187 protein-coding genes, 1 tRNA gene, 2 rRNA genes and 6 pseudogenes (2 of these 196 running past the window's edge) are annotated in these 230,686 nt (G+C 73.5%); 75 read left to right on the top strand and 121 right to left on the bottom strand.

Annotated features, from left to right (window positions below):
• From pheT to infC, 7 genes are all read right to left on the bottom strand, one after another.
• Window positions 1-1,262, bottom strand: the 5' portion of a protein-coding gene (pheT, locus tag AC5K6T_RS08100) for a phenylalanine--tRNA ligase subunit beta (RefSeq protein WP_493206933.1). 1,252 nt of this gene lie to the left of the window's left edge; the window shows 1,262 of its 2,514 coding nt (coding positions 1-1,262); its start codon is at window positions 1,260-1,262; the stop codon falls past the left edge of the window.
• The gene (pheS, locus tag AC5K6T_RS08095) at window positions 1,262-2,383 is read right to left on the bottom strand and encodes a phenylalanine--tRNA ligase subunit alpha (RefSeq protein WP_493206931.1); all 1,122 of its coding nucleotides are present in this window, start codon (window positions 2,381-2,383) and stop codon (window positions 1,262-1,264) included. Before pheS ends, pheT begins: the two co-directional genes overlap by 1 nt.
• Before the next feature lie 137 nt (window positions 2,384-2,520).
• On the bottom strand, window positions 2,521-3,627 hold the full coding sequence (locus AC5K6T_RS08090; RefSeq protein ID WP_493207414.1) for a sensor histidine kinase: 1,107 nt from the start codon (window positions 3,625-3,627) through the stop codon (window positions 2,521-2,523).
• A 483-nt stretch (window positions 3,628-4,110) separates the two neighbouring features.
• Window positions 4,111-4,959 (bottom strand): TrmH family RNA methyltransferase, encoded by an 849-nt coding sequence (locus AC5K6T_RS08085; protein ID WP_493206929.1) that lies wholly within the window; start codon window positions 4,957-4,959, stop codon window positions 4,111-4,113.
• Between the two features lie 707 nt (window positions 4,960-5,666).
• Entirely contained in the window at window positions 5,667-6,050 is a 384-nt protein-coding gene (gene rplT, locus AC5K6T_RS08080; protein WP_006141703.1) for a 50S ribosomal protein L20, read from the bottom strand.
• Between the two features lie 103 nt (window positions 6,051-6,153).
• Window positions 6,154-6,348 (bottom strand): 50S ribosomal protein L35, encoded by a 195-nt coding sequence (gene rpmI / locus AC5K6T_RS08075; protein WP_003977225.1) that lies wholly within the window; start codon window positions 6,346-6,348, stop codon window positions 6,154-6,156.
• Between the two features lie 108 nt (window positions 6,349-6,456).
• Window positions 6,457-7,083, bottom strand: coding sequence for a translation initiation factor IF-3 (gene infC, locus AC5K6T_RS08070; protein WP_240122288.1), 627 nt, complete (start codon window positions 7,081-7,083; stop codon window positions 6,457-6,459).
• Between the two features lie 378 nt (window positions 7,084-7,461).
• On the opposite strand from infC, the gene AC5K6T_RS08065 reads away from it, so the two are divergent.
• Entirely contained in the window at window positions 7,462-7,827 is a 366-nt protein-coding gene (locus tag AC5K6T_RS08065) for a DUF1844 domain-containing protein (protein ID WP_493206923.1), read from the top strand.
• Between the two features lie 16 nt (window positions 7,828-7,843).
• On the opposite strand, the gene AC5K6T_RS08060 is transcribed toward AC5K6T_RS08065, so the two are convergent.
• Window positions 7,844-8,575, bottom strand: coding sequence for an SseB family protein (locus AC5K6T_RS08060; RefSeq protein WP_493206921.1), 732 nt, complete (start codon window positions 8,573-8,575; stop codon window positions 7,844-7,846).
• Between the two features lie 110 nt (window positions 8,576-8,685).
• Between AC5K6T_RS08060 and AC5K6T_RS08055 the strand changes: the two genes are divergently transcribed.
• Window positions 8,686-9,735 (top strand): serine hydrolase, encoded by a 1,050-nt coding sequence (locus AC5K6T_RS08055; RefSeq protein WP_493206919.1) that lies wholly within the window; start codon window positions 8,686-8,688, stop codon window positions 9,733-9,735.
• A gap of 226 nt (window positions 9,736-9,961) precedes the next feature.
• On the opposite strand, the gene mycP is transcribed toward AC5K6T_RS08055, so the two are convergent.
• The gene (gene mycP / locus AC5K6T_RS08050) at window positions 9,962-11,131 is read right to left on the bottom strand and encodes a type VII secretion-associated serine protease mycosin (protein WP_493206917.1); all 1,170 of its coding nucleotides are present in this window, start codon (window positions 11,129-11,131) and stop codon (window positions 9,962-9,964) included.
• Window positions 11,128-11,919 (bottom strand): hypothetical protein, encoded by a 792-nt coding sequence (locus AC5K6T_RS08045; RefSeq protein WP_493206915.1) that lies wholly within the window; start codon window positions 11,917-11,919, stop codon window positions 11,128-11,130. The genes mycP and AC5K6T_RS08045 overlap by 4 nt, the downstream gene beginning before the upstream one ends.
• 1,253 nt (window positions 11,920-13,172) lie before the next feature.
• Between AC5K6T_RS08045 and AC5K6T_RS08040 the strand changes: the two genes are divergently transcribed.
• Both AC5K6T_RS08040 and AC5K6T_RS08035 read left to right on the top strand, forming a co-directional pair.
• Complete coding sequence (locus AC5K6T_RS08040) at window positions 13,173-14,375, top strand: amino acid deaminase/aldolase (protein WP_493206913.1); 1,203 nt, start codon at window positions 13,173-13,175, stop codon at window positions 14,373-14,375.
• Window positions 14,376-14,438: 63 nt separating this feature from the next.
• A pseudogene (locus AC5K6T_RS08035) lies at window positions 14,439-16,011 on the top strand (IS1182 family transposase).
• 504 nt (window positions 16,012-16,515) lie between these two features.
• On the opposite strand, the gene AC5K6T_RS08030 reads toward AC5K6T_RS08035, so the two are convergent.
• Together AC5K6T_RS08030 and AC5K6T_RS08025 are read right to left on the bottom strand one after the other, a co-directional pair.
• The gene (locus tag AC5K6T_RS08030) at window positions 16,516-17,481 is read right to left on the bottom strand and encodes a DUF2510 domain-containing protein (protein WP_493207412.1); all 966 of its coding nucleotides are present in this window, start codon (window positions 17,479-17,481) and stop codon (window positions 16,516-16,518) included.
• Between the two features lie 386 nt (window positions 17,482-17,867).
• On the bottom strand, window positions 17,868-18,839 hold the full coding sequence (locus tag AC5K6T_RS08025; protein WP_493206911.1) for a LysR family transcriptional regulator: 972 nt from the start codon (window positions 18,837-18,839) through the stop codon (window positions 17,868-17,870).
• A 70-nt stretch (window positions 18,840-18,909) separates the two neighbouring features.
• Between AC5K6T_RS08025 and AC5K6T_RS08020 the strand changes: the two genes are divergently transcribed.
• A complete protein-coding gene (locus AC5K6T_RS08020; RefSeq protein ID WP_493206909.1) occupies window positions 18,910-20,088 on the top strand; it encodes a TDT family transporter in 1,179 nt (392 codons plus the stop codon).
• On the opposite strand, the gene AC5K6T_RS08015 is transcribed toward AC5K6T_RS08020, so the two are convergent.
• Together AC5K6T_RS08015 and AC5K6T_RS08010 are read right to left on the bottom strand one after the other, a co-directional pair.
• On the bottom strand, window positions 20,015-20,734 hold the full coding sequence (locus tag AC5K6T_RS08015) for a helical backbone metal receptor (RefSeq protein WP_493206907.1): 720 nt from the start codon (window positions 20,732-20,734) through the stop codon (window positions 20,015-20,017). The two genes, AC5K6T_RS08020 and AC5K6T_RS08015, sit on opposite strands and share 74 nt — an antisense overlap.
• On the bottom strand, window positions 20,734-21,300 hold the full coding sequence (locus tag AC5K6T_RS08010) for a helix-turn-helix domain-containing protein (protein ID WP_493206905.1): 567 nt from the start codon (window positions 21,298-21,300) through the stop codon (window positions 20,734-20,736). Before AC5K6T_RS08010 ends, AC5K6T_RS08015 begins: the two co-directional genes overlap by 1 nt.
• A gap of 576 nt (window positions 21,301-21,876) precedes the next feature.
• Here AC5K6T_RS08010 and AC5K6T_RS08005 point away from each other — a divergent pair.
• The 3 genes from AC5K6T_RS08005 (at window position 21,877) to AC5K6T_RS07995 (ending at window position 24,903) form a co-directional block, all read left to right on the top strand.
• On the top strand, window positions 21,877-22,806 hold the full coding sequence (locus tag AC5K6T_RS08005; protein ID WP_493207410.1) for a 5'-3' exonuclease: 930 nt from the start codon (window positions 21,877-21,879) through the stop codon (window positions 22,804-22,806).
• A 95-nt stretch (window positions 22,807-22,901) separates the two neighbouring features.
• The gene (locus tag AC5K6T_RS08000; protein WP_493206903.1) at window positions 22,902-23,747 is read left to right on the top strand and encodes a siderophore-interacting protein; all 846 of its coding nucleotides are present in this window, start codon (window positions 22,902-22,904) and stop codon (window positions 23,745-23,747) included.
• Between the two features lie 163 nt (window positions 23,748-23,910).
• A complete protein-coding gene (locus AC5K6T_RS07995) occupies window positions 23,911-24,903 on the top strand; it encodes a pseudouridine synthase (protein WP_493206901.1) in 993 nt (330 codons plus the stop codon).
• A gap of 37 nt (window positions 24,904-24,940) precedes the next feature.
• Here the strand turns inward: AC5K6T_RS07995 and AC5K6T_RS07990 are convergent, their stop codons facing one another.
• The 16 genes from AC5K6T_RS07990 to AC5K6T_RS07915 all read right to left on the bottom strand — a co-directional run bounded on the left by AC5K6T_RS07990 (window position 24,941) and on the right by AC5K6T_RS07915 (window position 41,952).
• A complete protein-coding gene (locus AC5K6T_RS07990; protein WP_493206899.1) occupies window positions 24,941-26,446 on the bottom strand; it encodes a cytochrome P450 in 1,506 nt (501 codons plus the stop codon).
• 208 nt (window positions 26,447-26,654) lie between these two features.
• Window positions 26,655-27,275, bottom strand: coding sequence for a GTP-binding protein (locus AC5K6T_RS07985; protein WP_493206897.1), 621 nt, complete (start codon window positions 27,273-27,275; stop codon window positions 26,655-26,657).
• The gene (locus AC5K6T_RS07980) at window positions 27,256-27,657 is read right to left on the bottom strand and encodes a DUF742 domain-containing protein (RefSeq protein WP_493206895.1); all 402 of its coding nucleotides are present in this window, start codon (window positions 27,655-27,657) and stop codon (window positions 27,256-27,258) included. The genes AC5K6T_RS07985 and AC5K6T_RS07980 overlap by 20 nt, the downstream gene beginning before the upstream one ends.
• Window positions 27,654-28,061 carry a roadblock/LC7 domain-containing protein gene (locus AC5K6T_RS07975; RefSeq protein ID WP_493206893.1) on the bottom strand — a complete coding sequence of 136 codons (408 nt, stop codon included), beginning with the start codon at window positions 28,059-28,061 and terminating at the stop codon, window positions 27,654-27,656. Before AC5K6T_RS07975 ends, AC5K6T_RS07980 begins: the two co-directional genes overlap by 4 nt.
• A complete protein-coding gene (locus tag AC5K6T_RS07970) occupies window positions 28,058-29,683 on the bottom strand; it encodes a sensor histidine kinase (RefSeq protein WP_493206891.1) in 1,626 nt (541 codons plus the stop codon). Before AC5K6T_RS07970 ends, AC5K6T_RS07975 begins: the two co-directional genes overlap by 4 nt.
• Before the next feature lie 597 nt (window positions 29,684-30,280).
• The gene (locus AC5K6T_RS07965; RefSeq protein WP_493206889.1) at window positions 30,281-33,130 is read right to left on the bottom strand and encodes a DEAD/DEAH box helicase; all 2,850 of its coding nucleotides are present in this window, start codon (window positions 33,128-33,130) and stop codon (window positions 30,281-30,283) included.
• A gap of 141 nt (window positions 33,131-33,271) precedes the next feature.
• Entirely contained in the window at window positions 33,272-34,219 is a 948-nt protein-coding gene (gene tatC, locus AC5K6T_RS07960; protein WP_493206887.1) for a twin-arginine translocase subunit TatC, read from the bottom strand.
• A gap of 47 nt (window positions 34,220-34,266) precedes the next feature.
• Window positions 34,267-34,554, bottom strand: coding sequence for a Sec-independent protein translocase subunit TatA (gene tatA / locus AC5K6T_RS07955; protein WP_493206885.1), 288 nt, complete (start codon window positions 34,552-34,554; stop codon window positions 34,267-34,269).
• Between the two features lie 257 nt (window positions 34,555-34,811).
• Window positions 34,812-35,006 (bottom strand): hypothetical protein, encoded by a 195-nt coding sequence (locus AC5K6T_RS07950; RefSeq protein WP_493206883.1) that lies wholly within the window; start codon window positions 35,004-35,006, stop codon window positions 34,812-34,814.
• 238 nt (window positions 35,007-35,244) lie between these two features.
• A complete protein-coding gene (locus AC5K6T_RS07945; RefSeq protein WP_493206881.1) occupies window positions 35,245-35,535 on the bottom strand; it encodes a hypothetical protein in 291 nt (96 codons plus the stop codon).
• Window positions 35,532-36,569, bottom strand: a complete 1,038-nt coding sequence (locus AC5K6T_RS07940; RefSeq protein WP_493206879.1) for a helix-turn-helix transcriptional regulator — start codon at window positions 36,567-36,569, stop codon at window positions 35,532-35,534. Before AC5K6T_RS07940 ends, AC5K6T_RS07945 begins: the two co-directional genes overlap by 4 nt.
• A 17-nt stretch (window positions 36,570-36,586) precedes the next feature.
• Window positions 36,587-37,540, bottom strand: a complete 954-nt coding sequence (locus AC5K6T_RS07935) for a helix-turn-helix transcriptional regulator (RefSeq protein WP_493206877.1) — start codon at window positions 37,538-37,540, stop codon at window positions 36,587-36,589.
• Between the two features lie 187 nt (window positions 37,541-37,727).
• The gene (locus AC5K6T_RS07930) at window positions 37,728-38,099 is read right to left on the bottom strand and encodes an FKBP-type peptidyl-prolyl cis-trans isomerase (RefSeq protein WP_493206875.1); all 372 of its coding nucleotides are present in this window, start codon (window positions 38,097-38,099) and stop codon (window positions 37,728-37,730) included.
• An 88-nt stretch (window positions 38,100-38,187) separates the two neighbouring features.
• Entirely contained in the window at window positions 38,188-39,192 is a 1,005-nt protein-coding gene (locus tag AC5K6T_RS07925) for an FKBP-type peptidyl-prolyl cis-trans isomerase (protein WP_493206873.1), read from the bottom strand.
• A gap of 129 nt (window positions 39,193-39,321) precedes the next feature.
• Window positions 39,322-40,683, bottom strand: a complete 1,362-nt coding sequence (gene pafA, locus AC5K6T_RS07920) for a Pup--protein ligase (RefSeq protein WP_493206871.1) — start codon at window positions 40,681-40,683, stop codon at window positions 39,322-39,324.
• Window positions 40,684-40,692: 9 nt separating this feature from the next.
• Window positions 40,693-41,952 carry an MFS transporter gene (locus AC5K6T_RS07915; RefSeq protein WP_493206869.1) on the bottom strand — a complete coding sequence of 420 codons (1,260 nt, stop codon included), beginning with the start codon at window positions 41,950-41,952 and terminating at the stop codon, window positions 40,693-40,695.
• Window positions 41,953-42,098: 146 nt separating this feature from the next.
• Between AC5K6T_RS07915 and AC5K6T_RS07910 the strand changes: the two genes are divergently transcribed.
• A complete protein-coding gene (locus tag AC5K6T_RS07910) occupies window positions 42,099-43,133 on the top strand; it encodes a LacI family DNA-binding transcriptional regulator (protein ID WP_493206867.1) in 1,035 nt (344 codons plus the stop codon).
• A 63-nt stretch (window positions 43,134-43,196) separates the two neighbouring features.
• On the opposite strand, the gene prcA is transcribed toward AC5K6T_RS07910, so the two are convergent.
• The 6 genes from prcA to arc all read right to left on the bottom strand — a co-directional run bounded on the left by prcA (window position 43,197) and on the right by arc (window position 49,372).
• Window positions 43,197-43,943, bottom strand: a complete 747-nt coding sequence (gene prcA / locus AC5K6T_RS07905; protein WP_493206865.1) for a proteasome subunit alpha — start codon at window positions 43,941-43,943, stop codon at window positions 43,197-43,199.
• Window positions 43,944-44,001: 58 nt separating this feature from the next.
• The gene (gene prcB / locus AC5K6T_RS07900) at window positions 44,002-44,847 is read right to left on the bottom strand and encodes a proteasome subunit beta (RefSeq protein WP_493206863.1); all 846 of its coding nucleotides are present in this window, start codon (window positions 44,845-44,847) and stop codon (window positions 44,002-44,004) included.
• On the bottom strand, window positions 44,799-45,374 hold the full coding sequence (locus AC5K6T_RS07895; protein WP_493206861.1) for an endonuclease VII domain-containing protein: 576 nt from the start codon (window positions 45,372-45,374) through the stop codon (window positions 44,799-44,801). Before AC5K6T_RS07895 ends, prcB begins: the two co-directional genes overlap by 49 nt.
• Window positions 45,375-45,433: 59 nt before the next feature.
• Complete coding sequence (locus AC5K6T_RS07890) at window positions 45,434-45,652, bottom strand: ubiquitin-like protein Pup (protein WP_493206859.1); 219 nt, start codon at window positions 45,650-45,652, stop codon at window positions 45,434-45,436.
• Window positions 45,653-45,861: 209 nt separating this feature from the next.
• Window positions 45,862-47,373: a depupylase/deamidase Dop gene (gene dop / locus AC5K6T_RS07885; RefSeq protein ID WP_493206857.1), complete on the bottom strand. Its 1,512-nt coding sequence runs from the start codon at window positions 47,371-47,373 to the stop codon at window positions 45,862-45,864.
• Between the two features lie 232 nt (window positions 47,374-47,605).
• On the bottom strand, window positions 47,606-49,372 hold the full coding sequence (arc, locus tag AC5K6T_RS07880) for a proteasome ATPase (protein WP_493206855.1): 1,767 nt from the start codon (window positions 49,370-49,372) through the stop codon (window positions 47,606-47,608).
• A 246-nt stretch (window positions 49,373-49,618) separates the two neighbouring features.
• Here arc and AC5K6T_RS07875 point away from each other — a divergent pair, with 246 nt between their 5' ends.
• The gene (locus AC5K6T_RS07875; protein WP_493206853.1) at window positions 49,619-49,927 is read left to right on the top strand and encodes a ferredoxin; all 309 of its coding nucleotides are present in this window, start codon (window positions 49,619-49,621) and stop codon (window positions 49,925-49,927) included.
• A 79-nt stretch (window positions 49,928-50,006) separates the two neighbouring features.
• Here the strand turns inward: AC5K6T_RS07875 and AC5K6T_RS07870 are convergent, their stop codons facing one another.
• The 4 genes from AC5K6T_RS07870 to AC5K6T_RS07855 form a co-directional block, all read right to left on the bottom strand.
• Window positions 50,007-50,591 (bottom strand): hypothetical protein, encoded by a 585-nt coding sequence (locus AC5K6T_RS07870; protein WP_493206851.1) that lies wholly within the window; start codon window positions 50,589-50,591, stop codon window positions 50,007-50,009.
• Between the two features lie 296 nt (window positions 50,592-50,887).
• The gene (locus AC5K6T_RS07865; protein WP_493206849.1) at window positions 50,888-51,790 is read right to left on the bottom strand and encodes a tRNA (adenine-N1)-methyltransferase; all 903 of its coding nucleotides are present in this window, start codon (window positions 51,788-51,790) and stop codon (window positions 50,888-50,890) included.
• A 61-nt stretch (window positions 51,791-51,851) separates the two neighbouring features.
• Window positions 51,852-53,561, bottom strand: coding sequence for a site-2 protease family protein (locus AC5K6T_RS07860; RefSeq protein ID WP_493206847.1), 1,710 nt, complete (start codon window positions 53,559-53,561; stop codon window positions 51,852-51,854).
• A 625-nt stretch (window positions 53,562-54,186) separates the two neighbouring features.
• Window positions 54,187-54,327 carry a hypothetical protein gene (locus AC5K6T_RS07855; RefSeq protein WP_493206845.1) on the bottom strand — a complete coding sequence of 47 codons (141 nt, stop codon included), beginning with the start codon at window positions 54,325-54,327 and terminating at the stop codon, window positions 54,187-54,189.
• On the opposite strand from AC5K6T_RS07855, the gene AC5K6T_RS07850 reads away from it, so the two are divergent.
• Complete coding sequence (locus AC5K6T_RS07850; protein WP_493206843.1) at window positions 54,326-55,132, top strand: RecB family exonuclease; 807 nt, start codon at window positions 54,326-54,328, stop codon at window positions 55,130-55,132. The genes AC5K6T_RS07855 and AC5K6T_RS07850 overlap by 2 nt on opposite strands.
• Window positions 55,133-55,146: 14 nt before the next feature.
• Complete coding sequence (locus tag AC5K6T_RS07845; RefSeq protein ID WP_356689794.1) at window positions 55,147-55,821, top strand: response regulator; 675 nt, start codon at window positions 55,147-55,149, stop codon at window positions 55,819-55,821.
• 284 nt (window positions 55,822-56,105) lie between these two features.
• Here AC5K6T_RS07845 and AC5K6T_RS07840 read toward each other — a convergent pair whose 3' ends face one another.
• The 4 genes from AC5K6T_RS07840 to metH form a co-directional block, all read right to left on the bottom strand.
• Window positions 56,106-57,692, bottom strand: a complete 1,587-nt coding sequence (locus AC5K6T_RS07840; protein ID WP_493206840.1) for an ABC transporter substrate-binding protein — start codon at window positions 57,690-57,692, stop codon at window positions 56,106-56,108.
• A gap of 96 nt (window positions 57,693-57,788) precedes the next feature.
• Window positions 57,789-59,390, bottom strand: a complete 1,602-nt coding sequence (locus AC5K6T_RS07835) for an ABC transporter substrate-binding protein (RefSeq protein WP_493206838.1) — start codon at window positions 59,388-59,390, stop codon at window positions 57,789-57,791.
• A 634-nt stretch (window positions 59,391-60,024) separates the two neighbouring features.
• Window positions 60,025-60,723, bottom strand: a complete 699-nt coding sequence (locus AC5K6T_RS07830; protein ID WP_493206836.1) for an HAD family hydrolase — start codon at window positions 60,721-60,723, stop codon at window positions 60,025-60,027.
• Between the two features lie 309 nt (window positions 60,724-61,032).
• On the bottom strand, window positions 61,033-64,545 hold the full coding sequence (gene metH / locus AC5K6T_RS07825; protein ID WP_493206834.1) for a methionine synthase: 3,513 nt from the start codon (window positions 64,543-64,545) through the stop codon (window positions 61,033-61,035).
• A gap of 864 nt (window positions 64,546-65,409) precedes the next feature.
• Here metH and AC5K6T_RS07820 point away from each other — a divergent pair.
• The 5 genes from AC5K6T_RS07820 to AC5K6T_RS07800 all read left to right on the top strand — a co-directional run bounded on the left by AC5K6T_RS07820 (window position 65,410) and on the right by AC5K6T_RS07800 (window position 72,099).
• Window positions 65,410-66,174, top strand: coding sequence for an IclR family transcriptional regulator (locus AC5K6T_RS07820; protein ID WP_493206832.1), 765 nt, complete (start codon window positions 65,410-65,412; stop codon window positions 66,172-66,174).
• Window positions 66,175-66,670: 496 nt separating this feature from the next.
• Window positions 66,671-67,465 (top strand): MIP/aquaporin family protein, encoded by a 795-nt coding sequence (locus AC5K6T_RS07815; RefSeq protein ID WP_493206830.1) that lies wholly within the window; start codon window positions 66,671-66,673, stop codon window positions 67,463-67,465.
• A 152-nt stretch (window positions 67,466-67,617) separates the two neighbouring features.
• Window positions 67,618-69,156, top strand: coding sequence for a glycerol kinase GlpK (gene glpK / locus AC5K6T_RS07810; RefSeq protein ID WP_493207408.1), 1,539 nt, complete (start codon window positions 67,618-67,620; stop codon window positions 69,154-69,156).
• Between the two features lie 48 nt (window positions 69,157-69,204).
• On the top strand, window positions 69,205-70,833 hold the full coding sequence (locus tag AC5K6T_RS07805) for a glycerol-3-phosphate dehydrogenase/oxidase (RefSeq protein ID WP_493206828.1): 1,629 nt from the start codon (window positions 69,205-69,207) through the stop codon (window positions 70,831-70,833).
• Window positions 70,834-71,118: 285 nt separating this feature from the next.
• Window positions 71,119-72,099: a PAC2 family protein gene (locus tag AC5K6T_RS07800; protein ID WP_493206826.1), complete on the top strand. Its 981-nt coding sequence runs from the start codon at window positions 71,119-71,121 to the stop codon at window positions 72,097-72,099.
• Window positions 72,100-72,437: 338 nt separating this feature from the next.
• Here the strand turns inward: AC5K6T_RS07800 and mshC are convergent, their stop codons facing one another.
• From mshC to AC5K6T_RS07780, 4 genes are all read right to left on the bottom strand, one after another.
• A complete protein-coding gene (mshC, locus tag AC5K6T_RS07795) occupies window positions 72,438-73,667 on the bottom strand; it encodes a cysteine--1-D-myo-inosityl 2-amino-2-deoxy-alpha-D-glucopyranoside ligase (RefSeq protein ID WP_493206824.1) in 1,230 nt (409 codons plus the stop codon).
• A 116-nt stretch (window positions 73,668-73,783) separates the two neighbouring features.
• Entirely contained in the window at window positions 73,784-74,758 is a 975-nt protein-coding gene (locus AC5K6T_RS07790) for an SCO1664 family protein (RefSeq protein WP_493206822.1), read from the bottom strand.
• Complete coding sequence (locus tag AC5K6T_RS07785) at window positions 74,755-75,345, bottom strand: DUF3090 domain-containing protein (RefSeq protein WP_493206820.1); 591 nt, start codon at window positions 75,343-75,345, stop codon at window positions 74,755-74,757. The genes AC5K6T_RS07790 and AC5K6T_RS07785 overlap by 4 nt, the downstream gene beginning before the upstream one ends.
• Before the next feature lie 71 nt (window positions 75,346-75,416).
• The gene (locus AC5K6T_RS07780; protein WP_493206818.1) at window positions 75,417-76,103 is read right to left on the bottom strand and encodes a histidine phosphatase family protein; all 687 of its coding nucleotides are present in this window, start codon (window positions 76,101-76,103) and stop codon (window positions 75,417-75,419) included.
• Between the two features lie 90 nt (window positions 76,104-76,193).
• Here AC5K6T_RS07780 and AC5K6T_RS07775 point away from each other — a divergent pair, with 90 nt between their 5' ends.
• The gene (locus tag AC5K6T_RS07775) at window positions 76,194-77,189 is read left to right on the top strand and encodes a magnesium and cobalt transport protein CorA (protein WP_493206816.1); all 996 of its coding nucleotides are present in this window, start codon (window positions 76,194-76,196) and stop codon (window positions 77,187-77,189) included.
• Between the two features lie 246 nt (window positions 77,190-77,435).
• Here the strand turns inward: AC5K6T_RS07775 and AC5K6T_RS07770 are convergent, their stop codons facing one another.
• Both AC5K6T_RS07770 and AC5K6T_RS07765 read right to left on the bottom strand, forming a co-directional pair.
• The gene (locus AC5K6T_RS07770) at window positions 77,436-78,224 is read right to left on the bottom strand and encodes a ferritin-like domain-containing protein (protein WP_493206814.1); all 789 of its coding nucleotides are present in this window, start codon (window positions 78,222-78,224) and stop codon (window positions 77,436-77,438) included.
• A gap of 405 nt (window positions 78,225-78,629) precedes the next feature.
• Entirely contained in the window at window positions 78,630-79,685 is a 1,056-nt protein-coding gene (locus AC5K6T_RS07765) for an LLM class F420-dependent oxidoreductase (RefSeq protein WP_493206812.1), read from the bottom strand.
• Between the two features lie 171 nt (window positions 79,686-79,856).
• Between AC5K6T_RS07765 and AC5K6T_RS07760 the strand changes: the two genes are divergently transcribed.
• Both AC5K6T_RS07760 and AC5K6T_RS07755 read left to right on the top strand, forming a co-directional pair.
• Complete coding sequence (locus AC5K6T_RS07760; protein WP_493206810.1) at window positions 79,857-80,843, top strand: aldo/keto reductase; 987 nt, start codon at window positions 79,857-79,859, stop codon at window positions 80,841-80,843.
• Window positions 80,840-83,521 carry a helix-hairpin-helix domain-containing protein gene (locus AC5K6T_RS07755; protein ID WP_493206808.1) on the top strand — a complete coding sequence of 894 codons (2,682 nt, stop codon included), beginning with the start codon at window positions 80,840-80,842 and terminating at the stop codon, window positions 83,519-83,521. Before AC5K6T_RS07760 ends, AC5K6T_RS07755 begins: the two co-directional genes overlap by 4 nt.
• A gap of 110 nt (window positions 83,522-83,631) precedes the next feature.
• Here the strand turns inward: AC5K6T_RS07755 and AC5K6T_RS07750 are convergent, their stop codons facing one another.
• Window positions 83,632-84,429 carry a hypothetical protein gene (locus AC5K6T_RS07750; protein WP_493206806.1) on the bottom strand — a complete coding sequence of 266 codons (798 nt, stop codon included), beginning with the start codon at window positions 84,427-84,429 and terminating at the stop codon, window positions 83,632-83,634.
• 47 nt (window positions 84,430-84,476) lie between these two features.
• Here AC5K6T_RS07750 and AC5K6T_RS07745 point away from each other — a divergent pair, with 47 nt between their 5' ends.
• Window positions 84,477-84,665, top strand: coding sequence for a DUF5703 family protein (locus tag AC5K6T_RS07745; protein ID WP_493206804.1), 189 nt, complete (start codon window positions 84,477-84,479; stop codon window positions 84,663-84,665).
• Between the two features lie 66 nt (window positions 84,666-84,731).
• On the opposite strand, the gene AC5K6T_RS07740 is transcribed toward AC5K6T_RS07745, so the two are convergent.
• From AC5K6T_RS07740 to AC5K6T_RS07730, 3 genes are all read right to left on the bottom strand, one after another.
• Window positions 84,732-85,646, bottom strand: coding sequence for a chaplin (locus tag AC5K6T_RS07740; RefSeq protein WP_493206802.1), 915 nt, complete (start codon window positions 85,644-85,646; stop codon window positions 84,732-84,734).
• Between the two features lie 108 nt (window positions 85,647-85,754).
• A complete protein-coding gene (gene chpH, locus AC5K6T_RS07735) occupies window positions 85,755-85,988 on the bottom strand; it encodes a chaplin ChpH (protein WP_493207406.1) in 234 nt (77 codons plus the stop codon).
• Between the two features lie 154 nt (window positions 85,989-86,142).
• The gene (locus AC5K6T_RS07730; protein ID WP_493206800.1) at window positions 86,143-87,468 is read right to left on the bottom strand and encodes a M20/M25/M40 family metallo-hydrolase; all 1,326 of its coding nucleotides are present in this window, start codon (window positions 87,466-87,468) and stop codon (window positions 86,143-86,145) included.
• 380 nt (window positions 87,469-87,848) lie between these two features.
• Between AC5K6T_RS07730 and AC5K6T_RS07725 the strand changes: the two genes are divergently transcribed.
• Window positions 87,849-87,936: transfer RNA gene (locus AC5K6T_RS07725), tRNA-Leu, on the top strand.
• 416 nt (window positions 87,937-88,352) lie between these two features.
• On the opposite strand, the pseudogene AC5K6T_RS07720 reads toward AC5K6T_RS07725, so the two are convergent.
• Window positions 88,353-88,941, bottom strand: a pseudogene (locus AC5K6T_RS07720) (helix-turn-helix domain-containing protein).
• Between the two features lie 280 nt (window positions 88,942-89,221).
• Between AC5K6T_RS07720 and AC5K6T_RS07715 the strand changes: the two are divergent.
• From AC5K6T_RS07715 to AC5K6T_RS07705, 3 genes are all read left to right on the top strand, one after another.
• Window positions 89,222-93,076, top strand: coding sequence for a Pls/PosA family non-ribosomal peptide synthetase (locus AC5K6T_RS07715; protein WP_493206798.1), 3,855 nt, complete (start codon window positions 89,222-89,224; stop codon window positions 93,074-93,076).
• A gap of 68 nt (window positions 93,077-93,144) precedes the next feature.
• Window positions 93,145-94,518 carry a M1 family metallopeptidase gene (locus tag AC5K6T_RS07710; protein ID WP_493206796.1) on the top strand — a complete coding sequence of 458 codons (1,374 nt, stop codon included), beginning with the start codon at window positions 93,145-93,147 and terminating at the stop codon, window positions 94,516-94,518.
• A 3-nt stretch (window positions 94,519-94,521) separates the two neighbouring features.
• Complete coding sequence (locus AC5K6T_RS07705) at window positions 94,522-94,929, top strand: YchJ family protein (RefSeq protein WP_493206794.1); 408 nt, start codon at window positions 94,522-94,524, stop codon at window positions 94,927-94,929.
• A gap of 118 nt (window positions 94,930-95,047) precedes the next feature.
• On the opposite strand, the gene AC5K6T_RS07700 is transcribed toward AC5K6T_RS07705, so the two are convergent.
• Window positions 95,048-95,749, bottom strand: a complete 702-nt coding sequence (locus AC5K6T_RS07700) for a FadR/GntR family transcriptional regulator (protein ID WP_493206792.1) — start codon at window positions 95,747-95,749, stop codon at window positions 95,048-95,050.
• Between the two features lie 149 nt (window positions 95,750-95,898).
• On the opposite strand from AC5K6T_RS07700, the pseudogene AC5K6T_RS07695 reads away from it, so the two are divergent.
• Both AC5K6T_RS07695 and AC5K6T_RS07690 read left to right on the top strand, forming a co-directional pair.
• Window positions 95,899-96,408 (top strand): annotated as a pseudogene (locus AC5K6T_RS07695) (gluconokinase); the annotation flags it as partial.
• Between the two features lie 117 nt (window positions 96,409-96,525).
• A pseudogene (locus AC5K6T_RS07690) lies at window positions 96,526-96,723 on the top strand (GntT/GntP/DsdX family permease); the annotation flags it as partial.
• 142 nt (window positions 96,724-96,865) lie between these two features.
• On the opposite strand, the gene AC5K6T_RS07685 reads toward AC5K6T_RS07690, so the two are convergent.
• The 4 genes from AC5K6T_RS07685 to AC5K6T_RS07670 form a co-directional block, all read right to left on the bottom strand.
• Window positions 96,866-97,489, bottom strand: a complete 624-nt coding sequence (locus tag AC5K6T_RS07685) for a cytochrome b/b6 domain-containing protein (protein WP_493206790.1) — start codon at window positions 97,487-97,489, stop codon at window positions 96,866-96,868.
• Window positions 97,473-98,234 (bottom strand): molybdopterin-dependent oxidoreductase, encoded by a 762-nt coding sequence (locus AC5K6T_RS07680; protein WP_493206788.1) that lies wholly within the window; start codon window positions 98,232-98,234, stop codon window positions 97,473-97,475. Before AC5K6T_RS07680 ends, AC5K6T_RS07685 begins: the two co-directional genes overlap by 17 nt.
• A gap of 212 nt (window positions 98,235-98,446) precedes the next feature.
• On the bottom strand, window positions 98,447-100,006 hold the full coding sequence (locus tag AC5K6T_RS07675; protein ID WP_493206786.1) for an APC family permease: 1,560 nt from the start codon (window positions 100,004-100,006) through the stop codon (window positions 98,447-98,449).
• A 238-nt stretch (window positions 100,007-100,244) separates the two neighbouring features.
• Window positions 100,245-101,195, bottom strand: a complete 951-nt coding sequence (locus AC5K6T_RS07670; RefSeq protein WP_493206784.1) for a hypothetical protein — start codon at window positions 101,193-101,195, stop codon at window positions 100,245-100,247.
• Window positions 101,196-101,652: 457 nt separating this feature from the next.
• Between AC5K6T_RS07670 and AC5K6T_RS07665 the strand changes: the two genes are divergently transcribed.
• From AC5K6T_RS07665 to AC5K6T_RS07640, 6 genes are all read left to right on the top strand, one after another.
• Window positions 101,653-102,549, top strand: a complete 897-nt coding sequence (locus tag AC5K6T_RS07665; RefSeq protein WP_493206782.1) for a DMT family transporter — start codon at window positions 101,653-101,655, stop codon at window positions 102,547-102,549.
• A 243-nt stretch (window positions 102,550-102,792) separates the two neighbouring features.
• A complete protein-coding gene (locus tag AC5K6T_RS07660; RefSeq protein WP_493206780.1) occupies window positions 102,793-103,308 on the top strand; it encodes an NUDIX domain-containing protein in 516 nt (171 codons plus the stop codon).
• Window positions 103,309-103,366: 58 nt separating this feature from the next.
• The gene (locus tag AC5K6T_RS07655; protein WP_493206778.1) at window positions 103,367-103,759 is read left to right on the top strand and encodes a YidH family protein; all 393 of its coding nucleotides are present in this window, start codon (window positions 103,367-103,369) and stop codon (window positions 103,757-103,759) included.
• Window positions 103,756-104,076 carry a DUF202 domain-containing protein gene (locus AC5K6T_RS07650; protein WP_493206776.1) on the top strand — a complete coding sequence of 107 codons (321 nt, stop codon included), beginning with the start codon at window positions 103,756-103,758 and terminating at the stop codon, window positions 104,074-104,076. Before AC5K6T_RS07655 ends, AC5K6T_RS07650 begins: the two co-directional genes overlap by 4 nt.
• 258 nt (window positions 104,077-104,334) lie before the next feature.
• On the top strand, window positions 104,335-105,357 hold the full coding sequence (locus AC5K6T_RS07645) for a phosphotransferase family protein (RefSeq protein WP_493206774.1): 1,023 nt from the start codon (window positions 104,335-104,337) through the stop codon (window positions 105,355-105,357).
• Between the two features lie 6 nt (window positions 105,358-105,363).
• Window positions 105,364-106,578 (top strand): acyl-CoA dehydrogenase family protein, encoded by a 1,215-nt coding sequence (locus AC5K6T_RS07640; RefSeq protein WP_493206772.1) that lies wholly within the window; start codon window positions 105,364-105,366, stop codon window positions 106,576-106,578.
• Window positions 106,579-106,848: 270 nt separating this feature from the next.
• Here AC5K6T_RS07640 and AC5K6T_RS07635 read toward each other — a convergent pair whose 3' ends face one another.
• A complete protein-coding gene (locus tag AC5K6T_RS07635; protein ID WP_493206770.1) occupies window positions 106,849-107,442 on the bottom strand; it encodes a TetR/AcrR family transcriptional regulator in 594 nt (197 codons plus the stop codon).
• A gap of 69 nt (window positions 107,443-107,511) precedes the next feature.
• A complete protein-coding gene (locus AC5K6T_RS07630) occupies window positions 107,512-108,276 on the bottom strand; it encodes an SDR family oxidoreductase (protein ID WP_493206768.1) in 765 nt (254 codons plus the stop codon).
• A gap of 206 nt (window positions 108,277-108,482) precedes the next feature.
• Between AC5K6T_RS07630 and AC5K6T_RS07625 the strand changes: the two genes are divergently transcribed.
• The 4 genes from AC5K6T_RS07625 to AC5K6T_RS07610 all read left to right on the top strand — a co-directional run bounded on the left by AC5K6T_RS07625 (window position 108,483) and on the right by AC5K6T_RS07610 (window position 113,152).
• Window positions 108,483-109,730, top strand: a complete 1,248-nt coding sequence (locus tag AC5K6T_RS07625) for an exo-beta-N-acetylmuramidase NamZ family protein (RefSeq protein ID WP_493206766.1) — start codon at window positions 108,483-108,485, stop codon at window positions 109,728-109,730.
• 171 nt (window positions 109,731-109,901) lie between these two features.
• Window positions 109,902-111,227: a serine-threonine protein kinase gene (locus tag AC5K6T_RS07620; RefSeq protein ID WP_493207404.1), complete on the top strand. Its 1,326-nt coding sequence runs from the start codon at window positions 109,902-109,904 to the stop codon at window positions 111,225-111,227.
• A gap of 528 nt (window positions 111,228-111,755) precedes the next feature.
• Complete coding sequence (locus tag AC5K6T_RS07615; protein WP_493206764.1) at window positions 111,756-112,388, top strand: hypothetical protein; 633 nt, start codon at window positions 111,756-111,758, stop codon at window positions 112,386-112,388.
• 302 nt (window positions 112,389-112,690) lie between these two features.
• Entirely contained in the window at window positions 112,691-113,152 is a 462-nt protein-coding gene (locus AC5K6T_RS07610; RefSeq protein ID WP_493206762.1) for a MaoC family dehydratase, read from the top strand.
• 152 nt (window positions 113,153-113,304) lie between these two features.
• Here the strand turns inward: AC5K6T_RS07610 and AC5K6T_RS07605 are convergent, their stop codons facing one another.
• The 3 genes from AC5K6T_RS07605 to AC5K6T_RS07595 form a co-directional block, all read right to left on the bottom strand.
• Window positions 113,305-113,931 carry a TetR/AcrR family transcriptional regulator gene (locus AC5K6T_RS07605; protein ID WP_493206760.1) on the bottom strand — a complete coding sequence of 209 codons (627 nt, stop codon included), beginning with the start codon at window positions 113,929-113,931 and terminating at the stop codon, window positions 113,305-113,307.
• A gap of 108 nt (window positions 113,932-114,039) precedes the next feature.
• On the bottom strand, window positions 114,040-114,285 hold the full coding sequence (locus tag AC5K6T_RS07600) for a YiaA/YiaB family inner membrane protein (RefSeq protein ID WP_493206758.1): 246 nt from the start codon (window positions 114,283-114,285) through the stop codon (window positions 114,040-114,042).
• Window positions 114,286-114,345: 60 nt separating this feature from the next.
• Window positions 114,346-115,497 (bottom strand): acyl-CoA dehydrogenase family protein, encoded by a 1,152-nt coding sequence (locus AC5K6T_RS07595; RefSeq protein WP_493206756.1) that lies wholly within the window; start codon window positions 115,495-115,497, stop codon window positions 114,346-114,348.
• An 89-nt stretch (window positions 115,498-115,586) separates the two neighbouring features.
• On the opposite strand from AC5K6T_RS07595, the gene AC5K6T_RS07590 reads away from it, so the two are divergent.
• Window positions 115,587-116,231, top strand: a complete 645-nt coding sequence (locus tag AC5K6T_RS07590) for a TetR/AcrR family transcriptional regulator (RefSeq protein WP_493206754.1) — start codon at window positions 115,587-115,589, stop codon at window positions 116,229-116,231.
• Window positions 116,232-116,372: 141 nt separating this feature from the next.
• Here AC5K6T_RS07590 and AC5K6T_RS07585 read toward each other — a convergent pair whose 3' ends face one another.
• From AC5K6T_RS07585 to AC5K6T_RS07565, 5 genes are all read right to left on the bottom strand, one after another.
• Window positions 116,373-117,455, bottom strand: a complete 1,083-nt coding sequence (locus AC5K6T_RS07585; protein WP_493206752.1) for a Zn-dependent alcohol dehydrogenase — start codon at window positions 117,453-117,455, stop codon at window positions 116,373-116,375.
• A 115-nt stretch (window positions 117,456-117,570) separates the two neighbouring features.
• Complete coding sequence (locus AC5K6T_RS07580; protein WP_493206750.1) at window positions 117,571-118,959, bottom strand: aldehyde dehydrogenase family protein; 1,389 nt, start codon at window positions 118,957-118,959, stop codon at window positions 117,571-117,573.
• A gap of 409 nt (window positions 118,960-119,368) precedes the next feature.
• Complete coding sequence (locus tag AC5K6T_RS07575) at window positions 119,369-120,712, bottom strand: ABC transporter ATP-binding protein (protein ID WP_493206748.1); 1,344 nt, start codon at window positions 120,710-120,712, stop codon at window positions 119,369-119,371.
• Window positions 120,713-120,918: 206 nt separating this feature from the next.
• Window positions 120,919-123,150 (bottom strand): molybdopterin oxidoreductase family protein, encoded by a 2,232-nt coding sequence (locus AC5K6T_RS07570; RefSeq protein WP_493206746.1) that lies wholly within the window; start codon window positions 123,148-123,150, stop codon window positions 120,919-120,921.
• 147 nt (window positions 123,151-123,297) lie between these two features.
• Window positions 123,298-123,915: a TetR/AcrR family transcriptional regulator gene (locus AC5K6T_RS07565; RefSeq protein WP_493206744.1), complete on the bottom strand. Its 618-nt coding sequence runs from the start codon at window positions 123,913-123,915 to the stop codon at window positions 123,298-123,300.
• Window positions 123,916-124,268: 353 nt separating this feature from the next.
• On the opposite strand from AC5K6T_RS07565, the gene hmgA reads away from it, so the two are divergent.
• From hmgA to AC5K6T_RS07545, 4 genes are all read left to right on the top strand, one after another.
• The gene (hmgA, locus tag AC5K6T_RS07560) at window positions 124,269-125,591 is read left to right on the top strand and encodes a homogentisate 1,2-dioxygenase (protein ID WP_493206742.1); all 1,323 of its coding nucleotides are present in this window, start codon (window positions 124,269-124,271) and stop codon (window positions 125,589-125,591) included.
• 62 nt (window positions 125,592-125,653) lie between these two features.
• Window positions 125,654-126,403, top strand: coding sequence for a GntR family transcriptional regulator (locus AC5K6T_RS07555; RefSeq protein ID WP_493206740.1), 750 nt, complete (start codon window positions 125,654-125,656; stop codon window positions 126,401-126,403).
• A gap of 295 nt (window positions 126,404-126,698) precedes the next feature.
• Entirely contained in the window at window positions 126,699-127,859 is a 1,161-nt protein-coding gene (locus AC5K6T_RS07550; protein ID WP_493206738.1) for a type ISP restriction/modification enzyme, read from the top strand.
• 52 nt (window positions 127,860-127,911) lie between these two features.
• A complete protein-coding gene (locus tag AC5K6T_RS07545) occupies window positions 127,912-129,168 on the top strand; it encodes a CaiB/BaiF CoA transferase family protein (RefSeq protein ID WP_493206736.1) in 1,257 nt (418 codons plus the stop codon).
• Between the two features lie 44 nt (window positions 129,169-129,212).
• On the opposite strand, the gene AC5K6T_RS07540 is transcribed toward AC5K6T_RS07545, so the two are convergent.
• The 3 genes from AC5K6T_RS07540 to AC5K6T_RS07530 all read right to left on the bottom strand — a co-directional run bounded on the left by AC5K6T_RS07540 (window position 129,213) and on the right by AC5K6T_RS07530 (window position 131,267).
• Complete coding sequence (locus AC5K6T_RS07540) at window positions 129,213-129,479, bottom strand: hypothetical protein (RefSeq protein ID WP_493206734.1); 267 nt, start codon at window positions 129,477-129,479, stop codon at window positions 129,213-129,215.
• A 128-nt stretch (window positions 129,480-129,607) separates the two neighbouring features.
• Window positions 129,608-130,438: an anti-sigma factor gene (locus tag AC5K6T_RS07535; protein ID WP_493206732.1), complete on the bottom strand. Its 831-nt coding sequence runs from the start codon at window positions 130,436-130,438 to the stop codon at window positions 129,608-129,610.
• Between the two features lie 244 nt (window positions 130,439-130,682).
• Window positions 130,683-131,267, bottom strand: a complete 585-nt coding sequence (locus AC5K6T_RS07530) for a sigma-70 family RNA polymerase sigma factor (protein ID WP_493207403.1) — start codon at window positions 131,265-131,267, stop codon at window positions 130,683-130,685.
• A 173-nt stretch (window positions 131,268-131,440) separates the two neighbouring features.
• On the opposite strand from AC5K6T_RS07530, the gene AC5K6T_RS07525 reads away from it, so the two are divergent.
• The 4 genes from AC5K6T_RS07525 (at window position 131,441) to AC5K6T_RS07510 (ending at window position 138,287) form a co-directional block, all read left to right on the top strand.
• Window positions 131,441-132,976, top strand: coding sequence for a DUF4331 domain-containing protein (locus tag AC5K6T_RS07525; RefSeq protein WP_493206730.1), 1,536 nt, complete (start codon window positions 131,441-131,443; stop codon window positions 132,974-132,976).
• Window positions 132,943-134,652, top strand: coding sequence for a tetratricopeptide repeat protein (locus AC5K6T_RS07520; RefSeq protein WP_493206728.1), 1,710 nt, complete (start codon window positions 132,943-132,945; stop codon window positions 134,650-134,652). The genes AC5K6T_RS07525 and AC5K6T_RS07520 overlap by 34 nt, the downstream gene beginning before the upstream one ends.
• The gene (locus AC5K6T_RS07515; RefSeq protein WP_493206726.1) at window positions 134,649-136,430 is read left to right on the top strand and encodes a nickel transporter; all 1,782 of its coding nucleotides are present in this window, start codon (window positions 134,649-134,651) and stop codon (window positions 136,428-136,430) included. Before AC5K6T_RS07520 ends, AC5K6T_RS07515 begins: the two co-directional genes overlap by 4 nt.
• Window positions 136,431-136,505: 75 nt before the next feature.
• Window positions 136,506-138,287 (top strand): serine/threonine-protein kinase, encoded by a 1,782-nt coding sequence (locus AC5K6T_RS07510; protein ID WP_493206724.1) that lies wholly within the window; start codon window positions 136,506-136,508, stop codon window positions 138,285-138,287.
• 4 nt (window positions 138,288-138,291) lie between these two features.
• Here the strand turns inward: AC5K6T_RS07510 and AC5K6T_RS07505 are convergent, their stop codons facing one another.
• Entirely contained in the window at window positions 138,292-139,095 is an 804-nt protein-coding gene (locus AC5K6T_RS07505; protein ID WP_493206722.1) for an SGNH/GDSL hydrolase family protein, read from the bottom strand.
• A 148-nt stretch (window positions 139,096-139,243) separates the two neighbouring features.
• Between AC5K6T_RS07505 and AC5K6T_RS07500 the strand changes: the two genes are divergently transcribed.
• Window positions 139,244-140,815 (top strand): Tn3 family transposase, encoded by a 1,572-nt coding sequence (locus AC5K6T_RS07500; protein WP_493207401.1) that lies wholly within the window; start codon window positions 139,244-139,246, stop codon window positions 140,813-140,815.
• A 177-nt stretch (window positions 140,816-140,992) separates the two neighbouring features.
• Here AC5K6T_RS07500 and tgmC read toward each other — a convergent pair whose 3' ends face one another.
• Genes tgmC through AC5K6T_RS07485 form a run of 3 tightly spaced genes read right to left on the bottom strand, consistent with a single transcriptional unit; the run spans window position 140,993 to window position 143,433 of the window.
• Window positions 140,993-142,186: an ATP-grasp peptide maturase system methyltransferase gene (gene tgmC, locus AC5K6T_RS07495; RefSeq protein WP_493206720.1), complete on the bottom strand. Its 1,194-nt coding sequence runs from the start codon at window positions 142,184-142,186 to the stop codon at window positions 140,993-140,995.
• Window positions 142,186-143,163 carry an ATP-grasp ribosomal peptide maturase gene (tgmB, locus tag AC5K6T_RS07490; RefSeq protein WP_493206718.1) on the bottom strand — a complete coding sequence of 326 codons (978 nt, stop codon included), beginning with the start codon at window positions 143,161-143,163 and terminating at the stop codon, window positions 142,186-142,188. Before tgmB ends, tgmC begins: the two co-directional genes overlap by 1 nt.
• A gap of 3 nt (window positions 143,164-143,166) precedes the next feature.
• Window positions 143,167-143,433, bottom strand: a complete 267-nt coding sequence (locus AC5K6T_RS07485) for a putative ATP-grasp-modified RiPP (protein ID WP_493206716.1) — start codon at window positions 143,431-143,433, stop codon at window positions 143,167-143,169.
• 158 nt (window positions 143,434-143,591) lie between these two features.
• Here AC5K6T_RS07485 and AC5K6T_RS07480 point away from each other — a divergent pair, with 158 nt between their 5' ends.
• Entirely contained in the window at window positions 143,592-144,962 is a 1,371-nt protein-coding gene (locus tag AC5K6T_RS07480) for an NsdA family TPR-like regulatory protein (RefSeq protein WP_493206714.1), read from the top strand.
• A 70-nt stretch (window positions 144,963-145,032) separates the two neighbouring features.
• Window positions 145,033-145,266, top strand: a complete 234-nt coding sequence (locus tag AC5K6T_RS07475) for a DUF6087 family protein (protein ID WP_493206712.1) — start codon at window positions 145,033-145,035, stop codon at window positions 145,264-145,266.
• A 43-nt stretch (window positions 145,267-145,309) separates the two neighbouring features.
• Here the strand turns inward: AC5K6T_RS07475 and AC5K6T_RS07470 are convergent, their stop codons facing one another.
• Window positions 145,310-145,618 carry a hypothetical protein gene (locus tag AC5K6T_RS07470; RefSeq protein WP_493206710.1) on the bottom strand — a complete coding sequence of 103 codons (309 nt, stop codon included), beginning with the start codon at window positions 145,616-145,618 and terminating at the stop codon, window positions 145,310-145,312.
• Between the two features lie 247 nt (window positions 145,619-145,865).
• On the opposite strand from AC5K6T_RS07470, the gene AC5K6T_RS07465 reads away from it, so the two are divergent.
• Together AC5K6T_RS07465 and AC5K6T_RS07460 are read left to right on the top strand one after the other, a co-directional pair.
• Window positions 145,866-146,957 carry a DUF5925 domain-containing protein gene (locus AC5K6T_RS07465; protein ID WP_493206708.1) on the top strand — a complete coding sequence of 364 codons (1,092 nt, stop codon included), beginning with the start codon at window positions 145,866-145,868 and terminating at the stop codon, window positions 146,955-146,957.
• A gap of 30 nt (window positions 146,958-146,987) precedes the next feature.
• The gene (locus tag AC5K6T_RS07460) at window positions 146,988-147,758 is read left to right on the top strand and encodes a DUF72 domain-containing protein (RefSeq protein WP_493206706.1); all 771 of its coding nucleotides are present in this window, start codon (window positions 146,988-146,990) and stop codon (window positions 147,756-147,758) included.
• 333 nt (window positions 147,759-148,091) lie between these two features.
• On the opposite strand, the gene AC5K6T_RS07455 is transcribed toward AC5K6T_RS07460, so the two are convergent.
• Entirely contained in the window at window positions 148,092-148,463 is a 372-nt protein-coding gene (locus tag AC5K6T_RS07455; RefSeq protein WP_493206704.1) for a GntR family transcriptional regulator, read from the bottom strand.
• A 73-nt stretch (window positions 148,464-148,536) separates the two neighbouring features.
• Between AC5K6T_RS07455 and AC5K6T_RS07450 the strand changes: the two genes are divergently transcribed.
• The 3 genes from AC5K6T_RS07450 (at window position 148,537) to AC5K6T_RS07440 (ending at window position 150,228) form a co-directional block, all read left to right on the top strand.
• A complete protein-coding gene (locus tag AC5K6T_RS07450; protein WP_493206702.1) occupies window positions 148,537-149,466 on the top strand; it encodes a GNAT family N-acetyltransferase in 930 nt (309 codons plus the stop codon).
• Window positions 149,447-149,992: a ribonuclease FAU-1 family protein gene (locus AC5K6T_RS07445; protein WP_493206700.1), complete on the top strand. Its 546-nt coding sequence runs from the start codon at window positions 149,447-149,449 to the stop codon at window positions 149,990-149,992. Before AC5K6T_RS07450 ends, AC5K6T_RS07445 begins: the two co-directional genes overlap by 20 nt.
• A 98-nt stretch (window positions 149,993-150,090) precedes the next feature.
• Window positions 150,091-150,228, top strand: a complete 138-nt coding sequence (locus AC5K6T_RS07440; protein ID WP_493206698.1) for a hypothetical protein — start codon at window positions 150,091-150,093, stop codon at window positions 150,226-150,228.
• A gap of 421 nt (window positions 150,229-150,649) precedes the next feature.
• On the opposite strand, the gene AC5K6T_RS07435 is transcribed toward AC5K6T_RS07440, so the two are convergent.
• Window positions 150,650-152,623, bottom strand: coding sequence for a carbohydrate binding domain-containing protein (locus tag AC5K6T_RS07435; RefSeq protein WP_493206696.1), 1,974 nt, complete (start codon window positions 152,621-152,623; stop codon window positions 150,650-150,652).
• A 1,505-nt stretch (window positions 152,624-154,128) separates the two neighbouring features.
• Here AC5K6T_RS07435 and AC5K6T_RS07430 point away from each other — a divergent pair.
• Entirely contained in the window at window positions 154,129-155,229 is a 1,101-nt protein-coding gene (locus tag AC5K6T_RS07430; RefSeq protein ID WP_493206694.1) for a lytic polysaccharide monooxygenase auxiliary activity family 9 protein, read from the top strand.
• Between the two features lie 136 nt (window positions 155,230-155,365).
• Here the strand turns inward: AC5K6T_RS07430 and AC5K6T_RS07425 are convergent, their stop codons facing one another.
• From AC5K6T_RS07425 to AC5K6T_RS07415, 3 genes are all read right to left on the bottom strand, one after another.
• Window positions 155,366-156,235 carry an esterase/lipase family protein gene (locus AC5K6T_RS07425; protein ID WP_493206692.1) on the bottom strand — a complete coding sequence of 290 codons (870 nt, stop codon included), beginning with the start codon at window positions 156,233-156,235 and terminating at the stop codon, window positions 155,366-155,368.
• Window positions 156,236-156,532: 297 nt separating this feature from the next.
• Window positions 156,533-157,501, bottom strand: a complete 969-nt coding sequence (locus AC5K6T_RS07420) for a DNA polymerase Y family protein (RefSeq protein WP_493206690.1) — start codon at window positions 157,499-157,501, stop codon at window positions 156,533-156,535.
• On the bottom strand, window positions 157,498-160,977 hold the full coding sequence (locus AC5K6T_RS07415; RefSeq protein ID WP_493206688.1) for a DNA polymerase III subunit alpha: 3,480 nt from the start codon (window positions 160,975-160,977) through the stop codon (window positions 157,498-157,500). Before AC5K6T_RS07415 ends, AC5K6T_RS07420 begins: the two co-directional genes overlap by 4 nt.
• 135 nt (window positions 160,978-161,112) lie before the next feature.
• Between AC5K6T_RS07415 and AC5K6T_RS07410 the strand changes: the two genes are divergently transcribed.
• On the top strand, window positions 161,113-162,168 hold the full coding sequence (locus AC5K6T_RS07410; RefSeq protein ID WP_493206686.1) for a DUF3533 domain-containing protein: 1,056 nt from the start codon (window positions 161,113-161,115) through the stop codon (window positions 162,166-162,168).
• A 389-nt stretch (window positions 162,169-162,557) separates the two neighbouring features.
• Here the strand turns inward: AC5K6T_RS07410 and AC5K6T_RS07405 are convergent, their stop codons facing one another.
• On the bottom strand, window positions 162,558-163,460 hold the full coding sequence (locus AC5K6T_RS07405) for a S1 family peptidase (RefSeq protein ID WP_493206684.1): 903 nt from the start codon (window positions 163,458-163,460) through the stop codon (window positions 162,558-162,560).
• Between the two features lie 1,038 nt (window positions 163,461-164,498).
• Here AC5K6T_RS07405 and AC5K6T_RS07400 point away from each other — a divergent pair.
• A complete protein-coding gene (locus AC5K6T_RS07400; RefSeq protein WP_493206682.1) occupies window positions 164,499-164,936 on the top strand; it encodes a cell division protein SepF in 438 nt (145 codons plus the stop codon).
• 37 nt (window positions 164,937-164,973) lie between these two features.
• Here the strand turns inward: AC5K6T_RS07400 and AC5K6T_RS07395 are convergent, their stop codons facing one another.
• On the bottom strand, window positions 164,974-166,146 hold the full coding sequence (locus tag AC5K6T_RS07395; RefSeq protein ID WP_493207400.1) for an acyl-CoA dehydrogenase family protein: 1,173 nt from the start codon (window positions 166,144-166,146) through the stop codon (window positions 164,974-164,976).
• Window positions 166,147-166,343: 197 nt separating this feature from the next.
• Window positions 166,344-168,104 (bottom strand): MFS transporter, encoded by a 1,761-nt coding sequence (locus tag AC5K6T_RS07390; RefSeq protein ID WP_493206680.1) that lies wholly within the window; start codon window positions 168,102-168,104, stop codon window positions 166,344-166,346.
• 258 nt (window positions 168,105-168,362) lie between these two features.
• Here AC5K6T_RS07390 and AC5K6T_RS07385 point away from each other — a divergent pair.
• A pseudogene (locus AC5K6T_RS07385) lies at window positions 168,363-169,665 on the top strand (hypothetical protein).
• A gap of 227 nt (window positions 169,666-169,892) precedes the next feature.
• Window positions 169,893-170,927, top strand: coding sequence for a phosphatase PAP2 family protein (locus AC5K6T_RS07380; RefSeq protein WP_493206678.1), 1,035 nt, complete (start codon window positions 169,893-169,895; stop codon window positions 170,925-170,927).
• 183 nt (window positions 170,928-171,110) lie between these two features.
• On the opposite strand, the gene AC5K6T_RS07375 is transcribed toward AC5K6T_RS07380, so the two are convergent.
• The 3 genes from AC5K6T_RS07375 to AC5K6T_RS07365 form a co-directional block, all read right to left on the bottom strand.
• Entirely contained in the window at window positions 171,111-171,326 is a 216-nt protein-coding gene (locus AC5K6T_RS07375; RefSeq protein WP_493206676.1) for an I78 family peptidase inhibitor, read from the bottom strand.
• 558 nt (window positions 171,327-171,884) lie between these two features.
• Entirely contained in the window at window positions 171,885-173,177 is a 1,293-nt protein-coding gene (locus AC5K6T_RS07370) for an ABC transporter substrate-binding protein (protein ID WP_493206674.1), read from the bottom strand.
• Entirely contained in the window at window positions 173,146-173,715 is a 570-nt protein-coding gene (locus AC5K6T_RS07365; protein ID WP_493206672.1) for an MTB12 C-terminal domain-containing protein, read from the bottom strand. Before AC5K6T_RS07365 ends, AC5K6T_RS07370 begins: the two co-directional genes overlap by 32 nt.
• A gap of 130 nt (window positions 173,716-173,845) precedes the next feature.
• On the opposite strand from AC5K6T_RS07365, the gene AC5K6T_RS07360 reads away from it, so the two are divergent.
• From AC5K6T_RS07360 to AC5K6T_RS07340, 5 genes are all read left to right on the top strand, one after another.
• A complete protein-coding gene (locus AC5K6T_RS07360) occupies window positions 173,846-174,421 on the top strand; it encodes a hypothetical protein (protein WP_493206670.1) in 576 nt (191 codons plus the stop codon).
• The gene (locus AC5K6T_RS07355; protein WP_493206668.1) at window positions 174,421-177,198 is read left to right on the top strand and encodes an ABC transporter permease subunit; all 2,778 of its coding nucleotides are present in this window, start codon (window positions 174,421-174,423) and stop codon (window positions 177,196-177,198) included. Before AC5K6T_RS07360 ends, AC5K6T_RS07355 begins: the two co-directional genes overlap by 1 nt.
• Entirely contained in the window at window positions 177,195-177,836 is a 642-nt protein-coding gene (locus tag AC5K6T_RS07350; RefSeq protein ID WP_493206666.1) for an ATP-binding cassette domain-containing protein, read from the top strand. The genes AC5K6T_RS07355 and AC5K6T_RS07350 overlap by 4 nt, the downstream gene beginning before the upstream one ends.
• A 465-nt stretch (window positions 177,837-178,301) precedes the next feature.
• Window positions 178,302-179,084, top strand: coding sequence for a DUF8842 C-terminal domain-containing protein (locus AC5K6T_RS07345; RefSeq protein ID WP_493206664.1), 783 nt, complete (start codon window positions 178,302-178,304; stop codon window positions 179,082-179,084).
• A gap of 293 nt (window positions 179,085-179,377) precedes the next feature.
• Window positions 179,378-179,737, top strand: coding sequence for a hypothetical protein (locus AC5K6T_RS07340; protein WP_493206662.1), 360 nt, complete (start codon window positions 179,378-179,380; stop codon window positions 179,735-179,737).
• Window positions 179,738-179,795: 58 nt separating this feature from the next.
• On the opposite strand, the gene der is transcribed toward AC5K6T_RS07340, so the two are convergent.
• The 16 genes and pseudogenes from der to pyrG all read right to left on the bottom strand — a co-directional run bounded on the left by der (window position 179,796) and on the right by pyrG (window position 198,487).
• Window positions 179,796-181,280: a ribosome biogenesis GTPase Der gene (gene der / locus AC5K6T_RS07335; protein WP_493206660.1), complete on the bottom strand. Its 1,485-nt coding sequence runs from the start codon at window positions 181,278-181,280 to the stop codon at window positions 179,796-179,798.
• Between the two features lie 107 nt (window positions 181,281-181,387).
• The gene (locus AC5K6T_RS07330) at window positions 181,388-182,071 is read right to left on the bottom strand and encodes a lysophospholipid acyltransferase family protein (RefSeq protein ID WP_493206658.1); all 684 of its coding nucleotides are present in this window, start codon (window positions 182,069-182,071) and stop codon (window positions 181,388-181,390) included.
• A complete protein-coding gene (gene cmk, locus AC5K6T_RS07325) occupies window positions 182,029-182,715 on the bottom strand; it encodes a (d)CMP kinase (protein WP_493206656.1) in 687 nt (228 codons plus the stop codon). Before cmk ends, AC5K6T_RS07330 begins: the two co-directional genes overlap by 43 nt.
• Before the next feature lie 542 nt (window positions 182,716-183,257).
• Entirely contained in the window at window positions 183,258-184,343 is a 1,086-nt protein-coding gene (locus tag AC5K6T_RS07320) for a prephenate dehydrogenase (RefSeq protein WP_493206654.1), read from the bottom strand.
• Window positions 184,340-184,702, bottom strand: coding sequence for a chorismate mutase (gene aroH, locus AC5K6T_RS07315; RefSeq protein ID WP_493206652.1), 363 nt, complete (start codon window positions 184,700-184,702; stop codon window positions 184,340-184,342). Before aroH ends, AC5K6T_RS07320 begins: the two co-directional genes overlap by 4 nt.
• Before the next feature lie 118 nt (window positions 184,703-184,820).
• Window positions 184,821-185,834: an ADP-ribosylglycohydrolase family protein gene (locus tag AC5K6T_RS07310; protein WP_493206650.1), complete on the bottom strand. Its 1,014-nt coding sequence runs from the start codon at window positions 185,832-185,834 to the stop codon at window positions 184,821-184,823.
• Window positions 185,831-186,601, bottom strand: coding sequence for an NUDIX hydrolase (locus AC5K6T_RS07305; RefSeq protein WP_493206648.1), 771 nt, complete (start codon window positions 186,599-186,601; stop codon window positions 185,831-185,833). The genes AC5K6T_RS07310 and AC5K6T_RS07305 overlap by 4 nt, the downstream gene beginning before the upstream one ends.
• Before the next feature lie 361 nt (window positions 186,602-186,962).
• Window positions 186,963-188,033, bottom strand: coding sequence for a pseudouridine synthase (locus tag AC5K6T_RS07300; protein ID WP_493206646.1), 1,071 nt, complete (start codon window positions 188,031-188,033; stop codon window positions 186,963-186,965).
• Window positions 188,033-188,701: an SMC-Scp complex subunit ScpB gene (gene scpB, locus AC5K6T_RS07295; protein WP_493206644.1), complete on the bottom strand. Its 669-nt coding sequence runs from the start codon at window positions 188,699-188,701 to the stop codon at window positions 188,033-188,035. Before scpB ends, AC5K6T_RS07300 begins: the two co-directional genes overlap by 1 nt.
• The gene (locus AC5K6T_RS07290) at window positions 188,698-189,867 is read right to left on the bottom strand and encodes a segregation and condensation protein A (RefSeq protein WP_493206642.1); all 1,170 of its coding nucleotides are present in this window, start codon (window positions 189,865-189,867) and stop codon (window positions 188,698-188,700) included. Before AC5K6T_RS07290 ends, scpB begins: the two co-directional genes overlap by 4 nt.
• Window positions 189,868-190,096: 229 nt before the next feature.
• Window positions 190,097-190,720, bottom strand: a complete 624-nt coding sequence (locus AC5K6T_RS07285; RefSeq protein WP_493206640.1) for a hypothetical protein — start codon at window positions 190,718-190,720, stop codon at window positions 190,097-190,099.
• On the bottom strand, window positions 190,705-191,841 hold the full coding sequence (locus tag AC5K6T_RS07280; RefSeq protein WP_493206638.1) for a ParA family protein: 1,137 nt from the start codon (window positions 191,839-191,841) through the stop codon (window positions 190,705-190,707). The genes AC5K6T_RS07285 and AC5K6T_RS07280 overlap by 16 nt, the downstream gene beginning before the upstream one ends.
• A gap of 447 nt (window positions 191,842-192,288) precedes the next feature.
• Window positions 192,289-193,413, bottom strand: a complete 1,125-nt coding sequence (ald, locus tag AC5K6T_RS07275; protein ID WP_493206636.1) for an alanine dehydrogenase — start codon at window positions 193,411-193,413, stop codon at window positions 192,289-192,291.
• 131 nt (window positions 193,414-193,544) lie between these two features.
• Window positions 193,545-195,615: pseudogene (locus AC5K6T_RS07270) on the bottom strand (tetratricopeptide repeat protein).
• Between the two features lie 475 nt (window positions 195,616-196,090).
• Entirely contained in the window at window positions 196,091-196,717 is a 627-nt protein-coding gene (locus tag AC5K6T_RS07265) for an NUDIX domain-containing protein (RefSeq protein WP_493206634.1), read from the bottom strand.
• Window positions 196,718-196,822: 105 nt separating this feature from the next.
• Complete coding sequence (gene pyrG, locus AC5K6T_RS07260) at window positions 196,823-198,487, bottom strand: CTP synthase (RefSeq protein WP_493206632.1); 1,665 nt, start codon at window positions 198,485-198,487, stop codon at window positions 196,823-196,825.
• 536 nt (window positions 198,488-199,023) lie between these two features.
• Between pyrG and AC5K6T_RS07255 the strand changes: the two genes are divergently transcribed.
• The 3 genes from AC5K6T_RS07255 to AC5K6T_RS07245 all read left to right on the top strand — a co-directional run bounded on the left by AC5K6T_RS07255 (window position 199,024) and on the right by AC5K6T_RS07245 (window position 203,509).
• Window positions 199,024-200,829, top strand: coding sequence for a glycoside hydrolase family 15 protein (locus AC5K6T_RS07255; protein ID WP_493207398.1), 1,806 nt, complete (start codon window positions 199,024-199,026; stop codon window positions 200,827-200,829).
• A gap of 401 nt (window positions 200,830-201,230) precedes the next feature.
• Window positions 201,231-201,779, top strand: a complete 549-nt coding sequence (locus tag AC5K6T_RS07250; RefSeq protein ID WP_493206630.1) for a TnsA-like heteromeric transposase endonuclease subunit — start codon at window positions 201,231-201,233, stop codon at window positions 201,777-201,779.
• Window positions 201,776-203,509 (top strand): Mu transposase C-terminal domain-containing protein, encoded by a 1,734-nt coding sequence (locus tag AC5K6T_RS07245; RefSeq protein WP_493206628.1) that lies wholly within the window; start codon window positions 201,776-201,778, stop codon window positions 203,507-203,509. Before AC5K6T_RS07250 ends, AC5K6T_RS07245 begins: the two co-directional genes overlap by 4 nt.
• A gap of 17 nt (window positions 203,510-203,526) precedes the next feature.
• Here the strand turns inward: AC5K6T_RS07245 and AC5K6T_RS07240 are convergent, their stop codons facing one another.
• The gene (locus tag AC5K6T_RS07240) at window positions 203,527-204,414 is read right to left on the bottom strand and encodes an IS3 family transposase (RefSeq protein ID WP_493206627.1); all 888 of its coding nucleotides are present in this window, start codon (window positions 204,412-204,414) and stop codon (window positions 203,527-203,529) included.
• The gene (locus tag AC5K6T_RS07235) at window positions 204,411-204,710 is read right to left on the bottom strand and encodes a transposase (protein WP_461025418.1); all 300 of its coding nucleotides are present in this window, start codon (window positions 204,708-204,710) and stop codon (window positions 204,411-204,413) included. Before AC5K6T_RS07235 ends, AC5K6T_RS07240 begins: the two co-directional genes overlap by 4 nt.
• Before the next feature lie 142 nt (window positions 204,711-204,852).
• On the opposite strand from AC5K6T_RS07235, the gene AC5K6T_RS07230 reads away from it, so the two are divergent.
• The 4 genes from AC5K6T_RS07230 (at window position 204,853) to AC5K6T_RS07215 (ending at window position 208,814) form a co-directional block, all read left to right on the top strand.
• Complete coding sequence (locus AC5K6T_RS07230; RefSeq protein ID WP_493206626.1) at window positions 204,853-205,212, top strand: hypothetical protein; 360 nt, start codon at window positions 204,853-204,855, stop codon at window positions 205,210-205,212.
• A 13-nt stretch (window positions 205,213-205,225) separates the two neighbouring features.
• Window positions 205,226-206,350: an AAA family ATPase gene (locus tag AC5K6T_RS07225; RefSeq protein ID WP_493206625.1), complete on the top strand. Its 1,125-nt coding sequence runs from the start codon at window positions 205,226-205,228 to the stop codon at window positions 206,348-206,350.
• Window positions 206,347-208,215, top strand: a complete 1,869-nt coding sequence (locus tag AC5K6T_RS07220; RefSeq protein ID WP_493206623.1) for a TniQ family protein — start codon at window positions 206,347-206,349, stop codon at window positions 208,213-208,215. The genes AC5K6T_RS07225 and AC5K6T_RS07220 overlap by 4 nt, the downstream gene beginning before the upstream one ends.
• A gap of 74 nt (window positions 208,216-208,289) precedes the next feature.
• Complete coding sequence (locus AC5K6T_RS07215) at window positions 208,290-208,814, top strand: hypothetical protein (protein ID WP_493206621.1); 525 nt, start codon at window positions 208,290-208,292, stop codon at window positions 208,812-208,814.
• 81 nt (window positions 208,815-208,895) lie between these two features.
• Here the strand turns inward: AC5K6T_RS07215 and AC5K6T_RS07210 are convergent, their stop codons facing one another.
• Window positions 208,896-210,002 carry a hypothetical protein gene (locus AC5K6T_RS07210; protein WP_493206619.1) on the bottom strand — a complete coding sequence of 369 codons (1,107 nt, stop codon included), beginning with the start codon at window positions 210,000-210,002 and terminating at the stop codon, window positions 208,896-208,898.
• Between the two features lie 507 nt (window positions 210,003-210,509).
• Between AC5K6T_RS07210 and AC5K6T_RS07205 the strand changes: the two genes are divergently transcribed.
• The gene (locus AC5K6T_RS07205; protein ID WP_493206617.1) at window positions 210,510-211,895 is read left to right on the top strand and encodes an FAD-binding oxidoreductase; all 1,386 of its coding nucleotides are present in this window, start codon (window positions 210,510-210,512) and stop codon (window positions 211,893-211,895) included.
• An 88-nt stretch (window positions 211,896-211,983) separates the two neighbouring features.
• The gene (locus tag AC5K6T_RS07200) at window positions 211,984-213,795 is read left to right on the top strand and encodes a PucR family transcriptional regulator (protein WP_493206616.1); all 1,812 of its coding nucleotides are present in this window, start codon (window positions 211,984-211,986) and stop codon (window positions 213,793-213,795) included.
• Window positions 213,796-213,853: 58 nt separating this feature from the next.
• Here the strand turns inward: AC5K6T_RS07200 and AC5K6T_RS07195 are convergent, their stop codons facing one another.
• The 5 genes from AC5K6T_RS07195 to AC5K6T_RS07175 form a co-directional block, all read right to left on the bottom strand.
• On the bottom strand, window positions 213,854-214,984 hold the full coding sequence (locus AC5K6T_RS07195; protein ID WP_493206614.1) for a glycosyltransferase family 4 protein: 1,131 nt from the start codon (window positions 214,982-214,984) through the stop codon (window positions 213,854-213,856).
• Between the two features lie 734 nt (window positions 214,985-215,718).
• The gene (gene recN / locus AC5K6T_RS07190; protein WP_493207397.1) at window positions 215,719-217,440 is read right to left on the bottom strand and encodes a DNA repair protein RecN; all 1,722 of its coding nucleotides are present in this window, start codon (window positions 217,438-217,440) and stop codon (window positions 215,719-215,721) included.
• 196 nt (window positions 217,441-217,636) lie between these two features.
• The gene (locus AC5K6T_RS07185) at window positions 217,637-218,542 is read right to left on the bottom strand and encodes an NAD kinase (RefSeq protein ID WP_493206612.1); all 906 of its coding nucleotides are present in this window, start codon (window positions 218,540-218,542) and stop codon (window positions 217,637-217,639) included.
• Window positions 218,539-219,354, bottom strand: a complete 816-nt coding sequence (locus tag AC5K6T_RS07180; RefSeq protein WP_493206610.1) for a TlyA family RNA methyltransferase — start codon at window positions 219,352-219,354, stop codon at window positions 218,539-218,541. Before AC5K6T_RS07180 ends, AC5K6T_RS07185 begins: the two co-directional genes overlap by 4 nt.
• Window positions 219,355-219,361: 7 nt before the next feature.
• Complete coding sequence (locus AC5K6T_RS07175; protein ID WP_493206609.1) at window positions 219,362-219,820, bottom strand: hypothetical protein; 459 nt, start codon at window positions 219,818-219,820, stop codon at window positions 219,362-219,364.
• A gap of 42 nt (window positions 219,821-219,862) precedes the next feature.
• Between AC5K6T_RS07175 and AC5K6T_RS07170 the strand changes: the two genes are divergently transcribed.
• The gene (locus AC5K6T_RS07170; RefSeq protein WP_493206608.1) at window positions 219,863-220,210 is read left to right on the top strand and encodes a sterol-binding protein; all 348 of its coding nucleotides are present in this window, start codon (window positions 219,863-219,865) and stop codon (window positions 220,208-220,210) included.
• Here the strand turns inward: AC5K6T_RS07170 and AC5K6T_RS07165 are convergent.
• From AC5K6T_RS07165 to AC5K6T_RS07150, 4 genes are all read right to left on the bottom strand, one after another.
• Window positions 220,194-221,024 carry an ABC transporter ATP-binding protein gene (locus AC5K6T_RS07165; protein ID WP_493206607.1) on the bottom strand — a complete coding sequence of 277 codons (831 nt, stop codon included), beginning with the start codon at window positions 221,022-221,024 and terminating at the stop codon, window positions 220,194-220,196. The two genes, AC5K6T_RS07170 and AC5K6T_RS07165, sit on opposite strands and share 17 nt — an antisense overlap.
• A gap of 160 nt (window positions 221,025-221,184) precedes the next feature.
• Window positions 221,185-222,246, bottom strand: a complete 1,062-nt coding sequence (locus AC5K6T_RS07160; RefSeq protein WP_493206606.1) for a FecCD family ABC transporter permease — start codon at window positions 222,244-222,246, stop codon at window positions 221,185-221,187.
• Complete coding sequence (locus AC5K6T_RS07155; RefSeq protein ID WP_493206605.1) at window positions 222,243-223,286, bottom strand: FecCD family ABC transporter permease; 1,044 nt, start codon at window positions 223,284-223,286, stop codon at window positions 222,243-222,245. Before AC5K6T_RS07155 ends, AC5K6T_RS07160 begins: the two co-directional genes overlap by 4 nt.
• A 334-nt stretch (window positions 223,287-223,620) precedes the next feature.
• Window positions 223,621-224,649 carry an HAD hydrolase-like protein gene (locus AC5K6T_RS07150; protein ID WP_493206603.1) on the bottom strand — a complete coding sequence of 343 codons (1,029 nt, stop codon included), beginning with the start codon at window positions 224,647-224,649 and terminating at the stop codon, window positions 223,621-223,623.
• A gap of 72 nt (window positions 224,650-224,721) precedes the next feature.
• Here AC5K6T_RS07150 and AC5K6T_RS07145 point away from each other — a divergent pair, with 72 nt between their 5' ends.
• Window positions 224,722-226,005: a DUF1015 domain-containing protein gene (locus AC5K6T_RS07145; protein WP_493206601.1), complete on the top strand. Its 1,284-nt coding sequence runs from the start codon at window positions 224,722-224,724 to the stop codon at window positions 226,003-226,005.
• A gap of 96 nt (window positions 226,006-226,101) precedes the next feature.
• Here the strand turns inward: AC5K6T_RS07145 and AC5K6T_RS07140 are convergent, their stop codons facing one another.
• The 4 genes from AC5K6T_RS07140 to AC5K6T_RS07125 all read right to left on the bottom strand — a co-directional run.
• Window positions 226,102-226,923 (bottom strand): tetratricopeptide repeat protein, encoded by an 822-nt coding sequence (locus AC5K6T_RS07140; RefSeq protein WP_493206600.1) that lies wholly within the window; start codon window positions 226,921-226,923, stop codon window positions 226,102-226,104.
• Complete coding sequence (locus tag AC5K6T_RS07135; RefSeq protein WP_493206599.1) at window positions 226,923-228,182, bottom strand: hypothetical protein; 1,260 nt, start codon at window positions 228,180-228,182, stop codon at window positions 226,923-226,925. Before AC5K6T_RS07135 ends, AC5K6T_RS07140 begins: the two co-directional genes overlap by 1 nt.
• A 187-nt stretch (window positions 228,183-228,369) precedes the next feature.
• Window positions 228,370-228,485: ribosomal RNA gene (gene rrf / locus AC5K6T_RS07130) — 5S ribosomal RNA — on the bottom strand.
• 96 nt (window positions 228,486-228,581) lie between these two features.
• Window positions 228,582-230,686 (bottom strand): 23S ribosomal RNA (locus tag AC5K6T_RS07125) (it continues 883 nt past the right edge of the window).

Raw genomic sequence — 230,686 nt, 5'->3', positions numbered from 1 at the left:
AGGGTGACGGTGTGCGGCGCGGACGGCGCGACGACCTCGGTGACGCCTGCGTCGGCGGTGCCGCCCGCGAGCAGGACCAGCAGGTCGACGGTGCGCTGTGCGGCGGCCGCGGCGGCGGCCGGGTCCACACCCCGCTCGAAGCGGCGGGAGGCCTCCGAGGAGAGCCGGTGGCGGCGGGCCGTCCGGGCGATGCACACGGCGTCGAAGTGCGCGGCCTCGATCACGACGTCGGTGGTGGCGTTCTCGACGTCGTCGTGGTCGGCGATCTCGGTGTTGGCGCCGCCCATGACGCCGGCCAGGCCGATGGGGCCGCGGTCGTCGGTGATGACGAGGTCCTCGGCGTGCAGGGTGCGCTCGGTGCCGTCGAGGGTGACGAGCTTCTCGCCCTCCTCGGCCCGGCGGACGCCGATGGTGCCCCGGACCAGGGTGCGGTCGTAGGCGTGCAGCGGCTGGCCGAGCTCCATCATCACGTAGTTGGTGACGTCGACGGCGAGGGAGATCGGGCGCATGCCGACCTTCTGCAGGCGGCGCTGGAGCCAGATCGGGGAGCGCGCCTCGGGGGCCAGGCCGGAGACGGTGCGGGCGGTGAAGCGGTCGCAGCCGGCCGGGTCGGCGACCTGGACCGGGTAGCCGTAGGCGTTGGGGCCGGGCACGTCGAGCAGGGCCGGGTCGCGCAGCGGCAGGCCGTAGGCGATGGCGGTCTCGCGGGCGACGCCGCGGATGGACAGGCAGTCGCCGCGGTTGGCGGTGACGGCGATGTCGAGCACCTCGTCGACGAGTTCCAGCAGTTCGACCGCGTCGCGGCCGACCTCGGTCTCCGGCGGCAGCACGATGATGCCCTTGGTGCCGTCGTCGCCCATGTTCAGCTCGTCGCTGGAGCAGATCATGCCGCGGGACATCCGGCCGTAGGTCTTGCGCTCGGCGATCTGGAAGTCGCCGGGCAGCACGGCGCCGGGGAGGGCCACGACGACCTTGTCGCCGACGGCGAAGTTACGGGCGCCGCAGATGATCTCCTGCGGTTCGCCGGTGCCGTTGGCCCGGCCGACGTCGACGGTGCAGAAGCGGATCGGCTTCTTGAACTCCGTCAGCTCCTCGACGGTCAGCACCTGGCCGACGGCGAGGGGGCCCTTGAGGTCGTGGCCGAGGCGCTCGACGGTCTCGACCTCCAGGCCGGCCGCGATGAGCCTGGCCTGGACGTCGCGGCCGGTCTCGGTGGCCGGCAGGTCGACGTACTCCCGCAGCCAGGAAAGCGGGACCCGCATCAGATCTCCATCCCGAAGGGCCGGGTGAACCGGACGTCACCTTCGACCATGTCTCGCATGTCATCCACGTTGTGGCGGAACATCAGCATCCGCTCGATGCCGAACCCGAAGGCGAAGCCGCTGTACTTCTGCGGGTCGACGCCGCAGGCGGTCAGCACGCGCGGGTTGACCATGCCGCAGCCGCCGAGTTCGATCCAGCCCTCGGAGGAGCAGGTGCGGCAGGGCCGGTCGGGGTTGCCGACGGACTCGCCGCGGCAGACGTAGCACACCATGTCCATCTCGGCGGACGGCTCGGTGAAGGGGAAGAAGTTCGGGCGCAGCCGGGTCTTCATGCCCTCGCCGAACAGGGACTGCACCATGTGGTCGAGGGTGCCCTTGAGGTCGGCCATGGTGAGGCCCTCGTCCACGGCGAGCAGCTCGACCTGGTGGAAGACGGGGGTGTGGGTGGCGTCCAGCTCGTCGGTGCGGTAGACGCGGCCGGGGCAGATCACGTAGACGGGCAGCGCCCGGTCGAGCAGGGAGCGGATCTGCACCGGGGAGGTGTGGGTGCGCAGCACGACACCGGACTCGGAGCCGCCGTCGGGGCCCTGCACGAAGAAGGTGTCGGCCTCGCCGCGGGCGGGGTGGTCCGGGCCGATGTTGAGCGCGTCGAAGTTGAACCACTCGGCCTCGGCCTGGGGGCCCTCGGCGACCTCGTAGCCCATGGCCACGAAGATGTCCTCGATGCGCTCGGAGAGGGTGGTCAGCGGGTGACGGGCGCCGGCCGGCACACGGTCGTGGGGCAGCGTGACGTCGACGTCCTCCTCCACGAGCACGCGGGCGTCCCGTTCGGCCTCCAGCTCGCCCTGACGGGCGGCGAGGGCCTTGCTGACGACGCCGCGGGCCTGGCCGACGAGCTTGCCGGCGGCGGCCTTGGCGTGCGGGGGCAGGGCGCCGATCTCGCGGTTGGCGAGGGCCAGCGGGGAGGCTCCGCCGGTGTGGGCGGTCTTGGCCTCCTGGAGCGCGTCGAGGGAGTCCGCGGCGGCGAAGGCGGCGAGCGCCTCGTCCCGCATGCGCTCGATCTCTTCCGGTTTCAACGCCTCGACCTCGACAGGGTCGTACGACTTATTCGGTGCCGACATCTCTTCCCGTGCTTCCGATTGGCTGGCGGATGGTCCCCGTGACCGGCCGGTGCACAGCGCTGGGCGGCCGTGTGCAGGACACAAAGGTGCCAAAGGCCGAGTCTAACGGGGTGAGGGGGTGCGGATGCGCCCGCGGGTCACCGGTCGAGATAGGCCGGTGCGGCCACGGGCAGCGTAAATCGGAACTCGGCGCCGCCGACGGCGGCGCGGCCGACCGTGATGGTGCCGCCGTGGGCTTCGACGATCCCCTTGACGATGTAGAGCCCGAGCCCGGTCCCGCCGCGCTTGCTGCCCCGCCAGAAGCGGGTGAAGACGCGGTTCATGGACTCCTCCGGAATGCCGGGGCCCTCGTCGCTCACGGTGACCGACGTGCCGGTGTCCTCCCCCTCTCGGGGGGAGGGCGCGGGCCTGACACCGATGGTGACAGTTCCCTCGCCGTGCCGCACGGCGTTTTCCAGGAGGTTGCCGAGCACCTGGTCGATCTTGTCGGGGTCGGCCCACAGGTCGGGCAGCGGCTGTTCGAGGCGGAGCAGGAACCGGTCGGCGGGCTGTCCGGCGGCGACGTAGGCCTGGATGTGACGGCCGACGGCGGCGCCGATGTCGACGGGCTGGCGGCGGACCTCCAGGCGGCCGGAGTCGATGCGGGAGATGTCGAGCAGTTCGGCGATGAGCCGGGTGACCCGGTCCGCGTCGGCGTCGACGGTCTCCAGCATGAGGCGCTTCTGGTCGTCGGTGAAGCGTTCCCACTTGGCGAGCAGGGTCGCCGTGAAGCCCTTGACGGAGGTGAGCGGGGAGCGGAGTTCGTGGGCGACCGTGGCGATCAGTTCGGCGTGGCTGCGTTCGGTGCGGCGGCGGGCCTCGGTGTCGCGCAGGCTGACCACGACCCGGTGCACGGGGCCGGCCGGGCGGGCGCGCACGTACCGCGCGGTGACCAGGACCTCCCGGCCGCCCGGCAGCAGCAGGTTCCGCTCGGGCTGCCCGGTGCGGACCGCGAGCCCGCCGTAGGGGTCGGTGAGCTGCCACCACCGCCGTCCGTCGAGGTCCTCCAGCGGCAGGGCGGCGTCGAGCCGGCGGCCGAGGGCGTCGTCTGCCGGGACGGCGGTGATGCGTTCGGCGGCGGCGTTGAAGCAGATCACCCGGCCGTGCTCGTCGGCGACGACGAGCCCGTCGGGCAGGTCGTCGGGCAGGACCCCGAGCCCGCGTGGGCCGCCGTGGCCGGGGTGGCCGGGGCCGCGGTCCCGCAGGGGGGTGGAGCTCCGGCCGGCGGTGTCCCGGCGGGGCCGGGCGTCGGCGGGACCACCGGGCGCGGGGGCCGCGGCCCGGGGTGTGCCGGCGGGTGAGGCGGCGGCCCGGGGCGCGGGGAGCCCGGCGCCCGGCCCGCCGGCGGGCCGGGCGGCGGCGTCGGTGCCCGGGCCGGGCCGGTGGTCGCGGACGCCGTCGTCCCCAGGGGCGGGCAGGTCGCCGTCGGCGGCGTCGCCGGGAGCGTCGGGGCGGGGCGGTCCCGGGTCGGCTCGGCGCGGCTCGGGTGGCCGGCCCGCGTCGTTCCCCTCCGCTGCACTGCCCGTGCCCACGGCCATGTCCCCGTACCCCACCTCTCAGACGGCAATGCAGCTGCCTCCCCGCTCAGCGCAGCCGAGAGCCTGGGGGAGGGCCTCCGGGCAGGTCACCCTACTAGGGTCTGCCGTTGTTCCGGCGCGGTCCGGCCGGGGCGGCGGACCGGCGGGAGGCTACCCTCCGGCCGCCCGACGGCAGCCTCCGGCGGCGCGCTGCGCACGGGCCGACGCATACAGGCATACGGCTGCGGCGGTCGCCAGATTCAGACTCTCGGCGCGGCCGTGGATGGGTACGCGCACGACGGCGTCCGCGAGCGCGCGGGTCTCCTCCGGGAGCCCCCACGCCTCGTTGCCGAACACCCAGGCGGTGGGCCCGCCCATGGTGCCCCGGTCGAGTTCCTCGTCGAGGTCCCGGTCGCCCGCCCCGTCGGCGGCGAGCACCCGCACACCGGCGTCCCTCAGGCCGGCGACGGCCCGCTCGACGGGGACGCCGACGGCGACGGGCAGGTGGAACAGCGAGCCGACGGAGGCGCGTACGGCCTTGGGGTTGTACAGGTCGACGGAGGCGTCGGTCAGCACGACGGCCTCCGCGCCGGCGGCGTCCGCGCAGCGCAGGACGGTACCCGCGTTGCCGGGGTCGCGGACGTGGGCGAGCACGGCGACCAGCCGGGGCCGGGCGTGCAGGATCTCCTCGAACGGCGTGTCGAGGAACCGGCACACTCCGACCAGGCCCTGCGGTGTGACGGTGGTGGAGATGTCGGCGATCACCTGTTCGGCCGCGAGGTGCACCCGGGCGCCGGCGAGGTGTGCCGCCGCCACGATGTCGGCGTGGCGTTCGGCGGCCTCGACGGTCACGAACAGCTCGGCCAGCCGGTCCCCGTGCCCGGCGGCCTCCCGGACCGCCTGGGGGCCCTCCGCGAGGAACAGCCGCTCCTTGCCCCGGACGTTCCGCCTGGCCAGCCGCCGGGCGGCGGACACGCGGGGGGACCGGGGGGAGATCAGCTCGGGGCTGACGGGGGACATGCGACTCACCTTCGACGAGTGTTCCTCCGCGCCGCCCGGCCGGGCCGCGGGGCGGCCGGGCCTGCGGGCGGTCGCGTCCGGCGTGGCGGCGGAGCCCGGCGGTCCACCGGAACGGAGCGACGGGGGCCGGACCGGTCGGCGGGGCTGCGGGCGATACGGGGGTGCGGGCGTTACTGGGGCGGGGTGCGGCGGGGTGCGGGGGCGCGGGTACGGCCGGGAGACGGAGGGGCTGCGGCGGCCGGCACGGTGCGAGGCCGTCGCGGCACCGGAGGAGGCCGGTGCACGCCGGGCCGGTGCACGCCGGGCCGGTGCACGCCGGGCCGGTGCACGCCGGGCCGGTGCACGCCGGGCCGGTGCACGCCGGGCCGGTGCACGCCGGGCCGGTGCACGCCGGGCCGGGAGGCCGGCGTGCACCGAAGGGCGGCATGCCCGCCGCCCCGTACCGCCGGGCCGCCCGGGACCGCCGCCGCTTCCGCGGCCGGACGGTCGTCCGGCTCGACGGCGCGGCCCACGGCCGGGGGTGCGGGGCGTGGGCCTGCGGGGCGCGGACCTGTCGGGACGGGCGGCCGGTGGGGCACGGCGGGCACGGGTGCGGCCGGCGCGTGGCACGCGCACGGCGCCGGGTGGCGTGTGCGGCGCATACGACGACGGACCCGCGGGCTCGCGCCCGGGGGTCCGTCGTGCGTCGGCTCAGCGCCGGCGTCGCCTCACGCGGCCTTCGGCGCGTTGACGTCGCTCGGCAGCGCCTTCTGGGCGACCTCGACCAGCGCGGCGAACGCGTTGGCGTCGTTGACCGCGAGCTCGGCGAGGATCTTGCGGTCGACCTCGACGTTCGCGGCCTTCAGGCCCTGGATGAAGCGGTTGTAGGTGATGCCGTTGGCGCGGGCAGCGGCGTTGATGCGCTGGATCCACAGCTGGCGGAAGTCACCCTTGCGCTTCTTGCGGTCGTTGTAGTTGTAGACCAGCGAGTGGGTGACCTGCTCCTTGGCCTTGCGGTACAGGCGCGAACGCTGACCGCGGTAGCCGGAGGCCTGCTCGAGGATCGCCCGGCGCTTCTTGTGGGCGTTGACTGCCCGCTTGACGCGTGCCACTTGTTAACTCCTTGTAGCGGGGCCGTGGTTGTCCTCACACGGCCCGGAATCGATGGGGTCCCGGTCCTGACGTGCGGCGCTCCGCTGCGGGGCGCCGGTCACGTCACTTGCCGAGAAGCTTCTTGATCTTCGCGGCGTCGCCCGGGGCCATCTCGGCGTTGCCGGTGAGGCGACGCGTCACGCGGGACGACTTGTGCTCAAGCAGGTGGCGCTTGCCGGCGCGCTCGCGGAGCACCTTGCCGGAGCCGGTGATCTTGAAGCGCTTGCTGGCACCGCTGTGCGACTTGTTCTTCGGCATAGCGCCGTACTCTCCTCGTCGGTGGCGCTCCGGTGCCCGGTTCGAGAACCGGGCACGGTGGAGCGTCGCTCTTGTTTCGGTTGCATCCTGGGACTCGCGTCCCGAGGATCACGCCTCGGCGGACGCCTCAGCCTCGGCAGGGTTCTGCGAGCGACCGGGGTTGGCCTTCGCGGACGCCTTGCGGGCCTCCTGCGCCTGGCGGGCCTCGGCCATCGCCTCGGTCTTCTTCTTGTGCGGACCGAGAACCATGATCATGTTGCGGCCGTCCTGCTTGGGGTTGGACTCGACGAAGCCGAGGTCCTGGACGTCCTCCGCCAGACGCTGCAGCAGCCGGTAGCCCAGCTCGGGCCGGGACTGCTCGCGACCACGGAACATGATCGTGATCTTGACCTTGTCGCCCTGCTTGAGGAACCGGACGACGTGACCCTTCTTGGTGTCGTAGTCGTGCGGGTCGATCTTCGGCCGGAGCTTCATCTCCTTGATGACCGTGTGCGCCTGGTTCTTGCGCGCCTCACGGGCCTTCATGGCCGACTCGTACTTGAACTTCCCGTAGTCCATGAGCTTGCACACGGGCGGACGGGCGTTCGCCGCGACCTCGACCAGGTCGAGGTCGTACTCCTGGGCAAGCTCCAGTGCCTTCGCGAGCGGCACGATGCCGACTTGCTCGCCACTGGGACCGACAAGTCGCACCTCGGGAACGCGAATCCGGTCGTTGATGCGGGGCTCGGCGCTGATGGATCCTCCTCGGTAGCACCACGCGACGGCCTGGCGGACAGCCGCGTAACGTCTGCAGTTCGGTAGACCTGACCGCGCCGAAGCAGAAAAAACGCCCCGGACGATCACAGGCGGGGCTCCATGGCACTACCGGAGCACCGCCGCGAAGGCCGCGGGGCGCGCTCTCGGGCGACTCCATCGTCCGTACGGAACGATGGCGGCCGCCTGACCGGGGGTGACCCGCCGCCCGGAGGACGGTCGGGTGGGAGATCGGAGCCTCCACTTGCGGGCCGGGCACCTCGGGTGTGGTCCTGGGGCATCCAGCCGGTCGTCACACAAGGTTAGCAGCATCCCGGGGGTGGTGCTAACCGGCCGGGTCCTGCCCCTATCGTGTGGGGCATGAGTGAGAGCCCTTCCGACACGCCCGCCTTCGACAGGATGACCCGCGACATCGCGGAGGTGCCGGCGGTGGAGGTGATCGTGACGGTCGCCGTCAACCTGATGAGCGCCGCCGCCGTGAAGCTCGGCCTCGCCCCGCAGGAGGGCGGCTCCGAGCAGTACAAGGACCTCGACGAGGCCCGCAAGCTGATCACCGCCCTCGCCGGTCTGCTGGACGCGAGCGCGACCGAGATCAGCTCCTTCCACGCCGCCCCGCTGCGCGACGGCCTGAAGTCGCTCCAGCTCGCCTTCCGCGAGGCGTCCGTCGTCCCGGACGAGCCGGGTCAGGGGCCGGGCGAGAAGTACACGGGTCCGGTCTACGGCTGACCGCACGCGGGCGCGGTCAGTCGCGGACGAACAGGGGTTCGCCCGGGGGTGCGGCGCCGGCCGGCAGGACGGCCAGGTCGAGACCGTGCACCAGGCGGGCCCGCAGCGTCTCGTCGGCGGCCATCCGCCGGGCGACCGCGTGGACCCCGGCGTCCTGCGGCACGCCGGGGCGCAGGACGAGCGCGAGCGTGCCGTCGGCCCGGCCGGGTCCGAGGTGGGCGCGCTGCACGGCGCCGACGTCGGCGACCACGGCGCGGACCGCCGCGACGACCGCCGGGTCGGCCAGCGGATCCGTACTGGTGCGGCCCTCCGCGAGGGCGAGCAGCGCGGCACCGGTCAGCTCGAAGGCGACCGGGCCCGCCAGGTCCAGGACCACGGTGTCGGCCTTCTCGTGCGCGGCCGCCCGGAGCGCCTGGTGCAGCGGCACGGCCACCGGCCGGGCCCCGGGGTCCCAGCGGGCGAGCGCCGCGGTGGAGGTGAAGGCGGGCAGTGCGGTGCGGGCGCCGGCCTTCAGCGTGGGCACGGCCATGTCGCTGGTCTTCTCGCGGCGCAGCCCGTTCTCGTCCTCCTCGGCCTCACCGAGCACGGCGACGACGGGGACGAGCAGCCGGGCGCCCCGGAGGGCCTCCAGGACGGGGCCGACGGCGGTACGGTCCTCGGCCCAGGCGGTGAGCGCGGCGGCGAGCCGGGGGTCGGCGGAGCCGTCGTCGTCGCGGAAGCCGGGGTCGGGGATGTTCTTGTTCGCCACGTTCCCGACCCTATCGGGGGGCGGTCGCTCATGTGCTTCTCAGGGTTCCCTGACCCGGCTCTCACGCTCGTCCCACGCCCGTCACACGTACGGCGTCCAGGATCGCGGGCATGCAGTCCGCCCGAGCCCGTTCCCGCCGCCGTCCGCCCGCCGGGGCTCCTTCGGCCGTACGGCGGGCGGGTGCGGCCCGGGCGGCGCGGGCGCTGTGCACGGCTGTCGCCTGCGCGGTCGTGGTGGCGGGCGCGGCCGCGGGGGTGGGCCGGGTGCACACCGGACCGCGAGCCGTGGCGCCGCCCTCCGGGACCGCTTCGCCGGTCGCGGACGGCGGGTGGGGGGACGGGGAGGAGGACACGTCGACCGAGGGGACACCGCCCGCGGCGGGCGCGGAGGGCACGGTGGAGCCCGCGGAGACGGTGGCGGCCCGCGTGGTGGACCGGGGCGCCCAGCTCACGCGGGCCATGCGGGAGGTGTCCGTGGCGGACGGGGCGCGGGTGTCGGTGGCCGTCCTGGACCCGGAGTCGGGAGCGGGCGCCGGCTACGGCGACGGGACGTTCGACACGGCGAGCGTCGTCAAGGTCGACATCCTGGCCGCGCTGCTGCTCCGGGCGCAGGACGCGGACCGGGAGCTGACCGCGGCCGAGCAAGCGTACGCCGTCGCGATGATCGAGTCCAGTGACAACGCCTCCGCGTCGGCGCTGTGGGAGTCGATAGGCGGCGCGCCGGGCCTCGACGCCGCGAACGGACGGCTGGGGCTGACCGGCACGCGGGGCGGCGACGGGCCGCTGTGGGGGCTGACCCGGACCACGGCCGCGGACCAGCTCGTACTGCTCCGGCAGGTGTTCGGGGACTTCGGGGAGGACGCCGCGCTCAGCCCTGCCTCACAGGCGTACGTGCGCGGGCTGATGGAGCGGATCGCCGAGGGGCAGCGGTGGGGGGTGTCCGCCGCGGCGGACGGCTCGCAGTGGGCGCTGAAGAACGGATGGCTGCCCCGGAGCACCACGGGCCTGTGGGACGTCAACAGCATCGGACGGGTCACGGTGGACGGACACGCCTACCTGGTCGCCGTGCTGTCCGACGGCAACGCCACGCAGGAGACGGGGATCTCCCTGGTCGAGGCGGCGGCCCGGGCCGCGGTGGACGTGCTCGCGACGGGGGCGTAGCGGCCGGGCGCGCGGCCCGCCGCCGGCCGCGGGGCCGGCGGCGGGCCGCGGCGACACCGGTGCGGAGTGTCCCGGGAGCCCGGGGACACCTCGGCCGGGCACGTCGCTCGGGCCCGGGCCGGGCCGCCCGGAGGGCCCCGGAGGCCACGAGCCCGCACCGCGCTCTACGAAGAAGGTAACGGGCTGCGGGGCTGCGGGGCTGCGGGGCTGCGGGGCTGCGGGGCTGCTAGAGGATCGTCCGGCGGCCGCGCCACAGGAGCACCGCGGCCGCCAGCAGCACGGCCCCGGCGCCGCCGGCCAGGAGGCCCGCCCAGGCCACCGGGCCGTCCTCGGCTTCGGGCCGGTCGGGGCCGTCGCCGAAGTACTCCCGGCCGTAGGCGGCGGACACCGGGCCCTCCGGCTCCGCACGGGCCGCCGCCTCGATGGCCGCGGCCGGGTCCACGAAGCCGAAGCCCCGGGAGTCGTCGCGGCCGCCCTGGGGGGCGTTGCGGGCCGTGTCCTCGAGGAGCCGTTTGACCTGGGCCGGGGCCAGGCCGGGGTGGGCGGACTTGACCAGGGCGGCCGCTCCGGAGACGAAGGCGGCGGCCGCGCTGGTGCCCCAGCCCTCGTAGTACTTGCGGTCGGGGTCGGCTATGACGACGTCCACACCGGGCGCGCTGACGGTGGCGTACCAGCGGCGGGTGGAGAAGGAGGCGCGGGTGCCGAACTTGTCGACGGCGGTCGCCGCGACGACGCCCGGGTACGCGGCCGGGTAGGAGATGTGGTCGCCCTTCTCGCCGCCGTTCCCGGCCGAGGCGACCACGACGGCGCCCTTCGCGAGGGCGTACTGGACCGCTTCGTCCTCGGCGGGTTCCGGGTGGGCGGAACGGGAGTCGTCGCCGAGGGACAGGTTGATGACGTCGGCGCCGTGGTCGGCGGCCCAGCGGATGCCCTCGGCGAGGGCGTTGCCGCGCGTCTTGCGGGCCCTGCTCCGGGAGGGGTCGCCGTCCTCCAGGATGACCCGCACCGGGAGGATCTTCGCGGCCGGCGCGATGCCCAGCACACCGTCCGCGCCGCCGGGGCCGTGTCCGTGCCCGGCGATGATCCCGGCCATGGCGGTGCCGTGCCGGGCCCAGGCGTGGTCGCCCTGCCCGGCGCCGAACCCGACCATGTCCTTGGCCGGGAGCACGCTGCCGACGAGGTCGGGGTGGCTGTCGTCGACGCCGGTGTCGAGGACGGCGACGGTGATGCCCTCGCCCTTCGTGGTCTGCCAGGCCTGCGCCGTGTGCAGGGCCTCCAGGGCCCACTGCTTGGCACGGATCACGTCGGCGTGCGCGACGGTGGCCGGCACCAGGGCGAGGGAGGCGGCGAGGACGCCGCCCAGCAGGGCGGTCGCGGCGGTCGTACGTCGGGTCATGACGGCTGCTCCGTGGCCGCGGCGGCGTCCTTGCGCAGGCCGCGCTCGATCCGGTCGGCGAGGCCCCGCGCCTCGTGGCCCAGGCCGGCCTGGGCGGGGGCGGCGGTGGCCGAGCCGCGGGTGGCGTCGGCGGCGGGCTGCGGTTCGTCCACCGTGCGGGCGTCCGCCCAGCCGGAGACGGCGTACACGACGACGGGTGCGTCGGTGAGCACGGACACCGTCCAGGAGGCGCGCTGGCGGACGCCGAAGCCCGCGGCGACGGTGCCGGGCGCGGCGTAGGGGCGGGGCATCAGGTCGGTGCGCTCGTCCAGGCCCTCTGCCGCGAAGCGGCCGTCCAGGTCGCGCATGGCCGCCGCGTCACCGTTGGTGAACAGCAGCCCCACGGTGGTGACATGGCTCTGCGTGGCGTCCGTGTAGGTGGCGCGCAGCAGGCGCCGGCAGCCCACCGGGGCGAGGACCCTCCGCAGCAGCGGGTCGAAGGCCTCGGCGCAGCCGGAGTCCGGGGCGACGGCGACCCTGGTCCAGGTGCGGTCGGCGCCGCCGGGGCCGGCGCCGGTGCCCTGCACGGTGGCGGGGAAGAGACGGTCGACGGGCACGTTGTGCCAGAGCTCGCCCGCGGCGGCGAAGGCACTGTGCCGGCGTTCCTCCGGGGAGCCGCCGGCCAGCCAGGTGCCGGCCGCCGCCCCGCCGATCAGTCCGAGGCCGAGGACGACGCACAGGGCCGCCGCGACGACGCGCCCCGTGCGGCGGACGGACCGCGGCTGCTCCTCGTGGCCCCCCTCGGGCATCTCGGGCGCCCCGAAGGTGACGACGGGCCGCGGGGCCGGAGCGCCCCAGGACAGGGCGGGGTCGGGTCCGCGGGACGGCTGACGGGGCGGCGATCCGGGGCCGGGGGCCCCGCCCGGGCCGACGTCCGGGGCCGGGCCGGGCGCGGGGAGGGCCGGGCGCAGCCCTGCCGCGGTCCCCGCTACGGCCTCGCCCCGCGGAAGGGCGGGCCGCGTCACCGGGGCGGGGGCAGGTGCCGGGGCCGACGGCTGCGGCGGAGCCGGGGAGACCACCGGCGACGGGGCCGGTGGGGCGGCGGGCCCCGGCACGGCGCCCGGCGGCGGCACGGGCCGGGAGGGCGGGTGCGGGGTCCCGGGACGGCGCGCAGGGGTGTCCGGGAAGCGGGACGAGGCGGCGGGCGGCGGCGCGGTGGACCGGGACCGCGGCGGACTCGCGCCGCCGCCCGGCTGTGCGGGGAAGCGCGGGAACCGGCGCGGCGCGCCGGAAGCACCGGCAGCGTCCCGGACGGACTCGCCGGACCGGGCAGGTCCGGCGGACCCGGCGGACCCGGCGGACCCGGCGGACCCGGGCGGCCGGGCGGACCCGGGGAGGTCCCGCGGCCCCGGGAACCCGGCCGGCCCGCCGGACCCGGCGGACGGCGCGGGCTCGCCGGACCTCCCGGGCCGCGCGGGCTCGCCGGACCTCCCGAACGGCGCGGGCTCGCCGGACCTCGCGGGCGGCGCGGGCTCGGCGCCCGCGGCCGGTTCGGCGGGGTGGCCGACGGGGCGGGGGGCATCGGTGCGGGCCGCCGCGGCGGGCTCGCCCGGCCGACGAGCCGCGTCCGGGGTCCGCGCCGCGTCCGGCGCCGGCACGAGCGGCCCGGACGTCCCGGCCGGTGCAGCCGGTGCAGCCGGTGCAGCCGGTGCGCTGTCCGGCGCGGCGCGGTCGGGCCGCGCGGCGGAACGCGGCGGGGGGTCCGCGGGTACGGCGGGCAGAGGCGGGCCGGGGGGCGGTGCCGGCTTCGGCGGGGTGCCGGGACGGGGCGGGACCGGGGGGCGTCGCGCTTCCGTGCTCATGCGCCCCCCGTTTCGTCGTGCCGTGCCGGTGCCCGTACGGGCGGGCCCTCGCGAGCCGGTCCGGTCCGGGGTCGTCGCCGCGTGCGTGCGCGTCACTCTACGGGTTGCCCCGGGGCTTGGGGGAACCGGTCCGCGAGCCGGAGGCATCTGCCCGGATCGTCCCCCTACCCTGCGGTAATCCTGTCTGGCAGGCTGCGTTCATGACTGCGCGCGCCGCCGACCGGGCCCGTTACGACCGGGCCACCGCCCTTCTCGACGCCCCCGTCGCGATCGTGGATCTGGAGGCCTTCGACGCCAACGCGGCCGATCTGGTGCGCCGGTCCGGCGGGAAGCCGGTCCGGGTCGCGAGCAAGTCCGTGCGCTGCCGGGCCCTGCTGGAGCGGGTCATGGCCATGGACGGCTTCACCGGGATCATGTCGTTCACGCTGGCCGAGTCGCTGTGGCTGGCCCGTTCCGGCTTCGACGACGTCCTGCTGGCGTATCCGTCGGCGGACCGGGCCGGATTCGCCGAGCTGACGGCCGATCCGAAACTGGCCGCCGCGGTGACGGTGATGGTCGACGATCCGGCGCAGCTCGACCTGATCGAGGCGTCGCGGGCGGGCGGCGGTGAAGTGGTGCGCGTCTGCCTGGAGTTGGACACGTCCCTGAAGCTGCTGGGCGGCCGGGTGCGGGTCGGGGCGCTGCGGTCCCCGCTGCACTCCCCGGGCCGGCTCGCCGCGCTGGCGCGGACGGTGGAGCGGCGGCCGGGCTTCCGGCTGGTGGGCGTCATGGCCTACGAGGGTCATGTCGCGGGCGTCGGCGACACGGTGGCCGGCCGGCCGCTGCGGTCACGGGCGATCCGGCTGATGCAGGCCGCGGCCCGCCGCGAACTGGCCGAGCGGCGCGCGGCCGCGGTGGCGGCGGTGCGGGCGGTCGCGCCGGGGCTGGAGTTCGTCAACGGCGGTGGCACCGGCAGTGTGCAGCACACGGCCGCGGAGGACGCCGTGACCGAGGTCGCGGCCGGGTCGGGACTGTACGTGCCGCGGCTGTTCGACAACTACACGTCGTTCAGCGGGCGTCCGGCCGCGCTGTTCGCGCAGCCGGTGGTGCGCCGGCCCGGGGTCGGCGTCGTCACGGTCCTCGGGGGCGGGTACCCCGCCTCCGGCGCGCCGGGAGCGGACCGGCTGCCGGTGCCGTATCTGCCGGAGGGATTGCGCCACGACCCCCGGGAGGGCGCGGGCGAGGTGCAGACTCCGCTGCTGGGCGCACCGGCCGACGACCTGCTGATCGGTGACAAGGTGTGGTTCCGGCACGCCAAGGCCGGTGAGCTGTGCGAGCGGTTCGACGTGCTGCACCTGGTGGAGGGCGACCGGGTGACCGCCACGGTGCCGACGTACCGCGGTGAGGGCCGCACCTTCCTCTAGAAGATCACTGAAAATCTTCGGTTCTGGCCCCGCGTGTGCTGACGCGGGGCCAGACTGTTGTGTGTGCAGGGGACGGGCTGGGAGCCGGTCGGGCCGGATGTATGGGAGACCTGCCGGGAGCTGATCCCGGCGGGGAGTGTGTTCGCGTTCCTGGCCGAGCACCGCGAGCGGTTGCTGCCGCCGGAGATGTTCGCGGACATGTACCCCTCGGCCAACGGCCGGCCGTCGTTGCCGCCGCAGGTGCTGGCGGCGGCGGTGGTGCTGCAGAGCCTGTTCGGGACCTCGGACGTGGAGACTGTGCTGGAGCTGCGGTGCGACCTGCGGTGGAAGGCGGCATGCGGGCTGGGCCTGTACGACACCGCGTTCTTCTCGCTGCTGACCTACTTCCGGCGCCGTCTGCAGCGCTCGGCGGACCCGGGCGGATCTTCACCCGGGTCAAGGAGGTCGTGGCCGCCACCGGCATCCTGCGCGGGAAGCGGCGCCGCGCGCTGGACTCCACGGTGTTCGACGACGCGGTGGCCACCCAGGACACGGTCACCCAGCTGATCTCGGCCATCCGCCGGGTGATCCGCGAGGCGCCCGGCGCCGGCCAGGTCGCCGCCACGTACTTAGCGGCGCACGACTACGCCGATGCGGGCAAGCCGAGGATCGCCTGGGACGATGAGCAGGCCCGCGCCGAGCTGGTCGACGCGCTGGTGAGCGACGCGCTCAACCTGCTGGGCCGTCTGCCTGAGCAGGAGCTGGGCGAGCGGGCGGCGAACGCGGTCGGCCTGCTGGCACTGGTCGCCGGCCAGGATGTCGAGCCCGCCGAGGACTCCGACGGCCGCGACGGCCGCTGGCGCATCACCCGCGGCACCGCCCCTGACCGGGTGGTCTCCACCGTGGACCCCGAGGCCAGACACATCCACAAGAACCGCACCCGCCACCAGGAGGGCTTCAAGGGCCACGCTGCCGTGGAGCCGGAGACCGGCCTGTTCACCGAGGTCGCCCTGGCCCCCGGCAGCGGGCCCGCCAACCACGAGGCGAGAGTCGCCGAGGACCTCCTGGCAGACGAGACCGAACCGGTCGAAGTGCTCGGCGATTCCGCCTACGGCACCGCCGGACCTGCGCGAACACCTCGAACAGGCCGGCCACGACGCGATCCTCAAACCGCCGCCGCTCCGGATGGCGGTCCCCGGCGGCTTCACCAGCGACGACTTCCACATCGACACCGAGACCAGCCAGGTCACCTGCCCGGAGGGCACACCCTCCCGCTCGGCAAGCCCCTGAAGGAGGGTTCCGTCAGGTCCAGTTCAAGACGCTGTGCACCGGATGCCCGCTGCGCGAACGCTGCACCACCTCCAAGACCGGCCGCGTCCTGCGGGTCCACCCCCTAGCACCGGCGCCTGGCCGACGCCCGTGCCCAGGCCGCCGACCCCGTCTGGAAGGACACCTACCGCCGCTGGCGGCCACCCGTCGAACGCGGCATCGCCTGGCTGACCGCCAAAGGCAACCGCAGACTCCGCTACCTCGGCACCCTCAAGAACGACACCTGGCTCCGCAACCGAGCCGCCGCCCTCAACCTCCGCCGACTCATCAACCTCGGCCTCGACCCGCCAACGACGGCACGTGGACCCTGACCCCGGCCACACCATGAAGCACGGAGGGCGGCCCCGCCACCGGCGGAACCACCCTCACAGCAAGATTTTCAGTGATCTTCGAGGGCGTGTTTCGAAAGTAGCGTCGTCTGCCCGAAGGGCAGGTCTGGCGGCGTCTGGTGCGTGCGATCGCAAGGCGGAGGGTCGCCCCGATACTGGATGTATCGGGGCGAGCCCGACAACGCGGCGAGCGTGCGTGCCAGACGCCGCCAGGCAGGCGGGACTTTCGAAACACGCCCTAGTGACCGGGAGGGTCTGCCGGGAGCCCGCGGCGTCCGGTGCGGTGCGGCGCACGCCGGAGCATCGCCCGCGTACGGGACGTACCGGGACGGTGCGACAACCCGGGACGGTGCGACAACCCGGCGAGGCGCGCCCTGCGGGTGCCGCGAGCCGGTGGACCCTCCCGGTCACGGCACCGGGTGCGGCGCCGAAGAGGCAGGCCTCCGCCGTCCGTGCGTCCTCCGCCGTCCGGCCGCCCTCTCCCCCCTCGTCGGGGGCCGCTCTCATCCCGGCGGCCCCACGCCGGTGCCGACGCCGCCGCCGGTGTCGGCGTCGGCGAGGGGCCGGATGCCGTCGGTGACGGCGTCGATGTCGGTGAGCGGCGGACCGTCCGCGCCGGCGTCGAGGGCGAAGCGGACCAGCACGGGCGAGCCGGCGCCGACGCTGGAGGGGAAGGCGAGGGACTGCACGTAGCCGCCGACCCCCTCGGCGGTGGTCACGCGCCAGCGGACGTAGTACCCGGCGCGGCCCGCCACCGCGACGGGACCGGCCGCGGTCTCACGGTGGGAGCGGATACCGCCGAAGGGCCGCCGGCCGAGCCGGTCGCGGCCGTAGGCGGCCTCGGCGGCCTCCTCGATGTCGGCCCTGGCGAGCGCCTCGGGGCCGGCGCCGTCGGAGGCGACCGCGCGCGAACTGATCAGCCCGTGACGGCACTGCCCCTCGCCGCCCGGGCAGTCGTAGGTGCCGTCGGTGGTCATCACCACCGTGCGGTCGGTGACGTACTCGGGCGGGACCCAGCCCTCCGGCAGCGGGAAGCTGATGCCGTTGAGCTGGTCGGCGACGACCGACGGGGCCCCGGACGCCGGCCCGGGCGGGGTAGGTGCCGGGGTGGACGGCCCGGTCGTCGCCGGTGCGGGCGCGGCGGGGGCGCCGGTGGCCGAGGGGCCGGTGCCGGTGGCCGGGGCGGGAGCGGCCGGGGTGCCGCCGTCGCCTCCGCCGAGCAGCACGGCGCCGGTGGTGATCGCGGCGACCAGCACCGCGCCCGCCACGGTCAGCGCCACGACCCGGGCCCGCCCTGCCCCGGGCCCTACGGCCCCCGGCGCCCCGGCAGGCCCATAGGTTCCGGCGGCCGGCGGCGTCGGCCCGTCGCCCTCGGGGGTGCGCCGGTGCCCGGTCCAGGCAGACCCGTCCCACCAGCGCTCCAGGTGCGGGGCGTGCGGGTCGGGGTACCAGCCGGGCGGCGGTGTCATGCTCACTCCGGCACTGTAGGGCGTGGCCCGGGGAAGCGTCCCCCAGGGCCCGGGGTACGCCCCCCGGATGCCTCCGGGCGCCGCCCGGCGAACAGGACGTGTGCGGAAGGGCGGTGACGGCCCGTCGGGGCGCGGCCCACGCGTGCGGCGGCCCGCCCCGGCCTTCCCGGCGCTCGGCGCGGTCGCGGCGCTCGGCGCTCCGCCGGAGAGCCGCGCCACGGCGTCGGCCGACCGCAGCGTCGTCGTGGCCGGCCGCGCGGTTCCCCGCCCCCTTCGGGGCGCCGCCGGACCGCGGTGGACCCCGCCCGGCCCGCCCCTGCCGCTCTGCGGCCGGGAAGGTGTGCCGGACGCCGCGAGCCGGTGAGCCGTCCCGGTCACCGCACCGGCTAGCCTCGGGTCAGGGAGAGCAGGTCCCGGGCCGGGCCCACCGGCTTGTGCCCCGTGGGCCAGACCGCGCGCAGGTCCCGGGCCAGGGCGACGTCGTCGACGGGCACGCTCACCAGGCGCCGCATCGCCAGTTCCTCACGTACCGCCAGTTCGCTGAGCACGGCCGGGCCCGCGCCGCTCACCACGGCGGCCTTCACGGCCGTGGTCGAGGACAGCTCGATCAGCGGGCGGGCCAGGCCGCCGAGCGCGGTGTCCAGGACCTGCCGGGTCCCGGAGCCCTTCTCCCGCAGGATCAGGGGCGTGGTGGCCAGCTCGGCGGCCTCCAGCGGGCGGCGGCGCCGGGCCCAGGGGTGGCCGGGGGCGGTGACCACGATCAGCCGGTCCCGGGCGACGACCACGGAGTCCAGTCCGGCCGGTACCGTGCGCCCCTCCACGAACCCCAGGTCCGCCTCGTCGGACAGCAGCAGTTCCGCGACGGCGGCGGAGTTGCCGGCGTGCAGGGACACCGCGGTGTCGGGGCGTCCGGCGCGCAGCGCCAGCAGCCAGCCCGGCAGCAGGTACTCGGCGATGGTCATGCTGGCCGCGACCCGAAGCCGGGAGTCGCGCCGGTCGCGCAGCGCCTGCGCCCCCGCGTCGAACGCCTCGGCCGCCTCCACCACCCGCCGCGCCCAGTCCGTCACCAGCGCGCCCGCGTCCGTGAGGCGTGAGCCCCGCGGCGAACGGTCCACCAGGGCCACCCCGAGCTGGCGTTCCATGGAACGGACGCGGCTGCTCGCGGCGGGCTGGGTGATGCCGACCTCACGGGCCGCCGCGCCGAGGCTGCCCAGCCGGGCCACGGCCAGCAACAGCTCCAGGGCGCCCAGATCCGGCACCCGGTGCGCCAGCGACGCCCCGCCCGGCCGCCGGTCCCCGCCCTGCCCGTGTCCCTGCCCGTGTCCCTGCCCGTGCTCCTGCCCGTCCCTGCTGCCCATAACCCCACCTTATGCCGTGATAGACCCGTCCTCCCTGGTCGCGACGGCGCGGCGGGACGAGGGTGGGGGCATGGTCACCGCCATCCCGCCGCGCGCCCCCGCGCCTGCCGCACCGCGCTCCCCCGCCCCGCCCGCCGCCGCACCGCGCGGCACGGCGGCCTTCCGGCACCTCGGGCCGAACTGGTACGCGACGGTCATGGGCACCGCCGTCCTCGCCACCGCGATGCCGGCCCAGCTGCCCGCGCTGCGGCCGCTGCGCGCCCCCCTGTGGGCACTGTCCCTCGTTCTGCTGGTCCTGCTGCTGGCAGCCCGCGCCGTGCACTGGCGTCACCACCGCGACCAGGCTCGCGCGCACCTCCTGGACCCGGCGACCGCGCCGTTCTACGGCTGCCTGTCGATGGCTCTGCTCGCCGTCGGCGGGGGCGCACTGACCGCGGGGCGGGACTGGACGGGCGGCCGGGCGGCGGTGGCGCTGGACGCCGTGCTGTTCGGCGCCGGCACCGCGGTGGGGCTGGCGGCGGCCGTCACGGTGCCGTACCTGATGGCCGTACGTCACCGCGTCGGTCCCGGACAGGCCACACCCGTGTGGCTGCTGCCGCTGGTCGCACCCATGGTGGCGGCGGCGCTCGGCCCGCAGCTGGTGCCGCACCTGCCGCCGGGGCAGGCCCGCGCCACCCTGCTGTACGCCTGTGTCGCGCTGTTCGGGCTGAGCCTGCTGGCGACGCTGCTGATGCTGCCGCTGGTCTTCACGCGGCTGGTCACGGGCGGGCCGCTGCCCGTGGCGCTCACCCCGGCACTGTTCCTGGTACTGGGCCCGCTCGGGCAGTCCACCACCGCCGTCGGCCACTTCGCGGACGTCGCGCCGGGTGTGGTGCCCGCGCCGTACGCCGACGGCTTCACGCTGCTGGCGGTCCTGTACGGGGTGCCGGTGATGGGCTTCGCGCTGCTCTGGCTGAGCCTCGCCACGGCGCACCTGGTGCGGGCGCGGCGGCACGGCATGCGGTTCGCGATGACCTGGTGGGCCCTCACCTTCCCGGTGGGCACCTGTGTGACCGGCGCCGCCTCGCTGGCCCGGCACACCTCTCTCGCCGCCTACGACGTGCTCACGGTGGCCCTGTACGGCGTGCTGGTCGCCGCGTGGGCGGCCGCCGCCGCGGGCACCGTACGGGGGCTGGTCAGCGGAGAGCTGCTCGCAGGGCCTCGCCCAGCACCAGCGGCGCCTGCGCCAGCGACGGCCCGTACCAGGTGAGGTGACGGCCGTCGACGAGCGCGCAGGGCAGCCCCGCGAACGCCTCGGGGCCGTCCTCCGCGGTGAACCGGTAGGGCTCGTCCGGCAGCACCACCACGTCCGGGGACGCGGCGCGCAGTTCCGCCAGCGGGACGCGCGGATAGCGTTCGGCGTGCCCGGCGTACAGGTGGTCGACGCCGAGGCGTGCCAGCACATCGCCGGCGAAGGTGTCCCGGCCCAGCACCATCCAGGGCCGCCGCCAGACCGGCACCACGGCCGTCGCCCGGCCGGGCGGGGCGGGCGGCGCCGCCCACGCGGCCCGCGCCTCGTCCAGCCAGCGCGGCGCGGCGGCCGCCCCGCAGGCGCGCAGCACCCGGGCCAGTTCACCGAAGGCCTGCGGCACGTCCCGCACCTCGGTGACCAGCACCGGCACGCCGGCGGCCCGCAGGGCGTCCAGGTCGGGCGCGCGGTTCTCCTCCTCGTTGGCGACGACCAGGTCCGGGCGGAGCGCGACGATCCGGTCGACGGCGGGGTTCTTGGTGCCGCCGACCCGCATCACGTCCAGGTCCTCCGGTCGGACACACCAGTCGGTCGCACCCACCAGCACTCCGGGCACGGACACCGCGACGGCCTCCGTGAGCGACGGCACGAGGGAGACGACCCGCATCAGCGGGACCGGTCCTCGACGGCCTCGATGTGCTCGGCGACGGCGACCACGACCACCCGCGTGTCGGGCCCCGTCGCCCGCCAGCGGTGCCGCACTCCCCCGGTGAGGTACAGGGTGTCGCCGCGGCCCAGCCGGTACGCGCGGCCCTCCGCCTCGACCTCCACACCGCCGTCGGCGACGTACAGCAACTGGTCGTTGCGGTACTGGAACTCGCGGCCCGCCTCATGGTCGCCGGTGAACTCCGAGGCGTGCATCTGATGGTGGCCGCGGACCAGGGAGCGCGCCCGCGGACCGGCGCCGTGCCCGGGCTCCGCCGCCCGCACCACGTCGACGCTGCACGCCGGGTCGGCGGCGGCGAGCAGTTCCACGGCCGTCGTGCGCAGGGCGTCCGCGACCTTCTCCAGGGAGCCGGTGCTCGGCCGCGCCCGGTCGTTCTCGATCTGGCTCAGGAAAGGCACCGACAGGCCGCTGCGTTCGGCCACGACGGCGAGGGTGAGGTCCAGTGCCCGGCGGCGCCGCCGCACGGCCGCGCCCACGCGCAGGGGCTGGTCCTTGTGGTCGCCCATCGCTCCGGCTCCCTCCTTCGCTGGTCCCCGCCCGGCGGCCGGCCGTCCCGCACGCCGCCCACTGTGAATTCTCCCGCTGTCTTCTCCTGACGTGTCTGCACCCTACGCAGGTTCGGCAAACTGTTTCATGCGCCCGTCACATCGCCGACACACCGGCCCCGGCGCGACCCCACAGATCACGCCAGCGGTCAGCCGCCTTCCGGACCCGGCGGGCGGGGTTCCGCCCACGGTCCGGGTGCCCCGTCCCGCCCCTGACCGAACTCCGGGCCGCTCCCGTCCGGTTCGCAGGCCCTGACGTGGCTCTGCGTGGTTGTCCGGATCCATGTGGTGGCCGTACGGGCGGAGCCGCGCGTGCTCCTCGGCGCCGGCCCCACGACGGTGTGCCGCGGGACCGCACGACGGCACAGCACGGACCGCACGACGCCACGCCGTTCGCCCACGACGCACCCCGGGGCCCGCCCGGGGCCCGTGTCCGCTCCGCACGGCGTCGCCACCCGGCCGCGCCCCGGCAGCGCACCCGCGCGTGGGCCGCGCCGGGCACCCACCGCGGGGTCGCCGCCGACGGGGTACGGCATGATGCGGGGCGTGACCGGACGACTGATGCTCCTCGACACCGCCTCGCTCTACTTCCGCGCCTACTTCGGCGTACCGGAGTCCGTGAAGGCCCCGGACGGCACCCCGGTGAACGCCGTGCGCGGACTGCTGGAGTTCATCGACCGCCTCGTGAAGGACCACCGCCCCGACGAACTGGTCGCCTGCATGGACGCCGACTGGCGGCCGCAGTGGCGGGTCGACCTGATCCCCTCGTACAAGGCGCACCGGGTCGCCGAGGAGCACGAGGCGGGACCCGACGAGGAGGAGGTGCCGGACACCCTCTCGCCGCAGGTGCCCGTCATCGAGGAGGTGCTGGACGCGATCGGCATCGCCCGGGTCGGCGTCGCGGGCTACGAGGCCGACGACGTCATCGGCACCTTCACCGCGCGCGCCACCGGCCCCGTCGACATCGTCACCGGCGACCGCGACCTGTACCAGCTGGTGGACGACGCCCGCGGGGTGCGCGTGCTGTACCCGCTCAAGGGCGTGGGCACCCTCCAGCTCACCGACGAGGCGGTGCTGCGGGAGAAGTACGGTGTGGACGGGCCCGGCTACGCCGACCTGGCGCTGCTGCGCGGCGACCCCAGCGACGGCCTGCCCGGCGTGCCCGGCATCGGCGAGAAGACGGCGGCGAAGCTGCTCGCCGAGTTCGGCGACCTGGCCGGGATCATGGCCGCGGTGGACGACCCAGGGGCCCGGCTCACGCCGTCCCAGCGCACCCGCCTCACCCAGGCGCGGCCGTACCTCTCGGTCGCCCCCACGGTGGTGCGGGTCGCCGCCGACGTGCCGCTGCCCGACGTCGACCCCCGTCTGCCGCGCGCTCCGCGCGACCCCGCGGCGGTGGCCCGGCTGGGCGCACACTGGGGACTGGGCAACTCGTTGCACCGGCTGCTGCTGACACTGGGCGCGTGAGCCGGGCCGGTGCCCGGCCGGCGCCGGGTCAGACACACGTCAGAGAGGCAGTGCTAACTTAGGTATACCTAAGCAAGGGAAACAGGGAGACCGCCATGGCATCAGGTCCGGCCCGCGGGGCACGGAGGCACTATTCCGCGCAGGTCGTCCGCACCGAGCGGCTGACCCCGCACCTGCACCGCGTGGTGCTCGGCGGCGACGGACTCGCCGACTTCTCGGCGGGCACCCACACCGACCACTACGTGAAGCTGCTCTTCCCGTCGGGGGGCGCGACCTACCCCGAGCCCTTCGACCTGCAGCGGATCCGCGAGGAGTTCCCGCGCGAGAAGTGGCCGGTGACCCGCACCTACACCGTGCGGACCTGGGACCCCGAGGCACGCGAACTGGCCCTGGACTTCGTCGTGCACGGCGACGAGGGCCTGGCCGGCCCCTGGGCGACCCGGGTCCGGCCCGGGGAGACCGTCCGCTTCCTGGGCCCCGGCGGCGCCTACACGCCCGATCCCGTCGCCGACTGGCATCTGCTCGTCGGTGACGAGAGCGCCCTGCCCGCGATCGCCGCGGCCCTGGAGGCGCTGCCGGACGACGCCGTGGTCCACGCCTTCGTGGAGGTCGCCGGGCCCGGGGAGGAGCTGAAGATCGACACCGCGGCGGAGGTCGTCTGGCTGCACCGCGGCGGCCGGCGGGTGGGCACCCTCCTCGCCGAGGCGGTGCGGGCACTGGAGTGGCCCGAGGGCCGGGTGCACGCCTTCGTGCACGGCGAGGCGAGCTGGGTGAAGGAGCTGCGCCATCTGCTGCGGGTGGAACGGCGGGTCCCGCGCGAGGACCTGTCGATCTCCGGCTACTGGCGGCTCGGCCACAACGAGGACGGCTGGCAGGCCTCCAAGCGCGAGTGGAACGCCCGCATCGAGCACGAGCAGGAAGGCACGGCCCCGGCCGCGTAGCCGCAGCCGCCCGGCATGCCGGCGTCCCCGCCCGGTGCGGTGTGCGGCGGTGCCCACCTGCGGCCGGCACCGCCGCGGGCGCCGCACCGCCGCACCGCCCGCGGCGGTGCGGCGCCCGCGCGGGGCGGGGCGGCCGTGCCCGGCGGCGTAGGCTTGCCGGACCATGCGCCGACGTACTCCGCCCCCGCCCTCCCCGCTGCCGCAGCGCGACGGGGTGGACCCGGTGCGGGTGCGGCTGCCGGGCGAGGGGGCCTGGGCCACGGTCGGTGACCACCTGGCGGACCGCCTGTCCGGCGCAGGGCCCGGGGCCGTACGGCGGATGCTGGACGAGGGCCGGGTCGTGACCGCCGACGGACGGCCCGTCGCCGCCGACAGCGCCTACGTGCCCGGTCTGTACGTGTGGTTCCACCGCGATCTCGCCCCGGAGGCGCCGGTGCCGTACCCGGTGCCGGTCGTGTACCGCGACGAGCACATCGTCGTCGCCGACAAGCCGCACTTCCTGGCCACCACGCCGCGCGGCTCGCACGTCACCCAGACCGCGCTCGCCCGGCTGCGGCACGAGCTGGGCATCCCCGCGCTGGGCGCCGCACACCGGCTGGACCGGCTGACCGCCGGCCTGGTGCTGTTCACGGTCCGGCCCGAGGAGCGCGGCGCGTACCAGACCCTGTTCGGCGACCGTCTGGTCCGCAAGGAGTACGAGGCCGTCGCCCCCTACGATCCCCGCCTCGGCCTGCCGCGCACGGTGCGGAGCCGGATCGTGAAGGAGCGGGGCGTGCTGACCGCGCGGGAGGTCGAGGGCGAGCCGAACGCCGTCAGCCGCATCGAGCTCGCCGAGCAGCGCGGCGGCAGCCGGGCCCGCTACCGGCTCGTCCCCGCCACCGGACAGACCCACCAGCTGCGCGTCCACATGAGCAGGCTCGGCGTGCCCGTCCTCGGCGACCCCCTCTACCCGGAGCCCGCCCCGCCCGCAGCGGCCGGCGACTTCCGGCGGCCGCTGCAGTTGCTGGCGCGGGCGCTGGAGTTCACCGACCCGGTCACCGGCGTACGGCACCGCTTCGTCAGCGAGCGGCAGCTCGCCGCGTGGACGTCGTACGCCGACTGGGCCGCCGGCCGGCCGGAAGAGCCGGCCGCCCGGCACCCCGGGCCGGGCGGATAGCCGCACCGCCCGACCGCCCCGCACCCCGGCCGGCCGGTCAGGCGCCGCGCCACCACCGCCGGATCCGCTGCCACACCGTGAGGCGGCGCGCCGGTGCGGGTGCCGGGACCGGAGCGGGCGCCGCGGGCTGTGCGGCGGGCGGCCCGGCGGACGGTGGTACGGCGCCGGGGACGGGGGCCGGCTGAGCGGCGGGGGTGCCGATCTGCCAGGCCGGGCGCTGCTGGGGCAGCGGCCGGATCGACGGTTTCTCCATGACGTCCTGCTGCGCCTTCGGCGCGAACCGCACCGGAAGCGACACCAGGTGCCGGGAGGCGATGGACTCCGTCCACTCCAACTCCTCCTCCGCGCATTCGAGTTCGACGTCCGGCAGGCGCATCAGCAGCGCGTCGACCCCGACGTCGGCGATGGCCCGGCCGATGTCCTGGCCGGGGCATTCGTGCGGACCGCCGCCGAACGACAGGTGGGAGCGGTTGCCCTGCATGTTGACCGCCAGGTCCGGGCGGACCCGCGGGTCCACGTTGCCGGGGGCGGGTGCGAACAGCAGCCCGTCCCCGCGGCGGATGCGCTGTCCGCCCAGTTCGGTGTCCTGCTTGGCGAAGTAGGCGAACACGGTGCTGAACGGCGGCTCGTCCCACAGCGACTGCTCGACGGCCTCGGGCACGGTCATCTGCCCGCCGTTGAGCCGGGCACGGAAGCGGGGGTCGGTGAGCACCATGCGGATCGCGTTGGACAGCAGGTTCACGGTCGCCTCGTAGGCGGCGTAGAGCACCACCCGCAGGTGTTCGCGGACCTCGTCGTCGGTCAGGGCCGCCGGGTGGGTGATCAGGAAGCTGGTGAAGTCCTCGCGGGGTTCCGCCCGGCGGCGGGCGGTGAGCCGGCCGAGGGCGTCCATCACGTAGGCGTTGCTGGCGATGGCGGTCTCGGTGCCCTTGAGCGCGTCGCGGGCGGACTGGACGAGGCGGTCGTTGTACTCCTCGGGCATGCCGAGGACCTCGCACATGACGGCCATCGGCAGGTGCTCGGCGAACTGGCCGACGAGGTCGGCCCGCCCCTCCTCGCAGAACTGGTTGACCAGCCGCTGCGTGTAGCGGTTGATGTGCCGGCGCAGCCCCCGGTGGTCGATGGTCGACATGGCACCGGTGACCGCGCCCCGCAGCCGCAGGTGCTCGTCGCCCTCGGCGTGGGAGCAGATCGGCTGCCAGGCGATGTGCGGCATCAGCGGATGGTCGGGCTTGACCATGCCTTCCAGCAGCGGGGTCCAGATCCGGCTGTCCCGCGTGTACTGGGAGGGGGTGCGCACCATGTGCAGGTTCTCGGCGTGGCCGAGCACCACCCAGATCGGCACGTCGTCGTGGAGCAGCGCGGGGGCGACGGGCCCGTGGTCGTCCCGCAGTTTCTCGTACAGGTCGCCCAGGTCGGCCGCGGCGGCGCCGTACAGCCGGTGCAGGCCGCCCGGGCCGGTGGCGTGTGCGGGGCAGCCGGGGGGCGGGGCGAGGAGGGCCGGCTCGTCCGTTCCGGCCGGGGTGCGGGGTTCAGGCGTCACGGTGGATGCTCCGAGGCTGAGGGGTCCGGTGTCGGGGGGTGCGGGCACGGGGACCGGCGGGCGCGGGGGCCGGTCACCCCCGGGAGGAGGGCGGCCGGCGGGACCGGCAGGGGGCGCGGGCCCGGCCCGGTGGAGCCCCGGAGGGGTCCGGCCCCGGTGCGCGGGGTGGGCGGGCCGTGCCGGTCGCGGCGCGGGTCCGTGCCGGGGTTCAGGTGAGGGCGCCGGTCAGGGCGAGTTCGTGCAGGAAGCGTGTCAGGGTCATCAGGGCGTCCCGGCTGGAGGCACGGCGGCGCGCGTCGATCTCCATGATCGGGATCTCGTCGGGCAGGTCGAGGGCGCCGCGCAGCTCGTCCAGGGGGTAGCGGGGCGCGTCGGGGAAGGAGTTGACGGCGACCACGAACGGCACGCCGCGCTCCTCCAGGCGCCCTATGACGTCGAAGCTGACCTCCAGCCGCCGGGTGTCGACCAGCACGACCGCGCCGAGCGCCCCCTCGAACAGCCCGTTCCACAGGAACCAGAAGCGTTCCTGGCCGGGTGTTCCGAAGAGGTACAGCACCAGCTGCTCGGTGATGCTGATGCGGCCGAAGTCCATCGCCACGGTGGTGGCGGTCTTGGTCTCGGAGCCGTAGTCGTCGTCGACCCCGACGCCGGCCTGCGTCATGGTCTCCTCGGTGGTCAGCGGTCGGATCTCACTGACCGAACCGACCATGGTGGTCTTGCCGACCCCGAATCCGCCCACGATCACGATCTTCGCCGCGGCCTGGGCCGTGTGCGGCAGGTGGTCCTCGGCGCGGGGACCGGGGAGGGCGTCAGAGCTTTTGAAGTCCATGCATCACCGCTTCGAGGAGGGAACGGTCCGGAAGCGCCTGCCGGACGACCGGCGAACGCGCCTGGACCACTTCGGCCGTCAGCATGTCGGTGAGCAGGACGGTCACCGCGCTGAACGGCAGACTGAGATAGGCCGACAGTTCGGCCACGGACAGCGGGGCGGAGCACAGGCGGAGCACCGCCGCCTGTTCCGGGGTGGTCGACGGGGTGGGTTCGGAGCGCGCCACGATCAGCGTGACCAGGTCGAGGTCCGCGCGCCCGCCGTCGGCGTCACCGATGACGAAGAGCCGTTCGGGGTTGGGACGTTCGCCCTCCTGGGAGGCCGGCGGAGGCTGGGCGGGGGGTGGCAGGACGGTGCGCCGCCGGCGTTGCGGACGAGTCATACGGTCTGCCCGTTGCGCCGGGGAGGACTCGTCAGGTGGGCCCCGATACGGACGACGAGGTCCCGCATCCGGGCACTCATCATGCTGGGGTCGCAGATCATGTCCGCCAGCACGGCGAGGTAGGCGTTGGCGCCGGCGGCCATCATGTAGAAGTAGCCGCGGTCGACCTCGATGAGGACCATGTTCATCTCCCCCTCGCTGGTGGGGATCTCCTGGGCGACCGCGTTGGCCAGACTCTGCAGGCCCGCGCAGGCGGCGGCGACCCGGTCGGCGGTGTCGGGGTCGCCGCCGTGCCGGGCGATGCGCAGTCCGTCGGCGGAGAGCACCACGATCATGGCGATGCCCGGTACGCCGTCGGCGAGCTCCTTGAGCATCCAGTCGAAGTTCGCTCGCTGCTGGATCACGTGGGGTCCCCCTCGTCGTCGGCCTCGCTGCGGGCCGAGTCCTCGATCAGATGGGTGTATGCGGTGGGGTTGCGGGTGAACGCCGTGGGGTGCTCACCGGGTTGGGCGACCTTCTTCAGCCCCTCCCAGAAGGCCTCGAAGGCCACCCCGGGGGCGGGCTGGTCGTCCTCCGGGCGGGCGGGGGCCGCCTCGGGCTCCTGCCAGAGCGGTCCGGGGTCGCGGCCCTCGCGGACGGCGCGCTCGGCGGCGGCCTGCTCGGCGAGCCGCTGGCTGAGCGGGACCTTGACGCGGCTGCGGCGCTGCGGCAGGCCGCCCGCGGTCCATTCGGTGACCTCGGGGACGTCGTCCTCCAGGGAGACGGCGGCCGGGACGCGCGGGCTGGTGGGGCGGCGCTTCTTGGGCGGCCGCTTGGGTCCTTCGAGTGCGTCGAGCGCCTGGGGCAGGGCGGTCGCGCCGATGCCGTGGGCGAGGCCGACGCCGGGCTCGGTGGTCATCATGTCGCTGGGCACGATGAGCACCGCGCGGACTCCGCCGTAGGCGGAACTGCGCAGCGAGACCTGCATGTTGTACGTCGAGCAGAGCCGGCCGACGACGGCGAGGCCGAGGCGGGGGCTGTCGCCGAGCTCCTGGAGGTCGACACCGGCCTTGGCGCGTTCCAGCATGCCCTCGGCGCGGGCGCGGGCCTCCTCGCTGAGGCTGACGCCGCCGTCCTCGATCTCGATGGCGACGCCGGTCTGCACCTCGAACGCCGTGACGTGGACCTTGGTCTGCGGCGGCGAGTAGCGGGTGGCGTTGTCGAGCAGCTCGGCGCAGGCGTGGATGACCGGTTCGACGGCGGTGCCCTTGATGTTGACCTTGGCGATGTTGTCGAGGGAGATGCGCCGGAACTCCAGGATCCGGGACATGGCTCCGCGCAGCACGCTGTAGAGGGCGACGGGCTTGGGCCACTGCCGGCTCGGGCGGCCGCCGCCCAGGACGCCGACGGAGTCGGCGAGCCGGCCGATCAGGGCGTTGCCGTGGTCGATGCGCAGCAGGTCGTCGAAGACCTCGGGGTTGCGGCCGTGGTCCTCCTCCATCTCCCTGAGCTCCGCGGCCTGCTGATGGATGATCGCCTGCACCCGGCGGGCGACGTTGACGAAGGAGCGCTGGGCGGAGTCGCGCAGGGCCTCCTCGTGGTCCACGATCCGCACCATGTCGAGGACGAGACCGCGCTCCGGATCGGTGAGGTCCCGGTAGGAGGGGTCGATGTCCTCCAGGTCGCGGAGCACCTCTCCGGGCGAATTGCCCACGCGCAGGCGGTGGATGGCCGCGGGCACGATCTCGCGGCCGAGCCGGACCATGCGTGCGTCGTGGGCGGCGAGCCGCTGTTCCAGGTGCGCGGTGTGACGGGCGTGCTCGGCGCGCAGGCCGCTCAGCTCGCGGCCCCTGCGCACGGCCTCGGCCCCGGTGAGGATCACCAGCAGGGTGGCGACACCGCCGCACACGGCCACCGCGTGCTGCGCGGGCTGTGCGACGAGCGCCACGGCGGCGCCGGTGGCCGCGGCCATGATTATCGCGGGGAGCAACAGCACCCGGGCGAAGGGGAGTTCGCGGGGTTCGGGCGGAGACTGGACACTCACCATGTGGGCCCTCTGAAACGGATCGACGGGGACGCGGGGGTGCATGTTGCGGGGTACGTCACGGAATGGCCTGGACCTGTGGAACATGTGGGAACAAGCGCACGAATACACCTCAACTCGGCGCGCTGCGGGCGAGCTTAGTCCGACCGGATCATCGCTGTGTCATATTCGGCAAGCGCCTGAAACGGCGCCGCAGCAGGAGTACCCTCATCCCCATTTACACGCTACGACCACACTCGCACACGCAGAGTAGTCACGTACAGGCGTGCGACGACACCTCATCACAAAGAGTGAAGGGGCCTTCCAGGTGCCGGTGCGGCCGTGACCCCCGCACCCTGCCGCACGCCCACCGGGCAGGGCGCCGGTGCCCTGCCGCAGCACCGCCGCCCCCGCACGGAGCCGCGTCGGGGCGCACCTCTGTCCGGCCCCAACCTGCGGCGGGGGGCCCGCGCCCCGGCACGCACGCGGACGGCCCTCCCCGGTGCGGTGGCCCCCACTGCCTCAAGGGCGCGGGAGGTACCCCCGGCACCGGACGCCGCGGGCCCCGCCCTCCGGGCGGACGGCGCCCCTTCCGGAACACGCCCTCCCCGGACGGAACACCTAGCCCACGGACGAGTAGGCGACGACTCCGCGCAGCAGCCCGTCGACGGCCCTGCGGGACGCCCTGACCACGCTCGACCCCTGGGGCGCGGCCGCCGCGATCTGCCCGAGCACGTCGATGACCTGCTTGCACCAGCGCACGAAGTCACCGGCGGGCATCTCCGCCTCGCGCAGCACCTCGTCGAGGCCCTTGCCGGACGCCCACATGTAGGCGGCCCAGGCGAACCCGAGGTCCGGCTCCCGCTGCCCGACGCCCTCGGTCTGCGTGATACGGAAGTCCTCCTCCAGCGCGTCCAGGCGCCCCCAGATCCGCACCATCTCCCCCAGCGCGGCCTTCGCCCCGCCGGAGGGCAGCTTGGGTGCGAGCGCGTCGTCCCCGGCCCGCGACTCGTAGACCAGGGCCGACACGCACGCGGCCAGCTCGGCCGGGCTGAGGCCCTCCCAGACGCCGGCCCGCAGGCACTCGCTGGCCAGCAGGTCCAGTTCGCCGTACAGCCGGGCCAGCCGCCGCCCGTGCTCGGTGACCTCGTCGTCGCGCAGGTAGTCCAGTTCCGTCAGCAGCGCCACGATCCGGTCGAAGGTCCGGGCGATGGTGTTGGTGCGGCCCTCGATGCGCCGCTCCAGCTGCGAGGTGTCGCGCAGCAGCCGGTGGTGGCGCTCGGCCCACCTGGCGTGGTCCTCGCGGTCGTTGCACCCGTGGCAGGGGTGGGCGCGCAGCGCGGCGCGCAGCTGGGCGATCTCGCGGTCGTCGGCGGCCTGCGAGCGCTTCCTGCGGTGCCGGTCGGGCACGATGTGCCCGGCCTTGGTGCGCAGGGCGGTGGCCAGGTCGCGGCGGGACTGCGGGGAGCGCGCGTTGAAGGACTTCGGGATGCGCATCCGCTCCAGGGGCTCCACGGGGACCGGGAAGTCGATCGAGGCGAGCCGCTTGACCTGCCGCTCGGCGGTCAGCACCAGAGGGCGGGGGCCGTCGTGGTGGTCGTACCCGCGGTGGCCGTTGGACCGCCCGGCGGGCAGACCGGGGTCCAGGACGAGGGCCAGCCCCGCGTACTTCCCGGTCGGCACGTGGATGACGTCCCCCGGCTTGAGGCGTTCCAGTGCGACGGCGGCCTCCGCCCGGCGCTCCGCCGCACCCTGCCGGGCCAGTTCGGTCTCGCGGTCCTTCAGTTCCCGGCGCAGCGCCATGTACTGCTCGAAGTCGCCGAGGTGGCAGGTCATGGACGCCTTGTAGCCCTCCAGCCCCTCCTCGTTGCGCTGCACCTGCCGGGAGATCCCGACGACCGACTTGTCGGCCTGGAACTGGGCGAAGGACGTCTCCAGCAGCTCGCGCGAGCGGTGCCGGCCGAACTGCTCCACGAGGTTGACCGCCATGTTGTACGACGGTCTGAAGCTGGAGCGCAGCGGATACGTGCGGGTGCCGGCGAGGCCCGCCAGCTGTTCGGGGTTCATCCCCCGCTGCCACAGCACGACCGCGTGGCCCTCCACGTCGATGCCGCGGCGCCCGGCCCGGCCGGTGAGCTGCGTGTACTCGCCGGGGGTGATGTCGGCGTGCTGCTCGCCGTTCCACTTGACGAGCTTCTCCAGCACCACCGACCGGGCGGGCATGTTGATGCCGAGGGCGAGGGTCTCGGTGGCGAAGACGGCCTTGACCAGGCCGCGCACGAACAGCTCCTCGACGACCTCCTTGAAGGTCGGCAGCATGCCGGCGTGGTGTGCGGCGATCCCGCGTTCCAGGCCTTCCAGCCACTCGTAGTAGCCGAGGACGTGCAGGTCCTCGGCCGGGATGGCGGCGGTGCGCTCCTCGACCAGGGCGCGGACCCGTCCGCGTGCCGCGTCGTCGTTCAGTCTCAGGCCCGCGTACAGGCACTGCTGGACGGCCGCCTCGCAGGCGGCGCGGCTGAAGATGAAGGTGATGGCGGGCAGCAGGCCCTCGGCGTCGAGGCGCTCGATGACCTCGGGGCGGCCGGGCGTCCACACCCGGGAGCGCTGGCGCCGCTCCCGCTCGCGGTCGGCCTCCCGCATGCCGCGGCCGCGCCGCCGGTCCTGGTAGGAGGGCCGGCTGGCCTCCATGCGGGCCATGCGGGTCAGGTCGGGGTTGACGGCCTTGCGCTGTCCCTCGCCCTCCTCGAACAGGTCGTACATCCGCCGTCCGGCCAGCACGTGCTGGAACAGCGGGACGGGCCGGTGCTCGGAGACGATCACCTCGGTGTCGCCCCGGACGGTGTCGAGCCAGTCGCCGAACTCCTCGGCGTTGGACACGGTCGCCGACAGGGACACCAGCGTCACCGACTCGGGCAGGTGGATGATCACCTCTTCCCAGACGGCTCCGCGGAACCGGTCGGAGAGGTAGTGGACCTCGTCCATGACCACGTGTCCGAGGCCGAGCAGGGTCTGCGAGCCGGCGTACAGCATGTTCCGCAGGACCTCGGTGGTCATGACGACCACCGGGGCGTCGGAGTTGACGCTGTTGTCGCCGGTGAGCAGGCCGACCCGGTCCGCGCCGTAGCGGCGGCACAGGTCGGAGTACTTCTGGTTCGACAGCGCCTTGATGGGCGTCGTGTAGAAGCACTTCCTGCCCTGCTGCAGGGCCAGGTGCACGGCGAACTCGCCCACGATGGTCTTGCCGGAGCCCGTGGGCGCGGCGACCAGGACGCCCTTGCCCGCTTCGAGTGCCTGGCAGGCCTCGATCTGGAAGGGGTCGAGGCCGAAGTCGTACATCTCGCGGAAGGAGGCGAGCGCGGTGGCCTGCTCGGCGGCACGCTCGCGGGCTGCCGCGTACCGCTGGGCCGGTGAGAGGTCCTCTGTCATCGTGCTTTCGAGCGTACCGGTCCGCACTGACAACAGGACGATCATTAACCGGATCCGCCCTCCGGCTCGCGGCGGTCCCCGCAGATCAGGACGTGTGCACGGGAGAACACCGCGGTGGGGTGGTGTGGAAGCCCGGAGGGGGCCCGCCGGCCGGGGGATGCGCCCCGGCGAGGTGTCCGGCGGGTCTCAGGTCACGTCGTCGTAGCCGTTCGCGCGGTCCGTGCCCTTCTGCTCGGGCAGGGAGCGGCCGGAGCCGACGGCTTCCACCTCGCCGATGTCCTCGGGGGTGAGGTCGAGGTCGGAGGCCTCGTCGTCGGCCGGGCCCATGGCCTCGCGCAGCCGCCTGCGCCGGTCGTTGACGAGCGCGATGACCGTGGCGCCGAAGTACAGCACCCAGATCGGTCCGGCGAGCGCCAGCATGGACAGCGGGTCGGTGCTCGGCGTGGCGAACGCCGCGAAGATCGTGATGCCCAGGATCATGCCGCGCCACCAGCCGAGCATGCGCCTGCCGGTGATGGCCCCGGTGAGGTTCAGCATCACCAGCAGCAGCGGCAGCTCGAAGGAGAGACCGAAGACGATGACCATGCGGGTGACGAGGTCGAGCAGGTCGTCCAGGGGCAGCAGGTTGTCCACGCCGAACGGGGTGAACTCGATCAGCACGTTCGCGGTCGTCGGCAGCACCGAGTAGGCGAAGTAGGCACCCGCGAAGAACAGCGGGACGCCGGTGGCGACGAAGGCGTACGCGTACTTCTTCTCGTGCCGGTGCAGACCCGGCGCGACGAACGCCCACAGCTGGTACAGCCACACCGGCGAGGCGAGCACGACACCGGCCATGAGGGACACCTTCAGCGCCAGGGTGAAGGGCGCGAGCAGACCGTTGATCGTGATCTGCGCGCAGGGGCTGTCCCCGCTCCTCTTCGCCAGTTCGGTGAAGGAGTCGGGGCAGCCCACCGAGTCCAGCACCGGCTTGGTGAAGAAGTTGATGATGTCGTTGTAGAAGAAGGCGGCCACGATCGTCACGACGATGATGGCCAGAACCGCTTTCGCGAGCCGGTTGCGAAGCTCGCGCAAGTGCTCCGCGAGGGGCATCCGCCCCTCGGGGTCCTTCTCCGTTCTGCGGGCAGACTTCAGCAACCCACGATCCCATCTCCTACGGCGGGCCGGAGGTCACCGGCCCCGCGTCAGCGCTTGGTGGTGTCCGTCGGCTCGTTGACCGGGCGGGAGCTGGTCACGTCGCCCGGAGCGGCCTGGATGACACGCTGACCGGAGGCCTGGTCCTCGGGCTGGGGCGGGTCGGCCGGGGCGGCGGCCTTGCCGTCCTCCTTCATCGCCTTGGCCTCGCTCTTGAGGATGCGGGCGGACTTGCCGAGGGAGCGGGCCATGTCCGGAAGCTTCTTCGCGCCGAACAGCAGCAGGATGATGACGAGAATCAGAGTGATCTCAAGGGGGCCGATCTTGCCGCCGAACATATCTTTACCTTCTCACCGAGGCGAATGGGTAGGCGCCGTACGACCGGTGGGACGCAGGTCCGAACGGTCGTGCTGTCAGCGATCGTAACGCTCGGGGATGAACCTGAGGCAATCCCCGCACGTACTCCCGGATGCGCGGTCCGGGCCTCGTTCGTCGGGCCGCGACCAGCAGCGTACCTGCCGGGGCTCAAGCCTTGACAGGGCGATACCCCCCAAAACCCGTCAGGCGCCTCTGCGCACGGTACCCGCGGGGCCACTCACAGTGAGTCCACGGTGCGCGCCGTGTGCACCGCAGCCCGCTCCAGGTCCTCGGCCGCCCGGCCGATCCGCCGTGCGGACTCCTCGACCTGCCTGCCGAGGCGCCGCGCCTCCAGGAAGACCCGCACGGCGAGCACACCGAGGACGGCGAGACCCACAGAACCCAACGCAACCGCGAACATCGGCCAGAACATGACGTCGAGGTTAGAGGGTCCGGCGGCCACCCCGGCAGTCCCACCCCGGTCCGCGCCACCCGGTCCCCGCCGCGCGGTCCGCGCCGCGCGGTCCGCGTCCCGCACCGCACCGCACTCCGAGCCTCGGCCGGCGCCCCTCCCGGCCCCACGGATCCCGCACGTCGCACGGCGGGCACCGGGCGCGCAGCGCGTCCCGGCCGGCAAAGCCGTGCGCCGGACGGGACCTCCCGCAGCGCCCCTACGTGGAGTGCAGGCGCAGGGTGCGGACTCCGCCGCCGGTGAGCAGCTCGACGATCCGCTCGCCCGCGGGCTTGCGCACCGACGCCCCGCACTCCGGGCAGACGAAGGAGTAGAACGTCGTCCGGCTGGTGGCTCCGATGGCCAGCCGCAGAGCGCCCGCGGCGAGCTCGAAGCGGTTCCGGCAGTCCGGGCAGCCGGCCCGGAACACCACCGGGGCGGCGCTTCTCATCCCGGCGAACGCCGACGCCACCGACATGCCGCGTACCCCGGACGGCACCGAGTCGCTCACCGCTGCTGCTCCTGTCTGTCGTGGGGCCTGCCGGACATGTCGTCGTGCTGCTGCGGCCCGTCGTAGGCCGCGAGGGCCTCGCGGGCGGCGCTGCGGGCGCTGGCGGCCAGCTCCCGGGGGGCGAGGATGCGGCCGTCGGCGCCCAGGCGCAGCGCCAGCCGTCTGAGGGAGGCCGGATCGGGGGTGCGCAGGGTGATGCGCAGGCCGCCGTCCGGCAGTTCCTCCGCGCTGTCGTGCGGGTAGTACTCGGCGACCCAGCGCCCGCCCGGCCCCACCTCGACGACCACCTCGGGGTCCTCGGCGGCGGGCTGCACCAGCGCCTCGGACAGGTCGCGCAACTCGATCTCCGGCGGCGCGGCCGGCTCGTCGAGGATGCGGATCTCGGCGACGCGGTCGAGGCGGAAGGTGCGGCGCGCCTCCGAGCGGCGGCACCAGGCCTCCACATAGGTGTGGCCGACGCTGACCAGCCGGATCGGGTCGATCTCGCGCGCGGTGACCTCGTCGCGGGCCGGGGAGTAGTAGCGGATCCACAGCCGGCGCCGCTCGGAGATGGCCCGGTCGACGTCGGCGAAGACACCGCCCTCGGACTCGAAGGTCACCGACAGCCGGGAGCTGGCGCCGGCCGTCTCACCGGCCGCGGCCTCCACCTTGGCGGTGGCCCGCAGCAGGGCCTGCCGGTCGCTCTCGCGCAGCCCCGGCAGGGTGGCCACCGCCCGCGCGGCCACCAGCAGCGCCGTCGCCTCGTCGGCGGCGAGCCGCAGCGGCTCGGCGGCCTCCGCGCCCAGCGCGGCCGGGTTGTGCCACCAGATGCGCTCACCGTCGGTGTCGATGTCGAGCAGGTCGCCGCCGCGGAAGCTGGTGCCGCACATCGGCAGCAGATCGAGGTCGGAGACCAGCTCGTCCTCGCTGATGCCGAAGGCGCGGGCGACGTCCTCCACGCGCGCGCCGGGGCGCTCGCGCAGATAGGTCACCAGCGACAGCATCCGCCGGGTCTGGTCGATCGCGTTCGTGGGCCTGACCGGTTTGCCTGCCACGTCCTTGCCCGTTCCCCTCAGCCCTTGGCCACGGCACGCAGCCGGTCCACCACGTCGGCCCGCAGCTCGGCGGGCTCCAGCACCACCACGTCCGGGCCGAACTCCACCAGCCAGGCGTCCAGCCCGTGCCCGTACGGAATCTCCAACTCGTCCCAGCCCTCGCCGAGTTCCCGGACGGCGGTGGCCTTCGCCCGAAGGGGGTATCCGGCGCCCTGGCGCAGCCGGATCCGTGCGCTGCGGTCGGCGGTCTCCCCCGCCCAGCTCGCGACGGTCTCCCGGACGGTGACGACGTCGGGTACGGGCGCGGTGAAGCGGGCGCCGCGGGTCCGGACCCGGCCGGTGATCCGCGACAGCCGGAACACCCGCTCGGCGCCTCGGTCACGGTCCCAGCCTGCCAGGTACCAGTGGCCGCGCCAGCACTCCAGCGCCCAGGGCTCCACCTGCCGGGTCTCGGGGCGCGCGGCGGTGGCCTTGCGGTAGTCGAAGACGACGGGGCGGCGGTCGCGGCAGGCCAGCATCAGCGGCTCGAAAGCGGCCTCGTGCACCGGGATGCGGGGCTCCAGCGCACCGTGCGCCTCATAGGGGTCGACGTCCTCCGGCAGGCCCGCGGCCCGCAGCTTCTGCAGGGCCCCGCTGGCCGCACCGGCGAGCCGGGCCTGCTGCCACACCTTGGCGGCCAGCCCCAGCGCGGCCGCCTCCTCGGCGTCCAGGGTGATGGGCGGCAGCCGGTTGGAGTCACGGCGGGCCAGGTAGCCGATCTCGCCCTCGACGTTCTCCACGGTCTCGATGACCAGGCCCAGCTCACGCAGGTCGTCCTTGTCCCGCTCGAACATGCGGTTGAAGGAGTCGTCGCTGCCGGCCTCCAGATAGGCCTCGATGGAGTCCCTCAGCTCCCGCTTGCTGAGCGGCCGCCGCGTCCCGAGCAGACACAGTGCCAGGTTCATCAGCCGCTCGGCCTTGGCAATGGCCATCGACGCCCTTCGCTTCCTGATGGTGCTTCCGACCGATGACCGTACCGCCCCGCGGTCCCGTCACAAAAGCCGAGGGCCCATGCCCGGACAGGCATGGGCCCCAGCTGGTCGACTCCGGTCGGACCGGGCGCAGATGCCGTACGACGATCGCACCCGGACCGGACCCGTCAGAACTCCGGTACGACGATCAGACCGCGACCAGGTCGCAGACGAAGATCAGCGTCTCACCCGGCGCGATCTTGCCGCCGGCACCGCGGTCACCGTACGCCAGGTGCGGCGGAATGATCAGCTGACGGCGGCCGCCGACCTTCATGCCCTGGACACCCTGGTCCCAGCCCGGGATGACCTGACCGACACCCAGCTGGAAACGCAGCGGCGTACCGCGGTTCCAGGACGCGTCGAACTCCTCACCGCTGGAGAAGGACACACCCACGTAGTGCACGGCGACGGAGTCACCCGCCTTCGCGACCGGACCGTCGCCCTCCCAGATGTCCTTGATCTCGAGGTCCGCCGGGGGCTCGCCGCCCGGGAAGTCGACCTCGGGCTTGTCGATGCTCACGTCAAAAGCTCCTGCTTGTCTACGAACACAGCAACCGCCCCAGTCTTTCATCCCCCGACCCCCGCCGCCCGCGACGGGGGCGGCCGCGTCACATCTTGGCGAGGATGTCCACCGAGAACACCAGCGTCGCGCCCTTCTCGATGTCACTGCCCTGCGGCGGGTTGTCGCCGTACCCCAGCTCCGGCGGGATCACGATCAGCACCCGGCTGCCGACCTTCTTGCCCGTCAGCCCCTGCGACCAGCCCTTCACCACCTGCTGCAGCGAGAACGACGTCAGCGCCCCGCGGCTGTACGTCGAGTCGAACTCCTTGCCGTCCGACCACTGCACACCCTTGTACTGCACCAGAACACTGTCCTCGGCGCCCACCTCCGCGCCGTCGGCCTCGATGACGTAGTCCGCCACCAGCCCGGCCGGCGGATCCGTCTTCGGCACCTCGATCGACGGCGCCTTCCCGTCCGTGTTCGTGCCCACCTTCGGCAGATCCACGTCGTCCTGCGCCACATCCGTGCCCTTGGCCGAACTCTTCGCGTTGAACGTGGCCTGGACGTCCACCACGAACACCAGCGTGTCCGTGCCCTTGATGCCCGCCTGCTCGTTGCCCTGCGAGCCGTAACCCCACTCCGGCGGCACCGCCATCAGCACCCGGCTGCCGGCCTTCTTGCCCGGCAGCGCATACCGCCAGCCGTCGATGATGCTGCCCTGCGACAGCTGGATCACCAGCGGCGTCCCGCGGTCGTAGGAATTGTCGAACACCTTGGCCGTGGCCCAGACCTGACCGAGATAGTTCGCCTGGATGTAGTCGTTCTCCGCGACGGTCTGCCCACCACCCGCGATCACCGTCTTCACCGCCAGCTGGTCCGACGGCTCCCCGGACCCCTTCGCGACCGTCGGCTTCTCGTCGAACTTCACCCCCGCCGTGATCGCCGGCAGCGGACCGTCCACGATCTCCGGCGCCGACGCTCCCGACGCGTCGGGAGCCGACGGGGACGCCCCGCCGGAGTCACCGCCCGCGCCGGACGAGTCGTCCCCGCACCCGGCGAGCGTGACCAGTCCAGCAGGAACGGCGGCAAGAAGAAGCGAGCGTCGGCGCACGGTGGGGGCCTCGTAATCGATCGGTGTGGCGGATGGACGTGCGCGCGCAACTCTACGGCGTGCCAAGGGCGCCGCACGAGAAACGTACGGCGCCCGTGTGGCGTTCCGGCACACACCGGAACCCCTCGCTCACATTCCGGCGATCAGCTTCTCCACCCGGTCGTCCACCGACCGGAACGGGTCCTTGCACAGCACCGTCCGCTGCGCCTGGTCGTTCAGCTTCAGGTGCACCCAGTCGACCGTGAAGTCCCGGCGCTGCTCCTGCGCCCTGCGGATGAAGTCGCCCCGCAGCCGCGCCCGAGTCGTCTGCGGCGGCACCGACTTGCCCTCGAAGATCTTCAGGTCGTTGCAGACCCGCGCCGCCTGCCCCTTCTTCTCCAGCAGGTAGTACAGACCACGACGCCGGTGGATGTCGTGGTAGGCGAGGTCTATCTGCGCCACCCGCGGATGCGACATCGTCATGTTGTGCTTCGCCCGGTACCGCTCGATCAGCTGGTACTTCATCACCCAGTCGATCTCGGTGCCGATCCGGTCCAGGTCCTCGGCCTCGATCGCCTCCAGCGCACGGCCCCACAGCTCCAGCACCCGCTCCACCGTGCCGGTGCGGATGCCGCGCCGCTCGCAGAAGTCCACCGCCTTCTCGAAGTACTCGCGCTGCACCTCCAGCGCCGACGCCTCCCGGCCGCTGGCCAGCCGCACCTTGCGCCGGCCGGTGATGTCATGACTGACCTCACGGATCGCCCGGATCGGGTTCTCCAGCGTCAGATCCCGCATCACCGTGCCCGCCTCGATCATCCGCAGCACCAGATCGGTGGCCCCGACCTTCAGCAGCATCGTCGTCTCGGACATGTTCGAGTCGCCCACGATGACGTGCAGCCGCCGGTACCGCTCCGCGTCCGCATGCGGCTCGTCACGCGTGTTGATGATCGGCCGCGAGCGCGTCGTCGCCGACGACACACCCTCCCAGATGTGCTCCGCCCGCTGACTCACGCAGTACACCGCACCGCGCGGCGTCTGCAGCACCTTCCCCGCACCGCACAGCAGCTGCCGTGTCACCAGGAACGGGATGAGAATGTCCGCCAGCCGCGAGAACTCCCCGTGCCGGGCCACCAGATAGTTCTCGTGACACCCGTAGGAGTTGCCCGCCGAGTCCGTGTTGTTCTTGAACAGATAGACGTCGCCCGCGATTCCCTCCTCGTGCAGGCGCCGCTCCGCGTCGACCAGCAGCCCCTCCAGAATGCGCTCTCCGGCCTTGTCGTGGGTGACCAGCTCGATCACGTTGTCACACTCGGGTGTCGCGTATTCCGGATGTGACCCCACGTCCAGATACAGACGGGCGCCATTGCGCAGAAACACATTGCTGCTGCGCCCCCATGACACGACACGGCGGAAGAGGTACCGCGCCACCTCGTCAGGCGACAGACGGCGCTGTCCCCTGAACGTGCACGTGACGCCGTACTCGTTCTCCAGCCCGAAAATGCGGCGGTCCATGACTGAACATTACGCCCGATCCCCTGAACTGAAACGGGGTTCGGCGGCACGATCTGGATCATTTTCCGATGAAGCCGCAACCACCCCGCCGCGCGGCCGAACCGCCGGCACCCGCGCGGACGCCACGAGCACCAGCAGCGACACCGCACCCGCCGCCCCGGGAACCGCGAACCCCCACACCGTCCCGCCCCACTCCACGACCGGACCCGCCACCCCCGTCCCCACCGACGCGCCCACCGTGAACGTCGTCACCAGCCACGAGAACGCCTCCGTGACCGTCCCCCGCGGAGCATGCCGGTCCACGATCACGAACGCACAGGCGATCGCCGGCGCCAGAAACACCCCGGCCAGACCCGCCAGAGCCGTCATCGCCACCGTGCCCGGCACCAGCATCAGCGGCAGGTAACACACCGCCAGCAACCCCACCAGCACCTGCAGTCGCCGCTCCGGGGCACCCGACCACCGCCGCGCGCCGTACACCGCACCGCCCAGCAGCGCACCCAGCCCCAGCGCCGCCATCAGCCAGCCGTACACCGCGTCCCCGCCGTGCCCGTCCGCGTACGACACCGCCGCCACCGTGATGGAACCCAGCGCCACCCCCACGAACAGAAACGCCCCGAGCAGCGCCACCAGCCCCGGCGAACGCAGCGCGCCCAGCCAGTGCGCCTCCCGCGGAGCCGAACGCCACGCCCGCGCGGGCGCCGACAGCACCACCGACAGCGCCCCGAGCACCCCCAGCGCGCTCAGCACCACCAGCGCGGCCTGCGCCGACCACACCGACACGCACAGCGTCACCAGCAACGGGCCGACGGTGAACATCACCTCCTGCGCCACCGCGTCCATCGCGTACGCCGTGTGCACCTGCCCCTCACCGCGCAGCACCGACGGCCACAGCGCCCGCAGACCGCCCTCCAGCGGCGGCGTGCACAGACCGGACAGCGCCACCGCGGCGTACGACACCCCCAGCGGACCGGTCCCGGCCACCGCGAACGCCGTCATCGCCAGCGCCGAGGCCAGCGCCGCGGGCAACTGCACCCGGGGCTGCCCGTACAGATCCACCATCCGGCCGAGCACCGGCTGACCCACCGCGTTCGCCACGCCGTACGCCGCCGCCAGCCCGCCGGCCAGACTGTACGAACCCCCCTCCGCCCGCACGAACAGCACGATCGCGATCGCCGCCGTCGCGTTCGGCAGCCGGCCCAGCAAGGTGCCCGCCAACAGCCGGGCGGCATGCCGCGCCCTGAGGATCTCCAGGTATCCCGCCGCCATGATCCGCCCCTCCCGGGCTCAAGTTTTACGTATAACCCCCTCGGTCATACGTACCATGTGCGCTGTTCACGCGTCCAGACGCACCGACCCCGACCCACACCGGCCGCAGCACGCGCACGGTGGCGACCGACAGGAGCACCCGCACGGTGGCACACGGCACCCCACGCCCCACCAGCCGGGACGTCGCCCACGCTGCAGGCGTCTCCCAGGCCGCGGTCTCCCTCGTGCTCGGCGACAAATGGCGCGGCCGCGTCTCCCCCGCCACCGCCGAACGCGTCCGCCGCGCCGCCCACGAGCTCGGCTACCGGCCCAACCTGGCCGCCCGCAACCTGCGCCTCGGCCACACCCGCACCGTCCTGCTCGTGGTCCCCGCCCTCACCACCGAGTTCTTCGCGGGCGTCTACACCGGAGCCGCCCGCGTCGCCGCGCGGCACGGCTTCGGGGTCGTCCTCTACCCCTCCCCCGAAGGCATCGGGCCCGCCCGCGACCCCTTCGCCTCCGCGCAGGCCGCCCTCGACGGCATCATCGCCTCCTCCATGGCCGCGGACGCCCTCACCGCCCTGCGCGGCGACCAGCTCCCCCTCGTCATGCTGGACAGCGACCCCGACGCCGGCCCGGGCACCGGCACCGGCACCGGCACCACCACTGTCAACCTGGACATCTCCGACGGCATCGACCAGCTCACCGACCACCTCCTCGGCCTCGGCCACCGCCACCTGCTGCACCTCGCCGCCGACGTCCCCTCCTGGACCTTCACCGCCCGGGCCCACCGCCTCGCCACCCGGGTCGCCGACGCACCCGGCACCACCCTGCGCACCGTCCGCGCCCCGCTCCGCATCGACGCCGCCCGCACCGCCATGGAGCGCGCCCTGGCCGCCCCGGGCCCCCGCCCCACCGCCGTCGTCTGCGACGACGACCTCCTCGCCGCGGGCACCTACAAGGCCGCCCGCCGGCTCGGCCTGCACCTCCCCGACGACCTCTCCGTCACCGGCTTCGACGACCTGGGCATCGCCACCGCCATCGACCCCGAACTCACCACCGTGCGGCTCGACGCCGAGCTCTTCGGCGAACGCGGCATGCACGCCCTCCTGGCGCTCCTGGACGGCCGCACACCGCCCGCCGAGGACATCCCGGTCGAACTGGTCGTCCGCGCCTCCACAGCGCCCCCACCGGCCCCCTGAGACGCCGGACGCCCCGCGCCGGGTCCGGCACGGGGCGTCCGCCACACCACTCGACGGCCGAGGTCAGTCCTCCTCGGACGACTCCTCGTCGGCGGCACCCGCCGCCGCGTCGCCCTGCTGCAGCAGCCGCTCCAGCCGGCCGCCCTGGATCCGCTTGAACTTCCGCTTCTGCGGCCGCGTACGGTCCAGCACCGCCACCTCCAGCCGCTCCGCCGGAATCTCCCGCTGCGACCCGTTCGACTCCCGCGACAGCGCCTGTACGGCCAGCTTCAGGGCCGCACCGAGGCTCATCCCGTCCTCGTGCCGCTGGTCGAGGTAGGTGCCGATCAGCTCCGCGTTGCCGCCGACCGCGACCGAACCGTGCTCGTCGACGATCGACCCGTCGTGCGGCAGCCGGTAGATCTGGTCCGACTCCGGCGTCTCGCCGACCTCGGCCACCACCAGCTCCACCTCGTACGGCTTCTCCCCCACACTGGAGAAGATCGTGCCCAGCGTCTGCGCGTACACGTTCGCCAGGCCCCGCGCCGTCACGTCGTCGCGGTCGTAGGTGTAGCCCCGCAGATCCGCGTACCGCACGCCGCCGATCCGCAGGTTCTCGTACTCGTTGTACTTGCCGGCGGCCGCGAAGCCGATCCGGTCGTAGATCTCGCTGAACTTGTGCAGCGCACGGGACGGGTTCTCCCCGACGAACACGATGCCGTCGGCGTACTGCAGCACGACCAGGCTGCGGCCCCGCGCGATGCCCTTGCGGGCGTACTCCGCCCGGTCGGCCATGGCCTGCTGAGGTGAGACATAGAACGGCGTCGACACCGGTTATCCGTCCCTTTCTGTCGACATCACTGGACCACCTTGCACCACCGGCTGCCCGCTACAGCAGGGCCGCCCGCGGACCGTCCGGCTGCTGCAGCCGGCGCTCCAGCACCGAGCGCGCGATCTGCGAGGCCTCCTCCTCGGAGAGCCGGCGGAAACCGTCCTCGGTGATCACCGTGATGATCGGGTAGATCCGGCGCGCGACGTCGGGTCCGCCCGTCGCCGAGTCGTCGTCCGCCGCGTCGTACAGCGCCTGTACGACCAGTGTGGTCGCCTGCTCCTCGCTCAGGTCGTCCCGGAACAGCTTCTTCATCGCGCCCCGGGCGAAGACCGAACCCGAGCCGGTGGCGGCGTACCCCTGTTCCTCGGAGCGTCCGCCGGTCACGTCGTAGGAGAAGATCCGCCCCTTGTCGCGGTCCACGTCGTACCCGGCGAACAGCGGCACCACGGCCAGGCCCTGCATGGCCATGCCCAGGTTGGAGCGGATCATCGTCGACAGCCGGTTGGCCTTGCCCTCCAGCGACAGCTGGGCGCCCTCGACCTTCTCGAAGTGCTCCAGCTCCAGCTGGAACAGCTTCACCATCTCCACGGCCAGCCCGGCGGTGCCGGCGATGCCGACGGCCGAGTACTCGTCGGCCGGGAACACCTTCTCGATGTCCCGCTGGGCGATCACGTTCCCCATCGTGGCGCGCCGGTCACCGGCCAGCACCACGCCGCCGGGGAAGGTCACGCTCACGATCGTCGTGCCGTGCGGCGCCTCGATGACACCCTGCGTCGGCGGCAGCCGCCGCTTCCCCGGCAGCAGCTCCGGCTGGTGCTCGGAGAGGAAGTCCATGAACGAGGAGGACCCGGGCGTCAGGAAGGCAGCCGGTAGACGCCCGGTGCTACGAGTGTTGGCTTCCACGCGATTCCTTCCAGGTAGGCGGCGGCCCTGCGTACGGCGTCGGGATCGTCTCCCAACTTGCCGATGGCCGAATTGCAGTTGAAGCACAGTACGCCACGGACCCTACCCGTCTTGTGGCAGTGATCCACATGAACGGCCGGAGCCTTCAGACAGATCACGCAGAGACCCATCTGAGAGGCCACCATCGCGTCACGCTCGGCCTCGGTGAGGCCGTACTCGCGCTTCAGACGGTGACTGCGCCCCTTGGCCGCCTTGCACGACTTGCAGAGCGTCGCCAGTCCGTCGGACGCCCGGCGGTTCCGGTTCCATTCGCTGTGCGGCTTGGTCTCCCCGCAGGTGCGGCAGTGCTTGTGGCCGGGCGGTGCGACGACCCTCGGCCGCACGTTCCGTCCCTTGGCCAGCTGGCGGGCCTGGTGGTAGGCCGCCGCGCACTCCCGGCAGTAGGCCTGCAGCCCGTCCCGCATGGCCCGGTTCCGGGCGAACGCGGCCCGCGGCCTGACCTCCTTGCACCGCGAGCAACGCCGCACACCACCTTCGGACCCCACCTCACCCACCCCCAGGACTGACCTTCATTTCGAAGGAGAAACTACTCTCCGCCCTTCTGAACGAAGGAGCGCACGAAGTCCTCGGCGTTCTCCTCGAGTACGTCATCGATCTCGTCGAGGACGGAGTCGACGTCGTCGCTCAGCTTCTCGTGGCGCTCCTTGAGGTCTTCGGAAGCCTGGGCCTCGGCCCCCTGCTCCTCGACTTCCTCGGTGGAGCGCGTGGCCTTCTGCTGGCCGCCGCCGGTGTCCTTGGTCGCCATATCCCTCACCCCGCTCAGTTGCCCGACATGGTCGGCAGGTCGGCTTTCCTGCCGATCGGTGATGATCAGACCCTACAAGCCGGGTCCGACATCGGCCCTGTAGTTGCGACAACGTACGAGGGCCATCTCGATGATTCCCTGGCGCCGGGGTTTCCACCCTGCGGGCCGGTTGTCGTCGATCGGTGCCCGAGCGGTGCCCGAGCGCTTGTTCAGCCGCCCGAGAGCACTTTGACCAGGTCTTCCGCGGTGCGGCAGCGGTCGAGGAGCTCTTTGACGTGATTTCGCGTTCCGCGTAGCGGTTCCAGGGTTGGCACCCGCTGGAGGGAGTCGCGGCCCGGAAGGTCGAAGATGACCGAGTCCCAGGAGGCCGCGGCGACGTCGTCGGCGTACTGGTCGAGGCAGCGGCCCCGGAAGTAGGCGCGGGTGTCCTCCGGCGGCTGGGACTTGGCGCGCTCGACGTCGGCCTCGTCCAGGAGGCGCTTCATCCGGCCGCGGGCGGCGAGACGGTTGTAGAGGCCCTTCTCGGCGCGTACGTCGGCGTACTGGAGGTCGACGAGGTGGAGACGGGCGGCGTCCCAGTCGAGCTCGTCCCGGCGGCGGTAGCCCTCCATGAGCTCGCGTTTGGCGACCCAGTCGAGTTCGCCGGCGAGGCCCATGGGGTCGTTCTCCAGCCGGGTGAGGGTGTCCTCCCAGCGGGCGAGGACGTCCTTGGTCTGGTCGTCCGCGTCGGCTCCGTAGCGCTCCTCGATGTACTTCCGGGAGAGCTCGTAGTACTCCATCTGGAGTTGCACGGCGGTGAGGGTGCGGCCGCTGCGGAGGGTGACGAGGCGCTGCAGGGTGGGGTCGTGGCTGACCTGGTGGAGGGTGCGGACGGGCTGGTCCACGGCCAGGTCGACGGCGATGAAGCCGTCCTCGATCATGGAGAGCACCAGGGCGGTGGTGCCGAGCTTGAGGTAGGTCGAGATCTCCGAGAGGTTCGCGTCGCCGATGATGACGTGCAGGCGGCGGTACTTCTCCGCGTCGGCGTGGGGTTCGTCGCGGGTGTTGATGATGGGGCGTTTGAGGGTGGTCTCCAGACCGACCTCGACCTCGAAGTAGTCGGCGCGCTGGCTGAGCTGGAAGCCGTGTTCGTGGCCGTCCTGGCCGATGCCGACGCGCCCGGCGCCGGCGAAGACCTGGCGGCTGACGAAGAAGGGGGTGAGGTGGCGCACGATGTCGGAGAAGGGGGTTTCCCGCTTCATCAGGTAGTTCTCGTGCGTGCCGTAGGAGGCGCCCTTGTTGTCGGTGTTGTTCTTGTAGAGGTGGATGGGCTGGGCGCCGGGGAGCGCGGCGGCGCGTTCGGCGGCCTCGGCCATGATGCGCTCGCCGGCCTTGTCCCAGAGGACGGCGTCGCGGGGGTTGGTGACCTCGGGGGCGCTGTATTCGGGGTGGGCGTGGTCGACGTAGAGCCGTGCGCCGTTGGTGAGGATGACGTTGGCCAGGCCGATGTCCTCGTCGGTGAGCTGGCTGGCGTCGGCCGCCTCGCGGGCGAGGTCGAAGCCTCGTGCGTCGCGGAGCGGGTTCTCCTCCTCGAAGTCCCAGCGGGCCCGGCGGGCCCGGTGCATCGCCGCGGCGTAGGCGTTGACGATCTGGGATGAGGTGAGCATGGCATTGGCGTTGGGGTGGCCGGGAACGGAGATGCCGTACTCCGTCTCGATGCCCATTACTCGCCGTACGGTCATGCGGCCCTCCTTGCCCGGCGGCGTCCTCGGTCGTGGGCGCCGCTCAAGTACCGCCGGCGCTGTTTGCGTGTGCGGTGCCCGTCCCCGCACCGCGCGACTCGGCGGTAATGAAGAGCCTAGAACGGCTCCGCGCCGGTGTGGAGATCATTTGCGTCTTTGGCTGGTCCGTCCGTGCCCGGAAAACAGTCGGCTGCGGGTACCCGGTGGAGGGCACCCGCAGCCGCCCTGCCTTTTACAGGTACTGCCCGGTGTTCGCCACCGTGTCGATGGAGCGTCCGGTGTCGGCGCCCTGCTTTCCGGTGATGAGGGTGCGGATGTAGACGATCCGTTCGCCCTTCTTGCCGGAGATGCGGGCCCAGTCGTCGGGGTTGGTGGTGTTGGGGAGGTCCTCGTTCTCCTTGAACTCGTCCACGCATGCCTGGAGGAGGTGGGCGACGCGGAGACCCTTCTGGTCGTGTTCGAGGAATTCCTTGATCGCCATCTTCTTGGCGCGGCCCACGATGTTCTCGATCATGGCGCCGGAGTTGAAGTCCTTGAAGTAGAGGACTTCCTTGTCGCCGTTGGCGTAGGTCACCTCGAGGAAGCGGTTCTCCTCGGATTCGGCGTACATGTGTTCCACGGCCGTCTGGATCATCCCCTGGACGGTGGCGTTCTTGTCGCCGCCGTGTTCGGTGAGGTCCTCGGTGTGGAGCGGGAGGCGCTCGGTGAGGTACTTGCCGAAGATGTCCTTGGCGGCTTCGGCGTCCGGACGCTCGATCTTGATCTTCACGTCGAGGCGGCCGGGGCGCAGGATGGCCGGGTCGATCATGTCCTCGCGGTTGGAGGCGCCGATCACGACCACGTTCTCCAGCCCCTCGACCCCGTCGATCTCGGCGAGCAGCTGGGGGACGATGGTGTTCTCCACGTCCGAGCTGACGCCGGAGCCCCGGGTGCGGAAGAGGGACTCCATCTCGTCGAAGAAGACGATGACGGGGGTGCCCTCGCTGGCCTTCTCGCGGGCTCGCTGGAAGACGAGGCGGATCTGCCGCTCGGTCTCGCCGACGTACTTGTTGAGGAGTTCGGGGCCCTTGATGTTCAGGAAGAAGCTCTTGCCGGCGGCCTGGCCGGTGACCTCGGCGACCTTCTTGGCCAGCGAGTTGGCGACGGCCTTGGCGATGAGTGTCTTTCCGCATCCGGGGGGCCCGTACAGCAGGACGCCCTTGGGCGGCCGCAGTTCGTGCTCCTTGAAGAGGTCGGGGTAGAGGTAGGGCAGTTCGACCGCGTCGCGGATGGCTTCGATCTGGTTGCCGAGTCCGCCGATGGCCTCGTAGCCGATGTCGGGGACTTCCTCGAGGACGAGTTCCTCGACCTCGCTCTTGGGGACGATCTCGTAGACGTAGCCGGAGCGGGGTTCGAGCAGCAGGGCGTCGCCGGGGCGGATGGTGACGTCCAGCAGCGGCTCGGCGAGCCGTACCACCCGTTCCTCGTCGGTGTGCCCGAGCACCAGGGCGCGCTCGCCGTCCTCAAGGATCTCCTTGAGGGTGACGATGTCCCCGGCGCGCTCGAACTCCATGGCTTCGACCACGTTGAGCGCTTCGTTGAGCATGACTTCCTGGCCGCGCCTGAGGTCGTCGAGTTCGACGCTCGGGCTGACGTTGACCCGGAGCTTACGGCCGCCGGTGAAGATGTCGGCGGTGCCGTCCTCGTTGGCCTGCAGGAAGACGCCGAAGCCGGCGGGCGGCTGGGCGAGCCGGTCGACCTCTTCCTTGAGGGCCACGATCTGGTCGCGGGCCTCGCGCAGGGTGTTGGCGAGTCGCTCGTTCTGGGCGGACACGCCGGCCAGGTTGGTCTGCAGCTCGACGATCCGCTCTTCGAGAATCCTCGTGTGTCGCGGAGAGTCGGCGAGCTTGCGTCGCAGGACGGCGATCTCCTGCTCAAGGTAGGCGATCTGCCCGGCCGGGTCGTCGGACCCTCGTCCCGGGCGGATGCCGCGGTTCATGTCGTCGTCGTGGGCTGCCACGGTCCTCACCTCCTCCAAGGGGAGCTGGACGCTTCCAGACCCTACCTGGGTGGGTGTCGATTGAAACCCCTAGATCACAAAGACGGTCGGGGTGTGTCCGATCTTCACCCTTGCGCTCTCCCTCACGCCAGGGGGATACCCACCGAACACGGTGGGGAAGCGGACGGAGGTAGGGTCGAGGTGTTCAACACCCGTCAGGGCCTGGAAGGTTCCCGAAAGGTCCGGCGAAGGATTCGGGCAGGAGAGATGACCGTGCAGCAGGACGCCGCCGTGGCCGCGGGCGAGGCGCTGGAGGTCTGGATCGATCAGGACCTGTGTACGGGGGACGGGATCTGCGTGCAGTACGCGCCTGAGGTGTTCGAGCTGGACATCGACGGCCTGGCGTATGTGCGGGGCTCCGGCGAGGAGCTGCTGCAGACGCCGGGGGCGACGACTCCGGTGCCGTTGCCGCTGCTCACGGACGTGGTGGACTCGGCGAGGGAGTGTCCCGGCGAGTGCATTCACGTACGGCGCGTCTCGGACGGTGCCGAGGTCTACGGGCCGGACGCGGAGTGACGGCGCCTCGCAGGGTGTGACGGCGCCTCGCCGGACGTGAGGGCCGCACCGGACTCCCGCACGGTGTGCCGCCGGACGGTCACACGCTGCGCGCGCCGGACGGCGTGGAGCGGGCGAACGCACCGTTCGTCCACCGCCACTTCACGGTGTCGGTGACGTCGGGGCAGCAGGTGGGCACGTCGGGCGACGAGTAGCCGAGCAGGTCGGCGCGGACGGCGCCGCCGCGGACGGCGATCTCGGTGACCTTGCGGCGTTCCCGGGCGTCGACGAGGGTGGCGACCACCCGCGGCTGCGCGGTGTCCGCGTCCCGGGTGAGGACGTACACCGCGTCGGGCGGCGTGCTCATGCCGGCGTCGCAGTGCACGACGGCGACGGTCTCCGGGCGGCCGTCGCCGTCGAGGTCGCCGGTGGCTCTCCGGGCGATCACGAGGTCCACCGGGCCGCAGTCCAGCGGGAAGTCGACCCCGTCGGTGGCGGGGGGTGCGGCGGCGGGGGCGGCGGATGTGCCGCCGGGGCGGAGCCCGGCCGGCTGGGCCGCGGTGGCCGCGTCGGGCTGGACGACGGCGGACAGGGCGACGACGCCGGCGACGGCGGTCGCGGTGGCGAGCCAGTGGACGGGGCGGGCGTGGGTGTGTGCCAGTTCCGGGACGGCGGGGTGCTGCACGAGGAGTGTCTCCTGTGAGGGCTGTGCCGGTGGGGTGGCCAGCATGGTGCCACACGTCACAGCCGGGGGGAACGGCGGGGGTGCGAGTTGTCCGGGCCCGATGTCCGGGCCGTCGTCCGGGCCGTCGTCCGGGCGGGTTCCGCGTGGGGTTGGCGTGGGGTTGCGCGGGTGCCTTGCGGGGTCGTCCGCAGCTGTGCCGGGGCAACGCCGCCGCGCCGTGGCGGAGTTCCCGGTCGGTCGGGGGAACTCCGCCACGGCGCGGCGGCGTTGTACGGGTGTGCGGCGGGCCGGCCGGGTCAGCGGGCCTGGCCTCCGTCGGCGTTCGGGCCGGTGTAGTCCTCGCCGTAGGCGCCCTTGGCGGGGCGTCGGCGTCGCATGGGCGGCTCGACGCCGTCGGCCAGGCGGCGGGCGGTGAGGAGGAAGCCGGTGTGTCCGATCATGCGGTGGTCGGGGCGGACGGCGAGGCCCTCGATGTGCCAGTTGCGGATCATCGTCTCCCAGGCGGTCGGCTCGTTGAAGCAGCCGATCTCGCGGATGGACTCGACGGTCCGGGCGAGCTGGGTGGTGGTGGCGACGTAGCAGCACAGGATGCCGCCGGGGACGAGGGCCTTGGAGACGGCGTCCAGGCATTCCCAGGGAGCGAGCATGTCGAGGATGACACGGTCGACGTCGGTGTCGCTGAGGTTGTCCTGGAGGTCGCCGACGGTGAGCTGCCAGGCGGGGTGCGGTCCGCCGAAGTAGCGCTCGACGTTCTGCCGGGCGATGTCGGCGAAGTCCTCGCGGCGCTCGTAGGAGTGCAGCATGCCCTGGTCGCCGATGGCGCGGAGCAGGAAGCTGCTGAGCGAGCCGGAGCCGACGCCGGCCTCGACGACGCGGGCGCCGGTGAAGATGTCGGCGAAGGCGAGGATCTGGCCCGCGTCCTTCGGGTAGACGACGGCGGCCCCGCGGGGCATGGACAGGACGTAGTCGGGGAGCAGGGGGCGCAGCGCGAGGTAGGCGACGTTTCCGGTGGTGCGGACAACGCTGCCCTCGGGAGCACCGATCAGTTCGTCGTGCGGGAAGCTTCCCTTGTGGGTGTGGAAGTTCTTCCCGGCTTCGAGCGTGAACGTGTAGTGGCGGCCCTTGGGGTCGGTCAGCTGTACCTGGTCCCCGACCTTGAAGGGCCCGCGCCTGCGGGCGGCACCGGTCGGTTCGGACATGTGACCAGGGTACCGGGGTTTGCGGGGGCCGCCGACCAGGGCGGGCGGCCGGCGGCGGGGGTCAGGAGGGGCGGGCCATGGCCTTGACGAAGGCCCGCTCGACGTCGGCGGCGGACAGGACGCCGTAGATCTCGCCGGTGTCCTCGACGACGAGGTACTCGGTGGCGGGGGTGGCGCGGAGGACGTCGAGGAGGTCCTCTCCGGCGAGTTCGGCGGAGACGCGCATGCCGTCGGTGAGGTCCTGGGCGAGGCCGCTGACGGCGACCCAGGGGCGGCGGTGCTCGGGTACGCCGACGATGGCGGCTTCGCGGACGAGGGAGCGGGGGGTTCCGTCGGGGTCGACGACGACGAGCGCGCGGGCTCCGGCGGCGTTGGCGCGGCGCAGCGCTTCGGACAGGGGGGTGTGGCTCTCGACGGGGACGGCGCGGCGGGTGAGGGCGCGGGCGCGGAGCTCGGGGAGGTGTTCGCGCAGGCGGGCGACGCGGAGGCTGTTGCCGGCACCGGTCCAGATGATCGCGGCGAGGATGGCGGCGAGCAGCGCGTCCATCACGGTGTCCATGCCGACGTTGTCGACGGCGTTGCTGCCGAGGGCGCCGGACTGGGTGAGCAGGGGCAGGCCGATCAGGACGGAGACGGCGAGGGCGCGGCCGACCCAGGCGGCGGCGACGGTGCCGCTCATGGGCCTGCCGGTGATCTTCCAGACGACGGCGCGGAGCATGCGGCCGCCGTCGAGGGGCAGTCCGGGCAGGAGGTTGAAGGCGGCGACGATGAGGTTGGAGATCATCAGGCCGGCGAGGAGGACACCGGGGACGGTGCCGGGTTCGACGGTCTGGAGGGCGCCGTAGAAGACGCCGGCGAGGACGAGGGAGAGCAGGGGGCCGACGAAGGCGAGGACGAATTCGCGGCCGGGGGTCTCGGCTTCCTTCTCGATCTCGGAGACGCCGCCGAAGAACTGGAGCTGGATGCGGCGTACGGGGAGCCGGAAGCGGAGGGCGGCGACGGTGTGGGCGAGTTCGTGGACGAGGACGGAGGCGTAGAAGGCGACGGCGAAGAAGAGGGAGACGAGGTAGCGGGCACCGCCGAGTTCGGGCAGGACGCGGTCGAGCTGACCGCCGAAGACCCAGGTGATGAGGGCGGCGACGAGGAACCAGCTGGGGGCGACGTAGACGGGGACGCCGAAGGGGCGTCCCATGAGGATGCCGCCGCCGGGCTCGCGCTGCCGCGTGGGCCGGCCCTTGCCGCGGCCGGGGCGGCCCTTGCCGTGGCCCGGCGGGGTGCGGGGGTGGTCGCCGGGTGCCGGGCCGGTTCCGCGTTCGGTGTGGGCGAGGGTGCGGTGGCCGGGGGCGGTGCGGTCGGGCGCGGGGGGAGCGGGCGCGGGAGGGGCGGGCTCGGCGGGCGTGGGCTTCGCCGCTTCCGGGGTGGTCGCGGCCGGTCCGGGCACCGGGTCCGGTCCGGGCCCCGGTTCCGGCGCGGGAGCGGGTTCCGGCGCGGGAGCCGGCTCCTCCCCCGGTTCCGGTCCGGCCTCCGCACGGACTGCCGGGCGGGGCGGGGGCCGGTGTCCGGCGGCGTGCCGCGGGCCGTCGGGCCGCTCGGGGACGGGCTCCCGCACGGTGGGGCCGGTGGGCAGCGGGGCAGGGCTCGGTGCGGGCTCCGGCGCGGTGTGGCCGGCGGAGTCCGCGGGGCCGGGGTGCGGGGCCGGGTCGGCCGGCCGCCGCTCGGCCGGTTCGGTGTCGTCCGGCCGCGGCCGGCCGCTCCCGCCGCTCTCGTCCACGGTGTCCCCTCGTTCGATGCGTCTTCCGCGCCTGCCGGGCGGAAGGGTCTGGGGTCGATGGTATGCGGCTTGCCCGGCACGTTCCGCTCCGGCACCCCCGGTCGCACCCGTCTCGGCGGGTGCCCGGGGGCCGCTCCGCACCGCCGCCCGGCCGGGGCGGGAGCGTGCGGCCGTCCGCGCACCGGTCGTGACGGGCGCTTCGGCGCCGGTCGCACCGGGCCCCGCCGCCGCTGCGGCGTGGGTGCCGGGCAGCGCCGGTCGTTCTACGGGTCACCAGCCCCGGCCGGTGTACACGGTCCGCGTCCGCGCCGTGCGGCATCCGGCGGTTCCGGGCCTGTGGCCCGGCGTCCGCGGGCGGTCGCGGCGCCGCCGCGGGACCGGCCGCGGCGGCCGGTGGACGCCGCGGAGGCGAGCCGGGGGCCTTCCGGTCCCGTGAGCGCCGGGTGGCGCCACAGGTCCGGCGGGAGTTCCCCGGATCGCGTGAAGGCCGGGGAAGGCCGGGGAGCGGCGACGGGGGCCGGAGGGGATCCCGGTACGTGCGGGAGTGCGGTGCGTGACGGTGAGTGCCGCAGGGATGCCGGTGAGTGCCGACGCGTAGGTGACTGTCGGTGGCGGGCCGTAAGGTCTACGGCATGGAGAGCAGCAGCGAGAGGGCGGCGGGTGCCGCGGGGCCGGCGGACGGCGAGGGGTGCGCGGAGGGCTCCGGGCCGGTGGCGGGGGCCGCTGCGCCCGCGTCGTTGTCGCCGTCTCGGGCGAGTGACTTCATGCAGTGTCCGCTGCTGTACCGGTTCCGGGTGATCGACCGCCTGCCGGAGAAGCCGAGTGAGGCGGCGACCAGGGGGACGCTGGTCCATGCGGTGCTGGAGCGGCTCTTCGACGCCCCGGCCGCCGAGCGGACCGCGCCGCGCGCACGGTCGCTGGTCCCGGGGCAGTGGGACCGGCTGCGGGAGTCGCGGCCGGAGGTGGTGGAGCTGTTCGCGGACGATCCGCAGGGCGAGCGGCTGGCGCGCTGGCTGGGTGAGGCGGAGCGACTGGTCGAGCGGTGGTTCTCGCTGGAGGACCCGACGCGGCTGGAGCCGGCCGAGCGGGAGCTGTTCGTGGAGGCGGAGCTGGAGTCGGGGCTGCGGCTGCGCGGGATCATCGACCGGGTGGACGTGGCGGCGACGGGTGAGGTGCGGATCGTCGACTACAAGACGGGCAAGGCGCCGCGGCCGGAGTACGCCGAGGGTGCGCTGTTCCAGATGAAGTTCTACGCGCTGGTGGTGTGGCGGCTGAAGAGGGTGCTGCCGCGCCGTCTGCAGCTGGTCTACCTGGGCAGCGGGGACGTGCTGACGTACGACCCGGTGCCTGACGATCTGGAGCGGGTGGAGCGCAAGCTGCTGGCGCTGTGGGAGGCGATCCGGCTGGCGACGGAGACGGGGGACTGGCGGCCGCGGCGGACGAAGTTGTGCGGCTGGTGCGACCACCAGGCGCTCTGTCCGGAGTTCGGGGGTGCTCCCCCGCCGTATCCGCTGCCGGTGAGGGCGGCCGGTGCGGCCGTGGTCCAGCAGGGCAGAATGGGGCCGGACTAGCGAAGGAGACTTACGTGGCCATCCGTGTCCTACTGGTCGACGACCAGCCCCTGCTGCGCACGGGCTTCCGGATGATTCTGGAGGCGGAGCAGGACATCGCGGTCGTCGGCGAGGCCGGGGACGGCCTCCAGGCCCTCGATCAGGTGCGGGCGCTGCAGCCCGACGTGGTGCTGATGGACATCCGTATGCCGCGGATGGACGGGGTGGAGGCGACCCGGCAGATCACCGGGCCCGGGCGGGACGGCCCGGCGAAGGTGCTGGTGCTGACGACGTTCGATCTCGACGAGTACGTGGTGGAGGCGCTGCGCGCGGGGGCCAGCGGGTTCCTGCTGAAGGACGCCCCGGCGAACGAGCTGGTGCAGGCGATCCGGGTGGTGGCGGCGGGTGAGGCGATGCTGGCGCCCAGCATCACGCGCCGGCTGCTGGACAAGTACGCCACGCATCTGCCGTCGGGGGACGAGCCCGTGCCGGACACGCTGCACACGCTGACCGAGCGTGAGGTGGAGGTGCTGAAGCTGGTGGCGCGCGGGCTGTCGAACGCGGAGATCGCCGCGGACCTGTTCGTGAGCGAGACGACGGTGAAGACGCATGTGGGGCATGTGCTGACGAAGCTGGGGCTGCGCGACCGGGTGCAGGCCGCGGTGTACGCGTACGAGAGCGGTCTGGTGCGCCCCGGCGCGCAGCAGTGATCCGGGCGGCGGTGCGGAGGGGGCGCTGACGCCGGGTCACTGCTGCACGCGGGCAGGCGGGTGCAGCGATGCGCCGGGGCCCGGTGGGGCGGGGCCCGGTGGGGCGGGGCCCGGTGGGGCGGCCGGGGTGCGGGGCCGCCGCGCGGCCGGCGCCGCGGGTGCGGCCGGGTCGGCCCGGTGCGATGCGGCGAAGGGCGCCCTCCCTGGCGGAGGGCGCCCTTCGGGCTGCCGGGGTCCCGGCGCGCGGCCGGCCGCCGGACGTGGGGCGGGCCGGCCGGCGGCGGTCAGTCCTTGCTCTTGTCGAGCTCCCAGAAGCGGAACACGGTGGAGGCGTCGAGGCAGTACTCCAGGCCGTAGACGCCGTCGGCGACGACCGCGTACTGCTTGGCCTGCCAGATGGGCAGCAGGGGGATCTCGTCGGCGACGATCTGCTGGAGCTGGCCGAAGTCGTTGTCGGTGGCGGCGCGGTTGCTCTCGCCCGCGGTGCGCGGGATGAGCGTGCTGGTGATGGTCCTGTTGGCGTAGTTGTTGCCGAGGACGTTGTCCTTGCCGAAGAAGGGCGAGGTGAAGTTGTCGGCGTCGGGGTAGTCGGGGACCCAGCCCTTGACGTAGACGCCGTACTTGCCGGCCGCGATGTCCTTCTCGTACTGGTCGAAGGGGACGGACTTGACGTCGGCGGCGAACAGGCCGCTGTCGTTGAGCTGTTCGGCGATGGCCTTGAGCTCCTGGTCCGTGGCGGGGCCGTAGCGCGACGGGGTGGACCAGAGGGTCAGCTCGACCTTGTCGGTGATGCCGGCGTCCTGCAGGGCGGACCGGGCCTGGGCGCGGGAGGGGCGGGCACCGTAGGTGTCGAAGAAGGCGGTGTTGTGGCCGTCGATGCCGGCCGGGATGATCGAGTAGAGCGGGGTGGCGGTGCCCTCGTAGACGTCCTTGATGAGGGCGTCGCGGTCGAGGAGGAGGGCGACGGCCTTGCGGACGGCGAGCTGTCCGGCCACGGGGTCGTCCACGTTGAACACCAGGTGCTGGACCTCGGCGCTGCTGCCCTCGACGACCTCGATGCCGGTGCCGTCGGAGGAGGCCTCGATGTCGGCGATGTCGCCGGCGCTCAGGCCTCGGTAGGCGATGTCCACGTCGCCCTGCTGCAGGGCGTTCTTCAGGGCCTTCTGGTCGCCGTGGAAGAACTTGAGGGTGACGCCGGAGTTCTGGACGTCGGCGGTGCCCCGGTAGTTGCCGTTGACGGAGAAGACGGCTTCGTCGTCGTCGAAGGAGTCCAGCTTGTAGGGGCCGGAGCCGCTGGCCTTGCCGTCCTTGCGGAGCTCGCCGGCCTGGTAGTCGCGGTGGTTGACGATGGAGCCGGCACCGGAGGCGATCTTGCTGGGGAAGGTGGCGTCGGGGACTCCGAGGTGGAAGACGACGGTCTTGTCGTCGGGGGTCTCGATCTTCTCCAGTCCCGGGAACATGATCGCGGGACCGGCGTCGTCGTTGATCTTCAGCATGCGGTCGAAGGAGAACTTGACGTCCTCGGAGGTGAGGGCGTCGCCGTTGCTGAATTTCAGGCCGTCCTTGAGGGTGCACTCGTAGACGGTGGTCCGCGCGTCGGTGAAGTCGCAGCTCTTGGCGAGCTCCGGCTCGGGCACCGTGCCGCCCTTGGGGAAGCTCAGCAGGGACTGGAAGACGTTGTTGAACAGCAGCCACGAGCCGGGGTCGTAGCCGGATGCCGGGTCGGTGGCGAGGACGTCGTCGGACATCCCCATGACCACGGTGGGGCCCGACCCGCCGGAGCCGCCGGAGTCGGAGCCGCACCCGGTCAGCAGGCCGGACGCCAGCCCGGCCACGAGCGGCAGGACCGGCCACTGGTTGCGCATGTTCACGTGCTTGTGCCTTGTCGTCGTTCTCGGAAGTTCCGGACCCGGATGGTGGCCCGGACTCTCCGGGCCGCCGTCACGGCCTCGGAGAACGCGGGTGCGTCAGCCGCTCACACCGCGGCTGAGCTCCCACAGCTGGAGGGTGGAGGAGGAGTTGAGGACGTATGCGGTGCCGGTGACCTGGTCGCGGGTGGCGATGTACTGCTTGCCCTGCCACAGCGGCAGCACGGGGACGTCCTCGGCGACGATGTCCTGGATCCGGGTCAGGCTGGTCGCGGCGGAGCCCCGGTCGGCCTCCCGGCGGGAAGCGGGGATGAGGGTGTTGCGGATCGTGCTGTTGGAGTAGGGGGAGTTGAGGAAGTTGTCCGCGTCGAGGAACGGCGCGAGGTAGTTGTCGGCGTCGGGGAAGTCGGGGAACCAGCCCATGCCGTAGACGTCGTAGGAGCCCTTGCGCTGGGCGGGCACGAACGCGTCCCAGGGGGCGCCCTCGATGGTGACGTCGAACAGGCCGCTGTCGTTGAGCTGCTTGCGCAGCACCTCGAACTCCTTCTTGGTGGCGGCCCCGTAGTGGTCGGTGGTGTAGTGCAGGGTCAGCTTCACGGGGGTGCTGACGTCCGCTTCGGCGAGCAGCGCCTCGGCCTTGCTGACGCTGGGGTCGCCGTAGCGGTTGAAGAACGCGTTGGAGTGGCCGGTGATGGTGGCCGGCACGAGCGAGTAGAGGGGCTCGGCCTGGGAGCCGTACACCTGGGAGACGAGTTCGCTGCGGTTGACGACCTGGGCCACGGCCTGCCGGACGGCCTTGGTCTCGACGCCGGGGGCGTCGGTGTTGAAGGCGAGGTAGCGGATCTCCAGGCCGGGCAGGTCGCGCAGTTCGACGTTCTCGGCCGGGTCGACGGTGAGTTTCTGGATCTGCTCCGGCGACATGGTGCGGGTCATGACGTCGATGTCACCCTTCTCCAGGGCGCTGTCCATGTCGGAGGCGTCCTCGAAGGAACGGAACTCGACCTTGTCGTTGTTGACCGTCAGGGTGCCCTTGTAGTGGGTGTTCCTGGTGAACACGGCCGAGACCATCTCGCCGTCGCGCACTTCGGGCTTGAGGGTGTAGGGGCCGGAGCCGCTCACCTCGAAGCCGCCGCGGAGCTTGCCCTTGTCGTAGTCGGCGGGGTTGACGATCCCCGCGACCGGGGTGGACAGCTTGTACGGGAAGGTGGCGTCGGCGGTCCGGAGGTGGAAGATCACATCGCGGTCGCCCCGGGCCTCGACGGTGTCGATCTCCGACAGCAGGGCGAAGACGCCGGAGTCGGCCTTGAGGGCGAGCGCGCGGTCGATGGAGTACTTGACGGCCTTCGCGGTCACCGGGGAGCCGTCGGCGAACTTCAGGCCCTCGCGCAGCCGGCAGAGGTAGCGCTCGTTGCCGGTGTCGGTGAAGGTGCAGCTCTCCGCCGCCTCGGGGACGGGCTCGCCGTCGCCGCGGGGCTGGATCATCAGCGTCTGCACGGTCTGGCGCAGCACGTTCCAGCTGCCGACGTCGTAGGCGTACGCCGGGTCGAGGGGGGCGGGGGCGTCGTCGGTGGCGATGAACCGGTCGGTGGTGCCGACGGCGATGCCGCCGCCGTCGCCCTCGCCGTCGGACCCTCCGCAGGCGGCGAGGACCGGCGCGAGCAGGCCGATCACGGCCGGCAGCACCAAAATCTTGCGGTTCATGCTGGTGTTACTCCACTGCGGTAGGTCCGTGGGTCGCCTCGGCAGGGGTGGCGCCGCGGGCTCACGGTGAGGGGGGTGTTGTTCTCGCGACGAGGTTAATGTGCGCCCGCTCCAGGCTTCGCGCTCACCGGAGTTGGGCGCTCATCACGCTGCGAAACCGGGCGTGGACGCACCGATGTTGCGACAGTGGAAGGTTTCGTACAGCGTCCCCCCAATCCGGACACAAGGGTGGGGGTGCGGTACGGAAAAGGGGGCGGAAGGCACGGGGGGACCCCCCTGTCGAGGGGTTGCGAGGTGGTGAACCTCACATCGGGGCGGCGTTCGCACCGAACGGAATCCGGCCATCCGGCCGGAGGGACCGGTCGGTGTACGCGCCTCCGGCCCGGCGCGCCGAGGGGGCGCCCGCGCCGCGAGGGGGTGCGAGAGGGGCGCCGGGCGCGTCGGACGGCCTGGCGCCCCGGGCTTTGGTGCACGGCTCGCGGGGCGGAGCGGGCGGGCCCGCCGGGGCGCGGGCCCGCCGGGGCGCGGGGCACACGGGGCTGGGCAGCGGGGAGAGCGGAGGCCGGGTGAGGTGCCGGTGGGCGGGTCCGCGGGGTGCTGCCGGTGCGTGCGCGGTCCGCCCCGCCGTGCGGCGTCAGGCCGCGGTGACCAGGCCGCGCAGGAAGGCGAGGTCGACCTCTTCCAGGGAGCCGACGACGGTGCGCCGCAGGGCGGGCACGATGGGCGCCACGGACGGCACGGCCACGACGTGACAGCCGGCCGCCTCGGCGGCGGCGACGCCGGTCGCGGTGTCCTCGACGACGGCGCATCTGGCCGGGTCCACGCCGAGTCCGGCGGCCGCGGCGAGGTAGGGGTCGGGGTGCGGCTTGGTGTTGCGGACCTCGTCGCCCGCCACGCTCAGCCGGAAGTGCTGGTGGCCGAGTGAGGTGAGCACGCGGTCGATGATGCGCCGGTGCGAGGCGGAGACCAGGGCGGTGGGGATCTCGTGCGCGGCGAGCTCGGCCAGCAGCCGGGCGGCGCCGGGCATCAGGGGCAGCGCGCCGGAGATGCGGCTCTCGAAGCCCTCGTTGAGCAGGACGCTCAGCTCGGCGAGGGCGATGTCCGCACCGGTCGCCTCGATCAGGAACCCCGCGCTGCGGGTCATCGGCCCGCCGACCACGACGTGGCGCCAGGAGTCGTCCAGGGTGTGGCCGAGCGCGGCGAACACCTCGACCTCGACGTCCCACCAGAACCCCTCGGTGTCCACCAGGGTGCCGTCCATGTCGAGGAGCACGGCCTGCAGAGTCGGGCCTTCGGCCGTGCGGGTGCCCGGTGCGGGGACCGTGGTGGTCATCCGGCGTACCTCCTTCGGGGACACGCAGGCCGGTCCCCGTGCGGGAACCGGCCTGCATTGGACCGACCAGTGTACGTCGGGCGTCGCGCAGACGCCTCGTTTGAACGGCGTGCACGGGGGGACACGGGGGGACACGGGGTCTGCGCGCGGGGACGCTGCGGCACGGCTCGACCGGTGGTCCCGCGGGAGCGGGACGGCATCCGGTCGGGACCGGCGCCCGGTCCCGCCGTTCCCGGACCTGCCGTTCCCGGGCCCGCCGGGGCGGGTCCGGCAGAGGAACGCGGGGCGGGCCGGGGCGGGCGGGTCCGGTCAGCGGGCGTTGAAGTACTTCGCCTCGGGATGGTGGATGACGATGGCGTCGGTGGACTGCTCGGGGTGCAGCTGGAACTCCTCGGACAGCGTGACGCCGATCCGCTCGGGCCGCAGCAGGTCGGCGATCTTGGCGCGGTCCTCCAGGTCCGGGCAGGCGCCGTAGCCGAGCGAGAAGCGGGCGCCGCGGTACTTCAGGGCGAACATGTCTTCGATCTCGGCGGGGTCCTCTCCCCCGAAGCCGAGTTCGGCGCGCACCCGGGCGTGCCAGTACTCGGCGAGGGCCTCGGCCAGCTGGACGGACAGGCCGTGCAGTTCGAGGTAGTCGCGGTAGGCGTCGGAGGCGAAGAGGCGGGCGGTCTCGGCGCCGATGCGGGAGCCGACCGTGACCACCTGCAGGCCCACCACGTCCGTCTCCCCGGACTCCTCCGGGCGGAAGAAGTCGGCGAGGCACAGGCGGCGGCCACGGCGCTGGCGGGGGAAGGTGAAGCGGGTGCGCTCGTTGCCCTGCTCGTCCAGGATGATCAGGTCGTCGTCCTTGGACACGCACGGGAAGTAGCCGTGCACGACGGCCGCCTCCAGCAGGCCGTCGGTCTGCAGCCGGTCCAGCAGGCCGCGCAGCCGGGGCCGGCCCTCGGTCTCGACGAGTTCCTCGTACGTCGGGCCGTCGCCGGTGCGGGCCTGCTTCAGCCCCCACTGCCCCTTGAACAGGGCGCCCTCGTCGAGCCAGCCGGCGTACTCCTTGAGCTGGATGCCCCTGACGACGCGGGTGCCGAAGAACGGCGGGGTGGGGACGGGGTTGTCGGTGGCGACGTCGGAGCGTACGTGCCCCTCCTCGGGGTGTTCGGGGATCTCGACGGCGGCCGCGCGCACCCGGCGCTGCCGGAGCTCGGGGAGTGCGGCGCCGGGCACGCCGCGCTTGACGCCGATGAGGGCGTCCATCAGGCGCAGGCCCTCGAAGGCGTCGCGGGCGTAGCGGACCTCGCCCTCGTAGATCTCGTGCAGGTCCTGTTCGACGTAGGCGCGGGTGAGGGCGGCGCCGCCGAGGATGACGGGGTAGTCGGCGGCGAGGCCGCGGGAGTTGAGCTCCTCCAGGTTCTCCTTCATGATCACGGTGGACTTGACCAGGAGGCCGCTCATGCCGATCACGTCGGCGCGGTGTTCCTCGGCGGCGTCCAGGATCGCGGAGACGGGCTGTTTGATCCCGAGGTTGACGACGTTGTAGCCGTTGTTGGACAGGATGATGTCGACGAGGTTCTTGCCGATGTCGTGGACGTCGCCGCGGACGGTGGCGAGGACGATGGTGCCCTTGCCGGCCTCGTCGGTCTTCTCCATGTGGGGTTCGAGGTGGGCGACGGCGGTCTTCATGACCTCCGCGGACTGCAGCACGAAGGGGAGCTGCATCTGGCCGGAGCCGAACAGTTCGCCGACGACCTTCATGCCGTCCAGCAGGGTCTCGTTGACGATGTCGAGGGCGGGACGGTCCTGGAGGGCGGCGTCCAGGTCGGCTTCGAGGCCGTTCTTCTCGCCGTCGATGATGCGGCGCTTGAGGCGTTCGCCGAGCGGGAGGGCCGCGAGTTCCTCGGCCTTGCCGGCCTTCAGGGACTTCGCGGTGGCGCCCTCGAACAGGGCCATCAGCTTCTGCAGCGGGTCGTAGCCCTCGGCGCGCCGGTCGTGGATGAGGTCGAGGGCGGTGGTGACCTGCTCCTCGTCGAAGCGGGCGATCGGCAGGATCTTGCTGGCGTGGACGATCGCGGAGTCCAGGCCGGCCTTGACGCACTCGTCGAGGAAGACGGAGTTGAGCAGGATGCGGGCGGCCGGGTTGAGGCCGAAGGAGATGTTGGACAGGCCGAGGGTGGTCTGCACGGCGGGGTGGCGGCGCTTGAGCTCGCGGATCGCGTCGATGGTGGCGATGCCGTCGCGCCGGGACTCCTCCTGGCCGGTGCAGATGGTGAAGGTGAGGCAGTCGATGAGGATGTCCTCTTCGTGGATGCCCCAGGTGCCGGTGAGGTCGGCGATGAGCCGTTCGGCGATCTCGACCTTCTTCTCGGCGGTGCGGGCCTGGCCCTCCTCGTCGATGGTGAGGGCGATCAGCGCGGCGCCGTGTTCCCGCGCCAGGCGGGTGACCTGGGCGAACCGGGACCGGGGGCCGTCGCCGTCCTCGTAGTTCACCGAGTTGATCACGGCACGGCCGCCGAGCTTCTGCAGGCCGGCCCGGATGACGTCGACCTCGGTGGAGTCCAGCACGATGGGCAGGGTGGAGGCGGTGGCGAAGCGGCCGGCGAGTTCCTCCATGTCGGCGACGCCGTCGCGGCCGACGTAGTCCACGCACAGGTCGAGGAGGTGGGCGCCCTCGCGGATCTGCTCGCGGGCCATCTCCACGCAGTCGTCCCAGCGGCCCTCCAGCATGGCCTCGCGGAACTTCTTGGAGCCGTTGGCGTTGGTGCGCTCGCCGATCGCCAGGTACGAGGTGTCCTGGCGGAACGGGACGGTCTGGTACAGGGAGGCGGCGCCGGGCTCGGGGCGCGGGCTGCGTTCGACGGGGGCGAGGCCGCGGACGCGTTCGACGACCTGGCGCAGGTGCTCGGGGGTGGTGCCGCAGCAGCCGCCGACCAGGCTCAGGCCGTAGTCGCGGACGAAGTTCTGCTGGGCGTCCGCCAGCTCCGGCGCGGTCAGCGGGTAGTGGGCGCCGTCCGCGGTGAGCACCGGCAGGCCGGCGTTGGGCATGCAGGACAGCGCGATGCGGGAGTGCCGGGCGAGGTAGCGCAGGTGCTCGCTCATCTCGGCGGGGCCGGTGGCGCAGTTCAGGCCGATCATGTCGATGCCGAGCGGCTCCAGGGCCGTCAGGGCGGCGCCGATCTCGGAGCCCAGCAGCATGGTGCCGGTGGTCTCGACGGTGACGGAGACGATCAGCGGTACGTCGTAGCCGGCCGTGTCCATGGCGCGGCGGGCGGCGATGACGGAGGCCTTGGTCTGGAGGAGGTCCTGGGTGGTCTCCACGAGCAGGGCGTCGGCGCCGCCGGCGAGCAGGCCCTCCGCGTTCTGCTGGTAGGCGTCGCGGATGGCGGTGAACGTGGTGTGGCCGAGCGTGGGGAGCTTGGTGCCGGGGCCCATCGAGCCGAGCACCCAGCGCTGCTGCCCGGTGCGCCGGGTGAAGTCGTCGGCGGACTCGCGGGCGACGCGGGCACCGGCTTCGGACAGCTCCGTGATGCGGTCGGCGATGTCGTACTCGCCGAGGGCGCTGAGGTTGGCGCCGAAGGTGTTGGTCTCGACGCAGTCGACACCGGCCTCGAAGTACGCCGCGTGGACGGAGCGCACGATGTCGGGGCGGGTGGCGTTGAGGACCTCGTTGCAGCCTTCCAGCTGCTGGAAGTCCTCCAGGGTCGGGTCCTGGGCCTGGAGCATGGTGCCCATGGCTCCGTCGGCGACCACCACACGGGTGGCGAGGGCCTGTCGGAGCGCGGACGCACGGGCCCGGCTGTCGGCGGAAGGGGTCGGCGGCACAGAGGCCATGAAGGGCTCCCTCGAGTGCGACGGCTGTCGGCTTTGCGCCCCTTGCGGCGGGGGCTCATGGGGAGCCTGCCGAGGAGGGCGCACGTGGCCAGGGTAGCCGGGAGTCCCGTCCGCTGGTCAGGGGCGTCCACCACGCGGACGAGCGGCCGTGTCGCCCCGCGGGGTGACACGGCAGGTGACGGGCGGGGGGCGGATGCACCACCATGTGGCGACCGGGTGGTGGCCGAGGGCGCTCGGCCGGGCGGCCGGGCGGGGGATGAGCGCGGGTGTGCGGGGGTGGGAGGCCTTCGGGGGACGCTCCGGGAGCGGCCGGGTGACGTGCCGGGCGGCCGGCGGCCGGCGGACGGCGTCCGGCGTCCGGCGTCCGGGCGACGGCCCGGCGGGGACCGGACAGCGGCCCGGCGAGGCCCGGACTGGGGCCCGGACTGGGGCCCGGACTGGGGCCCGGGCGGTCCGGTCGGTGGCCCGGCGGCCCCGGTCGGCCTCCGGTCACCGGGCGGCCGGAGGAGGTCGTGCGGGGGTCCGTCCGTGCGGACCATTGGCGGTGGATGACCACGGACCGGTAGTGTTCGACATTGCCGAACGAGGGACACGGTCGAGCGGTGTCGCCGACGTCGGCCGAAGACACCGCCGGACACCGTCGGAGGGCCGCCGGACACCGTCGGCGGCCGTCGGAGGCCGCCGGAGGCCGGCACACGGACGGCGGAACGCCGGCGGAGGAACGACGGAGCCCCCGCGATCGGCAGCGCCGCCGGACGGCGGCGGCCAGGAAGCCGCCGGACGCACCCGGCGACGAGGACAAGGCCGGCCGCGGCAGGGCAGCAGCACGGCTCGGCGGCCGAAGGGGACGGAGGCAGGACGGCGATGGCACGGAACATCCAGTCGCTGGAGCGGGCGGCGGCGATGCTGCGGTTGCTCGCGGGCGGCGAGCGGCGGCTGGGCCTGTCGGACATCGCCTCCGCACTGGGCCTCGCCAAGGGCACCGCACACGGCATCCTGCGCACCCTCCAGCAGGAGGGCTTCGTGGAGCAGGACGACGCCTCGGGCCGCTACCAGCTGGGCGCGGAGCTGCTGCGTCTGGGCACGACCTATCTGGATGTGCACGAGCTGCGGGCGCGGGCGCTGGTGTGGACGGACGATCTGGCCCGGTCCAGCGGCGAGAGCGTGTATCTGGGGGTTCTGCACCAGCAGGGCGTGCTGATCGTGCACCACGTGTTCCGTCCGGACGACAGCCGGCAGGTGCTGGAGATCGGGGCGATGCAGCCGCTGCACTCCACGGCGCTCGGCAAGGTGCTGTCGGCGTACGACCCGGTGGCGCACAGCGAGGCGATCGAGGCCGACCGGAAGGCCTTCACCGATCGCACGGTGTGCGACCTGGGGGCCTTCGAGCAGATTCTCGACCTGACCCGCGCGCGGGGGTACGCCGCGGACGTGGAGGAGACGTGGGAGGGCGTGGCGTCCGTCGCGGCGCCGATCCACGACCGGCGGCGCATGCCGGTGGGCGCGGTGGGGGTCACGGGCGCCGTGGAGCGGCTGGCCCGCGACGGTGACCTGCGGCCCGAGCTGATCGCGGCGGTGCGGGACTGCGCCCGGGCGGTGTCCCGGGATCTGGGCGCGGGACGCTTCTGACCAGCGCCTTCGGGGGCGCGGCGGCGAGAGACGAGGCCGGGACGCAGTACGGCGTCCCGGCCTTCGGCCTACTCTGATATTCCACGCTATTCCACCTGAGAAGGACATAGCGGCCTGATCGGCGGGAAACCCGCCCCACCGCGGTCGGACGGGTCGACGGCCACCCCCGTCTCCGCGGCCCCGTCCGCGGACGTCCACGGACGGCCTCGGCCCCGGCCCCGGCCCCGTCGATGACGGCCTCCACGGCCACATGAACATCGATAGGCACGTTCGATCAATAACGATCAGGTTTTCGATAACAGAACCCTTGACTCACGCGTGACGCCGGAGCAAGACTCCCGTCCATCGGTCGGCATTGTCGAACACCTACCGGCAATACGCGCTAGAGTGTGACAACGCCAAGGGACCGGAACAGCGCTCACCCCCTGAGGGCGCAGCATCCCCCGAAGGGACTCGGGACGCTGCTTCCCCTGGACGAAGGACAAAGGAGTCGCGGGTGTCCAGCTCCGACATCTTCATCGGCGAGACCATCGGTACCGCCCTGCTCATCCTGCTCGGCGGCGGCGTCTGCGCCGCCGTGACACTGAAGGCCTCCAAGGCCCGCAACGCCGGCTGGCTCGCCATCACCTTCGGGTGGGGCTTCGCCGTCATGACGGCGGTGTACACCAGCGCGCCGCTGTCCGGCGCACACCTCAACCCGGCGGTCACGCTCGCCATCGCGATCAAGGACAACGCCTGGAGCAACGTCGCCACCTACTGGAGCGGCCAGCTGCTGGGCGCCATGATCGGCGCGACGCTGGTCTGGCTCGCCTACTACGGCCAGTTCCAGGCCCACCTGACCGACCGGGAGATCGTCGGCGGTCCGGGCGCGCAGGCCACGGCGACCAAGGCCGTGGAGGCACAGGAGAAGGGCGCCGGCCCGGTCCTGGGCATCTTCTCCACGGGTCCGGAGATCCGGAACGCGGTGCAGAACCTCGGCACCGAGATCATCGGCACCGTCGTGCTGGTGCTGGCGGTCCTGACCCAGGGGCTGAACGACAGCGGCAACGGCCTGGGCACCCTGGGCGCCCTGATCACCGCGTTCGTCGTGGTCGCCATCGGTCTGTCGCTCGGCGGCCCGACCGGGTACGCGATCAACCCGGCCCGCGACCTCGGTCCGCGGATCGTGCACTCCCTGCTGCCCCTGCCCAACAAGGGCGGCTCCGACTGGAGCTACGCCTGGGTCCCCGTCGCCGGTCCGCTGATCGGCGCGGCGATCGCCGCGGGCATCTACAAGGCCGCGTTCGCATAGCAGAGCCGCCGCACGAGCCAAGCTGTCACAGAGCACGTCGAGCTGACCGCACGCGCCGTACGCAGCACGCGCCGTACGCAGCACGCGCCGTACGAACCGCCCCGAATACCTAGGACCTTCAGGAGCACACAGTGACCGACGCCCACGCCGGTATCTCCTCCCACGGGCACGGCCCGTTCATCGCCGCCATCGACCAGGGCACGACCTCCAGCCGCTGCATCGTCTTCGACCGGGACGGCCGTATCGTCTCCGTCGACCAGAAGGAGCACGAGCAGATCTTCCCGAAGCCGGGCTGGGTCGAGCACAACGCCTCCGAGATCTGGACCAACGTCCAGGAGGTCGTCGCCGGAGCCGTCGCCAAGGCCGGCATCACCCGCGACGACATCAAGGCCATCGGTATCACCAACCAGCGCGAGACGACCGTGCTGTGGGACAAGAACACCGGTGAGCCCGTCCACAACGCCATCGTCTGGCAGGACACCCGCACCGACGCCCTGTGCCGGGAGCTCGGCCGCAACGTCGGCCAGGACCGCTTCCGCCGGGAGACCGGCCTGCCGCTGGCCTCCTACTTCGCCGGGCCGAAGGCCCGCTGGCTGCTGGACAACGTCGAGGGCCTGCGCGAGCGCGCCGAGGCCGGGGACATCCTCTTCGGCACCATGGACACCTGGGTCATCTGGAACCTGACCGGCGGTGTCGACGGCGGCCACCACGTCACCGACGTCACCAACGCGTCCCGCACCATGCTGATGAACCTGCACACGATGCAGTGGGACGACAAGATCGCCGAGTCGATCGGCGTGCCCCTGGCGATGCTCCCGGAGATCCGCTCCTCCGCCGAGGTGTACGGCGAGATCACCGGCGGCAGCCTCGGCGAACTGCTCGGCGGCATCCCGGTCGCCTCCGCGCTCGGTGACCAGCAGGCGGCGCTGTTCGGCCAGACCTGCTTCTCGGAGGGCGAGACCAAGTCGACCTACGGCACCGGCACCTTCATGGTGATGAACACCGGTGACAAGATCATCAACTCCTACAGCGGTCTGCTGACCACCGTCGGCTACAAGATCGGCGACCAGGACACCGTGTACGCCCTGGAGGGCTCGATCGCGGTCACCGGCTCGCTGGTGCAGTGGATGCGGGACCAGATGGGCCTGATCTCCACCGCGGCGGAGATCGAGACGCTCGCGCTGTCCGTCGAGGACAACGGCGGCGCCTACTTCGTGCCGGCGTTCTCGGGCCTGTTCGCCCCGTACTGGCGTTCCGACGCCCGCGGTGTGATCGCCGGTCTGACCCGGTACGTGACGAAGGCGCACCTGGCGCGTGCCGTGCTGGAGGCCACCGCCTGGCAGACGCGGGAGATCGCCGACGCCATGACGAAGGACTCCGGCGTCGAGCTGACCGCGCTCAAGGTCGACGGCGGCATGACCTCCAACAACCTGCTCATGCAGACGCTCTCGGACTTCCTGGACGCGCCCGTGGTGCGCCCGATGGTCGCCGAGACCACCTGCCTGGGCGCCGCCTACGCCGCCGGCCTCGCCGTCGGCTTCTGGAACAGCACCGACGACCTGCGTGCCAACTGGCGCCGGGCCGCCGAGTGGACCCCCCGCATGGACGCGGAGACCCGCGACCGTGAGTACAAGAGCTGGCTCAAGGCCGTCGAGCGGACCATGGGCTGGCTCGACGAGGACGAGAGCTGAGGGAACCACCCGTCCCTCCGCGACTCTGATGAGGAGTAGTAACCCCACATGACCAGTCAGTCCACCCTGCAGTCCGTGCCTGCCCTGGGGACGCGCCCGGCTTCCGGTTCGAACGCGAGCCGAGCCGAGACCCGGGAGCAGCTCTCCAAGGCGTCGTTCGACCTTCTCGTCATCGGCGGCGGCATCCTGGGCATCTCCACCGCCTGGCATGCCGCGCAGTCCGGGCTCAGGGTGGCCCTGGTCGACGCCGGCGACTTCGCCGGTGCCACCTCCTCCGCCTCCTCCAAGCTGCTCCACGGCGGTCTGCGCTACCTGCAGACCGGCGCGGTGAAGCTGGTGGCGGAGAACCACTTCGAGCGCCGTGCGGTCTCCCGCCAGGTGGCGCCCCACCTGGCGAACCCGCTCACGTTCTACCTCCCCGTGTACAAGGGCGGGCCGCACGGCGCGGCGAAACTCGGGGCCGGAGTGTTCGCGTACTCGATGCTGTCGGCGTTCGGTGACGGGGTGGGGCACCTGCTCTCCCCCGCCCGGGCGGCGGCGGACGTGCCGGAGCTGCGCACCGACAACCTGAAGGCCGTGGCCGTGTACGGCGACGACCAGATGAACGACGCGCGGATGGCGCTGATGACGGTCCGGGCGGCCGTCGAGGCGGGCGCGGCCGTGCTCAACCACGCCGAGGTGACCGGGCTGCGGTTCACCAAGGGCCGGGTGACGGGCGCGGAACTGAGGGACCGTCTGTCGGGCGAGGAGTTCGGGGTGAGCGCCCGGCTGGTGCTGAACGCCACCGGCCCGTGGGTGGACCACCTGCGCCGGATGGAGGACCCGAACGCGGCGCCGTCGATCCGGCTGTCGAAGGGCGCGCACCTGGTGCTCAAGCGCACCGCGCCGTGGAAGGCGGCGCTGGCCACGCCGATCGACAAGTACCGCATCACGTTCGCCCTGCCGTGGGAGGACATGCTGCTGCTGGGCACCACGGACGAGGAGTACGAGGGCGAGCCGGGCGAGGTCGCGGTCGAGGACAAGGACATAGCCCAGATCCTGGACGAGGCCGCGTTCTCCATCCGGGACCAGCAGCTGGACCGGGATCTGATCACGTACGCGTTCGCGGGTCTGCGGGTGCTGCCGGGCGGTCCGGGCGACACCGCGAAGGCCAAGCGCGAGACGGTGGTGACCGAGGGCCGGGGCGGCATGCTGTCCGTGGCGGGCGGCAAGTGGACGACGTTCCGCCACATCGGCCGCACGGTGATGCAGAAGCTGGAGTCGCTGCCGGGCCGTCCGCTGGGCGAGGACTTCGAGCCGATCGCGTCGCTGCCGAAGAAGCTGCCGCTGCCGGGGGTCGCGAACCCGCGTGCGGTGGCCCACCGGCTGCTGGTGGACGGGCCGGCGCCGGGTCCGCGGATGGCCGCGGACACCGCCCGCCACCTGGCCACGCACTACGGTTCGCTGGCGTTCGACATCGCCCGGCTGGCGAACGAGCACCCCGAGCTGGCCGAGCGGGTCCACCCCGACGCTCCGGAGATCTGGGCCCAGGTGGTGTGGGCCCGGGACCACGAGTGGGCCGAGACCGCGGACGACGTGCTGCGCCGCCGCACCACCCTGACCATCCGCGGCCTGGCCACGGACGAGGTGCGGGGCAGGGTCGAGGACGTACTCGGCGGGAAGCCGGGCGAGAAGTAGGGCCGCAGGACGAGGGTCTGACGGCCGGACGGCCCTGCCACCGCCCGAGGGGCGGCTCCCCGCACGGACACCGTTGGCCAACGGTGTCCCCGCACGGAGCCGCCCCTCGGGCCTGCCCGGTGGCCGACGGCGACGCCCGCACCGGTGATCGTCGCAGGGGTGTCCAAGGGTGGCGGACGGGGCAGTGATCCGTTCACTGCCCCTGTGCCGGGGGGCTGCGGGCGTACCCGCCGAACGCCGTAAGGTTGGGACGTCAAGCGAGGGCTCGTCGGAAGGAGGCGCTGGGTGATCGAGCTGGAGGGAGTTCCCGAGCTGATCGACCCAGTCATGGTGGCAGCGTTCGAGGGCTGGAACGATGCCGGCGACGCCGCCTCCACCGCGGTCGCACATCTGGAACGGGAGTGGAAGGGCGAGGTGTTCGCGGCGCTGGACGCCGAGGACTACTACGACTTCCAGGTGAACCGGCCCACGGTGTTCACGGACGCCGGTGTGCGCAAGATCACTTGGCCGACGACAAGGTTGTCGGTGGTGCGGGTCGGCGGCGAGAAGCCGCGGGACCTGGTCCTGGTGCGCGGCATCGAACCGTCCATGCGCTGGCGCTCGTTCTGCAACGAGCTGCTCGGTTTCGCCCATGAACTGGGCGTGGAGCTGGTGGTGGTGCTGGGCGCGCTGCTCGGCGACACCCCGCACACCCGGCCGGTGCCGATCAGCGGGACCACGTCCGATCCTGACGTGGCGCGGCGGATGGACCTGGAGGAGACCAAGTACGAGGGTCCGACGGGCATCGTCGGCGTGCTCCAGGAGGCGTGCACGCACGCCGGGGTGCCGGCGGTGTCGCTGTGGGCGGCCGTGCCGCACTACGTGTCGCAGCCGCCGAACCCGAAGGCGACGCTGGCGCTGCTGAACCGGCTGGAGGACCTGATCGACGTCCGTATCCCGCTGGGCGAGCTGCCCGAGGACGCGCGGGCCTGGCAGGTCGGCGTGGACCAGCTGGCCGCGGAGGACAGCGAGGTCGCGGAGTACGTCCAGACGCTGGAGGAGGCGCGGGACACCGCGGAGCTGCCGGAGGCGTCGGGGGAGGCGATCGCCCGCGAGTTCGAGCGGTACCTGCGCCGCCGGGACGGCGGAGGCGGCACGCCGGGCGGGCATGCCACGGAGGGCGACGGGCCCCCCTACCGGAAGGACGGCCCCGGTCCCGGGGAGCGGACCCGTCCGCCGAAGCCGCCGAAGCCGGGCCCGGACGACGGGGACGCGGCAGACGACTGACCCTCCGACGGGCGGCGGTCTCCCACGGACCGGCTCCGCGGGGGACCGCCGCCCGATCGGACGCGGTCCGTCCCGGCGGACGCCGCGCACGTGAACAGGGCGCCTGCGGGCCGGAGTTCCGGCCCGCAGGCGCCCTGTCCGGTGCTCGTGGGCAGACCGGGGCCTGTGCCGGCCGGGGCGTCGTCCGCCCCGACGGCGGTTCCGCGCCGTCCGGTCGGTGCACCGGACGGCGCAGGACCGGACCGTCCGCGTACCGGGCGTACATGGACGGTCCCGACAGCGCGGCGGGCGCCGTCCCCAGGAGCGTCGCCGGCCGGACGGGGCTCCCGGTACGCGCCCTACAGGGCCACGCCCAGCAGGGCGTCGACGGCGCGGGAGACGACGCCGGGGGCGCCGGTGTCGGTGCCGCCCCGCTGCTGCTGCGCGGCGGCCCAGCGGTCGACCGCGGCGAGCGCGGCCGGGGCGTCGAGGTCGTCGGCGAGGGCGTCGCGGATCTCCTCCACCAGGGCGTCGGCGGCGGGCCCGTCGGGCCGGGAGACGGCGGCGCGCCAGCGGCCGAGCCGCTCCACGGCGTCCCGCAGGACCTGGTCGGTCCACTCCCAGTCGGCGCGGTAGTGGTGGGCGAGCAGGCCGAGCCGGATCGCGGCCGGGTCGACGCCCTCCCGGCGCAGCGCGGACACGAAGACCAGGTTGCCCTTGGACTTCGACATCTTCTCGCCGTGCAGGGCGACCATGCCGGCGTGGACGTACGCCTTGGCCATGGGGAACTCGCCGGTCAGCACCTGGGCGTGGGAGGCGCCCATCTCGTGGTGCGGGAAGGCGAGGTCGGAGCCGCCGCCCTGGACGTCGAAGCCCATGCCGAGGTGGTCGAGGGCGATGGCGACGCACTCGATGTGCCAGCCGGGGCGTCCCGGTCCCAGGGAGCGGCCGTCCCAGCTGGGCTCCCCCTCACGGGCGGCCATCCACAGCATCGGGTCCAGCGGGTTCTTCTTGCCCGGGCGGTCCGGGTCGCCGCCGCGTTCGGCGGACAGCAGCCGCATGGCGGCCGCGTCGAGGCCGGAGACCTGCCCGAAGTGCGGGTCGGCCTCGACGGAGAAGTAGGTGTCGCCCTCCAGCTCGTAGGCGGCGCCCGCGTCCCGGAGGCGTTCGACGAGCGGAACGATGCCGGGTATGGCCTCGACGGCGCCGATGTAGTGCTGCGGGGGCAGCATCCGCAGGGCGGTCATGTCCTCGCGGAAGAGGGCCGTCTGCTGCTCGGCGAGCGCGACCCAGTCGACGTCGTCGCGCCGGGCCCGCTCCAGGAGCGGGTCGTCGACGTCGGTGACGTTCTGGACGTAGTGGACCTGCCGCTTGGTGTCCAGCCACACGCGCTGGACGAGGTCGAACGCGTTGTAGGTCGCCGCGTGCCCCAGGTGGGTGGCGTCGTACGGCGTGATGCCGCAGACGTAGATACGGGCGACGGGACCGGGCTCCAGGGTGACGGGCTCACCGGTCGCGGTGTCGTGGATCCTGAGGTCGCGGCCCTGACCGGGCAGGGCGGGGACCTCGGAAGCGGGCCAGGCATGCATGCCCCGAGCCTAACCGGACTGGAGTTCCGGATACGAACCGGATCGGGCCAGGTGGCGCCGGGATCGGGCCACCGCACGGCTCGGACGGCCCTCCTGCCCGGCGCGCCGGAGCCTGCTCAGACCGGCGGCCAGGGGATGGCCGGCCACGCGCCGGAGGGCTCGGGGTGGGTCCCGGACGTCAGCAGCGCGTCGACCCGGGCGCGGGTGGCGTCGATCTCGTCGGGGGTGAGCAGGGGGACGAGCCGCGCGGTGAGGGGCCCGTCGGCCGCGAGGGACTCCCTGAGCCCCTTCAGGACGGTCAGCGCCTCCTCGGTCAGCGGCTCCCCCGCCCAGCCCCACAGCAGGGTGCGCAGCTTGTTCTCGACGTGGAAGGAGACGCCGTGGTCGATGCCGTAGAGGCGTCCGTCGGCGGCGGGCAGCAGGTGACCGCCCTTGCGGTCGGCGTTGTTGATCACCGCGTCGAGGACGGCGAGGCGGCGCAGCCGTTCGTCGTCGCCGTGCACCAGCAGAGCCGTGCGGCCCTCCCCCACGTCGGCGAAGCCGACGGCCTTCCACCCGGGGGCGGGCGTGTCGCCGTCGACGAGGGCGAGCAGCCCGGTGTCCTCGGTCGCCTCGGGCGCCTCGACCCAGATCTGGACCATGCCCTCGCCGTAGGGTCCGTCGCGCAGCACGGTGGGGGGCACGAGGTGCCAGCCGGTGGCCTCGGAGACCTCGTGGGCGGCCACCTCACGCTGGGCGAGCGTGCCGTCGGGGAAGTCCCACAGCGGGCGCTCCCCGGCGACGGGCTTGTACACGCAGGGGACGCCAGGGGCGTCGGGGACGCCGGGGACGCCGGGGACGTCGGACGGGTACTGCGGACCCGGTCCGCCGGGTGCGCCGGGGACGCCGGGCCCGTGGGGCGCGCCGGGCGCGACCGGAACGCCGTGGCCGTCCGCTGCGCCCGGTCCGCCGGGTGTGCCGGGTGTGCCGGGTGTGCCGGGTGCGCCGGGTGTCTGCGGGGCGAGGGTGCAGTACAGCGCGGCGTTGGAGGCCTCGCGCAGGCGGCCGCGCACGGTGAGCTCGCCCCGGGCGAGCAGGTCCGCCGGGGTCATGCTCCGCGGCGGTATCCGTTCTGGCGCGGACATACGTGTCCTTCCGGGTCGAGCGGGAGGCTGCACAGCGGACAGGGCGGCCGGCCGGCGTTGACGACGTCGAGGGCCCGCTTGGCGAAGGCGCGGGCCTGCGTGCCGGTGAGCCGGACCCGCAGCATCGGGGGGCCGTTCTCCTCGTCCTGCAGGAGCCGTTCCTCCGCCTCGGCGAGGTCCTCCTCGGAGTCGGCCTCGAGTTCGACCAGGGCCTGCGCCTCGACGATCATGCGCTGCTCCTCGCCGTCCCAGGCGAGGGCCATGGTGCCGACCCGGAACTCCTCCTCGACGGGGGTGTCCAGGGGGCCGGTGTCGGAGATCTCCGAGGGCGCCATGGCGGGCACCGAGGCGCTGCCGCCGCTGCGCCGGACGACCTCGTCCAGCAGTTCGTCCATGCGTTCGGCGAGCGCGGCGACCTGGGTCTTCTCCAGGGCCACGCTGGTCACCCGGGAGCCGGCGGTGGCCTGGAGGAAGAACGTACGGCGCCCTGGCAGTCCGACCGTGCCGGCCACGAAGCGGTCCGGCGGGTCGTAGAGGAACACCTGACGGGACACGTCCAGCTCCAAGAATCGTGGTGGGCGATCGGGGTGCTACTGCGACCGCTTCACCCTACTGCGGCCGACGATCACGGTGCGCCCGCACCGCCCCCGACGGTCGCCTGGTCGGTCGGTGGCTCCGCGCGGGGCGCGAGGGAGGAGAGGTCGCCGGTGTCCCCCAGGCGCAGCAGGAAGGGCCGCAGCCGGGTGTAGCGGATCGCGGTGACGGAGCAGGGCTCGACGGAGATGCGCTGGAACTGGTCCAGGTGCAGCCCGAGGGCGTCGGCCACGAGGGACTTGATGATGTCGCCGTGCGAGCACATGAGGTAGACGGCGTCGGCGCCGTGGTCGCGTTCCACGCGCGCGTTCCACTCGCGGACGGCCTCGGCGGCGCGGGTCTGCATGGCACGCATCGACTCGCCGCCGGGGAAGGCGGCCGCGGAGGGGTGTGCCTGGACGACCTCCATGAGGGGTTCGTCCTTGAGTTCGGCGAGCTTGCGCCCGGACCAGTCGCCGTAGTGGCACTCGCCGATGCGTTCGTCGGTGTGCGGGGTGAGGCCGGGACGGGCGGCGAGGAGCGGCTGGAGCGTCTCCTGGCAGCGCTGCAGGGGGCTGGTGACGATCTCGTGCAGGGGCAGGGGGGCGAGGCGGCCGGGCAGGGCGGCGGCCTGGGCGCGTCCGCGCTCGTCGAGGGCGACGCCGGGTGTCCAGCCCGCGAGGAGTCCCGCGGTGTTGGCGGTGGAGCGTCCGTGCCGGACCAGAAGCAGCGTGGGCATGCCGCCCAGGGTAGGCCCCGGCGGGGGTGCGGCGGCGGGGGTGCGGCGGCGGGGGTGCGGCGGCGGGCGGCCGGGAGGAGAATGCCTCGCGTGATCGTGGACTGCGCGATGTACCGCGACGGGGTGCGGACGGCGGCGCCCGCGGACCTGTCGGAGGCGCTGGCCGGGGCGCGGACGGCGGGCGGGTTCGTCTGGATCGGGCTGTACGAGCCGACGGAGCGGGAGTTCGACCGGGTGACGGAGCAGTTCGCGTTGCACCCGCTCGCGGTGGAGGACGCGCTCTGCGCTCATCAGCGGCCCAAGCTGGAGGTGTACGACGACTCGCTGTTCCTGGTGCTGAAGCCGGTCGGGTACGAGCCGGACAGCGACACCGTCACCTCCGGCGAGGTGATGGTCTTCCTGGGCGACGGCTTCGTGGTGACCGTGCGGCACGGCGAGGGGTTTCCGCTGGCGGCCGTGCGGCGGCGGCTGGAGGAGGAGCCGGAGCTGCTGGCCAAGGGGCCCACCGCGGTGCTGTACGCGATCACCGACGCGGTGGTGGACCGCTATCTGGAGGTGGCGCAGGAGCTCCAGACGGACCTGTCGGAGCTGGAGGCGGAGGTGTTCTCGCCGGAGCGGGGCGGGACGCGCCACACGGCGTCGCGGATCTACACCTTCAAGCGGCAGGTGCTGGAGTTCCGCAGGGCGACCGGTCCGCTGGCGCTGCCGCTGGACAAGCTGTCCGGGTCGGGGCCGTTCGGGCTGACGGTGCCGTTCGTGAACGCGAAGGCACAGCCGTACTTCCGCGACGTGGGCGACCACCTCACCCGGGTGAACGAGTCGGTGGAGGGCCTGGACCGGCTGGTGTCGGACATCCTGTCGGCGCATCTGGCGCAGACGAGCGTCCGGCAGAACGACGACATGCGGAAGATCTCCGCGTGGGCGGCCATGGCCGCGGTCCCCACGATGATCGCGGGGATCTACGGCATGAACTTCGACCACATGCCCGAGGTGCACTGGGCGTGGTCCTATCCGGCGCTGATCGTGCTCCTGGCCGCCCTGGAACTGCTGCTGTACCGGCTGTTCAAGAGCCGCGGCTGGCTGTAGGGCCCGCGGGCGGGACCGGACGCGGCGGGGCGCGGCGGGCCGGGGGCACGCGGCGACCGTCGCCCGGGCGGGACCGGGGGCGCGGCGGGACCGCGGCCGACGGCGGGACCCGGTGCGCGGCGGGACCGGGGCACGGCCGGTCCGGGCGAGTCAGGCGAACTCGGGGGCGGGGGCGGCCGGGCGGGACCGCGGCCGACGGCGGGACCCGGTGCGCGGCGGGACCGGGGCACGGCCGGTCCGGGCGAGTCAGGCGAACTCGGGGGCGGGGGCGGCCGGGCCGCCGAGGGCGTTGCGGCGTTCGGGCATCCGCAGGGAGACCATGCGGTGCCAGCCGGCGAACCGCTCCCAGGCGTAGACGGCGTGGATGCCCGCCGCCAGGGCCGCCGACTTGGCGCGGGGCCAGCCGAGGACGCGCCCCATGTGGGCCATCACGGCGAGGCTGACGTCGCGGTAGATGCGGATCTCGGCGAGGGCGCATGCGCGCAGCGTGCGCTGGATGGCGGGGCCGTGTCCGGCGCGCGCGAGGCGCAGGAGCTCCTCGTGGCAGTAGGCGAGGTGGTTGTCCTCGTCGTGGGAGATCATCCGCACCGCGCGGCCGATGTCGGGGTGGTCGGCGAAGTGCCTGCGCAGCAGGTCCATCTGTTCGGACGCGCGCTGTTCGGTGACGCGGCTGTGCGCCAGGTAGGTGACGAGGTCGTCGACGGTGAGCGGCGCCTCGCCCGCGAGCCGGTGGTGGGCGAGGCCGATGCCGTTGGTCTCCAGCAGCATCGTGTAGTCGGTGTCGTCGGGTACGGGCACGGGTTCGAGGCCGCGCTTCTTCAGCAGGGCGTTGAAGATCCGGCCGTGCTTGTCCTCGTCGGCACCGTGCCGGGCGATCTTGGGGGCGAGCTCGCGTTCGCTCGCGGGGACGAGCTCGGCGATGCGGGCGTTCTCCCAGCCGCCCTGCGACTCGCCGCTGGCGGCGATGGAGCAGAACAGGCGGAAGGACTCGTCGTTGTCGAGGATCTCCTGGAAGAGACTCTTGGCCGAAAGCATCTGGGACACCTCTCTGCTCACCGCGGGACGCACGGGTTCTGCCGGGTTCCACCGGCTTGTGCAGGGTCCGCGAAGAACGAGTCAAATGCGCCGCGAGGAAAGCCGCAACACGGGTGTCGGACAACTCCGCCGAACGACGGACCACGCCGGCCGCGCGGGAGGCGTAACCGCGAGCGGTCCGGTGCGTTGTTCTGGATGACGGCCGTGGCGGGGAAGACCCCCGAGCCCCCACCACGGCCGCTGAAACCCCTCCCGCACGGCACGGCCGGCACAGTCCGCCCCGGCGTCGCGGCACCCGGCACCCCGGCACCGCAGCACTGCGACGTCGCGGCACCTCTCGCAGCCGCCCCGGCCCCGGCGGTGTCCGCGCGGGGCCGGAGGGGGAGCGGGCCGGGCCGTTCGGGCTCAGGCCAGTCCGGCGCGCTCCATGGCCTCGACGCCGGCCCGCAGTGCGGTGAGGCGGTCGTCCAGGGTGAAGCCCGCGGGGGTGACGGTGAGGGTGGTGACGCCGGCGGCGGCGTAGGCCTTCATCCGGTCGGCGATGCGGTCGACGGAGCCGAGCAGCGTGGTCCGGTCGATCAGGTCGTGCGGTACGGCGGCCGCGGCGCCCTGCTTGTCGCCGGCCAGGTACTTGTCCTGGACCTCGGCGGCGGCCTGCTCGTAGCCCATGCGCCGGGCGAGCTGGTTGTAGAAGTTCTGCTTGCGGCTGCCCATGCCGCCGACGTAGAGGGCGGTGTAGGGGCGGAAGAAGTCGGCGAGCTGCGGGACGTCCTTGTCCTCGCCGACCGCCAGGGGCAGCGTGGGGCAGACGTCGAAGCCCTGGAGGGTTCTGCCCGCCTTCTCGCGCCCCGCGCGCAGGTGGCGGATCGCGGTCTCCTCCAGATGGTCGGCGGAGGGGAAGATCAGCAGCGCGCCGTCGGCGATCTCGCCGGTCTGCTCCAGGTTCTTCGGGCCGATCGCCGCGATGTACAGCGGGATGTGCTCGCGCTCGGGGTGCACGGTCAGCTTGAGCGGCTTGCCGGGGCCGCCGGGCAGCGGCAGCGTCCAGTGCTCGCCCTCGTACGTCAGCCGCTCGCGGGTCATGGCCTTGCGGACGATCTCGACGTACTCGCGGGTGCGGGCCAGCGGCTTGTCGAACGTGACCCCGTACCAGCCCTCGGAGACCTGCGGGCCGGACACGCCGAGGCCGAGGCGGAACCGGCCGCCGGAGAGGGAGTCCAGGGTCGCGGCGGTCATCGCGGTCATCGCGGGCTGCCGGGCCGGGATCTGGAAGATGGCCGATCCGACGTCGATGCGTTCGGTCTGGGCGGCGACCCAGGTGAGTACGGTGGCGGCGTCGGAGCCGTAGGCCTCGGCGGCCCAGCAGACGGCGTAGCCCAGCCGGTCGGCCTCCTGGGCGACCGCCAGGTTGTCGGAGTCCATTCCGGCACCCCAGTAGCCGAGGTTGATCCCGAGCTGCATGCCAGATCCCCTTTTACTCATCAGTAACGTCCCTGTCGGGCCGACCCTAGCGGACCGGCGCGGATGCGGGCAGGGTGTCGTACGGCGCTGTCGGCGGACGGTGCGCGATCACCGGCAACGGTTGTCCACAGGCACCCGCACGACAGGTTCTGGCCAGTACTCTCGGCGTCCATGGAGCAGAGGCATCTCGGCCGCACCGGCCTGCGTGTGTCCCGTGTCGGTCTCGGCACCCTGACCTGGGGCAGGGACACCGACGAGCATGACGCGGCGGACCTCTTGAAGACGTTCTGGGAGGCCGGCGGAACCCTGGTCGACACCGCGGACGTCTATGGCGACGGCGGGGCGGAGTACCTGCTCGGGCGCCTGATGGAGGGCCTGGTGCCGCGCCGCGACCTGGTCGTCTCGACCAAGGCGGGCAGCGTGCCGGACCCCGACCGCCGGTTCGACGGCTCGCGGGGCCATCTGCTCGCCGCGCTGGACGCCTCCCTGGCCCGGCTCGGCACGGACCACGTCGACGTCTGGCACGTCCACGCCTTCGACCCGGCCACCCCGCTGGAGGAGACCCTGCACGCGCTCGACCTCGCGGTCGCCAGCGGCCGGGCGCGCTACGCGGGCGTGTCCAACTTCTGCGGCTGGCAGCTCGCCAAGGCCGCCACCTGGCAGCTCGCCGCGCCGGCCGGCCGGGTCCGGCTGGCCAGCACCCAGATGGAGTACTCCCTGCTCCAGCGCGGCGTGGAGCGCGAGGTGCTGCCGGCCGCGCTCGACCTGGGCATCGGACTGCTGCCCTCCTCACCGCTCGGACGGGGCGTGCTGACCGGGAAGTACCGCGGTGACGCGCTGCCGCCGGACTCGCGGGGCGCCTCGGAGCATCTGGCGCCGTTCGTCGAGCCCTACCTCGACGACACGGCGAGCCGGATCGTGGACGCGGTGACGACGGCGGCGGACGGGCTGGCGGTGACCCCGCTGCAGGTGGCCCTCGCCTGGGTGCGCGACCGGCCCGGGGTGACCGCCCCGATCATAGGCGCGCGCAACGCGCAGCAGCTCACGGCGGCATTGTCGGTGGAGACACTTAGTCTTCCTGACGAGATCTGCCGGGCGCTCGACGATGTGTCGGCGCCCGTGCACCGCTATCCCGATCACGACTGGAGCACGCTGTGAGCACGGAGCCGGAGACCACCGAGGACACCGCGGCCCGGGGCGCCGCCGGGACCGACGGGGCTGCGCAGGGCTCCACACCGGCCGGCGCAGAGCACCCGGGGGCCGCCCGGGCCGCCGGGGCGGCGGAGCCCGGCGACGGGACCCCGGCCGCCGGAGAGGCCCCGGCGGCGGGGCCCCTGCCCGAAGAGGCCTCCGGGGAGGCCGAGGGGGCTCCCGGGGAGGCCGAGGGGGCTCCGGGAGAGGCCGAGGGAGCCGCCGCGTCCGGAACCGAAGCGGCCGAAGCGGCCGAAGCGGCCGGACCGGGCAGCGGCTCGGGCCGCGGAGAGGCGGCCGGGACGGCGTCCGGCCCGGGCCGAGGGACGTCCGGCGGGGACGCCGACGGGGCGGGAACCGACGGGGACACCGACGGGACGGGAGCCGACGGTGACGCCCACGGGACGGGAACCGACGGGGACACCGACGGGACGGGAGCCGACGGGGACACCGACGGGACGGGAGCCGACGGGGACACCGACGGGACGGGAGCCGACAGTGACGCCCACGGGACGGGAACCGACGGGGACACCGACGGGACGGGAGCCGACGGGGACATCGGCGGGACGGGAGCCGACGGTGACGCCGGGGTGTCCGAGGCGCAGGCCGAGCTCGCGGCGCAGCGCGTGGAGCGGGAGCGGATCGCGCGGCGGAAGGCCGAGAGGCACGGGACCATCGACAGCGGCGCCAAGCTGAGCGGCAGGGCCGCCGATCTGCTCGCCGCCGTGCGCGCGGTGGAGGGCGGCGCCGCGCCCGCGGCCACGGTGTTCGCCGAACCCGGTCCGCCGCGCCGCCCCGCCGCCGGTGCGGAGCGCACGCCGCCGCCGCGGCCCGCACCGGTGCCGCCGCCCGCGTCGGCCGGGCCCGCGGCGGAGACCGTCGAGGCCGTGCGGGACGTGCTGGTGCGGGGCGGGGCGCCGCAGTCCCTCGCCCGGCCGGTCGCCGCCGCGCTCGGGGAGAGCGCGGCCGGACGGCTGCGCGAGGACCCGTGGCAGTTGCTGCGGGTGACCGGGGTGCGCCCGGAGCAGGCGGACGGGTTCGCCCGGGCGCTGCTCGGCGCCGAGTGCGGGCCCGGGGACGAGCGACGCGGCCGGTCGGTCACCGGCTGGCTGCTCGAACAGGCCGCCGCGGCCGGGCACACCGCGCTGGAGCTGCCCGCGCTCACCGCAGCCCTCGCGCGGTACGGCGTGCCGGACCCGGACGCGGCGGTGCAGGGCGCGCTCACGGAGGGCGAGGCCCTGGCGTTCCAGGACGCGCTGGACGAGCCGGAGGGCACGGAGGGTCCGGCGGCGGACCCGGAGGGGCCGGGCGCGGACGGCGGCGGCACCGGGGGCGAGGACGGCCGTCCGGTGCGCGTGCTGGTCGGCCTGGAGCGGTACGCGCTCGCCGAGGAGAGCCTCGCCGACGGCCTGGCCCGGCTGATCGACGCGAAGCCGGCACCGGGCGGGCCGGCCGGGCACGGTGAGGGCTGGGAGCGGGCCGCCGCGGCCGGGGGGGCCGCCGCCGAGCTGGTCCGCGCGGTCGCGGGAAACGGGCTGGTTCTGCACACCGGCGGTGAGGCCTCCCTCGCCGAGGTCGGGACGCTGCTCGACGCGGCCCGCGGGCTCGGCCTGCGCGCCTGGGCGGCCGCCCACGGCCCGCTGGGCCGCAGCCGGTTCGACGCGCTGACCGGGGCGTCCGGCGGCTCGGCCGGAGCCGTCACCCTGGCAGGCCTGCTGTCCGGTGCCGAGGGGCCGGGGCGGGACGCCGACGGCGCCCTGGACCTGGACCTCCTCGCCGTGATCGACGCCCCGCTGATGGACGTGGAGACCGCGGCCCTGGTCGCCGAGTCGCTGCCGGACGGGGCCCGGCTGGTGCTCGCCGGGGACCCGGGTGTGCTCTGGTCCAGCGGTCCGGGCCGGGTGTTCGCCGACCTGCTCGCCGCACGGGTGTGCCCGCGGGTCGCCTCGCGCCGCCCGGACCCGGGCCCGCTCGGCGAACTGGTCTCCGGTATCGGCGTCGGCGAGCTGAACCAGGTCGAGGCGCCCGGCCGGGAACTCGTCATCGTGCCGGTCCGGGACGCGGGCGAGGCCGTGCACCGGACCGTGCAGCTCGTCGCCGACTCGGTGCCCCGCGCGATCGGGGTGCCCGCCGAGCAGACGGTCGTGATCACCCCGGGCCACGGCGGTGCGGCGGGCACCCGCGCGCTGAACGCGGCCCTGAAGGAGCGGCTCAACCCCGGGCCCGGCCGGTTCGGCGGCTTCGACGCCGGCGACCGGGTCGTGCACTCCCCCGCACCGGGCCGGACCCTGCCCGGCCACGTGGTGACGGCCGACGCGGACGGGCTGCACCTGTCGTGCGCGGGCGGCCCCGTCGTCGTACCGAAGGAGCGGGTGGAGCAGACCGTGCGGCACGGGTGGGCGCTCACCGCGCAGCAGGCGGCCGGCGGCCGCTGGCCCGCGGTGGTCGTGGTCCTGCCGGGCGACGCCGTGCGGGCGCTGAGCAGACCGTGGGTGTACACGGCGTTCGGGCGCGCGGGCCGCCATCTGTCCGTGGTCCACGGGGTGGACCAGGCGCTGTCGAAGGCCGTCGCGGAGATCCCGGCCAAGCCGCGCACGACCCGCCTGACGGACCTGCTCACCACGCAGCCGGCCGCACACGACTGACCCGGAGGGACCGGGCTCGGCCGCCGCGGGCTCCCGCCGTCGGCGGCCGCCGGCGGCGCGCCCTGTCCTGCGGACCTGCCTTCCGGTGCGCCGCAGCCGCCGGGGCGGGGTCAGCGATCGGCCTCCAGGCGTTCGAGGTGCTCGTCGCCGCCGGCGTCGTAGTCGTAGTCGTCCGCCTCGCCGAGCGCGTCCGTCCCGCCGGCGGCGTCACCGGCGTCGGCGTCGGCGAAGTCGTCGCCCTCGTCGCCTTCGCCGTCGGCGTCGTCGTCACCGAGGTCGTCGAGGTCGGCCAGGTCGGCCAGGTCGTCCCCGGGCTCCTCGTCGAAGACCGCGCTGACGTCGAAGCGGCAGATCACGCGCTCGGGGTCGACGTGGTCGAACGGTGTCTCCAGCCACTCGCCCGGCTCGGCCGGCTCGTCGGCGGCGGCCACCCAGATCGTGGAGTCGCCCTCCTCCAGGCCGAACTCCCTGTGGCGGGTGGCGATCTCGTCCGGTTCGTACTCGCCGAAGAGGATGCTCAGCGCGCCCGGTACGGTGCCGGCCGCGTCCGCGTCGTCGTGGTCCGCGGCCTCGACCCGCTCCGCCTGGGCCAGCAGCCGCTGCGGCTCCGCCACGGCGTAGTCGCGGCGGATCAGCACGCTCAGCGCGTTCGGCTCCTCGGGGCCCGTGTAGGGCTGCGCGGAGTCGGCGCCGGGGATCTCGAAGGGGGTGACCTCGTCGTGGCGGTCGTACAGCAGCTCGTCGTAGGCCTCGGCGGCCGCCGCCAGCTCGTTGAACGCCTCGTAGACGGCCGGGTCTTCGTCCCCCGACCGGCGTTCGACCGCGGCCAGGTGGCGGTCGAGCGCGGCCTTGACCGCCTCGGCGGCGGCGCGTACCTCGGCAGCGGTGGGCTGCGCAGCATCAGACATAGTGCAGACGCTATCCGTACCGGGGGCCGGCCCGCACAATAGATGCGATGCCGGAATACGAATTTGTCGACGTGTACGTACCTCGCGGGGTGTCCCGGAAGGAGGCCACGCGTCTGCTGACGGACCAGGCCGAGTACGGGAACTGGGAGTTGTACCGCCTCAGCCTGATGCGCGACGGCAGCCGCAGGGTGCGGCTGCGGCGGCGGATCATCCGCCAGGCGCGCGCGACCTGGTGAGCAGAGCGCGGAAGCGGAAACGGAGCGGGCCCCGCCGGTGCGGGGCCCGCTCCCTCATCGGGGGTCTCACGCCAGGAGGCGCTTCCTGCGGTAGAGCACGGCACCGCCGAGGACGGCTCCGGCTCCGAGGCCGGCGGCCGCACCCAGGGGAAGGCCGGTGCCGGTGGCGGCGAGCTGGGTCGCGCCGGGCTGCCGGGCGGCCGTGTGGGCCGCGAGGCCGCTGTCGCCCGGGGTGCGGGCGCCGGGGACGGCCGGCCCGCCGCCCGGGGTGACGGACCCCTCGCCGGGAGTGTCCGGGTGGCCCCCGGCCGACGGCGGGGAGGGCGGGATGTTCCGGTCGCCCGGGGTTCCCGGCCGGTCGGGTCCGGACGGCGGGCTGCCGTAGCCGTCGTCCGGGGTGCCGTAGCCGTCGTCCGGGGCGGGACGGCCGCGGTGCGGCGGGGTGTGGTGCCCGTGGCCGGGTCCGCAGTCGTTGCCGAAGGCGGGGTTGCCGACGCCGATGGCGTCGACGCTGTTGCCGCAGACGTTGACCGGCGCGTCGACCGGGGCCTGGATCTGGTTGCCGGAGCCGACACCCGGCGAGCCGCCGGTGCTGCCGTGCGCGCCGGATCCGCCCCCGGCGTGCGGACCACGGCCGCCACCGTGCCCGGGGTGCCCGGACTGGCCGGGGTGCCCGGCGGGACTGCCGTGGCCTTGGTTCCCGGAGGGGTGGCCGTGGCGGGCGGGCGGGCCGCCGTCGTTGTTGCCGCACGCGTTGCCGGTGGCGGGGTTGAGGGCGCCGGCGACGTCGACGGTGTTGCCGCAGACGTTGACCGGCGCGTTCACCGGCGCCTGCACCGTGTTGCCGGAGAGCACGCCGGGCGAGTGGGACGACGAGCCGCCGGCGCCGGAGCCGGCGTGGGCGGCGGGTGCGCCGGCGGCGGCGATCACGCCGGTCGCCGCCGCCACGGTCATCAGGCCTTTACGGGTGACCTGTCGCATGTACTGATTCCCTGCCTTTCATGGAAAAGAGGCGGAAAATACCGGTCGGCCCCGGAGCGCGGGGCGCTCCGAGGCCGACGAGGTGGGACGCCCCTCAGCGGGTCGGCGTCACTGGTTGACGCAGGTGTTGCCGAAGGCGGGGTTCAGCAGCCCGATCACCGAGATCGTGTTGCCGCAGACGTTCACCGGGATGTGCACCGGGACCTGCACGACGTTGCCGGACGCGACACCCGGGGAGTGCACAGCGGCACCCTGGGCACCCGAGTCGGCGACGGCGAGGCCCGCACCCGCGAGAACCAGACCACCCGTGGCAGCCGCAGCAGCGACGACCTTCTTGATCATCATTCCTCCTTGTAGGCAAAGCGGTCCCAAGCCGCGGACCGCACCACCTGTAACGAGGGGGCGTGATTAGGGCTACGACCCTATGAGCGCATTCACTCTTCCCGGTCATGTCCGCACATGCGGCCGAATTACGGGTTGCCGCCGTGGGGCGGTGTCAGCAGTCGTCGAGGAACCGGTCGAGCACCCGTACCCCGAACTTCAGGCCGTCCACCGGCACGCGCTCGTCGACGCCGTGGAACATGCCCGCGAAATCCAGCTCGGGCGGCAGCCGGAGCGGCGCGAAGCCGAAGCAGCGGATGCCGAGATCGTCGAAGGACTTGGCGTCGGTGCCGCCGGAGAGCATGTACGGAACGGCGCGCGCGATGGGGTCCTCGGCGCCCAGGGCGGTCTGCATGGCGTCGACGAGCCGGCCGTCGAAGTCGGTCTCCAGCGCCTTGTCGCCGTGCACGTCCTCGCGCCGGACGCGGGGGCCGAGGATCCGGTCGAGGTCGGCGAGGAACTCCTCCTCGTGGCCGGGCAGGAAGCGGCCGTCGACGTGGGCGGTGGCCTGGCCGGGGATGACGTTGACCTTGTACCCGGCGCCGAGCATGGTGGGTGCGGCGGAGTTGCGCAGGGTGGCGCCGACCATCTTGGCGATCCCGCCGAGCCTGGCGAGGGTCTCGTCCATGTTCTCGGGGTCGAGTTCGGTGCCGAGAGCGTCGGAGAGCTCGTCGAGGAAGGAGCGCACGGTCTTGGTGACGCGCACCGGCCAGGTGTGGCGGCCGAGCCGTCCGACGGCCTCGCACAGTTCGGTGACGGCGTTGTCGTCGTTGGTCATCGAGCCGTGTCCGGCGGTGCCGTCGACGGTGAGCCGCATCCAGTGCATGCCCTTCTGGGCGGTCTCGACGAGGTACAGGCGCAGGTTCTCGTTGACGGTGAAGGAGAAGCCGCCGACCTCGCCGATCGCCTCGGTGACGCCCTCGAACAGGCCGGGGTGCCGGTCGACGAGATGGCGGGCGCCGTAGGTGCCGCCGGCCTCCTCGTCGGCGAGGAAGGCCAGGACGACGTCGCGCGGCGGCCGGCGGCCGCTGCGCAGCCGGTCGCGGACGACCGCCAGGGTCATCGCGTCCATGTCCTTCATGTCGACGGCGCCGCGCCCCCAGACGCAGCCGTCGGCGATCTCGCCGGAGAACGGATGGTGGGTCCAGTCGTCGGCGTCGGCCGGAACGACGTCGGTGTGGCCGTGGATGAGCAGCGCCGGCCGGGAGGGGTCCTCGCCCTCGATGCGGGCGACCGTGGAGGCCCGGCCCTGGTGGGACTCGATGATCTGCGGTTCGAGGCCGACCTCCGCGAGCTTCTCGGCGACGTACTCGGCCGCCTTGCGCTCGCCGGGGCCGGAGTGGTCGCCGTAGTTGCTGGTGTCGATCCGGATCAGCTCGCGGCAGAGGTCCACGACCTCGTCCTCGCCGGTGACGCCGCCGGCCGTGCCCGTCTGGCTCACGCTGAATCCTCCCGCTGTCGCTGCTGGTGGTCTCCCCCATCCTCCCTCCCGGGCGGCCGCGCCCCAAGACCGGTCCCGGCCCGTCGCGCGCTCGCCGCGCCGGCACCGTCGCGCGCGGGGGTCCGTGGCGCGTCGGGCGCCCTCGCCGGGCACCGCGGTCCGGCGACCCGCACCGGCCGCTTCCACCGGCCGCTTCCACCGGCCGCTTCCGCCGACCGCTGCCACCAGCCGCTTCCGCCGACCGCTGCCACCAGCCGGTCCCGCCGGCCGGTGCTCCCGGACGGACTCCGTGCGCGCACCGCAGCCGTGATCGGCGGGCTCCGAAAGCCTGGTAATGTTGACGTCGTCGCCGCGGGGGAAACCCGCACGGCACACACCCTGTCCGGGTGGCGGAATGGCAGACGCGCTAGCTTGAGGTGCTAGTGCCCTTTATCGGGCGTGGGGGTTCAAGTCCCCCCTCGGACACCAGCAGGGACCCCAGTTGATCTGGGGTCTTTCTGTTTCTCCGGCTGTGGCGTGACCAACCACGTGACCAACAGCCGAGCGAACTTCCTGGTCAGACCAGGGATGACAGGCCGAGACGGCTGGCGCTCGAAGCGGCCAGCCTCTTCGCTCCCTCAGCGCGACGCCTGCCGTACCGCACCGTCGTGCGGCCCGGCGAGTGGTGCCGGGCATTGGCCGAGACCTCTACCGGGTTCTGCGGCCCGCAAGGGCAACCACGGTGGACGCCCCTCCGTCGTGAAGGACGGCGAGCCAGCCATAGCCCGTGCCCGGCACGCCAAGGGGGGAGCGTCACGGGCATCGCCAGGGCTCTGGGGATCTCTCGGGCCACCTTGTGCCGGCGCATCGGTGAGAGCGCCTGAGACAGACGCACAGGGGCACGGTCAGACGCTCACCTCGGAGTGCACGGGGACGGGCGGGCGCACCCCGGTGAGCGCCTCCGCACGGGCCACGAGGTCGGGGGCAAGGTCGGTGTACCAGCCACGGGCTACGGCTTGCAGCATCTCGGCCAGGGCCGCGAGTTCCCCGATTCGGCCGGCGGGGGTGTCGAGGAACCGGCGCGAACTCCTTGCGAATGCGGGCGGCCACGTCGGGAACCAGCAGGAAGAAGCGGAACTCGGTGGAGGAGGATTCGAGCGCGGCAGGTTCGGTCTGCTTCCTTTCCAGTCCTCTGCGGCGTAGCGAGCGCAGGTCTTGCCACTCGGTATTGGCCAGCCTCGCGAGGGCGATGACCTCCTCGATGACCTCGGGCGGAGCAACGACAGCCCGAAGGACCCTCTCCGGGTCGAGCAGGCTCGGTCGGGCTTTCCCGTTCTCGATCCGACTGATCTTCGATTGGGCCATGTTGCAACGTCGAGCGAGCCGGTCCCCAGTGAGGCCGGCTCGCTTGCGTGGTTCTTTCAGCAGGGCGGCCAATTCTTGCTTCGGCTGCCCCAACTGTTCAGGGTCGGTTCGAGTCCCCCCCTCGGACACGTCGACGGCGAGGGCCGTGACCACGAGGTCACGGCCCTCGCCCTTTGTGCGGGGCCGTGTGGCCCATCTCTCGCGGCGGCACGGACCAGCAGGTCAGGGCCCTGACAACTCGGGGGTGCACTCGCCCGGCCGGCCGTGTCCCGCAGCCGTCACCGGGAGTTCAACTGGGCGTCGTACTAAAATTTCCGGCTTGTTACGTTGCCGGAGCCGGACAACCCCAGGCAGACCTGCGGGCCCGCCTGGCGCCCCGGAGGACTCCGGGAACGAGACGCGAGGATTGATGGCAGCCATCCACGAGAGCAGTTCCCTCGACCTGCTCGACGTAGAGATCCGCGCACGCTTCGGGGACCGGGCCCGCTTCTCCGGCGGTCCGGCGGCCTCCCCGCGCACCCTGGTCGACGTGTTCGACGCCTCGGTGCGGTCCCACCCCGACGAACTCGCCCTGGACGACGGGCACAGCCCGCTGACCTACCGGGCGCTGGCGGCGGAGGTCGAGCGGCTGCGGCGCAGACTCGGTGCGGCCGGTGTGGGGCTCGGGGACCGGGTGGGCGTGCGGGTGCCGTCCGGGACGAACGACCTGTACGTGGCGATCCTCGCGGTGCTGGCGGCCGGCGCGGCCTACGTGCCGGTGGACGCCGAGGACCCGGACGAGCGGGCCGAGCTGGTCTTCGCCGAGGCCGAGGTGCGGGCCGTGATCGGGGCCGGGCACGAGCTGACCGTGCCGGACGGGCCCGTGGTCCCCCCGGCGCGTCCCACGGTCGCGCACGACGCGTGGATCATCTTCACCTCCGGCTCGACCGGCAGGCCCAAGGGCGTCGCCGTCACGCACGAGAACGCGGCCGCCTTCGTGGACGCCGAGGCGGCGCTGTTCCTGACCGAGGAGCCGATCGGGCCCGGCGACCGGGTGCTGGCCGGGCTGTCGGTGGCGTTCGACGCCTCCTGCGAGGAGATGTGGCTGGCCTGGCGGTACGGGGCCTGTCTGGTGCCGGTGCCGCGCTCGCGGGTGCGCAGCGGCGCCGATCTGGGGCCCTGGCTGGTGGAGCAGGACATCACGGTCGTCTCCACGGTGCCGACGCTGGCCGCGCTGTGGGAGCCGGAGACCCTGGACGACGTACGGCTGCTGATCTTCGGCGGGGAGGCCTGTCCGCCGGAGCTGGCGCAGCGGCTGGTCACGGAGGGACGGGAGGTCTGGAACACCTACGGGCCGACCGAGGCGACGGTGGTGGCGTGCGCGTCGCTGATGAGCGGCGAGGGCCCGGTGCGGATCGGGCTGCCGCTGAACGGCTACGAGCTGGCGGTGGTGGACGAGGCCGGGCATCCGGTGGCGATGGGCTCCACCGGGCAGCTGGTGATCGGCGGGGTCGGGCTCGCCCGCTACCTGGACGCCGGGAAGGACGCGGAGAAGTACGCGCCGCTGGCCTCGCTGGGCTGGGAGCGGGCCTACCGCAGCGGTGACCTGGTGCGGGCGGAGCCACAGGGGCTGGTGTTCCTGGGGCGCGCCGACGAGCAGGTCAAACTGGGCGGCCGGCGGATCGAGCTGGGCGAGGTGGACGCCGCGCTGCAGGCACTGCCGGGGGTGGCGGGAGCCGCGGCGGCGGTGCGGACCGCGCGCGGCGGAAACCAGCTGCTGGTCGGGTATGTGGTGACGCAGGAGGGCTGGGACCACGCGGCGGCGCTCAAGCGGCTGCGGGCCGCGCTGCCGGCGGCGCTGGTGCCGCTGCTGGCGCCGGTCGCGGAGCTGCCGACCCGGACGTCGGGCAAGGTGGACCGGACGGCGCTGCCGTGGCCGCTGGAGGGGCTGGAGCCGGCCGGGCCGGCCGAGGAGCTGCACGGCACCGAGGCGTGGCTGGCCGAGCAGTGGGCCGAGGTGCTCGGTGTGCGGGTGGGCAGCGCCCGGGACGACTTCTTCGCGCTGGGCGGTTCCAGCCTGGGCGCGGCGCAACTGGTCACCCGGCTGCGCAGCCGCTTCCCCGGGGCGGCGGTGCTGGACGTGTACCAGCAGCCGACGCTGCGGAAGCTGGCGCGGCGGCTGAAGGAGTCCGCGCAGGACGACGCGGCGAGCCGCGAGGTGGTGCCGGTGGCGCGGCGCGCCCAGGCCGTGCAGCTGCTGGCGCTGGTGCCGCTGTACACGCTGCTGGGGCTGCGCTGGTGGGTGCCGCTGGCGGCGGCCGGGAACGTGCTGACCGGGTACGGATGGCTGCCGACGGCACCGTGGTGGCTGCTGGGGGTGCTGGGACTGGTGCTGTACACGCCGCCGGGCCGGCTGGCGCTCGCCGCGGGCGGGGCGCGGCTGCTGCTGCGCGGGGTGCGGGCGGGCCGCCATCCGCGGGGCGGTTCGGTGCATCTGCGGCTGTGGGCGGCGGAGCGGCTGGCCGAGTTCAGCGGGGCGACCTCGCTGACCGGGGCGTGGCTGCTGCGGTACGCGCGGGCGCTGGGGGCGCGGATCGGCCAGGACGTGGATCTGCACTCGCTGCCGCCGGTGACGGGACTGCTGAAGCTGGGCCGGGGTGCGGCGGTGGAGTCGGAGGTCGATCTGTCCGGTCACTGGCTGGACGGGGACCGGCTGGTGATCGGTGCCGTGAAGGTGGGCGCGCACGCCACCGTGGGCACCCGCAGTCTGCTGTTCCCGGGTGCCCGGGTCGGCAAGCGGGCCGAGGTGGCGCCGGGTTCCGCGGTGACCGGGCAGATCCCGACGGGGCAGCGCTGGGCGGGTGCGCCGGCGGTGAAGCTGGGCAAGGCGAAGCGGAACTGGCCTGAGGAGCGACCCGCGCGGGGCCGGGTGTGGCGGGCGGCGTACGGGCTGTCGGGGCTGGTCCTGGGGTTGCTGCCGGTGCTGTCGGGGGCGGCGGCGCTGGCGGTGGCGAGCCGGTTCGTGACGGCCGGCGCGCCGTTGCGGGGTGCGGCCGCGGCGCTGGTCCCGGCGACGCTGACGTACGGGGTGACGTACGCGCTGCTGATCCTGGTGGGGGTGCGGCTGCTGAGTGCGGGGCTCAGGGAGGGCGTGCATCCGACGCACAGCCGGGTGGGCTGGCAGGCGTGGACGGTGACGCAGCTGATGGACCGGGCCCGGGAGACGCTGTTCCCGCTGTACGCGGGGCTGGTCACGCCGTTGTGGCTGCGGCTGCTGGGGATGCGGATCGGGCGCGGCGCGGAGGTGTCGACCGTGCTGGCGCTGCCGAGTCTGACGACCGTGGGCGAGGGGGCGTTCCTGGCGGACGACACACTCACCGCGCCGTACGAGCTGGGGCGTGGCTGGCTGCGGATCGGGCGGGCGGAGATCGGCCGGCGGGCGTTCCTGGGGAACTCGGGCATGGCGGGGCCGGGCCGGAGTGTGCCGGACGGCGGTCTGGTGGGGGTGCTGTCCGCGGCTCCGAAGAAGGCCAAGCGGGGCACGTCGTATCTGGGGCTGCCGCCGGTGAAGCTGCCCCGCAGCGCCGGCCCGGGCGACGGGAGCAGGACGTACGCGCCGCCGGCGCGGCTGCGGTGGGCGCGAGGACTGGTGGAGCTGTGCCGGCTGGTGCCGGTGTTCTGTTCGGCGGGGCTGGCCGTGCTGGCGGTGGCGGCGCTGTGCGCGCTGGGGCCGTGGGCTCCGCTGCTGTCGGGTGCGGTGCTGCTGGCGGCCGGACTCGCGGCGGGACTGGTGTCGGTGGTGGCGAAGTGGCTGCTGGTGGGGCGGCACCGGCCGGGTGAGCATCCGCTGTGGTGCGCCTTCGTGTGGCGCAACGAGCTGGCGGACACGTTCGTGGAGGTGCTGGCCGTGCCGTGGCTGGCGGGGCTGGTGCCGGGAACGCCGGTGACGACGGCGTGGCTGCGGGGGCTCGGTGCGCGGATCGGGAGGGGCGTGTGGCTGGAGAGCTACTGGCTGCCCGAGACGGATCTGGTGACGCTGGAGGACGGGGTGTCGGTGAACCGGGGCTGCGTGCTGCAGACGCACCTCTTCCACGACCGGATCTTGCGGACGGATACTGTGGTTCTCCGTGCGGGCGCGACGCTGGGCCCCGGCGGGATCGTGCTGCCCGGTTCGACGGTCGGCGCGCGGGCCACGCTGGGTCCGGCGTCGCTGATGATGGCTGCCGAGTCGGTGCCCGACGGCACGCGCTGGCTGGGCAACCCGATCGAGTCGTGGCGTCGGTAGGCGGGTCCTGCGCGTCGCACGGGGAACGTGGACCTCGTACGAGCACGGCGCAGGGAGCGGACGCGGAAGTGGCAGTGCAGCAGGCGGCGGGGCGGGACCCGTACTTCCCGGACAACGGCGATCCCCGCTACCGGGTGCATCGCTACGAGCTCGCGCTGGACTACCGGCCCGGTCCCAACCGGCTGTCGGGGACCGCGCGGATCAACGCCATAGCGGGGCGGGCGCAGCTCACGGAGTTCCAGCTGAACCTGGCCGGCTTCAAGGTCGGCCGGGTGCGGGTGGACGGGCGGCAGCCGCAGTACACGCACCGGGGCGGGCGGCTGCGGGTGCGGCCGGCGAAGCCGGTGCGGGCGGGTGCCGCGTTCACGGTGGAGGTGCACTGGTCGGGCAATCCGCGGCCGGTGAACAGCCCGTGGGGCCAGATCGGCTGGGAGGAGCTCGCGGACGGGGCGCTGGTGGCGAGCCAGCCCGTCGGGGCGCCGTCGTGGTATCCGTGCAACGACCGGCCGGCGGACAAGGCGTCGTACCAGATCTCGGTCACGACGCCGTCGGCGTACGCGGTGGTGGCGGGCGGCCGGCTGCTGACGCGGACGGCGAAGGCGTCGACGACGACCTGGGTGTACGAGCAGGCCGCGCCGACGTCCAGCTACCTGGTCGGGCTCGCGGTCGGCAAGTACCAGACGGTGCTGCTGGGCGATCCGGGGCCGGGCGGGGTGCCGCAGCACGCGCACATCCCGGCGGAGCTGCTGCCGGAGTTCTCCCGGGACTTCGCCCGGCAGCCGCAGATGATGGACGTGTTCCAGGAGCTGTTCGGTCCGTATCCGTTCGACGAGTACGCGGTGGTGGTGACCGAGGAGGAGCTGGACGTGCCCGTGGAGGCGCAGGGGCTGTCGCTGTTCGGGGCCAACCACGTGGACGGGGCGCGGGGCAGTGAGCGGCTGGTCGCGCACGAGCTGGCGCACCAGTGGTTCGGCAACAGCGTGTCCATCGCCGACTGGCGGCACATCTGGTTGAACGAGGGGTTCGCGAAGTACGCCGAGTGGCTGTGGTCGGAGCGTTCGGGCGGGCGTCCGGCGCAGCAGCTGGCGGCGGCGGCGCACCGGATGCTGTCGGGGCAGCCGCAGGACCTCAGGCTGGCGGACCCGGGCCGCAAGCTGATGTTCGACGACCGGCTGTACGAGCGGGGCGGGCTGGTGCTGCACGCGCTGCGGTGCGCGCTGGGGGACGACGCGTTCTTCCGGATGCTGCGCGGCTGGGCGGGCGGGCACCGGGGCGGGGCGGTGACGACTCAGGCGCTGCGGGCGCATGCGGCCCGGTTCGCGATGGAGCCGCTGGACGATCTGTTCGCCTCCTGGGTGTACGGCACGGCGCTGCCGCCGCTGCCCGCCCCGGGTCCCGGGGTGCCGTCGATGCCGTCGTATCCGCCGAGTGCAGGAGCCTGAAGCATGAGCGAGTCCGCCCGCCGTACGGGGCGTCCGGCGCGGTCCTCCGGGTGCCCGTGCGGGCTGCCGGAGCCGTACGAGGCCTGCTGCGGCCGTTTCCACACCGGGTCGGCCGAGGCGCCGACCGCCGAGACGCTGATGCGGTCGCGGTACTGCGCGTTCGTGCGGGGCGAGGAGGGCTACCTGCTGCGGACCTGGCATCCGCGGACGCGGCCGGCGCGGGTCGGCCTCGACCCGGGGATGCGCTGGACGGGGCTGGAGATCCTGGCGTCCTCCGGCGGTACGGCCTTCCACGCGTCGGGGACGGTGACGTTCCGGGCGTCGTACCGGGGTGGGTCGCTGCACGAGCGCAGCCGGTTCGAACGGGTGGAGGGGGCCTGGGTGTACGTGGACGGGGACTTCCTGGAGTAGGCACGGAGTGCCCGGCGCCCCGCGCCGCGGGGGCGGGCGCTCCCCGGCAGCCCGGGGCAGGGCTGCTGCCGGGGACCTGCCGGGGGCTGCCGGGGACCTGCCGGGAGGCGGACAGCCGCTACGGGGCCAGGATGTCGAGCTCCTGGAGGGCGCCGACGGTGATCCGCCGGGTGAGGTCCTCGGCCCGGTCGGCGTCGCGGGCGTGGACGGCCTCGGCCAGGCGGACGTGGAGGGTGACGGCCTCCGGGTCGGGGTCGTCGAACATGACGTCGTGGTGGGTGCGTCCGGTCAGCACCTCGGCGACGACGTCGCCGAGCCGGGCGAACATCTCGTTGCCGGACGCGGTCAGCACGATCCGGTGGAAGGCGACGTCGTGCAGGAGGTAGTCCTCCAGCTGGTGGCCCCGTGAGGTGGCGACCATGCCGAGGGCGCACTCGGTGAGCCGGGCGCACTGCTCGGCGGTGGCGTGCAGCGCGGCCAGACGGGCGGCCACGGGTTCCACGGCGGAGCGCAGCACGGTGAGCGAGCGCAGCTGGCGGGGGCGGTCGGCGCCGGCCAGGCGCCAGCGGATGACCTGCGGGTCGTAGACGTTCCACTCCGTCTCGTGCCGCACGGTGACACCGACCCGGCGACGGGACTCCACCAGGTGCATGGACTCCAGGACGCGGACGGCCTCGCGCATGACCGAGCGGGAGACGTCGAAGCGCTGGGCGAGTTCGTCGGTGCGCAGGACGCTGCCCGGCGGGTAGACGCCGGCGGTGATCTCGGGGCCGAGGGTGTCCAGTACCCGGCCGTGCAGCCCGCGGCCCGCTGTGCTCATGCGCACAGGGTACGAGGCCCGCCGCGCGAACAAAAAGTCAGACTTTTATGGCGCAGCTTCTTGAATTCGTCATACCTAATGGGTTTCAGTGGGGCGTCGTCGGACGTCGGAAGTCGGCGTCTCGTGTCGAGGAAGACAGCGAGGCAGTCATGCACACCCCCCACGTGGTCGTGGTCATGGGCGTCGCCGGAACGGGCAAGACCACCATCGGTCCGCTGCTCGCCGCCCGGCTCGGCGTCCCCTACGCGGAGGGTGACGCGTTCCATCCGCCGGCCAACATCGCCAAGATGTCGGCCGGCGTCCCGCTGGACGACGCGGACCGGTGGCCGTGGCTGGACGCGATCGGCGCCTGGGCGCTCGGCAGGGCCGGACTCGGCGGCGTGGTCAGCGGTTCCGCGCTGAAGCGGGCCTACCGTGACCGGCTGCGGGCGGCCGCGCCCGGGATCGTGTTCGTGCACCTGACCGGGGACCGCGCCCTGATCGAGGACCGCATGGCGCGGCGCACCGGCCACTTCATGCCCGCTGAGCTGCTCGACTCCCAGTTCGCCGCGCTGCAGCCGCTGGAGGCGGACGAGGCGGGTGTCGCGGTGGACGTCTCCGGCAGCCCCGAGGACATCACCGAGCGCGCCCTGCGGGCTCTGGGCGCCCCGCCGGGACCCGCCGGACCTGCGGGCCCCGCCGGACCTGCGGGACCCGGCGGACCTGCGGGACCCGGCGGACCTGCGGGACCTGCCGATCCCCTCGGTCCCGCGGGTCCCGCGGTGTAGGCGAAGGCCACCCACGCGGCCCTGCTGGTGCTCGCCGTCGGCGCCGGATCCCTCTTCTTCAGCCACGTCAACGACGCCGGGTTCTGGCTGGTGAAGGAGTACTTCGGGCTGAGTGTCGGCCAGACCGTCAAGACCTGGTCCCTGATGGAGACGGTCATCTCGGTCGTGGCCGGCGGCATGGTGATGCTGCTGTCGCTGGTCCTGTAGGGCCAGGACGGCGTCGACGCAGGCCGGTGCCGAGGCCCGGACGGCCTGCCCTGCCCGGCCTCACGGACCGCACGCCCCACGCCGCCCGCCCCACGCCGCCGCGCCCCGCGCCCTCCGTGAGCGCACTGCCGGAGGCGTGGGGTCAGGGCCGCCACAAGGGGTGTTCACGCTCGGCCCAGTCCCGGCTCACCCGGCCCGTGCGCAGGCCGCGGCGGGCCTCGGGGTCGGCGAGGGCCATCCCGATGTGACCGGCCAGCACCACCCCGACGGTGAGGGCGAGCCAGTCGTGGACGAACGTCGCGCCGGTCCGCCAGCGCAGCGGGGTGAGGTGGGTGAACCACATCAGCAGCCCGGTGCCCAGCATGACGAGGACGGCACCCGCGATCCAGGCGGCGTAGATCTTCTGCCCGGCGTTGAACTTGCCCGCCGGACGGGCCGACGGCCGCCTGTCGCGGCGCAGCACCGCCCGCAGCCAGACCCGGTCGTGGGAGCCGAAACGGTTCAGCCTGCCGAGGTCGGCGCGCAGGGCTCGGGAGACGAGGCCCGCGAGCAGGGGCAGGGGCAGCGCCAGGCCCGTCCACTCGTGCACCTGGACCAGCAGCGCCCGGCGGCCCACCAACTGGGCGAGCTCGGGGACGTAGAGGCAGGCGGCCGTCAGCACGCACACGCCCATCAGTACGGCCGTCGTGCGGTGCACCCAGCGCTCGGCGGGGGTGAAGCGGGCGAGCCCGGTCCCCGGGGCGGGGGCGTCAGTCCGTGGGGGCATCGTCACGTCCGTTCGACCGGCCGACCCACGCGTCCACGTCGTAGCCGCGCTTCTCCCAGTAGCCGGGGCGCACGTCGTCGGTGACGGTGATGCCGGAGAGCCACTTGGCGGACTTGTAGAAGTACATGGGCGCCACGTAGAGGCGGACCGGGCCGCCGTGGGCGTGGCCCAGGTCCTCGTCCTGCATGCGCAGCGCGACCAGGACGTCGGAGCGGCGGGCCTGGTCGAGGGTCAGGCTCTCGGAGTAGGTGCCGTCGAAGCAGGTGAAGCGGACCGCGCGGGCGGTGGGCCGTACGCCGGCCGCGTCCAGCAGCCGGGAGAGGCGCACCCCTTCGAAGGGCGTGTCGGGGACCCGCCAACCGGTGACGCACTGCACGTCGCGGACCAGCCGGGTCTGCGGCATGGCGCGCAGCTCGGCGAGGGTGTGGGAGGCGGGGCGGTCGACGAGGCCGTCGACGCTGAGGCGGTAGTCGCGGGCACCGCGGTGCGGGACGGAGGTGGCGACCGAGTAGTAGCGGAAGCCGCCGCCGTTGGGCAGCAGCCCGGTCAGGCCGGTGGGGTCCCGGTCCGCGGCGCCGGCCAGCAGGGACTCCAGACCGCGTTGCAGCGGGGGCGCGGCGACGACGCCGAGGGCGCCCAGGCCGAGGGTGCCGAGGAGGACACGGCGGCCGATGGGCCGGCCGCGCGGCTCCTCGCGTTCGGGCGGTTCGGGCGGCTCGGGGGGTTCGGGCGGCTCGGGGTTCACCTTCCCATTCGAGCACCCGCGCCCCCGGTGGGGCCAGGGTGGGCGGGTGCCCGTCAGAGTTCCGTAAGGCGGCCGGGAGGACGGGGCGCGCCGTCCGCCCCGCTCCTCGGCCGGTGCGCGGCCGGTGCGCGGCCGGTGCGCGGCCGGCGCGCGGCCGGCGCGCGGCCGGCGCGCGGCCGGCGCGCGGCCGGCGCGCGGCCGCTACGGGCCCGTCAGTCGGCGGTCTCGGCCGCCTTGTCCAGCTGGAACGCCTCGTTGCCGAGCCCGATGCGGGCGTGCGCCTCGGGTGCGCGGGAACGCAGCAGCAGACCGTGGACGAGGCCGACGACGAGGGCGAGGCCGATCACGGCGGGCGGGATCCAGTTCAGGAGGGAGTCGGGTCCGGCGCCGATCAGGACGTCGAGGTCCTTGATCGTGTAGCCGGCGATGACGAGCAGGGCGAGGCCGGCCACCGCGGAGGCGGCCAGCCGCCAGGCCTGGGCGCCGGCCGCGCCGCGGCGCACGAAGAACACGACGACGGAGAAGGACGCGGTCGCCATCAGCAAGGTAACGCCGAGCGCGCCGGTGTTGCCGGCCCAGGTGAACAGGTGCAGGACGGGCGCGGTGGGGTCGCCGGCCGGCTGGTCGTCGGTGACGGCGAAGGCGACGACGACGAGCAGGGCGATCACGGTCTGCAGCAGGGAGCCGGTGCCGGGGGCGCCGCTGGCACCGGTGGTACGGCCGAAGACGGACGGGAGCAGGCCTTCGCGGCCCATGGCGAAGGCGTACCGGGCGACGACGTTGTGGAAGCTGAGCAGGGCGGCGAACATGCCGGTGACGAACAGGACGTGCATGACGTCGGTGAAGGTGCCGCCGAGCCGGTCCTCGGTGAGGACGAAGAGCAGCCCGGCGCTCTCCTTCCGGGCGGCCGGGACGATCCCGGCGGGGCCGGTGGCCACCGTCAGCGCCCAGGAGCTGAGGGCGAAGAAGACCGCGACGAAGCCGACGGCGAGGAACATCACGCGCGGTACGAGGACATGCGGGCGGCTGGTCTCCTCGGCGTAGACGGGGGCCTGCTCGAAGCCGGTGAAGGCGGCGATGCAGAAGCACAGGGCGGTGCCGAGACCGACGCCGGTGAGGGTGTCGGGGTTGAAGGCGTGCAGCGACAGGCCCTCGGGGCCCGGGTCGCCGACCGCGGCCACGTCGAAGATCACGACGAGGGCCAGCTCGATCAGCAGCAGCACACCGAGCAGCCGGGCGTTGACGTCGATCTTCAGCCAGCCGAGGGCGCCGACGGCGGCGACGGCCAGCAGCGCCGGTATCCACCAGGCCACTTCGGCGTCGGCGTAGGTGGCGAGCAGTCCGGAGACCTCGAAGCCGAAGATGCCGTAGATGCCGACCTGCAGGACGCTGTAGGCCACGAGGGCGACGCAGGAGGCGCCCGCCCCGGCGGTGGGGCCGAGGCCACGGGATATGTAGGCGTAGAAGGCGCCGGCGTTGTGTACGTGCCGGCTCATCTCGGCGTAGCCGACGCTGAACAGGATCAGAGTGACGCCCAGGGCCACGAAGATCAGGGGCTGGCCGACGACGCCCATCACCGCGAACGCCGTGGGCATGACACCCGCGACGACCATGAGGGGGGCGGTGGCCGCCAGGACGGACAGCAGCAGGCCGCCGGTGCCGAGGCGGTCGGCGCGCAGGGCGCGCTCCTGGCCCTTGAAGGTGCTGATACCCGCGGCGGTACCGGAGGAGGAGCTGCCGGGGGCGGTGGTTCTCGAACTGCCCGTTGTCATCGGGGGATGTCCTTTCGGGGGGCCGAGGGGGTCGGGGCCGGGCGGCCGGGGGCCGAGGGGTCGGGGCCGGGCGGGACTCGGTCGGGGACCTGTCCGGTGGACCCGGACGGGGCGCGTGCGGGCTCGGAGGGGCTGTACGGGCGGGGCGTGGGCCGTGCGGGCGGGGCGTGCGGGCGGGCCGTGCGGGCGGAGCGTGCGCTGTACGTGCGGGCGGGGAGGTGGCGGACGGGCAGGCGGTTCAGCCGGTGCCCAGCGCGGCGGCGCGCGCGACGAGGAAGGCGGTGCAGGGGTCGCGGTCCGGATAGGACCAGGGCTGGGCGGTGACGTACGCGCCGATGCGGTGGAACAGCGCCGCCGCCTCGGCTCCGCGCCCCTCGCAGGACTTGGCGTGGGCGAGGAAGTTGAGGTCGACCAGGCGGCGCGGGTGGCCCTCGTGCTCCCACTCCAGCCACCAGTCGAAGGCGGCCTTCATCACCTGCCGCGCCCTGCGGCCGACCCAGTGGCCGGACGCGGCCGGGTCGGGGCTGAGGTGACCGGCGGCGGCGAGCACGCGGTAGCGCTCGGTGTGTGCGACGACCGGCAGGATGGCCAGCGGTGAGTCGGCGGGCGCCTGCTCGGCGGCCCAGTTGGCGAAGTCGTACACCTCGTGCAGGGGGTCCGCGCCGTCCTGCACCCGGACCTCGGCGAGCCGGGCGACCATCAGGTGGTGGGCCTGGTGGTGCTCGGTGTGGCGGTGGCGGACCTCGTCGAAGGCGCGGGCCGCGTCCTGGTCGCCGCCACGCTCGCGCTCCAGCATGAGCAGCCCCAGCCACGGGGTGGGGTCGTCGGGCAGCAGCGCGGCGGCGGCCCGGCAGGCGTCGCGGGCCCGGTCCGGCTTCTCCCGGCCGGCCAGGGCGCGCTGCACCCGGGCGACGGCGAGGAGGACCGAGGCGTCGGCGGACTCGGGCTCGGCCAGCCGCCACTCGTGTGCCCAGGCGGCGCTGTGCCGCTCCGCGGCGAGGACGGCGACGCGGTGGCCGCGGCGGTCCCAGTCGTCGCCGGTCTCCGCCAGCAGGGTGCGGGCGACCTGCCAGCGGCCCTGGTTGAGCGCGGTGCGCGCGGCGGCGAGATCGGTGTCGTCGAGCGCCGCGTCGAGGGTCTGGGACGAGCGCTTGCGGCCGCGGCCCAGGGGTGGCGGGGGTGGTGACACCGAGGGACATCCTCAGACGATGAAGCGGAACCGGACATGCCGAAGGACCGGTGACGAGGAGGAGGGCCGCCCCCGTCATCAGCCGATCACGCGCAGTCAACCGGCAGCCGGTGTACGCCGTCAAGTGCGACCGGGGCGTGACACGGGTCAACTCTTGTGACTCCAGAGTCAGTTGTGACGCACGAGGTGACATGGAGGGCGACATTCCCCGCATGTCGGAGCGGATGGATGTGGCGTACGTCATAGCGCCGACCGGTTTCACCCCCGACCATGGCAGGGACGGCCGTGCCGCAGCCCGGATCCCACCGGACGCGCCGCGGCCCGCGTACGGCGCCCCGCCCGGGCACACCCCGGGCTCCGGCAGGCGCCCCGGGGAGCCCCTCGCACCCGCTCCCGGCCCAGCGGCCCGCGGCCCCACCCGCGGCCGGCTTCCAGAAGATCCCGAGGTATGCACAGCGTGTCCGTTCTGGTCCTGCTTCTCGCCGTCGGTGCCGCGTGCTGCCTGGGCTTCGGGTTCGTCCTGCAGCAGAACGCGGCCCAGCGGGCCCCGCGCGGCGACTTCCTCTCCCCCCGGCTGCTGCTCGACCTGATGCGGATGCCGCGCTGGCTCGGCGGCATCGCGCTGATGGTGGTGGGCATGGCGCTGGGCGCGGCCGCCCTCGGCCAGGGCGAGATCTCCTTCGTGGAGCCGCTGCTCGCCACCAACCTGCTCTTCGCCCTCGCCCTGTCCCGGCGCCAGACCCGGCAGCCGCTCGGCCGGCAGGGCTGGGCGGGTCTGGCGCTGCTCGCCGGCGGGGTGACCGCGTTCATCGTGGCGGGCGAGCCCCGTGGCGGTGCGGTCGTCACCGACCCGGTGCGGCCGTTTCTGATCATCGGGCCGATGGTGGGTCTGGCCCTGCTGCTCACCGCGGGCGCCAAGCGCTCCCGGACCGGTTCCGGCCCCGCCCTGCTCGCGCTCGCCGCCGGGCTCCTCTACGGCGTCCAGGACGCCCTCACCCGGGTCAGCGGGGAGCGCTTCTCCTCCGGCGGCTTCGCCGAGCTGCTGACCGGCTGGCAGCCGTACGCCGTGCTGCTGCTCGGTGTGACGGGCCTGCTGCTCGTGCAGAGTGCCTTCGAGACCGGTTCCCTGCGGGCCTCGCTGCCCGCGCTGACCGCCGCGCAGCCGCTCGCCGGCATCCTGTGCGGGGTCGTCTTCCTCGGCGACCGGCTGCACACCGACGCGGGCGCCCTGGCCTGGGAGGCGGCCGGCCTCACCGCCGTGGTCGCCGGCATCGTGCTGCTCGGCATGCACCCGGCCATGCCCCGGGGCTCGGCCGCCCCCGTCCCCGCGCGGCTGGCCCTGCAGACGCGCTGAGCGCCACCGGGCGGACCCGGCCGCGGCACGGGGCCGGGACCGGGGCGGGTACGGCTGCGGGCCGGCACGGGGCGGGGTGGGTACGGCTGCGGGTCGGCACGGGACGGGGCGGGTACGGCTGCGGGCCGGCACGGGACGGGGTGGGTACGGCTGCGGGCCGGCACGGGACGGGGCGGGTACGGCTGCGGGCCGGGACAGGGCGGGTACGGCTGCGGGCCGGGCGGGCTCTGGTTGGATGACCCCATGGACGCTGCTGAGGAGATCCTCGACGTCGTCGACGAGCACGACCGGGTCGTCGGCCGCCGCCCGCGCGGGGAGGTGTACGCCGGCGGACTGCGCCACCGGTGCGTGTTCATCGAGGCCCGGGACGCGGCGGGCCGGGTCTTCGTGCACCGGCGCACCCCCACCAAACTGGTCTTCCCCTCCCTGTACGACATGTTCGTGGGGGGCGTCGTCGGCGCGGGCGAGAGCTACGACGAGGCCGCGCTGCGCGAGGCCGAGGAGGAGCTCGGGGTGAGCGGGCTGCCCCGCCCCGACTTCCTGTTCAAGTTCCTCTACGAGGACGGCGCCGGGCACAGCTGGTGGTCGGCCGTGTACGAGGTCCGCTGCGAGCTGCCGGTGCACCCGCAGGCCGAGGAGGTCGCCTGGCACGGCTTCCTCACCGACGGGGAACTGCGGGCTCGGCTGCCGGAGCGGGAGTGGGTGCCGGACGGCCTGGCGGCGTACGAGCGGCTGCTGGAGCACCGCTCGCCGCGCTGAGCGGGCGGCGCCGGGCGGGTCGCGGCCCCCGGTACCGCCACCGGATAGGGTCCTGCGCGTGATCGAACTCGTGCGGAACGTCCGGATGTGGTTCGCGCCCGAGCGGATCCGCGCCGAAGGCGAGACCCCCGACTACCGGTTCTCCCTCGCCAACGAGCGGACCTTCCTGGCCTGGCTGCGCACCGCGCTGGCGCTGATCGGCGGCGGCTTCGCGGTGGACCAGTTCCTGCCGGACCTGCGCTGGGGGTGGCGCGTCGGCCTCGCGCTCGCCCTGCTCGGGGCGGGCGTGCTGTGCTCGCTGCGCGCGGTCAACCACTGGGTGCGGTGCGAGCGGGCCATGCGGCACGGCGAGGACCTGCCCGCCTCCCGGTTCCCGGCGGTGCTGAGCTTCGTCGTCGCGGTGGTGGCGCTGGCGATGGTGGTCGTGGTGCTCGTCGGGTGGGAGGGATGAGCGGCCCGGCCCCCGACCGCGACCCCGGGCTGCAGCCCGAGCGGACCCGGCTGGCGTGGCGCCGTACGACACTGGCCTGCACGGTGGCCTCCGTGCTCGGGGTGCGCACGACGCTGCGCGGGGGCGTCACGGCGGGCTCGGCCCTGGCGTGCGCGGCGTGCTGTCTGCTGTGGCTGGGTTTCCTGCTGGTCGCCCACCACCGCATCCGCGCGCTGTCGGCACCCGGGGTGCCCGCCGCCCTGAGCGCCCGCCGGGCCACGGCGGCGACCGCGTGCGCCGTCGCCCTGGCGGTCTGCGCGACGGCCCTGGTGTTCTGAGGCCGGGCCGGGTGTCCCGGGGACGGCCTCCGCGCCCGCCGGGCGCCTGGCGGCCCCGCGGACCGGCAGTCGACCGCGCCGGGCGGCGGACGCCGCGCACCGGCCGGTCCGCCGGTGTGACGCGAGCGCGTCACCGCGCGGTCGGCACGGCGTGGCGCCGATCACGTTCGCCGCTCCCCCTGGACGGCATACCGACCGGTCGGCATCATGAGTGCAGTTCATTTTCCATCCACTGTTCATTCGCACCGAGGAGCGACGATGGCAGCCGACCACCCGCCCGGACTCGACCTCGACCGGCTGCGCACCCTGCTGGAGCGGGAGCGCCCCGGGCTCGCACGGGGCGCGCTGACCGGCCGGCTGATCGAGGGCGGCCGCTCGAACCTGACGTACGAGGTCACCGACGGCTCCTCGAAGTGGGTCGTCCGGCGTCCCCCGCTCGGCCACGTCCTGGCCACCGCGCACGACATGAAGCGCGAGCACCGGGTGATCAGCGCCCTGCACCCGACCCGCGTACCGGTGCCCGCCCCGGTGCTGCTGTGCGAGGACGAGGAGGTGCTGGGCGCGCCGTTCTACGTCATGGAGTTCGTGACCGGGACGCCCTACCGCAGCGCCGAGCAGCTGGCCCCGCTGGGTGAGCGGCGCACCCGGGCGGCGGTGCTGTCCCTGGTGGACACCCTCGTCGAGCTGCACTCCGTGGACCCGGCCGAGGTGGGCCTGGCGGAGTTCGGGCGGCCCGAGGGGTTCCTGGACCGTCAGCTGCGCCGCTGGGGAAAGCAGCTGGACGCCTCCCGCAACCGCGAGCTGGCCGGCGTCGACGAACTGCACGCGGCGCTCGGCCGCGCGCTGCCGGCCTCGCCCGCGCCGGCCGTGGTGCACGGCGACTACCGGCTGGACAACGTCCTCGTCGACGACGAGGACCGGATCCGCGCCGTCCTCGACTGGGAGATGTCGACACTCGGCGATCCGCTGACCGACCTCGGCCTGCTGGTGATGTACAGCGAGCCGCTGGCGCTGCCGGACTCCCCCGTGAGCACGACCGCCGCGGCGCCCGGGCACCCCTCCCCGGCCGAGCTGGTCGAACGGTACGCGGCGCGCTCCGGCCGGGACGTCTCCGCGGTGTCCTGGTACACGGCGTTCGCCTGGTTCAAGCTCGCCGTGATCCTGGAGGGCATCCACTACCGCTACACGCTGGGCCAGACGGTCGGGAAGGGCTTCGACCGGATCGGCGACCTGGTGCCGGTGTTCATCGAGCACGGACTGACCACGCTTCAGGAAGGCTGACGGGACATGGACTTCGCGTACGACGCACGCACCGAGGACCTGCGCGGCAGACTGCTCGCCTTCATGGACGAGTACGTTCATCCGGCCGAGCCGGTGGCCGAGGAGCAGCGCGCCGCGCTCCGCTCACCGTGGGACACCCCGGCGGTGGTGGAGGAACTGAAGGCACAGGCACGCCGCCGGGGACTGTGGAACCTGTTCCTGCCGGACGCCGAGCACGGTGCCGGGCTCACCAACCTCCAGTACGCCCCGCTGGCGGAGATCACCGGCCGCTCCCCGCAGCTGGCGCCGACCGCGCTGAACTGCGCGGCCCCGGACACCGGGAACATGGAGGTGCTGGCGCAGTTCGGCGACGAGCGGCAGAGGAAGCAGTGGCTGGAGCCGCTGCTGGCCGGTGAGATCCGGTCGGCGTTCGCGATGACCGAGCCGGAGGTGGCCTCCTCGGACGCCACGAACATCACCACGCACATCGAACGCGACGGCGACGAGTACGTCATCACCGGGCGCAAGTGGTACATCTCCGGCGCGATGAGCCCGGACTGCCGGATCTTCATCGTGATGGGCAAGACGGACCCGGACGGGCCGGACCCGCGCCGGCAGCAGTCGATGGTGCTCGTGCCGCGGGACACACCGGGGGTCACGGTCAGCCGGGCCATGCGGGTGTTCGGCTACGAGGACCATTACCACGGCGGCCACGCCGAGGTGGTCTTCGACCACGCGCGCGTGCCGGTGTCGAACCTCATCGGCGAGGAGGGCGGCGGCTTCGCCATCGCGCAGGCCCGTCTCGGGCCGGGGCGCATCCACCACTGCATGCGGCTGATCGGCATGGCGGAGCGGGCCATCGAGCTGATGTGCCGCCGCGCGGTGTCGCGGACGGCGTTCGGCAAGGCGCTGGCGCAGCAGGGCGTGGTCCACAACTGGATCGCGGACGCGCGGGTCACCGTGGAGCAGCTGCGGCTGCTGGTGCTGAAGACGGCCTGGCTGATGGACACCGTGGGCAACAAGGGCGCGCACACGGAGATCCAGGCCATCAAGATCGCCACCCCGCGGGCGGTGGTGGACATCCTCGACCGTGCGATCCAGCTGCACGGCGCGGGCGGAGTGAGCCAGGACCTCCCCCTCGCCGAGCTCTACGCGGGCGCCCGCACCCTGATGATCGCCGACGGCCCGGACGAGGTGCACCAGCGCTCACTCGCCCGCCGGGAACTGAAGAAGTACCTCTGACCCCGCGGCGACGCGGTTCCCCGCGCCCGACGGGGCGCGGGCAACCGCGCGCCCGGCCACGACGCGACCCGCACCCCAGCGGCGACAAGGACCCGCCCCCAAGGGGCGCAGGGAACTGCGCGACCAACCACAACGCAACCCACACCCGTACGACGGCCGAAACCCCCCCGACGGGGCGCGGGCAACCGCGCGCCCGGCCACGACGCGACCCGCACCCCAGCGGCGACAAGGATCCACCGTCAACAGAGCCCCCCGCGGAGCCGGGCCCGCTCAGGGCCGCAGCGCACGCAGCAGAAGGTCCGCGAGGTGGTCGGCGAGCTGCTGCGGACTCATCGGCCCGTCGGGCCGGTACCACGTGGACAGGTGGTGGACGGACCCGAAGTGGTAGTCCACCACCAGGTCCGCGGGCGTGGCCGTGGAGAACACGCCGGCCTCCTGTCCCTCCTCGATCAGCGCCCGGAACCGCTCGTGGTACCGCCGCCGCTCGGCCCGTACCTGCTTGTTCTTCTCCGGACTGAGATGGTGCATGGACCGGAAGAAGATCGACGCGTCGTCGAGGTTCTCGATCGTGGTGACGACGACGTCCGCCGCGGCGCCCCGCAGCCGCACCTCGATCGGCTCGTCGGCGTTCGCGAACGCGTCGAGCCGCTCCTGCTGGACGCGCAGCACGCGCGCGTACACCTCGTGGAGCAGGTCGTCCTTCGAGCCGAAGTAGTGGTACAGGGCGCCCTTGGTGACACCGGCCGCCTCCACGATCTCCTGCACGGAGGTGCGGTCGTACCCCTGCTCGGCGAAGAGACGCGTGGCGGCGGCCAGGAGCCGCTGCGGCACCGGTGTGCCGTCCCCGTCCGTCGTTCTGGCCACTGCCGCCACCTGCCTTTCCGTTCACGTGGTGCGGGAAGTTCCCCGACGGGAGATCTTCGCACGGCCGGATCAGGTGCCCGTCTCCCAAGCGCGCTGGACCCGGTTCATGCCGCCCAGCCAGCGGTCGGGGTCGGTGGCGCGGGCCTGGTAGTACCTGGCGACCTCGGGGTGCGGCAGGATCAGGAAGCGGTCGTCCTCGATGCCCTTGAAGAGGGCGTCGGCGACGTCGTCCGGGTCGATCGCGGTGGGCACGAGCACCAGGTCGCCCGCGCTGCCGGTGGCCGTGAGCATGTCGGTGCGGACGCCCTGCGGGCAGATCGCGTGGACCTTCAGGCCGCGGTGGCGGTAGGTGAGCGACAGCCACTCCGCGAAGGCGTAGGCGCCGTGCTTGGTGACGCTGTACGGCGCGGCGCCGATCATGGTGAGAAGTCCGGCGGCGGAGACGGTGGAGACGAAGCGGCCCTCGCCGCGCTCCAGCCAGTCCGGGAGCAGGGCGCGGGCCGCGCGGACGTGGGCCATGACGTTGACGTCCCAGGCGAGGTCCCAGACGTCCTCGTCGGCGGCCTCGGAGCCGGCCGAGCCGACTCCGGCGTTGGCGCAGTAGACGTCGACGGTGCCGCCGAGCGCGTCGCGGGCCTCCTCGACGATCAGGGAGGCGTCTCCGGGGACGGCGACGCCGCCGATCTCCTCGGCGACGGCCGCGGCCTTCGCGGTTTCGAGGTCGTTGACGACGACCCGGGCCCCCGCGCCGGCGAAGCGGCGGGCGAGCGCGGCGCCGATACCCCCGCCCGCTCCGGTGACGACGACTCGGGCGTCCTGCACGGCTTCCACCATCGGTCTCCTTCGGCACACGGTGTCGGCGGCCGCGGCGGGCTTCCGGGGCGCGGCACAGCGCCAGACTAACCGGTCGGTATGTGCCAGGGAAGGGTCTGCCGCCGGGGGCCACCGGAGGGACCCCCACGGCAGGTCCCGTTCCGCGCGACGGGCCCGGCCGCTAGCGTGCGCGTGAGCATGCCACCTGCCGCAACGAGGGAGGCCGCATGAAGCTGTCCAGACGAGGTCTGCTCGCCTCCACGGCGGCGGCAGCCGCCGCGCCGACGCCCGCGGCCGGCGCGGCAGCGGCTCACGCCCGGCACCGACACCCGCTGCGCACCGGGTTCGAACGGCTCGCCGCGGACGGATACGCGCCCCTGGCGGGCCAGAAGGTCGGCGTCGTCACCAACCCCACCGGCGTCACCCGGGACGTGCGCCACATCGTGGACGTCATGCACGCCGACGACCGCGTGGACCTCAGGGCCGTCTTCGGCCCCGAGCACGGCTTCCGCGGCACGGCGCAGGCGGGCGGCTCCGAGGGCCGGCACGACGACCCCGCCACCGGACTGCCGGTCCACGACACCTACCGCAGGAGCGGCGCGGCGCTGGCGGAGGTGTTCACCGCCTCCGGCGTGGACACGGTCGTCTTCGACATCCAGGACGTCGGCGCGCGCTTCTACACCTACATCTGGACCCTGTACGACTGCATGGAGGCGGCCGGCCTGGCCGGGAAGCGGTTCGTCGTCCTGGACCGGCCCAACCCGGCCGGCGGGCGCTCCGCGGAAGGTCCGGTGCTGCACCGGGAGTTCGCCAGCTTCGTCGGACGCCGGCCCGTGGCACAGGCCCACGGCATGACCGTCGCGGAGCTCGCGCTGCTGTTCAACGGGGAGTTCCTGGCCGAGCCGGTGCCGCTGGAGACGGTACGGATGTCCGGCTGGCGGCGCTCGGACCCTCCCGGCCGCACCGGGCTGCCGTGGGTGCCGCCCAGCCCCAACATGCCCACCCCCGACACCGCGCTGGTGTACGCCGGGACCGGCCTGTTCGAGGGCACCAACCTCTCCGAGGGGCGCGGCACGACCCGGCCGTTCGAACTGCTGGGCGCGGACGGCCTGGACGGGCGCTGGGCCGCCGCCGTGAACGCCCTGGACCTGCCCGGTGTGCGGTTCCGGGAGGCGTACTTCACTCCGTCCTTCTCCAAGTTCCAGGGCACGACCGTCGGCGGGGTGCAGCTGCACGTCCTCGACCGGGCCGCCTACGACCCCGTACGTACCGGGATCGCGCTGCTGGTGACGGCCCGGCGGGTCTGGAGCGGGTTCACGTGGCGAGCCGACCGATGGATCGACAGGCTCACCGGCTCCGCCTGGGTACGGACCGCGATCGACGCGGGCGCCGGCACCGACGAGGTCGTCGCGGGCTGGCAGGACGACCTGGCCGCCTTCCGCCGGGTGCGGCGGGAGTACCTGCTGTACCGGTGAGCCTGCGGCGCCCGCACGCCGCCGCACCGTGACGTATGGCCAACCGGACGCTCCGGCAGGACGATGCGCCCGACCGCGTGCCGTCCGGGGGGGACGAGGAGGAGGCCCGTCATGGCACAGAACTCGGATCCGACGCAGACGCCGCAGGCCGCGCAGGCCACGCGGACACGGATGAGTGTGGCTCCATACTGGGAACTCACCTTCGACGCGGACGGCGACCCCGACGCGCACCGCCGGGAGCGGTTCCTCGCGGAGGTGGCGCGCCGCGGCACCAGGGACCTCGTGGTGTTCGCGCACGGCTGGAACAACGACCGCCCGACGGCCACCGCCCTCTACAGCCGCTTCCTGGAGCCGTTCCCGAGCCTCGCGCCGCGAGCGGCCCTCGGGTACGCGGGCGTGGTGTGGCCGTCCATGCGGTTCCCCGACGAGCCGATCCCGGACTTCCCCCGCGCCCTCGTACCGGGGCCGTCCGGTGTGTCGCTGGACGAGGCCACCCGGCGGGCCCTGCTCGGGACGTTCCCCGGCCACGCCGACGCCGTACGGCGGCTCGCGGAGCTGCTCGGCCGGCCGGCGCACGGCGGCACCGAGCTGACCGAGTTCGGCCGGCTGGCGCGACTGCTCGCGGCGGACGGGGAGCGGCCGGACGGCCCGCGGGAGCCGGCCGGCGCCGCCCGCTCGGACGCCGCGGCCGACACCTGGCCCGGTTCCGGCGCGGACGGTGCGCCGGGCCTGCTGACCCGGCCCGTCGCGGAGGTCTGCGAGGAGCTCGCGCGCGGGCTCGCCGCCTGCGCCGCACCCGGCGACGCGGCCTCCTTCTCGCTTCCGGACCCGTGGGACGGGGCGCGCGAGCTGCTGCGGCAGGCGAGCTACCACGCCATGAAGCGGCGGGCGGGGACGGTGGGCGAGCGCGGGCTGGGCCGGCTGCTCGGGCAGCTCGCGGCGACCGCGCCGCGGGTGCGGGTGCACCTGGTCGGGCACAGCTTCGGCGCCCGGCTGGTGGCGTTCGCGCTGCGCGGGCTGCCGCACGGGGTGCGCACCGTGAAGTCGGTGACGCTGCTCCAGGGCGCCTTCTCGCACTATGCGTTCGCCGCCCGGCTGCCGCACGACCCGGGCGGGCGCGGAGCGCTGCACCGGCAGCACCTGCGGGTGGACGGACCCGTGGTGTGCTGCCACTCCCGGCACGACTCGGCGCTGGGCACCATGTACCCGCTGGCCTCCCGCACGGCGGGCGACGACCGCGGCCTCACCGGGTTCGGCCTCGGCCGCGCCCTCGGCCCCCGCTGGGGTGCCGCCGGCTACGACGGACTCCGGGCCGTGCCGGGTGCGCACGGCTGCGCGCTGCCGGACGTCGCGGCGGGCCGGCTCCCCGTCTCGGGCTGCGTCAACGTCGACGCGTCGTCCGTGGTGCGGCGCGGCGGGCCGCCCTCCGGGGCGCACAGCGACATCGTGCACCGGGAACTCGCGCAGGTGGTGGTCGCGGCGGGCCGCATCGGGTGACGGCGGACCGGCGCGACGCCCTGTCCGGGAGGGCACGGGCCCGAAGGGGCGGGGACAGGCCCGAAGGAGCGGGGACAGGCCGTGGCCGCCCCCGCCGGCCCCCGCCGCCCCGGCCGGCCCGTGCCGGCCGGGGCGGCCCGTGCCGGCCGGGGCGGCCCGGCGGAGCTGCGGAAGGCGGTGCCGGGGCCGGCCGGCCCGGAAGGCCCGGAAGGCCGAGACAAGAGACCGGCGATGACGGCGCATACGGATGCCGCCTTCAGGAACTCGACGACCCCCCGAGGAGTTCTCAGTCTGACGAGCAGGTTGTGTGGGAGGTGCCGGGCACCTCCCACCGGCGGGAGTACCCGGAGTACGTCACCGGAACCCCCGCCCGGGAAGATGAACACGCGTCAGATTTCTGGCTGTACGGCGGGGGACGGGAATCGGGAGGGAGCCGAATCGTATGTCGATACGTCTATTCGGCGACGTCCGTACGAAGACGCCGAACTGACCGAAGTACAGGTGCAGATGTGACGGAGGTGCAGGGCGATGGCCGGATTCCGGAGTCTTGCGAGACAGGTGCGCGACCCGCGGTGCGATCTGGCGCTGCGGCGCTACTCCCTGCGCAAGTGCCTCGAACGATTCGCCCCCTACGGACACCGGGCGACCTGGGACCATCTGTGTTCACGGGCCGGCTTCGGCCCGGAGGACCGGTCCCCCGACCCGGCGCGGCTCGTGGCCGCGCTGGAGGAGCTGGAAGAGGCGCGAGCGGTGTGGCTGGGCTATGAGGCGGGGTTCGCCGAGCGCCGGAGGAGGGAGAAGCAGGACGGGCTGCGCCGGCCGGGCAGCGTGGACGACTGGCACCGGCTGACCTGGGGCGGCTTCGGTGTCGCCTGGTGCGAGGACCCCGGGGTGCACCCCGCCGAGCCGCTGGCCGAGGTGCTGCGCCGGATCATCACCGCGCTGGAACGCGAGCCGGGGACGACCTGCCCGGTGTGCGACGGCGAGCGGCTGGTCTGGATGTACGAGCTGGCCCACGAGCCGTCGTCCGGGCCGGTCTGCGTGGACTGCGGCATCCTCGTGCCGCGCCCGCTGCTGACGGCGGCCGCGCTGGCGGGCACCCGACGGGGGCGGCGGCTGGTCCCCGCCCAGGACCGCAGCCCGCTGCCCGTCTCCGCCTGACGGCAGCAGGCCCCGCCCGCGGCTGCGGCACTGCGGCACTGCGGCGTCCGGAGGATCAGGGCCGCGGGGCGGGGCTCAGGAGGCGGGTCGGTGGCCTGGATGCTCCGGACATGCCGCGGCGCTCGGCCGCCGGGGCGTGGGTCGCGCGGGCGGCCGGGGGGAGAGCCGCCCGCGGGCCCGGCCGGGGCCGGGATCCGCCGGGATGCCGGGGGCGGTCCGTTGACAGCAGGCCCCGACCCGACCATGCTAAGCAGTTGCTTAGACAGGTGACCGTGCGAGGCGCAGGGAAGGCCGGGGACGACATGGCAGAGCCGAGGATCTTCACGTCCGTCGACGAGCTCAGGGCGGCCGTCGGTGAGCAACTGGGGTACACCGACTGGCTGGAGGTCGACCAGAAGCGGATCGACCTGTTCGCCGAGGCCACCGGGGACCACCAGTGGATCCACGTGGACCCGGAGCGGGCCGCCTCGGGCCCCTTCGGCACCACCATCGCGCACGGCTACCTCACGCTGTCCCTGCTGCCGCTGTTCGGCCCGCAGCTCATCGCCGTCGAGGGCGTGAAGATGGGCGTCAACTACGGCACGAACAAGGTCCGCTTCCCCGCTCCCGTCCCCGTCGGCTCCCGGCTCCGCGCCACCGCGGCCATCACCGCCGTGGAGGACGTCCAGGGCGGCGTCCAGGTCTCCGTGGCCTTCGTGGTGGAACGCGAGGACGGCGACAAGCCCGTGTGCGTCGCCGAGTCGGTGTCCCGCTACTACCTCTGAGGCACCCCTCAAGGGGGCGCGGGGAACCGCGCGACCGCCCACCACAGCGCCGCGGCCGGCCGGCACCGGCCGAGGCACGAGCGCGGGCTCAGGCTCCGGCTCCGGCTCCGGCTCCGGCTCCGGCAGGGCACGCAGCCCGGCTCAAGCCCGGCTCAGCGCCCCGCGCCCACCATCCGCAGCACGAGGTCGGCGTACAGCGCGCCGACCTCCTCCGGCGTACGGGCCCCGCCCACGTTGAACCAGCGCGCCACGTCGATGCACAGGGAGAGCACCGCGAGGGTCGTCCCCTGCACGTCGGGCACGTCGAACTCGCCCGACGCCACCCCGTCCTGGATGATCCCGCGCACCTCCGCGTCGACCTGCCGGCGCAGCCCGAGAATCTCGGCGCGCGCGTCGGGCCCGAGCGAGTCGAGCTCGTACTGCACGACCCGCGCGGTCGTGCGCCCGCCGGCGTGCCACCGCACGAAGGAGCTCACCGCGTCGGCGAGCCGCTCCGTCGCGGACCCCTCGCGCCGGGCCGCCGTACGGAGGATCTCCAGGGCCTTCTCGTGCCCGATGCGGCTGATGCGGTGGAGGAGCTCCTCCTTGGTCTTGTAGTGGATGTAGAGCGCGGCCGGGCTCATGCCCGCACGACCGGCGATGTCCCGGGTGGTCGTGGCGTGGTACCCGCGCTCGGCGAAGGCCTCCACCGCGGCCACGAGCAGCCGCCGGGCCGCGTCGGGCGTGACCTCGTCCCACCCCTGCGGCTCGCCGCCGGTGGTCTCCTCCGCCGTACTCATCGCTCGATCGCCCCTCTCGCTCACCGAGGCACCACCATACCCCCGCGGGTGAGCGGCCGCTTAGCGCGCTGGCCCCGCGCTCCGGGCCGGGAAGGGCGACCCGGCCGGTCAGGGCTTCTGGAACGGGTGCGGGACCGGCCGCTGCGCCTCCTGCCGGTCCCGGATCACCTTGGCGAGGGTGAAGGCCGACGTGACGAGGTAGAGGACGGCGACCCCGAGGAAGGCCCGGACCCACGGGCCGACCTCCAGCTGGTAGATCCCGACGGCGGTGGCCGCCATGGCGACGGAGAAGGAGGCGACGGCCTGCCCGTGGAAGGCGGCCGTGTTCTGCGGCTTGCCGGATGTGTCACTCATGGGCCCGATGGTCGCCGGGCCGCCCCCGCGCCACATCCGCTCGGATACTCAGCCGGGTACTCAGAACGCCGAGACCCCGGTCAGGGCGCGGCCGATGAGCAGCTTCTGGATCTGGCTGGTGCCCTCGTAGAGGGTCATCACCCGGGCGTCGCGCAGAAGTTTGCCGACCGGGTACTCGTCGATGTACCCGTAGCCGCCGAAGACCTGCAGTGCGTTGTTGGCGGCGCGCACGGCGGCCTCCGAGGCGAAGAGCTTGGCCTTGGAGGCCTCCACGGCGAAGGGCCGGCCGCGGTCGACGAGGTCGGCGACGCGCCAGGTCAGCAGCCGCGCCGCGTCCACGTCGAGGGCGATGTCGCTGATCAGCTCCTGGACGAGCTGGTGGTGGGCGATGGGCCGGCCGAACTGCTCCCGCTCCCCTGCGTGGCGGACGGCCGCGTCCAGGGCGGCCTGGGCGATGCCGACGCAGCCCGCGGCCACCGACATCCGGCCCTTGGACAGGGCGGACAGGGCGACGGAGAAGCCCTTCCCCTCCTCCCCCAGCATCGCGGAGGCGGGCACCCGGACGCCGTCGAGGACGAGCTCCGCGGTGGCCTGGCCGCGCAGGCCGAGCTTGCCGTGCACGGCGCGGCGGGTGAGGCCGGGGGTGTCCGCCGGGACCAGGAAGGCGCTGACGCCCCGGTGGCCCGGCGCCTCGGTGGAGCGGGCGAAGAGCAGGACGACGTCGGCCCAGGTGCCGTTGGTGATGAACATCTTGGTGCCGGTGATGACGTAGTCGTCGCCGTCACGGACGGCCCGGGTGGTGAGGCTGCCCGCGTCGGAGCCGGTGCCCGGTTCGGTGAGGGCGAAGCAGCCGACGGACGCACCCGAGGTCAGACCGGGCAGCCAGCGCCGCTTCTGCTCCTTCGACCCCCGGGCGGCGACCGTCTTGGCGACGAGGCCGAGAGAGACGGAGACGATGCCGCGCACCGAGGAGTCTCCGCGTCCCAGCTCCTCGGTGACCAGGCAGTAGGACAGGTGGTCACCGCCGGAGCCGCCGTACTCCTCGTCGACGGTCAGCCCGAGGAAGCCCACCTCGCCGAGCTTCTTCACGATGCCGCGGTCGACCTCCTCGGCACGGTCCCAGGCGGCGGCGTGCGGGGCGACCTCGCGCTCCACGAAGTCCCGGGCCAGCCGGCGAACGGCGGCTTGCTCCTCGCTGAGCTCCAGGTTCATGCCGAGTCACCCCACAGAGAACGGACCGTGCGCCACGCGCCGATAAATTAGCACTGCTAGTTTACTGATGCAGCCCTACTATGTGCGCCATGGCCCGACCGCGCAAGCCCCTTCTCAGCACCGACCGGATCGTCGCCGCGGCGCGGGAGCTCGTGGACGCGGAGGGGCTCGCCGCGGTCTCCACCCGCCGGCTCGCCGCCGAGCTCGGTGTGAGCGGGCCGTCGCTCTACAACCACTTCCGCACCAAGGACGAGATCCTGGAGGCCGTCGCCGACTCGGTCAGCGGCCAGGTCGACCTGTCGATGTTCGAGGACGGCCGGGACTGGCGGACCGCGCTGCACGACTGGGCCGTCTCCTACCGGGCCGCGCTGCGCGACCACCCGAACATCGTCCCCGTTCTCGCCCGCGGCCCCGGCCGCCGTCCCGCCGCGCTGCGGCTCGCCGACGCCGCCTACGGTGCGATGGTCGAGGCCGGCTGGCCGCCGCCGCAGGCCACCTCCATCGGCGCCCTGATGCGGTACTTCGTCATGGGCTCCGCCCTCGGCTCCTTCGCCGGCGGCTTCGTGGACGACGAGAGCGCCTACGACCCCGCCGACTACCCCCACCTCGGCCAGGCCCACCTGCTGTCCGAACTCCAGGAGAAGATCGACGAACGGGCCTTCGAGACGGGGCTGACCGCCCTGCTGGACGGGCTGGAGCAGCAGTACGCGCGGGTGGCGCGGGCCGCCCGGTGAGGCCCGCGCAGCGCCCGGGGGGCTGCCGGGCGCTGCGCGACCGCCCCCGCCCGCGCGGCGGGCGGGACGGCGGACGCCCCTCACGGCCGGCGGGCGGGACGGTGGACGCCCCTCACGGCCGGCGGGCGGGACGGTGGACGCTCAGAACACGACGAGGGCGCGCCCGCCCTTGCCGGCCAGCATGTTCTCGAACGCCGCCGGGATGCCGTCCAGGCCGATCCGTTCGGTCACCAGGGACGCCAGGTCCAGGCGGCCGGCGCGGGCGTGCCCGGCGAGGACGGGCAGGTCGCGGGCGGGGTCGGAGTTGCCGTAGACGCAGCCCGACAGCGTGCGGCCCCAGTGGAAGATCTCCAGCGCGTTGAAGGTGACCTGCTGCTCCTTGCCGCCGATGCCGACGACCGTGGTGCGGCCGCCGCGACGGGTGGACTCCCAGGCGGCGCGGATGGTGACCGCGCGCCCCACGCACTCGACGGCGACGTCGACGCCCTGCCGGCCGGTCAGGGCGCGGACCGCGCGCGGCGTGTCCTCGGAGGCGAGGACGAAGTCCGTGGCGCCCGCGGCGCGGGCCAGTTCCTCCTTCGCCGGGGAGACGTCCACGGCGACGATCCTGGACGCACCCGCGATCCGGGTGGCCTGGAGGGCGGCCAGCCCCACTCCGCCGGCGCCGAAGACGGCCACCGTCTCCCCCTCGCGGACCCGTGCCGAGTGGTGCACGGCACCGTAGCCGGTCAGGACGGCGCAGCCGAGGAGGGCCGCGTCGGTGAGGGGGATGCCGGGCGGGGCGGGCAGCGCGCAGGCCGCGGACACCACGGTCTCCTCGGCGAACGCGGCCACGTTCAGCCCGGGGTGCAGGTCGGTGCCGTCGGCGGTGCGGGCGTGCACGGCGGCGACGCCGTTCAGGGCGTTGGCGCACAGCCACACCTCGCCGCGTGCGCAGGCGGGGCAGGTCCCGCAGGACGGGGCCCAGTTGAGGACGACGCCGTCGCCGGGGCCGACATGGGTGACCCCCTCACCGACGGCGACGACGGTGCCGGCGCCCTCGTGGCCGAGGACGGCGGGTACGGGCACGCGCATGGTGCCGTCGGACAGCGACAGGTCGGAGTGGCAGACCCCGGCGGCGGCGAGCCGGACCCGGACCTGGCCGGGACCCGGTTCGGGCAGGTCGATGCCGGTGATCTCCAGCGGGGCGCCGATGGCGGGCAGGACGGCGGCGCGGACGGTCATGACGAGCGACTCCCTGGGAACCGTGGGGACGTGGCCGGCGAGGCCGGGGGCGGACTCGGCACAGCTCGGGCCCGCGCGGGGCCGGACCGGGCTGCACAGCGCAGCGGGGTGCTGCTCAGAACTGGAGGGACTTGGTCTGGAGGTACTCGGCCAGGCCGTGTGCGCCGAGTTCGCGGCCCACGCCGGACTGCTTGTAGCCGCCGAAGGGGGCGAGCGGGTTGAAGCGGCCGCCGTTGATGTCGACCTGGCCGGTGTCCATGCGGCGGGCGAAGGCGGCGGCCTCGGCCGCGTCGCCGGCCCAGACGGCGCCGGCCAGGCCGTAGACCGTGCCGTTGGCGATGCGGAGGGCGTCGTCCTCGTCGGTGTAGCGGAGGACGGACAGGACCGGCCCGAAGATCTCCTCCCGGGCGACGGCCATGTCGGGTGTGACGTCGGCGAAGACGGTGGGGCTGACGAAGTACCCCTTCTCACGCGGGGGTTCGGCGCCGCCGGCGACGAGGCGGGCGCCCTCGGCGACGCCGCGGCCGATGTGGCCGCGCACGCGTTCGCGCTGGGCCGCGCTGACCAGGGGGCCGATGCGGTCGGCGTACTTGGCCGCCGCGGTGACGGCCAGTGCGACGGCCTCGTCGTACTGCGCGGTGTGGACCAGCATGCGGGTCCAGGCGCTGCACGTCTGGCCGGAGTTGGACATCACGTTGGCGACGCCGACGTTGACGGCCCTGGCCAGGTCGGCACTCGGCAGGATCACGTTGGCGGACTTGCCGCCGAGTTCGAGCGCCACGCGCTTGACGGAGCCGCCCGCCAGGGCACCGATGCGCCGGCCGACCGCGGTGGAGCCGGTGAAGGACACCATGTCGACGTCACCGTGCTCGGCCAGGGCCTGCCCGGCGACCGGGCCGCGGCCGGTGACCAGGTTGAACACGCCTGCGGGCAGGCCCGCTTCGTGGACCGCGTCGGCGAAGAGCTGCGCCGTCAGCGGGGTGTCCTCGGCGGGTTTGAGCACGACGGTGCAGCCGGCCGCGAGGGCGGGGGCGGCCTTGGCGACGATCTGGTGCAGGGGGTAGTTCCACGGGGTGATCGCGGCGACCACACCGACCGGCTCCTCCAGGACGGTGGAGTTGCCGACCTCGTACTCGAAGGCGTGCTCGGCCGCGAGGTCGGCGTAGGACCCGGCGACGGCGATCGGCACCGCGGCGTGGACCTTCTGCGAGAGGGCCGGCGGCGCGCCGAGTTCGGCGGTGACCGTCTCGGCGATCTCGTCGCGGCGGGCGTGCAGGACGTCGCGCAGTGCGGCGAGGCGGGCGGCGCGGGCCGCCGGGGGTGTCGCGGCCCATCCGGGCAGGGCGGCGCGGGCGGCGCGCACGGCGGCGTCGACGTCCTCGGCGGTGCCTGCCGGGACGCGCGCGATGACCTGCTCGTCGGCCGGGTCCACCACGTCGATCACGTCCCGGCCCGCGGCAGGGCGCCAGGCACCGTCGATGTACATGCCGTCCTGGGCCTTCATGGCCTACCTCCCGAGATCGCGGCGACATCCACCACCTAAACTAGCGGCGGTAGTTTTTCCGCGCCAGAGGCGGCCTCGCGGTGAGGCTACGCCAGACGGCACCGGCACCGGAGGACACGCCGGGACGCAGGACACGCCCGGACGCAGAGCGCGCCGGAACGCAGAGCGCGCCGGGGCGGAGGACGCCGCCGGTGACCGCCCGTTCCCGGCGCCCGGCGCGTCGGTTCCCGGCCCGCAGTCCCCGGCTGACCCGGTCCGGCGGTCGCGTCCGCCGCTCCGGGGCCGGCCCCGGCCGGCGGCCGTGGCCGCACCGCCGCGTCCGGCGGGCCACGGTCTCCTCCGGCCCCCAAGGCACGGTTCGCCACCGGGTCCGCGCCCGGGTCCGCACCCGGCCGTCCGGCGGCCCCGCTCACTCGTCCAGGTCGGGCACCCGCGCCGGGGCCGGGCAGATGCGGTCGCCGTGCTGGTCGAAGACGAACAGGTGGGCGAGGTCGACGAGCAGCGGCACCTGCATGCCGTGCCGGAGGTCGGCGTCGGGTGTGGTGCGGACGATGAGGTCGCCGGGCAGGCGGCCCTCGGGCGGGGCGGGCTCGGGGCGGTGCGGGCCGCTGCCGGGACGGTCCAGCACGGCGGTCCGTCCGGCCCGCAGCGTGCTCGCCCGGTCGCGCAGCCGGTCCAGCACGGAGGCGCCCTCGCGGCGGCGGCGCCGGGGACCCCGGGCCGGGCGCGGCGCCTCCAGCTCCGGCACGACCGCGGGGCGGGAGCCGGTGTTGAGGTGCACGAGGACCTCGTGCCCCTGGAACTCCACGTGTTCCACCAGCCCGGAGATCGGCACCTCGCCCGGGCGGGCGGCGGAGGGCGGGGCCAGCCGCACGGCCTCCGAGCGCAGGCCGACGATGACCTCGCGGCCCTGCTGCAACCGGAGCAGCTGGTGGTCCCGGGAGAGCGGCTCGGGCAGCCGCAGGTGCTGCCGGCCGAGGCCGATGGTCATCGCGCCGCCGAGCGGGGCGCGGACCAGACCGCGCAGCAGGTTGATGCGCGGGGTGCCGATGAAGGCGGCCACGAAGACGTTGCGGGGCATCGCGTACACCTCGCGGGGGGTGCCGGTCTGCTGGAGCACGCCGCCGCGCAGCACGGCGACCCGGTCGCCGAGCGACATGGCCTCGGCCTGGTCGTGGGTGACGTAGACGGTGGTCGCGTCCAGCTGCCGGGTGAGCGCGGCGATCTCGGCGCGCAGGTGGTTGCGGAGCTTGGCGTCCAGGTTGGACAGCGGCTCGTCCATCAGGAACGCGGAGGGGTGGCGGGCCACCGCGCGGCCCATGGCGACGCGCTGGCGCTCCCCGCCGGACAGCTGGCGCGGAAACCGGTCGAGCAGGTCCTCGATCCCCAGCATGCGGGCGGTGGCGTCCACCCGGGGGGCCGGGTCGTCGGCGGGAGCCTCGATGCGCAGCGGGAAGCCGATGTTGCCGCGGCCGGTCATGTTGGGGTAGAGGGCGAAGTTCTGGAAGACCATCGCCATGTCCCGGTGGGACGGGGACAGGTCGTTGGCGTACTGGCCGTCGAGCAGCAGCCGCCCCTCGTCCATCTCCTCCAGTCCGGCGATCATGCGCAGGACGGTGGACTTGCCGCAGCCGGACGGACCGAGCAGGACGAGGAACTCACCGGGCTGGATGTCCAGGGTGAGCCGGTCCACCACGCGGTTGCCCTTGGTGTAGCTCTTGCTGACGTCGTGCAGAGAGATGGCGCGTGTCATGAAAGGGGTGCCCCCGGTGCTCATGCGGGCGCTGGTGCTCCACGGTCGGACGCGCTCCGCGGTCGCGGGGCGCTGTGGGTCACGGAAGCTAACGGAAGGTGTGCCGCCGGGGAAGAGGAATGGCCGGATCCTGTCCGGCTGTCCGGCCGGTGAGACGGCTCGGAGCGGCGGGGCCGCCCTCCCCGCCGGGGCGGCGGCCCCCAAGGTCAGCCGGCCGGTGCGAGGTCCACCGGCACGCCGTTGAGGACCGCGTTGCCGGACAGCGGGTCGAGCAGGGTGCCGTCGAGCAGCTGGTTGACGTTGGCACCGGGGTCCTGCGCGGCATGGCGGAGCCGGGTGCCGGGGCGGTCGTGGCCCCAGCCGTGCGGCAGGCTGACCACGCCGGGGCGGACGCTGTCCGTGATCTCCGCGGGTACGGTCACCTCTCCCCCGGCGCCCTTGACCCGGACGGCGGCGCCGTCGCCGACGCCGAGCCGGGCGGCGTCCTCGGGGTGCAGCTGCAGGGTGCAGCGGTTGGAACCGCCGGTGAGGGCCGGCACGTTGTGCATCCAGCTGTTGTTGGAGCGCAGATGACGGCGGCCGACCAGGAGGAGCCCGGTGGGGCGTTCGGCCATCGCCCGCTTCAGCCGGGGCAGGTCGGCTGCGATCGGGCCGGGCAGCAGCTCCACCTTGCCGCTGACGGTCTTCAGCGGCTGCGGCAGGCGCGGGCGCAGCGGTCCGAGGTCGATGCCGTGCGGGTGGGCGAGCAGGCGCTGGAGGGTGAGGCCGTCGGCGCGGGCGCCGAAGCCGTCGCCGTAGGGGCCGAGGCGGAGCATCAGGTCCAGCCGCCGTTCGGGGCCGGTGTCGCCGGTGAGCCGGGCGGCGAGTTCCCCGGGGTCGCGGCCGTGCACCGGGGAGTGGGGCTCGGTGACGGCTTTGCCGAGGGTCTGGCCGATGACCAGGTCGTCCACCGCGGCGGGGTCGGTGCCGTGCAGGCCGGTCGCGGCGAGGGTGAGCCGGGCGAGGATCTCGGTCTCGGCCATCCGTCCGTCCTCCAGCGGGACCGCCGGGCGGGTGTAGCGGACCTGGTTGCGCACGGCGAGGGTGTTGAAGGCGAAGTCGTGATGCGGGCTCTGGGAGGGCGGGGGCGGGGGCAGCACGACGTGCGCGTGGCGGGAGGTCTCGTTGAGGTAGGGGTCGACGCCGACCATGAAGTCGAGGCTGTCCAGGGCCTTGTCGAGGCGGTCGCCGTCGGGCGCGGACAGGACGGGGTTGGCGGCGAGGGCGATGAGGGCGCGGACCGGCCGGCCCTCGCCGGTGTCGGTGTCGATCTCCTCGGCGAGCGAGGCCAGCGGCAGTTCGCCCTTGGCCTCGGGGTGCCCGCTCACCCGGGAGCGCCAGCGGCCGAGGGCGAAGCCGCGGCCGGGTCCGGCGGGGCGCGGGGTGCGGTCGGTGGCGGACTGGGGGAAGAGGGCGCCGCCGGGCCGGTCGAGGTTGCCGGTGAGGATGTTGAGCACGTCCACCAGCCAGTTGGCCAGAGTGCCGTGGGCGACCGTGCTGCCGCCGATCCGGGCGTAGACGGCGGCGGTGGGGGCGGCGGCGAGTTCACGGGCCAGGGCGCGGATCGCGGCGGGGTCGACGTCGCAGGCCGCGGAGACCGCTTCGGGCGTGAAGTCGGTGAGGGCGGCGCGGAGTTCGGGGAGCCCGTCGAGGTGCCGGGTCAGTTCGCCCGGGTCGGCGAGGCCCTCCGCGAACAGGACGTGTGCGGTCGCGGCGAGCAGCAGGGCGTCCGTGCCGGGCCGGATGGCGAGGTGCCGGTCGGCGAGGCGGGCGGTGCGGGTGCGGCGCGGGTCGACGACGGTGAGGGTGCCGCCGCGGGCCTTGAGCGCCTTGAGCCGGCCGGGGAAGTCGGGGGCGGTGCACAGACTGCCGTTGGACTCCAGGGGGTTGGCGCCGAGGAGCAGCAGGTGGTCGGTGCGGTCGAGGTCGGGCACGGGGATGGCGTTGGGGTCGCCGAACAGCAGCCCGCTGGAGACGTGTTTGGGCATCTGGTCGACGGTGGACGCGGTGAACAGGCTGTGGGTGCCGAGCGCGGAGAGCAGCACGGGCGGGTAGAGGGCGCCCGCCATGGTGTGCACGTTGGGGTTGCCGAGCACCACGCCCACGGCGTGCGGGCCGTGCGCCTCGACGACGGGGCGCAGTCCGGCGGCGACCGCGTCGAAGGCCTCCTCCCAGGTGGCCTCGCGCAGGACGCCGTCCCGGCGGACGAGCGGGGCGCGCAGCCGGTCGGGGTCGGAGTCGAGGGCGCCGAAGGCGGCGCCCTTGGGGCAGATGAAGCCGTGGCTGAAGACGTCCTCGCGGTCGCCGCGGGCCCCGGTGACCCGGGTTCCGTCGATCGTGAGGGTCAGCCCGCAGGTGGCCTCGCACAGGGGGCAGATTCGCAGGGCGGTGCGGGACACGGGTCCTCCCGGGAGGGCTCACGGCGGCGGCGCGGGGGCCGTCACCGGGCGGCGGCGGTGGCGCACGGACTGCCCCGAGCATACCGACCGGTAGGCATGGTGGGGAGGGGTGAGGTCCCGAAGCCGCTGCCGGGCTGCGGGCCCGGCTCAGTCCAGTACGCGCGCGAGGTAGGCGAAGAGCAGCTCGCGCATCTCCGCGACGATCTGTTCGTCGCCCTGCGGGTCGACCCGGAACGCCAGGTGGACGAGGGTGTCGGCGGTCTCCACGGCGATCAGGAAGCCGCGCCGCATGGCCTCGTCCGGCTCCCGCGGAAGGTGGGCGGCGAGGAGGTCGGTGAGGCGGCCGGCGACACGGTGGTTGGGCTCGGCGTCGCGGGAGCCGACCGGGATCTGGTTGCCGAAGTCGACCAGGGAGAAGCCGGGCGCGGTGCGCTTCATGGCCAGGTACTCGTCCAGCACGGCGGACACGGCCGCCCGCCAGTCGCCGCGCTCGACCCGCTGCAGCCGCGCGTGGACGTGCCCGGTGAAGCGCTCCAGGTTGCGCTGGGCGAGGGCTTCGGCCATCGCCCGCTTGTTGCCGAAGAACCGGTAGACCGAGCCGATGGGCACGCCCGCCCGGGATGCCACCGCGCGGGTGCTCAGCGCGTCGTAGCCGACCTCGTCGAGGAGGTCGGCGCAGGCGTCGAGGATCCTGGCCAGCCGTTCGGCGCTGCGCCGCTGCACGGGGGCGCGGCGGAGCGGGGTCGCGTGGGACACGGAGTTCATGATGCCCTTCCGCCGGGATCAGGTGAACCACGCCCCTGTGTACGCGACACGGCGGCCGGTGTACTCAGCCTCCGGCCGCCCCGCTGCGGCGGTGCCTCGCCGGAGGCCGGCCCCCGCTCCGCGGCCCGCTCCTCGCCGGGGGCGACTGCTCTGCGGGCGCCGCCCGGTCCGGGCGCCGCGAAGCAGGTGACGGGCACAGGCGCGGGAGGAGATCACGGAACCTCGCCCGGAACCCTTGCGTCGGACGGAACCCATTCCTATGGTGTTCCATAGGAATGGGACGGCGCCCTGCACGGGCCGCGCCGGTACCGCACCATCCCAGGCACGGACTCAGACGGCAGGGAGCAGTGAGCATGAGCGCGGACGCGCGGAAGACCGCCGAAGGCCTGTCCTATCTCTCGGGCTTCGGCAACGAGCACAGCTCCGAGGCCGTACCGGGCGCCCTGCCCGAGGGGCGCAACTCGCCCCAGCGCGCGCCCCTCGGCCTGTACGCCGAGCAGCTCAGCGGTTCGGCGTTCACCGAGCCCAGGGCGCACAACCAGCGCTCGTGGCTGTACCGCATCCGCCCCTCGGCCGCCCACCCGGCGTTCACCCGCACGGACAACGGCACTCTCGGCACGGGCCCGTTCACGCAGACGGTGCCGGACCCCAACCGGCTGCGCTGGAATCCGCTGCCGGCCCCGGCGCAGGGCACCGACTTCCTGGCCGGCCTGTGGACACTCGGCGGCAACGGCGACGTGACGCAGCGGGCCGGCATGGCCGTGCACCTCTACCACGCCGACGTCTCCATGGACCGGGTCTTCAGCGACGCCGACGGCGAGCTGCTGATCGTGCCGGAGCACGGCGGGCTGCTGCTGCGCACCGAGTTCGGCCTGCTGCGCGCCGAGCCGGGTCATGTCGCCCTGATCCCGCGCGGGGTGCGCTTCCGCGTGGAGCTGCTGGACGCCACCGCCCGCGGCTACGTCTGCGAGAACTACGGCGCCCCCTTCCGGCTGCCCGACCTGGGCCCGATCGGCGCCAACGGGCTCGCCAACGCCCGCGACTTCCTGGCCCCCGTCGCCTCCTACGAGGACGTGGAGGGGCCGGTGGAGGTGGTCAGCAAGTTCTGCGGCAACCTCTGGCGGGCGACCTACGACCACTCCCCGCTGGACGTCGTCGCCTGGCACGGCAACCACCTGCCCTACGTCTACGACCTGCGCCGCTTCAACGTGATCGGCTCGATCTCCTACGACCACCCGGACCCGTCGATCTTCACGGTGCTGACCTCCCCGTCGGACACGCCGGGGCTCGCGGGCGTCGACTTCGTGGTGTTCGCGCCGCGCTGGCTGGTGGGCGAGGACACCTTCCGGCCGCCGTACTTCCACCGCAACGTGATGAGCGAGTACATGGGCCTGATCGAGGGCGCGTACGACGCGAAGACGGCCGGCGAGGGCGGTTTCGTGCCGGGCGGCGGCTCGCTGCACAACATGATGTCCGCGCACGGGCCGGACCGCGAGACGTTCGACCGGGCCAGCGCCGCCGACCTGGTGCCGCAGAAGGTCGACGACGGACTGGCGTTCATGTTCGAGACCCGCTGGCCGCTGACGCTCACCCCGCACGCGGCCGGCGCGGAGCATCTCCAGGAGCGCTACGACGCCGTGTGGGACGGCATGGAACGGCACTTCCGCGCGCTGTGAGCAGCCGTGCGGAGGCGGTGAGCGGTTGCACGGAGCGATCCCCGAGAGGTACGGATGGCCCCGTGACCTCCTTCGCCCCGGACTCGATCGTCCTCAACCGCAAGCTGCCGCTCTGGTACCAGGTGTCGCAGTCGCTGCGCGCCTCGATACTCGGCCGCTCCCCGCAGGACCCGCTGCGGCTGCCGACGGAGGAGCAGCTGGCGGGCCACTACGGCGTGAGCGTGCTGACCATGCGGCAGGCGTTGAAGGAACTGGAGGACGAGGGGCTGATCACCCGCCACCGCCGGCGGGGCACCTTCATCGAGCCGGGGGCCCGCCGGGGCGCCCCGGTGCGGCTGCTGGGCTCGGTCGACGCGATCGTGGCCCAGCAGTCGGGCATGGCGACCCGGCTGCTCGGCCACGGCCGGGCCGCGCCCCCCGGCGAACTCGCCGAGTACTTCCCGGATCTGGCGCAGGTGGCGACGTACCACCGGCTGCGCTGCGACGAGAAGACGGGGGAGCCGACCAACCACGCACGCAACTACGTACGTCCGGAGGTGGCCGAGCGCATCGACCCCGCCGACCTGGTGCGCTGGCCGATGACGAAGGTGCTGCGGGACGTGGTCCGGGCGGACATCAGCCGGATCACGGACACGGTCGAGGCCCGGCTCGCGGACCCGGAGACGGCCCGGCTGCTCGACGTGCCGCTGCTGAGCCCGATCCTGCACTACACGGGCGTCACCTACGACACCGCGGGCCGCCCGCTGGACGTGGTCGTCATCCACTACCGGGGCGACCGCTTCTCCTTCACGGTGACCCTGGACGCGACCTGACCGAGGCGCCGGCCGCTGCGGCACCCTCCCGATGAGGCGCCCTCCCGCCGGGGCTCTCCCCCACCCGGTCCGGCCGCCCGGCGCCCCCGCGGCCCCCGCGGACCGGTCTCCCGGACCGCCCGGCACCCCCGTCCGGGCACCCCGGCCGCCGCGCACCCGCCTCGTATGGAGGCCCTGACCCCCGGCGCCCCGCAGGGTCGGGGCGACCGCCACCCGGTCCGCGCACCTGGCGCACCCCGCCCGTCACGGTGACGCACGCCCTCACCCGGCCCCGCCTCCGGCGGCGCGTCGTACCATGCCGGGCGTGACGCACGACGACGACGCGCCGCCCCTCGCGGACCTCATGCCGTGGTCCGTCGCACCGCCCCGGCTGGGCCGCGGCTGGCCGGTGGCGCCGGACCCGGACTCCCTGCGGGCCCGCTGGGCGGCGCTGGTGCGGGCCGAAGGCGCGGACCGCGAGACCCTGTTCGCGCCGACCCGGGCCCGCACCCTGCACACGGCCGTGGGACAGCTGCCCGGCCGGCGCGGCGGCACGGAGCGGCTGGCACGCGCGGTGGGCCCCTGCCCGGAGCCCGTCCGGGTGCTGCGCGGCCCGTTCGACGAGCAGTGGCTGATCCCCGACCAGCGCCTCATCGACGCCGCCCGCCCGGAACTGTGGCGGGTCGCGGACGCCCGGCAGGTCTTCGTGGTCGAGGCACCCGGCACGCCGGACCTCCCCCTGCTCGCCACGTCCCTGCCGCCGCTCCCCCGCCGGGGCCGCGTCCGCCCGCTGTACCGGCGCCCCGGCGGCACCGAGCCCAACCTCGCCCCCGGCCTCACGGACCACCTGGCCGCCCGGCTCGGCCGTCCGGTGCCGCCCGGGGACGTGCTGGCCTGGATCCTCGCGGCCGCCCGCGCGGACCTGACCGTGCCGCTCACCGGGGACACCGGCACCTGGGACGAGGGCGTGCGCACGGGCCGCCGCCTGCTCTGGCTGATGCGCCGCGACGGCGAGCGCCCCCGGCTCCCCGGCGGCCGCCGCCCCTACGTCCGCGCCCCGCTCCCGGCCCGCCCGCTCGCCCTGCGCTACGACCGCGACGAGGAGGTCCTCCACCTGGACGAGGGCCGGATCTCGCCGGTACCCGCGCAGGCCTGGGACTTCGAGGCGGAGGGCGGGCGGGTCCTGGAGGCGTGGTTCGCGGCGCGGACGGCCGCGCCGGAACCGGGCACCCTGGACGCCGTCCGGCCGCGCTCCTGGCCGCAGGCCTGGACCTCGGAGCTGCTGGAGCTGATCACCGTACTGGCGCTGACCGCCGGACTGCGGCGGGTGGCGGGTGCACCGACGGCGGCGGCCCCGGTGACGGCGGGCGACCTGCACGAGGCGGGAGTCCTGCCCGTACCGGACGCGGCGCGCAGGCCCGCGTCGGTCCTGGACCACCCCGAAGAGGGTCCCGGGGGCCAGTTCGCCCTGCTGTGACCCGGCGGCCCGGGGCTGACACGGCCTGCCGTCACGGGTGATGATCCCCCGCATGGACCGACTCCCCATACCCGCGCCCCAGCCCCAGCCCCAGCCCCAGCCCCTGCCTCTGCCCCTGCCCCTGCCCCTGCCCCTGGACGGCGTCACCGTCGTCGCCGTCGAGCAGGCCGTCGCGGCCCCGTTCGCCACCCGGCAGCTCGCCGACCTCGGCGCGCGGGTGATCAAGGTGGAGCGGGTCGACGGCGGTGACTTCGCCCGCGGGTACGACACCGCCGCGGGCGGTCTCGCCTCGCACTTCGTGTGGTGCAACCGCGGCAAGGAGTCGGTGGCGCTGGACCTGAAGGACCCGCGCGCGCTCAAGGCGGTGCTGCGGCTGATCGCGGACGCGGACGTGTTCGTGCAGAACCTCGCGCAGGGCGCGGCGGCCCGGCTCGGCCTGGACGCGGCCACGCTGTGCGCCGCGCATCCGCGGCTGATCGCCGTGGACGTCTCCGGCTACGGCACGCCGGGGCCGTACGCCTCGAAGCGGGCGTACGACATGCTCGTGCAGTGCGAGGCGGGGCTGGTGTCGGTGACCGGGACGGCGGAGCGGCCGGTGAAGGCGGGCATCCCGGCGGCCGACATCGCGGCGGCCATGTACGCCTTCTCCGGGGTGCTGGCGGCACTGGTGCGGCGCGGCAGCACGGGCCGGGGCGGGCCGGTGGAGGTGTCGATGCTGGACGCGCTCGCGGAGTGGATGGGGCATCCGCTGCACCACACGCTGCACGGCGGCACTCCGCCGGCCCGTACGGGGCTGGGCCATGCGGTGATCGCGCCCTACGACGCCTACCGGACGGCCGACGGGGGACGGGTGCTGCTGTCCGTGCAGAACGACCGGGAGTGGCGGCGGCTTGCCGAACAGGTGCTGAACAGACCTGAGTTGGGGACGGATCCGCGGTTCGCGACGAACCCGGCACGGGTGGCGGACCGGGCGGCCACGGACGCGGTCGTGGCCGAGGCGCTGGCCGCCTGGGGCGCGGACGAGGCGATGGCCCGGCTGGAGGGCGCGGGCCTCGCCTGCGCGCGGCTGCGGGACGTGTCCGAGGTGGTGGAGCATCCGCAGCTCGCGGCGCGGGAGCGGTGGCGGGAGGTGGGCTCGCCGGCCGGGCCGCTGCGAGCGCTGCTGCCGCCGATCACGCTGCCGGGTGGGGGCGAGGCGTGCATGGGTGACGTGCCAGCGCTGGGGCAGCACACGGACGCGGTACTGCGCGCCACGGGGATGACGGACGAGGAGATCGCGGCGCTGCGGCGGGACGGTGCGGCGGTCTAGCGCGCCGGACCCCGGGAGGCGGCCCGGGGATGGGACGCCGGGGCTCAGTGACCGCCGAACAGGGTGCGGCGCAGACGGCGCAGCGGCGCGAACAGCGAGACGCGGCCCACGCGCGCACCCCGGCTGCCGGGACGGGCGGCGGTGTCACGGGCGGTCAGCTCGACGATCAGCGAAGTGGCGTCGGCCGTCTTCTGCTGCGGCACGGCAGGCCCCGCCAGCACCGACAGATGCCGGTCGAGGCGCGAACTGGTCGCACCGCTGCCGCAGGTGATCGCAGGGACCCTCGCCCTGCGTGCAGTTATCTGTTCCATGTCACTCCCCACCCGTACGAGTCCACCCGGCCCACGGGCAGGGTAACCCTATCGCCCTCCGGGGGCACTCGTGTATCGCGGCCACAGGATTCACCTTCCCCGTAAGGGTGTTGACGACTCCTCCGCCGTCACTCTCCGAATCCGACCGATTCCAGGGCGAGTTGGACAACCGGCCGGGTCGTGGGCTGCGGGGAGCCGCCGCCCGGCTCGACGGTCACAGCGAGTGACGTCGAAGCGGGGTCGAGACCGGTCGCGACCAAGGGCGTGTCGTCGCCCTGGAACAGCCCGAGGGACCGGGGCCGCGCACCGGGGCGCATGAGCCAGAGCTGGCGCACCCGGCCGTCGGGCGGATCGCCGTATCCGCTCAGGGTGATCACCGCTTCCCCGGCCGAGGCGGAAGCGATCACTCCGATACTGCGGCCGCCGGTGTCCCGCGCACCCGCCGTCCGCACGTCGGGGGCGGCCAGAACGTGGGCGATCTCACGCGCCCGGTCCCGCTCGGCGGCCAGCCGCTGGCGCGACTCGTCCGCCTGGACGGCGAACAGCGCGGCGACAACGAGTGCCGCGGCGGCGGTGACCGTGGCGAACGGGACCAGCAGGGGGCGCGGCCGGGGCGCACGGGTGCGTGCCGGCGGCGGCTGCGTGCCCCAGACATGGGCGGGCAGCCGCCCGGCGGGCTGCCCGCCCGCGCGCCGTGGCGCCCCGGCCGGTTCCTGCGCGGTCGTGCGGGCCGCTGCCAGCACCCGGTCGCGCAGCGCGGCGGGGGGTGCGGCGGCCGCGGACCAGGCGAGCCGTACGGCGTCCTCGGTGAGGTCGCGGACCTCGGCGGCGCAGCGTTCACATCCGGCCAGGTGCCGTTCGAAGCGCCGTCGCTCGTCCGGGTCGAGGGCGTCCAGCGCGTAGGGGGCCGCGAGCGAGTGCGGGTCCGGGCGGCCGCGGAGTCGGCCGAGCAGGCTCATGCGGCACCTCCCGGGCGGCCTCGGCCGGCGCGGGGCCGGCGGGCCGGGAACGCGAACGGGCTCCCGGGCCGGTGCGGGCCCGAGGACACGGGCGGGGCGGACATGTGCCGGGCGGACGTCTGCCGGGCGGCCATGTGCCGGGCGGACATGTGCCGGGACCGCGGACACGTGTGGCGAGCCGGCCGCGGGCGGAGCTGCCGCCGCGGCGGGCGAGGCCGGAGCGGGCCCGGCCGCGGGTGGCCCCTCACGCCGCACCTCCCAGGCAGTCGCGCAGCCTCAGCAGTCCGTCGCGCATCCGGGTCTTGACCGTGCCGAGGGGCAGCTTCAGCCGTTCGGCGACCTCACGGTAGGTGTAGCCGTCGTAGTAGGCGAGGGTGACGGACTGGCGTTGCAGCGCGGTCAGCCGGTGCAGGCAGCGCCGCACCCACTCCCGCTCCAGCCCGGCCTCCACCTCCTCGGCGACCTGGTCGAAGGCGGGCCCGCCGGAGCGCAGGGCCTCGCGCTGCTCGCGCTCCCCGGCGGCACGGGCACTGCGCACCCGGTCGACGGCCCGACGGTGGGCGACGGTGAGCACCCAGGCGAGGGCGCTGCCCCGGCCGGGGTCGAAACGGGCGGCAGTGCGCCAGAGTTCGAGCAGCACCTCCTGAGCCACCTCCTCCGACTGCGCCGGGTCCCGCACCACACGCCGTACCAGTCCGAACACCGGCCCGGACACCAGTCCGTACAGGTCCTCGAACGCCCGATGGTCGCCCGCCGCGACACGTTGCAGCAAGTCCTCCGCCTCCATCCGGTCCCCCTCTCGACGTCCGCACCGGGCCCGCCCTGTCACACCAGGTGTCCGCACCGCACGCACCTCCCGCAGGGGATACGGATCAGCGCGGCGAAAACGCGGGCCGACGGCGCGGAAAGAGATTCCGAGATTTTTCCACGGCCGACCAATCCGGTGCGCGGGGGACTCCGAATCCCCCGACGTCAGGCAACTCGGCACCAAGGACGGACGGGATGACAGCTATCTCTGGAAGCACGTCGGGACGCAGGGGCGTGGCGGCTCTGGTATGCGGGTCGCTGGCCGCCGCGGGGCTCGCGGCCGCCGGTGCGACGGCGCTGGAACCGCGGACGGCGGTGGCCTCCAGCCACCGGGAGGCCCCGCTGGTCTCGGGACAGCCGCAGTACGACAACACGGACGTGTACGCGTTCGTCAGCCCGGACCGGCCGGACACCACCACGATCATCGCCAACTGGATCCCGTTCGAGGAGCCGGCCGGCGGCCCGAACTTCTTCCCCTTCGCCGAGGACGCCCAGTACGACCTCCACATCGACAACGACGGCGACGCGCGGGGCGATCTCGTCTACCGCTTCACGTTCCGGACGCACACGAAGAACAAGAAGACCTTCCTCTACAACACCGGGCCCGTGGACAGCCTCGACGACCCGGACCTCAACATCACGCAGACCTACGACATCGAGCTGCTGCGGATGAAGCACGAGCGCGTGCGCTCCCGCACGAAGATCGCCCGCAACGTGCCGGTCGCCCCGTCGAACGTCGGCAAGGCGTCCATGCCGGACTACGCGAAGCTGCGCGCCGAGGCGGTGCACGAACTGGCGGGCGGGACCACGGCGTTCGCGGGGCAGGCCGACGACCCGTTCTTCCTGGACCTGCGCGTCTTCGACCTGCTGTACGGCGGGAACCTCTCCGAGGTCGGCAACGACACGCTCAAGGGCTACAACGTCAACAGCATCGCCCTGCAGGTGCCGAACCACATGATCCGGCAGTCCGCGCACCAGCCGGTCGTCGGGATCTGGTCCACCACCCAGCGCAGGAACGCGCACGGCGAGTACACCCAGGTGTCCCGCCTGGGCAGCCCCCTGGTCAACGAGGTCGTCAACCCGCTGAAGGACAAGGACGTCTTCAACGCGAGCACGCCCCGGGACGACGGCCGCTTCCTGCGGAACGTCACCCACCCCGAACTGCCCCGGCTGATCGAGGCGATCTACAAGATCAAGGCACCGGCGGAGCCCCGCAACGACCTGGTGGACGTCTTCCTCAAGGGAGTCGACGGCCTCAACCGGCCGCCGCACGTGCGCCCCGCAGAGATGCTGCGGCTCAACACCTCGGTCCCGCCCGCGCACACCCCGAAGCGGCTCGGTGTCCTCGACGGGGACACCGCGGGCTTCCCGAACGGGCGCCGGCTCACCGACGACGTGATCGACGCCTCGCTCCAGGTCGTCGAGGGCGAACTGCTGGGCCAGAAGAACGACCTCGGCGACGGGGTCGACGCGAACGACAAGGACTTCGAGAAGAAGTTCCCGTACGTCGCCCTGCCCACGGAGGGCTCCCGCGGCCCGCTGGCCAAGGGGACGGACGGTTCGGCGGACGTGCGCAGCCAGCTCGGTGACGCCCTCCAGCCGGCCGGCGCCACCGGCGGCACCACCGGTACCGGGCTTCTCGCCGCGTCGGCGGGCGCGGGCGCGCTCGGGGTCCTGCTGATCGGCGGAGCCCTCCTGTGGTGGCGGCGCACGAGGAACCGGGCGTACTGAGCGCGCCGCCGACGGCTGCGCCGCCGGGCCCGCACGCGGCCCGGGTGACCCGCCCCGCGGGCACCGCGGCCGCGGCCCGGCGGACGGGCCGGCACCGCGGGCGGGCCGTTCGGGCCGAACAGACCCAAGAGGCCGCACACGCCCCAGAGGCCGCACACGCCGCACACGCGGCACACGCGGCACACGCCGCACACGCCGCACAGACCGTCGTACCGGCCGACCCCCGACCGGCGCGGCCCGCTTCCCCCGTCCCCACGGCGCGGGCCGCGCCCCCACCATCAACCCGACCGACGCAGGAGAGGGTCATGTCCACGGGACCCCATGGAACCCACGACACCGAGACGGACCGGCCGCCCAGGCGGTGGCGGATCGCCCGCGCGGCGGGCCCCGCGCTGCTGCTGGCCCTCGCCTTCACCGCCGGCTCGGTCGCCCTCGGCGGCGCCCGGGCGCAGCACGGCGCGGCCACGTTCTCGGCCCCGCCGCCGGACGCGGGCCGGGCGAAGGGGTCGGGCGTCGAGGCGCTCCAGGCCCATCTGCGGTCCCAGCCGAAGGACTTCTCCGGCTGGGCGGCGCTCGCCGCGGCACACGTCGAGCGGGCCAGGACCGACGGCGACCCCTCGCACTACCCGAGGGCCGAACAGGCGCTGCGGCGTTCGCTGGACCTCTCGCCCGGCAACGACCGGGCGCTGGCGGGGCGGGCCGCACTCGCCGCCGCCCGGCACGACTTCACCGGCGCCCTCGCCGACGCCGACCGGGCGCTCGCCCACAACCCGTACAGCGAGGGCGCCCTGTGCAGCAGGGTGGACGCCCTGGTCGAACTCGGCCGCTACGCCGAGGCCGAGAAGGCCGCCGACACGGCCGACGCCCGCCGCCCCGGCATCCCCGTCTTCACCCGGTACGCGTACGTGCGCGAGCTGCGCGGCGACGTGACCGGCGCCCGCCGGGTCCTGGAGCAGGCCCTGGCCGGCGCGACCGCCCCCGGCGACCTCGCGTACGTCGCCACCCAGCTCGGCCAGCTCGCCTGGAACGAGGGCGACCCCGAGCGGGCCCTGCGCCACTTCGGGCGGGCACTGGCCGCCGACGAGGACTACCTCCCCGCCCTGGAGGGCCGGGCCCGCGCCCAGGCGGCCGCCGGACAGCGGGCCGCGGCGATCGAGGGGCTGGAGCGGGTCGTGGCCCGGGCCCCGCTGCCGGGGGCGCTGGTGGCACTCGGCGAGCTGTACGAGGCGCGGGACGGCCGGGGCGACCGGGCCAGGGCGCGCGAGCAGTACGCGCTCGTCGGCACCTGGACCTCGCTGGCCCGGGCCGGCGGTGTCGACGTCGACCTCGACACCGCCCTGGCCGCGGCCGACCACGGCGACCGGGCCGCCGCCCTGCGCGCCGCCCGCGCCGAGTGGTCCCGCCGCCGCACCGTGCACACCGCGGACGCCCTCGCCTGGGCCCTCCACGTGAACGGCCGCGACAAGGAGGCTCTCCGCTACGCCCGCCGCGCCACGGCCACCGGCTACCGCAACGCCCTCTTCCACTACCACCGCGGGGTCATCGAGCTGAGGACGGGCCACGACCGGCAGGCCCGGACGCATCTGACGGCCGCCCTGGAACTCAACCCCGGTTTCTCCCCGCTGGGCGCGCGGGAGGCCCGCAAGGCGCTCGGGACGCCGGAGGCCGCCGCGTGACCGCCCCCGTCCCGGCCGGGCGCGTACTCGGCGCGTCCGCCGGAGTACTGCTGGCCGGGTGCGCCCTCGCCCTGGTGCCCGCCGGTTCCGCCGGCGCACACCCTCTGGGCAACTTCACCGTCAACGTGTACGACGGGCTGGTCGCCACCCCCGGCGCACTCCGCGTCGACCACGTCGAGGACCTCGCGGAGATCCCGGCCGCCCAGGTCCGCCCGCAGATCGAGCGGTCCGGCCTGGCCGGCTGGGCCCGGGCGCGCTGCACTCGGGCCGCCCGGGACAGCGAGGCCGAGGTGGACGGCCGTACGGTCGCCCTGACCGTGGCCGGCAGCAGGGCACGGGTGCTGCCCGGTCAGGCGGGCCTCGACACGGTGCGGTTGGAGTGCCGGCTCACCGCGCCCCTGCCAACGGAGGCGCGTCTGACGGTCGCCTTCCGGGCGGCGGGCGACTCGTCCGGGCCCGCCGGGTGGCGGGAGGTGACGGCTCGGGGTGACCGGATGACGCTGGCCTCGTCCGACGTACCGGACACCTCGGCTTCCCGCGAACTCACCCGCTACCCACAGGAGTTGCTCTCGTCCCCGGCGGACACCCGGACCGCTTCGCTGACCGTGCGGCCGGGCGGCCCGGCCCTGGCGGAGGACGGGCGGGACGCGCCCGCCGCCTCGGTGCTGCCGCGCGGTGCCGACCGCTTCACCCGCGCCCTGGACGCCCTGGTCGCCCGGCAGCACCTCACCCTGGGGTTCGCGGCGCTGGCGCTGCTCCTCGCCGTGGGGCTGGGTGCGCTGCACGCCCTCGCCCCGGGCCACGGCAAGACGCTGATGGCCGCGACGGCGGCGGCCCGCGGACACCGGGCGCGGCTGCGGGACGTGCTGCCGCTGGCCGTGTCCGTGACGGTCACCCACACGCTGGGGGTGACCGCCCTCGGGCTGATCGTCACCGCCGGGTCAGCGGCGGCGCCCGCGGTGATCGGCTGGCTGGGGGTCGCGAGCGGGGCCCTGGTGACGGGGGCGGGCGTGGTCCTGCTGCGTCGCGCCTGGCCGGGACGGGCCCACACTCACGGCCACGGCCACGGGCACGGGCACAGCCACGGGCACACCCACGGGCACGGGCACGGGCACGGCCACGGGCGCACCCACCGGCCGGCGAACACGGGGGACGAGGTGCCCGAGCGGCAACTCGCCCTCACCGGGGCCGGCGCCGGCGCCGTGGGAGGAGGTGCCCCGTCCCGCCACCATCCGGCCGAGCACGCCCACGCCCACGCCCACCCCGGCCACGCCCACGGGTCCGCACACCCGCACCCGCACCCGCACCACGAGCACGAACACGAACACGAACACGAACACGAACACGAGCACGAGGACACCCCCCACCGGCAGGGCCACGCCCCTGGTCACACCCACACCCACCACGGCCACACCCACACCCACCCCACCGCCCCCACGCTCCGCGGCACCCTGCTCCTCGGTTTCGCGGGCGGGCTCGTGCCCAGCCCCTCCGCGGTCGTCGTGCTGGTCGGGGCCGCCGCGCTCGGGCACGCGTGGTTCGGTCTGCTGCTGGTCGTGGCCTACGGTGCCGGGCTCGCGCTGACCCTCACGGCGGCCGGCTTCGCCGTGGTGCGGCTCGGCGGGCGGGCCGTGCGGGCGCTGGAGAAGCGGCCGCGATGGGCCGCACACCCGCTGGTGACGAGGGTGCGCCGGACGCTTCCACTGGTCTGCGCCTCAGGTGTCGTGCTGCTGGGGACGGGGCTGCTGCTCCGGGCGGCGGTCACCGCATTCGGATGAGCCGCCCGTGGGAAGACATCGGACAGGTCCGTTCCGGACGGAACACGGCTCACGCGGCCGCGATGGGGGGTGCTCGTGTCGGAGTCACCGGGTGCTGAACGGTTGATCGCGGGCCGCTACCGCCTCCTGGCCCCGCTCGGCGAGGGCGGGATGGGTACGGTGTGGCGCGCCCGCGACGAGGTGCTGATGCGCGAGGTCGCCGTCAAGGAGGTCCGGGCGCCGGCCGGACTGCCCGCCGACGACGTGCGGCGGCTGTACGCGCGGCTGGAGCGGGAGGCGTGGGCGGCGGCCCGGGTGGCCGACCGCAGGGTGGTCACGGTGTACGACGTGGCCGCCGAGGAGGGCCGGCCGTGGATCGTGATGGAGCTGGTCCGGGGCGTCTCGCTGGCCGAACTGCTGGAGGCGCAGGGCCCGCTGGAGCCGCGCCGCGCTGCCCGGATCGGCGCGGAGGTGCTGTCGGCGCTGCACGCCGCGCACTCGGCGGGGGTGCTGCACCGGGACGTGAAACCGGGCAACGTGCTGATGGCGGACGACGGCCGGGTGGTACTGACGGACTTCGGCATCGCCACCGTCGAGGGGAGTTCCGCGCTGACCATGACCGGGGAGGTGCTCGGCTCGCCGGAGTTCCTGGCTCCGGAGCGGGCGCTGGGCCGTACCCCGGGTCCGGCCTCCGACCTGTGGTCCCTGGGCGTGCTGCTGTACGCCGCGGCCGAGGGCGTCTCCCCGTTCCGCCGGGACACGCCGCTGAGCACGCTGCGCGCCATCGTGGACGAGGAACTGCCGCCGGCCCGGCGGGCCGGCGCGCTCGCCCCGGTGATCGCGGGGCTGCTGCGCAAGGACCCCGCCGAGCGGCTCCCCGCGGACCGGGCGGAGCGGGAACTGCGTCTGGTGGCGGCCGGTGGCGGCCCGCGCGCCGACACCGTGCGCACGGACGACCTGTGGACGGACCCCGCACCCAGCGACCCCGCACACATCCAGACCGCACGCACGGAGACCGCACCACGCGCGGAGACCGCACGCGCCGGCACCGTCGCGGCTGCCGGTCCGGTCGCGCCGCGCGGTGCGGCCACACCGCCTGCGCACTCGGTGCCGCCGCGCGGGGAGAGGGCCGTACCCGTACCGCCGACGAACGGGACGGCGGCGACGCCCGGCCGGCCGCCGCGCGAGGGACGGGCCCTGACCGCACTGGTGGCGGGCTTCCTGGTACTGGCCCTGGCCGTTGCGGGGCTGACGTACGCCCTGCTGGGCGGCGGGGGCCGGGGCGGAGGGGGCCAGGGCGACGCGAAGGGGCGGACGGCCACCTCGGTGCCGGGCGGAGCGCACGGGACGGCCGCCGAGTCACCGGAGCAGGCGCACGACCGCTCCGGCACTCCCACCCCCACCCCGACACCCACGGCCACGCCCACGCCCACCCCTACGCCGACGCCGACGCCGACCGGCGGCGACGCGTCCGCGCCGACGGACGCTCCGGCACAGTCGGTGCGCGTGACCGTGGCCGGCACGCGCACGGAGTACACGGGAGTCTGCCCGCCGCCGGACGCCGAGGCACCCTCGTTCACGGCCACGTTCACCGTGGAGCGGCTGCCCGCACAGGTGCGGTACCGGTGGGTGACCCGGGGCGGGGACGTGCTGGGAGGGGGCTGGCGGACGCTGTCACTGCCCGAGGGCGGACCCCGGACCGGACGGGACACGGTGACCGTCACCACGGGAGCGGACCGGGGCACGTACCGCGACGCGCTCGGCGTGGAGGTACGGGCTCCGGTCCGCGGGTCGTCCGACTCCGTGCGGTTCTCGCTGACCTGCGTGGCGCGGAGCACCGCGGACGCGGGCTCCGCCGCCGGACCGTCCGGCGGGTGACGGCTCAGGCGGCGCTGTTCATCACCGGCAGGTAGCCGCCCGACTGGCCGGACGACGTCGGGTGGTAGGACTCGCCGATGTTGAACCAGTTGACGCTGTGCAGCCAGGCGCTGCCGGAGCAGAGCTCGTGACCGGTGAAGGTGGTGCGCACGTCGCCGAAGGTGAAGCCGTGGGCGGCGGCGCGCTGGGCGATGGCGCTGTTCAGGTGGTCGGAGGCCGAGTTGATGGCGGACCGCTTGGTCTCCGACAGGCCGAGGCAGCTGGTGCCGAGCTTGTAGAAGCGGGGGTAGCCGAGGACGACGACCTGTGCAGAGGGGGCACGGGTACGGATCGCCGAGTAGACCGCGTCGAGCCGGCCGGGCAGCGTCGAGTCGACGTACGCCCGTGCGGTGTTGATGCGGGAGATGCAGGAGCTGTCGGACTGCAGCACACAGGTCAGCATGACGTCCGCGAAGCCGGCGTCGTTGCCGCCGATGCTGATGGACACCAGGCCCGTCGAGGAGTTGAGCGGGCCCAGCTGGTCCGCGAGCACCTCGTTGGTACGGGCGCCCGAGCAGGCGGTGAAGCTGAAGGACGAGGTCGAGTGGGCGGCGGCCCACAGGTAGGGGTACGCCTTGGTGCTGCGCTTGCAGTCACCGCTGGAGCCGATGTAACTCCCGGCTCCGACACCGGAGGAGTACGAGTCGCCGAGCGCGACATAGGAGACCGCGGCACTCTCGGCCGCCTGCGCCGCGGCGGCCCCGGTCAGGGCGGTGCCGAAGGCCAGGAGGACCGAGCTGACCAATACGGCAAGTCGGGAACGTCTCATGGAACCTCCCTTTAGCAGGATCTCTGCGGTAACCGTGGTAGCAGCTACGCGTGTTGACAGGAAGTGTCCATGCCAAAAAAATTGACTCACCTTCAGAACGTTTCGCGTGCGCCCGCCCCGGGTTCACTACCCGTTGGGTTACGTGTTCATGACAAATGTGTTGACGCACCCTCATCACTCTTGTGCCCGGGCCCGAGTTGACCGACGCTGGAGGGGCGGATCACGCACCCCTGCGAGTCCGCTCGCCCGCCCCCGCCCCTCCCCCACGCACCGCCGCACCCCTCCCCCGCCGCACCCTCCCCCGCCGCACCCTCCCCCTCAACCCCTCCCCCCTCGACCCCGCGGCCCGTCTCCGCCCGGGCACCTCCCCCCCAGCCCCTGCCCACTCCCGCTCGCCCCTCCTCGCACCCCCACCGGCCAGGTCACCGGCACCGCCGGCGGTCCGCGGCGGCGGCCGCCGGACGACTCGTCCCGCGATCCGGACGAGACCGCTGTGACCTGCGTGTTCCCCGGGGTACCCCACTGCCTCCGGGGAACACGTGCGAGAGGACGCGCCCGTCGCCGCGAGGGGGCCGACCCCCTGCCCCGGCGGCCCGGCACCCCCGAGCGGGCCGGGCCGCACCGAGGCCGGGATCCGCTCCGTACCGGAGCCCGGCCTCCGTCGCGCCGCCGGCTCCCACACCGCGCGGGCCGCGCCCGGCCCCGGGGTTCACCCTCGCGGCGACGACCGGGTGCGGATCACGGGCGGTCCGGGAGGACCGGGAGGACCGGGCGGGTCCGGAAGCACCGGGCCCGAGCGGGTCCGGGAGAGGGGAACCAGGACGGCCGGGAACCCGCCGCGTCCTTCACGCACTCCGTGCCGTGCGGGGTGTGGGAGGCGGTCTACATCATCGAGGGCCTGCTGAAGAACGCCTCCGAGGTGCAGCCGGGCACGGTCCACGCCGACACCCAGGGCCAGAGCCATCCGGTGTTCGCGCTCGCGCACCTGCTCGGGACCGACCTGATGCCCAGGATCCGCAACTGGAAGGACTGCCTGTTCTTCCGCCCGTCCCGCTCGGTCACCTACGAGCACATCGACGCCCTGTTCGGCGAGCCGGGCCGCAACGTGATCGACTGGAAGCTGGTCGAGACCCACCTCAGGGACCTGATGCGGGTGACCGTCTCGGTCCGCGAGGGCGCCATCTCCTCCACCCTGCTGCTCAAGCGGCTGCGCTCCGGCTCCAAGAAGAACGCCACCTACACCGCCTTCCGCGAGGTCGGGCGCGTGATCCGCACGGTGCAGCTGCTTCGGTTCCTGCCGGACGCGCCGCTGCGCGGCCGGGTGACGGCCGCGACCAACAAGGTCGAGGCGTTCAACGGCTTCAGCGACTGGGTGCGGTTCGGCCAGCGCGGCACGGTCGCGCACAACGACCCGGTCGAGCAGGAGAAGGACGTGAAGTTCACCTCCCTGCTCGCCGACCTGCTGATCTTCCACAACACCCTGGACATCACGGATGTGGTGCGGCAGTTGCAGGCAGAGGGCGAAGTGATCGACCCGCTGGACCTGGCCCAGGTCTCGCCGTACCTGACGCAGCACGTCAACCGGTTCGGCGTCTACTCGACCCACGAGCTAGGGATCGCCCCGGAGGACTACGACACCCGCCTCGATGTCGACTTCAGTGCGCTGGAGGTCGACCAGGCCCCGGCCGCACGACCGGGCGCGGAAGGGTCGGCGTCATGAGGGCCATGGACGAGACGCGCGAGTTCACCGAGGACGAGCTGAACGACCTCCTCAGCGACGAGGACCGCGACGCCGGCGGGGAGGACGACGAGTACGAGTGGGTGCGGTGAACGTGCCAGGCGCCCGGGCGGGGACCGCCGCTCTCCCTGCCCGGGCGCCTGGAGCGTGCGGGCCGTCTCAGGGGCGGGGCAGCGGCAGGCCGGGCATCTGCGGGTGCCGCAGGTGCTGCCCGCCGTCGTACACGTGCAGGGTGAACGTCTCCGGCCCGGGCCGGCCCGCCTCGTCGTACGCGGACAGCACGCCCTCGACCCGCTCCCACAGCCGCACGGGGCCGCCCTCGCGCACCTCCCACCGGCCCTCGACGCGCGTGAGGGTGGCGGCGGAGCCGGTCACGACGTCGGCCAGGTGCACCACCTTGCCGACGGTCGTCATCTGCGCGTCCGGCACCGCGCTCTGGGCGAGGAACCGCAGGTGGAACGCCTCCTCGGTCGCGGCCGTGATCCGCTGCGGGCTGTGCCGGGCCGTACGGCCCTCCTCCGGGAGGCCCGCGGCCCAGTGGGCGGGGTTGCCGAACACGGGCGCCGCGTGGGTGCGCGCGGACATGAACGACACCGTGCCGGGAAGGAGTCGGCCCTCGGCGGTGCCGTCCTCGGCGACCGTGAGCAGGACGCGGGCGTAGCCGTAGAGCCATCCCGAGAGGGTGAGCAGGATCTTCCCGCCCGGCCGGGTCTGCGCGAGCAGGGCCGGGGGCACGGCACGGAAGGAGCAGGCGGCCACGATCCGGTCGAACCTGGCCTCGGGCCAGTACCCATACAGCCCGTCGGCCACCGCGAGCGTGGGCGTGTACCCGAGGCCGTACAGGGCGTCGGCGGCCTGGGCGAGGCGGTGGGGGTCGACCTCGATCGAGGTGACGTCGGCGGAGCCGAGGCGTTCGCACACGAGCGCGGTGGAGTAGCCGGTGCCGGTGCCGATCTCCAGAACCGTGTGCCCCTCTTGCACGTCCGCGTCGGCCCACATCCGCAGGACGAGCGAGGGCAGCGTGGACGACGAGGTCGGCGCCCCGCCACGCCGTACGACGGGGGCCTTCCAGTCGGGTTCGTCGCCGTCGAACTGCGTGATCAGGGTGGTGTCGGAGTACGCGGAGGCCAGCCAGCGGCCGTAGTCGCCTTCGGCGGTGACCGGCTCCCATACCGTCAGCCCGCCAGCGTCGGGTTCCTCGGCAGGCAGGTAGAAGCCGGGCACGAACCGGTGCCGGGGCACCGCCTCGACGGCCTGCCGCCAGGCCGGATCGGCAAGGACGCCGTCCTCGGCGAGGGCCTTCGCCATGGCCTCGCGCAGGCGGACGGAGTCGGTATCAAGGTCGGCGGGCATCACGGCGCCGCCTCCTTCCTGGTCAGGATGTCGGCGAACGCGGTCGTGATGGCCGGCGCGTCCGGGAGCCAGCCCCACTGTCCGTTCGGATTGCATTCGATGAAGACCCAGCTCGCCGGGTCGTCAGCGGCCCCGGTCAGGGCGAAGTCGAAGCAGCCGAAGACCAGGTCAAGACCGGCCAGGTAGCGGTGCAGCAGCACCTTGACGGGCCCCGGCACGGTGGTGGGCGTGTGCACCAGGTCGTTCCAGTCGCCGCGGCGCCAGTCCAGTGCGCCATCCGGCGCCTCGATCCGGCTGGCGAACACCTGGCGGCCGACCACGGTCACGCGGACGTCGCCGGTCTTGGGGACCTCGGCCTGGAACAGGTGCGGCATCACGGTGAGCGAGTCGTCGAAGGTCTCCGCATCGACGCGCTGGGCCCAGATCGCCCCGGCGTGCCCGTCCTCGCCGGCGGGCAGCCCGCGGAACGGCTTGTAGATGACGTGGCCGTGCTCGGCCGCGAACTTCCGGGCGTCCTCCAGGGCGTTGGTGACGAGGGTGGGCGGGATGGTGAGGCCGAGCCGGGCGGCGAGGTGGAGCTGGGCGGGCTTGAACTCGGCCCGCATCACCGCCAGCGGGTGGTTGACGTACCGGGCGCCGGTGAGGGTGTGCAGGATGCCGCCGAGCCCGTGGCGGGCCTCGGCGATACAGAAGTCCCGCTGCTGGGCGGGCAGATGCCCGTACCGGGCGGCCCAGGGGGTGGGGCGGCGGTAGTACACCGCCGCCACCTCCCCCAGCTCCACCTCCCGGCTGCCGGTGACCAGCCGCCCGCCCCAGGCCGGTGCCCCGGCGCCGATGCGGGCCCCGAAGGACAGGCCGGCGCCGAGGTCGGCCGGGTCGGCGCGGACGACCGGCGTCTCACGCTCGTTCAGCGCGGAGATCACCAGGTCCGCGGTGACGTCCTCCAGCGCGGTGAGGACCAGGACGGTGGAGGCCATTGGTCAGTCCGAGCTGTAGTCGGGGGTGGAGTCGTCCGCGGTCTGCGGCTGCGGGTTGCTCCCGTCCCCGCCGCCGGACATGGACGTCGTCGGGCTGGTCTGGTTCGTTCCGTGCTTGCCCATCTCCACCGCCTGGCCGGCGGTGTCGGTGTAGTGGGCGGTCTGCGTGGACGGATCCAGCGTCACCGCCGCGTACGACGGCGGACCGATCGGCAGCCGGTCGGTGACCAGCCGCATCGCCCACGGAGCCTGGGGTGCCAGCGTCTGCATGCGCAGTCCCTTCCCCTTGTACGTTCCGGGCAGCCGGGCGGCTGCCGCCCGAGCAGAATCCCTGCCCACCCAGGGCCCGCACCAGTACCGTAGGGGTCGCGAATCGTGGCGGAGATGCCACGCTCCGTATACGTCAGAACGGGGAGGGCGAGGCGTCGATGGCCAGCAGATCCGGCAACCCGCACCTGGCGCTGTGGATCGCGGCGTCCGGCCTGTCCCACGGCGAGATCGCCCGGCGGATCGCCGTGGCGGGCAAAGCCCGAGGCCACCGGCAGATCGCGCCGGACGCCACCCGCATCCGGCGCTGGATCGACGGCGAGCGGCCCCGCCCGCCGGTGCCCGCCCTGCTCGCGGACGTCCTGGCGGAAGCGGCCGGGCAGCCCCTCGCGCCCGGTGATCTCGGCCTGACCGCCGCCGGTCCGGTGCTGGATAGCATCCAGCTCCCGCTGCTGACCGAGGCAGCCGCCCAGACCCTGGCCGGATGGACGCAGATGGACCTGTTCATGAATCGCCGCGACACCCTCAAGCTCGCCATTGGCGCCCCGCTGATCCTCGCCGCCGAACGGATGCTCGGCGGCACCGCCCACGCGCTGAACAGCAACACGAAGGGGTTCGACTCGGACACCGTCACCGCCCTGGAGGAGGTGACCGCCTTCTTCGCCAAGGCCGACGCCTCCAAGGGCGGCGGGCTGTACCGTTCCGCGATCGTCGCCCAGCTCGCCGAGGCCGCCCGCCGCATCCAGGACGGGGTGCCGGCCAGCCTGCGGACCCGGGTGTTCTCGGCGACCGCCGACCTCGCGGCGCTCGCCGGGTGGGTCAGCCACGACTCCGGCCGGTACGGGACGGCCCAGCGGTACTGGTCCTACGGCGTCTACGCGGCTGGGGAGGCCGGACAGCGCGACCGCGGGGTGGAGATCGTCACCCGCATGTCGCACCAGATGATCTACCTCGGCCGCCCGGACGACGCCCTCGGTCTCCTCGGCGTGGCCGCCGCGAAGGCGACCCTGCCCGCGGCAAGGGCGCTGGTCGCTTCGCAGACCGGCCGGGTCCACGCCGCCCTCGGCGACGAGCGAGCGGCGGAACGGCACCTCGGCCAGGCGGACGAGCTCCTGGCCGACGGGCTCGGCGACGAGGTACCCGAGTGGGTCGCGTACTTCGACGCCGCCGAACACGCCGGCGCCCGCGCGGTCTCCGCCCGCGACCTCACCAGGCTCGATCGCGGCCGCCGTGCGGCGAGCATCCACTTCACCGACGCCCTCAGGCTCAGGAACCCCGGATTCGAGCGGGTGAAGGTCATGGACCGCATCGGGCTGGCCGCCGCCCTGCTCGACGAGGGCGAGGCGGAGCGGGGCGCCGCCGCGGCCCACCAGGCGCTCGACGACGCGGCCCGCGTCGACTCCACGCTCGTCGCCTCCCGCCTCAACACCCTGCTGGACGCCGCCCGCCCGTACGGGACCGCCGTGGCCGAGGACGTACGGACGCGGGCAAGGGAACTCGCCGCCGCCCGGCCGACCACGATCGCGGCCTGAGACCATCGAGCGCATGGGCAAGCACCGCCGACCCGGCCCCCCGAACCAGCCGTCACGCGCCGTCCCACGCGTGAGCGCCGACGACCCGCTCGCCGCGTACGACAAGCGGCGCCGCCCGCCGCTGGACGTCCACCGCCGTCACCGACCCGTCCACGGCGGCGCCGGACACCTGCGGCCCGACGAGCCACGTGTCTTGGAAGAGTGGACCGGGTTCGCGTACGAGGTGGCCGGCACCGCCCCTGACCTGGCGGCGGCCCGGGCGTGGGTGAACGCACTCCAGACCGGGGACGGCTCGGCCACGTGATCACCCTGTGCAGCACGCCCGGACGTGCCGGGGCAGAACAGGACTAATCGTGGCCGACCAGGGCGGTGATGAGCTTGCGGGTTCTGGCCTTGGTCAGCCGCTTCGCGGCCGTCGCGCAACGTTGCCGGGGAGCGCGCGGGGCGATGTCGCTGCCCTTGATCACCTTGGCGAACTCGGCGTCGAACCGCTCCTTGCCGACCTTCTCCGCGAGCCTGGTCGGGTACTTCACCTGCGCCTCGGTGGCCGGCTCGGTCTTCGCCTTCTCGGCGCGCTCGCGCCGCGGGGCGTAGATCTTCTCGTTCTCTGCCTTGCGGGCCGCTTCCGACTCCGGGCTGCGGCAGGTGATGTGCACGCGTTGTCACCGCGTCCACCGCTCGTCAACGGCACCTGGCCCATGCCCTCGCCAGGGCTTCAAGATCATCCCGTGGCGGCTTTTGGACTCACCTTGGCTGGACCCCGTGACCGCCGGGCACCGCACGCTGACGGGGGACACCCCCACGCGCGGTCCCGCCGCGCCGTCCGGCCGGATCCGCGGTGCCGGCGGACCGGTCCCGGGGAAACCGGGTGCACACCGGGCATCCGTGGCGGATCATGGCGGCATGTCAGCTCAGCCGCAGGACGCCCTGCCGATCCGGCTCGCCGTGGACGACTCCGACTCCCCCTCCGACGTGGTCGACGCGCTGTTCCTCGGCCGCTTCGCGACGGGCGAGCAGCCGTACGCACACGCCGCGAACATCGAACGGGTGCGGTCCGGAGCGACCCTGCTGCCCGCAGGGGCCCGGGTGCTGCGGATGGCACGTGACGACGACCGCAGCGCGACCCTCGCCGAGGGCGACGGCTGGACCCTGCTGGTGTCCCGCTGGAGCCGGGGCGCGGACGTCACGGTGACGGCGACCACCGCCGAACTCGCCGCGGACGTGCTGGACCGGGCCACGGACGGCGCCGCCGACGAGCCCGAACCCCAGCCGGAGAACGTGACGATGGGCTTCTGGTACGTCTCCCCGCGGCGGGGCCCGCACCGCACCACGCGGCAGATCTCGGCGGGCACCTGGGAAGAGGTGCGGCCCAACTACACGGCGCCGGTGGCGGACGCGATGGACCGCCTGATGAAGACCACACCGCAGGACATCGCAGGCCGGCTGCTCCTGCTGCACGGGCCGCCGGGCACCGGCAAGACGTCCGCGCTGCGCACGCTGGCCCGGTCCTGGCGGGACTGGTGCCAGGTGGACTGCGTCCTGGACCCGGAGCGGCTGTTCGGCGACGTCGGCTATCTGATGGACATCGCGATCGGCGAGGACGACGCCGCGGGCGGCCGCTGGCGGCTGCTGCTGCTGGAGGACTGCGACGAGCTGATCCGCGGGGAGGCCCGGCACATGGCCGGCCAGGCCCTGTCGCGGCTGCTGAACCTCACCGACGGCCTGCTCGGGCAGGGCCGGAACGTGCTGGTGGGCGTCACCACCAACGAGGACCTGGAGCGTCTGCACCCCGCCGTGGTGCGGCCCGGCCGCTGCCTGGCCCGGATCGAGGTGGACCGGCTGTCCCGCGCGGAGGCGGTGCGCTGGCTGGGCACCGACGAGGGCGTGGGCCGCGACGGCGCGACGCTGGCCGAGCTGTACGCACTGCGGCGGGGCACCTCCCCCACCGCGCTGCCGGAGCCGCGGACCGGCGCGGACGCGGGACTGTACCTGTGAGGTGCCGGCGGTGAGTGCTTTGATGGAGGGGTGACCCTGTATGTCGGCACGTCGGGCTGGCAGTACAAGGACTGGCGCGGCGTCCTGTACCCGGCCGGGGTGCCGGTGCGGCGGTGGCTGGAGGAGTACGCCGCCCGGTTCGCGACGGTCGAGGTCAACAACGCGTTCTACCGGCTGCCGACCCGGGAGAACTTCGCGGCGTGGCGGGACCGGCTGCCGGCGGACTTCGTGGTCGCCGTGAAGGCCAGCCGCTACCTCAGCCACGTCAAGCGGCTGAAGGACCCGGGGGAACCGGTCCACCGGCTCCTGGACCACGCCGCGGGCCTCGGCGACCGGCTGGGCCCGGTGCTCCTCCAGCTCCCGCCGACCCTGCGCGCGGACAGCGGCCTGCTGGACGCCTGCCTGGCCTGCTTCCCGGCACGGGTCCGCGTCGCGGTCGAGCCCCGCCACGACTCCTGGTGGACGCCCGGGGTGCGCGCGGTCCTCCAGCGGCACCGGGCGGCCCTGTGCTGGTCCGACGTGCGGGCCCGGCCGGCGGCACCGCTGTGGCGGACCGCGGACTGGGGGTACGTCCGCTTCCACGAGGGCCGCGCCCGGCCGTGGCCCCGCTACGGCCGGCAGTCCCTGCGGACATGGGCCGACCGGATCGCCCGCGCCTGGGACGACGGCGAGGACGTGTACGCGTACTTCAACAACGACCCGCACGGGGCGGCGGTGGCCGACGCACACGCGTTCGCACGCGCGGCGGAGCACGCCCACCTCGCCCCGACCCGCACCCCTGGGGAGGTCGCGCGGGCCTGAGCGGGGCCGGACGAGGCCGTCCCCGGCCGGGCGGCGCCCCTGAGAGGCGCGGGGAACCCCGCGACCGGCCACGACGGCGCCGCGGTCGACGGGCGTCGCACGGCGGCACCCACGGCGGAGCTCAAGCGGCCTCACCCGCCGGCCGGGACGCGCCCGGGGCCGCCGGTCCTCCAGACCCTGGCCGGGTGGCCGGGACCGGGCCGCTCAGCGGCACGGTCCGAGGCACGCGGGACGAGGCACGCGGGACGAGGAAGGCGGGACGAGAAGGCGGGACGAGAAGGCGGGACGAGGCACGCGGGGCCGCGGGCGCCGAGGAGGCGGGACGGGAGGCGGCTACGCCTCGTAGGCGGCTCGCAGGGCGTCCCGCACCGCGGCCAGGGCCTCCTCCCGGGAGGCGCCGAGCCGCCGCGCCCGCTCGGCGAACGCCCTTGCCTCGGAAGCCAGTTCACGCGCGACGGCCGAGCCGGCGGCCGCCACGAACGTGCCGTTGCGGCCCCGTGTCTCGATCACCCCGTCGCGCTCCAGCACCCGGTAGGCCTTGGCCACCGTGTTCGCCGCGAGCCCCAGCGACTCGGCCAGCCCCCGGACCGTCGGCAGCCGGTGGCCCACCGGAAGCACCCCGGACCGCGCCTGTTCGGAGACCTGCGCCCGTACCTGCTCGTACGGCGGTGCCCCGCCGTCCTCGATGTGGATCGTCAACGTCACAGGGCGATTGTCCCGCACCGGCGGAGGAAAATGAGCGGCGCGAAGGCGCGCCGCGACCGTAGCGTGCGGCCCCATGACCGTCATCGTGCGTGAGGTCCGCCCGGAGGTCCGGGCCGATCTCCAGGGCTTCGCCGCCGTCCGGCACGCCGCCCTCCCGTTCCACCTCGTCACCGCGGACTCGCTCGCCCACGAGCTGGCCCGGCTGCCGGCCGAGGCCCGCTGCCGGCCGCTCCTCGCCGAGCAGGACGGCGAGATCATCGGAACCGCGCAGACCGGACTGCTGCACCACAGCCCGCAGCCCGGTCAGGGGTACCTCAACGTGTACGTGCACCCGGACCGCACCGGCCGCGGCGCGGGATCGCTGCTGGTGCGCACGGCACAGGAGCGGCTCGCCACGGACGGCGCGAGACGGCTGCTGTCCTGGGTACTGGACGAGCCCGGCAACCGCGCGTTCGCCGAACGGCACGGCTATCGGGCCGGCCGGACGGCGCACTTCCTGCGGCTGGACCTGGCACACACCCCGCTGCCGCCGCTGCGCGAGGCACCGCCCGGAGTGGAGCTGCGGACGGCCGCCGACTTCGCGGCCGACCCCCGGCCGCTGTTCGCGCTGGACGCGGAGACGAGCGCGGACGAGCCGGGCGACACGGCCACCGCGCCGACCGACTACGAGGCCTGGCTCCGGGAGACCTGGCGGCACCCGCTGAACGACCCGGACCTGACCGTCGTCGCGCTCGTCGACGGCCGCCCGGCCGCGTTCACCGCGGCCCGTACCGACGGCGCCGGCCGCTATGCCAGCGGGATGACCGGCACCGCCCGCGCGCACCGCGGCCGCGGTCTGGGCAAGCTGGTCAAGAACCACTCCCTGCACCGCGCCCGCGCGGCCGGCTGCACGGAGGCGTTCACCGGCAACGACGCCGGAAACCTGCCGATGCTGACGATCAACACCTGGTTCGGCTACCAGGTGTGCGCGACGGAGGTGCGCCATGTCCGCGAACTCGGCTGACGGCGGCCGCGAGGTGACCGTGGTGCTGCGCAAGGCGGGCCGTACGAAGATCCGCTACCCGGCGGTGCTGCTGTCCGACGACGGCACGCACCTGGCGGTGCGCGCCCGCTGGGCCGGGGAGACCGTCCGCGACTTCGGCTTCGTACGCTTCGAGCCGGGTGACGTGTTCACCGAGCACTACTGGCGGGACCGCTGGTACTCCGTCAAGGAGGTACGTGACGCTCGAGGCGTCCTCAAGGGCTGGTACTGCGACATCACCCGCCCCGCCGTCCTCTCCGGCGGCGAACTGACCGCCGAGGACCTCGACCTGGACCTGTGGCGCTCCGCCGACGGCACGGACGTACGGCGGCTGGACGAGGACGAGTTCGAGGCGAGTGGCCTGGCCGGGAGGGATCCGGCGGCGGCCGCCGCGGCCGTGGCGGCGCTCGACGACCTGCACGGGCGGGCCCGCGCGGGCACCTTCGACGCCCTGCTGGACCCCGGCCCGCGACCCGGTGTCACCGGACCGGCACCCTCCGGTGCGTGACGGGCGTCACAGACAGGGCGGTCGTGATGAGGAACGCTCCCCGAAAGGGTCTACCTCCGTGCGGACACGGAATGCGGTAGGCACTGAAGGAGGCAGCCATGCGCCGAGTCACAGTGCGAAAGCCCCTGAAGCGGACGGAGGCCCGCCGGACCCGCGAGGAGACCGAGGAGCGCCCCGCGGAGCGCCCGGAGGTCAGAAGAGACATCGCACGGACCTGGTGGCCCGAGGGCCCCTGAGCCGCACCCGGCGCCCCGGCACCCGCATCACGGGTTCCGGGGCGCCGGCCGTTCCGCGCGCCTCTCCGGTCCGCGTCACCGCCCGCGGGGAGCCGGCCGGGCGCCGTCTCAGCACAGCCTGAGCCCTCCCTTAAAGGCGCGGTGGCCATCCCTTGGCTCCCGCGGACCGCCAGCGCCCCGCAGACCGCCTCCACGGACCCTCGCCATCGGCGCGCTCCGCCCGTCGGGACGGGACGACATCGCCGAGAGTCTGTGCCGTCAGGCACGGACCATGAACCGACCACCGGCGCCCCTCGGGCCCATGTGATCATTCCCGGCCGATCACGAGAAACGACAGAGGTCTGGTGTCGCCACTCCTACCAGAAGCCCCCTCACCCTGCGGATATGTACGCGTCCGAGGCAAGGCGGTGAGAGCGCGAGGTCAGCCGACGCTGACTGCGTCGACAGCTGTGATTCCGTTGCCGGGGTAGACCTGGACGCGGATTCCGTTGGGGTGACGCTGGGTGGCATCGATGGTGGCCTGCAGGGGAACCCAGCCGTGGCCGTCGACGCTGTATGTCACCGAACGCGCCTCGACGGATGCGCCGCCACCACCTCGCAGGAATACCTGCGCACTGCCGTTGGCCGTGGAGGTGTATGCCTTCACCCATAGAGTGACCGTGAAGCGCTCTCCCTCTTCGACGGCTCCGGGAATGTCCTTGTAGATGGAGCCACCGCTACCACCGTCATTGGCCGTGAGAAAGCGACCTCCGTCGCGGGGAAGACCATATGAGCTGGTGCGATTGGTGACGTTGCCGCCGTCCTTGATGCTCCAGGTCTCCCCGTTCTCCATGGAGCCGGCCCGAAGGAGTGAGCGAGTGACGCTCACTGTGTCGATTGCCACAACTGGCGACCCGTTGGCTGGATAGAACTGCACGCGGATTCCGTTGGGGTGAGCCTGGTTGGCGTCAACAGTGGCTTGGACGAGCATCCAGTCGTCCCCGGCGCTGTATTGCACCGGGCGCGACTCGATGGTTGCACCGCTGCCGCCACGCAGGAAGATCTGGGCCGTGCCCGCTGCGGTGGTGCCGGGATTGTAGGATCGGAGCCACGCACTGACGGTGAAGCGCTCCCCTTGTTCGACATCAACGGCGATGTCCTTGTAGATGGAACCGCTGGTGCCGCCGGAATTGATGGTCTGGAAACGGTTGCCGTCGTACGGGGAGCCGTCCGACAATGAACGATTGGTGGCATTACCGCCGTTCATGGTGTTCCAGGTCTCTCCGTTTTCCATGGAACCCGCCTGGAGGAGTGAGCGAGTGACGCTCACCGTGTCCAATCGCGTGATCCCGCTGCCCGGGTAAACTTGGACGCGGATGCCGTTGTGGTGGCTCTCGTTGGCGTCGACGGTAGCCTGGACAAGATTCCAGCCGTAACCGGTGGCGTATTTCACCGATCGTGACTCGACGGTTGCACCGTCACCGCCACGCAGGAAGATTGTCACCCGGCCAGTGGCTACGGAGCCAGATCCGTTCGAATGCACCCATGCGCTGACCGTGAAGCGCTCTCCCTCTTCGACGGCTCCGGGAATGTCCTTGTAGATGGAGCCACCGCTACCACCGTCATTGGCCGTGAGAAAGCGACCTCCGTCGCGGGGAAGACCATATGAGCTGGTGCGATTGGTGACGTTGCCGCCGTCCTTGGTGCTCCAGGTCTCCCCGTTCTCCATGGAGCCGGCCTGAAGGAGGTTCCCTGCGCCGACAGAGGGTGAAGCCGGGCAGGCTTCCTTGGCGCCGGTATTGTCCGAACCGATCCTGCCGAGGCTGTGGCCTTGGGAAACCTGAGTTCCAGGGGAACCGTAGTCGGTGTAGCAGGAGTAGTTGACCTGCTCATTGACGGCTTCGAAGTGAAGGTGATCGGTCCAGGCCCCACAAGTGGTCTCCACCTGCCCGATCACCGTGTTGTTCGAGACGGAAGTCGGCGCGTCGACGAGGTGCGCAAAGGCCAGCTGGCCAACCTCCACGCCGTTCACCTTGACGGCAAACTTGACTCCCTCGCCACAACGCGACGGCCACGTAGTTACGTTCGAGAACGTGACCGGTCCTGTTCCGTCCACGCGCAGCTTCACGTCCGTCGACGTGTTGGCAGGAGGATAGAGGTCGGTTCCCCATCCCGCCGAGTTGCTGAAGCTCCACAGTTCGTGTGCGACGGGGTGGCTGTCCCCGTTGTCGTCCCACGGTTCAGCCGGCGAGTCGTTCCCCCACGCCCACCTGCCGTCGAACGGCATGGCGACGGTGGCAGACTCGGTGTTGGTCGCTGCATGGGCGGGAGCCTGAGCCAGGGTTTCCAGGCCCATGAACACGAGCCCGAGCGCCGTAAGCAGTCGTAGCGGTATCCATCTCGCGAGATGACTCACGGGACCTCCTAAGGTCCTCGTCGTAGGGCGTTCTTTTCCATGCATGAGTGCTCGACATTTTCACGAGGAGTGCATGGAATACCACCGCGCTACGGTACAGAGCCGAAGGTGTCAGGTGCAGGACTCCTAGCGAAATGACCAGAGATGACTCTGGGGCGACAGAACGCCGGTCGATCGTGAGTGCATTTGATAAGGATGCCGACATCCCGGATCAGATGTTTCAACCATTGATCTGAAACGCTCCGACTGAAACTTGGACGACATTCCTCATGGCATGATCGTGCCCGACTCCTGCGCGCCGCACAGACGCGAGCACCTCTGCTCCGCGCCGCTTGGATCCGCAGCTGCGCCACCAGCGTGCAAGCCGCGCACGCGCGTTAGTTCGTCACCCAGAACGCAAGAAGCGCGAGAAACATACTGATGATTCCCGCGATTTCGGTGACGACCGTGAGCTTCGGTCGCCCACTCGGGGATGACGGTGGCGGTGACGTTCGACTTTCACCTCTCACAGGGCGAGGTTCCATCTCATAGTTCTCTGCAAGCAGACGACGCATTTCACGGCTCGTCAAGCGTACACACGTGTAGGGACTCCACTCCATCTCTCCACGCTCAACGCGTTCCTTCTGAACTCTCTTACGGATATTCTCTTCTCGGAGCTTGACATCCTGCATCCACCCAAAAAGAGCATAGAGAATACTCAAAAGTCCCCAAGCAGGAAGGAAGAGGGGCACCACTCGCCAAGCCTGCTGACTCTCAACCTTGTTGGGCGTCGTTTCTGCGAACCCGACAAACGCCACCGTGAGTACGATCGCAATCCATCCGAACAGGACAAACGCACACTGCCTAGAGGTGAGATTCACACACCCCCCGATCTTTTCAACATCTAACCACGCGTCTTAGAAGCGCCAGGCGCGGGCTTGAAACGATGTATCGGTACCCGTCAGGAGCGGCCCGAAACCAAGCCCCAGAAGGGCGCCGGTACGGACACCCTCGGCACCTCGAACCGTCGGCCGACCTCCGCCGGCACCGGGCACCAGCCACACACCGACGCCACCCGCTGCACCGGACGCGCCCTCGGTGCCTGCCACGCCGCGGCAGGCACGCCGCCGGGCACTGCTTCTCCCGAGGAAACCGGGACTGGCGGCGACGACGCCCCATGGCCTGGGCGGGCTGGGGTCCAGCGAACTCCCGAGCCGTCAATGGTGGTTGCCGCTCAGCCGAGCCGCTCCAGAGCCATGCCCCGGCAAGGCGGGACATCTTGGCGCGCTCGCGGCCAAACAGGGAGCCAACAAGGGCGTGCAACCGCGAACAGGCTTCGGACTGTGACGGACTATAGCGCCGCTCGGACGTAGATGATCCGGGGTGCCCCGCTCCCCTCCCTGAGCCCATGGTTAGTCCGGCCTTAAAGGCGTCATAAGGATCTCCGTCCGGGGCTCCGCGCGGGTGGTCCCCGGGTTCTGTGGGGCTAGCTTCTGAGCACCGCCCCCACCCGGAGGAGATCGACGATGCCCGCACGCCCGCTGAAGGCCGCCGCCACCGCGACCGCTCTCGGTCTGGCCCCGCTCGCCCTGACCGCGCTGTCCGCCGTCCCGGCGGCGGCGCACGGCTCGATGGGGGACCCGGTCAGCCGGGTCGCACAGTGCTACGCGGAGGGTCCCGAGCAGCCGCGGTCGGCGGCGTGCGCGGCGGCCGTGGCGGCGGGCGGCACCCAGGCGCTGTACGACTGGAACGGCATCCGCATCGGCGACGCGGCCGGCCGGCACCGGCAGCTGATCCCCGACGGCCGGCTGTGCAGTGCCGGCGGCGACGCGTTCAAGGGCCTGGACCTGGCCCGCACCGACTGGCCGGCCACGGGCGTGCGCAGCGGGTCGCACACCTTCGAGTACCGGGTGACGGCCCCGCACCGGGGCACCTTCACCGTGTATCTCACCAAGCCGGGCTACGACCCGGCCGAGCCGCTCGCCTGGGACGACCTCGACCTGGCCGCGCCGGTCGCGACGGCCACCGACCCGGCGGCCTCGGGCGGCTTCTACACGTTCTCCGGGGAGCTTCCGGAACGCTCCGGACGGCATGTGCTGTACGCCGTGTGGCAGCGCTCGGACAGCCCGGAGGCCTTCTACTCCTGCTCGGACGTCGACTTCGGCGGCGCCGCCTCCGGTTCCGGGACCGGGGCGGCCGCCGGCCCCGGGGCCACGCCCGCGCCGAGCGCCTCCGCGCCCTCCGAGCAGCAGATCGAGGACGGCGCCGACCGGTCGGGCGTGGAGAACCACGGCCACGGCGACGACGACGCCCGCACGTCCGCCGAGCCCACCCCCGGCCCGGGCAGCGCGGGTCACCCGCAGGGGGTCCGGTCCGGCGCGGTCGCGGGCGCCCCGGACTCCGCGGGCGAGGCGGGCTCCGGCGCGGGCACCGGGACCGGGACGGGCGAGGGGACCGGCGAGCCGCGGGCGGCCGCCGGGCGGAACCTCGCCGAGACCGGCGGCGGCGCGGGGACGGCCTACGCCGCGATGGGCGGCGCGGCCGCGCTGGCGCTGGGTTCGGCGGTGCTGTTCGCCGTGGCCCGGCGGCGCACGGCGGGCGGCGGCCGCGCCCGGACCGGCGGCTGAGCATCCGCACCGGTCCCCGGCACCCGGTGCGGCCGCCGGGCGGCCGCACCGCGGATCTCCGGGGCCTGACCGGCGGCTCAGGCCGGTCAGGCCCCGGCACGCTCGAAGTCGCCTGCAGGCTCAGCTGAACACGGACTCAGCTGAACACGGACGCGCAGGTGGTCCTGGTGGCGTGCGCCGGGTCCAGCGCGTTGGCCACCTCGTGGAAGGCGATCCGGTCGAACAGCCCGATCGCCACGTGCTCCGACAGGTCCAGCGGGCAGAGGTCCTGCAGCAGCACGTTGCGCACGTTCGGGCCCTGCAGCCAGCCACTGCTGTAGGGCGTGACCACCTCGTCGTACTTGGTGGCGATGACGGTGTAGCGGACGCCGGGGACGGTGTCGCCGCCCTGGTTGAGCTTGGTGAGGAAGGCGGAGCCGGCGATCTGGTCGGTGAGTCCCGGTGTGGCCGCGTCGAGCAGGTCCTCGGCGCCCGGGAAGTACGGCAGCAGCCTGGTCAGACCGCCGAGGGTGGTGCCGTGGTTGTCGGGGGCGAGGCCCACCAGGGCGTTCACCTCGGCGGCCCCGCCGAGGAACTTGAGGTAGTAGCGGGGCATCATGCCGCCCTGCGAGTGCCCCACGAGGTCGACCTCGGCGGCGCCGGTCGCGGCGAGCACCCGGTCGACGTAGGCGTCGAGCTGCTCGGCCGACTTGTCGATGGGCCCGAGCCCGTGGAAGAAGGGGACGCCGGGCAGCTGGCCGTAGTCGAGGGAGAAGACGCAGTAGCCCCGGTGGGTCAGGTAGGGGGCGAGACCGAGCCAGTTGTCGACGGAGTTGCCGAGCGTTCCGTGGACGAGTACGACGGGGCGGGGGTGGGCGGTGGAGGGCTTGCAGGAGAAGTCGTTCCAGCCACTGCTGGTGGTGGTGCTGCTGGTGCCCGCGTGCGCGGTGGTGGCGGGCACCATGACGGCCGCGGCGGCCAGGAGCAGGGCGGAAACGGATCTGAGTGCGCGCTTCCAGGGCAGCATCGGGTGATCTCCTTGCGGCTCAAAGGGATTGGCGACTGCCGTGCGCCCTGTGATCCGGATCACGGGATGCTGTTCACTCGTCAAGTTACGGACGAGTAGCCGAAGAGGGAAGTTACGCGTCAGTAAAAAATTTTGGCGTCGCCCGCCCTCCACCGCCCCTCCGCCCGCTTCAGGCCGTCCCGGGCCCCCCTTCGCCCGCCCCGGACGCCCCGGACCGGCCTCCGCCCGCCCCGGACCGCTTCAGGCCGCCCGGTCCGTATACGTCCCCGCGACGGCGGTGGCCCGCCGGAGGCGTCGTCATCCCGCCAGCGTTCCCGGCATCACGGCCCGGGGGCCGAACTTCGCCCTTGCGCGGTCGGCGACCTCCTCGATACGGCGGACCTTCTCGTCGAGGGGGTCGAAGGTGAGCTGCCAGGAGGCCTGTCCGGCGGGTGCGAGCCCCTCCGCCCGGAGCACCACCGCCCGCACCCGGGCCCGCTGGAGGCCGAGTGCCTCGTGCATGCCGTACGCCGCCCGGGTCAGCCGGGCCGAGTGCGCGGTCGCCTCCGGCAGCCTGCGGCTGCGGGTGGTGGCGGAGCCGTCGGCGTAGCGGACGGTGAGGCTCAGGGTGCGGCAGACCTTGTCGAGCGCGCGCAGCCGGGCGCCGAGTTCCTCGGCGGCCGAGAGCAGGGCACGACGGTGCCGACGGGGGTCCAGCTCGTCGAGGGGGAAGGGGCGTTCGGCGGCGAGGGAGGGGGCGACGGCGTGCGGGACGACCCGGCCCCGGTCGACGCCGCAGGCCTTCTCGTGCAGATCGCGGGCGTTGCGTACGCCGACCAGGCGCTGCAGCGTGGACAGGGGCGCGGCGGCGACCCGGCCGAGGGTGTCGAGGCCGTACTCGCCGAGGGTGCGGGCGGTGGACCGGCCGACGCCGGGCAGCGCGGTGACGGGCCGGCCGGCGAGGAACTCCCGTACGGCGCCGGCGGGCACCACGCGGGTCAGGCCGGGACGGGCCTCGCGCAGCGCCATGCGGGCCAGCATCGGTCCGGGCCCGGCGCCGATCAGGCAGTCGACGCCGTGCAGGGCGAGCGACCGGACCCGGATCACCGAGGCCAGCGCGACGGCGTCCCGTCCGAAGTAGCGTTCGGCGCCGCCCAGGTCGGCCAGTGCCCCGTCCGGCGGCAGGGCCTGGACGACCGGGGTGAACTCCTCCAGCAGGCCGAGCAGGTCCGGCAGGGCCGCCTCGCGTGCCGGCGGCAGCTGGAAACGTACGCAGAGGATGGTCATCCCGCACTCCCCGGGCTCTGGTGCCACAGCTTCCTGGCCGTCGCGGGCCCCTGTGAGGGGTCCTGGCCCGCGGGCCGCAGGTCGGCCCACGGGTGCATCTCGTATCCGGTGGGCAGCCGGATGCGCCGCCCGCCGTCCGGGCCCGGTCCGTCCGGCTCGGGCGCGGGTTCCGCCAGCCGGGCCGCGACCTCGTCGAGGCCTCCGGCGGCGCGCAGTCCGGTCAGTTCGGCGAGGTCCCAGGCGGCGGAGCCGACCACGCTGAGGCTGCGCGGACCGCGCCGCTGGACCACTCCGCGCACCAGCAGCAGCCAGGAGTGGAAGACGGTGTGGGCGCAGGCGTCGTGGGAGTCGTCGAAGAAGGCGAGGTCGACCAGGCCGGTACCGTCGTCGAGGGTGGTGAAGATGACCCGCTTGCCGGACCGGATCGGCGGGGTCTGGGTGGCCGCCTTGGCGCCCGCGACGAGGACCGTGTCCCCGTGCCGGGCCTCGCGGAGTCGGCGGGCGGAGACCACGCCCAGCTCGTCGAGGAAGGCGCGGTGGTCGTCCATGAGGTTGCGGGAGACGTCCATGGAGAGCACGCCCAGCTCCGCGCTGAGCCGCTCGGTGTCGGAGAGGTCGGGCAGTCCGGCGGGCGCGGTCCGCCGTCCGCCGGCCAGGGGGAGCTGGCCGCCGCCTCCGCTGCGGGCGCCCCGGTGCAGTTCGGTCAGGTGCAGTTGCAGATCGCGCCGGTTGGCGCCGAAGGCGTCGAGTGCGCCGACCTGGGCGAGCCGGCCGGCCACCGGGCGGCTGGGCCGCGCCCGCTCCCAGAAGTCGAGCAGGGAGGCGTACGGCTGCCCGTCGGCGATCCGCGCGGCCTCGGCCTCGCTGATGCCGTGCACGTCGGAGAGGGCGAGGCGCAGTCCCCACACCCCGGACTCGGACACCAGTTCGATACGGTGGGCGACCCCGGACGCGTTCACGTCCAGCGGCAGCACCGGCACCCCCCGCCGCCGCGCGTCCGCCAGCAGCAGACGCTTGGGGTACATGCCGGGGTCGTGGGTGAGCAGTCCGGCGTAGAAGGCGGCCGGGTGATGGGCCTTCAGCCAGGCCGACTGGTAGGTGGGCACCGCGAAGGCGACGGCGTGCGCCTTGCAGAAGCCGTAGGAGCCGAAGGCCTCGATGATCTCCCAGGTCCGCTGAATCGTTTCTGCGTCATAGCCGCGAGCCGCCGCGTGCTGGGCGAACCACACCTTGATCCGCCCCTGCGACTCCGGGTCGGACAGCCCGCGCCGCACCCGGTCCGCCTCACCCCGCCCGCAGCCGGTCATGATCGCCACGATGTCGATGATCTGCTCGTGGAAGACCACGACCCCGTACGTGTCCCGCAGCGGCTCCGCCAGGACCGGGTGCGGACAGCGCACCGGCGCCCGCCCGTGCCGCGCCGCGATGAACGGCCGCACCATGTCGGCGGCGACCGGCCCCGGCCGGAACAGGGAGATGTCGACCACGAGGTCGTGGAAGCCGGCCGGCTGGAGCCGCCCCACCAGGTCCCGCTGGCCGGGCGACTCGATCTGGAAGCAGCCCAGCGTCTCGGTGGACCGGATGAGCCGGTACGTCGCCGGATCGCCCGGCGGCACGGCGTCCAGGTCGACCCGCTCCCCCGTGGCCCGCTCCACCTCGGCGACCGCGTGCGCCATCGCCGACTGCATCCGCACCCCCAGCACGTCCAGTTTGAGCAGCCCGAGGTCCTCCACGTCGTCCTTGTCGAACTGGGACATGGGGAAGCCCTCGCCGCTGGTCGGCATCACCGGCGTACGGGTGAGCAGCGAGGCGTCGGACAGCAGCACCCCGCACGGGTGCATGGCGATCCCGCGCGGCAGCGCGTCGAGGGCCTCGACCAGCTCCCACAGCCTCCCGTACCGCTCCCGCTCCCCCGCGAGCGCCCTGAGTTCGGGCAGCTCCGCCAGGGCCGCGCGGGCGTCGCGGGCACGGATGTGCGGGAAGGACTTGGCGATCCGGTCGGTCTCGGCGGGATCCATGGACAGCGCCGCGCCGACGTCCCGGACGGCGTGGCGGACCCGGTAGGTCTCCGGCATCGCGACGGTGGCGACCCGCTCGGCCCCGAACCGGGCGATGATCGCCCGGTAGACCTCCAGCCGGCGCGCGGACTCCACGTCGATGTCGATGTCGGGCAGCACGATCCGCTCCTTGGACAGGAACCGCTCCATGAGCAGCCCGTGCTCGACCGGGTCGGCGTGCACGATGCCGAGGAGGTGGTTGACCAGGGACCCCGCGCCGGAGCCGCGCGCGGCCACCCGGATGCCCATCTCCCGTACGTCGTCCACCACCTGGGCGACCGTCAGGAAGTAGGAGGCGAAGCCGTGGTGGGCGATGATCTCCAGTTCGTGGTGCATCCGCTCCCAGTAGTCGCGCCGGCCGTAGCCGCGCCGCACCATGCCCGCCACCGCCCGGGAGGCGAGCGCCCGCTGGGCGGTCCGGCGGCCCGCGCCGACCAGGTGCGGCTCGGGGAAGTGGACGCTGCCCATGCCGAGGTGGTCCTCGGGGTCGACCAGGCACGCGGCGGCCGTGGCCCGGGTCTGCTCCAGCAGGCGGTGCGCGGTGTCCCGGCGGAAGCCCGCGGCCTCCACGATCCGCTCGGCCGCACGCAGCATGGCCCCGCCGTCCTTCAGCCAGGCCTCGCCGGAGTCCAGCTCCTTGGCCGGGTCGATCGGGACCAGCCGGCGGGCGGCGTCCAGCACGTCGGCGACCGGGCCCTGGCCGGGGTCGGCGTAGCGCACGGCGTTGCTGAGCACGGGCCGGACGCCCTGCTCGGCGGCGAGGCCCACGGTGCGGGCGGCCAGCCGCAGGGAGCCGGGGCCGGCGCCCTCGCGGCCGTGCCAGACGGCCTCCAGGCGCAGGGCGTCGCCGTACACCTCGCGCCAGGGGGCGAGCAGCGCGGCCGCACGGTCCGGGCGGCCCGCGGCGAGGGCCCGGCCGACGTCGGAGCCGGGTCCGAGCAGCACGGTCAGGCCGTCGGCGTGGTTGTCGGGCCAGGGCAGCAGGGGCGTGTCCGGGGCGGTGTGGGCCGCGGTGACCAGCCGGCACAGGTCGGCCCAGCCGCGCGCGCCGTCCCGGGCGAGGAAGGTGGCGCGCGGCGCCGACTCGTCGACGAAGGCGCCGCCGCGCACGGGGGTGCGCCGCCGCTCCCAGGTCCGTGCCCCGGCCCGGCCGGGGGCGCCCGCCGCGCCCCGTACGGATTCCCCGGGCGGGGCCGTGCCGGGGAGGGCCACCGCCAGGTCCGCCCCGAACAGCGGGCGGACGCCGGCCTTGGCGCAGGCCTTGGCGAAGCGGACCGTACCGGCCAGGGTGTCGCGGTCGGTGAGGGCGAGGGCGTCCATGTCCCGCTCCGCGGCACGCTCGGCCAGCCGCTCCGGATGCGAGGCGCCGTAGCGCAGGGAGAACCCGGAGGCGGTGCGCAGATGCGTGAATCCCGGCATCCACACCTCCTGCTTTCGAACACTCGTTCCCAACCTGCTCACCCCCACCATAGACCAAATCCCGAACACGTGTACGACAGCCGTTCGGGCGCCTCCCACCTGCGCAAACACCCCCGGCCCCGGACCGTTAGGGACATGACACAGAGCCCTCTCTCCGGGGTGAAGGACGCCGTCACCGGGCGGGCCACCCTGCTGGTGATCGGCGTGGTCGCCCTCCAGCTGCTGTTCATCGCCTCCTACGTGGGTGCCCTGCACGCACCCGAGCCCGAGGACGTGCCGTTCGGGGTGGTCGCGCCGCCGGCCGCGGCGGAGCAGGCGGTGACCCGGCTGGAGAGGCTGCCGGGCTCTCCGCTGGACCCGCGCGCGGTGGCCGACGCGGCCGAGGCCCGGCAGCAGATCCGGGACCGGGACATCGACGGCGCCCTCCTGGTGGACCCCGCCGGCACCACCGACACCCTGCTGGTCGCCTCCGGCGGCGGCACCGTCCTCGCCACCGCGCTGGAGAACCTCACCACCGCCCTGGAGAAGACCCAGGGCCGCACCGTCCGCACGGTCGACGTCGCACCGGCCTCCGACCAGGACTTCGACAGCCTGTCGTCCTTCTACCTGGTCGTCGGCTGGTGCGTCGGCGGCTACCTGTGCGCCTCCGCGCTCGCCGTCAGCGCCGGGGCCCGGCCCGCCGACCCGGCCCGCGCGGCGATCCGGCTCGGCGTCATGGCGCTGGCCTCGATCGTCGGCGGTCTCGGTGGCGCGGTCGTGGTCGGGCCCGTACTGGGCGCCCTGCCGGGCGGCGTGGTGGCCCTGTGGTGGCTCGGCGCGCTGGTCGTCTTCGCCGTCGGGGCGGCCACCCTCGCCCTCCAGGAGGTCTTCGGCATCGCCGGCATCGGCCTGGCGATCCTGCTGGTGGTGGTCGCGGGCAACCCCAGCGCGGGCGGCGCCCTCCCCCCGCCGATGCTGCCGCCGTTCTGGAAGGCGATCGGCCCGTTCCTGCCACCGGGCGCGGGCACCTGGTCGGCCCGCTCGATCGCCTACTTCGACGGCAGTGACATGACCGGCGCACTGTGGGTGCTGGGCGTCTGGGCGCTCGCCGGGATCGCGATCGCGATGCCGGCGGCCGTCCTGCGGCAACGGCGGACGACGGCCCGTGCGGCGCCGCCGGCAGAGCCCGGCGACGGCACCGGGCCGGCGTGACACGGCAGCCCACCGGGCGTCCACAGGACATGCGCACCGAGAACACCCCGCGCGCGAAGCGGCGCCGGAGGCCGGGACCCGGTCCTGGCCGGATAGACCGGGACCCGGTCCTGGCCGGATCCCGGCGCACCGGCAGCCCGGGGCGGCTGCCGGGGGCCGTTGCGGGGGGGGGCCGGCGGTTCCGCCGGGAAGGCGAGGAGGCGTTCGCCGGCCCCGGGAAGGCCGCCGGGACCTCGAAGCGGTCATCGGTCCGTACGCCTCGGCGCCGTACAAACCGATGACCGCTCCCCCGCCCGGCCGGGCAGCGGTGGGTCCCCGCACGGCGCGCGCCGTGCGGGGACCCGCCGGGAACCGATGGTGCCTCAGATGCCGCGCACGGCTCAGCAGACTCAGTAGACGCTGACGCCGTACGCCGCCAGGGCCTCGGTGACCGGCTGGAAGAAGGTCGTGCCGCCCCAGCTGCAGTTGCCGCTGCCGCCGGAGGTCAGGCCGTAGGCGATGCCGCTGGTGGAGTACAGCGGGCCGCCGGAGTCGCCGGGCTCGGCGCAGACCGTGGTCTGGATCAGGCCGTAGACGATGTCGCCGCCGCCGTAGTTGACCGTCGCGTTGAGCGCGGTGACCCGGCCGCTGTGGGTGCCGGTGGTGGAGCCGCGGCGGTAGACCGTGGTGCCCACGCTCGGCGTGCCGGCGCTGGTGATGTCGACGCTGCCGACGGTTCCGGGGTGACTGACCCCGGAGTTCGTGTAGCGCACGATGCCGTAGTCGTTGACCGGGAAGCTGGACCCGGCCGTACTGCCCAGCACAGTGCTGTGGGAGGAGTTGGACCACCAGGTGCCCGCGCCGTCGGTGCAGTGGCCCGCGGTCAGGAAGTAGTACGTGCTGCCGCTGCGGACGTTGAAGCCGAGGGAGCAGCGCCAGTTGCTCGCGTAGATGGCGTCACCGCCGGATATCAGTTTGCTGAACCGGCCGGGGGTGCGCTTGACGGTGAGCGCGCCCGCGTTGGCGCCGGCCTGCTTCCTGATCTTCGCCAGTTCGGCCTGGGAGACCGTGCTGTCGGCGGTGACCAGGACCCGGCCGGACTTGCCGTCGACGGCCCAGGCGGTGCCCGGGACGTCGGCCTTGAGCACCGAGTCGGCGGCGCTCCTGAGCTGCGCGGAGCTGAAGGTGGTGGCGCCGGATGCGCTCGCGTGGGGGATCGCGATCGCGGCCGCGGCCACGAGACCGGAGGTGACGGCGGTCAGCCGGGTCAGTCTCGAGACGCCGCTGCGGGGAGTGGTGCGCTTGATCCTCACTTTTCGTTCCTCCACAAAGGAAGTCGGGGGCCCGCGTGGGGTCGGGGCCCGTGAGGCGCAGTCGGGGGCAGCCGTCTCCGGATCCCGGATCATGCCGTGTCCCTGACAAGCGCTGCGGTGAGTATTCGGCCGTCCGGCCGCCCCACGCAAGAGCTCCTTTCGGCCGTGCGGTTTTCAACTGTCTGACAATCCACGCGTGTCCATCAGGCATGTCGGGCACCGGGCAGCGGCGGGGCGGTCGCCCCCGCGGGAGGTGGCCGGCGGACTCCGGGCGGGCACCGCAGCAGACGGTGCCGGCGGACCCGCCCGCCGCACGGGGGAGCGCACGCAGCGGTCCGGGAGCGGCAGGAAGCAGGGCGGCGGGCGGACGGCGCGGGGCGCGGGGCGCGGGAGGACACGAGGGCGCCACGAGAACGCAACGCCCCCGGTACGGAGCGGACGGAGGACTGAACAGAGGGCTGAACCGCCGTCAGCAGGGCACACAGCAAGGTGACATGACGGGGGATGGCGGAGATCACGGCGGAGATCACGGCGGGACTGCGGTCCGGGGTCCGGGTCCGGGGTCCGGGGTCCGGACGAAGCGTCCCCGGTCCGGGCGCGGGAGCACCGCCCGGCCGCGCCGACGGGCCGCGGACGGGCACCCCGACCGCCCGCCGGGAGGAGAGGGCACATGGGCCCGAACGGCCCCCGCGGGGTGACTGCCGCGCACCGCAGGACCTCTGACGCCGCGTCGGAGGCGCCCGGCGAGCCGGCCGTACCGGCGGAGGGGCCTGCCGCGAGGCACCCGCCGGAACCGCCTCGGTTCACCCGTACGCACCGTCGTTCACCCGCGTGCCGTGAAGAATCGTATTTCACTCACAGTCAGCAGCCATACGCGTCAGGACCCTTGGGGGAACAGGGCTCTCGACGGATCGGCTGTGCACCAGTACCGTCACAAACCCCCCGCGCGGCGTCTATCCACTTGGCGCACCGTCCGCATCATGGATGACCATAGGGATGCGGAAAGCAGAGAACAGACCGCTGTGAGAGGAGGCGTCCATGGGATCGGTGCGCAAGGCGAGTGCGTGGCTCGGCCTCGTCGACGACAACGATGACGAGCGCTACTACGACGACGACACCTACGAGGGGAACGACTCCGCAGACGCCTGGGTCACGGACCCCCGGGTGAAGGTGGCCACGGACACGGCCGAGGAGCGGGGCCGCCGGATCGGCACGGTCACCCCGGACAGCTTCCGGGACGCCCGCGCCATCGGCGAACTCTTCCGGGAGGGGGTCCCGGTCATCATGAATCTCACGGCCATGGAGGCGGCCGACGCCAAGCGCGTCGTCGACTTCGCGGCCGGACTGATCTTCGGGCTGCGCGGCTCGATCGACCGGGTCTCCAACCGGGTGTTCCTGCTGACGCCCGCCGACACCGAGATCATCAGCGGGGAACCGGCGGCGCACCGCACCGACGGCTTCTTCAACCAGAGCTGAGGCAGGGCCGGCACCCGGCCCTGCCCCGCTCGGGGGTTCACCGGAAGGCGTCGAGGCCGGTGAGCGCCTTGCCCAGCACGAGCTGGTGCATCTCGACGGTGCCCTCGTAGGTGAGAACCGACTCCAGGTTGGTCGCGTGCCGCATCACGGGGTACTCCAGTGAGATCCCGTTGGCCCCCAGGATCGTCCGGGCCGTACGGCAGATCTCGATCGCCTCCCGTACGTTGTTGAGCTTGCCGAAGCTGACCTGCTCCGGCCGCAGCCGGCCGGCGTCCATGCGCCGCCCCAGATGGTGGGCGAGCAGAATCCCCTTGTGCAGTTCGACCGCCATGTCGGCGAGCTTGGCCTGGGTGAGCTGGAAGCCGCCGATCGGGCGCCCGAACTGCTCACGCGTCCTGGCGTACTCGACGGCCGTCTCGAAACAGGACCGCGCCGCGCCCATCGCCCCCCAGACGATGCCGTAGCGGGCGTGCGACAGACAGCTGAGCGGCCCGCGCAGCCCGGTGACCCCCGGCAGTACGGCGCCGGCCGGCAGGCGTACGTCGTCCAGTACCAGTTCGCTCGTGACGGAGGCGCGCAGCGACCACTTGTGGCGGATCTCGGGCGCGGAGAACCCGGGGCTGTCCGCCGGCACGGCAAAGCCGCGGATGCCGTCCTCCGTCTGCGCCCACACCACCGCCACCCCGGCCACGGAGCCGTTGGTGATCCACATCTTGCGCCCGTTGAGCACCCAGTCGGAGCCGTCCCGCTTGGCGTACGTGCGCATCGAGGCGGGGTCGGAGCCGGCGTCGGGCTCGGTGAGGCCGAAGCATCCGATGACCTCGCCGGCGGCCATCCGGGGCAGCCAGGTCTCCTTCTGCTCCTCGCTGCCGAACCGGTGCAGGGCGTACATCGCGAGCGAGCCCTGGACGGAGACCAGCGAGCGGACACCGGAGTCGGCGGCCTCCAGCTCCAGGCAGGCGAGCCCGTACTGCACGGCCGTGGCGCCGGCACAGCCGTAGCCCTGGAGCGGCATGCCGAGCGCTCCGATGCCGCCCAGTTCGCGGGCCAGCTCCCTGATCTCGGGCAGCTCCCCGTTCTCGTACCACTCGGCCACCCGCGGCAGCACCCGGTCGGCGGCCCACCGGCGCACGGTGTCCCGTACGGCCAGGTCCTCGGCGTCCAGCAGATCATCGATCCCCAGCGGATCGGCGGGGTCAAAGGCAGGCAACTTCGCGGACACGGCTCACCTTCCGGCACGGAAAACTAGCACTGCTAGTGGACTGCTCCCAGACGCTACGGCGCCCCGCCGACGACGTCCAGCCTGACCGGCCGGGCGGCGCTCCGGCGGCGGCCGGCGGCGGCCGGGCACGGCCGGTACCGGTCAGGAACCGGTCAGGTACCGGTCAGGTACCGGTCAGGAACCGGTCAGGCGGAGACGCGGGATCCGGTGACGCCGCGCGGCGCGGGCAGCCCCACCTCACCGGCCTCACCCGTGTCCGCGGCCCCGGGCGCCTCGCCCGCACGGCCCGTACCGCCCGCCGTGGCGACGGCCGTGGCAGCGCGGTCGGCGGCGCGACCGGGTGCGTGTCCGGCCGGACGGCCGGCGGACCCGGCGGCCTCGCCCGGCACACCGGCCTGACCCGCCTCACAGCTCATCACCCGCGGCAGCCGCAGCGCCATCACCGCGCCCAGCACCAGCAGGCCCGCGCTGACCAGCAGCGTCACATGCAGCCCGTGCACGAAGGAGTCGCGGGCCGCGTGCCGGAGACGGGCTCCGGCGTCGCCGCCCAGCCGCCCCGCCACCGCGTAGGCCTCCCCCAGGGAGTGTCCGGCGGCGGCCGAGGCGGTCCCCGGCACCCCGGGCACGGCGGCCACACCCGGGGTGTAGGCGGCGTTCATGACCGATCCCAGCAGGGCGATGCCGATGCCCGCGCCGAGCTGGTACGAGGTCTCGCCGATCGCGGCCGCCCCGCCGGCCTGCTCGGCCGGCGCCTCGCTCAGCATCGACTCGTACGCCCCGAACAGCGTCGTCTCCAGCCCGAAGCCGAGCAGCAGGAACCCGGCCAGCAGCAGCGCCGTGTTGTCGGCGCTGCCCATCCCGGTCAGCAGCAGCACGGCGGCCGCGGTGAGGCAGAACCCCGTGCTCACCATCCGCCGCGGCCCGAGCCCGCGCAGCATCCGCGCCCCGAACAGCCCGGCGGCCATCGCCGCCACGGTCAGCGGCAGCAGCCGCAGCCCCGTCTCCAGCGGCGACAGCCCGAGCACCAGCTGGAGGTACTGGGCCGCGATCAGTTCCAGCCCCACCAGGGCGAGCATGGCCAGGACGATGCACCCCACCGACGTACTGAACGCGGGCCGGCTGAACATCCGCAGGTCCACCAGCGGATGAGCGCGCCGCCGCTGGCGCCGCACGAACAGCACCAGCAGCACGGCGCCCGTCAGCAGCGGCACCGCGGTGAACACGCCGCCCACCCATTCCCCGCCGCCCAGGCGCTTCACGCCGAACACCACACCGAACAGCCCGACGGCGGCCATCAGGGCACCCGCGACGTCCCAGGGGCCGCGGCCGTCCCCCTTCGACTCGGGGAGCAGCATCCGCCCCACCGGCAGGCTGACCAGCATCAGGGGGATGTTCACCAGGAACACCGACCCCCACCAGAAGTGCTCCAGGAGGAAGCCGCCGAGCAACGGGCCGACGGCCGCTCCCACCGCGGCCACCGCGCTCCAGACGCCGATGGCGAGCGCCCTCTCCCGCCGGTCCGGGAACACCTGTCGCAGGATCGACAGCGTCGCCGGCATGATCATCGCCCCGCCCACGCCGAGCAGCGCCCGCGCGAGGATCAGCGTCTGCGGATCGGGCGCGAAGGCGGCGAGCGCGGAGGCGACGCCGAACAGCGTGTAGCCGAGGAGCAGGACGCGCCGGCGGCCGACACGGTCGCCGAGCGTGCCGAACAGGATCAGCAGTGACGCGCAGACCAGCGGATAGGTGTCGACGATCCAGAGCAGTTCGACGGCGCCGGGCCGCAGGTCCTCGGTGACGGCGGGCACGGCCACGTGCAGCACGGTCGCGTCGACGGCGACGAGGAGCAGGCTGGTGCAGAGGACCACGAGGACGACCCAGCGGTTGGCACCGGCCCCGGCCGCCCGGCGGTGCGCACGCGGGGCAGCCGTGGTCGTCCCGGACATGTACGTACCTCCCAGATGTCCCTCGCGTGCGGCGGGCTCACGGGGTGGGGACTCCCCGTGACGACGGCCGGAGAGGAGCGGGGGCTCCGGCCCGCGCTGCGGACACGCGAGATCCGTCAGCGTACGCGAGTTCGCGCCTCGGTCGCGTGGCGGAACTCTCACCCGTGTCCCGGAACCGGTGTGGCGTGCGCCACGATCCGCGCCTTGTGCCACGTCAGAGGGGCTGTGGCGGCCCGGACGCACCGGATAATCGAGCCCGTGACCGATCTCGACACGCGCGTGGCACCGGCCCCGGGGGCCCTGCGGCGGGCGGCCCCGGCCCTTCTGGGGTACGCGGCCGTCCGCGCGCTGGGCCTGCTGGTCCTGGCCGTCTGGAGCGCCGCGCGCGGCGGGAGCGCGCACACGCTGCTGACCGCCCGCTGGGACTCCCTCTGGTACACGCGGGTGGCCGAACTGGGCTACGGCTACGAGGTGCGGCTGCCCGGCGGCGACGTGCATTCCAACCTGGCGTTCTTCCCGCTGCTGCCGTGGCTGGAGCGGGCCCTGCACGCGGTGGGCCCGCTGTCGTACGCCGACGCGGGTCTCGTGGTGTCGCTGACCGCCTCGCTCGCCGCGGCGTGGGGGATCTTCGCGGTCGCCGACCACCTGTACGGCGCGCGGGCGCCGGGTGGGGGTGTACGCGGTGCTGCTGTGGGCGGCGCTGCCGGTCGGGATCGTGCAGTCGATGGCGTACAGCGAGTCCCTGTTCACCGCGCTGGCCGCGTGGTCGCTGTACGCGGTGCTCACCGGGCGCTGGGTCACCGCGGGCACGCTGGCCGCACTGGCGGGACTGACCCGGCCGGTGGGCCTGGCGGTGGTCGCGGCGGTGTGGGCGGCGGGGATCGCCGCCGGGGTGCGGCGGTCACCCTCGGCCGCCCGCCGGGTTCCCTCTTTCGCGGGGACTTCCACGAGGCCGGCCGCGGGGCTCCGGTCACGGGCCGGGGGCGCGGGCGCCGCCCCCGGCGCGCCGCGCAGGCCGTACGCCCCCTCCGCGCCGTCCGAGGAGGCCGGCCGAGGCGCACCGGCCGCGCGACGCGCCCTGGGCATGCTGCTCGCGCCCCTCGGCGCCGCCGGGTACGTGCTGTGGGTCGGCCGGCGCACCGGCAAGGGCCTCTTCGGCTATCTGGACGTCCAGGCGGGCTGGCGCAACGGCTTCGACGGCGGGTACGCCTTCGCCCGCTTCGTCGCCGGCAGGTTCACCTCCGTCCCGGGCACGCTGGCGGGCACCGCGCTGATCGCCGGGGTCGCGCTGGTGATCGGGCTGTACGTGGCGGGTGTACGGCAGCGGCAGCCGCTGCCGCTGCTGGTCTACACGGGCACGGTCACCGCGCTGGCGCTGTGCGCGTCGAGCTACTTCGGCTCCAAACCCCGGCTGCTGATGCCGGCGTTCCCCCTGCTGCTGCCGCTCGCCCTGGCGCTGGCCCGGACCCGTCCGCGCAGGTCCGCCCTGCTGCTGACGGCGCTCGCCGTGCTCTCGGCCGGGTACGGCGCCCTCTGGTTGAACGGCTCCGGTCCGCCGTGACGCACCGCGCACATCCGGTGAATTCCAGCCGATGTCACGGTGAACCCATGTGAACGAGCGGAAAAACCCCGGGGTGGAATGATCAAAGGAATTGAAGGACCGCAGTCCACGTCATTTCGGAATGCCTGGAAATTGCCCCCCTCCTGAGAGGAATCCCACATCACATCGTCATTACGAAGCCCGTGCTTCCGCGAGTCGGCTAGCTCACTCGCTGTAACGTCGATTGCGTGCGTACCGAACAACCGAAGCCGACGCGGCTCGACCGGATCTTCGCCAGACTGGACCGCGAACCCGATCGGCCCGTCCTCGACGTGCCGCGGATGACGCGGCACCGTGTGGTGCTCTTCGGCGCGACCTCGGCCTTCTACCTCGCGATCGTGCTCGCCGTGGCGGCCGGCAGCTGGCTGGTCCGGATCGACTGGCAGGCCATGCTCTTCCGGCCCTACCAGCAGTGGCCGGAGATCCACGCCTTCCTGGACTACTGGGTGGTCCTGGGCCAGCGCGGCCCGACGGCCGTGATGGTGGCGGCCTGGCTCGGCTGGCGCTCCTGGCGGCAGCGCACACTGCGCCCCCTGCTGGCCTTCGGCGCGGCCGTCCTGCTGCTGAACGTCACCGTCGGCGCCGTGAAGTACGGCCTCGGCCGCTCGGGACCGCACTACGCGACCGAGGTCGGCTCGAACGAGATGTGGCACTGGTTCCAGGCCGGAAGCGACATATTTCCCTCCGGGCACACCGCCAACGCGGTCGTCACCTGGGGCATCCTCGCCTACCTGGCCTCCACGCCCTGGACCCGGCGCTGGCTGTCGGCGCTGTCCGCCGTGCTCTCCCTGAGCGTCGGCCTCACCACCGTCTACCTGGGCACGCACTGGCTGAGCGACGTGCTGCTGGGCTGGGCCGCGGGCCTGCTGGTGCTGCTCGCGCTGCCCTGGTTCGAGCCGCTGATCTCCCGCACCGAGGCGTTCCTGCTGGACCTGCGCGACCGCTGGCTCGCCGCGCGTGGCGGCACGGTGCCCGCACCCGTTCCGGTCCCGGCCGGCGCCGTGCCCGCGGACACGGAGAGCGGCGAGGCGGCGCCGGTGCGCGAGACCGTCCCCTCGGCGGCCGCCCGGACCGGGCGCACCCCCGTGTACCTGGCACCCGGACCGCACACGACCCGCGCCGAGCGCACGCCGGTCACCCCGGTCGGCAGCCGCCGTCCGCCGCACGCCGACCGCCATCCGCGGGGCGCGAGCTCCGCGTCCCGCCCGCTCACCGGCGGCTGACCCCCCTCACCCGCGGGGCGGCCCCGTACGCACCGTGCCCGCGCCGTGCATGCCCCGGCTCCCCCTGACGGGAGCCGGGGCATGCGGCGTCGTACCGCCGCGGCGCGAGGACGTCCGGCAGAGCTGCGCGGCCCGGGACCGGCCGGACCAGGCAGGTCAGGCAGGTCAGGCAGGTCAGGCAGGTCAGCCCTTCCAGGCGCGGGTCACGCGACCCGCGCGGACCTCGAAGTTCAGGCGCCCCTGGCGGTACTCCATCGTGACGATCGTCCCCGGCGGCAGCGAGCGCACCGTCGTCCAGCCCCGCCGGCGCGCGAGCTGCTCCGCGTCGGCGGCGTCGAGGCCGACGTACGCCTCCGGTGCGTCCTGGGGTTCGGCGGCGGGTTCCGGTGTCGGTGCCATGCCGCCACGCTAGGCGCTGAGTCCCGGAGCCGGAAGGGCGGCCGGAGCGCCCGGGCGAGGGCGGCCCCTGGGGGGGCGGGCCGCGGACCCGGCCCGCACGGACCGCACGGAGCTCACCGGCCACGCGGCCCGCACACCGGCGGCGGGCGGACACACCGCGTGACGGTCCCGCTCCGGTCACACTTCTGTCACAGCATCACGACACGAGTTTCCTTCGAACTCCCTCACACGAGTGGGCGCTCCTCTCCGCCTTCCGGTGGTGTTCCGAAACCCTTCCACAGTGCCTTCATCAGGCCTTCCGCCGCCTTCCAGGAGCCTCTCCAGAGTCTTCCCGGGGCCTTCCCGGGGCCTTACCGGGGCCTTACCGATCCGGGGGTGCGCAATTTCCGCGCGCGGTCCGGGAGGCCGGAATTCGACCGTGGGGAGTTCCTCCGGAACGCCCGCCGGTACCGTTGCTTTTCGATTCTGTGCGGGGCCCCGCGAGGCGCCCGCCCCACCCGCGAAACGGCCCGGCGCGGCATCCCGGCGCCCCCTGAGACGCGGGGTGTGCGAGGCCCCTCAGGGACGGTAGGGCAGCTGGGGCACGTCGAAGCAGGTGCGGGTCATCTCGCCCTGGGAGACCCAGCCGGCGCCGTCCCTCCAGCGGGCCACGGACAGGCAGGTCCGGCGGGTGTGCGGCGGCTCGGCCAGCCGCTCGAACACCACCGGCAGCAGCAGCCCGTCGGCGGTGTACCCCTCGCTGCGGTTCATGTAGTCGTCGACGCAGCGGCGGGTGACGCCCGTCGCCGCGCAGGACGTGGCCGCCTCGGTGAACCACCGGGCCGCGGCCCACCCCTCCAGCTGCCACTGGGTGTGCGTGCCGAACCCCTTCGTCGCGTCGCGGAACTCCCGCACGGCCGGCTGGGAGGTGTCCTCGAAGTTGCGGCTGGAGCCGGTCGCCCACAGGGCGTTGCGGCAGCGCGGCGCGTCCCGGTACTCCTCCGCGACGGCGGACGTCCAGTTCTGCACGTTGGTGACCTTGGCGGTGACGTCGGCGCCGACGTCGTCCATCGCCGCGCACAGCCGGGCGTTTCCATGGCTGTCGATGGCGTCGAAGACGACGTCGGCGCCCTGGTTCTTCAGGTCGGCCGCGACCGCGCGGAAGTTGGGCAGCGCGAAGTCGACCTGCTCGGTCACGACCCGGTACCCCTCGGCCTTCAGGCCCCGCTCGATCAGGCGGGCGTAGGCGGCGGACGCGGCCTGGTTGTAGGAGACGACGGCGGCGGTGCGGGCGCCGTGCTCCCGCTTGAAGTAGCGGTAGACCTCGGTGCCTCCGTACAGCGTGCCGTCCCAGCCGGGAGTGCCGTCGCGGGGCGCGAGGCTGCCGTAGATGCCGTACAGGTGGGGCCAGGTGTCGTAGGCGGCGCCGATGGGCTGGCCGCCGATGTCGGGCACGCCCGCACCGGACACCCGGGGGGCGCCCGCGTAGTCGAGGGCGGTGGTCGCGACCAGGGCGACGACCCGGTCCTCGTCGACGAGGCGGTGCACACACGTGTTGTTGCCCGCGCCACTGCCGCCGTCGTCGCACTCGCGCACCTCCACGCGGCGCCCCGCGATGCCGCCGCGCGCGTTGAGCTGCTCGAACCAGGCCTTCGCCCCGTCCCGCGGCCCGGTGAACGCTCCGCCGCCCACGGGGCTGGTGGCGCTGGTGAGGATGCCGACCCGGATCGGCGCGGCGGACGGCGCGGACGTGCCGCGGTCGCGGTGTGTGAAGTCGCTCTCCGGCAGACGGCTGCCGCAGGCGGCCGCGAACAGCGTCAGCAGGGCCGCGGCGGCGGCCTCAGCAGCCCGGGATCGGCGACTGGGTCGCACTGCCGGTCCGGCTCAGCTCGACCAGCGCGCACAGGGTGTTGGCCGACACCTTCCAGGTGCCGCCCTCCACGACCGCGGTCCCGGACGCACCGGGCAGCACGGTCTGGCCCTGGAGGGTGAGCGAGTACGTCACCTCGGCCTCGGTCGGCGAGGTGAACCGGACGTCCTCGACCTGCGCCTGGACCTGGCCGCCGCGCTCGTCACCGCTGAACGCCTGGAGCACCGGGCCCATCTGCTCGCCGTTCTCCAGGACGGCCTGCTTGTCCGCCAGGGCGGTCTCCGGGGCGAAGAACGTCTGCCAGTTCGCCCTGATCTCCGCCTCCGCCGCCTGCGGGTCGACCGGCTGCGCGGCCGAGGGCTCGCCGGTCGTGGCGGTAGCGGTCGTGGCGGGCGAACTGCTCGCGCCGCCACCGCCGTCGTCACCGCACGCGGTGAGGGCCGGGGCGAGGAACAGCAGCAGAGCGGCCGCCAGGGCCGTCGCCGTCCGTCGTCCGCGCCGCGCCGTCCCCCACCTGATGAGGTCGCTCCCGAGAACCATCTGGCTCACCACCGGGTGTCGGTCCGGGCCATGGGCGCCCGGTTCTTTCAGGGTCAGCTTCCGGAAGGCATAGTGCAAGCCATCGGGCGATGTGGACATACCGCCGACACCGGACGTGTGGGAGCCGACCATGCCGACGTTCAGGCCGACCCTCAGGTCGGTGCCGAGGACAACCCGGACGTGGCTCACGCATCCCGTCCCGGTGGCGGGTTGCGCCGCCCTCGTGATCGGCGCGGTGCTGTGCGTCGTGGGCTGGTACGGCGTCTCGGGCGAGCGGTTCGCCGAGCGCCAGCTGCCGTATCTGGCCTCCTGCACGATTCCCGGTGCCGCCCTGATCGTCGCGGGTGCGGTGCTGCTCGCCCGCGGCCGGGACGCGGCCGCCGCCGCCCGGGTGGAGGAGCTGTACACGCTGCTCACGGCGCCCGGCCCCGCCGGGGCGGAGCAGCGGGGCACAGCGGGCGCCCCGGGCCCGGCGGACGTCGCGGGCCCGGCCGGCGTCGCGGGCCCGGTGAGCCCGGCGGACGTCCCGGGGCCGGTCGCGGTGGCCCGGGAGCTGCGCGCGGTGCCGGGCGGCGCCCTGTTCCACCGGGCGGACTGCCCGCTGGTGGCGGACCGGGCGGACGCCGTACCGGTGGACGCGCGGAGGGTGGCCCACGGCGGGCTGGCGCCCTGCCCGATCTGCCGGCCCACAACGGCGGACGCCTGATGTCCACGCTCACCTACGACCTGACACTGGCCGGCCTGTCCGTCGGCGGCGCGGCCGCGCTCACCGGCATCGGGCTGATCGTCACCTACCGCGCGACAGGCGTACTGAACGTCGCCCACGGCGCGATCGCCATGGTGTGCGCCTACCTGCTGCGGCAGTGCGTGGTGGTGTGGGGCTGGCCGCTGTGGCTGGGCACGGTGGTGACGCTGCTGGTCGTGGCGCCGGGTATCGGGGTGCTGCTGGAGCGCTTCGTCTTCCGGCCGCTGTCGGTGCTCGGCGCCGGCCCGGCGCAGACCCTGGTGGCCTCCATCGGGGTGTTCGTGCTGCTGGTCGGCGGCGCCGCCCTGGTGTGGGGGCCGGGCGCGCGCGCCGACGTGCCGGAACCGCTGCCGGCCGGGCCGTGGGGGCGGCTCGCGTTCGTGGTCCTGCTCGCGACGGCCGTCGGGGCGGTCCTGCGCGGCTCCGCCGGGTGGCCGGGCACACCGCGCGGGACGCGGTTCGGACGGGAGCTGCGGGCCGTGGTGGACGACCGCGGGCTGGCCGTGCTCGCGGGGGTCGACGCGGACCGGGTGGCGGCGGCCGGCTGGGCGTTCGGCTCGTTCACGGCCGGTCTGACGGGAGTCCTGCTGGCGCCCTACGTGCGGCTGGACCCGTACGGCCTGCCGCTGCTGGTGCTGGAGGTGCTGGGCGTCGCGGTGGCCGCGCGGATGCGCAGCCTGCCGGTGGCGGTGGGGGTGGCGCTCGGCATCGGGGTGGCGCAGAGCCAGCTGACCCGGCTGCACCCGGCGGGCTGGGGCGAGCCGCTGCTGCGGGCGGTGGGCGCCAACCTGTTCGTTCTGGCGCTGCTGGCGGCCGCGCTGGTGCTGCCGGGGGTGGGCGCCCGTGAGGCTCCGCCCCGCCCGGCGCCCGCGCGGATGCCCCTCCCGCCGGGCGCGGGGTGGGTGGCGGCGGCGCTGTTCCTGCTGCCGCTGGGCTTCGCGGGCACCGACCTGCACACCGCGGTGCAGGTGCCGGCGCTGGCGGTGGTGCTGCTGTCGCTGGTGGTGGTGACCGGCCGGGGCGGTCAGATCTCGCTCGGGCAGGCGGCGTACGCGGGTCTGGGCGCCCTGTTCACCGCGCAGCTCGCGGCGGGACGCTTCCCCGGGCTGCCGCGCCTGCCGGAGCTGACGGCGCTCGCGGTGGCGGTGCTGCTGGTGGCCCCGCTGGGCGTGCTGACCGGCTGGCCGGCCATCGGCCGCCGCGGGCTGTCGCTGGCGCTGGCGACGTTCGCGGTGGGCGTCGCGGTGAGCCGCTTCGTCCTCGACCAGCCGTACGCCACCCACGGGCTGGCGCTCGGCCGCCCGGCGGGCTTCGCCGCGGACCGCGCCTACTACGTGCTGGAACTGCTGCTGCTGGCGGGCGCGCTGCTGGTGGTGCGGGCGCTGCGCGGGGGCCGTACCGGCCGGGCGCTGGCGGCGGTGCGCGACCACGAGGGCGGCGCGGCCGCGGCCGGGGTCCGGGTGCCCTCCCTGAAGCTGCTGGCGTTCGTGGCGGGCGCCGCGCTGGCCGCCCTCGGCGGGGGGCTGCTCGGCATGGGGCTGCGGGCCTTCGACCCGGGCGTGTACGACCCCGTCCGGAGCCTGCTGTGGTTCGCCGCGGTCGTCGTCCTCGGCGCCGACAGCGCCCTGGGCGCCCTCGCCGCCGCGGCCCTCCTGGTCGGCCTGGACGCGGGCACCCGGGGCGGGGTGGCCGCGGCACTGATCGGCGTGCTGGCGGTGCTGGTGGGCCGCTTCCCGGGCGGGCCGTACGCGGCGCTGCGGGCGGCGGTGGCGGGCCGGCGTCCGGCGGCGGCCCGGCTGACGCCGGCGGGCGAGCGGGTGCGGGCGGCCCTGCGCGAGCGCGCGCCGGCCCCCGCGGCGCCGGCCGGCGGCGGCCCGCCGTTCGCCGGGGTGCCGCCGTCCGCCCGCACCCCGTCGGCGGCCCACCCGCCGTCCGGCGCCCCGGCGGCCGCCCCGGCCGGCCGGGCGCCGTCGCCCGCCGGGACCGTCCCGCCCGGCCGGATGCCCGCGGCGCCGGGCGGCACGGCACCGCTGCGGCGGCGGACCACCGCGGCACGGCCCGTGCTGACCGCCCGCGGCCTGCACGTCCGCTACGGCGCGTTCACCGCGCTCGACGGCGTCGGACTGGACGTGCCGGCCGGCCGGGTCACGGCGGTCGTCGGCCCCAACGGCGCCGGGAAGAGCACCCTGTTCGACTGCCTGGCCGGCACGCTGCGCCCGGTGCGCGGACAGGTGCTCCTCGACGGACGGAACATCACCCGGCTGCCCGCGTACACCCGCAGACGCCTCGGGGTGGCCCGCACCTTCCAGCAGCTGGCGGTGTTCCCCTCGCTCACGGTCGCCGAGAACGTCCGGGTGGGCGCCGAGCAGGCCCGCGGCGGGCCGGACGCGGCCGCGCACGCCCTGGCCCTGTTCGGACTCGCCGGGGTCCGCGGCTCGCCGGCCGCGGACCTGCCCACGGGCACCCTGCGCCGGGTGGAGCTCGCCCGCGCCGTCGCCGCGGCTCCCCGCGTCCTGCTGCTCGACGAGCCCGCGGCGGGCCTGGACGGCACGGAGGTCGAGGCGCTGGCCCGGATCCTCGCGGCGCTCGCCGCCGACGGCACGGCGCTGCTCGTCGTCGAGCACGACCTCGGCCTGGTCTCCGGACTCGCCGACGTGGTGCATGTGCTGGAGGCGGGCCGGGTCGTCGCCAGTGGGCCGCCGGACAGCGTCCTGCACGCGGCGGAGGCCGGCGGATGACCCTGTCGCTGCGGCACGCGCGCGTGCGCTACGGCCCCCTCGAAGCCCTGCACGACGTCACCCTCGCCGCGCCCTCCCCCGGCCTGACGGTGCTCCTGGGCCGCAACGGCTCCGGCCGCTCCACGGTGCTTCGGGCGCTCGCCGGGACCGTGCCGCTGTCCGGCGGGTCGGTCGTCTGGGACGGCGAGGACGTCACGGCGCTGACCGCGTACCGCCGGGCGCGCCGCGGGCTGCGCCTGGTGCCCGAGCGGCAGGCCGTGTTCGGCTCCCTGACGGTCCGCGAGAACCTGGAGCTGACCACCGCCGCCGGGTACGAGCCGGCCCTTGCGGCCTATCCGCAGCTCGCCCCGCTGCTGGCCCGCCGGGCGGGCACCCTGTCGGGCGGGGAGCAGCGGATGCTGGCCCTGGCGGGCGCGTTGTGCTCCGGGGCGCGCGTGGTGCTGGCCGACGAGCCCGCGCAGGGCATGTCGCCGCCGGCCGCGGCCCGCACCTACGAGCTGCTGGCGGGGCTGGACGCGTGCGTGGTCGTCGCCGAGCAGCGGCTGCCGGCGGCGCTGCGCGGCGGGCCCGGCGTCGTGTACGTCCTGCGCCGGGGCGCGGTGGTGTTCGGCGGGGAGGCGGCGGAGTGGGAGCGGTGAGGCGTCGCCCTCCGGCGGACCCCACCGGTGCCGGCGCCGGCCGCCGGTACGGGCACCGGCTCCCGGCCTCGCCCGGATCCGGGCGGGTCCCTTCCGGCGGGCGGACCGGGGCGGGGCCCGTCGCGGTGGGCGGATCGCCGACCGCGTTTCGCGCCGGACCGGTTCGGGCCCGCCCGAGGCGTCGCGGGCCGGCGGGCGACCTCGTCCGCCGCGTTCCGGTTCCGACCGTGTCGGCCCTGTGCTGTGATCGCCTGTGTTCCCTCGCGCCGGGACAAGTGCGGTGCGGGTGCGCCTGCTTGACGGAGTGTGACCGGGTGTGACCGGGTTCCCGCACGGAGGCGGCCGCGCCGGGCGGACGGTCCGATTCCGTTCGTCGTGCAGCGTGACCACCGCCGCGGCCGGCCCGTTGTCATCTCCAGGAGGCCGCCCGGCCTCGCCAGACCCAGCATCCCCAGGGAGCCACCCGTGCCGCGCATGCTCGACCTCAGTGACGAGGTACGCGCCGAGATCGGCGACGAAGAAGCAGACCGGCTGCTCGCCGGAGACAACGCCCCCGGCAGCTACGACTGCACGTCCTGCCGCACCCCGGGCGACTCCGCGCAGGAGCCCACCAGCACCGTCCTGTTCGTCGGGGAGGAGACGGCCGTGCTGGCCTTCGCCCACTCCGGCTGCCTGCCCTCGCAGGTCGTCCAGGTCACCGAGGAGCAGCTGCGCGGGGCCGTGCGCTCGATCAACGGCGACGCGGCCGACCTGGAGCCCCAGAAGTCCGTGCCGGAGCAGGCGGTGCTCGGGGTGACCAGCGGGCTCATGCTGATCGCCGGAGAACTGCACCCCGCGCTCGTCGTCGAGCCGACCGGGCCGGTGGTGCGGCCCGGCTCCACCACGGCCGGCGACGACTTCCTTCCGCTCCTCATCGAGCAGGGCTTCATGCCGGTCACCGAGCTGTCCGCGGCACCCCCCGTGCAGCACGGCTGGTCGGTGCTGCTGGCCATGGGGCAGCTGCACGCGGTGCTGCAGCCGGGCCCGAACGGCGGCCAGCCGGTGGCCTGGTGGCAGGCGCACCAGCCGCTGCAGGTCACCGACGGCTGGCGGACCGCCGCCAACAAGCACCAGCAGGTGCTGATGTTCGCCGCGCCGGCCGGGTCGATCGGCCGCCAGCCGCGCGAGGACCTGCTGCGCGACGCGCTGGACAAGGCCGCGGCGGGCGGCAAGCTGGTCGGTGCGGCCCTGCCGCTGGCCGGCACCTGACCGCCGGTCCGCACGAATCACACGGATCACGCGGATCACGCGAGCCGCGGCGGCCGCCGATCCCCGCCCTTTCCCCCCTTTCCCCCCTTTCCCCCCTCTCTCCCCTCTCTCCCCTCTCTCTCCTCCCCCCTCTCCCCCCCTTCGCCCGGTCCTCCGCCCCGCCCGGCCGGACTCGTGGCCCGGTCCTCGCGTGGTCCGCAGACCGGGGCGCGCACCGGCCGACCCGCGGCGCGCACGCCGGCGCACGCGACCGGGCACCGCATCTCTTTCGGTGCCCGGTCGTTTGGACATGCGTGCACGCATACGAGGTCCCCCGCCGCCAGGTTCCCCCGCCGATCCCGTCCGCACGAGCGGCGACCGACGGCGGCCCCTCGGCCACCCCCATCTACGACGCGCTCTACGCCGAGTACGTGAAGACGTTCCGCTCGCTGCCGGGTGACCGCAGCGGCGAGGAGGAGCTCGGCTTCAGTGCCTTCGGCAGCCGTCCGTCCGGGTCGTTCAGCAGCTCGTACAGCGCCTACAGCGCGGGCGCGAACAGCGCGCGGCACGGGATCGGACAGCAGTCCCAGTGGCAGCGCGTCGGCCAGTTCGGCCAGCACGGCACCATGACCCACGTTCCGGCCGCACTGCCGCCCGCCGTCCGCGGCATCTGACCCGCCGGGCCGGGCGCGCGACGCCCGGACGTGCCCGTGTCCCGTCCTCTGCGGCCGGCTACTTCCTCTTCGCGCCGCGCTTCTCGCGGACCCGCACCGAGAGGTGGATCGGGGTGCCCTCGAAGCCGAACTCCTCGCGCAGCCGGCGTTCGATGAAGCGCCGGTAGCCCGCCTCGATGAAACCGGAGGCGAACAGCACGAACCGCGGCGGCCTGGTGCCGGCCTGGGTGCCGAAGAGGATGCGCGGCTGCTTGCCGCCCCGGACCGGGTGCGGGTGCGCCGCGACCAGTTCCCCCAGGAAGGCGTTCAGCCTCCCGGTCGGGACCCGCGTCTCCCAGCCCGCTAGGGCCGTCTCGATCGCCGGCACCAGCTTCTCCATGTGGCGGCCGGTGCGCGCCGAGACGTTCACCCGGGGTGCCCAGGCGACCTGGCCGAGTTCGGTCTCGATCTCCCGCTCCAGGTAGTAGCGGCGCTCCTCGTCGAGGGTGTCCCACTTGTTGAAGGCCACCACCACGGCGCGCCCGGCCTCCACCGCCATCGTCACGATGCGCTGGTCCTGTACGGAGATGTTCTCGGAGGCGTCGATCAGGATGACCGCGACCTCCGCCTTCTCCACCGCGGCCGCGGTGCGCAGCGAGGCGTAGTAGTCGGCGCCCTGCTGGAGGTGGACGCGCTTGCGGATACCGGCGGTGTCGACGAACTTCCAGGTCGTGCCGCCCAGTTCGATCAGCTCGTCGACCGGGTCGCGGGTGGTGCCGGCGAGTTCGTTGACGACGACGCGCTCCTCGCCCGCCACCTTGTTCAGCAGCGAGGACTTGCCGACGTTCGGACGCCCGATCAGCGCGATGCGGCGCGGGCCGCCGATCCCGGCGCCGCCGAAGCTCTGCTCCGGCGCCTCGGGCAGCGCCTCCAGGACGGCGTCCAGCATGTCGCCGGTCCCCCGGCCGTGCAGCGCCGACACCGGGTGCGGCTCGCCCAGGCCCAGCGACCACAGGTAGGCGGCGTCCGCCTCACCGCTCGGGCCGTCGACCTTGTTGGCGCAGAGCACCACGGGCTTGCCGGCCTTGCGCAGCAGCCGTACCACCGCCGCGTCGGTGTCGGTGGCGCCGACCTTGGCGTCCACCACGAACACGACGGCGTCGGCCGCGTCGATCGCGAACTCGGCCTGCGCGGCCACGGAGGCGTCGATGCCGGCGACATCCTGCTCCCAGCCGCCGGTGTCGACGACCTTGAAGCGGCGGCCCGCCCACTCGGCCTCGTACGTGACCCGGTCCCGGGTGACGCCCGGCCGGTCCTCGACGACGGCCTCGCGGCGGCCGATGATCCGGTTCACCAGGGTCGACTTGCCGACGTTGGGGCGGCCGACGACGGCGAGCACCGGCAGCGGGCCGTGGCCGGCCTCGTCGATGGCGCCCTCGACGTCCTCGACGTCGAAGCCCTCTTCCACGGCGAGCTCCATGAACTCCGCGTACTCGGCGTCGCCGAGCGCCCCGTGGTCGTACTCGTGCTCGGCCGAGCCATCGGGCTGGATGTGGTCGTTCATGAAGTCCGTACCTCGTTCATCGTGGTGATCGGTGGGCCTCCCGGCAAGGGTGATCCACTACTCAGTGTCGCCCAGCGCCCGGTGGGGCGCCCGGCGTTTTCCGTCGCTCAGCGCCCGGTGAGCCGCCGGGCGCCCGCCAGGTGCTCGGTGAGCTGCTTGCGGATCCGCTCGGTCGCCTCGTCCAGCGCCCTGCGGGTGCGGCGGCCGCTGCCGTCGTCGGCGGAGAAGGGCTCGCCGAAGACGACGTCGATCCGGCTGCGCAGCGGCGGCAGCGCCGACACCAGCCGCCCGCCGCGCCCGGTCGTGCCCAGGACCGCGACCGGGACGACGGGGGCGCCGGAGCGCACCGCGAAGTAGGCGAGCCCCGCGCGCAGCGCGGCGAAGTCGCCCTCGCCCCGGGTGCCCTCCGGGAAGATCCCGAGGACGCCGCCGGCGTCCAGCACGCCCAGTGCCCGTGTGATGGCCGTCCGGTCGGCCGCCGTGCGGTCCACCTCCACCTGGCCGATGCCGGTCAGGAACGTGCCCAGGGGGCCGACGAAGGCCTCCTTCTTGATCAGGAAGTGCACGGGGCGCGGGGACACGCCCATGACGACCGGGCCGTCGATGTTGTGGCTGTGGTTGACGGCGAGGATCACCGGCCCGGTGGCGGGCACCCTCCAGGCGCCCAGCACGCGCGGCTTCCACAGACCGTGCATCAGGCCGAAGCCCAGGCGCCGTCCGGCGTCTGCGCCTCTGAGGGACGGAACGCTCACCTCGCCGCCCGCTTCTCCTCGACGAGGGTGACGACGCACTCGATGACCTGTGCCAGCGTGAGATCGGTGGTGTCCACCTCGACCGCGTCGTCGGCCTTGGCCAGCGGCGAGGTCTTGCGGCTGGAGTCGGCGGCGTCGCGCCGGAGCAGCGCCGTGCGGGTGGTGTGCACGTCGACGCCCTTGAGCTCACCGCTGCGGCGGGCCGCACGGGCCTCCGGGGAGGCGGTGAGGAAGATCTTCAGGTCGGCGTCGGGCAGCACGGTGGTGCCGATGTCCCGGCCCTCGACCACGATGCCGCGCTCCGCGTCGGCCGCGATGGACCGCTGGAGCTCGGTGATCCTGGACCGCACCTCGGGCACCGCGCTGACCGCGCTGACCGCGGAGGTGACCTCCTGGGTGCGGATGGGCCCGGCGACGTCCGTGCCGTCCACGCTGATCGCCGGGGCGGCCGGGTCGGTGCCGGAGACGATCTCCGGCTTGCCCGCGACCGCGGCGACGGCGGTCGGGTCGTCGATGTCGATCCCGTTGGTCACCATCCACCAGGTGATCGCCCGGTACTGGGCGCCGGTGTCCAGGTAGCTCAGGCCGAGCTGGGCGGCCACGGCCTTGGACGTGCTCGACTTGCCCGTGCCGGAGGGACCGTCGATGGCGACGATCACGGGCTGGGCGGCGCCGTTTTCCACGGAGGGACACCTTCCTGGTGCGCTGTTGCTGGCAGGTGGGGGCGGGACGCCGGGGCCCGTGGCCCCGCCTGCCGGGCTCCTCGCGGCCGGCGGGCAGGTGCCGGACCGGTTCCCAGACGCCCTCGCACAAGGTTACCGGCCCCGGGGAGCACCCCTCACGACCGGAGGCTCCGCCGCCCCGGGAGCGGGCCGGCCGGGGTGGGCGTCACCGGACCGGGGCCGCCCTCCGAGGCCCCCCGGACCGCCGCGGCCGCCGGGGGTCCGGGCGCCAGCGAGGGGGCCGGCACCACCCGGGGGACCGGTACCGGAGGACGGCCGGGGCCCGGGACCGGGCCGGTCACCGGAGCCGGTCCGCCGGGCTGTCGCCGTGATCCGGGCACACGGCCCGCCGGACGCGCGTCTCGGGCGCACCACCGCTCGGGCGCGCACCGCCGCTCGGGCACACCGCCGAAGCGTCCTGGGGGCCGAACGCCGGCGCGCCGCCGGCGCCGCTTTGCCGGGGGAGGCACCCCGCCACCGTGCGCCTCCCCCGGCGGCGGGTCTCACTGCCGGATCGACCAGCCCCGCTCCCGCAGGGCCTCGGTCAGCGGCGGCGCGGACTTGGGTTCGACCATGAGCTGCACCAGGCCCGACTGCTGCCCGGTGGCGTGCTCGATGCGCACGTCCTCGATGTTGATCCCGGCGCGCCCGGCGTCGGCGAAGATCCGCGCCAGCTGTCCGGGCTGGTCGTCGATGAGCACGACCACGGTCTCGTAGACCCGCGGCGCGGCACCGTGCTTGCCGGGGACGCGGACCTGACCGGCCCGGCCGCGCCGCAGCACGTCCTCCACCCCGGCGGCGCCCTCGCGCCGCTTGGCGTCGTCGGAGGACTCCAGGGCGCGCAGCGCACGGACGGTCTCCCCGAGGTCCGAGGAGAGGTCGGCGAGGAGGTCGGCGACCGGCCCGGGGTTGGCGGAGAGGATGTCGACCCACATGCCGGGGTCGGAGCCGGCGATCCGGGTCACGTCGCGGATGCCCTGCCCGCACAGGCGTACGGCCGCCTCCTCGGCGTTCTGCAGGCGCGCGGCGACCATGCTGGACACCAGGTGCGGCATGTGCGACACGAGGGCGACCGCGCGGTCGTGGGCGTCGGCGTCCATGAGGACCGGGACGGCACGGCAGTGCGACACCATCTCCAGGGCGAGGTTGAGGACCTCGGTGTCGGTCTCCCGGGTGGGCGTGAGCACCCAGGGCCGGCCCTCGAACAGGTCTCCGGTCGCGGCCAGCGGCCCCGACTTCTCCCGGCCCGACATGGGATGGGTACCGAGGTACCGGGTCAGGTCCAGGCCCCGCTCCTCCAGCTCCCGGCGCGGGCCGCCCTTGACGCTGGCCACGTCGAGATAGCCGCGGGCCAGGTCCCGCCGGATCGCGTCGGCGAGCACGCCGGCGACGTGGGCGGGCGGCGCGGCGACGACCGCGAGGTCGACCGGCCCGTCGGGCCGCTCGTCGGTCCCGGCGCCCAGTGCGGCGGCGGTGCGGGCCTGCTCCGGGTCGTGGTCGGCGAGATGCACGGTGACACCCCGCTGGGCGAGGGCCAGGGCGACCGAGGTGCCGATGAGCCCGGTTCCTATGACGAGTGCGGTCCTCACTGGGGGATGTCCTTACGCAATGCGGCGGCCGCGCCGAGGTACACGTGCGCGATGTCGGAGCGCGGCCGGTCGGATTCGATGTGGGCGAGGATCCGTACGACGCGGGGCAGGGCCCCTTCGATGTCCAGTTCCTGGGCGCAGATCAGGGGCACGTCGACGATGCCCAGCTTGCGTGCGGCCGCGGCGGGGAAGCCGCTGTGCACGTCGGGCGTCGCCGTGAACCAGACACTGATCAGGTCCTCGACGGTCAGGCTGTTGCGGTCCAGGACGGCGGTGAGCAGTGCCCTCACCTGCTCCTCCATGTGACCGGCCTCGTCCTGTTCCAGTTGCACGGCACCACGGACCGCTCGTACCGCCACGATGCTGCTCCTCGCTGGTCTGGGTCGGTCTTCCGTCTCTTCGGCTGCGCCTGACCAGCGTAGTCAGCCCGTGCGGGGAGGGCGTGCGTCTCGAGCGTGACGAGACGCGTTCGCGAGGTCACCCGTCCCACCGGGCGCCCAGCGCGGCGAGCTCCTCACGGTGCTCCACGCGGTCCGCCCAGCCGGCGGGCCAGGCCCCGGCACCCAGGTGGGCGCCCGCGAAGGCGCCGGTCAGGCAGGCGATGGAGTCGGAGTCGCCGGAGGTGCAGGCGGCCCGGCGCAGCGCGGTGAGCGGTTGGTCGACGAAGAGCAGGAAGCACAGCAGCCCGGTCGTCAGCGCCTCCTCGGCGATCCAGCCCGCTCCGGTGGCCAGGCACGGGTCGGTCTCCGGTGACGGGTCGCGCAGAGCCGTCCGCAGCCGGTCCAGGGCGGCGAGGCACTCGTCCCAGCCGCGCGCGATGAAGTGCCCGGGGTCGGGGTCCTGGGCGCGGGTCCACAGGTCTCCGAGCCAGGTGTGGTGGTAGTGGGTGCGGTGCTCCACGGCGTACGAGCGGAGCAGCCCGACCAGGCCGGTCGGCTCGGCGCCCTGCGCGAGCAGCCGTACGGCGTGCGCGGTGAGGTCGGACGCGGCGAGCGCGGTGGGGTGCCCGTGGGTGAGGGCGGCCTGCAGCTGGGCGGCGCCCGAGCGCTGTTCGTCGCTCAGCCCGGGGACGAGCCCGACCGGTGCGACCCTCATGTCGGCGCCGCAGCCCTTGGAGTGGATCCGGCTCGCGTCCTGCCACGCCCGGCCCTCCGTCGTGAGCAGGTCGCAGGCGACGAGGCAGGTGCGGCCGGGGGCGCGGTTGTTGTCCGGCGACCGGTACCAGTCCACGAACTCCGCGCGGACGGGCCGCTCCAGCCGCTCGGGGGTCAGCAGCCCCCCGTCCACGGCGGTGCGCAGGCCGCGGGCGAGGGCCAGGGTCATCTGGGTGTCGTCGGTGACGTACGCGGGCGTGGGCAGTTCCATCTCCCGCCACGGCCCGCACTTGGCGAGGATCGACGGCACGTCGTTGAACTCGGTCGGGAAACCGAGCGCGTCTCCGAGGGCGAGGCCGAGCAGCGTTCCGGTGGCGGCGGTCTTCCTCACGGTCATGCGGGGCGTCCTTCCCGGGACGGTCGGAGCAGGGGCGGGTGCAGCGTGGTGGCGGGGCCGGGGCGGTACAGGGCGGCCGGTTTGCCGCGGCCGCCGGTGAGCCGGGCCGCGCCCGGGACCGGTGCGACGAAGCCGGGGGCGGCCAGCACCTTGCGGCGGAAGTTGGGCCGGTCCAGGGCGGTGTCCCAGACCGTCTCGTAGACCTGCTGGAGCTCGCCGAGGGTGAACTCGGGCGGGCAGAACGCGGTCGCCGCCGGGGTGTGCTCCAGTTGGGCGCCGATCCGGTCGCGGGCGTCGGCCAAGATGCGGTCGTGGTCGAAGGCGAGGGGACCGGCGGCCGTGCAGGACAGCCACAGCGCCCGCGCCGCGTCGCCGCCGCCGCGGGCCTCGGGAGCGTCCGGCAACAGGGCGGTGAAGGCGACCGAGACGACCCGCATCCGGGGGTCGCGGCCGGGTTCGCTGTAGGTGCGCAGCTGCTCCAGGCGCAGTCCGGAGACGTCCGCGAGACCGGTCTCCTCGGCGAGCTCGCGCCGGGCCGCGGTCTCCGCGGACTCGTGCGGCAGCACGAACCCGCCGGGCAGCGCCCGGCGGCCCGCGAAGGGTGCCCGGCCACGCTCCACGAGCAGCACGTGCAGGGCGCCGGAGCGGATGGTGAGCACCGCGAGGTCCACCGTGACGGCGAAGGGTTCGTAGGCGTGCTTGTCGTAGGCGTGCTCGTCGCATCCGGACGGCCGGTCGTCGGCGGACCCCTGACCGTGGCTGTGCATGACCCCACCCCCTTTATAGTCATCCCGACTATAAAGGGGGTGGGGTGCGGACACAAGCGGCCCCCGAAGGCCCTCGCGAGAGCCCTGCGAGGCCCCTTCCGAGGCCCCTTCCGAGGCCCCTTCCGAGGCCCCTGTGAGACTCTGGGGGAGCCGTCGCGGACCCCGGCCAGGTCCTGCTCGGGTTCTAGGGCGTGTTTCGAAAGTAGCGTCGTCTGCCCGAAGGGCAGGTCTGGCGGCGTCTGGTGCGTGCGATCGCAAGGCGGAGGGGCGCCCCGATACTGGATGTATCGGGGCGAGCCCGACAACGCGGCGAGCGTGCGTGCCAGACGCCGCCAGGCAGGCGGGACTTTCGAAACACGCCCTAGAGGTCGACTTCCTTCATCAGCATGCCGACCTCGGTGTTCGACAGACGGCGCAGCCAGCCCGACTTCTGGTCGCCGAGGGTGATCGGACCGAAGGCGGTGCGCACGAGCTTGTCCACCGGGAAGCCGGCCTCGGCGAGCATGCGGCGCACGATGTGCTTGCGGCCCTCGTGCAGGGTGACCTCGACGAGGTAGTTCTTGCCGGTCTGCTCCACCACCCGGAAGTGGTCGGCGCGCGCGTACCCGTCCTCCAGCTGGATGCCGTCCTTCAGGCGCTTGCCCAGGTCGCGCGGGATGGGGCCGACGATCGCGGCGAGGTAGGTCTTCTTCACGCCGTACTTCGGGTGGGTCAGGCGGTGGGCCAGCTCGCCGTGGTTGGTGAGCAGGATGACGCCCTCGGTCTCGGTGTCGAGCCGGCCCACGTGGAAGAGCCGCGTCTCGCGGTTCGTGACGTAGTCGCCGAGGCACTGGCGGCCCTCGGGGTCCTCCATCGTGGAGACCACCCCGGCGGGCTTGTTCAGCGAGAAGAACTGGTAGGACTGCGTGGCGACGGTCAGTCCGTCGACCTTGATCTCGTCCTTCTCGGGGTCGACCCGCAGGCCCTGCTCGGTCACGATCTGCCCGTTGACCTCGACCCGGGCCTCGTCGATCAGCTCCTCGCAGGCCCGCCTGGAGCCGTAGCCGGCGCGCGCGAGGACCTTCTGCAGCCGCTCACCCTCCTGCTCGGCGCCGGGGAACGTCTTCGGCGTCCGCACGTCCTTGCGGTCCGCGTACCGCTCGCGGTTGCGCTCCTCGGCCCGCGCCTCGTACTCGCGCGAGCGACCGGGCACCGTACGGCCGCGCCCGGTGCCCTGGGCGCCCTGCTTGGGGCCGCCCTTGGCGCCGCCACGGGCGGAGCCGCCGCGGCCGGACCTGGGGCCGTCCTGGGTGGCGCCGGGGCCGACGTCGTAGCGGCGCTCCTCGGGGCGGGGCTTGCGGGGGCGGCCCTGCCCCTGGCGCTCGTCCCTGTTGTTGCCGGCACCGCGGTGATTGCCGCGCCCGCCGTTCCTGCCGCTGCCGCTGCTTCGCATCAAATGTCCGTCGTCGTCGTGTGTCCGTCGTCTGCGCCCGGGCCCTCGTCGGGAGCGTCCGGGTCGGACGACGGCACCCCCTCCTGGGTCTCGGCCTCGATCGCCTCCGCCTCGGGGAGGAAAGGCGCGAGCTCCGGGAGCTCGTCCAGACCGCGCAGGCCCATCCGCTCCAGGAAGTAGTGCGTCGTCACGTACAGGATCGCACCTGTTTCGGGTTCCGTGCCCGCCTCCTCGACCAGACCCCGCTGCAGGAGGGTGCGCATCACGCCGTCGCAGTTGACCCCGCGCACGGCGGAGACCCGGCTGCGGCTGACCGGCTGGCGGTACGCGACGACGGCCAGGGTCTCCAGCGCCGCCTGGGTGAGCCGGGCGGTCTGCCCGTCCAGGACGAGCCGTTCCACGGCCGGGGCGTACGCGGCGCGGGTGAAGAACCGCCACCCGCCGGCCACGAAGCGCAGCTCGAAACCGCGGCCCTGCGCGGCGTACTCCTCGGCGAGCGAGCGCAGCGCGTCCGCGATCTGCCGCCGCGGCCGTTCGAGGATCTTCGCGAGGCGCTCCTCGGTCGCGGGCTCGTCCACGACCATGAGGACGGCCTCCAGGGCGGGCCTGAGGTCGAGCCCGGCCACGCCGGGCTGCCCGGCAGGGGCCTCGGTGCTGGATTCGCTCACGGCTGCCTCTCCTCCTCGGGCCGCTCGGGCGGCCGGTCGAACTCGTCGGTCACCCGCGGTGCCCCGTCCCCGTCGCCGCCGGTCCACCGCACCAGCAGCTCGCCGAGAGCCGTCTCCTGCTCCAGCGCCACGGCCTTCTCCCGGTACAGCTCCAGCAGTGCCAGGAACCTCGCCACGACCGTCAGCGTGCCCCCGGCGTCGTCCACGAGGGTCCGGAAGCTGGCCTCTCCCAGCTCCCGGAGCCGCGCCACGACGATGCCGGCCTGCTCCTGCACGCTGACCAGCGGGGCGTGGATGTGCTCGACGTAGACCTGCGGCCGGGGCCTGGGCTGCATCGCCTTCACGGCGAGCCGCGCGAAGCCCTCGGGGCCGATGCTGATGACGACCTCGGGCAGCAGGTCGGCCAGCTGAGGCTCCAGCCCCACCGTACGGGGGTGGCGCAGGGCCTCGTCCTCCAGCCGCCGGTGGAAGATCTCCGCGATCTGCTTGTAGGCCCGGTACTGGAGCAGCCGCGCGAACAGCAGGTCCCGCGCCTCCAGCAGCGCCAGGTCGGCCTCGTCCTCTACCTCGGCGGCGGGCAGCAGGCGGGCGGCCTTCAGATCGAGCAGTGTGGCCGCGACGACGAGGAACTCGGTCGTCCGGTCGAGGTCCCAGTCGGATCCCATGGCCCGGATGTGCGCCATGAACTCGTCGGTGACCTTCGACAGGGCCACTTCGGTGACGTCCAGCTTGTGCCGGGAGATCAGCTGCAGCAGCAGGTCGAACGGCCCCTCGAAGTTGGCCAGCCGCACGGTGAAGACACCCTCGCCCGCCGAGGCCTCGGCATCTGCCTCCGGCGCGGTCTCCGTCCCGGCCTCCGTCCCGGCCTCCGGCGCGGCCTCCGGCTCGGTCTCCGGCTCGGTCTCCGGCGCGGTCTCCGGCTCGACGGAGGCCGACGACTGCTCGACGGTGGCGGAGCGCGGCGGGACGGTGCCGGGCGTCGACGGGACGGCGTCGGAGGGCGGCACGACGGCGTCGGACGGCGACGAGGCGGTCACGGACGGCGGCGGGACGGTCTCAGGCGGCGGCCCCTCCTTGCCGGACGGCCCCCGGCCCAGCGCACGCCGACGCCCGCCGGCCGGGGCTCCGGCACCACGGGGCAGGTCGGACGAGGTCGGCGAGGTCATAGCCCCCGCAGGCTACCCCCCGCCACCGCCCCGGCACGGCAGGGGACACCCCGCCCGGAGCCACGCAGGACCACCCGACACAACCATCACCCCCAGGGGCGCGGGGAACCGCGCGACCAGCCACGACACCCCCGCAGACGATCCACCGGCCGCGCCAGGACCACACGCCACCAGGCCGGGCCGGCGGGCCCACGCTGGATCCAGGCACCATCGGCGGAGCGCTCAGCGCTCAGCGCCCCCGCAACCGCCGGACGAGAATGCTCGCGTCGCCCCGGGTCTCCAGATCCGCCAGCACGACGGCGACCGCCTCCCGCACGATCCGCCCGCGGTCCACCGCCAGCCCGTGCTCCCCGCGCAGCACCAGCCGCGCGTGCTCGAGGTCCATCAGCTCCTCGGCGGACACGTACACGGTGATCTTCTCGTCGTGCCGCTCCCGCCCACTGGGCCGACGCGCGGCGGACCGCCCCCGCTTGCGCGGAGCGGCAGTGTTCGCGGCGTTCGCGGGGTTCGCGGGGTTCGCGGCGTTCGCTGCGGCAGAACCTTCCTGCGGCCCGGCCGCCTGCCGCCGCGCGGGCCCACGGCTGCGGGACTCCCCGGCGTCCGCGTCGGCCGCGGCGTGCTCCGCCCCGTCCCCGTCACCGGACTGCACGGGCACCGCCTGCGGCGCGTCCTCGGCGGTGGAGGAGACGGAAGGGGAGGAGGCCGCGGCTGCCGCGGCGTCGCCCTCTCCGGCCGGCCCGGGCACCCGGGCCTCACCACCCGCCTGGCGCCGCGGGGTGGACGGCTGCAGCGCCATGCCCCCTGTCGTACGGAAGAGTTCGTCGGCCCCCGGCAGACTCACTCGGCGTGACACCGGGCGAGCACCTCCCTGGCGAGCTGGCGGTAGGCGGCGGCACCGACGGAGTTGGAGGCGTAGGTGGTGATCGGCTCACCGGCGACCGTGGTCTCCGGGAAGCGGACCGTGCGCCCGATGACCGTGTGGTACACGTGGTCGTCGAACGCCTCGACGACCCGCGCGAGCACCTCACGGCTGTGCACGGTGCGCGAGTCGTACATCGTGGCGAGGATCCCGTCGAGCTCCAGCTCCGGGTTGAGCCGCTCCTGGACCTTCTCGATGGTCTCGGTGAGCAGCGCGACGCCGCGGAGGGCGAAGAACTCGCACTCCAGGGGGACGATCACCTTGTGCGCCGCGGTCAGCGCGTTGACCGTGAGCAGGCCGAGCGAGGGCTGGCAGTCGATCACGATGTAGTCGTAGTCATCCATCAGCGGCTTCAGCGCGCGCTGCAGCGTGGACTCGCGGGCCACCTCGGAGACCAGTTGCACCTCGGCGGCCGAGAGGTCGATGTTGCTCGGCAGCAGGTCCATGTTCGGGACCGCGGTCTTGAGCAGGACCTCGTCGGCGGACATGCCCCGCTCCATGAGCAGGTTGTAGACGGTGAGGTCGAGCTCCATCGGGTTGACGCCGAGTCCCACCGACAGCGCACCCTGCGGGTCGAAGTCGACGAGCAGCACCCGCCGGCCGTACTCCGCGAGCGCGGCGCCCAGGTTGATGGTCGACGTGGTCTTGCCGACGCCGCCCTTCTGGTTGCACATCGCGATGATCTTCGCGGGTCCGTGGTCGGTCAGCGGCCCCGGGATCGGGAAGTACGGCAGCGGACGCCCGGTCGGGCCGACGCGCTCGCGGCGCTGACGCGCGGCGTCGGGCGCGAGCGTGGCGGCGTACTCCGGGTCCGGCTCGTACTCGGCGTCGGGGTCGTAGAAGTGCCCCTCGGGCAGTTCGTCGTAGTCGGCGAAGTGGTTGTGGGGCTCGCCACTTCCGTCGCCGGCCATGGCGTTCACGTGATGGCCATCCATGCTCTGGTGTGCTGACAGAGCCGTGTGGGGGCTGATCTGGCTCTGGTGGGCTGCGAAGGTGCGGACAGCGACGGAGCCGACGGCCTCGATCCCCGCGGAACCCTGGGCCCGCGCGGGCATTCCTGGTTGACCACCCCCGGGAGAAAATGTCGACTCGTTCACAAGTCGTCTTACCTCCTTGGTGACCAGGAAACTTCTAGACAAGGTCAGCGTGGCACCATGCCGACGGTTGGCGACTCTATGGCGTGTCGGCGGTCCGCAGCAACACAATCCGCCGGACCCGGCAGGATGTGTCGGCGAGGAAACACCCCTCTGTCAAGGGCGTACGGCCGTCGCACGGCAGGTTTCACCGGTGTGCGAATCGGTTCAAGGGGTACCTTCGAGGCGAGTTGACCTAGAGGCGCAAAGTGACCATACACACATCCGGCCGGACCTTGTCGGGCAAGGTCCGGCCGGATGTGCGCTGTTGACGACCTGTGTTGACGAATCGCCTTTTCCCCAGCGGTGACTCGGCGCTCCGGGCCGCTCCGCCGTCAGCCCCCGGGCAGCCCTCGGGCAGTCAACCGGTCAGCCGAGCAGGGTCTCCAGCTCGACGTGCTCCAGGCCGTGGGCCTCGGCGACCTCCCGGTAAACGACCTTGCCGTCATGGGTGTTGAGGCCCTTGGCCAGCGAGGCGTCGCGGCGCAGCGCCTCCACCCAGCCGTTGTTCGCCAGCGAGACGATGTACGGGAGCGTGGCGTTGGTCAGCGCGTAGGTGGAGGTGTTGGGCACCGCACCGGGCATGTTGGCGACGCAGTAGAAGACCGAGTCGTGGACCGGGAAGGTCGGTTCGGCGTGGGTCGTCGGGCGCGAGTCCTCGAAGCAGCCGCCCTGGTCGATCGCGATGTCGACAAGGACACTTCCGGGCTTCATCCGGGCGACCAGCTCGTTGGTGACCAGCTTCGGCGCCTTGGCGCCCGGGATGAGGACGGCGCCGATGACGAGGTCCGCCTCCAGGACGGCCTTCTCCAGCTCGAAGGCGTTGGACATGACGGCCTTGACCTTCGTGCCGAAGATCTTGTCGGCCTCGCGGAGCTTGTTGATGTCGCGGTCCAGCAGGGTCACGTCGAAGCCCATGCCGATGGCGATCTGCGCGGCGTTCCAGCCGGAGACGCCGCCGCCGATGACGACGGCCTTGGCCGGGACGACACCCGGGACGCCGCCGGGCAGCACGCCGCGGCCGCCGGCGGAGCGCATCAGGTGGTACGCGCCGACCTGCGGGGCGAGCCGGCCGGCGACCTCGGACATCGGGGCGAGCAGCGGCAGCGCGCGGCTGGGCAGCTCGACGGTCTCGTAGGCGATGGCCGTGGTGCCGGACTCCAGCAGGGCGTCCGTGCACTCCTTGGAGGCGGCCAGGTGCAGGTAGGTGAAGAGGGTCTGGTCCTTGCGGAGGCGGTGGTACTCCTCGGCGATGGGCTCCTTGACCTTCAGCAGCAGGTCGGCGGTGGCCCAGACCTCGTCGGCCGTCTCCAGGATCCCGGCGCCGGCGGCGACGTACTCCTCGTCGGGGATCGACGAGCCGAGACCGGCACCTCGCTCGATGACGACCTGGTGGCCGTGGCGCACCAGCTCGTGCACACCGGCCGGGGTGATGGCCACCCGGAACTCGTTGTTCTTGACCTCGCGGGGGATGCCGACCTTCACGTCGATCACGGTCCTTGGCTCAGAGGGGGAGATTGCACGACATACCCGGGTACCCGGGGGCACACCAGGAGACACCGCAGGAGAACGTGCGGCAGAGCCAGTCTAATGAAGGTGTTCCCGCTGTCTAGCCTTTCATTGCATCAATCTTCACCGGATGTACTGCGGATTTCGCAGGCGTTAGCGTTGTGATTCCGGGGTCTGCTCCCCTGCGCCGCCCTGCCGGGGTTCCTCCCCCAGCATGCGCTCGGCCGTGCCGCGGTGCAGCCGCGCGGCCGCCGCGTCCCCCAGGTGCTCCAGGGTGTCGGCCATCCTCAGCTGGAGCGCCGCCTGCAGCCGCACGTCCTGCGCCTGCCGCGCCCACTCCACCGCCTCCTGGCAGGTGCGCAGGCACTCCTCGGGCCGGCCGGCGTACTCCTGGACCCGCGCCAGCTCGCTCAACGCACGGGCGTGGGCGGCGACATCGCCCTCCCTGCGGTGCCCGGCGGCCGCCGCCCGCCAGCCGCGCAGTGCCTCCCCGTAGCGGCCCGCGTAGGTGTGCGCGGTGGCGATACGTCCGTACAGCCTGGCGGCGTCGGCGCGCTCGTCGCGGGCCAGCCGCTGGGCCAGCGCACGGCCGAACCAGTCGGCGGCCCGGTCGTAGTCCCCGAGCTCCAGATGGGCGCCGCCGACGGACTCCATCGCGCGACCGGTGGCGTACGGGTCCTCCGCCTCCCGTCCGGCGTCCAGCGCGGCCCGGTAGCGCGCCAGCGCCTCGCCGGTACGGCCGGTACGGGCGTCCAGGTCGGCCAGGTTCAGCAGGGCCGCGGCCTTCTCCCGCGGCAGGCGGCGGCGCTCGGCCACGTCCAGCACCAGCCCGTGCACTCCGTACAGGTCGGCCGCGGCGGCCTGGGTGCCGAAGTGCGCGACCATGGCCCTGACCAGCTGGGACATCAGCCGGCGGGCGAGAGTGTCCAGCTCGCCGTCGGCGACCGCGAGCCGGGCGGAGGCCAGCAGGGCCGGCCGCCGGATGCGCAGCCACTCGGCGGCCGCGCGGGGGCTGGGGAAGCGCAGCGACCGGGGCATGCCCAGCAGCTTCTCCCGGGCGTGCGGGCTGTCCGTCTCGGTGATCGCGCGGCAGGACTGCAGCAGTCGCACGGTCCGCTCCAGCATGCGGGCGCGGGCCAGCCGGAGCTCCGCCGGGCGGACCTCCGTCCCGGCGAGCGCCGTCAGCAGCGGCAGCAGGCAGCCGGGCACCTCGTACTGCGGCAGCGGCGAGTCCACGGAGTGCAGCAGCCCCAGGGCGACGAAGTCGTCCAGGGTGGTGCGGGCCGCGCTGACCGAGCACCCGGCGAGCGCGGAGGCCGTGTGCGGGTCGACCAGCCCGGCCGGGGCGAGGCAGAGCAGGCGCAGTATCCGGGCGGCGGGGGCGGGCAGGGAGCCGTGCGCGAGCCTGAACACCCGGGCGAGCGGGGTGACCGTCTCGTCGCCCTCGGCCCGCAGCTGTTTGGCGAGGTCGGCGACGGCGGCCTTGGGCCGGGCCCCGAGCCAGCCGCCGGCCAGCATCAGCGCGGCGGGCTGCGCCTGGCACTCCTCCACCAGCCCCTCGGCGGCCCGCGGGTCCACGGTGATCCGGACCGAGCCGGTGTGCCGGGACAGCAGTTCCACGGCCGACTTGGTGTCCAGGCCGCCCAGGGTGCACGGGCGGACGTCGGAGATCCCGGTGAGCGGGCCGCCGGAGACGGCGACCACCAGGCAGTCCGGGGAGTCCGGCAGCAGCGCGTCGACCTGTCCGGCGTCCGCGGCGTCGTCGAACAGCAGCAGCGCCCGGCGCCCGGCGAGGGCCGCACGGAGTTCGGCCGCCAGCTCGTCCCCGGCCGCGCCCGGCGGGGCCGGCACCTGAAGTGCGGCGAGCAGTTCGCGCGCGGCGCGCTCGACGGGGACCGGGGTGCCGTCGGGCTCGCTGAGCCGGACCCGCAGGACGCCGTCCCGGTAGCGGTCCGCGACCTGCCGGACGAACTGCTCGGCCAGCGCGGTGCGCCCCGACCCGGGCCGGCCGGCGATCAGCAGCACCCGCGCGCGGGGGGCCTTGCGGCCGGAGAGGGTGTCCAGGCCGGCCCGCTCGATGTCGGCGAGCAGACTCTTCAGCTCCCTGGTCCGGCCGAGGAACCGGCCGTCGTCGGGGGCCCGGGCCGACGCCCGCGAGCCGTCCGTCTCCACCGCCTGATCCGTCACGGGCCACACTCCCGTCCCACCGCGCCCACAGGCCCGCCGGGACTCCGGTCCGGGCGCTTCCAGAGCCTAGTTCACGCTCTGCGACGTTCCCGGCGAGCGCGGCGGAGCGGGCACGACACTCCCCCGATCGGATCAGCGGATGGTCGGACCGACAGGCCGCCGGCCCCTTCCGCCGGCCGGCTCCTCCCGGTTCCTCCCGGCTCCTCGCGGCTCCTCGCGGCTCCTCCCGGCCCCTCCGGCTTCCCCGCTCCTCCCGACTCCTGCCGGCCCCTGCCGGCCCCTGCCGGCTCCTCCCGGCCCGTTCCGCCTCCCGGCTCCTCCCGGCCCCTCCGGCTTCCCCGCTCCTCCCGACTCCTGCCGGCCCCTGCCGGCTCCTCCCGGCCCGTTCCGCCTCCCGGCTCCTCCCGGCCCCTCCGGCTTCCCCGCTCCTGCCGCCCCTTCGGCCCCCGTGTTCCCCGCAGCCCCCGTGGCAGCCTCAGGCCTCGAACGGCCGCGCGGGCCACGGGGCGTGGGCCGGGCGCAGCGCATCCGTTCCGTCCCCCTGCCGGGCGGCGACCAGCGACAGCACCCCCACCACGAGGCAGTTGTTGTGCAGCTCCCCGGCCAGCACCCCCCGCACCAGCTCGTCCAGCGGCACCCGGGCCAGCTCCAGGTCGATCTCCTCGTGCTCGGCCTCGAAGCGCTCGCCCTCGGCCTCCGACAGCTCCCGGGCGAGGAAGACGCGCACGGCCTCGTCGCAGCCGCCCGGCGTCGGGTACACGTCGGTCAGCACCCGCCAGGACTCGGCCTTGACATGCGCCTCCTCGTACAGCTCGCGCTGGGCCGCGTGCAGCGGGTTCTCGCCCGGCACGTCGAGCAGCCCGGCCGGGATCTCCCACAGCCTGTGCCGTACCGGGTGCCGGTACTGGCGGATCACCAGCACCCGGTCCTGCTCGTCGAGCGCGAGGACGGCCACCGAGCCGGGGTGGACCTGGTAGTCGCGCCGCACCACCGCGCCGTCCGGCATGACCACGTCGTCGGTGCGGACGGAGGTCTTGTTGCCGGTGAACGGGGTCTGCGAGGCCCGGGTCTCCCACTCCTCGGGGGTGTCCTTGAGCGTCATGCCTGTCCTTCCACGTGCGGAAAAGAAACCGGGGTGCGAACCGTTGAGGGTCCGCACCCCGGTCACCGTACAACTGGTGTGCCCTTGAGACGTCTTCCGCCGCCGTCAGCCCTGCTGGCGCTGCACGGCCGCCTTGACCAGTCCGGCGAACAGCGGGTGCGGGCGGGTCGGCCGCGAGCGCAGCTCGGGGTGCGCCTGCGTGGCCACCAGATAGGGGTGGACGTCGCGCGGGTACTCGACGTACTCGACGAGCTTGCCGTCCGGGGAGGTGCCCGAGAAGACGATGCCCGCCTTCTTCTCCAGCTCCGCGCGGTAGGCGTTGTTCACCTCGTAGCGGTGGCGGTGCCGCTCCTCGACGTACTCCTTGCCGTCGTACACCTCGCGCACGATCGACCCCTCGGCCAGCTTCGCCGGGTACATGCCCAGCCGCATGGTGCCGCCCATGTCGCCCTCACCGGCGACGATGTCCATCTGCTCGGCCATGGTGGAGATGACCGGGTGGGAGGTGGCAGGGTCGAACTCGGTGGAGTTGGCGTCGGAGATGTCGGCCAGGTGGCGGGCCGCCTCGATCACGATGCACTGCAGGCCCAGGCAGAGGCCCAGCAGCGGGATCTTGTGCTCGCGGGCGTAGCGGATGGCGCCGACCTTGCCGAGCACTCCTCGGTCGCCGAAGCCGCCCGGGATGCAGACCCCGTCGACGTCGGCGAGCTGCGCCTTGGCCCCGGCCGGGGTCTTGCAGTCGTCCGAGGTGACCCACTTGATCTTGACGCGGGTCCGGTTGGCGAAGCCGCCGGCGCGCAGCGCCTCGGTCACGGACAGATAGGCGTCCGGCAGGTCGATGTACTTGCCGACGAGTGCGAGGGTGACCTCGTGGTCGGGCTTGTGGACGCGGTCCAGCAGGTCGTCCCAGGTCGTCCAGTCCACGTCGCGGAACGGCAGGTCCAGTTTGCGGACGGCGTAGGCGTCCAGGCCCTCGCCGTGCACGGTCTTGGGGATGTCGTAGATGGAGCGGGCGTCGGGGCAGGCCACCACGGCCGCCTCGTCCACGTCGCACATCAGCGAGATCTTGCGCTTGATCGCGGTGGGCACCTCGCGGTCGCAGCGCAGCACGATCGCGTCCGGCTGGATACCGATGTTGCGCAGGGCCGCGACCGAGTGCTGGGTCGGCTTCGTCTTCAGCTCGCCGGAGGGGCCGATGTAGGGCAGCAGCGAGATGTGCACCACGAAGACGTTGTCCCGGCCCACCTCGTGGCGGACCTGGCGCACGGTCTCCAGGAACGGCAGCGACTCGATGTCGCCGACCGTGCCGCCGACCTCCGTGATCACGACGTCCACCTCGTCCGTCGCCATGCGGCGGATGCGGTGCTTGATCTCGTTGGTGATGTGCGGGATGACCTGCACCGTGTCGCCCAGGTACTCGCCGCGCCGCTCCTTGGCGATCACGGTGGAGTACACCTGGCCGGTGGTGACGTTGGCGGAGCCGTCCAGGTCGCGGTCGAGGAAGCGCTCGTAGTGCCCGATGTCCAGGTCGGTCTCGGCGCCGTCGTTGGTGACGAAGACCTCACCGTGCTGGAACGGGTTCATCGTGCCCGGGTCCACGTTCAGGTACGGGTCGAGCTTCTGCATCACGACGCGCAGCCCACGGGCCTTGAGCAGCATGCCCAGGCTGGAGGCCGTCAGACCCTTGCCGAGAGAGGAGGCGACACCCCCGGTGACGAAGATGTGCTTGGTCGTCGTGACGGTGCTGTTCCGAAAAGCGTGCGGCGGCATGGCCAAGAGGGGGCTCCCGTGGTCGCTGTCTGGGGGTGCGGTGCGGCTGCTGGTGCGGAGAGTTCCGCCGGTGCCGTCGCTGCGGTTCGGGGGTGCCTGCTCAGCTGCGGAACACCCACCGGTCCACGGGCTACCAGCGTAACAGCGCCTGGACCCGGCGGTGTCCGGCCACGCTCCGTGCCGGTGCGGACACCGTCCAGATCCGTGTCACGCCCTGTCCCTCGCGGCTCACCCGTAGCTCACTCGATCGGCGCACCCGCGTTGCCCGGAGGGGCACACACAGCCTCCGTGTGCGTCGTATCCTGCTCGGACACTCGCTGTCGAGCCGGCCGGACAACACGGCACCACCCCCGCCCGTACCACCGGAACAACGAGAGCTCGTCAGTTCGTCGAGCAGTCGAGCACCGCCTGCCGGCCGTGTCCCACGGACCGGCGACGGTGTTGCCTCGGGTTCGACGACGCGTTACAACGACCCCTTGACCGCACCAGCGACCGCCCCTTCGCGGGGTGACGTGGCCGTTCGACTGGAGATGCACGTGGCCGGGCGCATCGAAGACTACGCACTCATCGGAGACATGCAGACCGCGGCACTGGTCTGCCGGGACGGCACAGTCGACTGGCTGTGCCTGCCCCGCTTCGACTCGCACGCCATCTTCGCCGGCCTGCTGGGCACCGAGGAGCACGGCTTCTGGCGGATCGGGCCGGCGCACGGCCCCGACACCGAGCCGCCGGCCGCGGCCCGGCGCTCCTACCGCGGTGACTCGCTCGTCCTGGAGTCGGAGTGGGACACCCCCCGCGGTACCGTCCGGGTGACGGATTTCATGCCGCCGCGTGACGGCGCCCCCCAGCTGATCCGCATCGTGGAGGGCGTCACCGGCCGGGTGCCGATGCGCTCGGCGCTGCGGATGCGCTTCAGCTACGGCCGGGTGGTGCCCTGGGTGCACCGCAACGAACAGGGGCGCACGGTGGCCGTCGCGGGCCCCGACTCGGTGTGGTTCGACACCGAGGCCGAGACCTACGGCCACTCGCTGACGACGTACTCCGACTTCACGGTGGCCCCCGGCGACCGCATCGCCTTCACGATCTCCTGGCAGCCCTCGCACAAGGACGCCCCGCCGCTGCCGGAGCCCGAGCAGTCGCTGGCGGCGACCGAGGACTTCTGGCGCGACTGGGTCGACCAGTGCACCTACCACGGCCCCTACCGGGAGGCCGTGGTCCGGTCCCTGATCACGCTCAAGGCGCTGACCTACGCGCCCACCGGGGGCATCGTCGCCGCGCCCACCACCTCCCTTCCGGAGGACGTGGGCGGGGTGCGCAACTGGGACTACCGCTACACCTGGCTGCGGGACGCCGCCATCACCCTGTCCTCGCTGCTGCGCACCGGCTACCGCGAGGAGGCCCGCGCCTGGCGCGAGTGGCTGCTGCGGGCGGTGGCCGGGGACCCGGAGAACCTGCAGATCATGTACGGCATCGCCGGCGAGCGCGAGCTCGGCGAGGCGGAGCTGGACTGGCTGCCGGGCTACGAGAACTCCGCCCCGGTCCGGGTCGGCAACGGCGCGGCCCACCAGCTCCAGCTCGACGTGTACGGCGAGGTCACCGAGGCGCTGCACCTGGCGCACATGACCGGCCTGGCCCGCAACGACTACGCCTCGCTGCTGCAGCTCAAGCTCATCCGCTACCTGGAGGACCACTGGCAGGAGCCGGACGAGGGCATCTGGGAGGTGCGCGGCCCGCGCCGGCACTTCGTCCACTCCAAGGTCATGGCCTGGGTCGCGGTCGACCGCACCATCAAGCTGATCGAGTCCGGCGACGCGGACGGCCCCCTGGAGCGCTGGCGCGAGCTGCGCGACGACATCCACCGGGACGTGTGCGAGAAGGGCTACGACAAGGAGCGCAACACCTTCACCCAGTCCTACGGCTCCAGGGAGCTGGACGCCTCGCTGCTGCTGATCCCGCAGATGGGTTTCCTGCCCCCGGACGACAAGCGGGTGATCGGCACGATCGAGGCGATCCAGCGGGAGCTGTCCACCTCCGACGGCTTCATCCTGCGCTACCCCACCGAGGGCAAGGACGAGGGCGTCGACGGTCTGCCCGGCGACGAGGGCGCCTTCCTGGCCTGCTCGTTCTGGATGGCCGACGACCTGGCGATGATCGGCCGGGTCGACGAGGCCCGCCAGCTGTTCGAGCGGCTGCTCGCCCTGCGCAACGACCTCGGACTGCTGGCCGAGGAGTGGGACCCGTCCCTGCAGCGGCAGGTCGGGAACTTCCCCCAGGCGTTCAGCCACGTCCCGCTCATCGACACCGCGCTGCGGCTGACGGCGTCCGGCGCCTACGGAGGCTGACACCCGTGTGGGATCCCGTTCCCCGTGTCGGATTCCGTGCGGGGATGTCGTAGCCGTGTCGGATACGACAGGTGAGCGGGATTCATGCCTCTGACTCAAGTAGTTCCACTCTTCGTGTACCGGACCGTCCCGGTCGTCATCAACGCAGACGGCCGGGGCATGCCCACGGCGTTCGGTGGCCGATCAGGCCGCCGTGGAGAACGCGAGGTGGGGTCCGGTGAGTACGACAGATCTGGCTGCGTCGGTACAGGTGAGTGTCCGACAGGCCGACGAGTGTGTGGTGGAGGACTTGGAGTGGGCGTCCGCGCCCCTCGATCTCCTGCGGCACGCACAGCCGTGGCGGACGTTCCGCTGGTACAAGGGGTCAGCAGCATTACTCGGGGACGTACTGGGCGGCGACGGTGCGCGACCACGTGATCTACGAGTCGCGGCTGGAGCTGGCGCGGCTGCTGTTCGCGGACTTCGCCCCGGACGTCCGGCACGTCGTCGCTCAGCCATGCCTGCTCAAGGCCGTGGTCGAGGGCAGGCTGCGGCGGCACATCCCGGACTATCTGCTGCTGACCGATGACGGACCGGTGGTCGTGGATGTCAAGCCGCGTCATCGACTGGAACGGCCGAAGGTCGCGTTCACGTTCGCGTGGACTCGTGCGGCGGTCGCCTCCCGCGGATGGCGTTATGAGGTCTGGAGCGAGCCGGATCCTCATGAGCTGGAGAACGTCCGCTTCCTCGCCGGCTACCGCAGGCACTGGCTGTTCGATCCGTGCCTCTTGGACGGTCTTCGGGCCTGTGAGCTGGAGGGGCTCTCGCTGGGCGAGGCTTTCCGGCTGCTGCCCGACCGGCCCCGGCCGGTGGTGAAGTCGGCGGTGCTGCACCTGCTGTGGTCGGGGCACGTGACGACGGACCTGGACCGCCCGCTCAGCCCGGAGCACGTGCTGAGGAGGGCCGCATGAGCGGGGCGGGAACGCGGCTCGGGGTCGGCACACGCTTCCGGCTCGATGGCGAGACGGTCGAGGTCGTGGAGTTCGCGAGCCTGGCCACGGGCATGGAGGTCATCCTCAAGGACGCCCGTGACCGGCTGGTGCGGATGTCTGTACGGGAACTGCTGACCTCGGACCGGGCTGAGGTGATCCCTGAGGACCGGGGGCCAGCCGCCGACGACGAGGGGGACCTGGTCTCCGTGGTGCTGGCCCGGCTGACCAAGGAGGAACGCAAGGACGTTCTGGAACGAGCCGAGCATGTCCGGGAGACGCTGACGGGTTACCGCTCGGGTTCCGAGGAGCTGGCGAGGCCCGGTGAGCCGCGGCCTGAGTACGCTCCCGGTCTATCGCTGGGGAAGCGGTATGCGGCCAAGGCGTCCGAGTTGGGTGTGACCGTGCGGTCGGTGGAGCGCTGGGCACGCGCGTTTGTCGAGAGCGGTGAGGCGGGGCTCGTCCCGAAGAGGGCTCAGGCGGAGGGCGGGCTGTCTCATGCCGATCAGCGCTGGGTGGAGGTGGCTGAAGAGGTTCTGGGCGAGTACGAGGAGGAGTCCCGGCCCTCGATCAAGCTCGTGCTGGAGCGAGTCGAGGCAAGGCTGGAGGAGCGTTTCGGGCCCAAGGTGGTGCCGCTGCCGAAGCGGACGGCGGGCTATCGGTGGATGCACGAGCTTGACCGGCGTCATCCGACATTCCGGCTCAGTACGAAGCGCAACCGTGAGATCGCGGCTCGTCCCGCTGGCGTCTACGGGAAGCTGCGGCCCACCCGGCCGGGCGAGTACGTGCTGATGGACACCACGCGGCTGGATGTCTTCGCCTTCGACCCGGTGACGCTGAAATGGGTGCAGGCGGAGCTGACGGTCGCGATGGACTGGTACACCCGCTGCATCACCGGCATCCGGGTCACGCCGGTGTCGACGAAGGCCGTCGACGCGGCGGCCGTCCTGTTCCAGACCTACCGGCCCCGGCCCGTCCCGGAGAACTGGCCGAAGGAAGCGGCCTGGCCCGATCACGGGATCCCCCGCGGTGTCCTGGTGGAGGCTGAGGCGGTCCATGGCCCCGTCACGGCGGCCGTCGGCCCGGCACTGGCAGCGGAGACGGTCATCGTCGATCACGGCAAGATCTACCTCTCCGCCCACCTGACCAGCGTCTGCCACCGGCTGGGCATGTCGATCCAGCCGGCCCGACTACGGACGGGCCGGGACAAGGGCCCGCTGGAGAGATTCTTCAGGACCGTGCGGGAAGACCTGCTGCAGCTACTGCCCGGCTACAAGGGCCCCGACATCCATTCGCGGGGACTCAACCCCGAGAAGGACGCCTTCTTCTTCCTGCACGAGCTTGAGGCGATCATCCGCGAGTGGGTGGCCTGTGTGTATCACCGCAGGCCACACAGCGGTCTCGTCGACCCGCACCTGCCGAGTGTGGACCTGTCGCCGGCGGCGATGTTCGAGCACGGGCTCGCGCGGGCCGGCTACATCGAAGTGCCGCGTGATCCAGATCTGGCCTACGAGTTCCTGGACGTCACGATGAGGACCGTCCAGCACTACGGCGTCGAGATCAAAGGACGGCGCTACGACGGTCCGGGACTCGACGGCCTGCGGGACATGGCCGGGTCGGACATCTCGCTGTCCCAGCGGCGGCTTGAGTTCTTCGCCGACCCCGATGACGTCACCCGCGTCTACTTCCGCGACGCTGAAGTTTCCCCGTGATCTCGGACACGTGATCGCTATGCCGCGAGAGCGTGCTGGTGCCGTTGCCTGGTTTCGGCCGGGGTGAGGTGGCCGAACGTGCGGTGCTTGCGTAGGCGGCGGCGGTTGTAGAAGGTCTCGATGAAGGAGAAGACCTCGGCGCGGGCGGTGGCCCGGTCGGGCCAGGTACGGGTGCCGATCTCTTCCTTGAGCAGGGCCCAGAAGCTCTCCGCGGCGGCGTTGTCGAAGCATGATCCGGTGCGTCCGCAGCTCTGCCGCAGCCCCAACTTCCCTATTCGTTGCCGGAACTGAGTCGAGGTGTATTCGCTGCCGCGATCGCTGTGAACCACGCAGCCGGGCTCGAGTCCGCCCCGGCCGTGGGCCATGTCGAGAGCGTCGACCACCAGCTCGGCGCGGTGGTGGTCGGCCATGGCGTAGCCGACGACCTCGCGGGTGGCCAGGTCCAGCCAGCAGGCGAGGTAGAGCCAGCCCTCGGCGGTGGGCAGGTAAGTGATGTCGCCGACCAGCTTGGTCCCGGGGCGCTCGGCATGGAAGTCGCGGCCGATCAGGTCCGGGGCCGGCTTCGCTCTCGCGTCCGGCCGGGTCAGCGAACGCCGTCTGCGCCGGGTGACGCCGCGGATGTCGCGCTCACGCATCACGCGGGCGACGCGCTTGCGGTTCACCCGTCGGCCCAGGCGGCGCAGTTCGGCATGGATACGTGGGACACCGTAGGTGTGCCGGGAAGCGACGTGCACCACGGTGATCTCGTGTGCGAGGGCGTCGTCGGCGGCCTGCCTGGCACAGCGGGCGGCTTCGCCCTCGCACCAGGCGTAGTAGGAGGAGCGGGCGACCTTCAGCACCCGGCACAGCAGGACGATCGGATAGTTCGCCTTCTCCGCATGGATCAACCGGTACAGCTCGCTCACCGGTCGTTCTCCTTCACGAAGAAGGCCGTCGCTTTTTTCAGGATCTCGATCGTCTGCTGCTGTTCACGGACCTCCTTGCGCAGTCGCTTGAGCTCCTCGCGCTCGACGCTGGTCAGCTCACCGGACGTGCCCTCGCCCTGGTCCGCCTTCGCCCGGCGGTACCAGCCGCGCAGGGACTCGGAGCTGATGCCGAGTTCCCGGGCGACGGCGGTAACCGTCTTGCCCGAGGAGTCGACGAGCGCGATCGCGTCCCGCTTGAACTCCTCGGTGTACCGCTTCGTGTACTTACTTCCCACCTGGTGCTACTTCCTCTGGAACCTCAAGATCCCAGTCTCCAGGTGTCCACGATCAAGGGGAAGCTTCAACGCCGAGCGAAAGTGGCACACACTGCGCTGGAAACACGCACCGAGTCTCCAGATGCCGCTGAGCGAGGAGGCTTTGCAGTTCGCCCGGCGCCTGGCCACCAAGCAGTACACCTACCCGAACGACCGGCTCGCCGTCGCACTGCTGCTGGAGCGGTGGAACCTCGGACTCGGCAATTCCCTGGTCGAACGTCGCATGGCCCTGAGGCTCTCCCGCGAACAGGCCGCCGTGGACCTGCCCAAGGCCGAAGTCTCCGAAGTCGACGTCCTGCCGTCGGTCGCCCGCGTGCTCTCCCTTCCCGAACAGCCCTCGGCCCTGGCCATTGAGTCGGGCGAGGCCGAGCAGGGGGATGACGACGCGGACGGCCTGGAGGAACTGGACGAAGAACTCGACTTCTACGCCACGGCTTTGAAGGACGTTGACGACGATGAGTAGGACGCCGCGCACCTTGACCGAGGAAGCCGATCTGCGCACCCGGCTGGACCACCTCACGCTGTCTCGCAAGGAAGGCTTCGACCGGTTCGCCAATGCTCCACGACGAGTACGTCCGGAGCTGCTGTCCCGTCGGCAGTTGAAGAAGCTGGGTGATGAGGCGCTGACCGAGTACAACCGCGCTCGCCGCAAGTGGCACGCGAACCTCGGTCCGCTCGACACCCCGCAGATGCAGGCCCTGCACGAAGACCTGTGGGACATCTTCGACAGCAACGACCAGGACGGCGACAAGGTCAAGGGCGGGATCGCCCTCGACGCCTTCCCCGGTCTGGGCAAGACCACCGCCGTGCTCGCCTTCGCCCGCAAGCTCCACCGCCGCATCATCAAGGAAGAAGGCAAGTACACCGACGAGGGCCACGAGCGCTGGCCGGTCTGCCGCGTCGGCCTGACCAGCAACACCGGAATGCGCGATTTCAACAGGGCCATTCTGGAGTACTTCAGTCACCCGGGCCGTCACCGCGGCACGACTGCCGAATTCGGCTACCGCGCACTCGATTCCGTTCTGTCCGCAGAGACAAAGCTGCTGATCGTGGACGACCTGCACTTCCTGAAATGGCGAAACAAGAGCGGTATTGAGGTCAGCAACCACTTCAAATACATCGCCAACGAATTTCCGGTGACCCTGCTGATGGTCGGCGTCGGCCTGGAAAACCGGGGCCTGTTCAGCGAGGGAGCGAGCTACGAGGACGCGGTCCTCGCCCAGACCGGACGCCGCACGACACGGCTGGGCATGGAACCGTTCGACATCAAGACCGAGAAGGGACGCCGCGGCTGGCGCGACACCCTCCTCGCGATCGAGGAACGCGTCGTCCTCTCGGACGGGCACCCCGGCATGATCGCGGATGACCTGTCCGACTATCTCTTCGCCCGCAGCACCGGACATATCGGCTCGCTCATGACGTTGGTCAACCGCGGCTGTCAGAGAGCCGTACGCACTGGCGTCGAGCGCCTGGACACACAACTACTGGACCGGGTGAAGAACGATGCCGCGTCCGAACGGGCCCGCCGGGAATGGCAGGACGCGCTCGAGGCCGGGAGGCTCGTCAGCCGGCCCGGGCAGCAGCGGAAGAAGGCGTCGTGAGTGAACCCCGGACTCTGGCGATCCGCGTCCTGCCCCAGCCCGGCGAGAGCCTGGACAGCTGGCTGGAGGCACTCGCCCGTCGCTCCTGGACATCGCTGTCCGCGCTGCTGGACGCGCTCGGGCTGCCGACGCAGGAACGCACTCACCACCTCTTGACCGGGCTGCCTCCGGAAATGTTCCAACGGTTGAAGAAGCAGCTGAACCTGCGTGCTGGAGTGCTTGAGCAGTCCGTCTTCCCCGCCGCCCTCTTCGGGCGCCGGGCCCCTCACTGGCGCTTCTGTCCCCAGTGCCTGAGCGAAGGGCAAGGACGCTTCCCGATCCGCTGGTGGCTGCCCTGGACCTTCGCCTGCACCAAGCACCAAGCGCTGCTTCACAGACGCTGCCCCAGCTGTCACACCGAGCCGCGTGTGTTCCTGCCCAGGTCCGTTCACCTGCACCCGCCCGGGCACTGCATGCGCCGCACGGGCCGCAGGACGGTCTGCGGAGCAGATCTCGGTGAACTTCCTGCCCTCGCGCTCCCCCACGGGCACCCCCTGCTTCAGGCCCAGGAACTGCTCAGCGCTCTGCCCGTCCATCAGCGGATGGCTGCCGACCGAACCTTCAGAAAGGTCGACAAGTGCCTTTCGCCACTCGTGGAGTCGATGTCCGCTTCCGACCTGCTCCCCCTGAACGACGCCGCTCGAGATGCCTGGCAGAACGTGCTCGCCGACGTCACCGACCTCAATTCCGGGATCGGGATCTGGCGGGTGCAGGAGCGGCGACGTACCGTCCTGACCCGCGACTTCCTACAGCGCGAGCACACAGAAGGCGGAACATCTTTCCGCGTGATCGCCGAGGTCCACAGAATTCCACGGCAAGTCATCATCCAGCACGCAAAGAATCTCGGCATCCAAGTTCACCCCGGGACCCGTCCTCGCATCATCGACGACGAGGAATTGCTCCGTGAGCAATACCTTGACCGCACCCGCAGCATCGAAGACATCGCCCAGGAGCTCGGCACCAGCCACACCGTCGTCATTCGGCACCTCAAGAATCTTGGTATTCCCCGGCGCCCGTTCGGCCCTCGCAGCATGACAGCGTTCATCACGAAGCTGGATGAATCGGTGCCGCGCGACATTCGGGCGGCGGTGGAGGGGACCCTGCACGGCTGGCTCCGCCTCCGGCGGTTCCAGATCAGCATGGCCTTCCCCAGCCTCACAGCTGCCGCCCGGCATCTCGACCTCATGCTGAGCGTGCTGGACAGCCAGTTCCTTCAGCTCGAGCAGGACATCGGCACCCGGCTGTTCCACCGGTCCGTCCGCCACGCGCCCCAGCGGCCCACCGCACGCGGCGCGACGCTCCTTCATGACCTCGAAGACAGCCAGGTCCAGTCGCTCATGCAAAACGCACTCGGATCTCGCCTTGATCCACTACCAGCCGCCGACGCCGTCGATTTCGCAACCGTTGTCGTCGACGGCGAGCGCGCCGCCCTCACGGTTCTGCACACGCACGCACCGCCCCCTCAGCGCCTGAACATCCCCGCACCTCTGCATCCTCTCCTCAGCCACCTCCTGCACCACAGCGACGAGGAAACCTCCGTATCCCAGATCCACACCACCACCGGCATGCCGTTCAACACCGTCTACAAGCAGATCAAGCGCCTGGAAGCAGCCGGCTGGGTCACGAGCCGCCTCGAAACCCATGCTGAGCGGCCAGCCGCCGCACGCCGACGCACCTTCTACTCGCTCACCCCCGCAGCGCATCAAGCCGCTGCCACGACTGCCGATGTCCCGCGGCATGACTTCGTGCACGAGAAACGCGGTTCTGGCACAGATCTTGGGGAGTCGTCGCAGAGTGTCACCGGGGCAGCAGCACGAGTTGGGTAAGTCCGCAGGGCGGTTTGCCGGGACGGTCGAAATTTCCGGGCACTCTCGCGAGCCGTGCTGGCATCGTATGAATCATGGCAGCGATAGACGACACATCCGACCCTGGCAGCCCTGTCCACAGCGCGTATCCGCCCCTGCTGGAGGCAGCATGGCTGTATCAGGCGGATCAGGTGTGCCCGGAAGACCTCCCGATGACCGCTGCCCAGGCACTCGCAGTCGGAATGGACGCGCCAGCCCTGTGCGAGCTCGCCGGTCTGCCGCGTCGTGCGGACCCCCGGGACATCCGTGGCATATTCGAGCAGGCTCTTCAAGAATTGGGGATCAGGCTGCCCGATCGTTACATGGCCCGACGATACGCGCTGCGCAGGCTGGCCGCGCGATTCGTCGCCGGGGAGGTCGATCTTGCCGAGTTGGCATCGGACGAGTGGTCGGAGACCGAGGTCGAGACCGCTGAGGAGCAAGCATTCTTGGCGCTACTCCCGTCATGCGCGTGCTGCATCGAGTACACGCTGGGGCTCGACGAGGCGGCATGGGAAGCACAACTGCAGATCGCGGCCTGTGCCTTGGTCTCACACCCCACTGTCGGCCCGCGCTTCTGACGATCGGGGTCAGAAGATTGGACAGCAGTGTCGACCACTTCAGGAAGCACGTGAGGCTGGTGTTGTTCGATTGCCGGACGGTTAGAAGAGGCCAGCCGAGGTGCTCTGCGTGAGGTTCTCGAGGATCGTGCGCAGCCACGGGCTGCGCACGGCTGGTAGCCGGACCAAGGTGTGTTGGAACGTTCCCCGGTCGGCCCGGAACAGGTGGTTGGGGAGCAGCGGCAGCGGGTCGTCGCGGAAAACGTCTTGGGCTATGCGGCCCGACGCGGGAACCGGCAAGTTCCGTTCGGGAGAGACCAGCCACAGCCACACCCCAAGCGGCAGGGGCACCAGGTATGCCGATGCGGCCGGGTCGGCAGGGGTCCAGGTCCGGCCCGTCTGGGGATGGACGGGGACGAGGAGGATGTCGACGCCCGCGGCCGGGGAGGGCTGTCCCGGTCCGGCCAGGACGGCGCGCCGCTTCAGGGTGTCTGCCGGCAGCAAGGCGTCGAGCGCGCGTTGGAACACGTCCGCGGTCAGGCCGTCCGGGACCTTCACCGGCTGCCCCTGGGAGGCGATCAGCAGGTGGGCGAGCGCCTGACCGGCTGCCGCCTCCCACCGCGGACTCCACGACCAGTAGTGGTTCGGCCCCAGCCGTCCTCCCCACGTGGCGATCGGCTCGAACGGGGGCGTTTTCTCCCCCGTCTCCGCCAGCTCCGCCCAGGAGAAAGGCGCGGCGTGGATACCCTCAACGGGGACGCGGTGCACAACGTCCGAGCCGAGTCGCACCATCTGCCAGAGCGAGCAGTCGTCGACCCTGGTTGCCACGGGGAGGTCGCATGCCTCGCAGGCCATATTGGGCCCGTCGGCGCCGTCGAAGCCACAGCAGGCACCGCCACGCTTCTCGGGAATCAGCCGGGTTCCACGGATATCACCGGGCGCGATGACACTCGCCCCGGGCGTGCCGTCGGACAGGGCGTGGACCGGCGCGTAGATACCGCGTGCCTCAGCCTCGCCCGGATCAACCTCGTCCCACAGCCGCCACGGCCCTCCCCAGGGATCCGGGTCCACAGCAAACGTCCCTGACTCCATGAGCACCGGAAGCTGGGCACCGTTCCCGGAATGCTGACGGGCATGGACCGGCAGTGAGACCTGGGACAGCGGAATGGTCAACTCGGCACCGCATCCCGCACACACGAAAACGAACAAATTTCCTCCGGCTGGGAACCGGACGCATCTTCGCAGCTCACCGGCAGCCGGCCAACATGTTTTCTCATCCGCTGAGGAAAACGACAGACCCACAGGACAAAACCACCGACAGAACAACAGGACTGCTCCATGAAACACCAGGTCAGGAGACCTAACGATGAACCAGACTGGCGAAACCTACAACCCGCGCCCCGGCCGGCCCGGCGGCTGACCTGCCCGCCCCCGGCCGGCCCGGCGGCTGACCTGCCCGCCGCCGGCCCGTGCGGCGGCCGACGTGCGCACCCCGCGGGCGCGTCCGTGGCCCACCTGCGCGTCCCCGGCCCGTGCGGCGGCCGAAGAGCCGCGCCGCCCGGTGAGAGGGGCCCCGCCCGGGAGCCCGCCGCGCCGAAGCCGCCGTCCGGGGCCGGGCGGAGACACCCCGGCCACCCGGCCGCTGAGCGCGACGCGTCCACGGGGCGGGCCTAGGCTGGAATCCACCACTACCCCTTTCTCGGAAAGGGGGCGGCCATGGCTTCCCTCTCGAAGGCGGGTGCGGCCCTCGCCGCGCTGCGCGAGGATCTGTCGGGCGACGTGTTCGCCCCCGGCGACCCGGGCTACGACGAGGCCCGGACGGTGTTCAACGCCATGATCGACCGCCGTCCCGCCGTGATCGCGCAGTGCGAGAACGAGGACGACGTGGTCCGGGCGGTGCGCTTCGGCCGGGAACTCGACCTGAACATCGCCGTGCGCGGCGGCGGACACAGCGTGGCGGGCTCCGCCGTCAACGACGGCGGGCTGGTGGTGGACCTGCGCCGGATGCGCGGGGTCACCGTGCACCCCGGCGCGGAGGCGGTCAGGGTCGCCGGCGGCGCCACGATGAGCGACCTGGACGAGGCCACCACACCGTTCGGCCTGGCCACCACCGGAGGCAGGGTCTCCACCACCGGCGTCGGCGGCTTCGTGCTGGGCGGGGGCAGCGGCTGGCTGGACCGCTGGTGCGGGCTGGCGGTCGACAACCTGCTCGGGGCGGAGCTGGTCACCGCCGACGGCGAGCGCGTCCACGCCAACGCCGACGAGAACCCGGAGCTGTTCTGGGGACTGCACGGCGGCGGAGGCAACTTCGGCGTCGCCACCGCGCTCACGCTCAAGCTGCACGAGCTGCCCGAGTTCTCGATCGCGTTCCTGCTGTACCTCCCGGAACACGGACCCGAGGTGGCCCGCACCTACCGTGAGGTGATCGCCGCCGGACCCGACGAGGCGAGCGGCGGCGTCGTCTACCTCACCGGCCCTCCCGAGGACTTCGTCCCCGAGCATCTCGTCGGCACCCTGCTGTGCGCGATGCTGCTCACCTACGCCGGGCCCGCGGCCGACCTGCGCAAGCTGGCCGAGCCGCTGCTGGCGCTGCCGCACGAGGTGGAGGTCGCGGTCGGGACCATGCCGTACACCGGCGTCCAGTGCATGCTGGACGACCCGCCCGGCTTCCGGAACTACTGGTCCGCGGAGTACCTGACCGGTGTACCGGACCCCTACCTGGACGTCTTCTGCGCCCGCGCGTCCGGCATGCCCGTGCCCACACGGACGATCAACGCCCTGTTCCCGCTGGGCGGCGCGATCGCGGCCGGACCGCACGAGTACCCGGTGCCCTACCGGGACGCCCCCTGGGCCGTCCACCCGTTCGGCATGTGGGAGGACCCGGCGGACGACGAACAGGCGATCCAGTGGGTGCACGACGTACGCACCGACGCCCAGCCCTGGAGCACCGGGGCCACCTATCTGAACTTCATCGGTGCCGAGGGCCCGGAGCGGGTCATCGCCGGCCTGGGCGCCGAGAACTACCGGCGGCTGGAACAGCTGAAGCGGGAGTACGACCCCGACAACGTGTTCCGCTACAACCACAACATCAAGCCCGCCTGACCACCGCCCGCCGCCCGGCGGAGCGCCGGCCACCGCCGCGGGCGCGCGGAGATGCCGCCGGAACGTGCGCACGGGTAGCGTCCGCACCATGGAACGCGGCAGGGACAGCGGCAGGGACAGCGGCACGGGCAACAGCACAGACAGCGGCACCGGGCCCGGCACCGGCGGGAACAGCGGCGCGGACGGCGGACTCGGCGGACAGGGCGCGGGCATCACGGTGCAGCGCGCCCTGGAGCTGCCCGGACTGCGCAGTGGGCTGCCCGAGGTCCTCGCGGGCGCCGACCGGCTGCAGCGCACGGTGCGGTGGGTGCACGCGGGCGAGGTCCCGAACATCGCCTCGCTGCTCAAGGGCGGGGAACTGCTGCTGACCACCGGCTACGGGCTGGGCACCCGCCCGGCCGAGCAGCGCGCGTTCGTGCGGACCCTGGCCGAACGGGGCATCGCCGCCCTCGTCGTCGAACTGGGCCCCCGCTTCTCCCGGTTGCCCGCCACTCTGGTCGACACCGCGCGCGCGGCCGGCCTGCCGCTGGTCCAACTGCACCGCGAGGTGCCGTTCGTGACGGTCACGGAGGAGATCCACACCGAGATCGTCAACGGCCACTACGCCCTGCTGCAACGGGCCGAGGAGGTGCACCGCCGCTGCACCCGGGCCCTGCTCGGCGGCGGCGGGATCCCCCATGTCCTGGGCATCCTCGCCGACTTCGCCGACAACCCGGTGTTCCTGGAGACCGCCGACGGGCGGTTGCTGTACGCGGCCGGCTCCGGCCCCGAGGGCGCCGACCCGCTCCAGGTGTGGGAAGGACTGCGCGCCCAGCACAAGGACAGCCCGCCGGCCGGGTCGGTGCTCGTGGACGTGCCCGGCGGCGGACCCGGCGGCACACCGGTGGGCGGAACCGGTGGCGGACCGGTTGGCGGGCCGGTTGGCGGGCCCGCCGGCGGACCGGTACGGGCCCGGCTGGTGCTGCTGCCGGTGCGCGCGCCGCTCGCACCGGTGCACCGGATCGCCGCCGAACGGGCCGCGGGCATCCTCGCCGTGGTGCTGATGCAGGCCCGCCAGGAGGAGGAGCTGGCCGCACGCGGGCGCGGCGACTTCCTCACCGACCTCGCCGAGGGCCGCATCGAGGCCGACGACGCCCCGGCGCAGGCCCGGGTACTCGGCTTCCGGCCGGGCAGCGGCCCCCTGCTGCCGGTCGTGATGCGGCTGGGCGACGCCCTGTCCGGCGACGGCAGCGCCACCCGCCCCGGCGGCGCCCGGAGCGGCGGCTGGGCGGTGCTGGCCCGCGCGGTCGCGGAGGAGCTGGCCTCGGTGGGGGTGCCGGTCCTGCTGGGCGTACGGCCGGTGGAGGGACGGGTTCCGGTGCTGGTGGGGCTCCGCACGGAGGAGGAGCGGGCCACCGTCGCCGACCGGGTGGCGGCGGCGCTGCGGGCGGGTGTGGAGCGGGCCGGCATGCAGCGTCCCGGTGCCCGGCCGCCGGTGGTGGTGGTCGGGGTGGCGGGCGGCTGGGCCGCCGCCTCGGCGGGCCTGCGGCACGCCGCGGAGACCGCGGCCGCGGCGCACGGCCTCGCGGACCGGCCCTGGTACGACGCCCGGCGGCTGGACATCGACCTGCTGCTGTGGCGGCTGCGCGACCACCCCGACCTGGCCGCGTTCGTGGAGCGCGCCATCGGCCCGGTCCGCGACCACGACCGCCGCTCCAAACCGCCGCTGCTGCCCACCCTGGAGACCTATCTGGCGCACGCGGGCCGCAAGGCGGAGACCGCCCGCGAACTGCACCTGAACCGGCAGACGCTCTACAACCGGCTCGCTCGCATCGGCGAGCTGCTGGGCAGCGACCTCGACGACCCGCAGACGGTGCTGGCGCTGAGCCTGGCCCTGAGGGCCCGGCGGCACGTGGCGTGAGCCCGGCGGGCCCGCCGGGCCGCCCCGCGGGCGGGGGCCCGGGCGCCGGCGGCCGGGGTCAGATCAGCGGCCGCGGCTGCGTCAGCTCGTCGTAGACGCTGAGCACCTGGGCGACCGTGTCGTCCTCCGTCGGCCAGGTCTCCGTCTGCCGCAGGCCCCGCTCCCGCAGCCACGCCCGCCGCTCGGCGTCGGCGAGGAGCCCGGTGACGGCGCGGGCCAGGGCGTCGGCGTCGCCGTACGGCACGAGTTCGGCGGCGTCCCCGACCAGGTCGGGGATGCCGCCCACGGCGGTGGCCACCAGCGGCACGCCCGCGTACAGCGCCTCCTGGGCCAGCACCGAGCGGGACTCCCAGCTGCTGGTCAGCAGCACGAGATCGGCGGCGCCGAGGAGTTCGGCCACGTCGTCGCGCCGGCCGAGCAGCCGCACCGGCAGCTCCTCGTCCTCGATCCGGGACTGGAGCAGGGGCCGCAGCGGGCCCTCGCCGGCGATCGCGGCCAGCGGTACCGGATCCAGCCCGCGCCACGCGCGGGCCGCGTCGAGGAGCACGCGATGGCCCCGGCGGGGTTCCAGCGCACCCACCGCGAGCAGCAGCGGCCGCCCCATGGCGCCGAGTTCGGCACGCACCTTGGGCCGGTGGGACTCGTCGCGCTCGGCGGAGGGGAGCGGTGCGGGCAGCGCGGCCGCGGCCAGCCGGGCGTCCCGGGCGCCCGTGGAGCGGGCCCGGTCCACCAGGTCGGAGGTGGTGCCGAGGACCACGGACGCGGAGCGGACGACCTTGCGCTCCAGCAGCCTCAGCAGAGGGGCGCGTGCCCCCTCGGCGTGGGTGCGCCCGTGCCAGGTGACGACCAGCGGGGTACGCCGTCCGCTGAGCGCGAGCACGGCCCGGAACGAGGCGTGCAGCCCGTGCGCGTGCACCAGGTCGGCGTCCGCGCACGCCGCGCGCAGCGCCGCCACCGACGCGGGGTCGCTGCTGCGCGGCACCGGCACGTGGTCGGCGCCGGCCCCGGTGAAGTCGTAGGTGTGATCCGCCTCGGCAGGGGCGCACACCGTGACGCGCACGCCCCGTGCGGCGAGCCCGGACGTCAGGGAACGCACGTGTGCCCCGCTGCGGGCGTCGCCGCCGCCCAGCACCTGCACGGTGCGCAGCGGGGACTGTCCGGGCACTGAGTGGCTGCTCACGTGGCTCACGTGGCCGGGGCTCCTGGTTCGGGGGCGTACACACGCCAAGGATGCCAGGAGGCACGGGGCTTCCGGGCCCCCCGACGTCGGGTGCCCCGGCACCGGCCCCCGAGAGCCTCACCCACACGGGTGAACCTTCGGCCGGGACCTCCACCCGCGCCGCCTGCGCGCCGCCCGGCACCGGCCGGACCGTCCGGAGCCGGCGGCGCGCCGGACCGGCGCAGCCGGCACCCGTCGGCGGGCCGGTCCGGCGGCCCAGGCCTCGTCCGGGGCGACCGTGCGCCGCCGTGACGCCCGGCATGCTCCCCCACCGTCTCAAGGGCGTGGGCGGGCCCCGCTCGCCGCACCGCCCGAAGACCCTGGTCCGTCCGGTACGAGGGCTTCCGGCCGGCGGTCTCCCGGAACTCGGGCCGGGCATCCCCGACGACCCACCGGAGCACCCACCGGAGGAGCGCCCTGCCGGGCGGGCGTTGTCCGCCGCAGCCCCGGTGGGACGGCCCTCACCCGTTCAAGCAGTCCCAGCCGAGACCTCCATCACCCGTCCACAACCTCCCGGGGCGATACACCTAGGGCGTGTTTCGAAAGTCCCGCCTGCCTGGCGGCGTCTGGCACGCACGCTCGCCGCGTTGTCGGGCTCGCCCCGATACATCCAGTATCGGGGCGACCCTCCGCCTTGCGATCGCACGCACCAGACGCCGCCAGACCTGCCCTTCGGGCAGACGACGCCACTTTCGAAACACGCCCTAGCTCGCGTCGGTGCGGGCCGCCGCGAGCAGTTCCTCTGCGTGGGCGCGGGCGGTGACCGAGTCCTCCTGTCCGGCCAGCATCCGTGACAGCTCCCTGACCCGGTCCTCGCCCTCCAGGACCTTCACGCCGGACCGGGTGACGGACCCGTCGTCGGTCTTCTCCACCAGCAGTTGCCGGTCGGCGAACGCGGCCACCTGCGGCAGGTGCGTGACGACGACGACCTGCGCGGTCCGGGCGAGCCGGGCCAGCCGCCGCCCGATCTCCACCGCGGCCTTGCCGCCGACCCCGGCGTCGACCTCGTCGAAGAGGTAGGTCGGCACCGGGTCGGTGCCCGCGAACACGACCTCCACGGCCAGCATCACGCGGGACAGCTCGCCGCCGGAGGCGCCCTTGGCGATGGGGCGGGCCGGTGCCCCGGGGTGCGGGGCGAGCAGCAGCTCGACCTCGTCGGCGCCGGCCGGCCCGTAGGCGACGGCCCGCCCGCCGACCTCGACACCGTCGGGGTCCTCGGTCTGGCGGACGGCGAAGGACACCCGCGCGTGCGGCATCGCGAGGGAGGCCAGTTCCTCGGTGACGGCGGCCGCGAACCGTTCGGCGGCCTCCGTCCGGGCGTCGGTCAGCGCCTGCGCCAGCGTGCCCAGTTCGACGCGCAGCGCGTCCCGTTCGGCGGTCAGCGCGCCGATCCGCTCGTCGTCGCCGTCCAGCTCGGTCAGCCGTACGGCCGCCTGTTCGGCCCAGGTGAGCACGGTGCCGACGTCCTCGCCGTACTTGCGGGTGAGCGCGGTGAGAGCGGCCCGGCGCTCCTCGACCGCGGCGAGCCGCAGCGGGTCGGCGTCGAGGTCGTCGGCGTACCCGGCGAGCTCCCCCGCCACGTCGGTCAGCAGGATGCCGATCTCCCCGATCCGGTCGGCGAGTGCGGCGAGCGCCGGATCGTGCGACCGGACGGCTTCCAGGGCCCGGTGGGCGCCCGCCACGAGGGTGGCGGCGTCGACGCCCTCGGGGTCCTCGGGGCCGGCCGCGAGGGCGGCGTGCGCGGCCGTCGCGGCGGACGCGAGGGCCTCGGCGTGCCCGAGCCGCTCGGCCTCCTCGGCCAGCTCGGTGTCCTCGCCGGCCCGCGGCTCGACGGCCGCGATCTCGTCGAGCCCGTAGCGCAGCAGGTCGGCCTCCTGGGCGCGTTCGCGGGCGCGGGTGGTGATCTCGTCGAGTTCGGCGGTGACGGCCTGCAGCCGCCGGTGGGCGACGGCGTACCCGGCGAGGGGCACGGCGACCGCGTCACCCGCGTACCGGTCGAGGGCCTGCCGCTGGCGGGACGGCTTCAGCAGGCCCTGCTGGTCGGTCTGTCCGTGGACGGCCACCAGCTCGTCCGCCAGTTCCGCGAGCATGCCCACGGGGACGCTCCGCCCGCCCAGATGGGCCCGGGAGCGTCCCTCCGCGGAAACGGTACGGCTGATGAGCAGCGCACCGTCGTCCAGTTCGGCCCCGGCCTCCTCGGCCCGTACGGCCGCGCCGGCGTCCGCGGTGAGCGCGATGCGCCCCTCGACGACGGCCTTGCCCGCCCCGATCCGTACCAGCGCGGGGTCCGCCCGCCCGCCCAGCAGCAGCCCGAGGCTCGTGACCACCATGGTTTTGCCCGCACCCGTCTCACCGGTGACGGCGGTGAACCCGGGCGACAGCTCGACCACGGCGTCGTCGATGACGCCGAGCGACCGTATCCGCATCTCTTCCAGCACGGTGAAGACCTTACGAGGTCCCGAGCGCCGAGTGCGAGGTGCCCTTGTCACCCGCGGGAGTGTATGGGGCGGCGGCCGGGCCCGGGCCGGACGGGATCACCCGCCGGGCCGCACCACGGTGCCGGCCGCCGCCCACGGCGCGGCGGGCGGGCGACGCCGCGGTGCGGCCCGGCCGGCGCGCGCCTCAGTTCGGTGCCCCGCGCCATCCGGAGACGGGCAGCGCGAACTTGGCGACGAGCCGGTCCGTGAACGAGGCGTGGTGCAGCCGGGCCAGCCGCACCGGGACGGCGCCCCGCCGTACCTCCACCCGCGCCCCCGGGGGAAGTTCCACGGTGCGCCGCCCGTCGCACCACAGCACCCCGGGCGGGATGTGCGGCAGCACCTCCACGGCGAGCACCGAGTCCGGCGAGGTCACCAGCGGCTTGGCGAACAGGGCGTGCGCGGAGATCGGCACCATCAGCAGCGCCTCCACCTCCGGCCACACCACGGGCCCGCCGGCGGAGAACGCGTACGCCGTCGAGCCGGTCGGCGTGGACAGCACGATCCCGTCGCAGCCGAACCCGGTCACCGGCCGGCCGTCGATCTCCAGCACGACCTCCAGCAGCTTCTCGGCGCCCGCCTTCTGCACGGCCGCCTCGTTCAGCGCCCAGTCGGTGTGCACGATGTCGCCGTTGCTGTGCACGACGACGTCGACGGTCATCCGCTCCTCGACCTCGTACGACTTCGTCACCACCCGGTCGACGACCTTGTCGAGGTCGTCGCGCTCGGCCTCGGCGAGGAAGCCGACCCGTCCGAGGTTCACGCCCAGCATGGGCACGCCGGAGGCGCGCGCGAACTCCGCGCCCCGCAGCAGCGTGCCGTCACCGCCGAGGACGATCAGCAGCTCGCACCCGTCCAGGCAGCGCGGTGTGGCCTCCTTGACCAGCTCCACCCGGCCGGGCAGCGGCAGGTCGCGCGCCTCGTCCTCCAGGACCCGCACCCCGATGCCGGACCGCAGCAGGCCCTTGACCACGAGCTCGGCGCTGCGGATGGCGGCCGGCCGCCCGGTGTGGGCGAGCAGGAAAACGGTACGCGCTCGGTTCTGTGTCAATGCGGCCCCTCCGCCACTGCACGGTCAACGTCGGCCGGGTCCAGTGCGGGGGCACCGGCCCGCAGCCACAGAAAGTACTCGACGTTCCCGGACGGGCCGGGCAGCGGACTGGCGGTGACGCCCCGCACGCCGAGTCCCAGCTCCCACGCCTTCCCGGCCACGCCTCGCACGGCCTCCGCCCGCAGCTCGGCACTGCGTACGACACCGCCGCTGCCGAGGCGGTCCTTGCCCACCTCGAACTGCGGCTTGACCATCATCACCAGGTCGGCGTCCGGTCGTACACAGCGCGTCAGGGCGGGCAGCACCAGTCCGAGCGGGATGAAGGACAGATCCCCCACGACCAGATCCACGGGCTCCCCACCGATCGCCTCAAGCGTCAACTCGCGTACGTTCGTACGGTCCTTGACGGTGACGCGTTCATCGCTCCGCAGCGACCAGGCGAGTTGTCCGTAGCCGACGTCGACGGCGACGACGTGCGCCGCGCCGGCCCGCAGCAGCACATCGGTGAAGCCGCCCATGGACGCGCCCGCGTCGAGCGCCCGCCGGCCCTCCACGGCCAGCCCGCGCGGCACGAACGCCGCCAGCGCCCCGGCCAGCTTGTGCCCGCCCCGGGAGACGTACTCGGGGTCGCCGTCGTCGGCCGCGACGACGATCGCCGCCGCGGTCTCCACCTGGGTGGCCGGCTTGGTCGCCACGGCCTTGCCGACACTCACCCGGCCGGCGGCGATCAGCTGGCTGGCGTGTTCGCGCGAGCGCGCCAGCTTCCGGCGGACCAGCTCCGCGTCCAGACGGCGGCGTGCGACTCCTGCCACGTTCGGTTCAGCTCCTGTTGCCATACGTCGGTGAGGGCGCGGCGGCTCCCGGCACCACCGGTGCCGGACGGCCGTGCGCCGGGGGCGCCGGAGGTCCCGGCCGGGTGTCGAGCGCGGTGAGCGCGTCGCGCAGCCCCCGGTGTACATCCTCGTACACCTCCAGATGGCCGTCCGTGGCGAGGTGGTCGGCGTCGGCCAGCCGCTCCAGGTGCCCGTCGACCTCGGCACGGCCGGTGGGGGTGCGCGGCACACCGAGCGGAGCCGGGGCGCAGGGCTCCGCCTCCCGCTCCGGGGCGTCCGGTGGCGGACCGCCCGGGGACGGCACGGGGTGCGACGGCGCACCGGACGGGAGCGTCTCGGGTCGCGGGCCGCCGGGCGGCGGGGCGTCCGGTGTGCGCTCCGGGGCGGCCGGCTGCCCGGCGGCGTCCCGCGCCGGGGCGCCCGGCTCGCGGACTGCGTCGTTCATGCCCCGACGCTACCCCGAACCGCTGGGGTACCGTCGGTGCCGATGGCCACGATCGACGAATGCCGTGCCGCACTGGAGAAGCTCTCGGACGACATGCAGCGCGCCGAGGGCGACGTCGGCGCGGCCGCCGCCCTGGACCGGTCGGTGAGCTGCCACGTCACCGACCTGGACGTCACCTTCGCCGGCCGGATGACCGGGGGCCGCATCCAGGTGCGGGACACCCTGGCGGGGCCGCCGCGGGAGAGGGCCCAGATCCGGCTCGCCCTGACCGGCGACGACCTGGTGGCCCTGGTCGGGGGCGGGCTGCACTTCGCCAGGGCCTGGGGCTCGGGCCGGGTGAGGCTGGAGGCGAGCCTGATGGACCTGTTCCGGCTCAGGAGGCTTCTGTAGCGGCGGCCGGCGCCACCGCGCCCCGCGCCCTGGTCCGGCGCGCGGCCGGCACCACCAGCGGCGTGCCCGTCTCCGGGTCGTCGATGACCTGGCAGCGCAGCCGGAAGACCTCCTCGACGAGCTCGGCCGTGACGACGTCGCGCGGCGCGCCCTCGGCGACCACCCGGCCGTCGCGCAGCGCGATGAGGTGCGTGGCGTACCGGGCCGCGTGGTTGAGGTCGTGCAGCACGGCGACCAGCGTGCGGCCCTGCTCCTCGTGGAGTTCGGCGCACAGGTCGAGGACGTCGAGCTGGTGCTGGATGTCCAGGTAGGTGGTCGGCTCGTCGAGCAGCAGCAGCGGGGTCTGCTGGGCGAGCGCCATGGCGATCCACACGCGCTGCCGCTGCCCGCCGGAGAGTTCGTCGACGTACCGGTCGGCCAGCTCCGCCACCCCGGTCCGCGCCATGGACCGCCGTACGATCCGCTCGTCCTCGGCCGACCACTGGCGCAGGATGCCCTGGTGCGGGTACCGGCCGCGGCCCACCAGGTCGGCGACGGTGATCCCGTCGGGGGCCACGGAGGACTGCGGCAGCAGCCCCAGGGTGCGCGCGACCTTCTTCGCGGGCAGCGACTGGATGGCGTGCCCGTCCAGCAGGACCCGGCCCAGGCTGGGCCTGAGCATCCGTGACAGCGCCCGCAGCAGCGTGGACTTGCCGCACGCGTTCGGTCCGACGATCACGGTGAAGGAGCGGTCGGGGATCGCCACCGACAGCTGCTCGGCGATGACGCGCTGGTCGTAGGCGAGGGTGACGTCCTCGGCGGACAGTCGGCTCACAGTGCTCCTCGGAACGTTCTCGTACGCGGTGTGCGGTGTGTCCGGCCGGCGCGTGCCGTCCGGGGCCGGCTCCTGCCCGTGCCACCCGCGGGTCCGGTGCCGGGTCGCGCGGCGGGCCCGGCCGGCCTGCCGGGGCCGCTCCCGCGGTCCCGCCGGTCCGTCATATCCGGCCCGCCCGCCGCTCGGTGACCAGGAGCCAGAGCAGGTACCCGCCGCCGCCGACCCCGGTGACCACGCCGACGGGCAGCTGGTCGGCGCCGAACAGCCGCTGCACGGTCCAGTCGGCCGTGACCAGCAGGGCCGCGCCCATGGCCAGGGAGGCGACCAGGTTCGGGCCGGGCGACCGGGTCAGGCGCCGGGCCAGCTGCGGTGCGGTGAGCGCGACGAAGGCGATCGGTCCGGCCGCGGCGGTGGCGGACGCGGTGAGCAGCACGGCCGCGGCCAGCAGCACCATGCGCAGCCGTTCGACCCGCACCCCGAGCGCGTGCGCGACGTCGTCGCCCATCTCCGTCATCCGCAGCCCCCGTGCCTGGGTCAGGACGAGCGGCACCAGGACGGCACACAGCCACAGCAGGGGCCACACCTGGTCCCAGCCCCGTCCGCTGAGCGACCCGGTCATCCAGACGACCGCGCGGGAGGCGTCGACGAGGTCCGCCTGCGTCAGCAGATAGCCGTTGACCCCGGTCGCGACGGCCGAGACGCCGATTCCGACCAGGACGAGCCGGTAGCCGTGCACGCCCCGCCTCCAGGCCAGCGCGTAGATGGCCAGGCCGGTCACCAGCCCGCCGACGAGGGCTCCGGCCGCCACCTGGGCGGCGCTCCCGGACAGCAGCACGATCACGGTGAGCGCCCCCGCGGTGGCGCCCTGGCCGAGGCCGAGCACGTCGGGACTGCCGAGCGGGTTGCGGGACACGGCCTGGAACAGCGCGCCGCCCAGGCCGAGCGACGCCCCGACGAGCAGCCCGACCAGGACCCGCGGCAGGCGCAGGTCGTTGACGATGAACTCCTGGCCCGGGTCGCCGTGACCGGCCAGCGTCCTCAGCACGTCGCCCACGGCGATGGGGAAGTCACCGGTGCCGATCAGCAGGACGCCGGCGGTGAGCGCCGCCGCGCACAGGCCGGCGGTGACGAGGAGCGCGCGCACGTCGACGCGGACGGACAGCCCGCCCGGGGTGCGCAGTGCGCGGGTGGTGCCGCGCGGGTTTCTGACCGTGCTGTTCACAGCTGGACCGTCCGCCGCCGTCGTACGAGAAGGATGAAGACCGGGCCGCCGACGACCGCGGTCACGATGCCGACCTGGAGTTCGGCGGGCCGGGCCACGATCCGCCCGGCCACGTCGGCGCCGAGCAGCAGCACGGGCGACAGGACGGCCGCGTACGGCAGGATCCAGCGCAGGTCGGGCCCGGTGAGGGAGCGCACGGCGTGCGGCACCATCAGGCCGACGAACGCGATCGGCCCGCAGGCCGCGGTCGCGGCACCGCACAGGACGGTCGCGGCGAGCATCGACAGGGCGCGTGTGCGCCCGAGGTGGGCGCCCAGCGCCCTGGCCGTGTCGTCGCCCATCGCCATGGCGTTCAGCGGCCGGGCCAGCGCGAGGGCGAGGAGCATGCCGGCCGTCAGGAAGGGCAGGACGCCGAGGATGGTCGCGTCGGTGGCCGCGTTCAGCGAGCCGACGGTCCAGAAGCGCATCGTGCCCAGCGCGGCCTGGTCCGTGATCATCACGGCTTGGACATAGCCGAAGAGCGCGGCGCTCAGCGCGGTGCCGGCGAGCGCGAGCCGTACGGGGGTGGCGCCCCGGCTGCCGCCGAGGAACCACACCAGGGCCCCCACCGCGGCCGCGCCGAGGAAGGCGAACCACACGTGGACGCCCGGGCTCGTGACACCGAGGAAGGTGATCGCGCTGACCACCGCGGCGGACGCCCCGGCGTTGATGCCGAGCAGTCCGGGGTCGGCCAGCGGGTTGCGGGTGAGCGCCTGGAGCACGGCTCCGGCCAGCCCCAGCGCCGCTCCGGCGAGCAGCCCGAGCAGCGTCCGCGACAGGCGCTCGTCCACGACGGCGTCGCCGTAGGTGCCGCCGTCCTGGAACAGACCGTGCCAGACCTGCGCCAGGGACAGGTCCCTCGCCCCGACCGCGACGCTCGCCGCGGCGGCCGCGGCCAGGACGAGGACGGAGACGAGCAGCCCGGCCGGCCGCAGCACACGGCGCCGGGCAGCCGCGGGAGCGGCTTCCGCGGGCGCTTCGGGAGGACGGTCGATCAACACGGAGGTTAGGTTAACCTACCCTCGCTTTCCCGCCGGTGGCCGGTCGTTCACGCCCGGCCGGACCGGCACGCGCCGCCCGCGCCCGGCACGGGCGGCCACGCCCCCCGGAGGCCGGTACGAGCCGCACCTGCGTCCGCCCGCACGGCCGCGCGACGCACGGCCGCACCCGCGCCGGTCCCCGCCGGCGGTGACCGTCGGCGGTCACCGCCGTGCCGGTGGGTGGCGGTCACGGCCGGGCGGCCTCAGCACGGCACGGCCGGCAGGGCGTCCTCGGTGTGACCGCCCGGGCCGGGACGGGGCCACCCCGGCAGCGCTCTCGCGGGCCGGGCGCCCCTCACAGCCCCAGACGCGCCAGCGCCTTCCCCGCGTCCAGCGTGCAGCGCTCCTGCCCGGCCGCCGTCCAGGCCGCCGCGCACAGCGCGCGCAGCCCGTCCACCGCGGCCCCCTCGCCGTCGAGGTCCAGCCGCTCGGCGCCCGCCGACGCGGTCCAGCCTCCGCACCGGAAGCGCTCCCCGGCCGGGCTCACCTCCGGCTGCCCGGTGAGCAGCCCGCGCAGGTCCGCGTCCACGTAGGTCGGCCGGTGCTCCGGCGGCGCCGCCAGCAGCTGTGCCCCGCCGGTCACGCCGGTCAGCACCAGCAGGGAGTCGACGTCCCCGTTGAACGCGCCCTCGATGTCGGTGTCCAGCCGGTCCCCTACCACCAGCGGCCGCCGCGCGCCGGTGCGCAGGACGGTCTCGCGGTGCATGGGAGGCAGCGGCTTGCCCGCCACCTGCGGCTCGGCCCCGGTCGCGATCCGCACCACCTGCACGGCCGCCCCGTTGCCCGGGGCGATCCCGCGCCCGCTCGGGATCGTCAGATCGGTGTTGGACGCGAACCAGGGCACGCCGCGGGCCACCGCGTACGACGCCTCGGCGAACCGCCCCCACGTCAGGTCCGGCCCGCCGTATCCCTGCACCACGGCCGCCGGCTCGTCGTCGGCGCTCTCCACGGGTTCCAGTCCCCGCTCGCGCAGCGCCACCCGCAGTCCCTCGCCGCCGATCACCAGCACCCGCGCACCGGCCGGCACCTGCTCGGCGACCAGCCGTGCCACGGCCTGCGCCGAGGTGATGACGTCGCCCGCGTCCGTGGGTATGCCCAGCTCGGTCAGGTGGCCGGCGACGGCGTCCGGGGTGCGCAGCGCGTTGTTCGTGACGTACGCCAGGTGCATCCCGCCGTCCCGCGCGAGGGCCAGCGACTCGACGGCGTGCGCGACGGCGAGCCCGCCCGCGTACACCACCCCGTCGAGGTCGAGCAGCGCCGTGTCGTACGCCTCGCTCAGGGCCTGCTCGCTGCCCTCTGGCCTGGTCCGGACACCCTGGCTCATTCCGCATCGCTCCTCGTTCGCTCGTTCTCCCCCGATCATCGCGCACACCACCGACACACGTACGATGCCCTGATGAACACTGGAGGTCACTCGGAAGCAAAGGCGCCCCGAGGTCTGGAACTCACCCCGTTCCGAGGCCTGCGCTACGACCCCGACCGGGTCGGCAGCCTGGCCGCGGTGACCTCTCCGCCCTACGACGTGGTGGTACGCCCCGACGGAGTGCACCACCTCCAGGACGCGGACCCGCACAACATCGTCCGGTTGATCCTCCCCCAGGCCGGCACGCCCGGCGCCCGCAACGAGCAGGCCGCCGGCACCCTGCGCCGCTGGCTCGCCGAGGGCGTGCTGACCGCCGACCCCGAACCGGCCCTGTACGTGTACGAGCAGCGCCACTCCGACGGCATGCTGCAGCGCGGCCTGATCGGCGCCCTGCGCGTCTCCGAGCCGACCGAGGGCATCGTGCTCCCGCACGAGGACGTCATGCCCCACCTGGTCGCCGACCGCGCCGCCCTGATGCGGGCGACGTCGGCCAATCTGGAGCCGCTGCTGCTGACCTACCAGGGCCGCGGCTCGGCCGCGGACGTCGTCGACCGTGCCGCGCAGCGGCCTCCGCTGCTCCGTACGACCACCGAGGACGGCTACCGTCACCGTCTGTGGTCGGTCACCGACCCGGCGGACCTGGCCCGTGTCCAGGCCGACCTCGCCGGGCAGCAGGCCCTGATCGCGGACGGCCACCACCGCTGGGCCACGTATCGCAGGCTGCGCGCCGAGCACCCCTCCCCCAGCCCCTGGGACCACGGTCTGGTCCTGCTGGTGGACACCGCCCGCTACCCCCTGCGGGTGCGCGCCATCCACCGCCTCCTGCACGGCCTTCCCGTGTCCGACGCGCTGGCCGCGCTGGAGGGCCGGTTCCGGGTTCGCCCGCTCGCCGTGCCGCTCCGGGACGCGCTGTCCGCCCTGGCGGACGCGGCCTGCGGGGGCAACGCCTTCCTGCTGGCCGGTGACGGTTCCTTCCACCTCGTCGACCGCCCCGACCCGGATCTGCTGGCCCGCACGGTCCCGGCCGACCGGCCCGCCGCCTGGCGCACCCTGGACGCCACGGTCCTGCACGCCACCCTGCTGGAGCACGTGTGGCACGTCCCGGAGGACGACCCCGCCCGCATCGCCTACATCCACGACTCCGCCGCCACGGTGGACAAGGCCGAACGGGACGGCGGTACAGCCGTGCTGATGCACCCGGTGCGCGAGGCCGTGGTCCGCGACCTGGCCCGGCAGGGTGTCACCATGCCCCGCAAGTCGACGTCCTTCGGGCCGAAGCCCGCGTCGGGGCTGGTGCTGCGCGCGCTCGACATCTGAGGATCCGCGGACGGAACGCGGAAGGGCGGGCTCCCGGTCGCGGGAGCCCGCCCTTCCGCTGGGGCCGTCCGGCCCGCCGAGGCTGCCGGCGGGCGGTCAGTCCTCGTCGGCGGCGGGCCGCTCGCCGGCCGCGTCCGCACCGGCCGGACCGCCCGAGGCGTCCTCGGCGGCGAGGTCCCCGCCCGGCGCGCCTCGGTCGTCGGCGTCCGCGCCGTCCCCGCCATCGGCGGGGCTGCCGTCCTCGTGCCCGTCGTGCACGTCGTGCGCTTCGTGTTCGTCGTGCTCGCCGTGCTCGTCGTGCTCGTCGTGCTCGTCGTGCTCGTCGTGCTCGTCGTGCGCTTCGTGTTCGTCGAGCGCGTCGACGAACTCGACGCCGTCCAGCTCCGCCAGCCGGTCCGAGGCGTCCGTGCTGCCGTCCCGGTCGGCCTCCACGGCCTTCGCGAACCACTCCCGCGCCTCGCTCTCACGGCCGGCCGCGAGCAGGGCGTCGCCGTAGGCGTAGCGCAGCCGGGCGGTCCACGGCTGTACGGCGTTGGAGGCGAGTTCGGAGCTCTGCAGCGTCACGATGGCCGCGTCGAGCTGCCCCATGTCACGCCGCGCGCCCGCCGCCACCAGCCGCATCTCGACCTGGCCGGCCCTGTCCAGCTTGTGCACCTCCGGTGCACCGGCCATGTCCAGCGCCTTCTCCGGCCGGCCCAGTCCGCGTTCGCAGTCCGCCATCACGGGCCACAGTTCGACGGTGCCGGTCATCCGCCGCGCGGCCCGGAACTCGGCGAGGGCCTCCGCGTACTTCTGGTTCGCGTACGCGGCGAACCCGGCGGCCTCGCGCACGGCGGCCACGCGCGAGGCGAGCCGCAGTGCCACCCTGGAGTAGCCGTAGGCACCCTCGGGGTCCTCGTCGATGAGCCGCGCGACCATCACCAGGTTCCGCGCGACGTCGTCCGCGAGTGTCTTGGGCAGGCTCTGCAGCTCCTGCCGTACGTCGTTGTCGATCTCCTCGCCGGTGACGTCCTCCGGGATCGGCAGCCGCTTGATCGGCTCGCGGTCGCGGTCCCGGTCACGGTCGTCGCGGAACCGGCCGCCGTCTCGCCGGTCGTCCCCGCCGCGCCCCCGGAACCCTCCGCGGTCACCGCCGGGCCGCCCACCGCGGTCGTCGCGCCGGAAGCCTCCGCCCCGGCCGCCACGGTCGTCCCGGCGGCCGTAGCCGCCGCCCCGGCCGTCGTCACGGCGGAAACCGCCGCGGTCGTCCCGCCGGTCGGTGTCCCGACGCTCCTCACGACGCCCGTAACCCCCACGGTCATCACGCCGGTCATCACGCCGGTCATCGCGGCGGTCATCGCGGCGGTCGTCGCGGCGGAAGCCGCCACGGTCACCGCGGTCACCCCGGTCGTCGCCACGACGGAACGCAGGACGGTCACCACGGTCGTCCCGACGGTCCTCGCGCCGGTCGTCCCGACGGAAGCCACCACGGTCACCGCGGTCACCACGCTCGTCGCGGCGGAAGCCGCCCCGCTCCCGGTCACCCTCGCGCCGGTCGTCCCGGCGGCCGTAGCCGCCGCCCCGGCCGTCGTCACGGCGGAAGCCGCCGCGGTCGTCCCGCCGGTCGGTGTCCCGACGCTCCTCACGACGCCCGTAACCCCCACGGTCGTCACGCCGGTCGTCACGGCGGTCGTCACGGCGGAAGCCGCCACGGTCACCCCGGTCACCCCGGTCGTCGCCACGACGGAACGCAGGACGGTCACCACGGGCATCGCGCCGGTCGTCACGCCGGTCGTCCCGACGGAAGCCACCACGGTCACCGCGGTCACCACGCTCGTCGCGGCGGAAGCCGCCCCGCTCCCGGTCACCCTCGCGCCGGTCGTCCCGGCGGCCGTAGCCACCGCGGTCGTCCCGCTGGTACGGCGGCCGGTACCCGCCGCGATCGCCGTCCCGCCGGTCGTCCCGGCGGCCGTAGCCGCCGCCCCGGCCGTCGTCACGGCGGAAGCCGCCGCGGTCGTCCCGCCGGTCGGTGTCCCGACGCTCCTCACGACGCCCGTAACCCCCACGGTCGTCACGCCGTTCGTCACGGCGGTCGTCACGGCGGTCGTCGCGGCGGAAGCCACCGCGGTCACCGCGGTCACCGCGGTCACCGCGGTCGTCGCCACGACGGAACGCAGGACGGTCACCACGGTCGTCACGGCGGAAGCCGCCGGCGGTGCTGCGCACTTTGTCCGGGGTACGGTTTTGTAGCCCCGGTAAGCGCAGCGCCACCGGGGGAGATATACCCCCTGCGTGACAGGCAGGTATTCTAACCGACTGAACTACCGCTCCACCGAATTCTTTTACAACCACCGGTTTTATGACCGGCTTACTGCTTAATTTGATGCCTGGCAGTTCCCTACTCTCGCATGGGGAGACCCCACACTACCATCGGCGCTACGGCGTTTCACTTCTGAGTTCGGCATGGGGTCAGGTGGGACCACCGCGCTAAGGCCGCCAGGCAAATTCTGTTTTATCAGACCGCTTCTGCGTTCTGATTTAATCTGTATCAGGCTGAAAATCTTCTCGACTCCCCGCCAAAACACCTTCGGCGTTGTAAGGTTAAGCCTCACGGTTCATTAGTACCGGTTAGCTCAACGCATCGCTGCGCTTACACACCCGGCCTATCAACGTCGTCGTCTTCAACGTTCCTTCAGGACTCTCAAGGAGTCAGGGAGAACTCATCTCGGGCAAGTTTCGTGCTTAGATGCTTTCAGCACTTATCTCTTCCGCATTTAGCTACCGGGCAGTGCCATTGGCATGACAACCCGAACACCAGTGATGCGTCCACTCCGGTCCTCTCGTACTAGGAGCAGCCCCCCTCAGTTCTCCAGCGCCCACGGCAGATAGGGACCGAACTGTCTCACGACGTTCTAAACCCAGCTCGCGTACCGCTTTAATGGGCGAACAGCCCAACCCTTGGGACCGACTCCAGCCCCAGGATGCGACGAGCCGACATCGAGGTGCCAAACCATCCCGTCGATATGGACTCTTGGGGAAGATCAGCCTGTTATCCCCGGGGTACCTTTTATCCGTTGAGCGACGGCGCTTCCATTCAGAACCACCGGATCACTATGACCTGCTTTCGCACCTGCTCGCGCCGTCACGCTCGCAGTCAAGCTGGCTTATGCCATTGCACTAACCTCCTGATGTCCGACCAGGATTAGCCAACCTTCGTGCTCCTCCGTTACCCTTTGGGAGGCAACCGCCCCAGTTAAACTACCCATCAGACACTGTCCGCAACCCGGATTACGGGTCAACGTTAGAACATCAAACATTAAAGGGTGGTATTTCAAGGTCGGCTCCATGCAGACTCGGCGTCCACACTTCAAAGCCTCCCACCTATCCTACACATCAAGGCTCAATGTTCAGTGTCAAGCTATAGTAAAGGTTCACGGGGTCTTTCCGTCTTGCCGCGGGTACACTGCATCTTCACAGCGAGTTCAATTTCACTGAGTCTCGGGTGGAGACAGCCTGGCCATCATTACGCCATTCGTGCAGGTCGGAACTTACCCGACAAGGAATTTCGCTACCTTAGGATGGTTATAGTTACCACCGCCGTTTACCGGGGCTTCGATCAAGAGCTTCGCGTTACCGCTAACCCCATCAATTAACCTTCCGGCACCGGGCAGGCGTCACACCGTATACGTCCACTTTCGTGTTTGCACAGTGCTGTGTTTTCTACAAACAGTTGCAGCCAGCTGGTATCTTCGACTGATTTCAGCTCCACAGAGCAAGTCGCTTCACCTACATATCAGCGTGCCTTCTCCCGAAGTTACGGGGGCATTTTGCCGAGTTCCTTCACCCGAGTTCTTCAGTGCTCTGCACTCTCTTACCTGACCACCTGAGTCGGTTTAGGGTACGATTTGATGTTACCTGATGCTTAGAGGCTTTTCCTCAAGCAGGGCATTTGTTGCTTCAGCACCGTAGTGCCTCGTCATCACGCCTCAGCCTTGATTTTCCGGATTTGCCTGGAAAACCAGCCTACACGCTTAAACCGGGACAACCGTCGCCCGGCCAACATAGCCTTCTCCGTCCCCCTTCGCAGTAACACCAAGTACAGGAATATTAACCTGTTTCCCATCGACTACGCCTGTCGGCCTCGCCTTAGGGGTCGACTCACCCTGCCCCGATTAACGTTGGACAGGAACCCTTGGTCTTCCGGCGAGCGGGCTTTTCACCCGCTTTATCGTTACTTATGTCAGCATTCGCACTTCTGATACCTCCAGCATGCCTCACAGCACACCTTCACAGGCTTACAGAACGCTCCCCTACCCAACAACGCATCAGCGTCGCTGCCGCAGCTTCGGTGCATGGTTTAGCCCCGTTACATCTTCCGCGCAGGCCGACTCGACCAGTGAGCTATTACGCACTCTTTCAAGGATGGCTGCTTCTAAGCCAACCTCCTGGTTGTCTGTGCGACTCCACATCGTTTCCCACTTAACCATGACTTTGGGACCTTAGCTGGCGGTCTGGGTTGTTTCCCTCTTCACGACGGACGCTTATCCCCCACAGTCTCACTGCCGCGCTCTCACTTACCGGCATTCGGAGTTTGGCTAAGGTCAGTAACCCGGTAGGGCCCATCGCCTATCCAGTGCTCTACCTCCGGCAAGAAACACACGACGCTGCACCTAAATGCATTTCGGGGAGAACCAGCTATCAC

The organism is Streptomyces sp. B8-7 (genome assembly GCF_058833805.1).
The sequence above is the reverse complement of the archived record's forward strand: the minus strand, read 5'-3'. Positions and strand labels throughout refer to the sequence as shown.

Bases quoted from the DNA above. Each gene is read 5' to 3' on its own strand.
- AC5K6T_RS07200 (WP_493206616.1), top strand. From the start codon at position 211,984: ATGGAACGCGGCAGGGACAGCGGCAGGGACAGCGGCACGGGCAACAGC.
- AC5K6T_RS07595 (WP_493206756.1), bottom strand. From the start codon at position 115,497: ATGAACCTGGAGCTCAGCGAGGAGCAAGCCGCCGTTCGCCGGCTGGCC.
- AC5K6T_RS08010 (WP_493206905.1), bottom strand. From the start codon at position 21,300: ATGGGCGACCACAAGGACCAGCCCCTGCGCGTGGGCGCGGCCGTGCGG.
- AC5K6T_RS07430 (WP_493206694.1), top strand. From the start codon at position 154,129: ATGCCCGCACGCCCGCTGAAGGCCGCCGCCACCGCGACCGCTCTCGGT.
- AC5K6T_RS07765 (WP_493206812.1), bottom strand. From the start codon at position 79,685: ATGCAGCTCGGGATCAACCTCGGCTACTGGGGTGCCGGAATGGACTCC.
- AC5K6T_RS08055 (WP_493206919.1), top strand. From the start codon at position 8,686: ATGCAGTCCGCCCGAGCCCGTTCCCGCCGCCGTCCGCCCGCCGGGGCT.
- AC5K6T_RS07505 (WP_493206722.1), bottom strand. From the start codon at position 139,095: ATGAGACGTTCCCGACTTGCCGTATTGGTCAGCTCGGTCCTCCTGGCC.
- AC5K6T_RS07150 (WP_493206603.1), bottom strand. From the start codon at position 224,649: ATGAGCCAGGGTGTCCGGACCAGGCCAGAGGGCAGCGAGCAGGCCCTG.
- AC5K6T_RS07390 (WP_493206680.1), bottom strand. From the start codon at position 168,104: ATGTCCGGGACGACCACGGCTGCCCCGCGTGCGCACCGCCGGGCGGCC.
- rpmI (WP_003977225.1), bottom strand. From the start codon at position 6,348: ATGCCGAAGAACAAGTCGCACAGCGGTGCCAGCAAGCGCTTCAAGATC.
- AC5K6T_RS07410 (WP_493206686.1), top strand. From the start codon at position 161,113: ATGACACAGAGCCCTCTCTCCGGGGTGAAGGACGCCGTCACCGGGCGG.
- AC5K6T_RS07645 (WP_493206774.1), top strand. From the start codon at position 104,335: ATGGCAGCCGACCACCCGCCCGGACTCGACCTCGACCGGCTGCGCACC.
- pafA (WP_493206871.1), bottom strand. From the start codon at position 40,683: ATGGACCGCCGCATTTTCGGGCTGGAGAACGAGTACGGCGTCACGTGC.
- AC5K6T_RS07750 (WP_493206806.1), bottom strand. From the start codon at position 84,429: ATGTCTGATGCTGCGCAGCCCACCGCTGCCGAGGTACGCGCCGCCGCC.
- AC5K6T_RS07465 (WP_493206708.1), top strand. From the start codon at position 145,866: ATGTCAGCTCAGCCGCAGGACGCCCTGCCGATCCGGCTCGCCGTGGAC.
- AC5K6T_RS07590 (WP_493206754.1), top strand. From the start codon at position 115,587: ATGGCCCGACCGCGCAAGCCCCTTCTCAGCACCGACCGGATCGTCGCC.
- AC5K6T_RS07550 (WP_493206738.1), top strand. From the start codon at position 126,699: ATGCCGGGCGTGACGCACGACGACGACGCGCCGCCCCTCGCGGACCTC.
- AC5K6T_RS07480 (WP_493206714.1), top strand. From the start codon at position 143,592: ATGGCCAGCAGATCCGGCAACCCGCACCTGGCGCTGTGGATCGCGGCG.
- AC5K6T_RS07525 (WP_493206730.1), top strand. From the start codon at position 131,441: ATGACAGCTATCTCTGGAAGCACGTCGGGACGCAGGGGCGTGGCGGCT.
- AC5K6T_RS07625 (WP_493206766.1), top strand. From the start codon at position 108,483: ATGAAGCTGTCCAGACGAGGTCTGCTCGCCTCCACGGCGGCGGCAGCC.
- AC5K6T_RS07770 (WP_493206814.1), bottom strand. From the start codon at position 78,224: ATGCTTTCGGCCAAGAGTCTCTTCCAGGAGATCCTCGACAACGACGAG.
- AC5K6T_RS07360 (WP_493206670.1), top strand. From the start codon at position 173,846: ATGCCGACGTTCAGGCCGACCCTCAGGTCGGTGCCGAGGACAACCCGG.
- AC5K6T_RS07950 (WP_493206883.1), bottom strand. From the start codon at position 35,006: ATGTTCTGGCCGATGTTCGCGGTTGCGTTGGGTTCTGTGGGTCTCGCC.
- AC5K6T_RS07850 (WP_493206843.1), top strand. From the start codon at position 54,326: ATGCAGTGTCCGCTGCTGTACCGGTTCCGGGTGATCGACCGCCTGCCG.
- AC5K6T_RS07790 (WP_493206822.1), bottom strand. From the start codon at position 74,758: ATGACCCCGGCGGACCTGCTCGCCCGGGGCGAGCTCACCGTGCGCGGC.
- hmgA (WP_493206742.1), top strand. From the start codon at position 124,269: ATGAGCGCGGACGCGCGGAAGACCGCCGAAGGCCTGTCCTATCTCTCG.
- AC5K6T_RS07605 (WP_493206760.1), bottom strand. From the start codon at position 113,931: ATGAGTACGGCGGAGGAGACCACCGGCGGCGAGCCGCAGGGGTGGGAC.
- AC5K6T_RS07540 (WP_493206734.1), bottom strand. From the start codon at position 129,479: ATGGAACAGATAACTGCACGCAGGGCGAGGGTCCCTGCGATCACCTGC.
- AC5K6T_RS07245 (WP_493206628.1), top strand. From the start codon at position 201,776: ATGAGCGGGGCGGGAACGCGGCTCGGGGTCGGCACACGCTTCCGGCTC.
- AC5K6T_RS07740 (WP_493206802.1), bottom strand. From the start codon at position 85,646: ATGCGACAGGTCACCCGTAAAGGCCTGATGACCGTGGCGGCGGCGACC.
- AC5K6T_RS07630 (WP_493206768.1), bottom strand. From the start codon at position 108,276: ATGGTGGAAGCCGTGCAGGACGCCCGAGTCGTCGTCACCGGAGCGGGC.
- AC5K6T_RS07485 (WP_493206716.1), bottom strand. From the start codon at position 143,433: ATGCAGACGCTGGCACCCCAGGCTCCGTGGGCGATGCGGCTGGTCACC.
- AC5K6T_RS07415 (WP_493206688.1), bottom strand. From the start codon at position 160,977: ATGCCGGGATTCACGCATCTGCGCACCGCCTCCGGGTTCTCCCTGCGC.
- AC5K6T_RS08065 (WP_493206923.1), top strand. From the start codon at position 7,462: ATGAGTGAGAGCCCTTCCGACACGCCCGCCTTCGACAGGATGACCCGC.
- AC5K6T_RS07985 (WP_493206897.1), bottom strand. From the start codon at position 27,275: ATGGACTTCAAAAGCTCTGACGCCCTCCCCGGTCCCCGCGCCGAGGAC.
- AC5K6T_RS08020 (WP_493206909.1), top strand. From the start codon at position 18,910: ATGGTCACCGCCATCCCGCCGCGCGCCCCCGCGCCTGCCGCACCGCGC.
- AC5K6T_RS08005 (WP_493207410.1), top strand. From the start codon at position 21,877: ATGCGGGGCGTGACCGGACGACTGATGCTCCTCGACACCGCCTCGCTC.
- AC5K6T_RS07760 (WP_493206810.1), top strand. From the start codon at position 79,857: ATGGAGCAGAGGCATCTCGGCCGCACCGGCCTGCGTGTGTCCCGTGTC.
- AC5K6T_RS07685 (WP_493206790.1), bottom strand. From the start codon at position 97,489: ATGCCCCCACGGACTGACGCCCCCGCCCCGGGGACCGGGCTCGCCCGC.
- AC5K6T_RS07745 (WP_493206804.1), top strand. From the start codon at position 84,477: ATGCCGGAATACGAATTTGTCGACGTGTACGTACCTCGCGGGGTGTCC.
- AC5K6T_RS08030 (WP_493207412.1), bottom strand. From the start codon at position 17,481: ATGACACCGCCGCCCGGCTGGTACCCCGACCCGCACGCCCCGCACCTG.
- pyrG (WP_493206632.1), bottom strand. From the start codon at position 198,487: ATGCCGCCGCACGCTTTTCGGAACAGCACCGTCACGACGACCAAGCAC.
- tgmB (WP_493206718.1), bottom strand. From the start codon at position 143,163: ATGGCCTCCACCGTCCTGGTCCTCACCGCGCTGGAGGACGTCACCGCG.
- AC5K6T_RS08040 (WP_493206913.1), top strand. From the start codon at position 13,173: ATGACTGCGCGCGCCGCCGACCGGGCCCGTTACGACCGGGCCACCGCC.
- AC5K6T_RS07350 (WP_493206666.1), top strand. From the start codon at position 177,195: ATGACCCTGTCGCTGCGGCACGCGCGCGTGCGCTACGGCCCCCTCGAA.
- AC5K6T_RS07145 (WP_493206601.1), top strand. From the start codon at position 224,722: ATGAACACTGGAGGTCACTCGGAAGCAAAGGCGCCCCGAGGTCTGGAA.
- AC5K6T_RS07965 (WP_493206889.1), bottom strand. From the start codon at position 33,130: ATGATCGTCCTGTTGTCAGTGCGGACCGGTACGCTCGAAAGCACGATG.
- AC5K6T_RS07375 (WP_493206676.1), bottom strand. From the start codon at position 171,326: ATGGCACCGACACCGGAACCCGCCGCCGAACCCCAGGACGCACCGGAG.
- AC5K6T_RS07995 (WP_493206901.1), top strand. From the start codon at position 23,911: ATGCGCCGACGTACTCCGCCCCCGCCCTCCCCGCTGCCGCAGCGCGAC.
- AC5K6T_RS07450 (WP_493206702.1), top strand. From the start codon at position 148,537: ATGACCGTCATCGTGCGTGAGGTCCGCCCGGAGGTCCGGGCCGATCTC.
- AC5K6T_RS07445 (WP_493206700.1), top strand. From the start codon at position 149,447: ATGTCCGCGAACTCGGCTGACGGCGGCCGCGAGGTGACCGTGGTGCTG.
- AC5K6T_RS07355 (WP_493206668.1), top strand. From the start codon at position 174,421: ATGTCCACGCTCACCTACGACCTGACACTGGCCGGCCTGTCCGTCGGC.
- recN (WP_493207397.1), bottom strand. From the start codon at position 217,440: ATGCGGATACGGTCGCTCGGCGTCATCGACGACGCCGTGGTCGAGCTG.
- AC5K6T_RS07715 (WP_493206798.1), top strand. From the start codon at position 89,222: ATGGCAGCCATCCACGAGAGCAGTTCCCTCGACCTGCTCGACGTAGAG.
- AC5K6T_RS07875 (WP_493206853.1), top strand. From the start codon at position 49,619: ATGACCGTGCAGCAGGACGCCGCCGTGGCCGCGGGCGAGGCGCTGGAG.
- AC5K6T_RS08085 (WP_493206929.1), bottom strand. From the start codon at position 4,959: ATGTCCCCCGTCAGCCCCGAGCTGATCTCCCCCCGGTCCCCCCGCGTG.
- AC5K6T_RS07580 (WP_493206750.1), bottom strand. From the start codon at position 118,959: ATGAAGGCCCAGGACGGCATGTACATCGACGGTGCCTGGCGCCCTGCC.
- AC5K6T_RS07675 (WP_493206786.1), bottom strand. From the start codon at position 100,006: ATGACAACGGGCAGTTCGAGAACCACCGCCCCCGGCAGCTCCTCCTCC.
- AC5K6T_RS07290 (WP_493206642.1), bottom strand. From the start codon at position 189,867: ATGACCTCGCCGACCTCGTCCGACCTGCCCCGTGGTGCCGGAGCCCCG.
- der (WP_493206660.1), bottom strand. From the start codon at position 181,280: ATGAACGACCACATCCAGCCCGATGGCTCGGCCGAGCACGAGTACGAC.
- tatA (WP_493206885.1), bottom strand. From the start codon at position 34,554: ATGTTCGGCGGCAAGATCGGCCCCCTTGAGATCACTCTGATTCTCGTC.
- AC5K6T_RS07820 (WP_493206832.1), top strand. From the start codon at position 65,410: ATGGCACGGAACATCCAGTCGCTGGAGCGGGCGGCGGCGATGCTGCGG.
- AC5K6T_RS07805 (WP_493206828.1), top strand. From the start codon at position 69,205: ATGACCAGTCAGTCCACCCTGCAGTCCGTGCCTGCCCTGGGGACGCGC.
- AC5K6T_RS07365 (WP_493206672.1), bottom strand. From the start codon at position 173,715: ATGGTTCTCGGGAGCGACCTCATCAGGTGGGGGACGGCGCGGCGCGGA.
- AC5K6T_RS07970 (WP_493206891.1), bottom strand. From the start codon at position 29,683: ATGGTGAGTGTCCAGTCTCCGCCCGAACCCCGCGAACTCCCCTTCGCC.
- dop (WP_493206857.1), bottom strand. From the start codon at position 47,373: ATGACCGTACGGCGAGTAATGGGCATCGAGACGGAGTACGGCATCTCC.
- AC5K6T_RS07780 (WP_493206818.1), bottom strand. From the start codon at position 76,103: ATGCCCACGCTGCTTCTGGTCCGGCACGGACGCTCCACCGCCAACACC.
- tgmC (WP_493206720.1), bottom strand. From the start codon at position 142,186: ATGCCCGCCGACCTTGATACCGACTCCGTCCGCCTGCGCGAGGCCATG.
- AC5K6T_RS07660 (WP_493206780.1), top strand. From the start codon at position 102,793: ATGGACGCTGCTGAGGAGATCCTCGACGTCGTCGACGAGCACGACCGG.
- AC5K6T_RS08000 (WP_493206903.1), top strand. From the start codon at position 22,902: ATGGCATCAGGTCCGGCCCGCGGGGCACGGAGGCACTATTCCGCGCAG.
- AC5K6T_RS07140 (WP_493206600.1), bottom strand. From the start codon at position 226,923: ATGGTCGCGCGGCTCATCGACGAGGACCCCGAGGGTGCCTACGGCTAC.
- AC5K6T_RS07535 (WP_493206732.1), bottom strand. From the start codon at position 130,438: ATGAGCCTGCTCGGCCGACTCCGCGGCCGCCCGGACCCGCACTCGCTC.
- AC5K6T_RS07915 (WP_493206869.1), bottom strand. From the start codon at position 41,952: ATGGCGGCGGGATACCTGGAGATCCTCAGGGCGCGGCATGCCGCCCGG.
- AC5K6T_RS07420 (WP_493206690.1), bottom strand. From the start codon at position 157,501: ATGACCATCCTCTGCGTACGTTTCCAGCTGCCGCCGGCACGCGAGGCG.
- AC5K6T_RS07305 (WP_493206648.1), bottom strand. From the start codon at position 186,601: ATGCACAGCCACGGTCAGGGGTCCGCCGACGACCGGCCGTCCGGATGC.
- AC5K6T_RS07615 (WP_493206764.1), top strand. From the start codon at position 111,756: ATGGCCGGATTCCGGAGTCTTGCGAGACAGGTGCGCGACCCGCGGTGC.
- AC5K6T_RS07865 (WP_493206849.1), bottom strand. From the start codon at position 51,790: ATGTCCGAACCGACCGGTGCCGCCCGCAGGCGCGGGCCCTTCAAGGTC.
- AC5K6T_RS07650 (WP_493206776.1), top strand. From the start codon at position 103,756: ATGAGCGGCCCGGCCCCCGACCGCGACCCCGGGCTGCAGCCCGAGCGG.
- AC5K6T_RS07175 (WP_493206609.1), bottom strand. From the start codon at position 219,820: ATGAACGACGCAGTCCGCGAGCCGGGCGCCCCGGCGCGGGACGCCGCC.
- AC5K6T_RS08045 (WP_493206915.1), bottom strand. From the start codon at position 11,919: ATGCCCGAGGGGGGCCACGAGGAGCAGCCGCGGTCCGTCCGCCGCACG.
- AC5K6T_RS07830 (WP_493206836.1), bottom strand. From the start codon at position 60,723: ATGACCACCACGGTCCCCGCACCGGGCACCCGCACGGCCGAAGGCCCG.
- AC5K6T_RS07300 (WP_493206646.1), bottom strand. From the start codon at position 188,033: ATGCGAAGCAGCGGCAGCGGCAGGAACGGCGGGCGCGGCAATCACCGC.
- mshC (WP_493206824.1), bottom strand. From the start codon at position 73,667: ATGCATGCCTGGCCCGCTTCCGAGGTCCCCGCCCTGCCCGGTCAGGGC.
- AC5K6T_RS07215 (WP_493206621.1), top strand. From the start codon at position 208,290: ATGGCAGCGATAGACGACACATCCGACCCTGGCAGCCCTGTCCACAGC.
- AC5K6T_RS07890 (WP_493206859.1), bottom strand. From the start codon at position 45,652: ATGGCGACCAAGGACACCGGCGGCGGCCAGCAGAAGGCCACGCGCTCC.
- AC5K6T_RS07935 (WP_493206877.1), bottom strand. From the start codon at position 37,540: ATGGCCATTGCCAAGGCCGAGCGGCTGATGAACCTGGCACTGTGTCTG.
- AC5K6T_RS07425 (WP_493206692.1), bottom strand. From the start codon at position 156,235: ATGCTGCCCTGGAAGCGCGCACTCAGATCCGTTTCCGCCCTGCTCCTG.
- AC5K6T_RS07205 (WP_493206617.1), top strand. From the start codon at position 210,510: ATGGCTTCCCTCTCGAAGGCGGGTGCGGCCCTCGCCGCGCTGCGCGAG.
- AC5K6T_RS07170 (WP_493206608.1), top strand. From the start codon at position 219,863: ATGGCCACGATCGACGAATGCCGTGCCGCACTGGAGAAGCTCTCGGAC.
- AC5K6T_RS07835 (WP_493206838.1), bottom strand. From the start codon at position 59,390: ATGAACCGCAAGATTTTGGTGCTGCCGGCCGTGATCGGCCTGCTCGCG.
- AC5K6T_RS07500 (WP_493207401.1), top strand. From the start codon at position 139,244: ATGACAAATGTGTTGACGCACCCTCATCACTCTTGTGCCCGGGCCCGA.
- AC5K6T_RS08025 (WP_493206911.1), bottom strand. From the start codon at position 18,839: ATGGGCAGCAGGGACGGGCAGGAGCACGGGCAGGGACACGGGCAGGGA.
- AC5K6T_RS07440 (WP_493206698.1), top strand. From the start codon at position 150,091: ATGCGCCGAGTCACAGTGCGAAAGCCCCTGAAGCGGACGGAGGCCCGC.
- AC5K6T_RS07265 (WP_493206634.1), bottom strand. From the start codon at position 196,717: ATGACGCTCAAGGACACCCCCGAGGAGTGGGAGACCCGGGCCTCGCAG.
- AC5K6T_RS07620 (WP_493207404.1), top strand. From the start codon at position 109,902: ATGAGTGTGGCTCCATACTGGGAACTCACCTTCGACGCGGACGGCGAC.
- mycP (WP_493206917.1), bottom strand. From the start codon at position 11,131: ATGACCCGACGTACGACCGCCGCGACCGCCCTGCTGGGCGGCGTCCTC.
- AC5K6T_RS07310 (WP_493206650.1), bottom strand. From the start codon at position 185,834: ATGACCGTGAGGAAGACCGCCGCCACCGGAACGCTGCTCGGCCTCGCC.
- AC5K6T_RS07700 (WP_493206792.1), bottom strand. From the start codon at position 95,749: ATGAGCACAGCGGGCCGCGGGCTGCACGGCCGGGTACTGGACACCCTC.
- AC5K6T_RS07610 (WP_493206762.1), top strand. From the start codon at position 112,691: ATGGCAGAGCCGAGGATCTTCACGTCCGTCGACGAGCTCAGGGCGGCC.
- AC5K6T_RS07600 (WP_493206758.1), bottom strand. From the start codon at position 114,285: ATGAGTGACACATCCGGCAAGCCGCAGAACACGGCCGCCTTCCACGGG.
- AC5K6T_RS07980 (WP_493206895.1), bottom strand. From the start codon at position 27,657: ATGACTCGTCCGCAACGCCGGCGGCGCACCGTCCTGCCACCCCCCGCC.
- AC5K6T_RS07585 (WP_493206752.1), bottom strand. From the start codon at position 117,455: ATGACCGTCCGCGCCGCCGTCCTGCCCGCCATCGGCGCCCCGCTGGAG.
- AC5K6T_RS07545 (WP_493206736.1), top strand. From the start codon at position 127,912: ATGGACCGACTCCCCATACCCGCGCCCCAGCCCCAGCCCCAGCCCCAG.
- AC5K6T_RS08015 (WP_493206907.1), bottom strand. From the start codon at position 20,734: ATGCGGGTCGTCTCCCTCGTGCCGTCGCTCACGGAGGCCGTCGCGGTG.
- AC5K6T_RS07640 (WP_493206772.1), top strand. From the start codon at position 105,364: ATGGACTTCGCGTACGACGCACGCACCGAGGACCTGCGCGGCAGACTG.
- AC5K6T_RS07400 (WP_493206682.1), top strand. From the start codon at position 164,499: ATGGGATCGGTGCGCAAGGCGAGTGCGTGGCTCGGCCTCGTCGACGAC.
- pheS (WP_493206931.1), bottom strand. From the start codon at position 2,383: ATGTCGGCACCGAATAAGTCGTACGACCCTGTCGAGGTCGAGGCGTTG.
- AC5K6T_RS07855 (WP_493206845.1), bottom strand. From the start codon at position 54,327: ATGAAGTCACTCGCCCGAGACGGCGACAACGACGCGGGCGCAGCGGCC.
- AC5K6T_RS07280 (WP_493206638.1), bottom strand. From the start codon at position 191,841: ATGCCCGCGCGGGCCCAGGGTTCCGCGGGGATCGAGGCCGTCGGCTCC.
- AC5K6T_RS07575 (WP_493206748.1), bottom strand. From the start codon at position 120,712: ATGACACGCGCCATCTCTCTGCACGACGTCAGCAAGAGCTACACCAAG.
- AC5K6T_RS07705 (WP_493206794.1), top strand. From the start codon at position 94,522: ATGAGCGAGTCCGCCCGCCGTACGGGGCGTCCGGCGCGGTCCTCCGGG.
- chpH (WP_493207406.1), bottom strand. From the start codon at position 85,988: ATGATCAAGAAGGTCGTCGCTGCTGCGGCTGCCACGGGTGGTCTGGTT.
- metH (WP_493206834.1), bottom strand. From the start codon at position 64,545: ATGGCCTCTGTGCCGCCGACCCCTTCCGCCGACAGCCGGGCCCGTGCG.
- AC5K6T_RS07565 (WP_493206744.1), bottom strand. From the start codon at position 123,915: ATGAACTCCGTGTCCCACGCGACCCCGCTCCGCCGCGCCCCCGTGCAG.